This window comes from Candidatus Photobacterium acropomis, from assembly GCF_030685555.1.
GTDB classification, from domain to species: Bacteria; Pseudomonadota; Gammaproteobacteria; order Enterobacterales; family Vibrionaceae; genus Photobacterium; species Photobacterium lucens.
The window spans coordinates 1,268,771-1,497,612 of the sequence record NZ_CP131608.1 but is presented as its reverse complement, the minus strand read 5'-3'; the positions used below and the strand labels follow the sequence as shown (position 1 = coordinate 1,497,612).

Annotated in this window: 167 protein-coding genes, 1 tRNA gene and 1 riboswitch (1 of these 169 cut by a window edge); of the genes, 103 read left to right on the top strand and 65 right to left on the bottom strand. The window is 40.1% G+C overall.

Annotation, left to right across the window (positions count from 1 at the left end):
- From Q7657_RS06560 to Q7657_RS06505, 12 genes are all read left to right on the top strand, one after another.
- Positions 1-2,606: GEVED domain-containing protein (locus Q7657_RS06560; RefSeq protein WP_498827024.1), on the top strand; the 2,606-nt coding region annotated here is incomplete at its 5' end.
- Between the two features lie 165 nt (positions 2,607-2,771).
- On the top strand, positions 2,772-10,451 hold the full coding sequence (locus Q7657_RS06555; RefSeq protein WP_498827021.1) for a GEVED domain-containing protein: 7,680 nt from the start codon (positions 2,772-2,774) through the stop codon (positions 10,449-10,451).
- Between the two features lie 600 nt (positions 10,452-11,051).
- Positions 11,052-18,818 (top strand): GEVED domain-containing protein, encoded by a 7,767-nt coding sequence (locus Q7657_RS06550; RefSeq protein ID WP_107167470.1) that lies wholly within the window; start codon positions 11,052-11,054, stop codon positions 18,816-18,818.
- 192 nt (positions 18,819-19,010) lie between these two features.
- Positions 19,011-23,306 (top strand): GEVED domain-containing protein, encoded by a 4,296-nt coding sequence (locus Q7657_RS06545; protein ID WP_107167469.1) that lies wholly within the window; start codon positions 19,011-19,013, stop codon positions 23,304-23,306.
- Between the two features lie 244 nt (positions 23,307-23,550).
- Positions 23,551-31,440 carry a GEVED domain-containing protein gene (locus Q7657_RS06540; RefSeq protein WP_498827012.1) on the top strand — a complete coding sequence of 2,630 codons (7,890 nt, stop codon included), beginning with the start codon at positions 23,551-23,553 and terminating at the stop codon, positions 31,438-31,440.
- A 158-nt stretch (positions 31,441-31,598) separates the two neighbouring features.
- Positions 31,599-38,417: a GEVED domain-containing protein gene (locus Q7657_RS06535; protein ID WP_498827009.1), complete on the top strand. Its 6,819-nt coding sequence runs from the start codon at positions 31,599-31,601 to the stop codon at positions 38,415-38,417.
- Between the two features lie 198 nt (positions 38,418-38,615).
- Positions 38,616-45,782: a GEVED domain-containing protein gene (locus tag Q7657_RS06530; RefSeq protein ID WP_498827005.1), complete on the top strand. Its 7,167-nt coding sequence runs from the start codon at positions 38,616-38,618 to the stop codon at positions 45,780-45,782.
- Between the two features lie 560 nt (positions 45,783-46,342).
- Positions 46,343-46,828, top strand: a complete 486-nt coding sequence (locus Q7657_RS06525; protein WP_053989414.1) for a hypothetical protein — start codon at positions 46,343-46,345, stop codon at positions 46,826-46,828.
- Positions 46,829-46,919: 91 nt separating this feature from the next.
- The gene (locus Q7657_RS06520) at positions 46,920-50,204 is read left to right on the top strand and encodes a hypothetical protein (protein ID WP_258178269.1); all 3,285 of its coding nucleotides are present in this window, start codon (positions 46,920-46,922) and stop codon (positions 50,202-50,204) included.
- Between the two features lie 231 nt (positions 50,205-50,435).
- Positions 50,436-56,930: a hypothetical protein gene (locus tag Q7657_RS06515; RefSeq protein ID WP_258178268.1), complete on the top strand. Its 6,495-nt coding sequence runs from the start codon at positions 50,436-50,438 to the stop codon at positions 56,928-56,930.
- Between the two features lie 13 nt (positions 56,931-56,943).
- Complete coding sequence (locus Q7657_RS06510; protein WP_107166340.1) at positions 56,944-57,486, top strand: OmpA family protein; 543 nt, start codon at positions 56,944-56,946, stop codon at positions 57,484-57,486.
- 18 nt (positions 57,487-57,504) lie between these two features.
- A complete protein-coding gene (locus Q7657_RS06505; protein ID WP_107166339.1) occupies positions 57,505-60,270 on the top strand; it encodes a hypothetical protein in 2,766 nt (921 codons plus the stop codon).
- A gap of 138 nt (positions 60,271-60,408) precedes the next feature.
- Here the strand turns inward: Q7657_RS06505 and Q7657_RS06500 are convergent, their stop codons facing one another.
- Positions 60,409-61,527: a tetratricopeptide repeat protein gene (locus Q7657_RS06500; protein WP_498826981.1), complete on the bottom strand. Its 1,119-nt coding sequence runs from the start codon at positions 61,525-61,527 to the stop codon at positions 60,409-60,411.
- Between the two features lie 61 nt (positions 61,528-61,588).
- Between Q7657_RS06500 and Q7657_RS06495 the strand changes: the two genes are divergently transcribed.
- The 4 genes from Q7657_RS06495 to Q7657_RS06480 all read left to right on the top strand — a co-directional run bounded on the left by Q7657_RS06495 (position 61,589) and on the right by Q7657_RS06480 (position 65,834).
- Positions 61,589-62,188, top strand: coding sequence for a hypothetical protein (locus tag Q7657_RS06495; RefSeq protein ID WP_053989409.1), 600 nt, complete (start codon positions 61,589-61,591; stop codon positions 62,186-62,188).
- Between the two features lie 327 nt (positions 62,189-62,515).
- Positions 62,516-64,360, top strand: coding sequence for a selenocysteine-specific translation elongation factor (selB, locus tag Q7657_RS06490; RefSeq protein ID WP_107166337.1), 1,845 nt, complete (start codon positions 62,516-62,518; stop codon positions 64,358-64,360).
- Positions 64,361-64,612: 252 nt separating this feature from the next.
- Positions 64,613-65,446: a leucine-rich repeat domain-containing protein gene (locus tag Q7657_RS06485; protein WP_107166336.1), complete on the top strand. Its 834-nt coding sequence runs from the start codon at positions 64,613-64,615 to the stop codon at positions 65,444-65,446.
- Positions 65,447-65,498: 52 nt separating this feature from the next.
- The gene (locus Q7657_RS06480) at positions 65,499-65,834 is read left to right on the top strand and encodes a zinc ribbon domain-containing protein YjdM (RefSeq protein ID WP_008989696.1); all 336 of its coding nucleotides are present in this window, start codon (positions 65,499-65,501) and stop codon (positions 65,832-65,834) included.
- A 537-nt stretch (positions 65,835-66,371) separates the two neighbouring features.
- Here the strand turns inward: Q7657_RS06480 and Q7657_RS06475 are convergent.
- The 3 genes from Q7657_RS06475 to Q7657_RS06465 form a co-directional block, all read right to left on the bottom strand.
- The gene (locus Q7657_RS06475) at positions 66,372-67,502 is read right to left on the bottom strand and encodes a flavin monoamine oxidase family protein (RefSeq protein WP_107166353.1); all 1,131 of its coding nucleotides are present in this window, start codon (positions 67,500-67,502) and stop codon (positions 66,372-66,374) included.
- A 2-nt stretch (positions 67,503-67,504) separates the two neighbouring features.
- Entirely contained in the window at positions 67,505-68,218 is a 714-nt protein-coding gene (locus Q7657_RS06470) for a cupin domain-containing protein (protein WP_258178267.1), read from the bottom strand.
- A 65-nt stretch (positions 68,219-68,283) separates the two neighbouring features.
- The gene (locus Q7657_RS06465; RefSeq protein ID WP_107166334.1) at positions 68,284-69,057 is read right to left on the bottom strand and encodes an SDR family NAD(P)-dependent oxidoreductase; all 774 of its coding nucleotides are present in this window, start codon (positions 69,055-69,057) and stop codon (positions 68,284-68,286) included.
- Positions 69,058-69,264: 207 nt separating this feature from the next.
- On the opposite strand from Q7657_RS06465, the gene gcvA reads away from it, so the two are divergent.
- Positions 69,265-70,179 carry a transcriptional regulator GcvA gene (gcvA, locus tag Q7657_RS06460; RefSeq protein WP_107166333.1) on the top strand — a complete coding sequence of 305 codons (915 nt, stop codon included), beginning with the start codon at positions 69,265-69,267 and terminating at the stop codon, positions 70,177-70,179.
- A gap of 71 nt (positions 70,180-70,250) precedes the next feature.
- Entirely contained in the window at positions 70,251-70,412 is a 162-nt protein-coding gene (locus Q7657_RS06455) for a DUF2256 domain-containing protein (RefSeq protein ID WP_081001725.1), read from the top strand.
- Positions 70,413-70,461: 49 nt separating this feature from the next.
- Here the strand turns inward: Q7657_RS06455 and Q7657_RS06450 are convergent, their stop codons facing one another.
- A complete protein-coding gene (locus tag Q7657_RS06450; protein ID WP_107166332.1) occupies positions 70,462-72,135 on the bottom strand; it encodes an RluA family pseudouridine synthase in 1,674 nt (557 codons plus the stop codon).
- A gap of 260 nt (positions 72,136-72,395) precedes the next feature.
- Between Q7657_RS06450 and Q7657_RS06445 the strand changes: the two genes are divergently transcribed.
- The 7 genes from Q7657_RS06445 to Q7657_RS06415 all read left to right on the top strand — a co-directional run bounded on the left by Q7657_RS06445 (position 72,396) and on the right by Q7657_RS06415 (position 79,574).
- The gene (locus Q7657_RS06445) at positions 72,396-72,659 is read left to right on the top strand and encodes a hypothetical protein (RefSeq protein ID WP_146146409.1); all 264 of its coding nucleotides are present in this window, start codon (positions 72,396-72,398) and stop codon (positions 72,657-72,659) included.
- Between the two features lie 110 nt (positions 72,660-72,769).
- The gene (gene msrA / locus Q7657_RS06440; protein ID WP_107166331.1) at positions 72,770-73,267 is read left to right on the top strand and encodes a peptide-methionine (S)-S-oxide reductase MsrA; all 498 of its coding nucleotides are present in this window, start codon (positions 72,770-72,772) and stop codon (positions 73,265-73,267) included.
- Positions 73,268-73,472: 205 nt separating this feature from the next.
- Positions 73,473-74,063, top strand: coding sequence for a hypothetical protein (locus Q7657_RS06435; RefSeq protein ID WP_107166330.1), 591 nt, complete (start codon positions 73,473-73,475; stop codon positions 74,061-74,063).
- Positions 74,064-74,199: 136 nt separating this feature from the next.
- The gene (locus Q7657_RS06430; protein WP_107166329.1) at positions 74,200-74,940 is read left to right on the top strand and encodes an AAA family ATPase; all 741 of its coding nucleotides are present in this window, start codon (positions 74,200-74,202) and stop codon (positions 74,938-74,940) included.
- Between the two features lie 190 nt (positions 74,941-75,130).
- A complete protein-coding gene (locus tag Q7657_RS06425; RefSeq protein WP_107166328.1) occupies positions 75,131-76,987 on the top strand; it encodes a leukocidin family pore-forming toxin in 1,857 nt (618 codons plus the stop codon).
- Between the two features lie 241 nt (positions 76,988-77,228).
- The gene (locus Q7657_RS06420; RefSeq protein WP_107166327.1) at positions 77,229-78,539 is read left to right on the top strand and encodes an endonuclease/exonuclease/phosphatase family protein; all 1,311 of its coding nucleotides are present in this window, start codon (positions 77,229-77,231) and stop codon (positions 78,537-78,539) included.
- Positions 78,540-78,542: 3 nt separating this feature from the next.
- On the top strand, positions 78,543-79,574 hold the full coding sequence (locus tag Q7657_RS06415) for an endonuclease/exonuclease/phosphatase family protein (RefSeq protein WP_107166326.1): 1,032 nt from the start codon (positions 78,543-78,545) through the stop codon (positions 79,572-79,574).
- A gap of 81 nt (positions 79,575-79,655) precedes the next feature.
- Here Q7657_RS06415 and Q7657_RS06410 read toward each other — a convergent pair whose 3' ends face one another.
- On the bottom strand, positions 79,656-80,429 hold the full coding sequence (locus Q7657_RS06410) for an ADP-ribosyltransferase (protein WP_107166325.1): 774 nt from the start codon (positions 80,427-80,429) through the stop codon (positions 79,656-79,658).
- 15 nt (positions 80,430-80,444) lie between these two features.
- Positions 80,445-83,084, bottom strand: a complete 2,640-nt coding sequence (locus tag Q7657_RS06405; protein ID WP_107166324.1) for a hypothetical protein — start codon at positions 83,082-83,084, stop codon at positions 80,445-80,447.
- 822 nt (positions 83,085-83,906) lie between these two features.
- On the opposite strand from Q7657_RS06405, the gene Q7657_RS06400 reads away from it, so the two are divergent.
- Positions 83,907-85,739, top strand: a complete 1,833-nt coding sequence (locus tag Q7657_RS06400) for a leukocidin family pore-forming toxin (protein ID WP_498826931.1) — start codon at positions 83,907-83,909, stop codon at positions 85,737-85,739.
- Positions 85,740-85,818: 79 nt separating this feature from the next.
- Here Q7657_RS06400 and Q7657_RS06395 read toward each other — a convergent pair whose 3' ends face one another.
- Positions 85,819-86,325, bottom strand: a complete 507-nt coding sequence (locus Q7657_RS06395; protein ID WP_107166322.1) for a GNAT family N-acetyltransferase — start codon at positions 86,323-86,325, stop codon at positions 85,819-85,821.
- Positions 86,326-86,327: 2 nt separating this feature from the next.
- Entirely contained in the window at positions 86,328-87,500 is a 1,173-nt protein-coding gene (locus Q7657_RS06390; protein WP_107166321.1) for a MerR family transcriptional regulator, read from the bottom strand.
- Positions 87,501-87,714: 214 nt separating this feature from the next.
- On the opposite strand from Q7657_RS06390, the gene Q7657_RS06385 reads away from it, so the two are divergent.
- Positions 87,715-88,083, top strand: a complete 369-nt coding sequence (locus tag Q7657_RS06385) for a cell envelope integrity TolA C-terminal domain-containing protein (protein ID WP_107166320.1) — start codon at positions 87,715-87,717, stop codon at positions 88,081-88,083.
- Between the two features lie 59 nt (positions 88,084-88,142).
- On the opposite strand, the gene Q7657_RS06380 is transcribed toward Q7657_RS06385, so the two are convergent.
- Positions 88,143-88,796 carry a YoaK family protein gene (locus Q7657_RS06380; protein ID WP_107166319.1) on the bottom strand — a complete coding sequence of 218 codons (654 nt, stop codon included), beginning with the start codon at positions 88,794-88,796 and terminating at the stop codon, positions 88,143-88,145.
- Positions 88,797-89,077: 281 nt separating this feature from the next.
- On the opposite strand from Q7657_RS06380, the gene Q7657_RS06375 reads away from it, so the two are divergent.
- The 21 genes from Q7657_RS06375 to Q7657_RS06275 all read left to right on the top strand — a co-directional run bounded on the left by Q7657_RS06375 (position 89,078) and on the right by Q7657_RS06275 (position 112,256).
- Complete coding sequence (locus Q7657_RS06375) at positions 89,078-89,692, top strand: 4Fe-4S dicluster domain-containing protein (protein ID WP_042117793.1); 615 nt, start codon at positions 89,078-89,080, stop codon at positions 89,690-89,692.
- Positions 89,689-91,623 (top strand): proton-conducting transporter transmembrane domain-containing protein, encoded by a 1,935-nt coding sequence (locus tag Q7657_RS06370; RefSeq protein ID WP_107166318.1) that lies wholly within the window; start codon positions 89,689-89,691, stop codon positions 91,621-91,623. Before Q7657_RS06375 ends, Q7657_RS06370 begins: the two co-directional genes overlap by 4 nt.
- Complete coding sequence (locus tag Q7657_RS06365; protein ID WP_107166317.1) at positions 91,623-92,576, top strand: respiratory chain complex I subunit 1 family protein; 954 nt, start codon at positions 91,623-91,625, stop codon at positions 92,574-92,576. The genes Q7657_RS06370 and Q7657_RS06365 overlap by 1 nt, the downstream gene beginning before the upstream one ends.
- Before the next feature lie 9 nt (positions 92,577-92,585).
- Positions 92,586-94,340, top strand: a complete 1,755-nt coding sequence (locus Q7657_RS06360; RefSeq protein WP_107166316.1) for a hydrogenase large subunit — start codon at positions 92,586-92,588, stop codon at positions 94,338-94,340.
- An 8-nt stretch (positions 94,341-94,348) separates the two neighbouring features.
- Positions 94,349-94,897 carry a formate hydrogenlyase complex iron-sulfur subunit gene (locus Q7657_RS06355; RefSeq protein WP_045065325.1) on the top strand — a complete coding sequence of 183 codons (549 nt, stop codon included), beginning with the start codon at positions 94,349-94,351 and terminating at the stop codon, positions 94,895-94,897.
- Entirely contained in the window at positions 94,894-95,727 is an 834-nt protein-coding gene (locus Q7657_RS06350; protein ID WP_053989377.1) for an NADH-quinone oxidoreductase subunit B family protein, read from the top strand. The genes Q7657_RS06355 and Q7657_RS06350 overlap by 4 nt, the downstream gene beginning before the upstream one ends.
- On the top strand, positions 95,720-96,184 hold the full coding sequence (locus tag Q7657_RS06345) for a formate hydrogenlyase maturation HycH family protein (protein WP_107166315.1): 465 nt from the start codon (positions 95,720-95,722) through the stop codon (positions 96,182-96,184). The genes Q7657_RS06350 and Q7657_RS06345 overlap by 8 nt, the downstream gene beginning before the upstream one ends.
- Before the next feature lie 32 nt (positions 96,185-96,216).
- The gene (hycI, locus tag Q7657_RS06340; RefSeq protein ID WP_053989467.1) at positions 96,217-96,711 is read left to right on the top strand and encodes a hydrogenase maturation peptidase HycI; all 495 of its coding nucleotides are present in this window, start codon (positions 96,217-96,219) and stop codon (positions 96,709-96,711) included.
- 277 nt (positions 96,712-96,988) lie between these two features.
- A complete protein-coding gene (locus Q7657_RS06335; protein ID WP_008989669.1) occupies positions 96,989-97,537 on the top strand; it encodes a 4Fe-4S binding protein in 549 nt (182 codons plus the stop codon).
- Between the two features lie 54 nt (positions 97,538-97,591).
- A complete protein-coding gene (gene fdhF / locus Q7657_RS06330; protein ID WP_107166314.1) occupies positions 97,592-99,736 on the top strand; it encodes a formate dehydrogenase subunit alpha in 2,145 nt (714 codons plus the stop codon).
- A 260-nt stretch (positions 99,737-99,996) separates the two neighbouring features.
- Positions 99,997-102,195, top strand: a complete 2,199-nt coding sequence (locus Q7657_RS06325) for a sigma 54-interacting transcriptional regulator (RefSeq protein WP_107166313.1) — start codon at positions 99,997-99,999, stop codon at positions 102,193-102,195.
- A 32-nt stretch (positions 102,196-102,227) separates the two neighbouring features.
- Complete coding sequence (gene fdhD / locus Q7657_RS06320; protein ID WP_107166312.1) at positions 102,228-103,058, top strand: formate dehydrogenase accessory sulfurtransferase FdhD; 831 nt, start codon at positions 102,228-102,230, stop codon at positions 103,056-103,058.
- Between the two features lie 94 nt (positions 103,059-103,152).
- On the top strand, positions 103,153-103,740 hold the full coding sequence (locus Q7657_RS06315) for a HupE/UreJ family protein (protein ID WP_045065335.1): 588 nt from the start codon (positions 103,153-103,155) through the stop codon (positions 103,738-103,740).
- Positions 103,741-103,756: 16 nt separating this feature from the next.
- Complete coding sequence (hypF, locus tag Q7657_RS06310) at positions 103,757-106,132, top strand: carbamoyltransferase HypF (RefSeq protein WP_107166311.1); 2,376 nt, start codon at positions 103,757-103,759, stop codon at positions 106,130-106,132.
- Between the two features lie 11 nt (positions 106,133-106,143).
- Positions 106,144-106,485 carry a hydrogenase maturation nickel metallochaperone HypA gene (gene hypA, locus Q7657_RS06305; RefSeq protein WP_008989662.1) on the top strand — a complete coding sequence of 114 codons (342 nt, stop codon included), beginning with the start codon at positions 106,144-106,146 and terminating at the stop codon, positions 106,483-106,485.
- Positions 106,485-107,555 carry a hydrogenase nickel incorporation protein HypB gene (gene hypB / locus Q7657_RS06300; RefSeq protein ID WP_107166310.1) on the top strand — a complete coding sequence of 357 codons (1,071 nt, stop codon included), beginning with the start codon at positions 106,485-106,487 and terminating at the stop codon, positions 107,553-107,555. The genes hypA and hypB overlap by 1 nt, the downstream gene beginning before the upstream one ends.
- 662 nt (positions 107,556-108,217) lie before the next feature.
- Complete coding sequence (locus Q7657_RS06295) at positions 108,218-109,132, top strand: hypothetical protein (protein WP_107166309.1); 915 nt, start codon at positions 108,218-108,220, stop codon at positions 109,130-109,132.
- 456 nt (positions 109,133-109,588) lie between these two features.
- Positions 109,589-110,089: a GNAT family N-acetyltransferase gene (locus Q7657_RS06290; RefSeq protein ID WP_107166308.1), complete on the top strand. Its 501-nt coding sequence runs from the start codon at positions 109,589-109,591 to the stop codon at positions 110,087-110,089.
- Between the two features lie 322 nt (positions 110,090-110,411).
- Positions 110,412-110,993 (top strand): HD domain-containing protein, encoded by a 582-nt coding sequence (locus tag Q7657_RS06285; RefSeq protein WP_107166307.1) that lies wholly within the window; start codon positions 110,412-110,414, stop codon positions 110,991-110,993.
- Between the two features lie 235 nt (positions 110,994-111,228).
- Positions 111,229-111,618, top strand: coding sequence for a VOC family protein (locus Q7657_RS06280; RefSeq protein ID WP_107166352.1), 390 nt, complete (start codon positions 111,229-111,231; stop codon positions 111,616-111,618).
- Positions 111,619-111,950: 332 nt separating this feature from the next.
- The gene (locus tag Q7657_RS06275; RefSeq protein ID WP_107166306.1) at positions 111,951-112,256 is read left to right on the top strand and encodes a hypothetical protein; all 306 of its coding nucleotides are present in this window, start codon (positions 111,951-111,953) and stop codon (positions 112,254-112,256) included.
- A gap of 582 nt (positions 112,257-112,838) precedes the next feature.
- On the opposite strand, the gene Q7657_RS06270 is transcribed toward Q7657_RS06275, so the two are convergent.
- Complete coding sequence (locus Q7657_RS06270) at positions 112,839-113,084, bottom strand: hypothetical protein (protein WP_008989655.1); 246 nt, start codon at positions 113,082-113,084, stop codon at positions 112,839-112,841.
- Between the two features lie 198 nt (positions 113,085-113,282).
- Positions 113,283-114,224 (bottom strand): questin oxidase family protein, encoded by a 942-nt coding sequence (locus Q7657_RS06265; protein WP_107166304.1) that lies wholly within the window; start codon positions 114,222-114,224, stop codon positions 113,283-113,285.
- A 241-nt stretch (positions 114,225-114,465) separates the two neighbouring features.
- Here Q7657_RS06265 and Q7657_RS06260 point away from each other — a divergent pair, with 241 nt between their 5' ends.
- Entirely contained in the window at positions 114,466-115,395 is a 930-nt protein-coding gene (locus tag Q7657_RS06260) for a hypothetical protein (protein WP_107166303.1), read from the top strand.
- Between the two features lie 70 nt (positions 115,396-115,465).
- Here the strand turns inward: Q7657_RS06260 and Q7657_RS06255 are convergent, their stop codons facing one another.
- Positions 115,466-115,588: a hypothetical protein gene (locus tag Q7657_RS06255; RefSeq protein WP_258178266.1), complete on the bottom strand. Its 123-nt coding sequence runs from the start codon at positions 115,586-115,588 to the stop codon at positions 115,466-115,468.
- A gap of 206 nt (positions 115,589-115,794) precedes the next feature.
- Between Q7657_RS06255 and Q7657_RS06250 the strand changes: the two genes are divergently transcribed.
- The gene (locus Q7657_RS06250; RefSeq protein WP_107166302.1) at positions 115,795-119,934 is read left to right on the top strand and encodes a DUF3859 domain-containing protein; all 4,140 of its coding nucleotides are present in this window, start codon (positions 115,795-115,797) and stop codon (positions 119,932-119,934) included.
- Between the two features lie 97 nt (positions 119,935-120,031).
- Here Q7657_RS06250 and Q7657_RS06245 read toward each other — a convergent pair.
- Positions 120,032-120,105 (bottom strand) — tRNA-Gly (locus tag Q7657_RS06245).
- Between the two features lie 734 nt (positions 120,106-120,839).
- On the opposite strand from Q7657_RS06245, the gene Q7657_RS06240 reads away from it, so the two are divergent.
- The 3 genes from Q7657_RS06240 to Q7657_RS06230 all read left to right on the top strand — a co-directional run bounded on the left by Q7657_RS06240 (position 120,840) and on the right by Q7657_RS06230 (position 122,886).
- On the top strand, positions 120,840-120,995 hold the full coding sequence (locus tag Q7657_RS06240; protein ID WP_181317990.1) for a hypothetical protein: 156 nt from the start codon (positions 120,840-120,842) through the stop codon (positions 120,993-120,995).
- Positions 120,996-121,100: 105 nt separating this feature from the next.
- Entirely contained in the window at positions 121,101-122,402 is a 1,302-nt protein-coding gene (locus Q7657_RS06235; protein ID WP_181317991.1) for a lipopolysaccharide biosynthesis protein, read from the top strand.
- A 55-nt stretch (positions 122,403-122,457) separates the two neighbouring features.
- Entirely contained in the window at positions 122,458-122,886 is a 429-nt protein-coding gene (locus tag Q7657_RS06230) for an ACT domain-containing protein (protein ID WP_053989362.1), read from the top strand.
- On the opposite strand, the gene Q7657_RS06225 is transcribed toward Q7657_RS06230, so the two are convergent.
- From Q7657_RS06225 to Q7657_RS06215, 3 genes are all read right to left on the bottom strand, one after another.
- Positions 122,883-123,872 carry a nickel/cobalt transporter gene (locus tag Q7657_RS06225; protein ID WP_107166301.1) on the bottom strand — a complete coding sequence of 330 codons (990 nt, stop codon included), beginning with the start codon at positions 123,870-123,872 and terminating at the stop codon, positions 122,883-122,885. The two genes, Q7657_RS06230 and Q7657_RS06225, sit on opposite strands and share 4 nt — an antisense overlap.
- Before the next feature lie 25 nt (positions 123,873-123,897).
- Positions 123,898-124,533, bottom strand: coding sequence for a DUF1007 family protein (locus tag Q7657_RS06220; RefSeq protein ID WP_107166300.1), 636 nt, complete (start codon positions 124,531-124,533; stop codon positions 123,898-123,900).
- Between the two features lie 157 nt (positions 124,534-124,690).
- On the bottom strand, positions 124,691-124,822 hold the full coding sequence (locus Q7657_RS06215) for a hypothetical protein (protein ID WP_008989643.1): 132 nt from the start codon (positions 124,820-124,822) through the stop codon (positions 124,691-124,693).
- Between the two features lie 406 nt (positions 124,823-125,228).
- Here Q7657_RS06215 and lptA point away from each other — a divergent pair, with 406 nt between their 5' ends.
- Together lptA and Q7657_RS06205 are read left to right on the top strand one after the other, a co-directional pair.
- Positions 125,229-125,720: a lipopolysaccharide transport periplasmic protein LptA gene (lptA, locus tag Q7657_RS06210; protein ID WP_107166299.1), complete on the top strand. Its 492-nt coding sequence runs from the start codon at positions 125,229-125,231 to the stop codon at positions 125,718-125,720.
- A gap of 146 nt (positions 125,721-125,866) precedes the next feature.
- Complete coding sequence (locus tag Q7657_RS06205; RefSeq protein ID WP_053989358.1) at positions 125,867-126,334, top strand: GNAT family N-acetyltransferase; 468 nt, start codon at positions 125,867-125,869, stop codon at positions 126,332-126,334.
- Positions 126,335-126,393: 59 nt separating this feature from the next.
- Here the strand turns inward: Q7657_RS06205 and Q7657_RS06200 are convergent, their stop codons facing one another.
- Entirely contained in the window at positions 126,394-127,545 is a 1,152-nt protein-coding gene (locus Q7657_RS06200; protein WP_107166298.1) for an iron-containing alcohol dehydrogenase, read from the bottom strand.
- A gap of 230 nt (positions 127,546-127,775) precedes the next feature.
- Between Q7657_RS06200 and Q7657_RS06195 the strand changes: the two genes are divergently transcribed.
- The 3 genes from Q7657_RS06195 to Q7657_RS06185 all read left to right on the top strand — a co-directional run bounded on the left by Q7657_RS06195 (position 127,776) and on the right by Q7657_RS06185 (position 131,430).
- Entirely contained in the window at positions 127,776-128,705 is a 930-nt protein-coding gene (locus Q7657_RS06195; RefSeq protein ID WP_107166297.1) for an AraC family transcriptional regulator, read from the top strand.
- A gap of 159 nt (positions 128,706-128,864) precedes the next feature.
- Positions 128,865-129,479 (top strand): NAD(P)H-dependent oxidoreductase, encoded by a 615-nt coding sequence (locus Q7657_RS06190; protein WP_053989355.1) that lies wholly within the window; start codon positions 128,865-128,867, stop codon positions 129,477-129,479.
- Between the two features lie 10 nt (positions 129,480-129,489).
- Positions 129,490-131,430 (top strand): monovalent cation:proton antiporter-2 (CPA2) family protein, encoded by a 1,941-nt coding sequence (locus tag Q7657_RS06185; protein WP_107166296.1) that lies wholly within the window; start codon positions 129,490-129,492, stop codon positions 131,428-131,430.
- A 62-nt stretch (positions 131,431-131,492) separates the two neighbouring features.
- Here Q7657_RS06185 and Q7657_RS06180 read toward each other — a convergent pair whose 3' ends face one another.
- Together Q7657_RS06180 and thiD are read right to left on the bottom strand one after the other, a co-directional pair.
- Positions 131,493-133,910, bottom strand: a complete 2,418-nt coding sequence (locus Q7657_RS06180) for a beta-N-acetylhexosaminidase (RefSeq protein ID WP_107166295.1) — start codon at positions 133,908-133,910, stop codon at positions 131,493-131,495.
- Positions 133,911-134,282: 372 nt separating this feature from the next.
- Positions 134,283-135,134, bottom strand: a complete 852-nt coding sequence (gene thiD, locus Q7657_RS06175) for a bifunctional hydroxymethylpyrimidine kinase/phosphomethylpyrimidine kinase (RefSeq protein ID WP_107166294.1) — start codon at positions 135,132-135,134, stop codon at positions 134,283-134,285.
- An 80-nt stretch (positions 135,135-135,214) separates the two neighbouring features.
- Positions 135,215-135,316, bottom strand: a riboswitch (TPP riboswitch).
- A 409-nt stretch (positions 135,317-135,725) separates the two neighbouring features.
- On the opposite strand from thiD, the gene Q7657_RS06170 reads away from it, so the two are divergent.
- The 4 genes from Q7657_RS06170 (at position 135,726) to Q7657_RS06155 (ending at position 141,674) form a co-directional block, all read left to right on the top strand.
- A complete protein-coding gene (locus Q7657_RS06170; RefSeq protein WP_498826831.1) occupies positions 135,726-137,870 on the top strand; it encodes a TonB-dependent receptor plug domain-containing protein in 2,145 nt (714 codons plus the stop codon).
- Between the two features lie 9 nt (positions 137,871-137,879).
- A complete protein-coding gene (locus tag Q7657_RS06165) occupies positions 137,880-138,497 on the top strand; it encodes a YfiR family protein (RefSeq protein WP_107166293.1) in 618 nt (205 codons plus the stop codon).
- On the top strand, positions 138,494-140,500 hold the full coding sequence (locus Q7657_RS06160; protein ID WP_107166292.1) for a diguanylate cyclase domain-containing protein: 2,007 nt from the start codon (positions 138,494-138,496) through the stop codon (positions 140,498-140,500). The genes Q7657_RS06165 and Q7657_RS06160 overlap by 4 nt, the downstream gene beginning before the upstream one ends.
- Positions 140,501-141,284: 784 nt before the next feature.
- Positions 141,285-141,674, top strand: coding sequence for a hypothetical protein (locus tag Q7657_RS06155; protein ID WP_107166349.1), 390 nt, complete (start codon positions 141,285-141,287; stop codon positions 141,672-141,674).
- A gap of 109 nt (positions 141,675-141,783) precedes the next feature.
- Here Q7657_RS06155 and Q7657_RS06150 read toward each other — a convergent pair whose 3' ends face one another.
- Genes Q7657_RS06150 through Q7657_RS06130 form a run of 5 tightly spaced genes read right to left on the bottom strand, consistent with a single transcriptional unit; the run spans position 141,784 to position 147,423 of the window.
- A complete protein-coding gene (locus Q7657_RS06150; RefSeq protein WP_107166291.1) occupies positions 141,784-142,536 on the bottom strand; it encodes an ABC transporter ATP-binding protein in 753 nt (250 codons plus the stop codon).
- Entirely contained in the window at positions 142,529-143,803 is a 1,275-nt protein-coding gene (locus Q7657_RS06145) for an ABC transporter permease (RefSeq protein WP_107166290.1), read from the bottom strand. Before Q7657_RS06145 ends, Q7657_RS06150 begins: the two co-directional genes overlap by 8 nt.
- 1 nt (position 143,804) lies before the next feature.
- Complete coding sequence (locus Q7657_RS06140) at positions 143,805-145,019, bottom strand: ABC transporter permease (RefSeq protein WP_107166289.1); 1,215 nt, start codon at positions 145,017-145,019, stop codon at positions 143,805-143,807.
- Positions 145,016-146,290: a TolC family protein gene (locus tag Q7657_RS06135; RefSeq protein ID WP_107166288.1), complete on the bottom strand. Its 1,275-nt coding sequence runs from the start codon at positions 146,288-146,290 to the stop codon at positions 145,016-145,018. The genes Q7657_RS06140 and Q7657_RS06135 overlap by 4 nt, the downstream gene beginning before the upstream one ends.
- The gene (locus Q7657_RS06130) at positions 146,290-147,423 is read right to left on the bottom strand and encodes an efflux RND transporter periplasmic adaptor subunit (RefSeq protein ID WP_107166287.1); all 1,134 of its coding nucleotides are present in this window, start codon (positions 147,421-147,423) and stop codon (positions 146,290-146,292) included. The genes Q7657_RS06135 and Q7657_RS06130 overlap by 1 nt, the downstream gene beginning before the upstream one ends.
- 381 nt (positions 147,424-147,804) lie before the next feature.
- On the opposite strand from Q7657_RS06130, the gene Q7657_RS06125 reads away from it, so the two are divergent.
- The 3 genes from Q7657_RS06125 to Q7657_RS06115 are packed head-to-tail and all read left to right on the top strand — an operon-like array spanning position 147,805 to position 149,758.
- Positions 147,805-148,656 carry a DMT family transporter gene (locus Q7657_RS06125; RefSeq protein WP_181319860.1) on the top strand — a complete coding sequence of 284 codons (852 nt, stop codon included), beginning with the start codon at positions 147,805-147,807 and terminating at the stop codon, positions 148,654-148,656.
- Positions 148,656-149,240 (top strand): hypothetical protein, encoded by a 585-nt coding sequence (locus Q7657_RS06120; protein ID WP_107166286.1) that lies wholly within the window; start codon positions 148,656-148,658, stop codon positions 149,238-149,240. The genes Q7657_RS06125 and Q7657_RS06120 overlap by 1 nt, the downstream gene beginning before the upstream one ends.
- 23 nt (positions 149,241-149,263) lie before the next feature.
- Complete coding sequence (locus Q7657_RS06115) at positions 149,264-149,758, top strand: rod shape-determining protein (protein ID WP_107166285.1); 495 nt, start codon at positions 149,264-149,266, stop codon at positions 149,756-149,758.
- A 2-nt stretch (positions 149,759-149,760) separates the two neighbouring features.
- Here Q7657_RS06115 and Q7657_RS06110 read toward each other — a convergent pair whose 3' ends face one another.
- The 3 genes from Q7657_RS06110 to Q7657_RS06100 form a co-directional block, all read right to left on the bottom strand.
- A complete protein-coding gene (locus Q7657_RS06110) occupies positions 149,761-150,423 on the bottom strand; it encodes a DNA alkylation repair protein (protein ID WP_107166284.1) in 663 nt (220 codons plus the stop codon).
- Positions 150,424-150,458: 35 nt separating this feature from the next.
- Positions 150,459-151,037, bottom strand: coding sequence for a DJ-1/PfpI family protein (locus Q7657_RS06105; protein ID WP_053989341.1), 579 nt, complete (start codon positions 151,035-151,037; stop codon positions 150,459-150,461).
- 196 nt (positions 151,038-151,233) lie between these two features.
- Positions 151,234-151,551 (bottom strand): fumarate hydratase, encoded by a 318-nt coding sequence (locus Q7657_RS06100; RefSeq protein ID WP_107166283.1) that lies wholly within the window; start codon positions 151,549-151,551, stop codon positions 151,234-151,236.
- Positions 151,552-151,858: 307 nt separating this feature from the next.
- On the opposite strand from Q7657_RS06100, the gene Q7657_RS06095 reads away from it, so the two are divergent.
- Positions 151,859-152,248: a RidA family protein gene (locus Q7657_RS06095; protein ID WP_107166282.1), complete on the top strand. Its 390-nt coding sequence runs from the start codon at positions 151,859-151,861 to the stop codon at positions 152,246-152,248.
- A gap of 13 nt (positions 152,249-152,261) precedes the next feature.
- On the opposite strand, the gene Q7657_RS06090 is transcribed toward Q7657_RS06095, so the two are convergent.
- Positions 152,262-152,537, bottom strand: coding sequence for a nitrogenase-stabilizing/protective protein NifW (locus tag Q7657_RS06090; RefSeq protein ID WP_107166281.1), 276 nt, complete (start codon positions 152,535-152,537; stop codon positions 152,262-152,264).
- 129 nt (positions 152,538-152,666) lie between these two features.
- Here Q7657_RS06090 and Q7657_RS06085 point away from each other — a divergent pair, with 129 nt between their 5' ends.
- Positions 152,667-153,818 carry an SEC-C metal-binding domain-containing protein gene (locus Q7657_RS06085; RefSeq protein WP_107166280.1) on the top strand — a complete coding sequence of 384 codons (1,152 nt, stop codon included), beginning with the start codon at positions 152,667-152,669 and terminating at the stop codon, positions 153,816-153,818.
- A gap of 152 nt (positions 153,819-153,970) precedes the next feature.
- Here Q7657_RS06085 and sigZ read toward each other — a convergent pair whose 3' ends face one another.
- From sigZ to Q7657_RS06060, 5 genes are all read right to left on the bottom strand, one after another.
- On the bottom strand, positions 153,971-154,528 hold the full coding sequence (gene sigZ / locus Q7657_RS06080; protein WP_107166279.1) for an RNA polymerase sigma factor SigZ: 558 nt from the start codon (positions 154,526-154,528) through the stop codon (positions 153,971-153,973).
- 93 nt (positions 154,529-154,621) lie between these two features.
- Entirely contained in the window at positions 154,622-155,314 is a 693-nt protein-coding gene (locus tag Q7657_RS06075; protein WP_107166278.1) for a glutathione S-transferase family protein, read from the bottom strand.
- Positions 155,315-155,419: 105 nt separating this feature from the next.
- A complete protein-coding gene (locus Q7657_RS06070) occupies positions 155,420-155,896 on the bottom strand; it encodes a DM13 domain-containing protein (protein ID WP_107166277.1) in 477 nt (158 codons plus the stop codon).
- Between the two features lie 84 nt (positions 155,897-155,980).
- Positions 155,981-156,418 (bottom strand): hypothetical protein, encoded by a 438-nt coding sequence (locus Q7657_RS06065; protein WP_107166276.1) that lies wholly within the window; start codon positions 156,416-156,418, stop codon positions 155,981-155,983.
- Between the two features lie 204 nt (positions 156,419-156,622).
- Entirely contained in the window at positions 156,623-160,129 is a 3,507-nt protein-coding gene (locus Q7657_RS06060; protein WP_107166275.1) for a glycosyl hydrolase family 18 protein, read from the bottom strand.
- A 356-nt stretch (positions 160,130-160,485) separates the two neighbouring features.
- Here Q7657_RS06060 and Q7657_RS06055 point away from each other — a divergent pair, with 356 nt between their 5' ends.
- Complete coding sequence (locus tag Q7657_RS06055; RefSeq protein ID WP_107166274.1) at positions 160,486-161,127, top strand: DUF3313 family protein; 642 nt, start codon at positions 160,486-160,488, stop codon at positions 161,125-161,127.
- Between the two features lie 33 nt (positions 161,128-161,160).
- Here Q7657_RS06055 and Q7657_RS06050 read toward each other — a convergent pair whose 3' ends face one another.
- Positions 161,161-161,949 carry a nucleotidyltransferase family protein gene (locus Q7657_RS06050; RefSeq protein WP_107166273.1) on the bottom strand — a complete coding sequence of 263 codons (789 nt, stop codon included), beginning with the start codon at positions 161,947-161,949 and terminating at the stop codon, positions 161,161-161,163.
- A 206-nt stretch (positions 161,950-162,155) separates the two neighbouring features.
- Positions 162,156-162,947 (bottom strand): nucleotidyltransferase family protein, encoded by a 792-nt coding sequence (locus Q7657_RS06045; protein WP_107166272.1) that lies wholly within the window; start codon positions 162,945-162,947, stop codon positions 162,156-162,158.
- 278 nt (positions 162,948-163,225) lie between these two features.
- On the opposite strand from Q7657_RS06045, the gene Q7657_RS06040 reads away from it, so the two are divergent.
- On the top strand, positions 163,226-163,558 hold the full coding sequence (locus Q7657_RS06040) for a hypothetical protein (RefSeq protein WP_060989615.1): 333 nt from the start codon (positions 163,226-163,228) through the stop codon (positions 163,556-163,558).
- A gap of 102 nt (positions 163,559-163,660) precedes the next feature.
- On the opposite strand, the gene Q7657_RS06035 is transcribed toward Q7657_RS06040, so the two are convergent.
- Positions 163,661-164,014 (bottom strand): HopJ type III effector protein, encoded by a 354-nt coding sequence (locus Q7657_RS06035; protein WP_107166271.1) that lies wholly within the window; start codon positions 164,012-164,014, stop codon positions 163,661-163,663.
- A gap of 98 nt (positions 164,015-164,112) precedes the next feature.
- The gene (locus tag Q7657_RS06030) at positions 164,113-164,505 is read right to left on the bottom strand and encodes a DUF2750 domain-containing protein (protein ID WP_023934679.1); all 393 of its coding nucleotides are present in this window, start codon (positions 164,503-164,505) and stop codon (positions 164,113-164,115) included.
- 169 nt (positions 164,506-164,674) lie between these two features.
- On the opposite strand from Q7657_RS06030, the gene Q7657_RS06025 reads away from it, so the two are divergent.
- Positions 164,675-166,216 carry a phospholipase D family protein gene (locus Q7657_RS06025; RefSeq protein ID WP_258178265.1) on the top strand — a complete coding sequence of 514 codons (1,542 nt, stop codon included), beginning with the start codon at positions 164,675-164,677 and terminating at the stop codon, positions 166,214-166,216.
- Between the two features lie 299 nt (positions 166,217-166,515).
- Positions 166,516-167,865, top strand: coding sequence for a sigma-54-dependent transcriptional regulator (locus Q7657_RS06020; RefSeq protein ID WP_053989327.1), 1,350 nt, complete (start codon positions 166,516-166,518; stop codon positions 167,863-167,865).
- A 61-nt stretch (positions 167,866-167,926) separates the two neighbouring features.
- Here Q7657_RS06020 and Q7657_RS06015 read toward each other — a convergent pair whose 3' ends face one another.
- The gene (locus Q7657_RS06015; protein WP_107166270.1) at positions 167,927-168,778 is read right to left on the bottom strand and encodes an endonuclease/exonuclease/phosphatase family protein; all 852 of its coding nucleotides are present in this window, start codon (positions 168,776-168,778) and stop codon (positions 167,927-167,929) included.
- A gap of 302 nt (positions 168,779-169,080) precedes the next feature.
- On the opposite strand from Q7657_RS06015, the gene Q7657_RS06010 reads away from it, so the two are divergent.
- Entirely contained in the window at positions 169,081-169,503 is a 423-nt protein-coding gene (locus tag Q7657_RS06010; protein WP_107166269.1) for a hypothetical protein, read from the top strand.
- Positions 169,504-169,561: 58 nt separating this feature from the next.
- Here Q7657_RS06010 and Q7657_RS06005 read toward each other — a convergent pair whose 3' ends face one another.
- Complete coding sequence (locus Q7657_RS06005) at positions 169,562-170,632, bottom strand: GGDEF domain-containing protein (protein WP_258178264.1); 1,071 nt, start codon at positions 170,630-170,632, stop codon at positions 169,562-169,564.
- Between the two features lie 364 nt (positions 170,633-170,996).
- On the opposite strand from Q7657_RS06005, the gene nrdD reads away from it, so the two are divergent.
- From nrdD to Q7657_RS05985, 4 genes are all read left to right on the top strand, one after another.
- Positions 170,997-173,123 carry an anaerobic ribonucleoside-triphosphate reductase gene (nrdD, locus tag Q7657_RS06000; protein WP_107166267.1) on the top strand — a complete coding sequence of 709 codons (2,127 nt, stop codon included), beginning with the start codon at positions 170,997-170,999 and terminating at the stop codon, positions 173,121-173,123.
- 108 nt (positions 173,124-173,231) lie between these two features.
- Complete coding sequence (nrdG, locus tag Q7657_RS05995) at positions 173,232-173,705, top strand: anaerobic ribonucleoside-triphosphate reductase-activating protein (RefSeq protein WP_107166266.1); 474 nt, start codon at positions 173,232-173,234, stop codon at positions 173,703-173,705.
- A 529-nt stretch (positions 173,706-174,234) separates the two neighbouring features.
- Positions 174,235-176,316, top strand: a complete 2,082-nt coding sequence (locus Q7657_RS05990) for an EAL domain-containing protein (RefSeq protein WP_107166265.1) — start codon at positions 174,235-174,237, stop codon at positions 176,314-176,316.
- A 124-nt stretch (positions 176,317-176,440) separates the two neighbouring features.
- Positions 176,441-176,704: a DUF2960 domain-containing protein gene (locus Q7657_RS05985; RefSeq protein WP_008989596.1), complete on the top strand. Its 264-nt coding sequence runs from the start codon at positions 176,441-176,443 to the stop codon at positions 176,702-176,704.
- Between the two features lie 50 nt (positions 176,705-176,754).
- On the opposite strand, the gene Q7657_RS05980 is transcribed toward Q7657_RS05985, so the two are convergent.
- Complete coding sequence (locus tag Q7657_RS05980; RefSeq protein ID WP_107166264.1) at positions 176,755-177,111, bottom strand: nucleotide pyrophosphohydrolase; 357 nt, start codon at positions 177,109-177,111, stop codon at positions 176,755-176,757.
- A gap of 79 nt (positions 177,112-177,190) precedes the next feature.
- Positions 177,191-178,096 (bottom strand): EamA family transporter RarD, encoded by a 906-nt coding sequence (rarD, locus tag Q7657_RS05975; protein WP_107166263.1) that lies wholly within the window; start codon positions 178,094-178,096, stop codon positions 177,191-177,193.
- A gap of 273 nt (positions 178,097-178,369) precedes the next feature.
- On the opposite strand from rarD, the gene Q7657_RS05970 reads away from it, so the two are divergent.
- A complete protein-coding gene (locus Q7657_RS05970; protein ID WP_053989312.1) occupies positions 178,370-178,723 on the top strand; it encodes a DUF2750 domain-containing protein in 354 nt (117 codons plus the stop codon).
- Positions 178,724-178,796: 73 nt separating this feature from the next.
- On the opposite strand, the gene Q7657_RS05965 is transcribed toward Q7657_RS05970, so the two are convergent.
- Positions 178,797-179,561, bottom strand: coding sequence for a 1-acylglycerol-3-phosphate O-acyltransferase (locus Q7657_RS05965; protein ID WP_107166262.1), 765 nt, complete (start codon positions 179,559-179,561; stop codon positions 178,797-178,799).
- A 356-nt stretch (positions 179,562-179,917) separates the two neighbouring features.
- On the bottom strand, positions 179,918-180,406 hold the full coding sequence (locus tag Q7657_RS05960; protein ID WP_107166261.1) for a GNAT family N-acetyltransferase: 489 nt from the start codon (positions 180,404-180,406) through the stop codon (positions 179,918-179,920).
- Between the two features lie 229 nt (positions 180,407-180,635).
- On the opposite strand from Q7657_RS05960, the gene Q7657_RS05955 reads away from it, so the two are divergent.
- A complete protein-coding gene (locus tag Q7657_RS05955) occupies positions 180,636-181,157 on the top strand; it encodes an NlpC/P60 family protein (RefSeq protein WP_107166260.1) in 522 nt (173 codons plus the stop codon).
- A 55-nt stretch (positions 181,158-181,212) separates the two neighbouring features.
- Here Q7657_RS05955 and Q7657_RS05950 read toward each other — a convergent pair whose 3' ends face one another.
- The 3 genes from Q7657_RS05950 to Q7657_RS05940 all read right to left on the bottom strand — a co-directional run bounded on the left by Q7657_RS05950 (position 181,213) and on the right by Q7657_RS05940 (position 184,623).
- A complete protein-coding gene (locus Q7657_RS05950) occupies positions 181,213-181,737 on the bottom strand; it encodes a protein disulfide oxidoreductase (protein WP_107166259.1) in 525 nt (174 codons plus the stop codon).
- Positions 181,738-181,748: 11 nt separating this feature from the next.
- Positions 181,749-183,854: a protein-disulfide reductase DsbD family protein gene (locus Q7657_RS05945; protein ID WP_107166258.1), complete on the bottom strand. Its 2,106-nt coding sequence runs from the start codon at positions 183,852-183,854 to the stop codon at positions 181,749-181,751.
- A 226-nt stretch (positions 183,855-184,080) separates the two neighbouring features.
- A complete protein-coding gene (locus Q7657_RS05940) occupies positions 184,081-184,623 on the bottom strand; it encodes a hypothetical protein (RefSeq protein ID WP_107166257.1) in 543 nt (180 codons plus the stop codon).
- A 76-nt stretch (positions 184,624-184,699) separates the two neighbouring features.
- Here Q7657_RS05940 and Q7657_RS05935 point away from each other — a divergent pair, with 76 nt between their 5' ends.
- Positions 184,700-185,179, top strand: a complete 480-nt coding sequence (locus Q7657_RS05935; protein WP_107166256.1) for a glutathione peroxidase — start codon at positions 184,700-184,702, stop codon at positions 185,177-185,179.
- On the opposite strand, the gene Q7657_RS05930 is transcribed toward Q7657_RS05935, so the two are convergent.
- Positions 185,180-186,109, bottom strand: coding sequence for a CHAD domain-containing protein (locus Q7657_RS05930; RefSeq protein ID WP_107166255.1), 930 nt, complete (start codon positions 186,107-186,109; stop codon positions 185,180-185,182). It lies immediately after the preceding gene.
- Between the two features lie 225 nt (positions 186,110-186,334).
- Here Q7657_RS05930 and hppD point away from each other — a divergent pair, with 225 nt between their 5' ends.
- The 3 genes from hppD to rimK all read left to right on the top strand — a co-directional run bounded on the left by hppD (position 186,335) and on the right by rimK (position 188,939).
- Positions 186,335-187,405, top strand: a complete 1,071-nt coding sequence (hppD, locus tag Q7657_RS05925) for a 4-hydroxyphenylpyruvate dioxygenase (protein WP_107166254.1) — start codon at positions 186,335-186,337, stop codon at positions 187,403-187,405.
- A gap of 164 nt (positions 187,406-187,569) precedes the next feature.
- Positions 187,570-188,031 (top strand): ATP-dependent zinc protease family protein, encoded by a 462-nt coding sequence (locus Q7657_RS05920; protein WP_053989303.1) that lies wholly within the window; start codon positions 187,570-187,572, stop codon positions 188,029-188,031.
- Between the two features lie 5 nt (positions 188,032-188,036).
- Positions 188,037-188,939 carry a 30S ribosomal protein S6--L-glutamate ligase gene (gene rimK, locus Q7657_RS05915; protein WP_053989302.1) on the top strand — a complete coding sequence of 301 codons (903 nt, stop codon included), beginning with the start codon at positions 188,037-188,039 and terminating at the stop codon, positions 188,937-188,939.
- A gap of 74 nt (positions 188,940-189,013) precedes the next feature.
- Here rimK and Q7657_RS05910 read toward each other — a convergent pair whose 3' ends face one another.
- Complete coding sequence (locus Q7657_RS05910; protein ID WP_053989301.1) at positions 189,014-190,543, bottom strand: phospholipase D family protein; 1,530 nt, start codon at positions 190,541-190,543, stop codon at positions 189,014-189,016.
- A gap of 204 nt (positions 190,544-190,747) precedes the next feature.
- Positions 190,748-191,767, bottom strand: coding sequence for a preprotein translocase subunit SecY (locus tag Q7657_RS05905; protein WP_053989300.1), 1,020 nt, complete (start codon positions 191,765-191,767; stop codon positions 190,748-190,750).
- A 411-nt stretch (positions 191,768-192,178) separates the two neighbouring features.
- On the opposite strand from Q7657_RS05905, the gene Q7657_RS05900 reads away from it, so the two are divergent.
- Both Q7657_RS05900 and Q7657_RS05895 read left to right on the top strand, forming a co-directional pair.
- Positions 192,179-192,664: a hypothetical protein gene (locus tag Q7657_RS05900; protein WP_237459256.1), complete on the top strand. Its 486-nt coding sequence runs from the start codon at positions 192,179-192,181 to the stop codon at positions 192,662-192,664.
- 58 nt (positions 192,665-192,722) lie between these two features.
- A complete protein-coding gene (locus Q7657_RS05895; RefSeq protein ID WP_053989298.1) occupies positions 192,723-192,974 on the top strand; it encodes a hypothetical protein in 252 nt (83 codons plus the stop codon).
- Between the two features lie 91 nt (positions 192,975-193,065).
- On the opposite strand, the gene Q7657_RS05890 is transcribed toward Q7657_RS05895, so the two are convergent.
- Positions 193,066-193,845: a DsbA family protein gene (locus tag Q7657_RS05890; protein WP_053989297.1), complete on the bottom strand. Its 780-nt coding sequence runs from the start codon at positions 193,843-193,845 to the stop codon at positions 193,066-193,068.
- A 270-nt stretch (positions 193,846-194,115) separates the two neighbouring features.
- Between Q7657_RS05890 and aphA the strand changes: the two genes are divergently transcribed.
- Positions 194,116-194,835 carry an acid phosphatase AphA gene (gene aphA, locus Q7657_RS05885; RefSeq protein WP_107166253.1) on the top strand — a complete coding sequence of 240 codons (720 nt, stop codon included), beginning with the start codon at positions 194,116-194,118 and terminating at the stop codon, positions 194,833-194,835.
- 49 nt (positions 194,836-194,884) lie between these two features.
- Here the strand turns inward: aphA and Q7657_RS05880 are convergent, their stop codons facing one another.
- Positions 194,885-195,214 (bottom strand): DUF3392 domain-containing protein, encoded by a 330-nt coding sequence (locus Q7657_RS05880; protein ID WP_107166252.1) that lies wholly within the window; start codon positions 195,212-195,214, stop codon positions 194,885-194,887.
- 167 nt (positions 195,215-195,381) lie between these two features.
- Here Q7657_RS05880 and arfB point away from each other — a divergent pair, with 167 nt between their 5' ends.
- The 3 genes from arfB (at position 195,382) to Q7657_RS05865 (ending at position 197,349) form a co-directional block, all read left to right on the top strand.
- Entirely contained in the window at positions 195,382-195,795 is a 414-nt protein-coding gene (arfB, locus tag Q7657_RS05875) for an alternative ribosome rescue aminoacyl-tRNA hydrolase ArfB (protein WP_107166251.1), read from the top strand.
- A 126-nt stretch (positions 195,796-195,921) separates the two neighbouring features.
- Complete coding sequence (locus tag Q7657_RS05870) at positions 195,922-196,371, top strand: hypothetical protein (RefSeq protein WP_053989458.1); 450 nt, start codon at positions 195,922-195,924, stop codon at positions 196,369-196,371.
- A 90-nt stretch (positions 196,372-196,461) separates the two neighbouring features.
- A complete protein-coding gene (locus Q7657_RS05865) occupies positions 196,462-197,349 on the top strand; it encodes an aspartoacylase (RefSeq protein WP_107166250.1) in 888 nt (295 codons plus the stop codon).
- A 111-nt stretch (positions 197,350-197,460) separates the two neighbouring features.
- Here the strand turns inward: Q7657_RS05865 and Q7657_RS05860 are convergent, their stop codons facing one another.
- The 4 genes from Q7657_RS05860 to Q7657_RS05845 all read right to left on the bottom strand — a co-directional run bounded on the left by Q7657_RS05860 (position 197,461) and on the right by Q7657_RS05845 (position 201,118).
- The gene (locus Q7657_RS05860; protein ID WP_107166249.1) at positions 197,461-198,219 is read right to left on the bottom strand and encodes an ABC transporter ATP-binding protein; all 759 of its coding nucleotides are present in this window, start codon (positions 198,217-198,219) and stop codon (positions 197,461-197,463) included.
- Between the two features lie 2 nt (positions 198,220-198,221).
- Positions 198,222-199,265: a FecCD family ABC transporter permease gene (locus Q7657_RS05855; protein ID WP_107166248.1), complete on the bottom strand. Its 1,044-nt coding sequence runs from the start codon at positions 199,263-199,265 to the stop codon at positions 198,222-198,224.
- The gene (locus Q7657_RS05850; protein WP_107166247.1) at positions 199,262-200,419 is read right to left on the bottom strand and encodes an ABC transporter substrate-binding protein; all 1,158 of its coding nucleotides are present in this window, start codon (positions 200,417-200,419) and stop codon (positions 199,262-199,264) included. The genes Q7657_RS05855 and Q7657_RS05850 overlap by 4 nt, the downstream gene beginning before the upstream one ends.
- A gap of 228 nt (positions 200,420-200,647) precedes the next feature.
- Positions 200,648-201,118 (bottom strand): hypothetical protein, encoded by a 471-nt coding sequence (locus Q7657_RS05845; protein ID WP_107166246.1) that lies wholly within the window; start codon positions 201,116-201,118, stop codon positions 200,648-200,650.
- 375 nt (positions 201,119-201,493) lie between these two features.
- Here Q7657_RS05845 and Q7657_RS05840 point away from each other — a divergent pair, with 375 nt between their 5' ends.
- The 3 genes from Q7657_RS05840 (at position 201,494) to Q7657_RS05830 (ending at position 204,421) form a co-directional block, all read left to right on the top strand.
- Positions 201,494-202,288: an NERD domain-containing protein gene (locus Q7657_RS05840; protein WP_107166245.1), complete on the top strand. Its 795-nt coding sequence runs from the start codon at positions 201,494-201,496 to the stop codon at positions 202,286-202,288.
- 216 nt (positions 202,289-202,504) lie between these two features.
- Positions 202,505-203,101 carry a hypothetical protein gene (locus Q7657_RS05835; protein ID WP_107166244.1) on the top strand — a complete coding sequence of 199 codons (597 nt, stop codon included), beginning with the start codon at positions 202,505-202,507 and terminating at the stop codon, positions 203,099-203,101.
- A 207-nt stretch (positions 203,102-203,308) separates the two neighbouring features.
- On the top strand, positions 203,309-204,421 hold the full coding sequence (locus tag Q7657_RS05830) for an NADH:flavin oxidoreductase (RefSeq protein ID WP_107166243.1): 1,113 nt from the start codon (positions 203,309-203,311) through the stop codon (positions 204,419-204,421).
- Positions 204,422-204,489: 68 nt separating this feature from the next.
- Here Q7657_RS05830 and Q7657_RS05825 read toward each other — a convergent pair whose 3' ends face one another.
- From Q7657_RS05825 to Q7657_RS05815, 3 genes are read right to left on the bottom strand one after another with little or no spacing between them, the layout of a single operon-like run.
- On the bottom strand, positions 204,490-205,686 hold the full coding sequence (locus Q7657_RS05825; RefSeq protein WP_107166242.1) for an EAL domain-containing response regulator: 1,197 nt from the start codon (positions 205,684-205,686) through the stop codon (positions 204,490-204,492).
- 1 nt (position 205,687) lies between these two features.
- Positions 205,688-209,590, bottom strand: coding sequence for an ATP-binding protein (locus Q7657_RS05820; protein WP_107166241.1), 3,903 nt, complete (start codon positions 209,588-209,590; stop codon positions 205,688-205,690).
- Positions 209,591-209,607: 17 nt separating this feature from the next.
- Entirely contained in the window at positions 209,608-211,209 is a 1,602-nt protein-coding gene (locus Q7657_RS05815) for a response regulator (protein WP_107166240.1), read from the bottom strand.
- 676 nt (positions 211,210-211,885) lie between these two features.
- Between Q7657_RS05815 and Q7657_RS05810 the strand changes: the two genes are divergently transcribed.
- Positions 211,886-212,158, top strand: coding sequence for a DUF4282 domain-containing protein (locus tag Q7657_RS05810; protein WP_107166239.1), 273 nt, complete (start codon positions 211,886-211,888; stop codon positions 212,156-212,158).
- Positions 212,159-212,285: 127 nt separating this feature from the next.
- On the opposite strand, the gene Q7657_RS05805 is transcribed toward Q7657_RS05810, so the two are convergent.
- Positions 212,286-213,320 carry an ABC transporter substrate-binding protein gene (locus Q7657_RS05805; protein WP_107166238.1) on the bottom strand — a complete coding sequence of 345 codons (1,035 nt, stop codon included), beginning with the start codon at positions 213,318-213,320 and terminating at the stop codon, positions 212,286-212,288.
- A gap of 261 nt (positions 213,321-213,581) precedes the next feature.
- Here Q7657_RS05805 and Q7657_RS05800 point away from each other — a divergent pair, with 261 nt between their 5' ends.
- From Q7657_RS05800 to Q7657_RS05790, 3 genes are all read left to right on the top strand, one after another.
- Entirely contained in the window at positions 213,582-213,800 is a 219-nt protein-coding gene (locus Q7657_RS05800) for a DUF6500 family protein (RefSeq protein WP_107166237.1), read from the top strand.
- A 105-nt stretch (positions 213,801-213,905) separates the two neighbouring features.
- Positions 213,906-214,331, top strand: coding sequence for a GNAT family N-acetyltransferase (locus Q7657_RS05795; RefSeq protein WP_107166236.1), 426 nt, complete (start codon positions 213,906-213,908; stop codon positions 214,329-214,331).
- Between the two features lie 26 nt (positions 214,332-214,357).
- Complete coding sequence (locus Q7657_RS05790; protein ID WP_107166235.1) at positions 214,358-214,774, top strand: lysozyme inhibitor LprI family protein; 417 nt, start codon at positions 214,358-214,360, stop codon at positions 214,772-214,774.
- 86 nt (positions 214,775-214,860) lie between these two features.
- On the opposite strand, the gene ppsR is transcribed toward Q7657_RS05790, so the two are convergent.
- A complete protein-coding gene (gene ppsR, locus Q7657_RS05785; protein ID WP_053989279.1) occupies positions 214,861-215,694 on the bottom strand; it encodes a posphoenolpyruvate synthetase regulatory kinase/phosphorylase PpsR in 834 nt (277 codons plus the stop codon).
- A 173-nt stretch (positions 215,695-215,867) separates the two neighbouring features.
- Between ppsR and ppsA the strand changes: the two genes are divergently transcribed.
- Positions 215,868-218,243, top strand: a complete 2,376-nt coding sequence (gene ppsA / locus Q7657_RS05780; RefSeq protein ID WP_107166234.1) for a phosphoenolpyruvate synthase — start codon at positions 215,868-215,870, stop codon at positions 218,241-218,243.
- Between the two features lie 79 nt (positions 218,244-218,322).
- Here the strand turns inward: ppsA and Q7657_RS05775 are convergent, their stop codons facing one another.
- Both Q7657_RS05775 and Q7657_RS05770 read right to left on the bottom strand, forming a co-directional pair.
- Positions 218,323-219,252: a VirK/YbjX family protein gene (locus Q7657_RS05775; protein ID WP_107166233.1), complete on the bottom strand. Its 930-nt coding sequence runs from the start codon at positions 219,250-219,252 to the stop codon at positions 218,323-218,325.
- Positions 219,253-219,558: 306 nt separating this feature from the next.
- Positions 219,559-219,939, bottom strand: a complete 381-nt coding sequence (locus Q7657_RS05770) for an RnfABCDGE type electron transport complex subunit D (protein WP_107166232.1) — start codon at positions 219,937-219,939, stop codon at positions 219,559-219,561.
- Between the two features lie 205 nt (positions 219,940-220,144).
- Between Q7657_RS05770 and Q7657_RS05765 the strand changes: the two genes are divergently transcribed.
- Entirely contained in the window at positions 220,145-220,495 is a 351-nt protein-coding gene (locus Q7657_RS05765; protein WP_053989274.1) for a GlpM family protein, read from the top strand.
- A gap of 72 nt (positions 220,496-220,567) precedes the next feature.
- Here Q7657_RS05765 and Q7657_RS05760 read toward each other — a convergent pair whose 3' ends face one another.
- Positions 220,568-221,323 (bottom strand): hypothetical protein, encoded by a 756-nt coding sequence (locus Q7657_RS05760; RefSeq protein ID WP_498827311.1) that lies wholly within the window; start codon positions 221,321-221,323, stop codon positions 220,568-220,570.
- Positions 221,324-221,424: 101 nt separating this feature from the next.
- Between Q7657_RS05760 and Q7657_RS05755 the strand changes: the two genes are divergently transcribed.
- Complete coding sequence (locus Q7657_RS05755; protein ID WP_107166230.1) at positions 221,425-221,997, top strand: MarR family winged helix-turn-helix transcriptional regulator; 573 nt, start codon at positions 221,425-221,427, stop codon at positions 221,995-221,997.
- An 82-nt stretch (positions 221,998-222,079) separates the two neighbouring features.
- On the opposite strand, the gene Q7657_RS05750 is transcribed toward Q7657_RS05755, so the two are convergent.
- On the bottom strand, positions 222,080-224,179 hold the full coding sequence (locus tag Q7657_RS05750; RefSeq protein ID WP_181319858.1) for a S9 family peptidase: 2,100 nt from the start codon (positions 224,177-224,179) through the stop codon (positions 222,080-222,082).
- Between the two features lie 468 nt (positions 224,180-224,647).
- Here Q7657_RS05750 and Q7657_RS05745 point away from each other — a divergent pair, with 468 nt between their 5' ends.
- From Q7657_RS05745 to Q7657_RS05725, 5 genes are all read left to right on the top strand, one after another.
- Entirely contained in the window at positions 224,648-225,178 is a 531-nt protein-coding gene (locus Q7657_RS05745; RefSeq protein ID WP_107166229.1) for a hypothetical protein, read from the top strand.
- Positions 225,179-225,824: 646 nt separating this feature from the next.
- Positions 225,825-226,781, top strand: coding sequence for an MBL fold metallo-hydrolase (locus Q7657_RS05740; RefSeq protein WP_258178263.1), 957 nt, complete (start codon positions 225,825-225,827; stop codon positions 226,779-226,781).
- Positions 226,781-228,100, top strand: a complete 1,320-nt coding sequence (locus Q7657_RS05735) for a S1 family serine peptidase (RefSeq protein ID WP_107166227.1) — start codon at positions 226,781-226,783, stop codon at positions 228,098-228,100. The genes Q7657_RS05740 and Q7657_RS05735 overlap by 1 nt, the downstream gene beginning before the upstream one ends.
- Complete coding sequence (locus Q7657_RS05730; RefSeq protein ID WP_107166226.1) at positions 228,093-228,548, top strand: ABC-three component system middle component 1; 456 nt, start codon at positions 228,093-228,095, stop codon at positions 228,546-228,548. The genes Q7657_RS05735 and Q7657_RS05730 overlap by 8 nt, the downstream gene beginning before the upstream one ends.
- Positions 228,545-228,842, top strand: the start of a protein-coding gene (locus Q7657_RS05725) for an AAA family ATPase (RefSeq protein WP_107166225.1). Its footprint extends 2,618 nt past the window's final position; 298 of the gene's 2,916 nt are visible here — the first part of the coding sequence; the start codon lies at positions 228,545-228,547; its stop codon lies beyond the right edge, outside the window. The genes Q7657_RS05730 and Q7657_RS05725 overlap by 4 nt, the downstream gene beginning before the upstream one ends.

The window sequence follows — 228,842 nt, the reverse complement described above, 5'->3', positions numbered from 1 at the left end:
TTAATTTAGTGAATACCTGTGATCAGCTCTATGTGACAGAATCGACGACTGAAGGCGGGAACTACAGCTATTCTGCTGTAACGCCGGTGCAACCGCTCACTTTTGAGTTTAATAACATTGTGACGGGTGTTAACTACAACTTATTGAACTCATTAGCTTTTGACCGTGATAGCGGATTAATGTACTCCACCTTTAATAACCAAGCGGGTAATACATCGGGTAATATTGAGTTAGTGGTGACAGATACTTCGGGTACTAGCTTTATATCGCTTGGTGAAATCATCTCTGATGGTACTTATACCATCAATGATCTTGCAGGTGGTGGTGTAACGGTAAATGCTGGGGATCCACTGCCGTCCAATATTGGTGGTAAATATCCTGCCAATATGGGGACCATTTCACGAGATAATCAATTCTATTACATCACTAATAATCGTTGGGATAGTTTGATTACGATTAATCTGTTCGAAATGACATACAGTGCGAAACCTATTCCAGCCGCACTAATCAATAACAATGCGTTACGGATTGGCTCTGATTGGGCGGTATCAGAAGTGGATGGTTTAATCTATGGTGTAGATTTAACAGGCAATGGTTTCCAAGCCAGTGGTGCGGAAACGGAGCCAACGACACCAACCTTATATGCTTATGATCCGGTCGCAAATACTGTAACAAGTCAGCCGCTTAACTTTAATGGTGCGAAGGCACCAAATTATTGGACCGGTGCGGTAGCGACCGATGATTTGAACCATTTGTATGCAATTACGCTAACAGGGGATCATGATACTGATGGCGATGGTAGTTACGACTTAAATGATCGTGTTGCAATGTACCGTATTAATACCATTAATGGTGATGCTTCTTACATTATCCCAAGTAGCTATTCAGGTGTTGGTTTCCATGATATGGCGGGTTGTATAGCCAGTATTGATAAGGGAGATGCGCCGCAAAGCTATGGTGAAGCGGGTCACCGTAATGTCGATGTTGATATTTCAGGTACACCAGATCTGATCTTAGGTAGTGTGTGGGATCCTGACTTATATGACTTCTACAGTGCAGATGCCACGGGTGATAATACAACAGGTGAAGATGATGAAGAGGGGGTTGTTATGCCAGCCGATATCATTGTTTCAACCTTAACCACTTTATCTATCACCGTGTTTGAGAAAGACGGTAACAGTTCATATCTCAATATCTTCGTTGACTTAAATGGTGATGGTGACTTTACCGATACCGGTGAAGTCGTACTGTCCGATTACACTGTGAGTAGTGGACATAATAATGTTCCAGTCACATTAGATGCGGCTTACACGTCAGGGTATAACGGTGACACCTTCATCCGATTCCGTGTGTGTGATGCGCCATCGCTATGTGATTCACCATTAGGTACGGTTGATAACGGTGAAGTTGAAGACTACATGTTCAACTTGATCAACCAAATTGTATTGAACGGGACTGTTTTTGAAGATAACGGCATTGGTGGTATGACTGCGCATAATGGAAGATTGGAAGGTGATGAGCAGCGGTTAGCCAATTATGTAGTGAAAGCCATTTATAACGATGCACCAATTCCTGGTTACACCACAGGCCAAGAAATCATGCAGACCGTGACCAATGGTAATGGTCGATTCAGTTTGGTATTGGGAGTGGAATTTGCCAATAAAGATCTTCTGCTTGAGGTTGTTCCCCAATCGGCATGGATAGACATTTCAGAATCGGATGTTACCGATCCTGTGTTGGGACTTGTCGGCAAAGTAACGAATACTTCAATTACTGATAGCCAAATGCTCATCAATGCTAATGCCGGTGATAATTTGGATAATTTGGATTTTGGTAAAGTCACCATGCCAATTTTAGAACCTGATAACTATACCGAAACAGAACCTGGTGTTCCTGTGTTTGTTAGCCACAAATTTAATACCAATACTTCAGGAAATGTGAGCTTTACTATCACTAATCAATCACCATCACCGTCAGGTTATTCTTGGAGTGATGTGCTGTATTTTGATACCGATTGTGATGGAGAGTTAGATGGAGGAACCGATTTAGTTGTTACCAATCCAACAGCAGTGAGTGCTGATGGTACTTCTCAAGTGTGTTTAATTGTCAAAACGTTTGTGCCTGCCAATGTGCCGTTAAATGGGATTTACAATTATCAACTTAATGCGGATATGACGTTTACTAACAGTGCGATCACTCGTCAATTAAGTGATATTGACACGGTTAAAGTCAGCTTTAATGGCTCTGGTGAGTTAGAGGTTGAAAAAACAGTCAGAAATATCACTCAAAATGACACTGAGGGTCGGAGTAACCAAGCGAGACCGGGAGATACACTAGAATATAAAATCTACTTTATGAATAACGGTTCAGGAAATATCGATACCATTAAATTGTTTGATGGTGTGCCAGAATTTACTTCATTAGCTGAAACGGTGAGTTGTAATGCTCCTGCAACATCACTACCAGCGAGTATCGTGTCATGTAATGTGCTTACTGCTGATGGAACGAATGATGCGGGTTATGACGGCGGTATTGAATGGCAACTTGGTGGTATTTTAGCACCGTCAGAACGTGGTTATGTGACGTACCGTGTGACTGTTAAATAAAATAATTGCTAATAAATAAGAATTAAATAGCAATGCAAAATAAAAAAAATGCTAAACACTTTAAAGTAAGTTGAGTAATTGACTTATTTTAAAGTGTTTTTTTTTGGCTTAACACTTGCACAAACGATGTGTCATTTATTTCTACAATGGTGATAAATTGTGGTCATGAAAATAAGAACAGGGATTTGGATATTAATATTACTTTTCATTGGTAGTATTTTATTTACATATCTATTATCGAAATTAAATAAAGGTGAACCACAGAAGTTAACGGTGGTTGATAGCCAAGTAACCAATAAGTCTTATTTTCAAGAATATGGTATTCCCATTGTTGAGTTTAATAATCTTGAACAATTGGTATTCAGTTTAGAAAGCAAAAAAGGGATCCAGATCCTTGATATTTTTTCTCATGGTGAGGTTGGAAAAATCACCATAGGTCAAGATGATATTACGCTAAAAAATATTCAGCAATATAAGCCATTATTAATGGCATTGGGTAAACAGCTCGATAAGAATGGACACATTAATATATTGGGCTGTGATATTGCGAAAACAGATGAAGGCAAAACATTAGTTCGTAAGTTTGCTGAATATACTGGCGTGTCTGTGGCAGCCTCTATTGATCCGACAGGAAGTCATTTCAAAGGTGGTGACTGGGAGTTAGAGTATTTAACACACCCTGCACAGTTTAAACTTTCGTTTCTTTCTAATCGCTATTATGCCTATTCTGAAATACTTTACGATCCTGCTACCTATGATCCCGTAACCACTGATACGGATGATGATGGTGTGATGGATGCTGTCGATATCGATGATGATGGTGATGGGATCATCGATGAAGTTGAGGCCGCATTTTGTGTTCCTGCTGGAACAAATTATATGGGACCAACGTATTTTTCCAGTGTAGGCATTGAAGGTGTCGCTGCGAGCCCAGTTCCAGCCCCTGAAGAATGGATAGATGGTGATGATTCTGGAACAGGAGGAAATGGTTGGGAGCCTTTTACATGGGCTGATATCAATATACCTATTCGTTTGACATTTAACTTACAGGCTCCATTGACTGCTGGTGGTTTTGCATTAGCGAATGACTATGGCGTTCAGGGGGATGGTATTCGTGCAGCAGATGTTATTTTATATGATAGTGATAATAATATTATAGCGACAGAATCGTTTACAGGGTTATCAACTAACAGCACTATTACCGTGCAATATGCATTCAGCCAACAATATGAAGATATTGCTTATTTTGTGATTGAAGCACCTTGGACAGGCCCTGGGGCAGGTGGGGCGGCACCTAATTTCCAAATTCGAGAAGTGGGTTTGTACACATCGAGTGACTATTGTGGCTACTACGAAACTGACAGTGATGTTAATCCTGATCACCTAGATTTAGACAGTGATAACGATGGGATTCCCGATAATATCGAAGCGCAATCGACAACGGGATACATACCTCCAAGCGGTGATGATATTGATGGTGATGGTTTAGACGATGCTTATGATGCCAATATTGGGAGTACCGATCCGACATTAAGTGCGGGGTTAACACCTGAAAATACTGATGGTACTGATAACCCTGATCACCGAGATCTGGATTCTGACGATGAAGGTGGCAATGATACTTATGAAGCGGGTTTAATTTTATCAGGTACAGTGGGTCTCAATGGCTTAGATAGCAATTATGAAGCTGCTGATGACTATACGGATGTTAATGGTACTTTTGATAATACCCAAACTGACAATTTTCCTGATTTAGACAGTGATGTATTTACTGGTGGTGATGTAGATTGGCGAGATGCAAGTAATCCTGATTCCGATTATGGCGATGCACCAGATGCCGGCGTAGGTAGCGGTATTGGCAATTACCGAACCTTATCCAGTGATATTGGTGCTTTTCATTACAACCCCGTTCCAACCTCTATTTTCCTTGGTGAAACTGCCCCAGATGATGAAAGTGATGCAACACAATCAGCAACCGCTGATGGGGACGACACTACTGGTACTGACGATGAAGATGCTTTAGGTGTCACTCAACTTTACGAAACCAGTACTTCCTTTACTTATAATCAGCTAGTTAATAATAACTCAGGCGCAGATGCTTATGTCTATTCGTGGATTGACTGGGATAACAGCGGAACATTTGATCGAGATGAATTTGTTGAAGGTGGCACTGGGACAGGTGATGCGATAGTGGTGGCAACGGGTAGCACCAATGCCAGCCAAGTCATGCAGTGGACAACCTTACCAACGTTAACGTCAGGGGATACTTACTATATTCGTACTCGTATCAGTGATCGCATACTGGCTGATACCGTAACCGGAACAGATGAAGATCCCCGTTCTTATGGCTTTGGTGGTGAAGGGGAAATCGAAGATCAAGTATTAACTGTACAAATTGAATCATCATTACCACAATTTCTTTGTAGTGTTTCAGAAACTGCTTCAACAGGGCAAGAAATTACCCAACTTCCAAATTATAACGATGACCCCGCAGATGGCTTCTCCGGTACCAGTATTGTTGGAGATGAACTTTACTCCAGTGCGGCAAATGCTGCTGGTAACCCCTTAAAACGATTTGAATTAGAGATATTGGCACCGGGGCAAGTTTTTAGTTATCCCGTTGGTATTGAAATTGAGTTTCGCCTTCGCAATAGCAATGGTGGTGATTCTGATCCGATGTTTTGGCTGACTGATCACACCAATATGAATGGTGTGTTAATTGGTGATAATGCACTTTGGGTTGGCTCTCATGCGACTTGGAATGGCTCGAATCAAACCATAAATTATACTAATGTTGCTGTTAATCCAATGTCGGATGCTGCCGGAATGATGACAGCGTCGTACAAGCGTTATCGGATGAAAATGTATGTGCAAAGTGATAATTCTACGTCGATTCAGCTAACAACCATGCAAGATGATGGCACTGTGATTGAAACTTCACCAGTAAGAACGGGTGTTTTGTCTTTAGATCCAAATAACGGCATCTACTTCGCTCATACCACGCATTTTAACGATCCTGCGTCGGAAAATTATGTCTTTGGTGGTACCACTTTTGTGGCTACCAATGGCGGTGTTTGTGATTACGGTGATGCACCAGATACGAGTGTTGGTATCAACCAAGGGGATTATCAAACCTTGGCACTTAACAACGGCCCAGCCCATTCCGCTAATGGCGTTATTTACTTAGGCTCTATTGCACCTGATACTGATGCTGATGCTTTTGGTAATGGTACTGATGCAAACGGTAATGCCAGTGATGATGACAGCGAAGGTGCAGTCCCAGATGATGAAGATGCTTTCAGTACAACCTTATTGTTATATGAAACCTCTTATTCAACCACTATCGCATGTAATGATTTCAGTGCGGGCAGTGGTGATCATGGTGCGACGGTGCATGCGTGGATAGATGCGAATGCGAATGGTGATTTTGAAGTCACCGAATATGCATCTGCAGCTTGTAATGATACATCGTCATTTGCTGATGGTAGTGCTGCTTTGTCATGGACAGGACTTACCTTAGTCACGGCTGATAGTTATATGCGTTTTCGTATATCAGACACCGCACTAACAGATGCTGATGGATTAGGCAGTGATGATCGAGCTTACGGCATTGTCATGAATGGGGAAGTAGAAGATCATCTGATTCAAATCCTTCATCCCGATGATATGGACGGTGGTGATGCGCCTGATAGTTATTTAGTCGAGTTTGCCGAAGGTGGACCTAAGCACATTCAATCTTCCACTTTGTATTTAGGAGCAGATGATGTGGATGGGGAAGCCTCAACGGCCAGCGATTTAGCCAATTTGGATGATACAACAGGTGCAGATGAGTTAGGGATTTCATTGCCTGATTTATTATTGGGAGAAACAAGCTACACGGCAACGGCAAAAGTCTTTAATAACACAGGCGCAGATGCCACCTTGGTTGCTTGGCTTGATCATAATCAAAACGGCACTTTTGAAGCATCTGAAGCACAACTCCAAACTGTACCATCAAATAACACCTTGACGGATTATCCGATCACTTGGTCTGGTCTATCACCTATTGGTTATGGCGTATATAACCTGCGTTTTCGTTTAGCACCTGCAAGTGATGGTTTGACGACGGCAAGCGTTGGAGGAATTGCCACCAATGGTGAAGTGGAAGATCATCAACTGTCAGTGTTGGAGTGCTCACAAGGCACAGGCAACGAATGGGGTATCTATGATCAAGTTGGCGCAGGAGGCACGACCTTCCCTGGAACTTTCCAAGGTGTCGGTTTTACGGTGACATCTGAGATTGCTCCGAACCTAGTAACGGCTAATGGGAATATTTGGAATTACCCAAATTATTTTTTACACCCGACGACAGACGATGCTGCTGAATACACGCCAAGATTTGAGTATGCAGGCACACATACCGTCACCTTCGACCAGCCAATGACTAACCTCATTATGAATCTCTACTCATTCGGTGCTGGGACGACAAGACCAACCATGACATTTGATACGGATGTCCGTGTAATCTATAGCCCAGATACCTTGCAACATTCTCCACGGGTTATTCAAGCCGCTGAGTTTCCTCGTGGTGGTTCGGGTGCCAACGGTACAATCTTAATTGAAGGCACGGTCCAATCCTTCTCATTTGACGTTGATATTCCAGAATATTGGTGGACGATTAACTTCAGTGCGGGTGACTGTAAAATAGCGCAGCCGAAAGACATTGGTGATGCTCCAGACATGACCTCAGGTATTGCAGTACAAGATTATCAGACATTATTAAGTAACCAAGGCGCGGCACATATTCTTGCGGATACCGATGCTGATACACAGGTAGATATCACTTTAGGTACAGCGTGGGATGAAGAAACCCAATATTGGAATACCGCGACTGTGATGCAAAACCTCACCGCGAACGCAGATGATGTGAATAATATCGACGATGAAGATGGGGTTACTTTCCCAGCCAATTGGACGCCGGGAGAATCTGTCAATGTTGATGTTACCCTCACCAAAGATCCCGATACGACCTTAAATGGTCTTCAGGTGTACGCATGGGTTGATTGGAATTTAGATGGTGACTGGGATGATGCGGGCGAGCAGATCATCAATAATGCTACCGCAGCAGAGGGAATAAATACGGCTGCGATAACCGTACCTGCCGGTGCAAGCCTTGGTTATTCTTACGTTCGGGTTCGTGCCTGTTCAACTGACACCAGTTGTAACTCACCAATAGGTGAAGCCAGCGATGGTGAAGTTGAAGATTACCGTATGTTTATTTCGACCCTTATCCCTTCTGCGACTTGTGACACTATTACGCAAACGAAAAGTAATGGGGCGAATTTTGATTATGTTGCATTTGACCCAACCACTGATCCCGTACAATTTTCTCCACTAGCGAGTCCATTGTCTCTTACTGATTATCCAAATATTCTTGGTGTAAATGCGCTTGGCTATAACCGAGTGAATGGGTTGTATTACGGCTTATTTAGAGATGGTAATAGCGTAACGGAAGATTTCATTCTCTTTATTACTGATCGCTTCGGGACAGATTTTATTCCAATAGGGAAAGTCTATGCAGATGGAGCGCAAAGTTTTAATCATGCCGGTAATGGCGCCGTTAATTTTACGGATGGACAAGCATTATCCAGAACGGGTTCTGGGACGAATATTTCTGGAATTAATCGTGGTGATGTATCACCTGATGGTCAGTATCTCTATGCATGGAGTGGGACTATTGATGCGTTGATCCGTATTGATCTCTCTACTCAACAATTTACCGCAATTTCCTTATCTGCTACGCCAAATCTTGATGGTGATATTGTTTTTAATCCAAATAATAATCTGCTGTATAGCATCGATTTAGCGGGAGGTAATTATACCGAAATCAACCCATCGAACGGTAATGTCACTACAAATGCGACGACCTTTAATGGTTTGCTACCTGTTGATAATACGGGTGGTGCTAATGCTGGGGGGATGACATCTGATGATGGTGTGAATCTGTACGCATTTGCTAACGGAGGGGATCACGATACGGATGGTGACGGCACGCATGATTTAATCGACAAAACAGCAGTTTATCAACTCAATGTTGTAACCGGAGAACTGATCTTTGTCTCTGAAGGGTTAGATGTCTCATTGACAGGTAATGATGCGGCAGGGTGTTACTATTCTCGTGATTATGGTGATGCACCAGCCAGTTATGGTGATGCCTACCATAGTTATTCTGACACAGGGGCTGATGGGGATAGTGTGTTAGATGGCGATCAAGATTTAGCCTTAGGAGTGCAATGGGACAGTGAATTTATGAATGCATCATCGAGTGATGCAACAGGCGATGATAACAAAGGGCTTAATGATGAACGCGGGGTAACAATGCCGGCAAGTATTACGGTTGAAACCTCAACCTTGATCCCTGTGTCAGTGCCGCAAGCCTCAGGTTTCCTCAATGTATTTGTTGATCTTAATGGTGATGGTGATTTTGCTGATACAGGCGAATTAGTCTTTGAAGATCAAGTGATCAATGCTGCTACCACAAATCTTGATTTTAATTTAGATGCCAATTTAACGTCAGGCTACGACGGTGATACTTTTGTGCGTTTTCGTCTCTGCAGCACCATAGCCACTTGTAATACTGCAACTGGCGGAGCTGATGATGGTGAGGTTGAAGATTATATTTTTGATTTAATAAACCAAATTGTATTGAACGGGACTGTTTTTGAAGATAACGGCATTGGTGGTATGACTGCGCATAATGGAAGATTGGAAGGTGATGAGCAGCGGTTAGCCAATTATGTAGTGAAAGCCATTTATAACGATGCACCAATTCCGGGTTACACCACAGGCCAAGAAATCATGCAGACTGTGACCAATGGTAATGGTCGATTCAGTTTGGTATTGGGAGTGGAATTTGCCAATAAAGATCTTCTGCTTGAGGTTGTTCCCCAATCGGCATGGATAGACATTTCAGAATCGGATGTTACCGATCCTGTGTTGGGACTTGTCGGTAAAGTAACGAATACTTCAATTACTGATAGCCAAATGCTCATCAATGCTAATGCCGGTGATAATTTGGATAATTTGGATTTTGGTAAAGTCACCATGCCAATTTTAGAACCTGACAACTATACCGAAACAGAACCTGGTGTTCCTGTGTTTGTTAGCCACAAATTTAATACCAATACTTCAGGAAATGTGAGCTTTACTATCACTAATCAATCACCATCACCGTCAGGTTATTCTTGGAGTGATGTGCTGTATTTTGATACCGATTGTGATGGAGAGTTAGATGGAGGAACCGATTTAGTTGTTACCAATCCAACAGCAGTGAGTGCTGATGGTACTTCTCAAGTGTGTTTAATTGTCAAAACGTTTGTGCCTGCCAATGTGCCGTTAAATGGGATTTACAATTATCAACTTAATGCGGATATGACGTTTACTAACAGTGCGATCACTCGTCAATTAAGTGATATTGATACGGTTAAAGTCAGCTTTAATGGCTCTGGTGAGTTAGAGGTTGAAAAAACAGTCAGAAATATCACTCAAAATGACACTGAGGGTCGGAGTAACCAAGCGAGACCGGGAGATACACTAGAATATAAAATCTACTTTATGAATAACGGTTCAGGAAATATCGATACCATTAAATTGTTTGATGGTGTGCCAGAATTTACTTCATTAGCTGAAACGGTGAGTTGTAATGCGCCAGCGACTTCGTTACCAGCATCTATTGCGTCATGTAATATCATTACGGCAGATGGCATTAATATCGTAGGTTATGAAGGGGCAATTGAATGGCAATTAAATGGTATCTTAGCACCTGCTGAACGAGGATATGTGATATACCGAGTTACTGTAAAATAATAATAAATAGTGATATTGAGAATGTGGCCATTATTCTAACAGATAAGAGCAAATTACATAAATTGATATTTAATGTCTTATAAATAATTACTAACGTATATTATTTCATTTTACACATCTTAAAAATTCATACTGTATTAATATGTCTGAATGAAGTGATGTGGTACATAGCTAAATATAAGTTCATTTAAACGAAGTTCTGATAATGTAAATGATCTTATATTTGGCTATTTATTTTATTAAAACATCAGATATGCAATGTGCTGATAATTACTTTTAAGGAATCTCATTATGTTGAGTTCTCTTTTTTTTAAGCTTATTAGATGCTTATCCACGACGAGCTTGTTTTTTAAATTCGGTAGGCTTATTAATAAAAAAACTTTCTCTATAATAATAAGTGAGAAACTTTCTTTATTATGTGATTACTTGTATTGCTTTTTTTATAGGGTAAAAAATAAAACCTCGTTTAAATGTAATTATTTAGTCTATGTTTTTATTTCCTTAGCATTATTCTTCTCCTCTCCTGTTTTTGCTACACAATTCTTACGTGTCAGTCCAAGTAATCTAAGTTTAAATACCAATACATTAACCGAACTAACGGTGGGACAAGAAGTCACCATTCTTAATAATAATATTCGTTATGAATATTGGGATGATCCTTTTACCGGTGATAATCGAATTAATCACTGGATGCGGGCGAAAAGTGGTCCAAGTATCAGTGGTGGTAAAATTACCATACCTTCAAATTCTGATTATTACTTACGTTATATTCTCGACAATAAGATTATTCAAAGTTATTCAGGTACCGATCCCAATATTTTTTCTCGCACTGGCGTAAATACGATTGATGAAACTAGGAATGTTCGCATCGTTTTAGGTCGTCAAAGTGCGAATAATCCGCCTAATTCTTTCCCATTACCTTTCAGTGTTCTTGAGTTTTGTAGCTCTCCTACTAGCGATCCAACGCAGTGCTGGAATGATCCGCAAACAGAAGCCAATGGTTGGCACAGAATCACCATGAGCGGCAATCTTACCATTACTTTAAATGCCCTTAATACTGATGATTTTGGTGATGCACCTGATAGTTATAAAACCACGTCTGCAGATGATGGTCCTAATCATTTAGCTTCTACCAGTTTATTCATGGGAACGACAGCAACAGATGCTGAAGCGGATGGTACAGGAAGTGCTTCAGCAAATACGGATGATCAAACCGTTACGGATGATGAAAATGCATTTACAGTGTCGAGTATTGATCAATATGCACTAACACTAAACCAAACTATTTCTGTAACAAATACAACAGGATCGGACGCATATCTCTACGCATGGTTTGATTCAGATAACAGCGGTACTTTTGATGTTGATGAGTTAATCACAACAGGTGGTGGTACCGATGGGGCGCTGGTTGTTGCCAATGGTGATACCAGTGCTGAGCTCAACTGGAATATTAATGATAATTTATCGACTGGCGATCATTTTATCCGACTCCGTTTGTCGTCCACGTTGTTAAATTTAGGCGCTAGCACAGGATCTGCGGTGGATCCTCGATCTTATGGTGTGGGTGGGGACGGTGAAGTGGAAGATCACCTTATTACCGTTGCTCAATCTACCGCACCTGGCTTGGTTAGTGGTGACTTTGATAAAGATGGTGTGCCTGATAGCCGTGATTTAGATGATGATAATGATGGTATTTTAGATATCGATGAAGGTTGTAGCATTGTCCATAGTGAAAACTTTGAACGTTTTTCTGATGCATTTAATGAGATACCGACATTGCAATTTGCCATCAATGAAACAACGGCAGAAGCAACAGGTTTTGAAACAACAGGGCAATACACGCTTGAACCAACCTTAGTACCGCTTTATTTAATGGGCGGGATGACACCGACTAACTCGCAAGGGCAACCTGTTGGATCGTATTTAGCGGGTTCTGGTTGTTCCGAGACAACCACATTATGGGAAGAAGTCAGTGGTAATATGTTCCTGATTTTTGGGACACATGATTATCAAGGAGGAGCAGTTGATCCTAATGATGTCTGTGAAGCCGATGATCCTAAATTACCGGGTTATGTTTATAAACCTCTTAATGATTTACCAGTCTTACCTAACACTAATTATGTCTTTAGTGTTGATGTCAAAATATCTACAGATAATTTGCAAGGTCACTCTGCAAATACAGTGGGAAATGCAGAGCCTGAGATTCATTTCTATGTAGATGGTGTATCAGTGGCTCAGTATGTTCCTGATCGTTCAGAATCTATTACAACAGCGGAATATAAAACCTTTAGTTTCGTTTGGAATAGCGGCAGTAAAACCTCAATCGAGTGGGGGATTTACAATACAACAACTGAAAGTTCAGGTAATGATTTCTCAATAGACAATATTGTTTTCCGCTCGCAAAATACGGCGACAGCGACGTCGCATTGTCAGGATATTGATGCTGATGATGATGGTATTCCAGATAATATTGAAGCACAAACCACTGCAAATTATATTTTCCCTGCTAACGATGATGCGACGACTTATCACAATAACGTGGGGGTAAACAGTAACTACTTAACGACCAATAATGGTGCTTTAGGGTTAAGTCCAGTTAATACTGATGCGACTTCTTCTATTCCTGTGCGTGTTGATACGACACCTGATTACCTTGATACCGATTCTGATGGCGATGGGGTGTTAGATATTGCTGAAAATGGGCCGGATAGTATTCATCCGGGAGCAGGTGCAAGCACAGATACTGATGGTGATGGCTTGTGGGATATTTTCGATGGTATGGATAGCAGTGGTGCGACTGCATGGCATCCTGCTGATGAGCTCTTGTCTTCATTACTTGCACTCAGAGTTGCTTCTTTTGGTGATGCAGATGGAGATGCTGCGCAATTTGAACCATTAGCCCAAGATCTTGATTTCCGTGATGGTGACGAGCCTAGCCAGCAAATACAGTTTGATCATGGTGATGCGCCAGCCAGTTATGGTAGTGCCTCTCACACGGAAAATACCGAGACTGTGATATTAGGGACGCTCATTGATTATGATTCCGGTGATTGGGGCGATGGTACTGATGATAATGGTAATGCCACTGATGATGACACAGTCAATGATCCAACGGGTGGTGTTGATGATGAAGATGGCATTGCGACATTACCTGATGTCAATGTCGCGACAGATACCTCTTATACATTAGCGGTTGATGTGAATAACAGTCATCCAACCAATGATGCCACGTTACATGTTTGGTTTGATTATGACGGTAATGGCACGTTTGATGTTGATGAGTACCAAACTGCCACCATTACCGCAGCAACGGGGGCGACAACAGAAAATATCACATGGAATGGCTTAGCGGGCATGAGTACAGGTACTCGTTATGTTCGTGCACGTATCACAACGGATACACTTACCACTGCTGCGACGGGTAGCGATCCTGATACGCGGGCAACAGGCGTCGCTGCGGATGGGGAGGTGGAAGATTTCCCAGTGACCTTTATATACACTCACCCAAGTATTGTTAATCCAGCCTCAACGGATACTGATAATGATGGTGTGATGGATGATATTGATGTCGATGACGATAACGATGGTATCTTAGATTGTGATGAATCTTTAAATGCTACTGACCCATTCGATGGTTCTGAATTCTTAGAGTGGGACGCTGTTAATTACGATATATCTAATGGTTTAGCTGATGTTGCAGCATATCGTGTTTTAAATGATACAACTTGGATAACAGGAAGTTATGGCGCAAATAGAGTTGTTGCGACTGCCAAATATGATAAACCCAATGCAGCTCATCCAATGGATATTTTAATCAGTGGTGGGGACAACTTAGCAAGAAATATCATTGAAAATACACAAGGTCTGAGTAACGTTGTTTATGAAAACGGATTTACCGCAGGCAACGGCCCTGATTCAAATGTATTCCGATTTACAACAACAATTCCTGCGAATATGGCAGGGGATTATACTTTCCAATTAGCGAGTTCAGACGAAGATAATGGAATTGCAGTGAATGGTGTCGTATTAGGCTTCGCTGGCTCCAATTACACGGGCTCAAATAATCAAAGTGTTTCAGTCACACTTAGTGCTGGAGATATCTTGGTTATTGCTTACCGTAATATTTTCCCTGTCCATCAAAATGGTAATGTATTTGTTACCTCAACAGTACAACAATGTTTGCCTCTTGATAGTGATGACGATGACATCCCCGATCATTTAGATTTAGACAGCGATAATGATGGCATACCTGATAACGTTGAAGCGCAAACAACAGCTAATTACGTTGTACCTAATAACGATACATTAGGCGATTACACGACTAATAATGGTTTAAATACCGCTTATATCACGGCTAATTATGGTCAAGATGGCATTACGCCAAATAATAATGACGGTACAGATGAGCCAGATGTCCGTGATACCGATTCGGATAACACAGAAACCGATGATACTACCGAGGCTGGCTTAACCTTATCTGGGGTGGATACCAACTTTGATGGTATGGATGATGCTATTTTACCACCGCCAAATCCAGGTGATATTTGGCAATCAGGTATTGTGAATGCATCGACGGGTACGACGTTTACTTCTTCAGCAAATCTACTCGCATACTATCCTAGCTATGATGGTATAGAGATGGACTGGCGTAGTTCTCTTGCTCCAGACTATGGTGACGCACCTGCACCGTATAAATCTGCGAGTCACTTATCTTCAACAGGATTAGCCCAAACCTATTTAGGAACCGTCTTACCAGACTTTGATACTGGTGATTGGGGTAACGGCACTGATACCAATGGAGATGCGACGGATGATGATACCGTTGATGATCCTGCGGGTGGTGTTGATGATGAAGATGGCGTCACCTTACCTATCTTAATTGATAGTGCGACAACCTATAGTGCGAATGTTGTCGTGACGAATACTGTCGCAACAGACAGTTATCTTTATGCTTGGATCGATTGGGATAATAGTAATACTTTCGATAAAGACGAACTTGTTGATGGTGGTGAGATCACTGTACCGACAGGGATAATACAACAATCACAATCACTGACGTGGAGTACATTACCTGCTATTTCACAAGGCACACCATATTATGTGCGTGTACGTATCACCACTGAAAGTCTTGCTGATACCGCAACAGGTAGTGATGAAGATCCTCGTTCATTTGGTGAAGTTGCTGATGGTGAGGTTGAAGATTATCGTATTTTAACCAGTCAAATAGACTTTGGTGATGCACCGGATTCGACCACAGGCACAGCCAATAATGATTATCAAACCACATTAGCCAATGGTGGTGCGAGTCACTTACGTGCAGATACGGATGCGAATAATCAAGTTGATATTACACTTGGTACTGCGTGGGATAGTGATTCTGGCACATTAGAAAATACAACAGCAATGGCCGATGACAACGATGGTATTGACGATGAAGATGGCGTTACTTTACCGACTCAGGCATCACCAGGTGATAGCATAGATATTGTTGTCACTGTGACTAAAGAGGCCACATCAACACTCAATGGATTACAGCTCTATGCATGGATGGACTGGAATGCCGATGGGGTATGGGATCCAGCGACAGAAACTGTGGTTAACCAACCTATTGCCGCACAAGGCACATTAACGTTCCCTACGACAGTGCCAACAACGGCAACGTTAGGAAATATGGCATTACGTGTCAGAGTGTGTTCAGCTGATACGGCGTGTAATTCACCGTTAGGGCAAGCAACCGATGGTGAAGTCGAAGATTATCAATTCATGGTAATGAACTTCCCTGTTAATGATGTGTGTGATCGTTTCTATGTTACTCAGGCGGCAAGCAATCCGAATTACAGCTTTACTGCGGTGACACCTGTACAGCCATTGAGTTTCTCCTTCACGACATTGAATGGCAGCGTCGTCATTAATGGACTTAACTCACTTGCTATTAACCGCGACACTGGTGTGATGTACTCCACGTATATAAATGGTGCGGGTAATTTAGCGATTGTAACAACTGATAGAACGGGTGCTAACTTTGCTCCTATTGGTGAAGTTCGCTCTGATGGGAATTACACCATTAGTAATATTGCTAACAGTGTCTCTAGGACGGTCACACCTGGTGGGGCGCTACGTCTAACAGGAGGTTTCTTAAACTTCCCACCACCATTGAGTTTCCCGAACATGGGTACGGTTTCACGTGATGGGACAAAATACTATGTCACCCATTCATCTTGGAGACATTACCTAATCATTGATTTACCAACCATGACGTTTGAGGCGAAGCCAACACCTGCGGCATTAATTAATAACAGTACGGGAGCATTACGAACCAGTGCCGATTGGGCGATTTCAGAAATTGATGGCAATATCTACTCTGTTGATTTAACAGGAAGAAACTTTGAAGCTGGGTTTACTGCGACGCTGCTTGAGCCAACACAACCTAAGCTCTACATTTTAGATCCGGTAAGTAATACGGTAACGTCCGAAAATATCAATTTCTTAGGTAAGCCGCCAAATGCGTGGAGTGGTGCTGTTGTAACCGATGATTTGAACCATCTGTATGCCATGACGAACTTTGGTCATCACGATACTAACCAAGATGGTGTTTACGATATCACCTCGAATCGTGTGGCAATGTATCGCATTAACTTAATCACTAAAGACGGTAACTTTATTGTGGCTAGTGATCGAACTGTATTGGCATTCCAAGATGCATCGGGTTGTATTGCCAGCCGAGATAAAGGGGATGCACCGGAAAGCTATGGTGAAGTAGGTCATAGAAACCGTGATGTGAGATTACAAGGTACACCTGATTTGATCATGGGTACGGCGTGGGATCCTGATCTCTATCCATTCTATACGGCAGATGCCACAGGGGATGATGTCACAGGTAGTGATGACGAAGATGGTGTCACATTACCAGCTGATATGTATGTGGGTGCTTCTAATGATATTGATGTTGTTGTGACAGGTGGTAGTGGTCATATTAACATCTTTATGGACTTAGATAATGACGGTACCTTCATGAATAATCCTGGTGAACATGTGGTACAAGACTTCCCAGTTACAGCGGGTACTAATACGATCCCTGCCTTCTTACCTTCAGGGATCAGCAATGGTCATGACGGTACTACCTTTATCCGTGTCCGTCTCTGTAGTGCAGCCAATCAATGTATCGCACCTACAGGTACGGTAGATAACGGTGAGGTTGAAGACTATACCGTTAATGTTATTCGACTCATGACCATTAGTGGTGTGGTGTTTGAAGATAATGGCGTTGGTGGGGCTACCTCTGCACATGATGGCATTCAAGATGGTACCGAGCGAGGGCTGGCGGGCTTTAAAGTACAAGTTATTTATGATGGGCCAAATATTGCGGGTTATAACACCGGTGACATTGTCGCAACAACGTTAACGAGTAGTGATGGAGGCTATTTCTTTGAAGTTCCATTGGCGGTAGCGGGACAGCCTCTTATTATTCGGGTTAGCTCAAAAGCTAATTGGATCGACATTAGTGAAGCCGATGTGAGTGGTATTCCACAGGCAACCAGCACCAGTGTGACTGATAGCCAAATAACGGTGACACCACAAGCGGGTGATAATATTTCAGGTATCAACTTTGGTAAAGTTAGTGAACCATATATGGAGCCTGATAACTTTACAGAAGTAGAGCCGGGAGGTTTAGCATTATTCAGCCATAAATTTACTGTCAATACCGAAGGTAGCGTGAGCTTTAATATTGCAAATAATACAACGGGTCCATTAGGAATCGCTGGTTGGTCTGCAATACTCTTTATTGATAATAATTGTAATGGCGAGTTAGATAGTGGCGATAACCAAGTGGTGAATCCAGTTGCAACCACTGCAGGTTCATCTATTTGCTTAATATCTAAGGTACAGTCACCAACTAATGCGCCTGCAAATAGTAATTACAACTATGATATTGAAGCGGATATGACTTTTGTTAATAGTGCTGTGACTCGTGAGTTAACTGACACTGATACAGTGAGAGTGACATTCACTGGTAGCGGTCAGTTAACGATTGAGAAAACCGTACAAAATATTACAGAGGGTACGCCTCCAGGGACGACTAATAATGCTAAACCGGGAGATATATTAGAGTACGTTATTATCTTTAATAATTTCAGTAATGCTGATATTAGTGATGTGAAGTTATTTGATTCAACCCCTGAGTTTACCGAGCTTAATCAAGCGGTGCTATGTTCTGATGCAACCGTACCAACGGGGTTAACATGTTCTGTCTCGACAACTGACGGTACTAACCAAGCTGGATATCAAGGAAATATTCAATGGCAAATGACAGGAACTATGACAGCTGGGAGTACAGGGCAAGTTAAATATCGAGTGAAAGTTAACTAGTTATTCTAATATAAAAAAAAGCGCCATGTTTATTGGCGCTTTTTTTATTGTCTATTTCAATTAATTAAATAGATATTAATGAGTCTTTAGTATCAACTTCTATTTTCTAATAAATGAAACAGTAAAAATAAACGACACTTTATAAGCACGATATTAATTTATAGTTATTGCCTTTTCATAAGGATGAGGTAGATGAATAAACAAATCCTCTTCTTTTATAAATTATTTATAAAAGCACTTTGTATTTACTTTATAAGTTTCAATGTCCACGCCGAGCAGCCTCGTGTTGTTAATAATACTGGTTTCTCTGATGGTGTTTTTCAAAACTGTCCAGCCGTTGGAAAATATTATTGTATGCGTGTTTTTGCAGGTAAAAATGGCGATAACTATTTAAATGCAGGAGGAGGATGTGCAACATATAGTGGTTCTTCCACTTTTTTTATGGGGGATGTAGTTGTTCAAAAAGGGACGATTAGAACCTTAAATGCCGATGATAGGGCAACCTTTTATTTTCCTAATGGCATTACAGAACAAGTTAACGGTGGACACAATAGTGGAGGAAACTGTGAAACGGGATCTAATTGGCAGCGAACACCTAATAGAGATGTGATTCCTCTTGGTACAACATTCACCGTGGCTGCTGATGTTCGTGTTGGTGGTGGGGGGGAAGCATGGGGACAAATGGATGTGTATTTCGAACCCTATTTGCAAGATTACGGTGATGCACCTGATGCTTCAAATGGGGTAGGTGCAGGTAACTATCGTACCCGCCAAGGGGACAACGGTCCGTCACACCGAGCGCTAAAAAGTGAATATACGGTTTATCTTGGTGTGAATATTCCCGATGATGATGATAGTGGTTTCCAGAATGCCGATGCGACAGCCGATGACAATACAGCAAGCAGTACTTTCTATGGTGTTGCTGGGGATGACGAAGATGGTGTGACTTACCCTAGTGTTCGTTTTGTTGATACCACGTATTCTATTACCGCAGATGCAACCAATACATCGGGCTCTGATGCGTATTTATATGCATGGTTTGACTTTGATAACAGCGGTACTTTTGATGTCGATGAATTAATTACCAATGGGACAGGACCGGGCGGTGCATTCATTGTACCAACGGGAACGAATAACGTAACACAGACACTGACGTGGAATTCGCTTGCCGATCTGACCGCTAATGGTTATTACTTTTCCCGTGTTCGTATTAGTTCGACGTTAATTACTACCACAGCAACAGGAAGCGATGAAGATACTCGTTCATTAGGGGCATTAAACAATGCAGGGGAAATTGAAGATTACATGACCTGTGTTGGTTGTGTCGATATTACCGGGCATGTTTATGATGATGTGAACGGTGATAGTGATATGACCGATCAGCTCCCTGTTAGCGGTGTGAGTGTTTATGTTTATACCGATGATGGTGATGGTATTCCTAATGCTGCTGATGGTAGCCCAACCTACACCACAACAACAGATACTAATGGTTATTATTCTTTCTTACAGATTCCTGGTGTCACCTATTTTGTGTCTCCTAATCCGCCAACTACAGGCAGCGCAATCGCTGATCAAACTTATACTACAGCGGTGACTGATAATTTAAATGGCACTTTTGCTACCGGTTATTGTGATGCAAATGGTGACGGTGTCGCTGATGCAACGCCAATCAATACAACAGGTTCATGTTTTGGTGGTTGGGATGGTGATCGTGCCACCAATAATGGGACGGGTAATCTTTCTTTACGTGAACACATTACACGAATTGAATTTTCGGGTATGTCACAGGCGGTGAATAATTTAGATTTTGGATTTTCTTATAACGTTGTTACTAACCTAAATAACACTGCACAAGGGTCGTTAAGTCAATTTATTACTAACGCTAATACCATTGCGGGTGCTAACGAAATGCGTTTTGTACCTGCTGTACCTGCTAATGATAGTGATCCAAGCGGTGATTGGTGGATAATTTCACCGAGTTCGTCACTGACTGCGATCACAGGAGCTAATGGTGCGAATACCACGATAGACGGTACCGCATATAGCTACACCGATGGAATAACGGTGGTGGATTCTAATACTGGTAATTATTCCGCATCACAAACGGTAGGCAGTAGTATTGATTGTACTCCTGAAACCATTCCGCCATTAGCCAAACCCGAATTGCAAATTGATATGGCAACCAATGCTAGTGCTTATAATGCGGAGTTGCTCACTATTAGTGCTGATAATACGACAGTGAAAAATTTATCACTGACGGGGGGCTCGCTCGGTATTAATGTAAACACGGCTAATATTACCGACACCTTAATTGAAAATAACCTTATCGGTATTGATCCTGCGGGGAATGAGGATGTGATTGGTGATCAAGGTTGTGGTACATCGCTAGGGTGTGCAGGTATTGCTGTTTCCAATGCGGGGAATAGCGCTTTAACGGGGGATAGCGGCATTATTCGTAATAACGCCATTAAAACAGCCCATAATAACATTTCATTTAATAACTTAACCTCACAAACCAATGTGATTAATTGGCAAGTGATCCACAATCAATTATTAGGAACGACGTCAACAGCAGCGACACCATACCATAATGTGGTTATTGCCCGAGGCGCACCAAGTTACTTAAATATTCAAGGTAACTTATTACGAGAAGCGACGGGGGACGGTATTAATCAAAGTCTGACGTCTGCGGTTGATTTGAACCAAACCATTACAAGTAATGATATTCAAAATGCTGGTGGGGATGCGATTCATTATCAAAGTGGTCGACACTCCGTGATCTCATGTAATGTACTCCATAATAATGGTGGTTCAGGGGTATCAATTGACGGTAATACTAATGTAAGAGGGTATTTAATTACTAAAAATAGCTTTAGTAATAACGACTCAAATTCGATTGATTTACAAAATGGCGCTACTGGTGACGGTGTCACACTAAATAACGATGTATGTAATAACAGCTCTGGGGCTGGTGCCAATAATAATTTGGCACGCCCTGAAATTGATAGTGCCGTTTATGATGGCACAAACTTAACGGTAACGGGCAGTGTGTGTGGTACTGGTGAATTTGTCTTTGAAGTTTATAAAGTCAATGCAGGCACAGGTGATACAGGGAGTGACACCAAAGCAGCTGGTGAGGGGGAGACTTATCTATATAGCATTACTGGTGTTGTTGGCTCGAACTTAACTGATGTAACGGCTGTCCCTGGACTGGTTAACGGTGACGAAATTACTGTTATTGCTTATCGTGTAACAACCGGTGGATTGGGGGCGTTGCAAGATACCTCAGAATTCAGTGCGAATGTCCCTGTTGATATGGATATTACTCTTAACGGGAAAGTGTTTGAAGATAATGGAAAAGGCGCAACAACAGCACATAATGGTATTCAAGCGGGTAGTGAACGTGGATTACACGGCTTTATTGTTAAAGCTATTTATGATGACACGGCAATACCTGGTTTTAACCCTGGGCAAGAAATTAACCGCACGATTACTTCTGGTGATGGGAGTTTCACGCTGGTGATTCCAGTTGATATATCAGAAAAAGATATCAAACTCATTGTGGTATCACAGGCGGCTTGGATCGATATTTCAGAAAGTGATGTTACTGATCCTGCACTAGGTTTAGTTGGTAAAGTAACAAATACCTCATTACTTGATGGTGAAATGTCAATCAATGCAACGGCAGGCGATATTTTAGATAACTTAGACTTTGGTAAAATACAGGAGCCATTATTAGAGCCTGATAATTCTGTCGATGCACTGGTTGGATTACCTGTTTTCTTACGCCATAAATTTATTATTAATACATCAGGTACGGTGACGTTTAGTTTAGTGAATGCGCAAGCTGCACCGACAGGATTTAGCTGGAGTCATATTCTTTATCAAGATATGAGCTGTAACGGTGTATTAGATATGCCAGCAGACATTGCCGTTGTTGCTCCATTTAATATGGATGCCGATTCTTCACCCGAAATATGTCTCATTGTTAAATCTATGATGCCAGCGAATACACCAATTAATGCGATTAGTACTTATGATTTACAAGCTGACGTTACCTTTAGTACTTCTCCTATTACTCGACAGCTATCAGATACTGATACCATCAAAGTCAGTTATAACGGTGCAGGGGATTTAGAAATTGAAAAATCTGTAGCCAATATTACAGATGCAAGTGCTGAATCAACCAGTAATACGGCAAAACCAAATGATGTTTTAGAATATCGCGTTTATTTTAAAAATAATGGTTTAGGTGATATAACGGATTTGGTTATTTATGATGTTGTTCCTGATCATACTGAGCTATCCAGTGTAATAGTGTGTACAACCCCTGCAGTTTTATTACCTGGGACACTGACTTGTGATTCTATAATTACACCTAGTGGCACGAATACTATTGGTTATGATGGTGGTATAGAGTGGCATTTAGGTAATGTATTGGCTTCTGGTGAAAGCGGTTATATTAGTTATCAAGTTAAAGTTAAATAACATATACCCAAGTGATTTCGCTCTGAATCAGGCATATTGAAGTCACTTGGGTATATATCAAAGTTACTCGGGGTCTCTTTTAAAAGTAAAAAAATCTCCTTTTTATAAGGGGATTTTTTTTGCATTGCAAGATGCTGTTAGTCTTAATAATGATATTACATATTTTTTAGTTATTGAAAATTAATGTGTTTTTTATTGGTGTAATTTATGCATTATCACTTTTATGCGGTCGTGAGGGGGTGATATGTATAAGTTTATTGCTATTTTTATCATTTTTATATGCTCTTTCTTTAGCTATATCAATAAAGAAAATCATTTGGTTGATCGGATGGTGTTTGTTGATCGCCAATTAGCTGAAGAATCGTCATTTAATACACTTAATATTCCTCATGTTCATTTCAATGGGCTAGATGATCTCATTAGTCAGCTTAATAATAAAAAAATAACAACCATTGATATCTTCTCTCATGGTGTATCTGGTGAAATAAAAATAGGTAACGATATTATTACGTTAGATAATATCAGTCGCTATCAATCACAGCTGGAAGACTTAGGTTCACAGCTTGGTCAAACTGGTATTATTAACTTACTGGCTTGTGACTTAGGTGAAACAGATGAAGGGATTGAGTTACTGAATCAATTTTCTCAAATATCCAATGTTACAGTACTGGCATCATCGAATAAAACGGGATCCTCAGATCTCGGTGGTGATTGGGAATTAGAGCTTTCTTTTGGTAAGAAAGATATTACGTTTACACCTTTACCACAATACACATCTTATACAGGTGTATTAGCTGCTGGTGATTGTGATACATCCGGTTTGGCTGGCGCATCAACCTTTACGAATACCCAATATGCAACGATCAGTGGCTCTCCATTAACCATTCACCATATTGCTGCTGGTGGTAATGGGGTTTTTAAAAATAACCAAAGACAATCATATCAGCAAAATTCTTATTCATGTGGTGCTACATTCCCTTATATGCATGTGACAGATGGAGTATCAGGAGAATACTGTAATTATAAAGATTTTCTTATGAGTGCTGTTACAGGTACAGGGACCGAAGCCGATCCTTTTAGTGTATGGTCATCACGATATTGGGATCGCAATAATAACAATGTTTATGATAGCAATGACATTAAAATCATTACCCAAGTGACTTATGTTAATGGTGAAGATTATTTTGACCAAAGTTATTGTTTAGAATCTGCTGATAATTCAAATACGTCGAATATTGCTTTAGCGCAAGGTTTTGATACTTATTTAAATGGTGGTGACCAAGGTGCAGCATTTACTATTCCTTATGTTGACGGAACATACCAACCGGGGAGCCCACCATATACCATTGTTGGTGTAGTAAAAAACTACTCTCCAACCGATCAATTTATGGGGTATTTTGAATTAGATCGTGCATGGGACCGATATTTTTCAGGCCCGTATAGCACAATGATCAATACAAATTTCAGCAGTGCACCATTTCAGTTAGATAACACATTAGACACTAATACAGGAACCGATAATGGGATTGGTGTGCAATGGGACTTGGGCGTTGTTAACAGTGCAACAGAACATTCGGTTCGCTTATTATTTAGTACGTTAGAGGAGGCTATTTTAAGTGCAAGTGTCAATGACTATGGCGATGCGCCAGATACAGCTGCCGGAACGGGAGTAGGAAACTATCAAACGTTATCGAGTGATAATGGTGCAGGTCATAGTTTTTATGACTCAGACTCAGACACAGTGAATGATATTGTCCTTGGCCTTTTGTGGGATGACGATGATGGAAGTTTACAAAATGTTAATGCGAATGCAGATGATCTTAATAATTTAGATGATGAAGATGGCGTAACGTGGACGGATAGTTTTATTCGTGGGGGGAATACTAATATATCCGTGACAATAACGAGAGACCCAGAGACAACAGCAACAGGTCTTCGTCTTTATGCTTGGGCGGATTGGAACCAAGATGGCGATTGGAATGATGTGGGGGAACAAGTTATTGCAGATACTGCAGCTTCTGCCGCCACGCAAAACTATCCTATTGCTGTGCCTGCCACAGCAACGTTAGGTAATACTTATCTTCGAGTTCGTGTCTGTTCAGACATTGACTGTAATTCCACAACAGGTGTAGTGAATGATGGTGAGGTAGAAGATTACCTATTGACAGTAATTGCTCCTCAAATTTCAGGTTTTGTTTTTAATGATAATGGCACAGGTGGTGGTACGGCCACTAATGGTGTTAAAGATGGCGGAGAGACGGGCGTTGGTGTAACGGTGCCTGTTGTGGCATATAACACAACAACTGGTTTGTGTTATGCCGCCAATGCTGATGCGACCACAGGGGCTTACACGATCACCGTAGGTGCTGCAGGCACTTATAAAGTTTATGAAGCGATAAATGAAACCAATATAGCCTCACCAACATGTCCTCCGACTCAACCTATTGTTGATCCTGTTACTGGCACCAGCGGCGGTGGTACCATTGGTGATCCTGCTGCATATATATCATCAACACCCAATATAGTCACAGTGACAGCGGGTGTTATTACTAATGTGAATTTTGGTGATATTTCAGTAAGTAACCAATTCCCAACTTGTGATACCAATGCATATTTAACTAAAAACTCACCTCGAGAGTTGTATCAGGTGAATTTAGTAACAGCTTCTGAAACGCAATTAGGTTCAACACACTCTCCGACATACAATGGTATTGGTTATAGTGTTGCACAAAATTTATTGTGGGGGGTTTACGCGAATAGTGGGTCAACTAATTCAGATATCGTAGCTTTTGATAGTCAGCATCAGCCAGTTTTAATTTTAAATGTGCCTGAGATTAATGGGATCAGTTTTCCTGCTGGCGATGTAACGGATGACGATATCCTTGTTTTGGTTTCTGGTGGTAGTGATGGAAGACGTTTTTATTTTATTGATGTGAATCCTAATTCTGAAACTTATGGGCAATATTTAGGGCGCTCAGCTCAAACTAATATATCTCTTGGAGATATTGCGATTCACCCACTTGATACCTCAACCGCGTGGGGGGTAACAGGTAATAAACTTCTATATCGTTTTGATTTAACTATTAATACTTCTACCAACACTTATGGTGCAGCTGTTACTAATGTAGGTCAAACCAATATGTTGACGACAAGTGCAGTAGGGGCTGTGTATTTTGACAATATGGGCTTTATGTATGCATCTAATAACAATGATGGTGCATTATGGCGATTTGATTTATCGAATTTATCAGCACCAGCTGCAACGTTAGTGAATGCAACCTTTCTTACTAATGGTCAACCAGCAAGCGGTAACGATGGTGCACGGTGCCGTTATGCTCCTGTGCCGATAGACTTTGGTGATGCACCGAATACATACAGTACAAATCTGACAAATAATGGTCCTCGCCACCAAACAGACATTGGTGTGCCATATTTAGGCGTTAACAACCCAGATAATGAAAATGATGGTCAACCAACCGCAACATCAAATGGAGATGATATTAATGGCTTAACCCCTGATGACGAAGATGGTTTTAATCAGCCATCTATTACCACCGTCTTAACTGGGGGCGATAATGTTGCTCTTAACGTCCCAGTGGTGACATCGGGTAACGATAACCTCTATGGTTGGATTGATTTCGACCTTGATGGGGTGTTCAGTAACGATGAAACTGCCACGGTTGCCGTGACCGCCTCTGGTAACAGTACCTTGAATTTCACCGTCCCTGCGGATGTGCAAATCTTTGATAGTTTTGCCCGTTTACGGATTTGTTCTAGCAGTGAAACCTGTAATCTTGCCACGGGTAGTTCAGGTGACGGGGAAGTGGAAGATCACCCTATCTCACTAATGCCGCCGGGCGACTTGTCGTTAACATTAGCGCTTGATCCTGGCGTCAATGTCACATTAGGTATTCCGTTTAATGTGGTGCTCAGTGTTGAAAACATGGGCACGACGCTCGCTTTAAATACCCAAGTCTATTTACCGATCCCAGCTGGTTACAGTTTCGTTAAAGCTTATGCCGGGGATGGGGTGACTGAGATTACAACGTATGATCCGGTCACTGGCATATTAGATGTTGGTTCGGTGGGGTTTGGTTTTAATGATTATGCGGTGATCCGCTTAGCACCGCAGTCATTAACAGCCCCTGCGATTAATGCTGAAATCAGTCAAGCGAGTATCAATGATATTGATTCCACCCCGAACAATGGGTTTGGCAATGGCGAAGATGACACTGACGTGGTGACCCCGGTTATTTCCAACACGCTACAGCCGAATGTGTGTGATGCACCTGTGGTGTATGAAGGGGGGGATGCTTACCTTGCCGCTAATGGTGAATATATTGTTACTGAAGCACAACAAGCGCAAGCTGGGTATTTATGGAGTCTAGGTTATATTGATTTGAACCAAACCATGTATGCAGAGTTAGCTGTTTACCTTGGTGATCGTAATTGTAATACAGGATGTCCCGCAGGGCTTGAAGAAGGTGCTGACGGCATGACTTTTGTGTTATCTGCTGATCCGCGAGATTTAAATGCCTTCGGTGATGTTGGTGGTGCGTTAGGGGTGGATAATATTTTTGGTACACAGGCTGTCACCCCTTCGATTGTGGTTGAATTTGATACCTTTGATAACAGTATTTATGGTGAAACCAGTGATTTTGTTAACGGGGCTAACTTCATTGATCATACGGCTGTCTACCTTAACGGTGATGTTTATAATCCAAGTGCAGCAAATACACTCGTTGATGAAACAGCAGTCTCAGGCAATGAGTTAGAAGATGGTCGTTACCACATAGCCCAATTTGAATGGGAGCCGACCACTAACCAATTCACCTATTATTTAGATGGGGTCATGGTGGGGCAATTTACCCGTAATATCCGTAATGACATTGGTAACAACATGGTACGTTTCGGGTTTACTGGCAGTACTGGGCAATCTTATAACCTACAAAAAGGGTGTTTCACCAATGCTCCCGATGTTTTAGGGTCTGACTTTGGTGATGCGGTAGATACCACCGCAGGCACCGCCATTAACGATTACACCACCATTTACGATAATGATGGGGCTCACCACGTACAAGTTGATTCGGATGATAATGGCTTTATTGATTTGCGTTTGGGTAACTTGTGGGATGCAGATTTAGGGGATCTGCAAGATATCCTCTCTCGTGCTGATGACAATAATAACCTTGATGATGAAGATGGGGTGACCGCACTCACTGTTGCAACGATTGGTGAGAATTTTGATATTGCCATTAACGTGGTAGAAGATGCCGCTCGAGCCAGTACAGGGCAACGCCTCTATGCGTGGATGGATTTCAACTTAGATGGTGATTGGGACGATGCGGATGAGCAAATCATTAATCAGCCAAGTGCGGCAATTGGAATCAATAACTTCAGTGTGCTGATCCCCGCAGGGGCCATCGTTGGGCATACCTATTTACGTGTTCGTCTCTGTAGTGATGTGGACTGTAATAGTCCAGTTGGGCGAGCCAATGACGGTGAAGTGGAAGATTACCGTATCTTGATTTCAGATCTGGTGGGCAATAACCAGTGTGACTTGATCATGCAAACCATCAGACCGATTGCCTCAACGGATTACACTTACACCTCACTCGATGTGCCAAGTAATCCGATTACCTTCTCAGATATCACGAATCCAATCGCGATCACCAACCAGAATAATATCGCCAATATCAATGCGATTGGTTTTAACCGCGTCAATGGCTTGATTTACGGTACCTTTACCGACATGTCCCATGCGGACAGTACCCACCACCTGTTTGTCACCGATAAAACTGGGACCAGCTTCATTGATTTAGGGGAGATTCGAGCAGCCGCGCCGAGTACCATTCGTCGTTTGCAAGACGGGGATACCTTTACCTTTGCGGTAGGCGATTCATTGCGTAATACCGGTTACGCCTCAACGGCAGGGCCAACCGTCACATTAAGTGCCCCAATTGCAGGGGATGTGACCTCGGATGGGAGCGAGCTGATCATTTGGCGCACCACTTGGGATTCGATCGTGAAAGTGGATGTGGAAACCCAAACCTTCACCACCGTCTTAATTGATATAGCCGCTCTCGGTGGCTCATATGGCGGTGGCCCAATTAATGTCGGTGCGGATTTAGCCATCAACAGCATGACAGGTGTCGGGTATCTCCTCGATTTAGAAGGGGACACCTTATACACCATCAACCTTTCCACCGGGGCCGTAACCAGTGACACCTTAAGTTACTTTGGTGCAGAGCCAACAGTAGATACTAGCGGTAAACTGCAAGCGGGGGCGTTAGTGATGGATAACGGCATTAGCCTGTATGCCATTACCAATGGTGGTAACCATGACTCAGATACCAACAACGCCATTGATTTAAATGATCGTGCCGTGGTGTATCGCGTGAACGTGGTGACAGGGGAAGTGGAATACGTTACCGCCTCCGATCAAGGCAGTTTACAAGGTAATGATGGTGCAGGGTGTTATGACTCGACGGATTACGGTGATGCCGCCGCCACCTATGGTGAAGCGGGGCATCAATACTGGGATGCCGCGACAGATGGAACAGCAGATCTGTTGTTAGGTAGCCGTTGGGATCCTGAATTTGGGCAGTGGCTCAGTGCAGATGCATCAGGGGATGATACCAATGGTCAAGATGATGAAGATTTATCAATACCGGGACAAATCATTGTAGAAACCTTTACTAATCTCCCAATACAAGTCGTGGGGACGGGCTACGTGAACATTTGGGTGGATCTGAACAATGACGGTGACTTTAGTGATCCGAATGAGTTCTTAATTGACGATGAGTTGGTCACCCCTGGGCTCAATAATATTCCGGTCATTCTCGATGCGAACAGTGCGGAAGGGTTTAACGGTTATACCGTGATGCGGGTGCGTTTATGCTCGACCCAAAATACCTGTGACAGTGTATCGGGGCTCGTTGCTGATGGTGAAGTGGAAGATCATTGGTTTGAACTGCTCAATCGTATCGTGTTAAACGGCTTAGTGTTTGAAGATAACGGTGTGGGTGGGGCAACAGCCGCTCATGATGGCATTCAAGATGGCAGTGAAGTGGGTTTAGGTAACTTTACCGTCACCGTGACCTTTAATGATACAGGGGTAGCCGGCTATGCCACCGGAGATATCATTGCGACCGAGGTCACCTCAGGCGGTGGTACTTATCAATTTATCATCGGGGTGGATTTCTCCGGTAAAAACCTGTTACTGGATGTGGTGAAACAAGCAGATTGGATCGATATCAGTGAAGCGGATGTTACCTTGATCCCCCAAGTGAGCAGTAACAGTATGATAGACAGTCAAATGGCAGTGAATGCCAGTGCCGGGGATGAAATCTTTGGCTTAGATTTTGGTAAAGTGCGCGAGCCACGGATGGAGCCCGATAACTTCAGTGAAGCGACCCCGGGTAGTGTGGTGTTCTTCCCGCATAAATTTACCGCCGCCACCGCAGGTAACGTGAACTTTAATGTGATTAATCCAAGCACGTCACCGACAAACACCGCATGGAGTACCGTGTTGTATCACGATGTGGATTGTGATGGCACATTAAATGGGGTAGAAGCGCAAGTGGTGAACCCGGTAGCGGTGAGTGGCAACAGTACGATTTGTTTACTGAGCAAAGTGACGGTACCGGCCAATGCGACCTTAAATGCGCATTATCACTATGACATAGAAGCGAACATGGTCTTTGCTGATACCACGGGCACAGGGCATGGCATTACCCGTCTTGTGTTGGATAAAGATACTGTCAGGGCGATATTCAGTGGTTCAGGGGAATTACGCTTAGAGAAAACGGTACGCAATGTGACCCAAAACGGTCCTGTGAGCACCAGTAACCAAGGCCGCCCGGGGGATGTTTTAGAATATGTTGTTACCTATTCTAATGTTGGTTCAGGTGCTATATCAGACGTGAAAATCTTCGATGCTACTCCTGATTTTACTGAATTAGCACAGCCTGTGTTATGTAGCGATGGTACAACTCCAGCATCACTAACCTGTAATGCTGTACTTAATGGTGCCAATTTAACGGGTTATCAAGGCAATATTCACTGGGAAATGACAGGGAACTTGGCGGCAGGAGAGTCGGGCACGGTAGTATATCTTGTCGTTATTCAATAATTGCGATGCAATAATAAAATCATTATTAAAATAGGATTCGTTTGTTAAATATCTCATTGAATATATACATGAGTTTTTTGGAATAAAAATTGCTGAGTTAAAAATAGTTCTAGGCCACCAATATATTATATAGGTTAGGGAAAGAAGGGTGACTAACAATGCCTAATAAAAATATTTGGACAAAGGTAATAAGGTTATTTTTACTCTGCATAACGCTCTTATCAAGCTCAAAAATATTTGCGGCTGAAGGGGTCGGATTAGTTTATCAAAGTGATTTATTATCGATTGGTGGCATGGGGGGGGGACCTTTCCCAGTGATAAACTGTCCATCTGGTCAATTAATGACAGGGTTCGACTTTTATAATTCTAATTCTGGCGGTTCGCTTGATGGTACTGCATTAAGAGGGCGTTGCTCTTCCGTTAATGTTTCTGGTGGTGTGGCGACATTAACTTTTAGTGGCGTGACTGCATGGGGAGGACCGGCATCAGGTACTCTTTACACAGGTAATTGTCCTGCAAATCAAGCTGTAGTGGGGGTGGATGCTCAAACAACAAGTTGGCCCGTAATGGGGTGGTTTCGTCTTTATTGTGCATCTGTGTCTTTTAATGGTGGAACAAATCGGTTAGAAATCGCAGCGGCACCAGCATCACCGTCCACAGGGCTCATCGGGCCTAATCATCCATATGCGGGTGGTACCTATTACAATCGTGTTGTTGCACCTGCAGGTCAGGCACTAGCGGGTTTTGATGGCCGTTCTGGAGCAGCATTAGATTTAGTCTCATTCAAAGCTTATTCATTTGTTCAAGGTAGCTTAACGTTAAATGCCATTGTAAACCCTGGAGGTAGTGCAGTTCCTGGTGATTTTACGTTAATAGCAACAGATAGTGGAAGTGTGGCGGTAAATTTTAGCTCTGGCGATACGAGAGCTATGACGCCAAGTTCTTATACATTAAGTTGGAATGGTCCAGCAGGTTATACACTCAGTAACCTGAGTTGTGCGACGACATTTACATTAAACAACGGAGATGATGTTACCTGTACATATACATTTGATCCTCCACCTTCAATCAGTGGTTTCGTGTTTAATGATAATGGTGCTGGCGGTGGTACAGTAAGTAACGGTATCAAAGATGGAAGTGAAGCGGGTGTAGGTGTTGCGGTTCCCGTTGTTGCTTATAATGCAGCAACTGGACAGTGTTATGCAACTACAGCAAACCCTACAACAGGGGCATATACAATATCCCCTCCAGTGACAGGTACTTACCAAGTTTATGAAGCCATTAATGAAACCAATATCGCATCACCGACCTGTCCTCCAACGCAACCAACCTTAAATACCTCAACTGGCTCTTACACTGGTGGCACTATTGGTGATCCTACTAATTTTAACTCTAGTTCTGCCAATGTTGTGTCTGTAACAGCTGGCGTTGCTACAAATGTGAACTTTGGTGATTTTGCCATAAATTCATTTCCGACATGTTCAAGTTTTGCTTATTTAAGTCAGAATAATGGGGGATTAAGGGAACTTAATACTGTTAGTTTAGCAACAGGAGCAATAAATAATTTAGCTCCATCAATTACTATTGGTGGTGGTGTCGGTTATTCAATGATAACCCAGACATTAATGGCAATATCTGGTACGAATTCAATTTCAATATTAGATGGCGCATATAATACTTATATATTACCAGTATCAAATGCAACCTGGCCAAGTGAACCAAATAATGGTGATATTGATGATGATGGAATTTTATATGCACATCGACTAGGAAACTTTTACCTGGTTGATTTAAATCCAAATAGTCCAAATTATTTAACTCAGGTTGGAGTATTACCTACTATTAATACTAATTATAACGATATTGCTATAAATCCAGTTGATGGCTTTATTTATACAGTAGCAAGTGATAGCTCCCGTACGTTATATCGTTTTGATCCAAATACAGGTACTCGCACAGATTTAGGAGTATTAACGACTATTCCAGATAGTGCTTATGGTGCAATGTATTTTGATAGTGACGGGTATTTATATATTGCAGAAAACGAATCTCCAGGGCGCATTTATCGTATTGATATTTTAGACGGTACAAAATCAGCGGGGAATTACACAGCGACATTATTTACGCAAACAAATGCAGAAGCTTTTGGTAATGATGGTGCTCGATGTCCTTATGCTTCAATTCCTCTAGATTGGGCAGATGCACCTACAGTTGATGGTTATGCGACTGAATTGGTGGATGATGGTCCTCGACATTTTATTGAGGCAGCTATTCCCTATTTAGGTGCTAATTCTGCTGATGATGAAAGTGATGGTCAACCAACAGCTACTGCTAACGGGGATGATACTAATGGCTTAACCCCTGATGATGAAGATGGCTTTACTCAACCGTCGATTACCACCGTCTTAACTGGGGGCGATAATGTTGCTCTTAACGTTCCTGTAGTGACATCGGGTAACGATAACCTCTATGGTTGGATTGATTTCGACCTTGATGGGGTGTTCAGTAACGATGAAACTGCCACGGTTGCCGTGACCGCCTCTGGTAACAGTACTCTGAATTTCACCGTCCCTGCGGATGTGCAAATCTTTGATAGTTTTGCCCGTTTACGGATTTGTTCCAGTGGTGAAACCTGTAATCTTGCCACGGGTGCAGCCGGAGATGGTGAGGTGGAAGATCACCCTATCTCACTGATGCCACCGGGTGATTTATCCTTAATGCTTGATATGCAGCCGAGTGTTAATGCGACCTTGGGGATCCCATTTAATGTGGTGGTCAGTGTTGAAAATATGGGCACCACCCTCGCTTTAAATACCCAAGTTTATTTACCTATTCCTGCTGGCTACAGTTTCGTCAAAGCCTATGCCGGGGATGGGATGACTGAAATTACAACTTATGATCCGGTCACTGGTATTTTAGATGTGGGTACGGTGGGATTTGGTTTTAATGATTATGCGGTGATCCGCTTAGCACCGCAGTCATTAACGGCTCCTGCGATTAATGCTGAAATCAGCCAAGCGAGTATTAATGATATTGATTCCACCCCGAACAATGGGTTTGGTAATGGTGAAGATGATACCGATGTAGTGACCCCGGTTATTACTAACACGCTACAGCCTAATGTGTGTGATGCACCTGTGGTGTATGAAGGGGGGGATGCTTACCTTGCCGCCAATGGTGAATATATCGTGACAACGAGTACACCGAATCAGGCAGGGTATTTATGGAGCCTGGGCTATATCGATTTAAACCGCACCATGTACGCAGAGTTGGCGGTATATCTCGGTGATCGCAGTGCCAACACAGGGGGGCCTGCGGGTGAAGCTGGCGCTGATGGGATGACCTTTGTTCTCTCCGCTGATCCGCGTGATTTAAATGCGGTGGGGGATTTCGGAGGGGGACTCGGTGTTGACAATATCTTTGGTGGTCAGCGTGTTCAGCCATCCATTGTGTTTGAATTTGATACCTTTGATAACACTTTCATTGGCGCTACTGATGATGCGCTTGGTGGTCAATACATTGATCATACTGCGGTGTATTTAAACGGGGATATTTATGCGCCAAGCCCAGCGAATACGTTAATACCCGCTACGTCTGTGGCTGGGGGCGAATTAGAAGATGGGCGTTATCATATTGCTCAATTTGAATGGGAGCCTACTACCAACCAATTTACCTATTATTTAGATGGGGTCATGGTGGGGCAATTTACCCGTGATATTCGTAACGATATTGGCAACAACATGGTGCGATTCGGTTTTACGGGTAGTACCGGTGATAGCTTCAACTTACAAAAAGGGTGTTTCACTAATGCCCCTGATGTTTTAGGGTCTGACTTTGGTGATGCGGTAGATACCACCGCAGGCACCGCCATTAACGATTACACCACCATTTACGATAATGATGGGGCTCACCACGTACAAGTTGATTCGGATGATAATGGCTTTATTGATTTGCGTTTGGGTAACTTGTGGGATGCAGATTTAGGGGATCTGCAAGATATCCTCTCTCGTGCTGATGACAATAATAACTTTGATGATGAAGATGGCGTCACTGCACTGACTGTCGCCACCAAAGGGGAGAATTTTGATATTGCCATTAACGTGGTAGAAGATGCCGCTCGAGCCAGTACTGGGCAACGCCTCTATGCGTGGATGGATTTCAACTTAGATGGTGATTGGGACGATGCGGGTGAGCAAATCATTAATCAGCCAAGTGCGGCAATTGGAATCAATAACTTCAGTGTACCGATCCCCGCCGGGGCCATCGTTGGGCATACCTATTTACGCGTTCGTCTCTGTAGTGATGTGGACTGTAATAGTCCGGTTGGGCGAGCCAATGACGGTGAAGTCGAAGATTACCGTATCTTGATTTCAGATCTGGTGGGCAATAACCAGTGTGACTTGATCATGCAAACCATCAGACCGATCGCCTCAACGGATTACACTTACACCTCACTCGATGTGCCAAGTAATCCGATTACCTTCTCAGATATCACGAATCCAATCGCGATCACCAACCAGAGTAATATCGCCAATATCAATGCGATTGGTTTTAACCGCGTCAATGGCTTGATTTACGGTACCTTTACCGACATGTCCCATGCGGACAGTACCCACCACCTGTTTGTCACCGATAAAACTGGGACCAGCTTCATTGATTTAGGGGAGATTCGAGCAGCCGCGCCGAGTACCATTCGTCGTTTGCAAGACGGGGATACCTTTACCTTTGCGGTAGGCGATTCATTGCGTAATACCGGTTACGCCTCAACGGCAGGGCCAACCGTCACATTAAGTGCCCCAATTGCAGGGGATGTGACCTCGGATGGGAGCGAGCTGATCATTTGGCGCACCACTTGGGATTCGATCGTGAAAGTGGATGTGGAAACCCAAACCTTCACCACCGTCTTAATTGATATAGCCGCCCTCGGTGGCTCATATGGCGGTGGGCCAATTAATGTCGGTGCGGATTTAGCCATCAACAGCATGACAGGTGTCGGGTATCTCCTCGATTTAGAAGGGGACACCTTATACACCATCAACCTTTCCACCGGGGCCGTAACCAGTGACACCTTAAGTTACTTTGGTGCAGAGCCAACAGTAGATACTAGCGGTAAACTGCAAGCGGGGGCGTTAGTGATGGATAACGGCATTAGCCTGTATGCCATTACCAATGGTGGTAACCATGACTCAGATACCAACAACGCCATTGATTTAAATGATCGTGCCGTGGTGTATCGCGTGAACGTGGTGACAGGGGAAGTGGAATACGTTACCGCCTCCGATCAAGGCAGTTTACAAGGTAATGATGGTGCAGGGTGTTATGACTCGACGGATTACGGTGATGCCGCCGCCACCTATGGTGAAGCGGGGCATCAATACTGGGATGCCGCGACAGATGGAACAGCTGATCTGTTGTTAGGTAGCCGTTGGGATCCTGAATTTGGGCAGTGGCTCAGTGCAGATGCATCAGGGGATGATACCAATGGTCAAGATGATGAAGATTTATCAATACCGGGACAAATCATAGTAGAAACCTTTACTAATCTCCCAATACAAGTGGTGGGGACGGGCTACGTGAACATTTGGGTGGATTTGAACAATGACGGTGACTTTAGTGATCCGAATGAGTTCTTAATTGACGATGAGTTGGTCACCCCTGGGCTCAATAATATCCCGGTCATTCTCGATGCGAACAGTGCGGAAGGGTTTAACGGTTATACCGTGATGCGGGTGCGTTTATGCTCGACCCAAAACACCTGTGACAGTGTATCGGGGCTCGTAGCTGATGGTGAAGTGGAAGATCACTGGTTTGAACTGCTCAATCGTATCGTGTTAAACGGCTTAGTGTTTGAAGATAACGGTGTGGGTGGGGCAACAGCCGCTCATGATGGCATTCAAGATGGCAGTGAAGTGGGTTTAGGTAACTTTACCGTCACCGTGACCTTTAATGATACAGGGGTAGCCGGCTATGCCACCGGAGATATCATTGCGACCGAGGTCACCTCAGGCGGTGGTACTTATCAATTTATCATCGGGGTGGATTTCTCCGGTAAAAACCTGTTACTGGATGTGGTGAAACAAGCAGATTGGATCGATATCAGTGAAGCGGATGTTACCTTGATCCCCCAAGTGAGCAGTAACAGTGTGATAGACAGTCAAATGGCAGTGAATGCCAGTGCCGGGGATGAAATCTTTGGCTTAGATTTTGGTAAAGTGCGCGAGCCACGGATGGAGCCCGATAACTTCAGTGAAGCGACCCCGGGTAGTGTGGTGTTCTTCCCGCATAAATTTACCGCCGCCACCGCAGGTAACGTGAATTTCAATGTGATTAATCCAAGCACGTCACCGACAAGCACCGCCTGGAGTACCGTGTTGTATCACGATGTGGATTGTGATGGCACATTAAATGGGGTAGAAGCGCAAGTGGTGAACCCGGTAGCGGTGAGTGGCAACAGTACGATTTGTTTACTGAGCAAAGTGACGGTACCGGCCAATGCAACCTTAAATGCGCATTATCACTATGACATAGAAGCGAACATGGTCTTTGCTGATACCACGGGCACAGGGCATGGCATTACCCGTCTTGTGTTGGATAAAGATACTGTCAGGGCGATATTCAGTGGTTCAGGGGAATTACGCTTAGAGAAAACGGTACGCAATGTGACCCAAAACGGTCCTGTGAGCACCAGTAACCAAGGTCGCCCTGGGGATGTTGTGGAGTACGTAGTGACCTTTACCAACATGGGCGTTGGTGATCTCACCGATGTGAAGATATTTGACTCAACCCCGGATTTTACCGAGCTATCACAGACGGTGCAGTGCAGTGATGGGACAGTACCAGCTTCACTAACTTGTAATGCTGTTACCAGTGATGGCACTAATAGTCCTGGTTACCAAGGCAATATCTCGTGGGAAATGACAGGGAGCTTGGCGGCAGGAGAGTCGGGCACAGTAGTATATCGTGTCGTTATTCAATAATTGGAATAAAAACAATTAACCAAAGGACACTGGTTAATTGTTTTTAGACGGTGGTTTTATTTAAAAGAAATGGAACTTGCTATTGATTAATATAGGATTGTTTTTAATAAAAATATTCTTATGTGTTTTTTATAATAATCTTATTTTTGATGTTGATATTCTTTTAAAAGTATATTTGATTGATAATGAAGGAATGCTATGAATATTATTTTTCGATATTTAAGAAATATATATATTATATTTATCGCTATATTTTCTCATTATTTATCTGCTGTTCCAATTTATTGGACAGATTGGCAATCTGGTAATGCTGGAGCAGGTACTGCATCAGGGCAAATTATTACAGCAAGCTCGACAGTAACTGTTTCTTACTCACAACCTAATGGTTATAGCTTTATTCAAACGGGAACAGGTACCGATTTCTGGGTTAACCAAGGTGGTGCAAGAGATCCTGCGACATCACCTTATACCAGTGCTTTTGTTGATAATATTCCTACTCCCATAGACATTATTGCGTTGGCGTTTCAGGGTACGAACACACTGACATTTTCAGAACCTATTGCAAACCCTGTTTTTTGTTTTGTGAGTTTAAACGGTAACGGGTATTCATTTGATCGAGACTTTGAAATATTAAGTCAAACTGGTAGTGGAAATGCCTGTGGTTTTTTTGGGTGTGGTAACGTTATTAAGCAAGTCGTTGGTCCACTATATCAATTAAATGCGACAAGTGGGGAGCCACATGGTTGTATTCGCTTTACAGAAGAAGCTGCATTTTCAACTGTATCTTGGACAAGTCAAAGTAATGAAACATGGAATGGTTTTACTTTAGGGATACAGGGAACAGAAGCTGAGGTGTTCGCTGAAAAGGATTATGGTGATGCACCTGATACATCTGCGGCAACGGGTAACGGTGATTATCAAACATTAGATGCTAATAATGGGGCAAGCCACGCTATTGTTGATACAGATTCAGATACTCAGGTTGATATTACACTAGGTATATTATGGGATGGCAATGATGCTGGTAATGATGGAACATTACAAAATGTAGCAGCTACTGCCGATGATCTTGATAATATTGATGATGAAGATGGTGTGTCATGGACGGGAAGTTTTATTCGAGGAGGTAGTAATAATCTTTCTGTGACTATAACTAAAGATCCAGAATCAACGTTAACTGGATTAAGGCTTTATGCGTGGGTGGATTGGAACCAAGATGGCGATTGGAATGATGCTAGTGAACAAGTCATTTCTGATGTTGCAGCAACCTCTTCAACGCAGAGTTATCCTATTCCGATTCCCTCGACAGCGACTTTAGGTAATACCTATCTTCGAGCTCGTGTTTGTTCTGATGCTGATTGTAATACTCCCAATGGTGCAGCAGATGATGGTGAAGTCGAGGATTATTTACTTACTGTCGTCGCTCCCCAAATATCTGGCTTTGTATTTAATGATAATGGTAGTGGTGGTGGTACTGCTACAAATGGTACGAAGGATGGTGGTGAATCTGGATTAGGGTTTGCTGTTCCTGTTGTCGCCTATAATACAGCGACTGGGCAGTGTTATGCTACAAATGCGGACGCAACGACGGGAGCATACACTATTTCTGGAGGTGTAGCAGGTACTTACCAAGTTTATGAAGCCATTAATGAAACTAATATTGCCTCACCGACCTGTCCACCCACACAATCAACATTAAATACAGCTACAGGTGCTTATTCTGGTGGCACTATTGGCGATCCTAATAACTTTCACTCTAGCTCTGCAAATGTGGTTTCTGTTACAGCAGGTGTAGTCTCAAATGTGAACTTTGGCGATTTTGCGATCACACCTTATCCTACGTGTAGTTCTGATGCCTATCTATTAAGAAACAATCCAACAGACATTACTGGTGTAAACCTCGCAACAGGGGTAGTGACACCATTATTTAATGATGTATTACCAAGTGGAACTGGGGTATTTGGTGGTACTGGCTATAACGTTATTACTAATACATTATTTGGTGATAATACGAATAATGACAATACCGTGTTGATGGTTGATGGGGCTGGTAATGCTTTTGTACTCCCTATTACTGGCAGTACGATGACGGTTGGTAATTATAACAGTGGCGATATCGATGATGATGGAGTGCTGTTAGTAATGACAAGTAGCGGTACATCATTATTCAAAATTGATGTTAATCCTAATAGTACGACCTATTTACAGCAAATAGCAGAAATAGCGGTTTCTGCTCCAGTAATGGCGGATATGGCAATCAACCCTGTTGATAATATGCTGTATACATTAACACCATCAGGCAGTTTAGTACGTTTCGATCCAACGACGGGGGCGAGAACGAATTTAGGCTCAGTTGGCACTGAGGGTGTTACAAGTGTTGGTTGGGGGGCTGTGTATTTTGATGATCAAGGCTTCTTATATGCCTCTCAAAACCCTAGCCCTGGTCGTATTGTTCGGATTGATATATCTAACCCTACACTACCAGCAAATAGCTATGTTGCTGTTGATTTTACTCAGATGAATGCTTCAACCTCGCAAAATGACGGTGCTCGCTGTCGTTTCGCTGATTTACCATTGGATTGGGCTGATGCACCCATAGTTGATGGTTATGCGACTGAATTGGTGGATGATGGTCCTCGTCACCTAACTGACATTGGTGTGCCATATTTAGGCGCTAACAACCCCGATAATGAAAATGATGGTCAACCAACAGCTACCGCTAACGGGGATGATACCAATGGCTTAACCCCTGATGATGAAGATGGCTTTACTCAACCGTCGATTACCACGGTATTAACTGGCGGTGATAATGTTGCCCTTACTGTACCTGTGGTGACATCGGGTAATGATAACCTTTATGGTTGGATTGATTTCGACCTTGATGGGGTGTTCAGTAACGATGAAACTGCCGCGGTTGCCGTGACCGCCTCTGGTAACAGTACTCTGAATTTCACCGTCCCTGCGGATGTGCAAATCTTTGATAGTTTTGCCCGTTTACGGATTTGTTCCAGTGGTGAAACCTGTAATCTTGCCACGGGTGCAGCCGGAGATGGTGAGGTGGAAGATCACCCTATCTCACTGATGCCACCGGGTGATTTATCCTTAATGCTTGATATGCAGCCGAGTGTTAATGCGACCTTGGGGATCCCATTTAATGTGGTGGTCAGTGTTGAAAATATGGGCACCACCCTCGCTTTAAATACCCAAGTTTATTTACCGATCCCTGCTGGTTATAGCTTTGTTAAAGCCTATGCTGGGGATGGGATGACGGAGATTGCGACTTATGATCCGGTCACTGGTATTTTAGATGTGGGTACGGTGGGATTTGGTTTTAATGATTATGCGGTGATCCGCTTAGCACCGCAGTCATTAACGGCTCCTGCGATTAATGCTGAAATCAGCCAAGCGAGTATTAATGATATTGATTCCACCCCGAGCAATGGGTTTGGTAATGGTGAAGATGATACCGATGTAGTGACCCCGGTTATTACTAACACGCTACAGCCTAATGTGTGTGATGCACCTGTGGTGTATGAAGGGGGGGATGCTTACCTTGCCGCCAATGGTGAATATATCGTGACAACGAGTACACCGAATCAGGCAGGGTATTTATGGAGCCTGGGCTATATCGATTTAAACCGCACCATGTACGCAGAGTTGGCGGTATATCTCGGTGATCGCAGTGCCAACACAGGGGGGCCAGCGGGTGAAGCTGGCGCTGATGGGATGACCTTTGTTCTCTCCGCTGATCCGCGTGATTTAAATGCGGTGGGGGATTTCGGAGGGGGACTCGGTGTTGACAATATCTTTGGTGGTCAGCGTGTTCAGCCATCCATTGTGTTTGAATTTGATACCTTTGATAACACTTTCATTGGCGCTACTGATGATGCGCTTGGTGGTCAATACATTGATCATACTGCGGTGTATTTAAACGGGGATATTTATGCGCCAAGCCCAGCGAATACGTTAATACCCGCTACGTCTGTGGCAGGGGGCGAATTAGAAGATGGGCGTTATCATATTGCTCAATTTGAATGGGAGCCTACTACCAACCAATTTACCTATTATTTAGATGGGGTCATGGTGGGGCAATTTACCCGTGATATTCGTAACGATATTGGCAACAACATGGTGCGATTCGGGTTTACGGGTAGTACCGGTGATAGCTTCAACTTACAAAAAGGTTGTTTCACCAATGCACCCGATGTTTTAGGGTCTGACTTTGGTGATGCGGTAGATACCACCGCAGGCACCGCCATTAACGATTACACCACCATTTACGATAATGATGGGGCTCACCACGTACAAGTTGATTCGGATGATAATGGCTTTATTGATTTGCGTTTGGGTAACTTGTGGGATGCAGATTTAGGGGATCTGCAAGATATCCTCTCTCGTGCTGATGACAATAATAACTTTGATGATGAAGATGGGGTGACCGCACTCACTGTTGCAACGATTGGTGAGAATTTTGATATTGCCATTAACGTGGTAGAAGATGCCGCTCGAGCCAGTACAGGGCAACGCCTCTATGCGTGGATGGATTTCAACTTAGATGGTGATTGGGACGATGCGGGTGAGCAAATCATTAATCAGCCAAGTGCGGCAATTGGAATTAATAACTTCAGTGTACCGATCCCCGCCGGGGCCATCGTTGGGCATACCTATTTACGCGTTCGTCTTTGTAGTGATGTGGACTGTAATAGTCCGGTTGGGCGAGCCAATGACGGTGAAGTCGAAGATTACCGTATCTTGATTTCAGATCTGGTGGGCAATAACCAGTGTGACTTGATCATGCAAACCATCAGACCGATCGCCTCAACGGATTACACTTACACCTCACTCGATGTGCCAAGTAATCCGATTACCTTCTCAGATATCACGAATCCAATCGCGATCACCAACCAGAGTAATATCGCCAATATCAATGCGATTGGTTTTAACCGCGTCAATGGCTTGATTTACGGTACCTTTACCGACATGTCCCATGCGGACAGTACCCACCACCTGTTTGTCACCGATAAAACTGGGACCAGCTTCATTGATTTAGGGGAAATGCGAGCAGCCGCGCCGAGTACCATTCGTCGCCTGCAAGATGGGGATACCTTTACCTTTGCGGTAGGCGATTCATTGCGTAATACCGGTTACGCCTCAACGGCAGGGCCAACAGTCACATTAAGTGCCCCAATTGCAGGGGATGTGACCTCGGATGGGAGCGAGCTGATCATTTGGCGCACCACTTGGGATTCGATCGTGAAAGTGGATGTGGAAACCCAAACCTTCACCACCGTCTTAATTGATATAGCCGCCCTCGGTGGCTCATATGGCGGTGGCCCAATTAATGTCGGTGCGGATTTAGCCATCAACAGCATGACAGGTGTTGGGTATCTCCTCGATTTAGAAGGGGACACCTTATACACCATCAACCTTTCCACCGGGGCCGTAACCAGTGACACCTTAAGTTACTTTGGTGCAGAGCCAACAGTAGATACTAGCGGTAAACTGCAAGCGGGGGCGTTAGTGATGGATAACGGCATTAGCCTGTATGCCATTACCAATGGTGGTAACCATGACTCAGATACCAACAACGCCATTGATTTAAATGATCGTGCCGTGGTGTATCGCGTGAACGTGGTGACAGGGGAAGTGGAATACGTTACCGCCTCCGATCAAGGCAGTTTACAAGGTAATGATGGTGCAGGGTGTTATGACTCGACGGATTACGGTGATGCCGCCGCCACCTATGGTGAAGCGGGGCATCAATACTGGGATGCCGCGACAGATGGAACAGCAGATCTGTTGTTAGGTAGCCGTTGGGATCCTGAATTTGGGCAGTGGCTCAGTGCAGATGCATCAGGGGATGATACCAATGGTCAAGATGATGAAGATTTATCAATACCGGGACAAATCATTGTAGAAACCTTTACTAATCTCCCAATACAAGTCGTGGGGACGGGCTACGTGAACATTTGGGTGGATCTGAACAATGACGGTGACTTTAGTGATCCGAATGAGTTCTTAATTGACGATGAGTTGGTCACCCCTGGGCTCAATAATATTCCGGTCATTCTCGATGCGAACAGTGCGGAAGGGTTTAACGGTTATACCGTGATGCGGGTGCGTTTATGCTCGACCCAAAATACCTGTGACAGTGTATCGGGGCTCGTTGCTGATGGTGAAGTGGAAGATCATTGGTTTGAACTGCTCAATCGTATCGTGTTAAACGGCTTAGTGTTTGAAGATAACGGTGTGGGTGGGGCAACAGCCGCTCATGATGGCATTCAAGATGGCAGTGAAGTGGGTTTAGGTAACTTTACCGTCACCGTGACCTTTAATGATACAGGGGTAGCCGGCTATGCCACCGGAGATATCATTGCGACCGAGGTCACCTCAGGCGGTGGTACTTATCAATTTATCATCGGGGTGGATTTCTCCGGTAAAAACCTGTTACTGGATGTGGTGAAACAAGCAGATTGGATCGATATCAGTGAAGCGGATGTTACCTTGATCCCCCAAGTGAGCAGTAACAGTGTGATAGACAGTCAAATGGCAGTGAATGCCAGTGCCGGGGATGAAATCTTTGGCTTAGATTTTGGTAAAGTGCGCGAGCCACGGATGGAGCCCGATAACTTCAGTGAAGCGACCCCGGGTAGTGTGGTGTTCTTCCCGCATAAATTTACGGCCGCCACCGCAGGTAACGTGAACTTCAATGTGATTAATCCAAGCACGTCACCGACAAACACCGCATGGAGTACTGTGTTGTATCACGATGTGGATTGTGATGGCACATTAAATGGGGTAGAAGCGCAAGTGGTGAACCCGGTAGCGGTGAGTGGCAACAGTACGATTTGTTTACTGAGCAAAGTGACGGTACCGGCCAATGCGACCTTAAATGCGCATTATCACTATGACATAGAAGCGAACATGATTTTTGCTGATACCACGGGCACAGGGCATGGCATTACCCGCCTTGTGTTGGATAAAGATACTGTCAGGGCGATATTCAGTGGTTCAGGGGAATTACGCTTAGAGAAAACGGTACGCAATGTGACGCAAAACGGTCCTGTGAGCACCAGTAACCAAGGTCGCCCTGGGGATATTGTGGAGTACGTAGTGACCTTTACCAACATGGGCGTTGGTGATCTCACCGATGTGAAGATATTTGACTCAACGCCAGATTTTACCGAGCTATCACAGACGGTGCAGTGCAGTGATGGGACAGTACCTGCTTCACTAACTTGTAATGCTGTTACCAGTGATGGCACTAATAGTCCTGGTTATCAAGGCAATATCTCGTGGGAAATGACAGGGAACTTGGCGGCAGGAGAGTCGGGCACAGTAGTGTACCGTGTGTCTATTCAATAATAAGCGAGTAATGCAATAGGTACAGTATGTTGAATTCGCTTCGAACGCTATTGTAATACTCAGTACACATATTATTTTTTCTATGACTGGTTTTATTTAGGGAATTCCTGATTTTAATCCACCTTAATATCAAAATTTATGTTTCCAACAGTATGGAATTAATTAGCATATAAATATTTTTTATATGCTAATTGTATTGATTATTATAAGTGATAATCAATTTAAATAATAAGAAATAATATTATTTTTAAAAATTCTATCGTGTTTTTTCTTGTTTTAAATAAATGAGTTTTAACTTTGATATTCTGTTTTTAATTTTATTTATAGGCTTTTTTGAATATTGGTTTTTCTTGTAAATAAGATAAATAAATTAGATTTGTTGTTTAAAATTATTCTTGTTGTGATTTGTTTTACTTGATTGAATTTTGCAAATAATAAATTTTCAAATTGCATTCAAATCACTTATATAAAAATAAAATCGTTTAATAATAAAAGACTTTTTGTTGGCACGTAAATAGCATTAATCCTATTGCAATGTAAATTAATTAATGAGGTGTATTGTGAAAAAGCTATTGTTAATTGTTTTTGCTGCAGTGGTGATGTCTTTTTCTGTATTTGCTGAAAAGGAAGTTGAACCACTGTCAAGCCAAATGGACGCATATGTTGTTACTTTTAATAAAGATGGAGATGAAGAGTTAAAACCAGCTGTTGAAGTTTATCCTAAAGATAAGATTGAATATAAATTAACTTATACTAATAACACAGAACAAGAGTTAAAAGGTTTAGTTATTACTGGACCAATTCCTCAAAATACCTTTTTTGTTTCCGGCACAAATAACACAAAAATTAATTCTGATTTTGTTGTAAGTATTGATGGAGGCAAAACATTCGAACCGGAACCAGTAAAAAGAATAGTAATGAAAGACGGTAAAGAAGTTGAAGTTATTATTCCGCCAGAAAAATACACGGCAATTCGCTGGATGCCAAATGTTCCTATTAACGCAAAGGAAAAACAAATTTTCACTTATCGTATCGAAGTTAAATAACCGATAAGTGATTGCACTACCCCATGCTTATAGCAAGGGTTTAGCTACATTATCGTAAATTAAATTAACGACCTTAAAAGGTAACCACTTTATGAATACGCATTTAAAACCTATATCTCGATGGGTTGCAGCGGGTCTCATAATGATAGGTGCAGGTACACTTACTAGCCAAGCCCTTGCATCTACAACTCAAGCTGGTGTTGAAATTAAAAACGAAGCGAAAGTTGATTATGAAGATGCGTTGGGTAATACCTATCAGGCATTTTCTAATGAAGCAGTAGTAAAAGTAGCACAAATTTATTCAGCTACGTTAAAAGATGACTTTGACGATACAGCAGCCGCTGGTCAGATTAAGTATATCGTTCATGAGATAACGAATACTGGTAATGGTCCTGAAGACTTTACACTTTCGTATGCTCAAAACTTACCTGGTACTGATCCACGTGGCCCAGATGATATTGATGCCGCAAGTATTACTATGTACTGGGATGAAAACGGTACGGGTAGACCTGATAATGGCGAAGCTGCGTTAGCGAGTGACTCTGTTGTTACCATTCCTGCTGGCGAAACTTATTACTATATCTTAGCGGTTGAAGTACCAAGCTCTGCGGCTGTCGGTGATAAAATTGGTGTCACATTTACAGCTCAAGCTCATGAAGGTACAGGTGCTCCAGTTCCTAATGCTGTGACAGATATTGGTGCGAATAATGATGGTGCCGATGATACAAATGGCGACTTAATCACTATCACTAACGATGCTGTTATTAATGTGAATAAGACAGCAAATGAAATCAAAGGTGGTACAGAGTCAAGTACAGGTATCGATGTCGATGGTGATCCTGGTACGGATTTAGCCGTAAACATCATTAACTACAGCATTGTAGCGTCGAATACAGGTAATACTGCTGCAACTGATGTACACATGTTTGATGGTATTCCTGATGGTACTACCTTGATTCCAACGTCACTTTCTAGCCCAGGCTTAATTGCTGCTGATGGTGATACTGTGGTGACAAGTGTTGCTAACTTAACGGATGAGACCGCATTAGGGGTTGATCTTGACCAAGACGGTGGTACGTTAGAAAACGGCGGTGAAGCTGCAATTGCTGGTGGGCTAGATCTTAATCATAATGGTGATGCAACTGATGCTGTCGTACCTGGTGTATATGCTATCGATAACTCATTACCTTCAGGTGCAACGGTTTCAATGAACTTCTCGGTTTGGTATTCACCAAATCTTGTTGAAGGTGGATCATCAATTGATAACCAAGCTTATATCTGTGCTAACTTAAATGGTGGTGCGGGTGATACTGATTACGTTGATGATAACGAGTGTGGTAGCACAACTAAGCCTGGTCCAATCACGACGAATCCAACTCCGATTACAACTGAAAATACCTATGGCGGTACGATTACCGATACTGGTACGAACGGTCCATCCACCAGTGGAAATGGTGGTGATGATGATGGTACTGATGATGGCGTACAAACTGTAGATAATGCTTCTGCAGGTAGTGATGTATTCTTCTATAACTTGATTACTAATACAGGTAATAGCACAGATACATTTAACCTAACGATAGCGAATGGTCCTACTAACCCATACCCTGCAGGCACGACCTTTAAGTTCTTGGACGCAACAGGTGCAGGTCCATTAGTTGATACCAATAGTGATAGTATTGCTGATACTGGTGCTATATCACCTTCAACTTGTGTGGCAGCAGGCGATCCAGCAACGACTATTGATGGTATTACAGTTGCTTGTAACCAAACATTAGTGCGTGTAGTGGTAAGTTTACCTGCAAGTGCGAGTGGTGGTCCGTTTGAAGCGACGACAACAGCAACTTCAGTGAATGATAATACACAAACAGACTCTAAGATTGAGCGTTTGACAAGTGTTACTCCTCCAACAGTTGATATCTCAAATACACCATTTACTCCTGCAACCATGGCTGCAGCAACCAATGTCGACCCTGTTGATGTTTCTGATGGTGTGTTAGATGCAGATGGTACACCTGCTGATGATATCGCGACTGTATTTAATGATCCTGCGTTAGGTACAACGGTGACTGCGCCGTTATACATTGCTAACAAAGGTGGCGGTCAAGACTCATTCACGCTAGCAGCAGAAGGTAGCTATGATGCAGGTACCAATTCTTGGTTAACAGCATTACCTGATGGATGGGTTGTGAAATTCATCGATATGGGTATTGATACCACTGGTGACGGTAACGCTGATATTCCAGGTACTGGTCAGCAAATCTTCTCAACTGCACAAATTCCACCGAATTCTGTACAGTTCATTAATGCTGAAATTACCATTCCTTCAGATCCGCTAAAAGCACTTGCAGATAGTCAACAACCATCAGTTATTGATGCTAATACTGATGGTGATCTAGATTATATTATCTCTATCAAAGTAACATCTGCAAATTCAGGTGCAACTGACCGTAAGGTGGAAGCAATTGATGTTCAATCAGCGAAAGCGATCGCTATTACTCCACCAACAGGTCAAAACCAAGTTGAGCCAGGTGGTTCTGTTATCTACGACCATGTGTTAACTAATACAGGTAACACAACGGAAACAGATATCAAGCTAACCTCAGTTGATGACAACGGCTTCACTCATATCATTAAGATCGATACTAATGGTGATGGTGATCCTGATACAGCACTAACGGCATTGTGTCCTGCACCTCGTAATCTTTCAGTTGAAGGTAGTGATGGTACAGTTCAAACCATTGAGCTAACTTGTCTACCTGACAATACACCAATGTTCCAACTAGAGCCTGGTGAAAGTATCCCAATGGAAGTGACGGTATTTGGCCCTTCTGATGCTGCACCAGGTAGTGTGAACTTAACAACAATTACAGCTGAGTCTGATTCAGATAGTACGCTAACTACGTCTGCTGAAGATACAACTGAAATTGTTCGTGGTCAGGTTCGTCTATACAAATATGCAGCACCAGATGCGACTTGTGATGGCACCGCTGATACTAAGTTCACGCAGTACTTTGAAGGTATCGAACCTCAACAATGTGTGATTTGGATGCTGGTAGCTTGGAACCAAGGTCAAACTCCAGCGCTAAATACAGTGATTTCTGATGCTGTACCAGAGAATACAACGTATGAGACGACTCAGCCGCTACAAGACTGTCGTCTAACTACAGATGTAGCTGTTTCAGTAACGCCTACAGATGCAGGATATCCAATTGACACTACACAAGAAGCTGATTTAGGTAACCTATGTTACCCAACTGCAGCAACGGGTGCGGATGTTACTGGTGCTGAAACTGGCGGCAACGTTACATACGATGCAGCTACGTTAGCTCCTGGTGATAAAGCAGTAGGTATCTTTACTGTTAAAGTTGATTAATAACCAACTCATTATAAGCCTCCCTTAATTGGGAGGCTTATTAAACCTATTTATTTAAATACGTTTAATAAGCCTATCTTTCTTTGAATTATTAGCCAGTGGAGAGCGCTTATGGCACTCTTAAATTTTATGTCTAAAATGAAAAGCTTTTTTATATTCATTTTATTATGTATGAGTTCATATGCATTTTCTATTACAAGTGCTGGTACTAAAATATTGAATCAAGCTGAGATGACATATTTTAATACTGAATTGGGAGAGGATGTAAAGGTCTTATCTAATTATTCATACGTCACTGTTGCAAGTGTATATAGTTATACTATATCGCCAACAGATAATGGTAATTCAGATCCTGAAGTTACTCGCTATGTACCTATTGGTGGTACTGCAAGTATTCCCGTTACTATAGAAAATACAGGGAATGAGGAAGACTCCTATGTATTAAACGTTAATAATTTAACGGGTGATAGTGGGGATATATATACGGAAGGAACTGAGATAAAAATATATATTGATGAGAATGGCGATGGATTGCATAATTTTGGCGAAAAGGAATTAGAAAAAAATGAAGATGGTTCATATATTACTCCAACACTTGCCCCTGGAGAGTTTCTTCAATTAACGTATGTTGTCACAACGCCAAATTCATCATCAGAAAATGATAACTTCTTATTATCACTTAATGCGCAATCAAGTGGTGATCCTGAATTAATTAAAAAATCAGAAGCCGAAGTTATTGTGGTCGATGGACCTGCTTTAAATCTAACTGTTGGTTCTGATCCTGTTTGTCAATCTCCAGTTAAGACAGGTGAAGATATTGAATATAAGGTTGTATATAACAGTGTGGGGACAGAACGTCCGCAAGCAGCAACTGAACCTTATGTATTCTCAACACAAGATAGTAGCGGTGCTTTAGTTGAAGTTAGCCATCCTGGCGTACTTATTACGGTGAATAAAGCAGCGAATGTCACTATTCAGCCTGATCGTATTGTTAATGGCCAACCTAAGCGCGATTATACGCCAATTATTTTAAGCTCTCCGTTGTCTGAATTTAATGGCGGTATTGTACTGGTAGGTTTGCATACTGGTGAAATTACTAATGGTGATGACCGTTTATTAAACTGGGTAGATTATTCAACTTGGGATGGTACTGGTATTGTTGAAAAAATGGGTTTCTTGGTAACACCTGAAAATATGGAACCAGGTACCACAGGCCATTTCACATATTATTCTAAAGTAAATAATGTGAATAATTCGCCTGAATTTAAGGTTTATAGCCAAGCAAGTGTGAATTTATTAGCGGGCGACCCACTGATTGTTGAAAGTAATATTCAGTGTAATACGTTATCAGGGGTTGGTTTACAGTCTCAAGGTAAGCTGATTGATTTTGAAACAGTGAATACATCAACGGTTGATCTGGCTGGGGATGGGATTAACTATTCTAATAATAATCACTTCCTCCCGACTGATTTCTATTTCCGTGAGGGAACTCCTAACTATGATACAAAATTGGATGCTATTCATGCCCGTATCAATTTACCTATCGCAAATTTAAGTGCTTCAGAAATTGATATTATTGGTCCTAAAGATTCTCGATTCCCTGTAAAACTTCGTTCATCATTTGGTGATGAGTTCTATTGGGTATTTGCTGAAACAGGCCCTGATACAGGTATATTCCGAAGTGTGATGCCAATTAGTGCTGTTGAACCAGCAGATCCTAATGGGCCAAGAACAAGGGATGCTAATTATTGTCATGAAGCGTACCCTGGGGTTTGGAGAACAGGTGAGTTAAGCCAACCTGAATTACAAGCTCAAATTAACGATATTATTAATTTTAGAGCCAATGGTTTAAATGGTAGAACCTTTAATAATTGTGGCATTGAATCAAATCCAAATGACAAACTCACTGTAGAAGTAAGAGATACCCAAAATAACACGGTATTCCTTCAAGATGTCGCAACAGTTAGTCCACAATTCACTGTCTTTGATTCGACCCATTTTAAATATGATAAGAATGGCGATTTAATTCCTGGTATTGAAGGTGCCGTAGTTAAATTCTATCAAACTGTGGATGGAAAAGTACCTGAAGTATTAGTTGACCCAATTGTTACTGCGGTCTCTGATGAAAATGGGCGTATATTCTATCCAAAACTACCAATATCAGATGAAGGCTACTTTATTATTGTTGAGCCGCCAGAAGGATATACTTGGCCAACGCAATATAAAGATCCTCAAGTATTTATTTCTTATAATGTTTCAGCGCCATCATACGGTGCAAATGGATTTACCGGAGAAGAGAATTCAGGTCTATTTTATATCAACTCGTTTAATGGTCTGAATATATTTGATATCCCACTAGACCCAGCTAATTTAGATCGTCGTTTAACGTTAGCGAAAACAGCAGATAAAGATACCGCTGAAATTGGTGAGTTTGTTAAATACACCTTAACGCTGAAAAATAACTTACCTGAAGCCACTATTTACAATACTCGTATTGTTGATGAACTACCTTACGGCTTTAAATACATGAAAGGTAGTGCGCGCCTTAATGATGAGCCATTGGAAGATCCTGTTCAAACGGGCACATACAGCATCGAGTTCAAGCTTGGTGATGTTGATGGTGCAAATGTTGCGCCGCACAATGGTACTTATGTTGTTACCTACTTACTTCAATTAACTGCAGGTGCTGTTGATTCCGATGGTATTAACTCAGCACAAGCCGTCGGTAATACCTTAGCTTCAAGTATTATTAGTACCCTTGATGGTGGTCAGCCATTAGCCTCTAATATTGCAAGGTACCAGTTGGGTATTACACAAACAGGTGTGATGTCTGAGCGCGGTATTATCTTCGGTAAAGTGTATGTTGATGCTCATTGTAATGATGAGATTAAGAGCAGCCCTTGGCCAATTGGTGGGGTGAAAATTTACCTAGAAACCGGTGACTATGTGATTACTGATGAAAATGGTCAGTACTCAATGTTTGGTGTTGAGCCTGGTAATCATGTACTTAAGGTAGATAAACAAACCTTACCTGAAGGGATCGAATTACAACCTATTGATACTCGTAATGCCGGAATGGGAGATTCACGCTTCGTTGACCTACGTCGTGGTGAATTCCATAAAGCAGACTTTGTTGCACCATGTCCGAAAAATAATCCTGAAGCTGTGTTTAATGAGCTAAAAGGCCGTAATAGCGACATTAATGGTGATTGGTTATTCAATACTGCAGAGCAATTTAAGGGATTAAGAACCAGCGGTGTCGAAGCGAAAGGTAGCGCGCTAACTTCCGGGATTATTAGTGGCCCACAATCGGCAAATACATCTGGTAATAATACGGCTAACCTGTCACCGATAATGCAAACGTTCAATGGTTATGCGTTGGAGTTCCGTTCTGGCACTGAACGTTCGATGAAAGAGCTGTATACGTTATTACCATCGGGTATTCAAGATGAAGCGTATGTTTATAGTGCGGGTGGGGATGATGCATCACTTCGATTTGGTTTTGCAGATAAACCAGAGTTATTAACGCCGCTTAAACAGAAACTACAAGACAGTAGTTATGTCACCAAAGTGGTTGATACCACGTATAACAAGATCCCTTATGCGGCACGTATCAATATTGATAACAAGTTAGAGGACAACATCCCATTACCAGAAAAAGACGCAGCGAAGATCACACGTGAAGAAGCGAAAAAAGGAACGTGGTATTGGCCGAAAGGAGATTATAGCTATCACGGACGCTTTATCGTTGTTGTGCCAGCAAGCGTTACCCCATCACTATATGTGAATGGTAGCCGAGTGAGTGACACTCAACTTGGTGAGCAAATCCGTAACGAGAGTGAGAAAGCCCAAATTCTTGGCTGGTACGGTGTGAACTTAGAGTCGGGTGATAACCTTGTTGAAGTGAAAGCGAAAGATGATTTTGGTAACGAGCGTACACTGTTAAGTAAAGTGTTCTCTCATCCTGATTCGGCTGATCGCATTAGCTTAAGTACCAATGATCAAGTTTTACGTGCTGACGGTGGTCGCTCTGTTATTCCTATTGAAATTAAACTGTTCGATAAAAATAACAAGGTAGCACGTGGTACTTACTTTGTTACCTTGAATGCTGATCGCGATAACAATTGGTTAGAGCCTGACATTCACCCAGATGAGACAGGTCATCAAGTACGTGTCGTGAATGGTGAGAAAACAGTCTACTTACGTAGCTCTAATACAACGGGTCCTATTGATGTCACTGTTTCTTTAGATGATGTTGCTGATACCGTTCGTGTTTATCAAGTAGCTGCAGAGCGTCCACTCTTTGTTTCTGGTTTACTTGAATATACCGGCCGTTATGGACGCATCAGTGGTGAAGAGCCATCTCGTCAAGCGGAAGGCTATGAAGATGATAGCTACAGCGATGATGAGCGTGCTGCTATCTTCATGAAAGGTAACGTTAAAGGCGGTATGCATTTAACCTTGAGCTACGATAGTGACAAATCTGATGAAGAGTTCTTACGTGAAATGGCTCCTGATAGTTACTATCCACTACCTGGTGATGCAAGTATCCGAGGCTATGATGCACGTAGTACCAGTAAATGGTTTGCTAAGTTAGAAAAAGATCGTCACTTTGTGATGTGGGGTGATTACACCACATCGGATGGTGCAGATGTGGCTGACTTAGGGGTTACGAGCCAAGTACTCAATGGTTTCAATAGTATGTATAACAATGGTCGCTTTATTGCTCAAGCTTACGCAGCAAGGCCAGAAGACTTACATAAAGTGGTTGAAATCAATGGTAATGGTACTGCCATGTTCTACAACATTGGTGATGAACGCATTATCCGTCATAGCGATACCATTACTTTAGTAACCTATAGCCGTGATAATCCAGGCTTGGTGCTAGGTGAGCTTAATCTGATCCGCTATGTTGATTACACCATCGATTACTTTAACGGCGATATTACCTTTAACCGTGTTATCCCAAGTATTGATGAGAACCTTGATCCAATTAAAGTACGTATTTCTTACGACTTAGAAGGAGATGGTAAAGAGTACACCATCGCGGGTGGTCGAATTTCTTACCTATTTACTCCATCACTTGCATTAGGTCTATCGTATGAGCAAAACACACATGCATTAGAAGGGTACAAGTTAGGAAGTATTTGGGCTAACTACAACATTGATAGCCAAACACAATTAACGGCTTCTGTTGCGACCATGACCCATGAAGGTAATGAAAGTGCCAATACGATTATTTCTAATACCCCTGTTGCCGGTGAGAAACTAGAACGCGGTTCAGCAGTGAAATTACGTTTGAAGCGTGATTGGAGTGACTCAAGCCAAACTGAGTTGGAATATGCTTATGCAGAAGAAGGTTTCACCAATATCACAGGTGGTATTACCCCTGCACGTCAAGAAGTGCGCTTACGCCACCGTCAGAAGTTGGTTGGTTTAACTAACTTAAATGTTGAAGCATCACATTCTGAATCATTAACCACTAACGATCAGCAGCAATCAGCAGGCGCAACCATTGATACCAAGCTGTTTGGTACTGCATGGACGACGCGTTTAGGTTCTCGCTACATCAAAAATGAAACCGATGCTGGCGATAAAGAGCAATTCACTACTGCGATTGTTGGCTTAGGTCGTAGCTTTAACTTCTTCAATCGTGCGGGTCGATTTGATACGGAATATGAACGTAGCTTCAATAGCAATGCTCAGCAACGCTTCAATATCAAAGCGGATTGGAATATTCATAAGCAAGCCAACCTATATACCAATTATGAGTATATCGATTCACTAGGTGGGATCAGCAACTTAGGTAGTGGTACCACGAGCTTATTAACTGCTGGTATCGATGTAGATTGGCAACATGGTGGCAGTACCTTTAGTGAGTTCCGTCAACGTGGCGCATCAGATGGCCGCATTCTGGAAGTTGCTAATGGCTACCGTGGTAAATTTGAAGTTATCCCTGGGTTAAGTATTGATCCTGCTGCGGAATATATTGAAGTGATTAAAGGAGAAGGAACATCAGGTATCGCCGTGTCATTAGGTGTCGCTGATATTCGTAATCCTAATTATAAAACGACCGGACGAATCGAATATCGCCATGGCGATGACGAAAACTACTACGGCCTACTTGGCGCATGGGTAACACGTTTAAGCCAAGATTGGAGTGGTCTGATTCGTGAAGAGTTCCGTTATGTTGATAGCGATAACTCTGCTAACTCATGGAATCAACACTTCAGTGCAGGTATTGCTTACCGTCCACGACTAACAAACGTCTATAACATGCTAGGTGTCTATGAGTGGAAGATTGACCATAACGACGTCACTCGAACTGCTCATATTCTATCCACACACCATAACTATCAGCCATCAGCAGACTGGTTACTATCAGGCCGCTTAGGACTTAAGTGGGAAGACTATAACGAATACGATTATAGCTACGATTCAGTATCCACCATTATTGATGGACGCGTGATCTACTACATTAATCGCCGCTGGGATCTTGATTTACATGCCGGCATCTTAGGTACTGATGGATTAAGTAGTCGCCGTTACTCTTATGGCTTAGGAATCAACTACCTAGTAATGAAAAATTTACGTGCGGGTATTGGCTACAACGGAATCGGGTTTGAAGACAGCGATCTCGACCCTCAAGGTTATAACCTGCAAGGTTTTTATTTCAACATGATGTTCAAACTTGATGAAGGCTTGTTTGGCTGGTTGAGTGAATAGAGGTAACTAACTAATGAAAGTAAGATTATTTTTATTGCTTGTTTGTACCTATATGAGTGGGTGTGTAAGTGATAGAGCAATATATGCAGACTACGGTCCTTTAGCTTGCCAAAAAGCGTGTCCACAGATTGTGATAGATGCTTGGCCAAGTGTTGTAAATTTTGGTTTTGATAAATCAGAGTTAACACCAGCTGAAATAAGCCGTTTAGCGAATGCAGTGAATGTTTTACAACAGAATCCATCTTTTAATGTTGCTGTTGTTGGCTCCACAGATCCTGAGGGTTCAGAAGAATATAATGACGCACTTTCTATGCGTCGCGCTCAGGTTGTTGGGGATTACTTACAGAGTCAGGGGATATCATCATCACGAATGACCCTGATTGGTACAGGCGAAAGAGAGCTATTTATTCATAGTGATAGCCGAAGTGATAACCGAGCAAATCGCCGTACCCAACTTATTTTACTCGATGCGAATCATGAGCCAGTGACAATGTTCTTTGATAAATCGAAGCTGCCACTGGAGCCAAACATTATGAATCCAGTAAATAGCTTATAATCGGCGGAGGAGCGTCATATGAATGTCTTCTACAGGTTTATCATCAAGATTTTGATGCCTGTTTCGTTATTGATTAGTTTTTATGCATCAGCATTAACTGAATCAGGAACAGTGATAAAGAACCAAGCAGGTGCAACGTATCGAGACAGTGCTGGGATCGAACGTAGTACAACGTCAAATTTAGTTGAAACTGTTGTACAACCTGTAGCGGCCATGACGTTGACGTTTGATCAGTCTAAATTGGCTGCCGCTGGTGGTCAGGTAACCTTTACTCATGTGTTAACTAACACAGGTAATGTGACCGATACGTATGACTTTGATATTGTTTTACCTGGCGGTGCAGTGATTGCAGGGGCGTCTATTTACCCTGATAACTCGCCAAACGATGGTGTTGAGGATGCAGGTGTAGCGGCCATTGATCCAAATACAGACATCATAGGGCCATTAGCACCAGGTGAAAGTTATTCCTTTGTTATTGTGACAGATATTTCCGCAGCGGCTGCGTTGAATTCATCGGATTCATTAACCATTACAGCCACCAGTCAACAGGTAGATGTGAATGGTGTACCTGTTGCGACGGGGATGGTGGGTACTGAAACCAATACCGATGATGTTACTGTCACCGATTTACCAATTATTGATATCACTAAGTCGATCAGTGCTGATAATGGCGCGGCGCCAAGTGGTCCTTATACAGTAACCTTCACCTATACCAATATTGGTATTACTGATATGGATCCAGCCAATACCAATGGTGTTATCTTGAAAGATGAGTTACCTGAGGGGATGCGCTTTAACGGTGGTGTGAACTGGAGTGTTTCTGGTACTCAGTTAACAGCCTCGGGCGTCACTGCAGGTGGTAGTGGTACTGATGGTACATCTGATTTAAGTTTCACGACTTGTGTCAATGATGCCATTAACTGTCCGACTCGTGACATTGTTGAATTTACAATGGATGGTCTTGCATCAAATGAATCAGCCACAGTTTCATTTGAAGTGATGATTGATAATGGTGCTGAAGCTGGCATCGTTTATAACACGGGTGTTTATGGATTTGATGCTGATAATAGTGGACAGGTAGATCCTGGCGAAGTCGAATCTACCAATACCAACACAGTACCGTTTAGGATCAATGCAGAATACAGCGTGATTGCTAACAACGGTGGTTGTGATACTGGTACGGATAATAACTGTGATGGTAATGATGATACCAATCACGAAATTGTCAATGTGCCAACTGCGAAGCAAGGTGAGCGTGTTTACTTTACTAACTACATTTGGAATACAAGTAATGCTGAAGACACATTCAATATTACTTATGAGAACTCTACTTTCCCTGCAGGCACCAGTTTCTACATTTATAAAAGTGACGGTGTTACACCGTTAGTTGATACTGACAACGATAGTAATCCTGATACAGGTGTGATCCCAGCATCAGGGCAAACATGTCGTAGCTATCAAGTAACGGATGTTAATGGCAACTGTGGTTATAAAGTTGTGCTTGTTGCGACACTGCCACCAAACGCAACAGGTGGTCCTTATGAAGTGGTGAAACGTGCAACCTCATCCAATGACATCTCTAAGACCAATACAGTTACGGATCAATTAAGTGCCATTGAATTAAGCACTGTTGATTTAACTAATAACTTCCGTGCAGAAACGCCAACTACAGTTGAAGATAGTTGTGATGCAGCTGATGATAATTGTGGTTTTGGTGCTGGCGCTGAAACCGCAGCAGTGACAACCAATACGGTAGAGCCAGGTAAAACCACTCGCTTTACTTTATATGTCACTAATACTTCAGCGGTAGCTGATGGTTATAAACTTGAATACAGCGATAGCGATTTCAGTGCTGGTGATTTACCGGCTGGATGGACTGTTGTATTTAAAGATTCAACTGATAATGTGATCACAGGGATCCCTGTATTAGCACCTGATGCAGCATTTCTTGTTTATGCTGATGTGACGGTGCCTGACACAGCGGCAACGGTCACCCAATCGATTTACTTTAAAGTCACTTCTGAAACAACCGGTGCAACAGATACCAAGCATGATGCTGTCACCGTTGATAATAGCGGCCTATGTGTAGGCTCATCTAATAACTTATCGGGTGTGACACATGTGGGTGGCTCGAAGGTTTACACTCATACATTAACGAATAACAGCAATGATCCTGTAGGACCTGTGACGATTGCGGTAGCGAACAGTATTACTGGCTTCAATGCTGTAATTTACGAAGACACTGATGGTTCTGGTGATTTTAATGGTGCGGATGCGTCGATAACATCAATTGCAAGCATTCCAGCAAATTCAAATGTTTTGTTCTTCGTTAAAGTATTAGTGCCTGCGAATGCACAAGAGGGTGTTATTAACCTTACGACGATAACATTAACTAGTCCTTGTGGAGTATTAGAAATTATTGATTCAACAAGAGTCTCTAATACCAATATGGAGGTTGTGAAAGAGCAAGCGCATGATACCGACTGTAATGGTACTGCCGATTCACCGTTTGTTACTTCACAGTTATCTGTTGAGCCTGGTAAGTGTGTCCTTTATCAGTTAATAGCAACTAACGTCGGTATTAAAGATGCACTCAATGTTAGCATTGAAGATGTATCACCAACGTTTACCTCATTTATTGTGACAGGTGGTGTGCCATCAATTACGTCAGGGTCAGTTAATAATATTTTGAATGGTAGTACAGGTGCAATTATTGGTAGCGCTGGCACTGTTATTCCTGGTGATTCAGTGACATTGACTTTTGGTATAAAAATAGATGAATAAGAATTACTGATTCTCGTTATTTATTAACGGAAACACTTGCTTGGCAATTATTCGCCAAGCAAGTTTTTTTTCTTTTTAAAAGGGAGGTAGATGAAAAATGGAGGAGAAAATAAAAAGAGAAATAAAAGGAAAGGATAATTATTCTTGCGCTAAAAGTTCTATCGCACGTTTATTGCCATGATTTGCAGACTCTTCTAACCAAAATTCCGCTTGTTCATAAGATTCTTCAACTCCATCACCGTTAGCATACATACTAGCTAAGTTATACATGGCTTTATTATTGCCAGATTCAGCAGACTTTTTATACCAATAGAGTGCCTGTTTATAATCTTGCTGAATTTGATAGCCTTGATCGTAGAGTTTTGCTAATTGAAATGTCGCTGGTTCATAGTTTTCTTCTGCTGCGAGAGTGAGTTGCTTCAATGGGATATCATAATTGCTATTGATTAAAAAAGGGTATTTAAAACTGAGTGTCGCCACTTCATATAGCACTTTAGGATCGTTGTCTTTTGCTGCTTCAGTATAGTGGAAGTAACTTTTTTCCAAGTCTCGTTTGGTATTATGGATACCATGACGATAAATTTTCCCTAATGTTTGATGTGAATATTTATGATCTTTACTGGCTGCATCATGAAGAAGTGTCATGGCTTTATCGAGATTTTTATTTAGTTGTAAGTAGGAGATAGCGAGTAAATATGCATTACTCTCATGCATTTCAATTTTGTTGCTTTCCATGATCTTGACGGTATTTTTAAAATCATCATGAATAAAATAAAGATAAGCTAAAGAATAAGAGGAAGGACCATGTGATTTTTCATGATTAATAAAAAGGAGTCGCTCAGCCTCACTGTGGTTGGCTTTTCCCCCTCTACCATCAATAAGCATCAGTGCGAGATAATAACGAGCCAGAGTATGACCATTATCGGCCGCCTTTTTATATAACGCACGGGCTTCTTCTGGGGATAAAGGGAGTAATTCACCTTCTTCATATAAGGCTGCGATATAAAACATTGCATTGGGATCATCAATAGCTAGTTTTTTGATAGCGGAAATATGATGTGTTTTTTCATATTGATAGGTGTCAGGGCTTTCGACTTTTTCTATTCTTTCTTCTAATGTTATTGCTGCAGGAGTCGCTTGTTTAACTTTTTTTTCATCAGCATGCTTTTTTATTACTGTCGATGTTTTCTCTTTTTCAGAATTATCAATAGAACATCCTGAAAATAATATTAAAGCAGGTAACAATAACCTTTTCATAATTGATTTCTCCTATCCCTGTACTATTGTTAATTTTAGAACATAAGTTAAGGGATGTATTATGCGTAACCTATTTATTTTTCTATTAAGTGGTCTATTAACAGCGTGTTCCTCAAGTAATTTAACTTCCTCTTGGGTTGACACAACTTATACTCAATTTCCTATAAAAAGTACGATCGTCGTTGCGATGTCTGACAACTTGCGCGTAAGAAGAATATTTGAAGATGATATGTCTAATCAGCTCCGTGCGAATGGTGTAAACGCAATACCAAGTTCGCAAATTTTTCCTAATGAGCTTCCATCAAAAAGTGATATTGAAGCTTATGTAAAGAAAAATAATACACAAACCGTATTTGTGGCTAAGCTGATTAACATTGAGGATAAAGAGGTTAGATACCCTGGGAATACGGGCTTTGGCTATGGTCGAAGTGTGAGTTTCTATAACTATTACAACACGTCATACAGCTATATTTATGACGATAGCTACTCCGTGTCTTATGAATTCGTAAACGTTGAATTTACCTTGTTTGATACAAAGAGCCATGTGCCAGTATGGTCAACCTCATCAGAGTCGGTTGATCCTACCGATATGAATAATATTATTGATGAGTTAACAGGGATATTAATCTCTAATATGAAAGATAATAACGTGATTAAGTAGTTGTCACATTATTAAGAAAAGCCTCGCAATAGCGAGGCTTTTTTGTTGATTAAATAAGCAAGTTAATGATTAGTGATAAAATATAGCCATTAAATAAACTGCAATATCCTTTATTATTTCTCACATCCATTATTATTTATAATACAAATTGATAAGAATCAATTATCACACATAATAACTCTATTACTATGTCGAAAAATATATTGTGAATGATATAAATCTATCTTCAGTGTTTAATATTTAAACGTATTTAGTCAAAAGTTTAAATATTAAGTACTTATATCATTGCTACTAAAAATGATTATTTACTTCAATAAAGGCAGTTCAATGGCGTTACAGCCTCAACATTTAGAAAAATATCAAGCGGTTATTGGTTTAGCAGGACATGTTGATCACGGTAAAACCGCACTGATTGAAGCATTAACGGGCATAATCACGGCTCGTCCTCATGAACAAGCATTAGGCATGACGCAAGATCTTGGTTTTGCCCATTTTAAAGATGATGCCGGTAATACCATTGGCGTGGTTGATGTGCCGGGCCATGAACGTTACCTAAGAAACATGGTTGCTGGGGTATGGCATCTAAATGTGTTGTTGTTGGTTATTGCCGCTGATGAAGGTTGGATGCCCATGACTACCTCCCACTTGCAAGTTGCTCATGCAATGGGAATTGAAGACATTGTGGTTTGTATTAACAAACGCGATAAAGCCACGCCAGAGCAGTTAGCGGAGATTGAAGAGCAAGCGTTAGATAACGTGCTGGAAATGACAGGGCTATTACCTGAAATCGTAAGCGTGTCAGCGCTTAAGAACGACAATATCCCTGCGCTACGTTCACTACTTATTGAAACCGTGAAAGCCAATATTTGTCGTAAACAAACATTAGTGAGCAATCAGGGTAATACTGAAGTAAAACCCGCTGAGCCATTAATGTATATCGACCGTGCATTTGTTGTGAATGGTATTGGTACCGTATTAACGGGCACCTTGGCGCAAGGGACATTAAACATCGGGGATAAGGTGCGTTGTTATCCTGCTAATATTTTGGGTACCGTTCGCTCACTTCAGGCTTATCATCAGCAGCATCAAAGTGTTTCTGCAACATGTCGTGTGGCAGTGAATGTAAAAGGGATCAGCCGAAAAGATGTGGGTCGTGGGCATGTGCTAACTTCTACACACATGACAGCGTCGATGCGAGAAATGTGTATTGTTCGCTTAAATAAAACTGCTGAGAACTTAAAGCAACGTAAACAACGCCATGTAGAAGTTGCGATGGGGACTTGGCATGGTGCAGCACGTCTGAGTTACATTCCTAATACCAAATTAGCTCGATTAGTGTTTGATAGACCATTACCACTGATTTTTGGTCAACGTTTAGTGATGATCCAAAAAGGAGGTTGCGGTTTGCAACATGGGGCTGAGATCGTTTGGTTTGAGCCTGTGATGGGTTATCAAAAGCGTCGTTTATACCAAGCGCTAGATAATTTACCTGAATATTTAATACCAGAATCTCAGCGTGAGATGTTACTTGCGCTGCAAGGTTATTTTGAAACGACAGATGTTGATTTTACATCTGAGGTCGAGCAAACCTACATCGCACCGTATTGTTTTGATAATCAATGGTTAATTGAGACTTATCAGCAGATTGATGCGTTGTTAGCGGCTGGTATTTCAATGGCGTCAGCAGAGCTTGCTACCCGTTTACGTGTTAATGACGTGGTGATTGACACACTAATGCAACAGCTTAAACAGCAAGAAAAAGTGCATATTAGCTATGGCAAATGGTGTCTAGGTGAGGGGGATAATGAAGATGATCTCCCTGCTGTGGCACAAGAGATTTTGCAGCAGATCCGCAGTTTTGGTAAAGCAGGGCTTGAGCTGAATAAAGTTACCGTGGCTGGTGGTAAAAAGTGGTTGCGTCAGTTAAGCCATCAAAAATACATTACCGCATTAGATGACACGATTTACTTTGATATGGGATTGTATCTTGATTTAGTCAAAGCTGTGATTGCCGATCATCAACCGCAAGATCGTATCTCTATGGGTGATATTAAAGATCGCACCGAGTTGAGTCGTAAATACTCTATTCCATTAGCAAACAGGATGGAAAAAGATGGCTGGGTACGTCGTGATGGCGATGAGCGCATTATTTTAAAAGCGTGGACGGCATAAACCGAATATCGTAACGCTAATCCTATATCATGTCTGAAGCCTATTGTTTTCAAATTAACCGAAACAATAGGCTTTTTGTTTTTCAATATAAGTCAACGGATGCTATTAACGGTATTTATTTGATCCGGTGCAAATTTTTGTAATTAAGATTTCTCTCATTTTAAATTCGATACTAGGATTCTTAGTACGTTATTCCTCCTTGGAATAACGTATTAAGAATGAGTATCCAAGAAATAGGGAGTAAATTCAGCAATGGATCCACTAAAGACATTCACACTTACTGCATTGGCGTTAATGGTATCTGGTCAGGTAGCTGCGACCGATTTTAACAAGGTAAGTGAGATCCCCTTTAAAGATGAAAACTTTAAACAATGTGTGCTTGCACAACAAATCGAAGATCCTGCTGTAATAACAAAGCTATCTTGTAGCCAGTTCGCTATTAATAATATTGATGAATTAGCATACTTCCCTGCGTTAAAAGAGTTACAGATCTCTGGTCCTGAGCTAAAACAGGTAGATTTAAGCCATAATCCAGAACTAGAAAGCGTCTTTATTACTAAATCGAAGATCGAGAAGATTGATGTAAGTAAAAATCCTCAATTAAAAGAATTAGGGGTTAGCTTTAATCAATTAACTGACATTGATTTAAGCCATAATCCTAAGCTTACAGATTTAGCGGTTGTAGCAAATAAACTCACTACGTTAGATTTATCCAAAAATCCGCAATTAAAATATCTATTGGCGGAGCGCAACCAATTTACAACGCTTGATTTTAGTCAGAACCCTAACTTAGTGCAGGCAGGATTAAGTGAAAACCAACTTACGACTGTTAATGTGAGTAAAAACAGCAAACTCAAAAGCTTATCACTAATGTATAACCAAATGGTTGAGTTAGATGTTACTCATAATACAGCGTTAGAAAAATTAAGGTTAACTGATAATAAACTCACGTCTATTGATGTGAGTAAAAACCCGAAATTACGCGCATTGTGGGCAACAGATAATACACTGACAAAATTAGATATCAGTGCTAACCCATATCTTGATGATTATGAAGCAGATGACGGTGTTGAAGTGATTAAATAGAGCTATTAACATAGCGCACAACATTATTACATTTATCAAAGAAGCGTTATTTATGTCTTTACCACCATGCCCAAATTGTCAGTCTGAATATGTTTACCAAGATCAAGCGAACCTTGTGTGTCCTGAATGTGCTCATGAATGGAATCCAGCTGAAGTTGCAGCAGAAGAAACCATTGTAATGAAGGATGTGAATGGCACCTTATTGCAAGAAGGCGATAAAGTAACCTTTATAAAAGATCTTAAAGTGAAAGGCAGTTCATTAGTACTAAAAATTGGTACCAAAGCTGTTATTAAACGTATTGTTGAAGGTAAAGATCACCAATTAGATTGTAAAGTGGATGGTGCGGGTGACATGATGATCACTGCGCAATTTGTAAAGAAAGCTTAATATCTAATAATATTTTTATTACTCATAGTTATTGTAAAACGTTATTTTTAGAACTCATTTCACTAATAAAAAGCAGAGACTTATATCTCTGCTTTTTTGTTTTTAAATCGTAATATAATTTGAAATATTATTATTTTCTGTATTAAATAGTCTAAGTCGTTGCCATTTATAAGGATTTCAAATGAGTCAATTAAAGCTAGGAAGGCAGGTTATTTCTGATTTAAATTCCGTTGAATATAAATGGATTTAAACCCTTAATTACGATGGTCTAACAAAAACTGAAATAAATCAGTTGATTAAGCGTTGCTTGGGCGGTGATGATGAAAGCGCAGATATACTACGTCGAATAGCAATGAAAGAGTGTTCACCACTGTACTTATTAGATTATCTTGATAAATTATCAGTGAGTGTAGTGGATTGATAATTATTTTTACTCGCTATTTATATCTAATAGCGAGCGGAATAGATCATGAAATGCTTTTAGCTACGATAGAATGATAAAGTACTAGCAGAATATAAAATCATTAGTCGCTGATATTATGCCTTAGCATTTTCTTTATGTAGGGCTATATAACGTGTAACACCAATGTTTGCCGCTTCAATTGCACCAGCAAGAAAACCGGGAAATTCCGGTGCCCATTCGCTAGCAATGCCTGTTATATTCCGAGCCCACGCCCCCTGAAAAGGAGCATTAGCAGGAGGCAAACTATGGGTCATCTCTTGCGCATCAAATGAGGTGGCGGTGAATGTTTCTTGCGCCCAATCTTGAATGATATGTGCTATTGGGGTAGCAGCTTGTTCACCAAATAATCGAATGAGTTGTTGCTGGCAATAAGCTTTTAATTGGGCTTCTCCAATCATTTTTCGCTGTGCGACAGGAATGCCAATAAAGCCAAACAGTGCCGCATTGTTATCCTGATTGGCTGAATGATTAGCCTCTGATGCATCATGAATTTCAACCATAGGACCAACCATACTACGTGCACTGCCTGATAGCCCTTGCTCTCGCCAAAATGGACGCTCATAAACCGCAATGTATTTAGCATGAGGTGCCATCCATGTCGCGGTGTTTTGCCACTGCGTGATCAATTCTTTAGGTAGTGATGGTGAGAACACGATATTGTGGCTGACTAAACGTGGTGGAATAGCCAACAATACGTGATCAACATTAACACTATGCTCTGTATCGGCATGGCTTTCTTGGCAGTGAACCGTGATTAAATCACGCTTGTGCTCTATTTGTGTTACTCGTGTTGATAGGTAAATATCAGGGTTCCTTAGTTTAGCTGCCAGCGCCTTAATAATACTATCCATACCGCCAGTTAATCGCATAGAGGTAGGGGAGGTCACAAAACCTGCTAATTCACGAGGGGCTTGCTCCAACGATTGTTCGACTAACATATTGCCATCATCGTTTTGAGCAAAAACGGTTAAGCCTAAATCAGCAATCACTTGTGCAAATTGTGGCTGAATATCGGGCCAAAACCATGTCGGGCCAAGATCGAACGAGTATGGCTCATCATTGGGCTGAAATCCCATGATCCTACCGCCTAGAATGTCGCGAGCTTCGAGTAAGATATAATCTTGGATCCCTTGTTGCTCTAGTAAATAGGCAGCATAAAGACCACTTAGCCCACCACCTAAAATGGCTACTTTTTTATGTGTCATGATCATGCCTCACTTTCAATATTCACAAATTCACCTTGTTTAATGTACACCGTGGCACCTTGCTCACCGGCATACACTTGAGGTGTTGAATGTTGTGGTAATCGTAACCAGCTACCTTGGTGATATGTGATCCCATCACGTTTAACACTACCTTCTACAACCAATATTTCCGTTGCTGCCACTGTTAAATCACACACTTGGTTATAGGTGGGGACTTTTTCTAAACTGGCTGTTTCATAACGATCATGAAACAAGACACAAACGGCTCTGCCATTGATACATTGCCAGTTCTTAAGATCCTTGGTGTTGATACGTTGTGTCTTGGTATCTTCTTCACGCATTTGCCATAGCTTGACAAAAATCGTCGTGCCTTGAGTGCTAAATGGCGTGTGCGTTGAAGATGGCGGATTGCGTAAATACCAGCCTTCAGAATAATCACCAGTGCTATCGGAAAATGTCCCTGATAGCACTAAGATCTCTTCGCCACCAGGGTGAATATGATGAGGAAATGATGATTGTGGTGCATAACGAACCACGGTTGTCGCACGGGCTTTCTCACCACCAATGCGATCTAACATCATGCGTTCTACGCCCGGTTGGGTCGATGCCACCCAATGGTAACGATCGGCACTAATGGTGACAGGGCGAGTAAAATCAGCGTTAACATGCATGGTAGTCTCCTCGTAAACGTAGTAGTGAAGGGTAATGGTCGTCATACCATCACCCTTAGTGATACAAAACACGTTATTAATAACGTTTTGATTTAACGTAATTTATTGGTTTAGTTACGGCCTGCCATTACACCACCATCGACATCCCAAACAGCACCTGTGACCCAATCCGCTTTATCAGACAGTAAGAACGTCACGGCATTGGCAACATCAGCAGGCGTACCAACACGACCAATAGGGTGGAAGTCGTTAAATCCTTGCAGGGCAGTGTGTACCTCATCTTTAGGAATAAAACCTTCATAAATTGGGGTTTGTACTACTGCCGGTGATACTGCATTGACACGAATATTGTTTGCAGCAAGCTCCATCGCTAAGTGTTGCGTCAGTGCATGAAGTCCTGCTTTTGCCATTGAATAGGCTGATGATGGTGTGGCAGCAATGGCTTGTTTGCCCCACATAGAGCCAATGTTCACAATGGCGCCTTTACGATGATTGGCTATCATATTGGCTGCGACTTTTTGAGTGATGAAGAAAAACGCACGATTAAGCTGCATGTATTTATCGTAGTCATCACCCGTGTGTTCAATAAATGGTTTAGGGAAAAATACACCGGCAGCATTCACTAATAGATCGATATCTTGGTGCTTCTCATCAATAGTGGCTAACAGTGAGTTAACCCCAGCCTCACTTGTCAGATCTGCGGTTAAGGCTTCAACAGAACCAAATTGCGCAAGATCGTGTTGTGCTTGCTCGGCTTTTTCTACTCGATGACCAACGACAACGGCACGACCGCCTTGTTCTAATACCTGACGGGCAGTTTCAAAACCCATACCGCTCGTACCACCGATCACTAGTAGTTTTTTACCTGCAAATAGTTCACTCATGGCTTTACTCTCTCTTTTTCTCGTTGTCTTTATTATTCACTCTCAACAAAAGAAAAACTTTCATGTTAGTCTTAAGTTATCCGAGTCATTTTTATGATTGAGTAGCATTGTTTAGCTGCTCATTGGCTTTGATGACATTTTTGTTGTTTTTGATGATTCCGACAAATGAGATAATCTGTCACTACGCTAAAGAAAAACTTTATCGCTATGAAATTACCTATACATTTAAATGCGTTGAAAGCCTTTGAAGCCAGCGCACGCCATCAAAGTTTTTCTGCGGCAGCGGAAGAGCTAAACGTCACCCCTGCTGCGGTAGGGCAATTAGTGAGAACCTTGGAAGAGTGGTTAGATACGCCATTATTTCACCGAGCAAATAGCGGAAAAATTAGGTTAGTGCCAACGGAAACGGCAGAGCGTGCATTACCGGATATTCGAGCAGGGTTTGATAAATTAGCATTGGGGTTAGATCTGCTTCAGCAAAGCCCGACATGCGGCATATTAACGGTCACCGTCAGTCCTGCGTTTGCTGCTAAATGGTTATTGCCACGGCTTGATCGCTTTCAAGCACTGTGTCCTGAAACGGATGTGCGGCTAGATACTAATTTAAAACCGATCGATTTCGTTATTCAGCGTGTCGATATTGGTGTGCGTTATGGTACGGGGAATTGGCAGGGGCTGGTGGCAGAAAAGCTCATGGAAGAAGAAGTATTTCCTGTCTGTTCACCACGATTATTAGAGCAAGCTGAAAGACTAACAAAGCCTGAGCAATTGCTACAAGAAACCTTAATTCATGATTTATCAATGGATGAACATACCGGATTTCCAACATGGTCGGCATGGTTAGAAAAAGCTGGCGTAGAGAAACATCAATCAGTCCATAATATTCAGATCAATAACTCAGCAGCAGTATTACAAACAGCGATTGATGGTAGTGGTGTGGCATTAGCACGAAGTGTCATGGTGAAAGATGATTTAGCAGCAGGGCGGTTAGTACGGCTATTTCCTGAGATCCAATTTGATTCTCCACTGGCTTATTATGTGGTGTATAAGTCGGAAGCTGTGGCGCTTGCCAAAACTCAAGTGTTTCGTGATTGGTTATTTGCTGAAGCGAAAGTTGAATAAATGTGCTGGTTTTGAATCGAAAATACGATTGAACACGTAAGGAAAAATAGTGAGTTCAACGAGAATTCAATGTGCACAAGAAATGCAATCTACCATCGAAAGTCTGTGTGGTTTGCCAACGTCCGTTTACTTGGCGTAAAAAATGGCAACAGTGTTGGGATGATGTGAAGTATTGCTCTGAGCGTTGTCGACGTTCAAAGCAACACATCTTAAAAAGCAGCAAGGCTGATTGAAAACTCGATAGTTATGATCAGCCTTGCTGTTTAAGCGTTTGTATTAACGTTAAAAATCTTCTGCGACTTCAAATACCACACGTTCGTTGGTGGTTGGGTGATTAAACGCTAGGTATTGGGCATGCAAACATAAACGCTCACCTTTTTGACCGTATAAGTCATCACCGACAATGGGCATATTCATCCCTTTAGCATGGGCTGAATGAACGCGAAGTTGGTGAGTTCGACCTGTTTTCGGGAAGTAATATACTTTTGTTTTGCCATCTTTACGTTCAAGCACTTGCCATGTGGTTTGTGCGGGCTTGCCGTATTGGTAACACACGATTTGACGAGGGCGATCGTCTAAATCCACTCGCATAGGAAAATCAATCACGCCTTCATTCGCTTCACTTGTCCCTTCCAATAGGGCAACGTAGCGTTTTTCTACCGTACGTTCGATAAACTGTTTTTGCAGTGCTTTGTGGGCATCTTTGGTTAATGCAATCACGATCAAGCCTGATGTCGACATATCTAAACGATGAACAATCAACGGACTATCGCTATCAGGGAACATGGCTTGCATTCGGCTATAGACTGAATCGATGATGGTTTTACCTGGTACCGATAGGAACTCTGCCGGTTTATTGATGATCACCATGTCATCGTCTTGATAGACAATGCTTAACTCTTTACCTTCTGCTGGGTTTTGCTCTAATGGGTTATCGTCGATGGCAATGCCTGACAACATGTGCGCTAAAATCGGCTCACATTTGTTTTTTGATGCTTCATAAAAGTATTTATGTTTCAGCATTTGTGGCGCAGGTGATTGTCCCCACCAGAAATGCGCCATGGCTAATGGAGTTAAGCCATTAGCAAATGCATATTGAAGCAGTTTGATGATAGCGCAATCGCCCGCACCTTGGGGCAATTCATCAAATAGCTGATTAAGATCTTTGTATTCCCCAAACTGGTTCACAAAGCGGTATTGGCTATGAATACTTTGTTCTAACTGTGCTGCTAATTTAGCTTGCTTGGCTTTCAGTTCAGCAAGCACAGTGGTATCTGTTTCAAGCTGCTCGCTCAGTGATAGCAGCGTTTGTTGCCACTGTTGGCGCAATGCTTTTTGCTGATGTTTGTCGTAAGCGCTTTCACGGGCTAAGCGATGAAACTCCTCGGTTTTAAAGCTTTCATCATCACTTTGCTCGGCTGCTTTACGTTGTAATTTTCGCTGTTTGCGCTGTTCAATCATCTGTAAACGAAAGGCTTCAGATTCTTGCTCTGCTTGTGTTTTGGCTTGGCTATATTGTTGCTGTAATTTAGCAAAACGAGGTGAAGATTCTACACTCGTTATTTCAGACGCTATTGCTGCAAGCTCAGTTTGTCTTGCATGGATCTCTGGATCGGTTTGCTGCGTATTAAATACAGGCGGTACAAAATGGGGCAGTTGAGTTTGCCCTGCAATAGCACCTGAAAATGCTGATAGATAACCGATTTCGCCTTGTGCGTTTTGTACCACTAATACACCGAACATAGTGCCAATAGCATCAGTGTGATTGCCTTGTGTTAAACCATCTATCCCAAAATCGTGTTGCCATTCGGTTTGTGTTTCTAGATGTTGTTGCAACTCTTGTGCAGCTAATACACTGAGTGGATGTGGTTTATAACAAAAAGGATAAGTAAAACGTTCAGGTAAGGCGATAGCCTCAATCGATGAGCGAAATGGAGTAAAGATTGAATCGTGCATGGTGTTATCTATCGCAAAATGGGATGCGGATTTTATCACTCTATGCTGGAGAGTACGAGTGATAGGGTTTAGCTAAAGGCGTTAACTGGCATGTTCAAGCAGTAACAATACGTACGATATTTTTATCTGCGCTATCGCTATCACATAGGTGATATTCAATTTCAAAAAGAAAAAGAAGAAAAACAAACAAAAAAGAAATAGGATTGTTCAACTTGCCTGATTTTTCAGCGTACAAATAATAAAAATTAAGGGCTTTAGCAATGAAACGAAATAATGTGACTGTTTCTTATATAAATGAAAGTGGTCAAGAGATAAGAGTTAGCATAGCTGAATTGAATATACACCTTGAAAACGAACAAACGTTGACTATTTCAAGCTCTCTTAGACAAAGTGAAAAAGGAAGCACAATATCAGATCATAGTGTGAACGATGAAGATCGTAGAGAATATTCTGTTCTTCAAGTAACGCCTTGCGCATGTAACGTGATAGAGGTAAGTACTTCAAAAGAAAGTTGTAAATCTTAAATCAACGTTGATCTGTACCCGTAAAGTTAGATAGTTAAGAACAAAACACATCTAAGAAATTTGGTAGGGTATATATCGAATTGAGATGTAAGAAAACGAAGGAGTTAACGATGGCACAACAAAAAGCGATTTTAGCGGGCGGTTGTTTTTGGGGCATGCAGGATCTCATTCGTCGTCAAATAGGGGTTCTGACTACGCGTGTTGGCTATACTGGAGGTGATGTAGTAAATGCTACGTACCCTAATCATGGTACTCACGCAGAAGCCATTGAAATCATATTTGATGATAGCCAAACCAGTTTTGATAATATTTTGGCCTACTTTTTTCAAATTCACGATCCAACAACGACTAATCGTCAAGGCAATGATATTGGTACCTCTTACCGTTCGGCAATTTTCTATACTTCTAATGCGCAAAAAATAGCTGCAGAAAAGATGATTGAGCGTATTAATGCGTCTGGTATTTGGCCGGGAGTTGTTGTAACTGAAGTAGAGTCTGCCAGTGATTTTTGGCAAGCAGAGCCTGAACATCAAGATTATTTACTTCACCGACCTAATGGTTATACCTGTCATTTCCCTCGTCCTGACTGGGTATTACCTAAAGAATAAGCCCCTCATATAAAGTAAAAGCATAGATAAAGACTCGTTATTGAGTCTTTTATTTAATTATTCCTCTCAAAATAGCGAAAGATCTTATACTGAATGGGCAATGATCTTTTATTCCTGCTTTATTTGTGTATTCAGTTTCCAGTCACTGTGTAACGCATAAGATAGGATTTTCAAGAATAGAGAATGGCTATTAGGAGTCATAGTTATGAAACCATTACTGTTAGTTGCTTTAACTGTTTTAGCTTTTCAAGCGCAGGCACAAGATAAATACGTATGTAAGCGTGGCGACTCTGAACGCGTAATTGAAGTGGTATACACGAACCCTGGTAGCCAAGTTCCTTGTGAAGTTCATTACATCAAATCAACAGGCACAGAAGTGTTATGGGATGCGAAAAATGAAAAAGGCTATTGTGAAGCGAAAGCTAAAGCATTTGCTGAAAAGCTAACAAAACTGGGTATGACCTGTTCAGGCTTAGAGGCAGCATCAACCCAACCTACGGCTGCACAAGTACAGCAAGATGCGGCAGCGCCTTTGGTTGAGACACAAACGTATTCAAATTCAGCACCTGAGACTCAAGTGACACCAGAATCTCATTCACAGGAATCTTCAACGGCAGAGTCTATTCCGCATTCAGATCCTGCGCCAGCACCAAATGTAGAGACAACTTCGGCAACAGAAACCTCTGCAGCAACAACAACTGCTGTTGAAGCTTCTGCATCAATGCCAACCGCGGAAGAGAGCGCAACGCAGCCCGTTACCAATGCTGCTGAAAAAAAGCAAGGTCAGCCTGAATAATTCAGCCTGAATCGTTCTGATGTTTTAATGAGCGAGTATGAATATCTCGCTCTTTTTATTTCAAATTGATGGCTGATCAATGTTACCTTCACACAGTTAACTAACATAAGTGATAAGCAATACCGTTTGAGATGTTATGAACTTTGAAGAAAAGCCTTATTTACGAGAAATTGAATTAAAGCGCGACAAAATTGATAGCTACGATCAATTTCCTTTTTCCATTCCTGCCATTAAAGAGCTGGATTTTATTGAGTTTCACCCTGATGTAACATTTTTTGTTGGGGAAAACGGGGCTGGGAAATCAACTTTAATTGAAGCTATCGCTGTTGCAATGGGGTTGAATGCAGAAGGCGGTAATAAAAATACAGGCTTTGCTACCGAGCAAACACACTCCGAGTTAGATCGCTATATCAAAACAGTAAAAAGCTTTAAACGCCCTAAAGATTATTATTTTTTACGGGCAGAGAGCTTTTATAATGTAGCCACGTATTTAGATCAGCTAATTCCGCCGCCACTACAAGGCTACGGTGGTCAGTCGTTACATCATCAATCTCATGGTGAATCTTTTATGGCGATGATTTCCAATAAACTGCGTGGTAATGGTTTATACATTATGGATGAACCAGAAGCTGCGCTGTCGCCTGCAAGGCAAATGGTGGCACTGTCTGAAATTCACCGTTTGGTTGAAGACGGTTCACAGTTCATTATTGCTACTCACTCACCGATTCTACTTGCCTACCCAAGAGCGAAGATCTATCAGTTCAGTGATAGTGGTATTTACGAAACCGCTTATGAAGATACTGAGCATTATGAAATCACTCGTAACTTCCTTAATCGTCATCAGCAAATGATGAAAATACTAATGGAAGAAGAGTAAGTACTGAAATATTTATTCGCACCGAAATATATCGGTGCTTTTTATTTTTATTAATTATCCACTTTATTGTTTTTATAAATATTCATTCTCTATTTATTTGTATTGGTAAATATTAGGGCTATAAATAATATAGTACTTATACTTTGTCTTACTTAACTGAATAATAATTATAAAGTTACTTGGAGGCTGTATGCTAATAGGCAGGAGATACTTTACTGTTGTCATAGCAATGTTTTATAGCTTATTTAGTTCTATATCTAAAGCTAATGATGATTTACCACAAGGGCTAGCTGTTAATATACTTAGTCAACTTCAAAATAGTGAACAAGTTAATTATGTTAATGCAGGAAATTGGCTAATTGATACAAACCAGAATATAAATAAAAATTTTACATCTAGTTTGATACAGATAAAAACAAAAGTATTGAAATACAATAACTCTACCTTGGTTGATTTTAGTCGCATTACTGACGAATCAGAAAAAGAATTAGCAAAAGAGTTATTTAGAAAACAAATTGGTATTTCTTTCCCAGATGATTTGTTAATTATTACTAAACATAATGGTGAATTGATGTTCTCTCCAATAGTGGGAGATGAGGATCCTTCTATTGCGTTATTAGAATCTAATATTAATAACGTAAACGATATTGATTTAACTGAACGAATAGGAGAGGTACTAAGTACAGAAGAGCATAAGTCCTTACCTCATTTATCATTTTATTTGAAAATAAATAGGAAAATTACTCCTCAAGAATGTACTTTTAGTTCCTCAACAATGTGGCATGAGCATGGCAAAAGACGGTTTTGTAAAGATGCCAATATCTCACTAATTTACAGAGTGAATTTGCAACGTTCGTTTGCGTATGGAACTGATGGGACAGAAACGCCAGACGCAAAAATTGTTCGTATAAGTTTAGATGATCATAGCTCTGGTGCGGGTATTCATCTAAATGATTCATTGGAAGCTAAAGTTTATTTTGCGCCATACCGTCTGTTAATAGGGTATTTTCGCGAGTGGGCGACCAGTGCGATTGCACAGGATTATTCTTTTTTATTTAATTCATCAAATAATAAAGCGGTAATATTAAGGACGGTGCCACGCAGTAATCTAAATGCTAATTATGAGAATAAAGAAATATCTGGGTTTACAGTGGGGGTAACAGTGGGTACTGAGGCGAGTGCTGCGGGACCTAAAGCTACGTCAAGTGTAACTGCCAGCTATACACAATCAAGATGGTTAACTTTTCAAACAAAAGATTACCGTGTTGAGAGAAGTACTACAGGTAGTCAAAATGTGAGTTTCAAATGGAATCGTCATCATTACGCTACTGCAGAGTCATTACTAAACCGCTCTACCGATGCGTTATGGGGGATGACCTACCCAGCGGATAAAAATCGTATTAATCCTATTGGTTATAAAAGCTTCATTCCTAAAATGGATGTTATTTTTACCGCTGAACCTGATGTTGTAGGTACTACCGACTTTACTATTGATTCCTCAGTTAATATACGCCCTATCTATCATGGTGCTTATAAATATTACTATGTGGTTGGAGGACATCAGACTTATTATGGTTTAGAAAATACACCTCGTAGGAGAGTTAACAAAAAGTTTAATTTCACTGTTGATTGGACACATCCTGTATTTCTTGGCGGTCGATTAGTGGATTTACAGTTAGGAGGATTTAATGATCGCTGTATTGAATCATCTTCAACGGGACGTATATCAACTAGCGAGAAATGTATTGAAGATAAGGTTTCACAGTCCTTTATTTATGATAAACATAGCCGTTATGTAAGTGCGTTGAATACTAATCTATGCTTAGATGGTCAATCATTGAGTCAACTCAAAGCCTGTGATTTGAGTTTAAGTCAGCGTTGGAAGTGGGTGAAAGGTACTGATAAGTTAAGTAATCTTTATGATGGTCGTTTTCTTGGTCACAATAAATCGACAGGTCAATTAGGCTTATATACAGGAGCTAATAATCAGGTCAGTCTACGTACAATGACCGATTATACTAACTTTCTTAAGAGATCTTCCCAGTAACTATTTTGCTTTTATTAATACGTTATAGTTTTAAAAAAAGAGAAAGCTGGCATCTTTTAAGTGTCAGCTTTCTCTTTATTTTTATTTAAGAAAGTTAGAGATGTCATACCCACATGCCGTGAAGGTAAATTAGATTAATCTGAACCAATGTTCAAATTTACCTAACAAAATGTACCATTTAAATATATTTGTCATTTTTTAGGATTAAAAGCTCTCTTGTTTTAACTTAAGAGAGTATAAAATGAAAAGTAAATTATTGCTTATTGGTATGAGTTGCGTTATTACAAATAGTGCTAATGCTTTTGATATCTCATTATTGAATGATACGACTCGTGCTGATCTCACTCCATATATTGCTGGCGGGCCTGATTCTTCAGATGGTTTTTTAAATTTGAATGAAACACGCCATTTTACAAATGAAACCCCATTTATTCGAGATCGGGTTAAAGAAGGTGACAAGGTTTCTTTAAGTGTGTGGGACCCTGAAAATCAGCAGCAAATAATGTGTGGAAAAGTGCGTTTTAAAGGCCGCAAACAGTTTAGAGTTATTGATAATGATGGTGCTCTTGTTTGTCAGCAAGCAAAAAAGACGGAATTTAAAACATTATCTTGGAATGTATGGACTGGTCCTGCTGAAGAAACTCCTGAATTACAAGATCATATCAAACGTGTTGTTGAAGATATTGCCGCCATTAATCCTGACGTATTTTTATCAATAGAGACCTATGGCAAAGGTGCGGCAATTCAAGAAGCAATGGCAAAAGCCAATCATGTCCCAGTTGAAGATATTCACTATTATACAATCACCTGTGATAACCCTGAAGATCAATCCTCTTGTCAAAGAGGTAAGGGGATAGACAATCTAGCAGTATTTTCCAAATATGAAATTATCGATAGTTTTATTTATAACGGTGAAACGGTTGGCAATTTTAATTTTGGCGGCGTAAAAATTAATGTAGAAGATAAAAAGACAGGCCTAAAACAACCTGTTTGGGTTCTTGATACTTGGTTATATTACAAAGACGATATTGAAAAACCGCTAGACGATTATTATCTTGCTAAACGTGATGGTAAACCTTTACCTGAATCTCCTGTAAAAGCGGATAAAAATTACCGTTTACCTCAGGCTAAAGAAATTATTGATGCTATTGAGCCACTATTAAGTAACGCTGATGATACACCTATTATTTTAGCTGGTGATCATAATACTGTCTCTCATCTAGATTTTGATAAAAAATGGAAAAAAGCACATTACGGCGTAGCCCTTCCATTTAAAGTATCAAAAGTATTTACGGATGCTGGATTTAAAGATTCATACCGTGAGATCCACCCTAATCCAGTACTTTATCCGGGCTCATCTTGGTCTCCAATGTGGCGTACTTCTGATGCCCCACAACGAATTGATTATATTTATTACAAAGGTGAAAAATTACAGGCAATTGATTCTGTCATGATAGATAGCCCACGAGCAGGTTTTAGTCATTTAACATCAGATCACGGCGCGATGTTGACTTCTTTCTCATTAAGTTCATTCCCGAAAAAGGATATCTAAGTCATGACAAAGCAAAATATTAAACGTGTAGTAACCGCTGCTTTGTTGGCAGCCAGTTCTTTTTCAATACAAGCGCAAGAGTTATCTGTATTGTCTTGGAATAGTTGGGTTGGCCCAACTCAAGATGGTTTCTCTAAAAATCATGCAAAACGCGTAGCGCACGATGTAGCAGCAGTTAAACCTGATGTATTTGTTTCTATTGAAACTTACGGTAAAGGTAATTTATTACGTAAAGCTTTTGCTAAAGCGCATGATGTAAGCATCGATGATATCTATTATTACACAATAAGTTGTCGCGATAATGAAGGAAAACCCACCCTTCAAGGTATGTGTGAAGAAGGTATACATGGTGATAATTTAGCGGTCATGTCTATTTATCCCATCGCTGACGTTAAAGTTGTAAAAGATGTCATAGATTACCCGCATGTTAACGATTGGAACTTTGGTGCAGTTAAGTTAGATGTGAATGGGCAATTTGTATGGATTGTGGATACTTGGCTTGATTCTGCTGATTCAAGTGAATCGATACTAGATGATTTATATGAAGGAGCTCGTCATGATAGTCATATTGATCATGGAAAAATCGCTAAAATTTTTCAACGCGATAAAGTACGTTTAAATCAAGCTCGTGAGATTGTTGAGAAATGGATCCCTGAGCTTATTGGAAATGCGGACTTAGAGCCTGTTATTTTAGCTGGTGATCATAATACGAGCTCAAGGCTGGATTGGAGCCCTCAAAATAAAGATGTGCACTTTGGCATTACAATACCGTATCAAGTTTCGAAGGTCTTTACTAAAGTAGGTTTCAAAGATGCGTACCGAGAAATGCATCCGAATGTGTTGACTCACAGTGGTAAATCTTGGTCACCACAAGGGGGGAATATCGCGCCACATCGCATTGATTACATTTATTATAAAGGGGCTAAATTGCAACTAATAGAGTCAGTCACTATTGATTCTATTGCTGCTGGAACCACAAATGATACAACCTCTGATCATAGTGCGGTATTTGCTCGTTTTAAAATAGATAATTAGATTGGTTTAATTGAACACTAAAATAAAGCCCCTTATGCCTATTTCTATATTGAGTTGAAATGACATAAGGGGCTTTGGTAATTATAAACAAGATAATATAGAGCGACTTCTAGGTAATATTTCTTCTCCGCTGAAACTGTCGTAAATATGTATATCAGCCTCTGCATTTAGATATTTCGACGGATTTTTGATCTCCCTTAATTTTATGTAGTTCTTGTTTGGCGACACTTTCTCTATCGCTTCAACGCGGTAATAGGTATTGGGCTTAGCCAAAATTTCTGCCTCATAGGGTTTAAAGGTGTAGGCATTAATGGCACGACCTGCTGTTTTTAATTCGATTTTTAACTGTGCAGCTGACATCCCTGCATTTACCCCTGCTGATGAAAAGTTCCTTGCGACACTCGGTATGGTTGAGGTCGATAGAAAGGCTTTTTCATGCAAGATGTCACCAATATTGAGTTTTTCGAGTAGATTATTATTGATAGATGATCCTCGATACACAGTTCCTTTGAAATTGGGTAATTTGTTCATTGCATTTCGCAGATGATAGACACGATCTTTGAACATCTCACCGTAACCTGGAAGAAGAAACTCTTTTGGCTCTCCAGCACGCATATACTCGTTAATAACATCATGCTCTACACGACCATAATTTTTCATGGCTGAGTATTCATCTGAGATCAGCTTTTGTTCTGCTTTAGCATGATTGGCCACTGACCAATCCATAAGATCATCGGCCATTTGTTCTTGTTGAGCAGGTGATAAATCACGTCCTTTAAACTCGGAAAAATCTTCTGCAAATACTGAGCTATGAAAGATAAGTGATATAGCGAATATTAAGATTATGCGATACATCGTTGGCTCCTCGTTTTAATATATTGGATTGTTAGGGCTTAAATCACAGGGAATGTTGCGCTCATTTTGTTTGATCACTGCAAACCTAATGGTGCTAAATAGCGCCAGTTGTTGTTTTGTGACACTGTCAAACCAGTCAGAGAATGGTGTTAACCAATACAATGAGTCGTCACCTGATATCGCAAGCAATGCTTCTTTGAGCTGTGGGTAATGGATCATGCATTGGCGACCAGCTAAACGAGAGAAGCTTTCGTTAACTTGAACCAGTTTTTTTATTTTTTCATTTAGCTCAGAGCCAGTATTAAAGACATTATCAATGGAAGCATGTAGACGCACGTCGTAGCTTATTTCACGATCATGGCCCGCCGGGTAGTAATAAGCCGAGTCAATGTCGTCAATATTTTGATAAACATTTAACGTTAGGTAGCGCAGCAAATGGGCAGGGAGTGGTTCAGAAAACAACGCTGTCACGTTAGTATCTCCAGATGCGTAATGCCCAGTAGAGATATTTTGAGCATGGATAATCGCCACATATCGTTGAAAGTCACCGATCTGTGATGCTAACCATTCATCACCATTGCTATCAGTTACATTCATGGCTTCTGCAATACGTTTTTTCACGATACTTTTTGCTTGCGGTAAAGAGGCAGCAAGATTGTGAATATCTAAGTTAGATGCCTTTAACGCTGAAGCAATTAATGGGGCATATTTATCCAAATCAAAACTGCCCGGGTATAGGTAACTGTAAAAACCGTTGACATGGTTAGCTTGCCATTCGCTATTTAAGGCTTGTGGGATCAGGCTTCCAAGCTTCGCTAATCGTTTGGAATGAACGTTATAGCCAGAGTTTTTATTCTTCTCAAACCAACTTGCAATAAGGTGTAAGGAAGCATTTCGTGAAAGGTTTTCTTTTGCTAAATACTCTGACGACCAAGCAGCACAGGCACTTCCTGTCCCACACTCTGCTGCAAGCGCGGCACTGGAGCCAAATAACCAATGCATCACACGTGCTTTATCAGAAGCAGCAGTACTAGTGATACGTTGTTTGTTGGAAAAGTTAATGATCTGTTGTTCTAGCCACGCTTCTTCATGCTGCGCGTTCCAACCTTCTTTGATCAATGTTTCTAAAGATTGCAGGAAGACTTGCTTAATTTGTTTTTTATTTGGCATTGTCATTTGAGCGATCACCTCATCTTTAGAGGCATCATAATGCTCAATTTCAGCAGGGATCCAAGTATATTCAGTACATCCCATGAAGTGGGGATCACCGCCAAGCATGCCGATACGAGTACATTTTTCGTAGCCTTTTTGTACAACAAAATATTTGCGTCGACGTTCGTCATTAGTGGCTGGCCTGCCAAAAATACTGCGAGACATTTCATCTATTGCTAAATATTCTGCTTGATCTTTAAAGTAACGATGAGCATTGGTAACAGCTCCAGATTCAAATAAACGATCGATAGCGCTTAATCCAGCACTGCGCATTTCGTTTTTCAATTGAGCTCTTAGCTGGTCAATTTGTACGTTTGCAGTGTCTACAATTTTGATTTTTGCGTTGAGTACTTGCCGATATAGCTGATGCAGTGTTTGTCTATTTAGACCGTTAATTTCTCCATTTTTCAGCTCATCTAGCTTGGTAATGGCTAAGTCTAAGTGTGTTTGTTGGCATTGTTGTAGCTGGGCTAATGCACGATTGGCTGCTTTTTTGCTTGGTACAAAGATTGGTCGTACATTGCTTGGTTCCTGCTCGGGGTATAGTGCCAGCAGAGTATTGATCTCATCGCGACAAATTGAACTCAGATCAGAAGCAAAAAGCTTGGCATTCTCGCCTTCTAACGCGAGCTTATTAAAGATGGTCTTCTGAACTTCGCTATCAACAGCGGCAATCAAAGTTTCAGCCAGCTGGCTTTGGGCTTGTACTGCTTCTTGATAATGTTGCTGGTATTTCAACGCAATGTCTGAGGCATAATTTTGTGCTGTCGCTTCAAGCATGCGTTGTTGGCCAGAAGCAAGATCTGCCCAGTGTTGTTTATCTTTTTTATCTTGCTGGGTAACTATATCGTTATGGACTGTAAAGCTATAGTGATCACTTGCAGCAACGCGGTTCCAACGTGCAGTTAAGATTTGACGATCAATTTCACGTGCTGGTAGTTTGAGCACGCCAAACCAGTCAATTAAGCTCATTACACTGGTAAAGCGATCATATGAAGTTTTCGTTTCATCTTCGAAGGACTGTGCTACTTCATGAGCCCATAATCCGACCGCGACTGTATCACCAATGGGGCCCAATGCTTCGAGTACGCCTTTAGTTAAACCTGCGGTTGAACGGCCTAATGTTGTTAATAAACTTGCTGCTTCTTCTGTTTCAAGTAGGGCGGCATTTGTAGGTCCTACTTCAAGTAATGAGGCTGTCGTTGGGAATACACTGTCAGCTTCGGTAAGGGAAGGACGAATATCAACAGTATGATCAGGAGCAGACAAGAATAAGTCATCAGACGTTAGGTTTTCACTAAAGTTTCTATAGTTGGATTTGCGTATTTCGTGAAAATTTTCACGTGTTACGACGTTATATTCATCGCCAATATTACAGACTTCAAGTGCGTCCACACTGGGGGAAATCATGGCACATGCCAGCGCCCATTTTTTCAACTTCATATTATTTACCTTAATTAAAGTGGTACTATTAACTATTTTTTAAAAGCAATAACCCTCAGCAGCATAGTTGCAACTGAAAATTAAATATCATGAGGTGAATTACCTTTTAAGATAAAGGTAATAAGTGTAATCACCATGCAAAAATAACGTATTGAAATGATGTATGAATCAATATTTCGTTACTTAGTGGGCTTATGTATTTAGAGAAGGTGTTATTTAATGTGATTTATTACTGTTTTTAGTTATCAGTATTTAGGTTCCTTTTATTATTTTATTAATTAATTTTTCATCATATAGATGTCTGGAAAATAAGACAATAACATATGCGTTATTTTACTTGTAAAATAAAGTCGAATAGGTAGGAAAATATTTATAGATTAAATTTCTATAATATTATTGTTTTGTCTTTTATTTTATATATTGCATTTAGGGTTTATTGTTTTTATGAAATCCATGGTTGGTGTTGCTATTTTCGATATTCCCTTATCTAATTAACGTTTTACCGATGTCTTCTCTTGTTGTTTGCTGGTGGCTATATAAAGATTGTTTTATTACTAAAAACCATAGTTTTTTGACTTAGGGGAGATGTTAACTTCACCAAGCCACTGAACACTGCTGGGCTAAGAATAATAATTTTTATTCAATCACCCTATAAATAAAAACTAATTATGCTTAATTAAATACTTCAACTGTAGCTACAGGTTTTTGTTTTTATTTTATTTGTATTAAAAAATATCAATGCTACAAATATGGTGAATGTTTACGTTGTTTAAATATAAACTTTAAATATGGTTGGGCTTTTATATGATGATATTCAGGAGTGTGAAAGTTGTTATAAGTTTAATAATTATTGGCTTATGCTGTAGCTCAGCATTGGCATATAATGAACAACCGCAAGGCTTAGCTGCTAATATGTTAAGTCAACTACAAGATAGTAGTCAGGTTGATTATATTAATGTAGGAAATTGGCTAATAGATAATGGAGAGGAGAATAATGAAAAATCTTCATTGTATTTAGAAAAAATAGCAACAAATGTATTGAAAAACAATAAACGAGTCTTCGTTGATTTTACGACTATCGAAGATGAGTCGAAAAAGGATAAAGCTAAACAGTTTTTTGCACAGCAAATCGGTGTTTCTTTTCCTGAAAACTATTTAGTTATCACAAAACATAAAAATGAATTAATGTTTGCTCCCATAGAGGGGATAGATGATCCTTCTCTTAAATTATTAGACGCTCATGAACAAGAAAAAAAGCGTTTCAAAAGGGATGTGAACAAGGACTCAAGTAAATCTGAACATGCTTCTTTGCCACACATCTCGTTTTACTTAATGGTAAAACGTAGAATCAGTGCAGAGGAATGTACTTTTAGATCGTCAATACTTTGGAGCGAATTTGGTAATAGACGTTATTGCTATAATGCTCATATCTCTTTGATCTATAGAGTTAACTTACAACGTTCACTTGCGTTTGGTAGTGTGGCTGGTGAAACGCCTGATGCAAAAATAGTTCGCATTACTTTAGACGATAGTGCGTCAGGAGCGGGCATTCATCTTAATGATTCTTTGATATATAAATATCATCAGGTTCCGTACTTTCTTATGGATGGGTATCTAGGTGAGTGGAGTTCAAGTGCTATTGCACAGGACTATAATTTTTCGTTTAGTGCATCAAATGATAAAGCGGCAGTATTAAAAACGGTTCCACATAATAATCTTAATGCTGATTATGAAAAAAAAGAGGTATCAGGATTTACTTTGGGTGTAACTGTTGGAACTGAAGTGAGTGCAACAGGTCCTAAAGTTAAGTCAGATGTAAGTGCTAGTTATATTCAGTCAAGATTTTTAACATTTAAAACGCAAGATTATCGTGTTGAAAGAAACACTAATGGTCATCAGAATGTAAGTTTTAAATGGAATCGTCATAATTATGCAACAGCTGAGTCATTATTAAATCGCTCTACAGATGCAATATGGGTTAGAACTTTTCCTGCAGACTTCAATCGAATAAATCCTATTGGTTATAAAAGTTTTGTTCCTACTATGGACGTTATATTTAAAGCTGCTCCTGAAACGACAGGTTCTACTATTTTCTCTATTGATTCTTCAGTTAACATACGTCCTATTCATCATTTAACGTATAAGCACTTTTATTTAATTGGCCAGCATCTGAAATACAATGGCACTGAAAGATCACCTCGTAGAAGAATTAGCAAAAATGTTAGTTTCATGGTTGATTGGAAGCATCCTGTGTTTACCGGTGGTCGATTAGTTTATTTACAGTTAAAGGGCTTTAATGATCGTTGTATTGAGTCTTCATCGACTGGCGTGCTAATGGCAAGGGTATGTAATCAAAAGAATGTTTCTCAATCATTTATCTATGATAAACACGGGCGCTACGTCAGTGCGAAAGATACCAGTCTATGCCTAGATGGTGAGAACTTAAGTTATCTTAAACAATGTGATATGAGATTAACTCAACGTTGGCAATGGGTTAAAGGTAGTGACAAATTAATGAACGTCTATAGTAATAGTTATCTCGGATATAATAAGTCGAATGGTCGATTAGATTTATATTCTCAAGAGACTCAACATATAAGTTTGCGAATATTGACAGATCATACCGACTATTTTGAGAAAATATCTCAGGGCTAGAAGTGTTATTAATATCTTTATTAATTGAAACGCAATACAGTAGAAAGCTGACATTATCATGTCAGCTTTCTTTTCATGTTTATTCAAAAAACGCTGGGTGGTAGGTCACTTCACCTACGGGAATTGAATTTGTTATCGGCAGGGCTAAGAAATACTCTGCTGGTACTCCTGTTAGAGTTAATTCTGGCAGGGCTTTAAAACCAAAGCGATTATAATATTCAGGTTCACCTAATAGTACGAATCCTTCAGCACCACGCTCTTTTAACTGGGCTAATCCTTGGTTAATTAACGACTTACCAATCCCATTGTTTTGTTGCTCTGGCAATACTGATACAGGTGCTAAACCGTACCAGTTGGTCGTTTCACCATTGATAAGTACAGGAGAGAAAGCGATATGACCAACAACTTGATTGTTTGCCTCTGCTACTAACGATAGTGTTAAAGCGTTAGCGTCACGTAGGCGATTGACGATCAAGTGCTCGGTTGGCTCTGCGCCCGGTTCATGATGAGGATGATCTTTAAATGCGCTGTAAGTCAGCGTTTCAATTGCAGTAATATCTGAATCTTTTTCAGCTCGAATGATCATATTTAACCTTTGTTCTTTAATACAAATAATTGATAGCCGTATTGGCCTAAATAGCGCTCATGGATCTGGATTTCGTTCTTAATATCTGCGATAGCATTTGACGTGAAATGCTGTCTATCCAATTGAGCGATCTTGTTTTGTAATGGTGCTAGGTAGTTTGTCCACGATTGATCACTTTGGGTAAAGTGGTTAATCACGTCAAAACCTGCTTGCTGCATTTGTTTGACTCGCTGTTCGCTGTTGGTCATAGCTGGGTAGTTTTGTTGCCAGAAATTCACTGCTTCTTGGCTAGGGTTATCGCTTAACCACACCAAGTCGCTGATCACCAAATAACCATTAGCCTTAATTAATGGTTGCCATTGTTTAAGTGCTTGCTCAACACCCATGATGTAAGCGCTGCCTTCAGCCCACAGCAGATCAAAACGTTGTTCTTCAAAAGGCATGGCGGTCATGCTGGCGCAAACAGTAGTGATACGATGCTCCAGCCCGCTTTCAATTGCTATTTTGTTTACACAGCTTAAGTTGTATTCATCGTTATCTAACGCAGTAATATGAAAATCGCCATGTTTAGCCAATAGGGTAGTGACAACACCTTTACCACAGCCGATATCTAACACTTCACCGGATGTAATGGGTAATGTTTTAAGTGCTTTTAGTGAGTCATCATCACAACTAGGGCCAAGTCGCTCTAAATCATCAAAGATCGCTTCAAAATCTGCCATGTATTGCTCATGTTCGTTCATATCTTTCGACAGCCATTTTAATCGCAAAGCTTGTTTTTCACTGAAACCTTGCTTCATTAGCCACTCTAAATGCGCTGAAGGTGCGGCTGATTCCATTGATTGGTGCCACTCTTTCATCGAATTCATACCCAGCATGGATGAGAGCAAATCACGGGCTTTCTGCTTTTGTGCGATCTCTTCATCGAGGATATTCAGCCTTTGTAGCAATAGTTCTCGGTCGATTTGGGCATCTAAACAGGCTTGGCACTCTTTAAGTGAAAGTCCACCTGCTTGTAGTTGCTGTAACAGTTTTATCCGTTGCACATCTTTGTCGGTATAGCCACGATAGCCATTGCTTAAGCGTGTGCCAGCAATAAGTTTAAGCTTTTCGTAATAGAGTAAAGTGGAACGGCTTAAGCCCACTTTTTGCGCTAATTCAGAAATACGGTACATGGCAGCTTCTCTTTAAATGATATGCGCACTATAAACTATGAAGCTTTAGACAGGTCAAGGATTTTGAGAGTGATATTGCGAATTGAGATGTAACACATATTGAATAAGTGCTTTGTGTTTAAAGCGAGAGTCGAGATATGAAATCTGACTATAAAATTGCTTATTGTTGATAAGGGTTTTTTAATTTTTGAAACAAGGATAGGTTATAGAACGCATGAAACCGTTTCTTATTGTTAGCGTTATCTTTGCTGCTGTGACATGTAGTGTGAGTGGCGAAGAAATTAGTGATTTAGAGGGGTTATTTGTTAATGAGCCAACCGTTATCACCCAATATTCTGATGTATATATGCGATTGTTACGTGAAGAAATGGGTGATTTAAGTGCTTATCGAGGTTCAGAATGTGCTTTAAATATGCATCTAAACGATAAAGGTTTGGTTGAGCGTGTCGAAATGCAATCACAGAGTAAGTTATGTCGAGTGGCATTTAATGCTATTTGGGAAATTACGTTTTTTCCATTGCCTGCTGACAAACAAGATGCAGATAAGCTCAGAGATATGAAGTTATTGGTGTCACCACGATAGAATTGAGCTAAAAAGCCGACATCATGTCGGCTTTTATCGTTTTACTCTTCGCAACCTAATCAATCATCTTCGACTTCATGCGTCCAGAATAAGATCCCTGATGCGATAAGAGTTAATACAATAGGAACAATTAAGGCGTAGCGGAAAGAGTAATCCATCACGTGTGTACCAACAAGTGCGCCTATAAAGATAGCTAACCATGAATTGAAATGACGGAAAAAGGTGCTGCTAGTGCCTTTACCCATTAAGAGCATGGCAATGGATCGCCCTGTGTTAACTAAAAATCCAGTCACGTAAGTAAGAGCTGTGGCTTTTTCAATGGTAAAACGTAACGCAATGTTTTGTACGCCCATGGCAAAACTAAGCAGGAAGCTAGTCACGATAGGGGAGTAAATAGGCTCGGCACAAAGGGTGATGATCAGCACCGCTGACACTAATGCCATTATCGTACTGCGATAAAAAGGTCTGTTAGCGAGTGCTATTGCTTCACCGACAGCAGCACCGAATACAAACAGTAAGATCACTCCGATGTAGTGCCATGCTTGTGGCATATTGCCTGAAGTTAGCAAGATACCTACGTGGGTGGTGTTACCACTCATAAAAGAGACAAATAAACCATTTTTTAAATGGAGAAAGCCAATGGCATCAACGATACCTGCAATAAATAACAGGTAGAACGGCATGGTTGAATGAAGACGTATTTTTTTAATCATTAGTATGTTGTTTCAAGCGTAGGTGGTTATTGTTATCCATTGGGTAAAACAATCCCTTATGTTCGTCGTTTTGTGTCGACATTGATGTCGAAATAAAGTGTCGATACCCGTGTCGAGGGGCGCAGATCCTACGCCTATTTTTATTCTTTGGTAATACTAACCTTAGACCAGGAAATGAAATCTTAGATAAGTAAATGATCTTTAGAAAATAAAATCAATAAATACCTTATTGGTATGATAATTGCTTTTGGTGATGCTTTTTGCAATTAACTGGAAAGATCATGAAAAGCTTTGTTGTTGCAGATCCCGACAAGTGCATAGGCTGTGGCACCTGCATGGCAGCGTGTTCAGAGGCACATAAGAAAGTCGGACTGCAAAGTCATCCTCGTCTTACCGTGGTTAAGCATGACAATGCTACGGCACCTGTGATGTGTCGCCACTGTGAAGATGCGCCTTGTGCGGCAGTGTGTCCGGTACAAGCTATTTCTAAACAAGCAGATCGTGTCGTTCTTAACGAGTCGCTTTGTGTTGGCTGTACTTTATGTGCAGTTGCATGTCCGTTTGGTGCGATTGCCTTTGATGGTAGCCGACCAATCGCGATGGCGAACAGCTACGATACTTATATCCCATCAACACCTCGCTCAAGTAATCCTTCTACCTCCATTCCTAGCACCTTTGGCCAAGATATTTTGGCATGGGAACCCGGCGTGAAAAGCATCGCTGTGAAATGTGATTTATGTGGTTTCCGTGAAGAAGGCCCGGCTTGTGCGCAAGTATGTCCGACACAAGCTATTGTGCTAATCGATGAAAATAAAGTGATGAAAGCTCGCCACAGTAAACGTGAAAACGCTGCTGACAGTGCGGTTTCTGTGAAATGTGGAGCTGTGAACAAATGAATCCGTTAGTTTTAGTTTTGTTTGCTGTGATCAGCTATGGCGTTGCGGCATTAATTTCTGGCCTAGGTCGTCATGATGAGCGTGATAGCTTACGTTTAGCAGGCGTGATCAGTGCCTTTGGTGGGGTGTTTGGCGTACTTGCTGGTGTTTCAACTATTGTTGGTCACTACGACTCGGCAGATGTGGCAGCGGCAGCCAACTGTGTGGTGAATATGGATATGCTTTCAGCCTTAATGGTGGTGGTAATATCCATAGTGACCATGGCAGCATCGATTTACTCTATTAACTACTTAAAAGAGTATTTGGGTAAATCTGGCTGGAAGATCAACATTCTTTTCAACATCTTTGCTGCGGCAATGACGGTGTTAGTTATCTCGTCTAACGTGATCACTTTTATGGTGTTCATGGAAGTGGTCTCTATTGCTTCATGGTTAATAGTGATCAGCGATGGCAGCCTTAACAGCCGTAAAGCGGGTCTGAATTATTTCATTGTTGATCATATTGCGAGCCTGTTGATCATGGCGGCATTTTTGATCTTATCTGTGAATGCACAGAGCTATGATTTCAGTGCTTTCACGGCTGTACCATTAAGCGCAGGTCTTGCTTCATTAACTTTCCTACTGGCATTAGTTGGCTTTGGTATTAAAGCGGCTGGCATTGGTTTACATGGTTGGTTAATTAAAGCTTACCCAATTTCTCCATCTTATTGCTCGACACTTATTTCCTGTGTAATGGTGAAAATTGGTATCTACGGCATCCTAAAATTCAGCATTCTATTTCTTGGTGCGACCCAACTATGGTGGGGCTTCTTGGTGCTGATCTTCGGTGCGGTATCGTCGGTGCTAGGTGTAATGTACGCATTAGCAGAGCATGATATTAAGCGTCTATTGGCTTACCACACCATTGAAAACATTGGCATCATCTTAATTGGTGTTGGTGTGAGCATGATTGGTATTGCTAGTCATCATCCAGTGCTTGCGCTATTGGGTTTACTTGGCGGTTTATACCACTTATTAAACCATGCGATTTTCAAAGGCTTATTGTGTTTAGGTTCTGGCTCAATTGTTTATCGTATGCATACCAAAGACATGGACAAAATGGGCGGTCTTGGTAAAACCATGCCAAAAACCGCACTGGCGTTTTTAATTGGTACTTTAGCAATTTGTGCATTGCCACCATTTAACGGCTTTGTGTCTGAGTGGTTTATTTACCAATCACTATTTAGCATGGGTAAAGTAGGTACAGCGAGCAATATGCTGTTTGGCCCATTAGGTATGGTGATGCTGGCACTAACAGGTGCATTAGCTTGTATGTGTTTTGTGAAGGTTTACGGTATTGGCTTTACTGGCGCACCTAAAACAGAACATGCTGCTAATACTCGTGAAGTGGGCGCAGCCATGACGACAGCAACCACGATGCTAGCGATTTTATGTATCGTATTAGGTGTTGGCTCACCTTGGATTGCACCTTATTTCTCAGCAATTGCATCTTCCATGCTTCACCTAGCTCCAGCTCCTGTTGCAACAGGCAGTGCGATTTATCCTGTTGTTGCTAACCAAGCGATCCTATCAACACCTGTGATTGCCATCATGTTGATGGTCTTTGCCCTTGTTCCAGCTGCATTACTGTATGTGTTCCGCCAACGTCGTTTAGAGCGTCGTCAACAAGGCGATCCTTGGGCATGTGGTTACCAATATGAGCAACGCATGACAGTGTCAGCTGAAGGTATTACTCGCCCGATGCGTCATATGTTTAGCTTTATTTACGATAACCGTCCAAAGCAGTCTTTGGTTGATCGTCATGTCTTACCACACCTATTTGCGGTAGCTGATGGTAGCCAGCTTGATGGTCGAAAAGTGTGCATTCTGTGCTGTGTGGCTGCGCTGTTTGTGGTGTTGTTCTTTCCTCTAATTTCAGGAGTGGCTTGCTAATGTCTCCACTTGAAATGCCGTCAGCTGGTTGGATCACACTGGCTGTTATTCAGGCTTTATTAATGCTATTGCTTGCCCCTTTAGCTACCGGTTTTACCCGTGTTATTCGTGCGAAAATTCACTCTCGCCAAGGACCGGGTATTTTCCAAGATTACCGTGATATTTATAAGTTGCTGCAACGTCAGTCTGTAGCGCCATCGAATGCGGGATTCATTTTTTGGATCACGCCTTGGGTATTAGTGATCACCATGTTGTTGATCGCTATGGCATTGCCAACGGTGACACAAGTATCACCGTTCCCGATTTCTGGCGACATCATCACTGATATTTACTTATTAGCGATTTTCCGCTTCTTCTTTGCGTTATCAGGCATTGATTCAAACAGCATGTTTGGTGGTTTAGGCAGTAGCCGTGAATTAACCCTTGGCATCTTAGTGGAGCCAATGTTGATCCTGTCGATTGTGGTTGTTGCATTAGCAATGGGTACAACCGATCTTGGTTATATCAGTCACGCAATGGCAAACGATAGCTGGCATTCACCGTTAGCAATTATCTTGGCAGGTCTTGTCTGTGCATTTGCGCTGTTCATTGAAATGGGTAAGTTGCCGTTTGATAGCGCAGAAGCCGAGCAAGAGCTACAAGAAGGTCCTGTTACTGAATATTCAGGTGCAGGTTTAGCGATGGTGAAATTAGGTCTAGGTCTAAAGCAGCTCGTTGTTGCTCAGTTCTTCTTAGCGATCTTCATTCCTTGGGGTAAAGCCCAATCATTAGGTTTCGGTAGCTTATTAGGTGCCACCGTTATTCTATTCATCAAGCTATTGGTGGTTTTCTTCATTGCAGGTATTGCAGAAAACACCATGGCACGCTTTCGCTTTATGAGCATTCACCGTGCGTTATTCCCGGTATTTCTCGTTGCCGTATTGGCACTTATCTTTTTAATTTTTGGTTGGTAAGAAACAGTAATGACAAACAATACATTTGAACAATATGCCACTAAGCCGCAGTCAAATCGGATTGGCAAACAGTATGTCGATGGTGTGAATCATTTCTTTCCATCAGCCATTATTGATGAAGAGTGGCAGACTGATAACCAAGTGACGATCACGGTAAAAATGACCTCACTAGTCGAAGTGATGAAATGGCTTTACTACGATCAAGGCGGCTGGCTAACCGTTACGTTCGGTAATGATGAGCGTAGCCTAAATGGTCACTTTGCGGTATATCACGCCCTTTCTATGGAAGGAGAAGTGAAAAGCTGGGTAACGGTAAAAGTATTAGTTGATGCTAATAGCCAAGAATTTATTTCTATTACCCCAACCATTCCTGCGGCAGTGTGGGGCGAGCGTGAAGTACGTGATATGTACGGCTTACGTCCAGTTGGTCTACCTGATGAGCGCCGTTTAGTACTACCAGATGACTGGCCAGAAGATCTTCACCCATTGCGTAAAGATGCGATGGATTACCGTCAGCGTCCACAGCCAACCACAGAAACTGAAACCTATCAGTTCGATAACCAATTAGGTGACGACAGCAACCGCATCGTGCCTGTAGGTCCACTGCATATTACCTCTGATGAACCGGGACACTTCCGTTTATTCGTTGATGGTGAAGACATTGTTGATGCGGATTACCGTATGTTCTACGTTCACCGTGGTATGGAAAAACTGGCAGAAACACGCATGGGTTACCATGAAGTGGCACAGTTGACTGACCGTGTGTGCGGTATTTGTGGTTTTACTCATAGCGTGGGTTACAGCAATACCATCGAAAATGCATTATCAGTCGATGTGCCATTTCGTGCCAAGATGATCCGAACTGTTCTGCTTGAAGTTGAACGTCTACACAGTCACTTATTAAACATTGGTTTATCAAGCCACTTTGTTGGTTTCGACTCAGGTTTCATGCAGTTCTTCCGTGTCCGTGAAAAGACCATGGAATTGGCGGAGCTACTAACAGGTGCGCGTAAAACTTATGGTATGAACTTGATTGGTGGTGTACGTCGTGACTTTTTGAAAGAGCAACGCCTTAAAGGTATTGCGATGGTGAAAGAAGTACGTAAAACCTTCTCTGAGCTGGTGGAAGTGCTGCTGGCTACACCTAATATCGAAAGCCGTATTGCAGGTGTCGGTATTTTATCAAAAGACATCGCTCGTGATTACAGCCCTGTAGGTCCACTGATCCGTGCTAGCGGTTTCAAGCGTGATGTACGTATTGTTCATGGTCAATCATTAGAGTCCTACGGCAGTGTGCCGATTGAACTGCAAAGCATGGAAAACGGTGATGTGCAGTCTCGTGTGATGGTGCGTATCCGTGAAGTGTTTGATTCATTAAACATTGTTGAATACGGTCTTGATCACCTTCCACCGGGCGCAATTTTAACGGAAGGCTTTAACTACGTACCAAACAAATTCGCATTAGGCTTTACCGAAGCGCCGCGTGGTGAAAACGTACACTGGAGTATGACAGGGGATAACCAAAAACTGTTCCGCTGGCGTTGTCGTGCTGCAACGTATGCAAACTGGCCAACCCTTCGTTATATGTTACGTGGTAACACCGTGGCTGATGCACCGTTAATTATCGGTAGTTTGGACCCATGTTACTCATGTACTGACCGTGTCACCATTGTTGATACCAAGAAGAAGCGCAGTAAAACCATTCCATATAAAGCGATTGAGCAATACAGCATCGACCGTAAAAACTCACCGTTCAAACTGTAGGAGGCGTTGTGTTTAAGTTATTAAAGACCGTCTTAAAAACCGGTGAAGTGACAACCAAATACCCATTCGCACCATTGGAAGTCAGTGAAGACTTCCGTGGTAAGCCTGAGCTAGATGCAGATCAGTGTCTGTCTTGTGGTGCGTGTATGCGTGCTTGTCCTGCCAATGCCTTGGTGATGGAAACCGATGAAAAAGCAGGGACTCGCCGTTGGGAATTGTCGATGGCTCGTTGTATCTACTGTGGTCGTTGTGAAGAAGTGTGTCCAACCAAAGCGATTAAGCTGTCGCAGAATTTTGAATTAGCGGTAACACGTAAAGAAGATCTGTATGAACATGCGGTATTCCAACTGGCGAATTGTCGTCAGTGTGAGCGTCCGTTTGTAGCGAAAAAACTATTGGAATATGTGCTCGATACCTTAGCGCAAAGCGGTGTATCACAAGATCAACTGCATTTACGTCGTCAACAACTCGAAACCTGTCCTGAATGTCGTCGTTGTAACAACATGCTTGATAGCGAAAACGTCAGTCATCTACGTTACCTTGAGGAGGAAATGTGAAAGGTATTAAACAGCTAAATGGTACAGCCCATACCCAAACTGTTCCTGTTCCATTACCGCCTAATAGCCAGAAATTAAAAGATGCGCTGATTAAGCAAATTCGTCGTTCGGCTTATGTCTACCGTGTTGACTGTGGTGGTTGTAACGCCTGTGAAATCGAAATTTTTGCAGCGACAACGCCTGTTTTTGATGCTGAGCGTTTTGGTATCAAGGTTGTCGCATCACCTCGCCATGCTGATATTTTGCTATTTACCGGCGCTGTGACCCGTGCCATGCGTGCTCCTGCACTTCGTGCTTATGAAGCAGCCCCTGATCCTAAGATTGTGATTTCTTACGGTGCTTGTGGTTGTGATGGCGGTATCTTCCACGACCTATATTGTGTGTGGGGCGGTACTGACAAAATCGTACCTGTAGATGTCTACATTCCGGGCTGTCCACCAACCCCTGCGGCAACAATTTACGGTTTTGCAGTCGCATTAGGTCTGCTTGATCAGAAACTTAAAGCGAAAACGCATAACCCTGATGAGCAAAAAGCGAGCCTTAAGCACACCGAAATTCCACTAGATATTAAGGTGATGATTGAGCGTCAAGCTCGCTTATTAGCAGGTTACGTTCAAGGTCAACGTATTGCCGATGAAGTGATGGATGTGTTAGCAACCTGTAGTGCCGATAACGTTGATAGCAAAATTGCGGATTACCTAGCAGAAAAAGACGATCCTCGTTTAACCGAAATCGTCAATATTCTGCTGAGTAAAACCATGGCTGCATTGACGGGTCAAGCAGCGTGTCATTCTGAAAACAAACCTTGCTGTGGAGGCGATCATGCCTAATAGCAAGGCGTTAGATCTACCTGAAGCATTAACGCAATCTCGTCACCTTGAGCAGAATGTGTATTTCTACAGCTTAGGTCGCAAGTTTGTTGATGAAAGCTACGATGTGCCAGAAGAAGCCAAGCAAATCATGTACTACAGCTTGGCGATTGGTCACCATCTTGGTGTGGTTGATTGTTTAGATGCCGTATTGAAATGTTCAGGTCATGAGTACCTTGAGTGGATCAGTGGATTAGACCAAAACGGTGAAGCATTTCGTAAAATGAAAGGCTTTTTAGTGTTTGGTGAAATCACGATTTACCCAGAGCATTTAAACATGCTGGCACTGGCGTTTGATCGTATCGACAGTCGTACTCAAAACGAAAAGTCACAGCAACTGACCAGTGGTTTTATTGATGCGCTGGGGGCGATCCATCGTGAGCCAACCATGTACATGATGATCCGTGGAGGACGCTAAGCATGATAGAAGAAATTAGCCTTTCTTCTGTGATGGGCGAGAGTGTGTCGAATGACGGTGTCGATCTGTCGGTCAGCAATATTGTGCTGACTGTCGGCAACAGCATGATGGCAGATGACGGTGCAGGTCCTTTGCTAGCTAAAATGATGAAGGATAATCCTATTGCCGATTGGAGCGTGTTGGAAGGTGGCTCAATGCCTGAAGATTGCTTACATTTGATCCGCAAAGCAATGCCGAAACGGGTGATTGTGGTGGATGCGGCTGATATTGGCGAAGAAGCAGGAGAAGTGCGTGTCATTGATCCTGAAACCATCGTTGATATGTATGTGGTATCGACGCACAGCTTGCCGCTTAACTTCTTAATCGACGAGCTAAAGACCTTTGTGCCAGAAGTGATCTTTGTTGGTATTCAGCCTGCGATTGTTGCTTTTTCATTCCCACTGACGGAGATGGTCCAACAAGGTGTCGAACAAATTTATCGACAATTGCCAACATGGCAAGGCTCTGGCGGTTTTGAACATTGTTAGCGTTAAATTGCATGGGTGACGATGCCCAATCGTTTACCTGTCGATAAAGTGTCGATGAGATGTGACGAAGCGTGTCGATAAGGGTTATCGATACGTATCAAGCATGTTCATCCCTGTAAATAAAGCCTGATCACGATCAGGCTTTATTTTTTTGTCTTAAATATTAATGAGTTGAGTTTTTGTTGTTCTGGGTGTAAAAACTGGCATAGCTCATGCTTATAAGGTATCGCAATGCAAAAGTGTATTGCGATGTATCGACATCAACAAGGGATACACCATGAACCGATTTGTATTTGCAGATCCCAACTTGTGTATTGGATGCCGAACTTGTGAAATCGCTTGTGCGTTATCGCATCAAGCTGAAAATACGGCTGCTGGAATGGAACCATCGGATTTTTCACCACGTTTAACTGTCGTGAAAAATGCCCATGTAACTACGCCTGTAATGTGTCGTCAATGTGATGATGCGCCGTGTGCTCAGGTTTGTCCCAATAACGCCATCGTTTTAGAAGATGGTTTTGTCAAAGTGATTCAGTCACGTTGTATTGGTTGTAAAACCTGCGTTATTGCATGTCCTTACGGTGCAATGAATGTAGTAACAACGATGGTTGAAGAGACAAAAGGCGCTGCGTTATTTGCACGTAAAGTGCCGCAAACCCAAGCATTAAAATGTGATTTATGTCATCACCAAGAGTCTGGTCCTTCTTGTGTTCAAGTTTGTCCAACGGGTGCGATTCGAATCATTGAGCCTGAGACGTTGACTGAAACCAGCCAACAGAAACGTGAAGCAGCGGCAATGAGCGCTGTGGTAGCAACAGGTTGCTAGGTGATTGTTTAATCACAACGATATTGACGTTTATTATTACAACCCAAGGTTAGTATGAAGAAATCAATTGTTGTTTGTCCCTACTGTGGTACTGGGTGCAAACTAAAATTGGTTGTCGAAAATAACAAGGTAATAGCAGCAGAGCCTGCAGATGGCCGTACCAACGAAGGTCAACTGTGTTTAAAAGGTTACTATGGCTGGGATTTCCTTAACGACACCAACTTATTAACACCACGCTTGAAGCAGCCGATGATCCGCCGCTCACGTGATGCAGCATTAGAAGCTGTGTCATGGGATGAAGCGCTAGATTTTGCTAGTGAAAAGCTAATGGCTATCAAGCAGAAGTATGGTCCTGATGCGATCATGACAACAGGCTCTGCCCGTGGTCCAGGTAACGAAGCTAACTATGTGATGCAGAAGCTCGCACGTGCGGTGATAGGGACGAATAACGTCGATCACTGCGCCAGGGTGTGACACGCTCCATCAGTCTCCGGTCTGGAGACAACAGTAGGTAATGGCGCAATGAGTAACGCTATTCCCGAAATTCAAAAAACAAAATGTTTACTCATATTCGGTTACAACGCAGCGGATTCTCACCCAGTTGTAGCAAGGCACATTCTTAAGGCTCGCGCTAATGGTGCGAAGATCATTGTTTGCGACCCACGTAAGATCGAATCTGCACGTGTCGCTGATCAATGGTTAGCGTTGAAGAACGGTTCAAACATGGCGCTTGTTAACGCATTAGCAAATGTCATTATTGAAGAAAACTTATACGACAAAGACTATGTAACCAATAACACTGAAGGGTTTGAGGCATTCCGCGAGCTTGTTTCTCGCTACACACCTGAAAGCGTTGAACAAACCACTGGCCTTAAAGCAGAAGACATTCGCTTAGCTGCACGTACCTACGCCGCAGCACCAGAAGCAATGATCCTTTGGGGTATGGGTGTTACACAGTACGGTCAAGCGGTAGATGTAGTACGTGGTTTAGCAGCACTTGCATTGCTAACCGGTAACTTTGGTCGTGAAGGTGTAGGTTGTGGCCCTGTTCGTGGTCAAAACAATGTGCAAGGTACCTGTGATATGGGTATGTTGCCACACCAATACCCAGGTTATCAGTCAGTAGAAGATGCTGATGTACGTGCGAAATTTGAAGCGGCTTGGGGTGTTCCATTATCAGCGAAGCCGGGTTACCGCTTAACTGAAATTGGTCACAAAGTAGAGGAAGGGATCTGTAAAGCATTCTATGTTTTCGGTGAAGATCCAGCCCAAACTGAAGCCGATCTTGCTGCAATGCGTGAAACCATGCGCAAGATGGAATTGGTGATTGTTCAAGATATCTTCATGACACAAACAGCAGAATTTGCTGATGTGATCTTCCCGGCAACAAGCTGGGGTGAGCATGAAGGTGTGTACAGTAGTGCCGACCGTGGTTTCCAACGTTTCTACAAGGCAATTACGCCACCAGAAAACGTGAAACCTGACTGGGAAATCTTCAGTCTGTTAGCAACCCGTATGGGTTACCCAATGTCTTATCAAAATACCCAAGAAATTTGGGATGAGATGCGTCAGCTTGCACCGTTATACACAGGTGTAACTTACGAAAAGATGGAAGGGTTGAAATCTGTGCAGTGGCCTTGTCCAACAGAAGATCACCCGGGTACACCGTTCTTGTTTGAAGGCAATACATTCAGTACACCATCAGGCAAAGGTCAGTTTATCGGAGCAGAATGGCGTGCGCCATTAGAGCAACCAGATGCTGAATACCCATTGGTACTATCTACCGTGCGTGAAGTAGGCCATTACTCTTGTCGTTCAATGACAGGTAACTGCTCTGCATTACAAACACTGGCAGATGAACCAGGTTATGTGCAAATGCACCCTGATGATGCGCGTCAATTAGGTATTGATGATCAACAGTTGGTTTGGGTGTCATCACGCCGCGGTAAAATTATTTCACGTGCGAACTACAATGAACGTGTAAATAAAGGCGTTGTGTACATGACTTACCAATGGTGGATTGGTGCATGTAATGAATTAACTATTGAACATGTGGATCCAATTTCAAGTACACCTGAATTTAAATATTGTGCCGTTAAGGTAGAAAATATTGACGATCAGGCATGGGCTGAAAATCATGTACAAACAGAGTACACGAAATTAAAAGCACGCTTGAAGAACCATGTTGTTAATGCTTAATGACAAAAAATAGGTTTATTTGTTTATTTTAATAAGAGAATAAACCATTAATGAAAATAAGGTTTCCAAGATGAAATATTGCATATTTAAAATCTGGAAACCTTATTATTTATTAAATAACACTATATTGCTGTCACTTGATTAAATTGCTCAAATAATTAGCGTTCGTGCTTTTTGCATTATTAGTTCGCACTTATATTTATTATTTATTGATTAATATCAATACTTGGTTATTAAAATGGTTGAGAATTGTATTACAAATGCTTGAATTATTACTCTCCATTCGAGCGACATTATCAGCAAGAGTTAATGCCAACATGGAACGCTTTGAAAGTGATTTGATGACTTTTTCTAAAGCCTTACTATCAATCAATGATATTTCAGGCGTGATGGATTTTCTTAATAACGAAGATCTATTATTTATCAATGTTGAACGTGTGAATCTAATTTTAAAGCAAGATTTGGATAGCCAACCAAGCCTTTACTATTTAGATCAAGACAAGCAATGTCAGCAATTTGATTACACAGAATCAAGCCTTGCCTTACATGGTGCAGCTATGTGTGATTACTGCCATCATTTAGATGGTGAAACGCTATATCAAACATTTCCCCAATTAGCGAATCATCCTGCCTATGAGGGTGTGGCTAATTATTGCAAAATTCCGCTTTCTATTTGTAATCAGCCATTAGGTGCGATCGAATATATTAATTTATCGATGCCGAGTGATAGTGAAAGCGAAAAACAGTTCAAATTATTCAATAATATGATTTCAGCGATGATTGAACATATTATTGAGCATCAAACAGCTTCAACAGTAACCGAAAAACTAACCACTGAGAAAAATAACTTTCAGGTGTTAGTGGATGTTACTAATACTGTGATCAGTCAAAGTACCAAGAAAGAACTTATCGGCTCATTATTACGATTTTTATATCAACATTTTGGTATGAGCGATTTATCGATAATTCAATTAAGTGATGGCCATTATAACCAACACTCAGCCAGCTTTATTGATGGTGAAATGGATTATCAGTGTCATTTCTTTACCAATGATCGCATGATTAAAAATGCAATTAAAAATAATAAACATGTATTTTTAACGGCTAACGATATTGCCAAGATGCAAGCGGATAATAATAGTCCGTATTTTCCTGAGCGTGTAAAAAGCGCATGTGTGATGCCACTGATATTCCGTGGTGTCACCGTTGGTTATATCAGTTTTATGACCTTGCTTGAAAAGAACTATCAAGCGGCTGACGTTGAGCTATTTCAACAGATCGCAGCCCGTGTAGCTTTGGCAATGCATAGTATTAAAACCCATCAAGCGAGTATTCCTAGCCGCCCAACGACTAAGTTCGTCAATATTGCTGATGATATGGGCGATCACGTTATTTTTGACGACATCATTAGCCAAAGTGAAGTGATGAATAAGGTATTAGAGCAAGTGGCGTTAGTGGCTAGTTGCGATAGTACCGTATTGATCTTAGGTGAATCAGGCACAGGTAAAGAGTTGATCGCTCGCGCTATTCATAAGCTAAGTATGCGCAGTAAAACTCGCATGGTGAAAATGAACTGTGCTGCGATCCCTGCTGGTTTATTTGAAAGTGAATTGTTCGGTCATGAGCGTGGCGCATTTACTGGCGCAATTAGCCAGCGTGTTGGTCGTTTCGAACAAGCCCATAAAGGCACACTGTTTTTAGATGAAATTGGCGATATGCCATTAGAGCTACAGCCTAAGTTATTACGTGCACTGCAAGAAAATGAAATCGAGCGTGTGGGTAAAAATGAGCTGATCAGCGTTGATGTTCGCATTGTGGTGGCAACTAACGTCAACTTGCTCGAAATGGTAGAGAAAAAGAAATTTCGTAACGATCTTTACTACCGTTTGAATGTATTCCCAATCGAGATCCCGCCATTACGTGAACGCGCGGAAGATATTCCGTTATTAGTGAAGCATTTCACTCGTGAACTCGCTAAAAAAATGGGTAAAACCATTACTGCGGTAGCTGCAGAAGATCTCGATATTATGCGCGCTTTCCCGTGGCCGGGTAATGTCCGTGAATTACGTAATTTTGTTGAACGTTCGGTGATTTTAACCCGAGGAAACGTGCTTAACGTACCTGTTCAGGAGCTAAAAACAAGCCACACGCTTTGCGCTGATTCTATGGTGGTTAGCGATGAAACCTTAGCTGTAACAAAGACTGTACCTGTTGTGAGTGCAGCACCGTTATCTGATGACAAAATGGCTTCGCAATCAGCGTCACCAGCGGTAAGTAAATCGATAAAGCCAACCATAGATAAAGCTGCAGTGATCGCGGCATTAAAAGCTTGTCATGGTGTAGTTGCAGGGCCTAATGGTGCAGCGAATCAATTAGGTTTAAAGCGTACTACCTTGTTATCTCGTATGCAGAAAATGGGCATTAATTGCCAAGATTTTCGTGAAAGTCCAAGCGTTTAATTTCAGATTTTATTGATTATAGGATCACTATTTTGACCACCTTTGATGTGACATCAACCGATGACATTAGTGATGCTTGTCAGCGTCAAATTGTTCGCTATCGCAAAGGAGAAAGCGATTTTAGCGAGATGGATTTCATTATTGAAGAAACGCCTGTCGCACTGGCATTTAATGGTGTGGCTTACACCGTGATGATGTGTACACCTCATGATTTAGAACAGTTTGCGATTGGTTTTTCACTATCGGAAGGGATCATTGATCATCACCGTGATATTCACGATATGGCCATTACTCACCACGATAACGGGATTAATTTAGACATTGAGATCGCTAATCGTTGTGCTGAAAGACTTAAACAAAAGCGTCGCTCATTAGCAGGATTAACAGGCTGTGGGATCTGCGGTGAAGAAAAATTAGAAACCGTGTGTCGGATGCTAATGCCACTGCCAACTAGCACTGAATTTGATTTAAGCCATTTAGAGCAAGCTTTACGCCAGTTACTGGATCATCAAGCACTTAACCAGTTAACAGGGGCGGCACATGCAGCAGCTTATCTAGATAAAGATGGGCAACTATTAGCGGTGTTTGAAGATGTGGGTCGTCATATTGCGTTAGATAAGCTGGTTGGTTATATCCACCAAAAACGCTTATCGGGCGGGGCAGTATTAGTGACCAGCCGAGCCAGTTTTGAAATGGTGCAAAAGGCAGCATCAGCAGGGGTTGAAGTGTTATTAGCCGTATCGTCAGCAACCAAGATGGCAGTGGATCTTGCGGATCGCTTGAATATCACCTTGCTTGGGCATTGTCGCCGTGGTCGAGCCGATGCGTATGCTCACCCAGAACGTGTTTTTGGCATGATTTAATGTCGTGCTTTGATCGTACTTAACGCTGAGTCATGGCGTGAAGTGTTTAACAACATTACCGGATATGCCGGTTAATTATTAAGAAGATACTGATATGAAAATGAAACATCTAATGGTGGGTTTGCTAGCTACCTCTTTTTCTCCTCTTGCTTTAGCACACCCAGGTCACATTGGTCCTCACGCATCTGCGTTCATGAGTGGTTTTGTTCACCCATTCACAGGTATGGATCACCTAAGCGTAATGCTAGGTGTGGGTCTATTAGCGGCAATCATGGGTGGTAAAGCCATTTCTCGTCTACCTCTTGCATTCATCTCTATCATGATTGTTGGTGCTGCGCTGGGTGTTTCTGGTGTTGTGATCCCGGGTGTTGAACTAGGTATCGCTGTTTCAGTTATTGCTATGGGCGCAATGCTACTTGCTGGTGGTCGTCTTTCTGCAAAAGTAGCAACAGGTGCTGTAATGGCATTTGCACTATTCCACGGTATGGCTCACGGTATGGAAATGCCACTTGGTGCTCGTACAGCTGAATACTTCATTGGTTTCGTACTAGCAACAGCGACACTACACGCTTGTGGTGTGGTACTAGGTAAGTTCATTGCAAACTCTGCAGCAAACCGTCGTGTAACAGGCGTACTAGGTGTCGTAATGGCGGCATTTGGTGGCATGTTAATGCTGTCTTAATTGCAGGTTAGTAATAGTGACAGACAACATTGCACGACAATATATTCATATTACCGGCATTGTACAGGGGGTCGGTTTCCGCCCCTTTGTCTACCAACTAGCGACACAACATGCGCTAGTTGGTTCGGTGATCAATGATTCGGAAGGGGTAAAGATTGACGTTCAAGGCTCGCTTTCAACGTTAGCGTCTTTCTCTGCTCAATTAGTTGAACAAGCACCGACATTAAGTCGCATTGATGATGTGACGATCACCGAACGACCATTATGGTCTGAATTGGAAAAGCCGATTACTTTTGGTATTGAACAAAGCCAGCTACGTGATAGCACAACAGTATGTATATCACCGGATCAAGGGCTTTGTGATGCTTGTAAGCGGGATATTTCCAATGCAGATTCTCGCTATTTCCAATATCCCTTTACCAACTGCACCCACTGCGGTCCTCGTTATAGCATTATTAAAGCACTGCCTTATGATCGCGCAGCCACCAGTATGCAAGACTTTGCGCTGTGTCCTGATTGCGCCAAGGCGTATAAAAACCCGTTAGATCGTCGTTATCATGCCCAACCGATCAGCTGTGATTGCTGTGGCCCTTGGGTCACGCTTTATGATGCCAAGCTACGAGTAAAATCTTGTGCGAAATTACCACTGATTGCCACTAAACACACGGCGATTGAGCAACTTGCACAACAGATTAAAAACGGTGACATCGTTGCCATTAAAGGTATCGGTGGTTTTCATCTAGCTTGTGATGCGACGAATCCTCAAGCCGTTGCTAATTTACGGTTATTGAAATATCGCCCATCAAAGCCGTTAGCGATCATGGTATCTGACGCTGGTATTGCTAAAGAAGTGGTTGAAGGTTGTGATGCTGAATGGCAAGCATTAGAAGCACAAGCAAGACCGATTGTACTCATGCGTAAGCGAGATGCCCAATGTCGTCAAGATGTGAAACTTGCTGACGATCTTGCTCCTAACGTGCCATATCTAGGCGTCATGCTTCCTTATACGCCATTGCATTATTTGTTGTTTGCAGAGCTTGAGAAACTAGGGGCAAGCCGCGCATTGGTAATGACCAGTGCTAACTTATCAGGCATGCCAATTGCGACAGAATTAGCGCAAGTGAGTGCTCAGTTCTCTGGCAGCATTAGTGCGATTTTGGATCATAATCGCCCGATTGTGAGCGCATGTGATGATAGCCTTGTTCACTATGCTGGCGGAAAAATCCGTGTGCTACGTATGGCAAGAGGCTATGCGCCAGTAAGCCATTTCGGTATTGGTAGCGAACAAAGCACAGGCAATATCACCGTAGCTCTAGGTGCAGAGCAAAAATCAACGATTGGGTTAGCACTGCCGAAACAATGGCTATTATCACCTTATATCGGGGATTTGGATGATCTTGATACCGAGCAGCGTTACCAAGATACCTTTCATCATTTAGCCGCACTGTATCATGTTAAACCGCAGCAATTGGTATGCGATAAACATCCCGGTTATCACTCATCACAATTTGCGCAAACTTACCACGCTAAAGCGAATTTAACTACGCCACTGTTGAAGGTACAGCACCATCACGCCCATGTATTAGCTGTCATGGCAGAGCATCATTTAACCGAGCAAGTATTAGGTTTTACTTTTGATGGTACAGGTTGGGGCGACGATCAAACCGTGTGGGGTGGTGAAGTCTTACTTTCTACACCACAAAGTTACCAACGTGTCGGACATTTACGCCAATTTCGCTTAATTGGTGGCGAAAAAGCAATAAAAGAGCCTGCTCGATTACTGCTTGCCATATTATTGGAATGCTACTCATTGGCTGAAATTAAAGTGATGCAACTGCCAGCATTCAGTGCTTGGAGTGAGTTTTACTTTAATAATCTCTATCAGTTATGGCAGTCAGGTAGTCAATCGCCATATACCTCATCGGTGGGGCGTTTAATTGATGCATGGGCAAGTTTATTAGGCTTGGTGGATAAGGTCGGTTATGAAGGCGAATGCGGCTTACAGCTTGAACACGCTGTCATGTATGCATGTTCAGAGTCAGCGTTATCGTTTGATATCAGTAAAAACAATCTTATCGACTGGCAGCCGTTATTTTCAGCGCAATTACTGAAACAGATCGCCACTGATAAGAGTGATGCGTTACGTCACGAATTAGCCCTAGGTTTTATTAACGCAATTGCCAACGTGATCATAGATATTGCCCAAGATTACAGCCAGTTACCGATAGCGTTAGGCGGCGGTGTTTTTCAAAACCGTGTATTAGTCGACAAGGTATTTGCGCTGGCGAAACAACAGGATTTATCCCTTTTTTGTGGCGAAACGCTTCCTGCTAATGATGCATCTATTGCGGCAGGGCAACTGTGGTATGCCATTTTCCAACATAATAATTAGAGAGACATGCTATGCATGAGTTATCACTGAGTATGAATACGGTGGACACCGTGGTTGAACAAGCGAAAAAGCAAGGCTTTCATCGTGTAACTCGGGTGACACTAGCTATTGGCACATTATCGTGCATTGAGCCCCATGCATTGGCAACAGGATTTGAATTTGCAACACGAGGGACGATTGCAGAAGGCGCTAAGTTAGCCATTGAGCCAGTACAAGCTCAGGTATGGTGTATGGATTGTCAACGCTATATCGATATGGACGAGCGCGGTGTCTGTTGTCCTCATTGCCATGGTTATCAGCTCAAAGTTGAAACCGGTGACGAATTAATGATTAAGAATATTGAGGTTGAGTAATGTGTAATGTATGTGGCTGCTCAGATAGCCGAGTAGAAGGTGTCGCACATCACGGGGATCATCATCACGATCACCATAGCCATGATCATCATAGTCATCATGGTCATGAACACCATGATCACCACGAGCATCATGATCACAGCCATGCTCATCACCACCTTCAACAAGCGAGTAATGAACAGCCTGTTGTGATCCACCATCATTATTACCACCAAGGTGACGTACATCACCACGTTCATTACACCTTACCTGCAACATCGCACCAAGATCACGGCCATTCTCATCATGATCACCATGAGCACTCTCATCACGATCATCATAGCCATGATCATCACCAACCAGAAACCATGGCAAAAGGCGATTTACACTATGGTAAAGGTGAAGCAGAAGTGCATGTGGCTGGGGTTTCTCAGCGTCAACTACTGACGTTAGAGATGGATATTTTAGGTAATAACAACAAACTGGCAGAACACAACCGTGAGCACTTTGAAGCCAATAAACAGTTAGTGCTTAATCTTGTTTCAAGCCCTGGCTCTGGCAAAACGACCTTGCTTACTGAAACCTTAATGCAGTTAAAGCAGCAGTTTCCTTGTGCGGTAATTGAAGGGGATCAGCAAACCTCAAATGATGCGGATCGTATTCGTGCAACCGAAGTGCCTGCAATTCAAGTTAATACTGGTAAAGGTTGTCATTTAGATGCACAGATGGTGCATGATGCTTATCACCAACTCGCCATGAATGAACCGGGCTTCTTGTTTATTGAAAACGTGGGTAACTTGGTATGCCCTGCGAGTTTTGATTTAGGTGAAGCATGTAAAGTCGCGATCCTCTCTGTCACTGAAGGGGAAGATAAGCCACTAAAATACCCGAATATGTTTGCAGCCGCCGACTTAATGTTGATCAACAAAGTCGATTTATTGCCTTATGTTGATATCAATATTGAAGACTGCATTGCGAGTGCTCGCAAAGTTAATCCAAATATTCAAGTGATCAAACTGTCAGCCAAAACCGATGAGGGGATGGATGCATGGTTAAACTGGCTGACTGAGCAATTACAGCAACGTCAGTAATCTCGACAGTTATTTATCAAATTTTAAAACCACAGGTTAACGTCATGTGCCTGTGGTTTTTTATTTCTCTTGGTTTATCGAAAGTTTTAACTAGAAAGAGCCTTGGGAACTGTGTTTTCTTTGCTGATTAGGATCGGATAGAGGGGATATTGGCAAGCTCATTTATGCCCCATTATCATTTAGAGCTGAAACTCATTAATAGGCTGCTAATGCGAGTTTGTGATACATTTTCTAATCGCTTTACGAAGTATCAGACATCAAAAAAAACTGCCAGTGAAAGATCTTCAGCTATGGGGCATTGAGTGAATACTATGCTCAATTTTATGAACTCTATTGAAGTACTAAACGTAAGCTTTTGTCCCATTAGACTTCGTACCCCATGACTCACCGCCATACTCAAAAATAAAGTACAATTTTTTGAAGAAAGCTTGCTGTGTTTTAAAAGATTTGTTATTCATAAAATATGAAACGAATTTATGTGAACGCAATTAACACGACCACTACCACCATGATAGATTTCGGGGGGTAGCTTTTTGCGTCTTTAAAAAACCCTCTGAGTGAAATTGCCAGAGGGTTTTTTTATACCTAAAACTCTAATTTAATTAGTGAAAATCAAAATTTTCTGAGTTGAACAGGATAGACAAGCTTTACTTGGAGCAGATATGAAATTAGCAAAAAATGAAAAGATAGATAACTCGGCTCCGCAGGTGCGTGGTGAAGCAAAGGCTCCCACTGGGGCAGCTGAAACAACGCCAGTCATCATTTACGGCAAGCGTCGTATCAAGGATGGCATGTTAGAAGAGTTTAAGATCCAGTATCAAGCGTTTTCCAAGTCTGTCTACGAGAGCAATCCAGACGTTAAGGCTATCTTTGCATTTCCTGACAAAGAAGAACCATTGGTTTACTGGCATGTTATCTGGGTTAAGAGTGCAAATGCTTTCGCTAACGATTGGGGCCGACCAACTGAGAGTGAACCGTTATGGGCTACTTATAAAAGCACAGCAGAAGATCCTGATACACTGATTGTGTATGGTGGTTGGGATAAGGATACACTTGCTGAGACTCAGAATATTCCATGTGTGCGTTACGATTTTAAGAAAAGCATGGCTGGTTTTATTAAAGCTGATGGCGGAGGAGAAGAGGGCCCTGCATTATTTGGATTTACAATGCGCTATGTTAAACCAGGCCAGATGAAAGAGTTGGGGACTTCTTTTCAGACTGTATGTAATTTATGGTATGAAAAAATTCCAGGGATCTTGATGGCCGCTGCATTTCCTGATGAAAAGACCCCGAATTTAGTCCATGACTTAAGACTCTTTGCAAACCATAGCGCATTTTTGGCGCATGTAGATAAATCAGATAAAGAGTTGACGGAAGCGATGGGAAGGTGGTTTGAAAACTATGACACAAGCATCCCATTCACAGGTCAGCTTTACGCCGCCAACACGAAAGATGATGCTCTACATACAAGCTCGATCAAGTCCAGCTCAACGCCGCGAGCGCAGCTTGAGACGTTCCATTTTGGGGAGTCTGGTATGTTGGGCCAGATGCCAAATATGACGAGAAACGACTCGTGAACAATCGACTCTAATAATTCGAAAAACCAGGCCAATGTTACGGCGCTTCATGCCTCTACATTGGCAGGTGCGCAATGCATAAACCATGGTATTACCTAATCTAAAATTGTCGCTATAGAGTGATTAATCTAAATTGTTTTTGTCCAACATCGAGCTAGCTTCCATTGTTAGCTCAAATTTGCCCCATTGTTTGTTAGAACTTTTACTCATTCATATTGTATTAACGTGATTTTTGATTAGTTTTTATTGTTAATTATTTATCACATATAACGAATCATGCAGATTTTATCTATTGAATTTCGTTTTTAATAAAACTGAATAAAGTCATTTCTTAATTTCAAAAAGCGTTATGAGTCGAAAATAACATAGAGCTTATATTTAAAAGGAATTAATTGTTGCTGATAGTTATGAGCTCATGTAAAAAATAATTCAAATTATAATATGGAGTTGAGTTGTATGGGATTAGTTGTACGTCAGGTGACTTTGAATGATGCAGAAGGGATCACAAATGTTCTCAACCCAATCATTGTTGAAGGTTTATACACTGTATTGGATACGACCTTTACACCTGAAGAAGAGAAAGATTTTATTACTCACTTCCCAGAGAATGGTGTGTTTACAGTTGCTTTATCCGAGAGTGACTCAAAGGTTATTGGATTTCAAAATATCGAGCCGTTCGCACAATATACAAAAGCTTTTGATCACGTAGGAATTATTGGTACTTTTGTTTGTGAAAGTGCTCGTGGCAAAGGTATCTCTAAACAGCTTTTTAACTCGACGTTCGAAGTTGCAAAACAAAAGGGTTATGAAAAGCTATTCGCGTACGTTCGTAGCGATAATCAGCGAGCTTTAACTGCATACCTTAAACAAGGGTTTGAAGTTGTTGGTACTGCGAAAAAACATGCGAAAGTTCGTGGAGAGTATGTAGATGAAATCCTTATTGAAAAGTTTCTTTAGGCTTTGAGTAGTAAAGAAAGAGAGGTATGTGTCGCTCAGCGGCACATATTCGAGATGCAATATAAGCCTAAATAGAGCAAATCACCTAAGCAGTTTCTGTCCACTTTCGAGCTAGCTGATGTGGCTAGTTCATTTTGCCCCATTATCACATCCTCTCATTGAGCGTCAGTCAGGCGTGAAATTTGTTATCAAATTCATGATATATAAAGATTATATCTAGTATGATAAAGTTTTTTATGCGTGTATTTTTTCTCGAAAGTAAAAATGCTTATTAATATTCTGTTATACGCCAATCAAATATTAAGCATCAAAAGGACTGGGTGTGGAAGAAATTAAGGGAATAATCGACTTTATGATAGAAGTCGAGAAACTGAAATCGATAGAAAGACAAACCAAACCTGTAGGGTTAGATAGATATGAAAACTCAGCAGAACATAGTTGGCATGTTTGTCTGAGTGCTCTTTTACTCAAAGATTTTGCTAATGAATCAGTTGATATTGTTCGTGTCATGAAAATGCTACTCATCCATGACTTAGGTGAAATTGAGGCTGGTGATACGGTTATTTACTCTGCTGAAACAGAAGAAAACAAACAATTAGAAAGGTTATGCATACAGAAGTTATTTCAACTTTTGCCTGAAGCAAGCCGAGAGGAGTTTTCTAATCTCTGGGAAGAGTTTGAAGAAGGTGTAAGTCCCGAAGCAAGCTTTGCTAAGGCAATCGACCGAGTTCCACCTTTACTTCACAACATACACGGTGAAGGTCATGGCTGGAAAAAACACAACATACCCAAAGAAAAAGTTTTTGGCTTTAATGGCGAACGCATTTCCAAAGGTAGTAATTTGTTGTGGCGAGAAGTCGAGTCTAGGCTCAATGACGCAGTTCAATCAGGTGTGCTGAAATAGGCGTATAACAAATAAGGATATGTGTCGCGAAGCCGACACCTATCCATACTTTTTCTAATACCTACCAGCCCAAATAGAGCTGGCTATCAAACAAAGTTTTGTCCAGGAACGTGTTAGATCAAATACTCATTCATATGTGGATGGTCAATGACATGTCCACCTATGCATAATAATGTTTGGGTAACTCTCTTTTCTCTCATTTATTAACATCACCTTTAGGGATAGATCTAATATGTTGAATATAAATAGAATTGATCATTTAGTGCTGACTGTTAAAGATATTGATGAAACGGTGCGGTTTTATACCTCAGTGATGGGGATGAAGAAAATCGAGTTTGGGCAAGGGCGTATCGCTTTAACATTTGGACAGCAAAAGATAAATCTTCACCAGTTAGGCAATGAGTTTGAGCCTAAAGCGCAACATGTAGGGGCTGGCTCTGCTGATTTATGTTTCATTATAGATATGCCTATCCAACAAGCGATGGATGATTTAACGGCAAAGGGGATCAACATACTTGAGGGGCCAGTTTATAGAACGGGCGCTTTAGGTAACATCCTATCTGCCTATTTTAGAGATCCTGATGGTAATCTGATTGAGGTTTCTAATTACGTCAATGAAGAATGACTATGGAGATAAACAAAGTAGACAAGGCTACGTGTCATCGTGTGCAGTAGAATTTGCGCTGACTTTATCTCATGGCATTGACTATCCAAGCGATACCTAAGTTATTGATAGCTCATAAGGAATATGTGAGATTATTATTTATTCCTTATGATTATTTTCTCATAGAGTGAGAGAAGTGATCTTCCTCAAAAGATTGACTCTAGATTTGAATAAAAACTGTCAATTTGTATTTATATCTATAAAATGCCGCGCAACTTCGCTAATGGCACATCTTGGACGTTCATATGCCGCCGAAAATTAGTGATAAAATTTGATGCGATGAATAGTCTACGATGAAAACCAAGATCTTACTGCTTACACTACTTCTAACTGGTTGTGATATGGCTGAAACACCATTCACTCCACCTTCCTCTAATGATGTTGAGCAATGCCAAATTCTGGTGTCGAGCAAAACACAATATACAACCGAAACGCTGGTTGTGAATAATACTGAAAACCAAGATGAAGCAAATCGTGGTTGGGTATTTGTTGATTATGTTAAGCCTGCTCAACGTGGTGATATTAATTTCCGCTGTAATCTAGAGAAAAACAAAGTGGAAGTATGGGCACCAGGTGCTGCAATGTGGAATGAGTTGTAAGATTCATTTTCATCAAAATTGAGAAGTATTTCTTAAAGCTCACTCTAAAAGTGGGCTTTTTTATTGTCTTATTCTTCTATGTTATTTTATCTAACTTATTAAAAATAATAACAAAAGTATTATTAGTAATATAATTAGGTACTTTAAGTGACAGAAGTAAAAACTTGCTTTAATGTGTGTGCATTATTCGTTCTTATGAGTATGGATGCATGTATTACGTCACCGCTAAAAATACGTTTTTAAGTGGCTGGGGCAGCGCTGGCAAGTTTGATTATTACTTGTGTGTGTTGTGTAAAACACGGCATGAAGCGAGTGTCGTGGCAACAAATGCACGGTTACGATCAGATCTGCGACGAGTGAAAATACATGATCAAATACCGTTATCGTTAAAGGAAGAAACGCTACGGGTTGGAAGGCATATTCTTGAGAATTATATCGTCAAAGTCAGCGATAAAGTTTCTGAACCTAAACTCTTTATGCCGAATTATTTTCAATACAGACAAAAGCCGAAAGTGCTGAAAAGTTAATCTCTAGTGCAAAATTAGGATCTAACCGAGATTAATGCTAGATCCTTTATACTTATCAGTGACGTTTTACACCGTTACGTACAATATCTTTACCGTTATCGTAAACTTCTTGGCTTAACCAACGTCCGTAAAGTAGTTGTTGATTACGATCGAATACCGCAATAAATGGACGACCATCAGCGTTGTTCTTTGCAAGACCAATACCTTCTACGTCTTTAAGCCCTAAGCCGCCATTTTCAATAGAAATAATAAAGTTTTCTAACTCTTCTAGCGTCTCAATAACGTTTTGTTCAATTTTCATTTTTCTTACCATAGCGAAATAAACGTAAGCTATATCAACAATAGCTTGGTAGATAGTAATACTCTACCTGTGATGGGGATATTTGGGAATGCTAGAAAGATTGTGGAGGGAAATAAGGGATATTAAATGAAAGCATTGTGAACGTACTGATGGGAATTTAGCCATGCTACAGATGTCGCATGGCTGTTGTTGTGTGACTCATAGTCCTTCGTGAGCAATACGCTGATGAGCAATTTGTTTTAATTCAGCAAAAGGGTAGCGTTTATAGATCTCGCTACAGCTATAAATGAGTTTAATTGTATGATCGTTATGGCTTAATGAGCCTCGTGACAATGTTTCTAACCAGCTTAAATGCGGTGCAGATGCTTGTGATGATTTGTTGTTAAGCGCATGACTAGCGGTTGCAAAAGCGGCGGTATAACTTTGCCAAAACCATTGGAGTGCAGCGGTTTGATCTAAAAAATACGGTGATAGCACCATCAAGGCGTGGTAAGCGGTTATACCATGGAGCAAGGTGAAATCATGGGTTGTTTTATACTGCTTAATCACCATTTTTAAGGTGCTTTCCAAGGTAATATCACAGGGCACAGCTGCCAGTTTTAGGTAGTTAGGGTGTTTAGCCACTTGATTGATACGTTCACCGATATTATCAGCGTGAAATGAGGTAGTAGAAAAGACGTGGGTTAATTGTTTAAGCTGCTCTGCTGCGGTGTAGCTATCTGTTGTCGAAAGAGGTGTGAGAGGGCGATAGTGTTGCTCCCAGTAGGCTAGTGAATATGCGATCTCCCGAGGTTGCTGGCTTTTAACAGCATAGGCTAAGCGAATCAAACAATGAAAAGCTTGTGAGGATAAACTGGCAATTAATTTAGATAGAGACTGTTGTAGCGTTGCTTCAATACCATCTTGTGTAATGCGTTGTTCTATCTGCTCGGCTTGAGATAAAAAGGCATCATTACGAGCTACATTTTCAAGTTGGGTAATATATTGATGATAAAAACCCAATAGCCGTTCATTTTCTGCACCCATCTGATCAAGCGCAACTAATGTCATCGGTAGATGGTTAGTCAGCCCTTTTTGATAAGTAGGTTGGAATTTAAGACCTGTCGAGATCAGTTCATTAGTTAATAGCGATAATTTCATATACAGCTTCCATGCTACTTTTTTATAACAATATCAATACTAGTCTTTAATAGATGATGTGACCATATAACTTGTTATTTTTAAATGAAAAGCGTGCACTTTGTCAGAACGCCGTGTTTTATATGCTGAGAATATCCGTACATTGATAGTTAAATTTTTTAAAATCTTATTGCTGAGGCATGCGCCTGAAAAAATATGGCTAAAGTCTGTTATTAAGTATTGATATAGATAGGCTGAAGCAATGGCATGGCGAATATTTTTAGCTCTCATTGCGTGTGGCAGCATCGCTGCATGTAATAGTGATAATAGCAATTCTGTAAAAGTAAATACTCCTACCGACCCCGCGCAGTCAGAAGCTGTTGTTACGCAAGTTGATAATAGCGATGCTGTTGAACCTGAACCTGAACCTGAACCTGAACCTGAACCTGAACCTGAACCTGAACCTGAACCTGAATTAGAAGAAGTGACACGTTCAGAGCCTGAATGTGATATTGAAACCGTTAATCTATTAGATTTTGTCCCATGGCAACGCGAAGAAGGCTGGTGGGTAGGTGAATATACGTTCTTAGGTGCTGACGGTGATCCCAATGTCTCAGCAAGCTGGCCCTATCGGTATGATCATTATCGAGGGTTTATTCATCTAGAAGTGATTGGTAATAGTATTAAGCAGCGTAATGTCTTCTTATATCCGGCAAAAGTGGCAGCAGAGTGCGAATCGGTTGAAGATGTTGTTGGCGCGGGTGTGTGTGGCGATAACGGTAATGAAAAGGTCTTTAGTGCAGATCAAACAGCGTCTGATTGTGACGGAAATTTAGCCGGTCCCTTTGAAGCGTTTGGTATGACGCTAAGCACAATGACGACGTTGATTGGCGATGATACGGTGTTGTATCAGGTTCGATTACCTGATGGCAGTTTTACTCAAAATCAGCTGACAACGTTACCACCGAATGATACTCGAGTACGTACTGCTCAAGGTTTCTTTATGGGTGCATCAACTTACGCTAGTTATTATCGAGAGCGTAAGGTGAGTAAAGAAGAATTTGTTCAGTTATTAGAAGACACTCGCCAAGAATATAATATTTTAGAAACCGATTATTGCGGCTATGACTCTGGTGGTAGTCCTAGTGGCGTAACTTGTGATGAGCACTTTGGGGTTACGCTTGGGGAGTGATATACAGCGTGTAGCGAAACTTGGGAGATAAAATAAAGACCAATAACGATGACGTTGTTGGTCTTTATTTTTATTGGATGCTGCGGCTCATTTCAACATTGCCATGAGCTTGAATCGATGTGCCTTCAGACATGGAATGAGCACAGCCGATAATGAATATGCTAAGAAAGGCTAGCACAATCCAATTATTCATTGTTTATCTCGAAATTAGTGTTAAGGAAGATAAACCTTACGCAGTTCACTAAATAGATTCAAGAGGGCAAAAATGAGCTGTTATGCATGAGTTTTAGTTGGTATTAAATTGTGATTAAAGGCGGGAATTAGTAAGTAACGCGTATGTTTGCTTTTAAATGTATATTAAAATCAGATGCTTTAATCTATTAAATTCAAAATAGCCGCATGACGATACAAGCACAAACTGCTGCGTTTACGATTACATACGATCCTAAAAATATTCACTCATTAAGCAATGGCCTGAAAGATTACCGTCAGTTCATTCAACAAGAACAAGCCTTTAGTGACTTTCACTGTCATGTTCGTTTTAAATTAGCAGACAATACCGACGACAGCTTGGCTGAATTACTGCATGATCCCATTTTAAAAACTCTTTTATCATTTAATGATGTCAGCCTTACCGAATTAGCTCAAAATCATAAATTAGCAGACTGTTATATTGAGCCTGAAACCGCTTTTTTCTTACGAGCATTAACGCATCCTGAATTAGAAGATGAGCTTAAACAAACAGCGGTAGTGCTAAGTCAGGTGTCTCGTCGAATAAATGATTCTGCAGAAATGTGGATATCTGATACGGAAGTACTAGGGCTATCAGCATTGCTCGCTTTAGCACTTAAATATCCAAAATATACCTATCTATTAGCCGCTTATATCGTTCCATATTGGGATACAGAACATGCGCCTTTTGGTGAAGAGGTATTAGCGCTGGTTGCAAGCCACCATGGCTACAGTCACGATATGCTAAAAGCATTTTGCTATTGCGATAACGACAGTGCCCGCGCCAAAATGTTTGCTTTGCAACATACGACTTATGATGAGCATCAAGCAGCAGTCGGTGATGCTAAGCCTCAATCATTGCTAGATATCTTCCGCCAGCAACCACAAGAGTTTGAAGTTTTTAAAAAACTACTTAAGCAACGTTTTTCTGAGCAAGATTATCTTCAGTATGTTGATGATGAACGTTATTACAATGAAGATCCTATTCGTAGCTTTGTCATGTCTTTAGTCGCCACCGATGACGGTTCGGGTTGGTACGATACTGATGAACAATCTCTTACGATGAGTGAGGCATGGTTTATTGATTCATCTGCCGATGATGCGGCTGCTGATCTTAAATTAGACGTAGAAACTTATTTAGGTCGTTCAATTGTGGCACCTAAAACGATCGAAGAAGATGACGATCTGATTGAGCATTATTATCGTGGAACTGGAATTTCCCAGTGGAAAGCTTTTATTACTGGCGCATTAAATCACGGTACAGAAATCTGGGATTTTATTGTTAGCGGTGACAATGAGCAGATACTGGAACAGGTTGAACCTTGTGATATTGAAGGGCTGATCCGGGCAGGTAACTATCAACTTATTGGTAAAGTAAATTATTTTGTCGGCAGCTTTGATTCATTTGATAGTGAATTAGAGAAGATTATTTATGACGTACTTGCTGATTGGACGTTTGATGATGATGGTGAAGCGAATGAGTCTGAGGGGCGTTTTAAGTTATTTCGTCTATTAGATGTGCTTTATCGATGCAATGGTAATAAAGGGTTTGATCCTAATTTTATCGAGCATATGGTCACTGAATATGAGTTCTTTAGTCACAGTGAGTTTATGGCTCGTTATCCTGGTGATTGGCGAATGATGTTCAGTCACGCGCTGGATTCATTTTCAGGTTATCGCAGTAACATTGAACGTAATGAAGCGGAAAGCTTGTATGCATTGACGCAACAACATCGATCAGAAGTTGCTGAGTTTATAGACAAGATGGCAAGCGATGAAGACTGTGAACAGATAACTTTACTGGGTCTTTGTGCCATTATTGCTTATTTTGATCAGCAATATGTCGTGAGTGATGAGCTCACTCAAAAAGTATTACAGATCTTAAATGATCAGCTTGTTGCTGCTATTTATCAGCAAACGGCAGAAACAAGTCTGTTCCAATGCGCAAAAAAACGTCGTTATCGTAATGATTGCAGTAAGCTAGATGAAGCTCAAATCAGCCAAATAAATCAGGATTGGCAAGTCGTAGAGCAGTACTTAACAGGGGATACGCAAGATTTTGAGCTTGCTTTAACTGCGTTTGAAAAGCATCAAGTACGTTGCGACGAAGAAGATGCACTTTTCCGTGCGTTACCGCATTACGAATTTTTGCGTGATTTTGATGATAAAGCCCAAAAATTATTAGTTTGCGCCCAAATTATTGCTCAGTATTCTCAATCATCGATTCAGCTTTTCGCTCAACGTTATGTGGCGTTGTGGTTGCACATTGCACCAACGAAAACTTTGAAGATGTTGGCTTATTTTCATGTTAAACCTCGTTACGGTCATGAGTCCTACAACGACTTTGATAAACGTCATCACCAAAAAATTGCATTTATTGAACAACTAGAAGGTGTAACGGCTGTTGGTGAAAGCGCTTATTTGTTAGAAAACTTGATTGGTGAAATGCCAAGCGATACTGATATGCAAGTAGTGTTTGAACTTTGGTTTAAGCAATTTCAAGAAGAATTATCGTTACCAGAAGAGCAACGTAGTTTACATCATGCTCTCACCATTATTTTGCCGCGCTATCAGCAAATATTCATGACAGAGCTGAAGCAATTTAATTCGGCTCTTATCCCTAACTATTTTGAACAAACGTTGCTGGATTTAGTGATAAATCGTGTCACGCAACGTATTCAAAATACGATTCATGACAAACGTGAATTCAATCAGCAAGAACGACATGATATTGAAGTTGTGCGTCAATATCTGTTGTTAGATACACCTGCTTCGTCAGCTCAAATTGATGCTGTTGTGTCAATGATGGAAAAACGCTATATCAATGACTTTAATAGTCCTTATGGTGGTGTTGAGCTTGATAAGCTGTTTTGGCATTTGTCTTCAGTACAGCAAGACAACCTCATGCAGATCTATATTCATCATCGTGATATGTCCTTTGATGTTTTGTGCCAGTGGCGTAATGAAGAGCAACAATATTGGCTTTGTGAACGGGCACTGGGATTAGGAATGAACACGCTGCAATTGCTGCGGTTGATCCTTAAAGAGCAGTGGTATAACTGCTTAGTTTTATTACCTAATCAAGACGTACTTGCTGAGCAAGCACAAATGCTGGATATCGAAACGTTATATCAGCTATTAATCAATGTCGCTAAATTAGGCAATTTTGAACACTTTATTACCTCGTTTAAAGATCATGCTTCACGTCGGATCCGTGATTTAGTCGCTGACATTCAGAATGGCAAATATGCACCATTGCATTCTTCTCTGCTTGAAGTAATCAATTACGGTATTTATACAGAAGTAGGGACAGCTGAAGATGAAGAGTTAGCTGAACTAGACGACGATACTGATGATGAGTTTGTGACTGTTACCCAACTCGAACACCAAAAGGAAACATTGCTAGTAGAAGCGGAAGTTGGTGTGATGATTGGTATGAGGGTCGGCTATTTCAGCGATGATGAAGAACAAGCATTGCCTGAAGTATTAGCGTTTAAAGTGCGTGTTCATCATCCTTATATTCGAAGTCATGACGGGTATGTTTCGCAGTGGGATTCGGAAGTGACGCTAGATTATAGCTGTTATGTGGGATGGACTTTTTCGCATAAGAGCTTGTGTGTTGCTGGTATATACAAGATCGAATTACTTGATTTAAACGATAATGTGATTGAATCAAAAACGTTTCATGTTGTATCTAAACGCCCGTTGCTCGTTGATGCCTTGGTAGAGCAATATCAAAACAGTGACTTATTACAGCAGCAAGTGGGGTGTTTAAATTTAAGTGATAAAGCGTTAGCAATTGTTGATGCTAAAAAACACTGTGATACGTTGAATATTGCTCATCAACTTGAGAACAGTTTAATCAACGTTTATAGCTATTTTGATGATAAACAATTGGCATTTAGTGAACTTCGTTTAAATGATTCCTCGGTACAACATTGGTACATTGCTTCTAATCAATTACGCATGTTTATTGAAAAACGTGTGAAAGGTAAAAGGCTGCTATTGGGCACGGCAGCGGCAACAAAATTTGCGTTAGACAACAAACAGCAGTGGCACAAAGTAGTGAATCGTAAATCACCAGTGTCTTTATTTCAGCCTCAAGAGTCCAAAGCAGATAATGTACTTGCTTTACATTTGGACAAAGGGGGTTTTAGAACATTGGTTGGTTACAGTGCTGATGGAAAGCCATGTTGTATCGTACTGGCTCATATGAAAATAGGGTTATTTAGACGCTTATTATTACGTATGGTAGCAAAAGTTGCGCAGAATGCGATTAGTGATAAAGGATTGCCATCGACACTCTAAATCTAATCTTGATGTTATTTGTATATACCTAAAGAATGAAAAGAAAAGCCGTAGTGTTTCACTGCGGTTTTTTGTTTGATGGGGGAGAAGTCAGAAATGGAGCGGATAACGGGAATCGAACCCGTGTCATGAGCTTGGGAAGCTCAGGTAATGCCATTATACGATACCCGCTCTGTTATTTTTAAATTAGAACTCTGAGATAAGTCCGTCAAACAGTATTGGTTAGAAAAGAGTATTTATTAATAAAATGTGCCAAATAAAGAATAAGCTATTGCTATTTTTAAATACAAATAAAGAATTGTTAATCACCGCTTGTTTGCATTGTTGTTTTATTATTCATGAAATTATAAATAGTAAACCATCGAGTATTTGTTCATTTTGTATATGTATGTTTTCGAATTCGTAGATGTATTTTGTGCAACTTAATTCGTTATAGTTTGTCTACACCAAACAATAAACATTATCGAAGATGAAATTTACTAATAATAATCACATCGTATTGAAGATTCGGCTATCTTCTGCTCGTTTTGTTATTAAGAACTTGGAACGAGCGATTCGTTATTGCCTTTCGCATAAATATAATGAGATCGCAAATATGCTATTACGCCGATTAGATATGGCATTTATTCATTTTGAACGCCTTTATAATCAGCAGAGTAGTCGCTGAGTTGTTAATCAATTGTTTTGATTTGTTGTTGTATTCACATTTGAACTATCAATAATTATTAATCAATTTGTTTTATATAAATCATGTGACAAACATCACATTTATGTGTATCGTCACGATCTTGCTATGAGTTATGTCATTGCCTTAACAAAGCAAGCTTAGTTTCACTGACAATAGCTGACGTCAGTGCTCAACATGATTTGATGTAAAGCAAGTTATAAAGTAGTAGAGAATTGAAATGACACAGATTGCTAACAGTCGAAAAAAAATTCAGTTAATTCGAGAACATATAAAAACATCGGTTCAACAAGGTGATGTGAAAAATGTTTCTATTTTGTTGGAAGAATTAGAATCTGAATTAACTGTATTTGAATCGCTATATTCTGCTCCGTAAAAATATTAAAAAGAGGAGCTTAAGGATAGTGAGTGTTATATTTTCGAAAGATATTTAGTGATAAATAACGTACTATAAACTATTCGCTGTTTATTATTTGTATCTATGGAAAAGCAAAATATTGCCTCGGCAATGAATGAGGATGCACTTTCACGATTAAAAAGTGCATTTAAATCTGGAATACTTGCAACATTAGCGAGTATTTCGGTTGGTTTTTTATTTAAAATATGGCTTGCACAATGGGTTAATAAAGATGATTTAGCCCTGTTTAATAGTGTGATAGATATCGTTTCACTGTCATTAATTCTAATGACAGGTTTTCGTTCGTCCATGGTTGTGACCTACAGCCAGACCAATAATGATCGTGACATTATAAATATATTTCGCTTTTGCTTGATCACCATGGTGTTACTCACGTGGGGTATTGTTTTACCCTATATTAAGCATGAGTTGCATATTAACGTCGGCTATTTTGAAATGGTTGGCGTGATTTTTAGTATGGGGATGAAGGTTTATTTTACTAACTTGATTGCCATGTATCGTCTTTATGATGTGTCGAATAAAGTGACATGGATAGAGCCGATAACCAATGTTGTTAGTTTTGTTATCTGTTACTACCTACTGCATTTTTCACCATTAGCTTCCTTGTTCTATAGCATGACGTTGTCATCGCTGGTGGCTGCACATTTTATGTATTGGAAGCGTCGCAAACAGATCGCAACCAAGCCGATAAAGCCTGTCCAACTTGATCCTAATATGCGTAACTATGTGCGTAAGAGCTTCACTGCCTCACTAGAGGCGGGGGCGAGCATCTTAATGATCTATATTACGGTATTGCTGACTATTACCCATTTTAGTTTGGATGAATTGGGCGATTTTCAGGTTGTTGTCCGTCCAATCTTTACTTACATGACAATGCTGTTTGTATTTCCTATTTATCGATTCGTGTTACCCGAATTAACCTTGTGTATTCGCCAAGGCGATCATGAGCAAGTAAAAGCCATTAGACGCTGGATTTTTCGGTTAGCGGGCATAGTCAGTGTGTGTTTTTTCCTTATCATGCTGTTGGCTGGGCCTGAAATCATTGGTTTTGTCTTCCCACCTCAATATCACGGTGCGGTGATAGTGCTATTTCACTTCTCCATTTTCTTTATTTTTATGATGCTTAATGCCTACCAATTGGCATATATAAAAGCGCATGGGAAGTTTACGTTGAGTTTGATTATTCGCTTAAGCGGTATAGTTACACTGGTTGCAAGTTATTATTTATTATCGATTTTTACCGCAAATGTGGTGGCTATCATTGTTGCCTTATGTTTAGGCTATGTCATGATGTTTATCTTATCGACAATAGAAGAGCGGAAAATTTTAAAGGGATACCAATTAGCAACGTCACAAGCGTCATAAAGGGTGTCCATGTGGTGCGCACAATCGTGTAATGAATGAAATAATAGGGAAGAGAATGTCTGGGATCACTGATTTATCTGAGCTTTTAGCAAACTTACAGCCAGTTTTAAGTCCAACTAGTTATATTTTTTGTTTCACAGAAAATACGAATTTAGATGCGATTGCATCTATGTCTCCACTGGCGACATTTCATGAAGAAGAAGGGATGACGTTCATTCTTAACCATGAAAGTGCAGTTCAGCATAATATTGAGATCAACAACGTGTATCGTTGTATTACCTTAAAAGTGCATTCAAGTTTAGAAGCGGTAGGGTTAACGGCAGCAGTTTCTAGTGTGTTAGCAAAACGTGGGATCAGTGCGAATGTGATGGCTGCGTTTTATCATGATCATATTTTTGTTCATGAAGAGCATGCAGAGCAAGCCATGCTGGCGTTAACAGAATTATCAGAGTCTGCACAACGCCAACAAGGTGAGTGTGTTTAAAGCACTGGGGACATGCCATAGCTTTGGCTGTTAAGCAAAATTGTTCCTAAAACAATCAGTAAAATACCACCGAGTAGTTTAAAAACTAATGGGGTAAAAGAGGGTTGGTGATCATCACTTGCAGATAAGTATTTGGTCACCAGCTTTTTGCCTGATAGCGTCATAATCGCAATGGTTGACGTTGTTATCGCTGTACCTATTGCCATGAGAATGGCACTCACCACACCTATCCAATACATATCTACCATATTGGCAAACAGTAATACCAACACTGCGCCTGTACATGGGCGAATACCAATACTGGCAATGATGGCAAGATATTCTCGCATACTTGTTGCTTGGTTTATTTCATCTGCATTAGCAAAGTGCTTATGTCCGCAACCACAATCGTGGCTATGGCTATGGCTATGGCTATGGCTATGGCTATGAGCATGATGGTGCTTTTGTTGTTTGATTAATTGCCATGCTTGTTTTAGGGCGCGGTAAGCAACAATCACACCGAGCAATAACATGGCGACAAAACTAAGTGTAATAAACCTATCCGCAGCACTGTTTATTTCACGCATTGAAGAGTTAAAAAAGGCAAGCAGTATGGATACTAAAGCAATCGCGACAAAGGCTTGAAGAAATGCTGAAACGATCGTCATGATCAAGCTAGCTTTGACTTTCGCAGGATTCGTCGCAAGGTAAGTGGTAACGATCATTTTGCCATGGCCTGGGCCTAATGAGTGAAATACACCATATAAAAAGCTAAGCCCTGCCAGTGAATAAATAGCACCATTATGATCTTTGGCATCATAGATTAGATCACTTAATTGCCCATTAATTTCACGTTGCCATTTTATTGTGTTGATCATTAGGGTTGGCCAGTATTGCCATAAAAAGTAACCACCGATAGCTAAAAAGGCAAAAACTAAGCTAGCACCAAGCCAATAGTTCTTAGGTGTCTTATTGTGGTGGTGATGTTCAGTGTGTTGATGATCCATTTTTTCTATTCCTTAATACCACAGATCACTTACAGCTCAGTTTGACTGTCTGGGTAAATAGTTGACCTAATGCATTATCGGGATCAGCATCAGCAGGCAACGACTGCGCATATAGCATTTGTTCTGGCGTTGGATTTGGCTCTACTAATTTAAATGTGCAGCTTTTTGCTAGCTCTGGTGATAATTCAATGTCACTTTTATCTTTCCATGACATATCAACATAGTAGCTTGGCTCGAAAATCAGTAGACGTAGTGAATCTTTAGTCAGTGGTTGCGGCTTTGACAGCGGTAGTTCAAACGTTAATGTCGCTTTAGCGCGATCTTTAGTTAAAACACCATCTTTTGCAATTTTGTATTTGATAGGCTCTTCGCCATTATAAAAATAGGTGAAGTAGTGCTCGTTCATCATATTGTGCATTACGGACTGCCCAACACGCGCCAATGTTTCTTGTTTGTGTTCAGCAGACATATCTTCGCCATCAAGCATGTATGCAGTTGTCATGGCATCAAAAGTCCATACCATTTTAAATCCTGTGATCTGCTGACTATCACCTTGAATGTATGTCTTCATGTCAATCCATGAGTGCGGATGTGCTTGGCTAGATGTGGAAAAGAAAGTGAAAGATGAAAGCAGAATTGCAGGGAAAGATATCCAGCGCATAAAAGATGTTATCTCCGTATTTACAGGCGTGGCACGGTGCTTTGAGGTATTCAAAGAATAATAGATGTTATGTTATAACATTTAGGATAGACGACTAAAAGTGAAATTCATGTAAATGGTAGTGTACTTCACTTACTAACGGAAATGAGTCTTAGTTTTAAGCGAGCAGAAATGCAGATGTGGCGACAATAATGCCACCAAAAATAGCTAAAGGAAGATTACTGTCAACGCCTGCAATTAATGTAAGCAGTAATCCAAAAGAGATGTACAGTTTGTGTTTGCTAACCATGGTTCTCTCCCGTATTCATGATATTTATACTCAGGTCACTGGGTATATATTTATTTAATAACATGTAGCGGGGGCGTTATGTTAACAAGGTGTCAAAAATGAATGGTTAAACCTTATACGTTTTAAAGATCTGATTAATAAATATTTTCTATATTTTTGTAGTTATAGTTGTATAATTTCGCATTGTTAATAGCAGTAGTTTAATCATCTAAAAAGTGGCATTTAACCATCAGATAACATTAATTTTGACTATTGTGATATAAGAAAGACTAAACTTTGTGTTAGCCCGTGTTTTTACTGTAATAAAAAACACTATTTAAAATTATTCTCACCATTGTCCGCTATTAATTGATTTTCAAGGTATAATGGTTAGAGATGAAAGCAATAATGAAGTAGAAGACTAAGTATGAAATTAAAGCTATTTACAGCTGGATTAATGTTGCTACTGAGCTCATCGGTATGGGCTGAACAAACGCAAAATCAATTACCTATTCATTTATCAGCAATCACACAAGATGTTGATGTAATTAATAATGTAACGACATTGACAGGTAAAGTAGACATCACCCAAGGTGGTGTTCAGATCAAAGCAGATAAAGCTGTTATTAAACTTGATAGTAAAACTAAAGATCTGAAAAGTGTGGAAGTTTATGGCAAACCAGCTTACTTCCACCGTGTAATGGAAGGTGGCAAAGTCGTTGATGGTGAATCTTTGTATGGTATCTACACACCATCAAATAATATGATGGTGCTAAAAGATAAAGCAAAAATCACCCAAGATGGTAGCACCATTAAAGCGGCACAGATCAGCTACAATTTAGAGACACAAGTGATGAAGGCAAAAGGTTCGAAGAAGAGCCAAGTGAATACCGTGTTGCTGCCTGAAAAGTTAAAGTAATCGTCAGCCAACAAAAAATAAGGAGTGCATTGGCACTCCTTTTTTATTGTTTTTTAAGATTTAACACTTTTTTTGCACGATGTTCATTGAGTTGAGCCATTATTACGAACATAGATAAAACGAATATATAAAAGAAGGTATCTGCAGTGGAATTAGTACAAGTTAATGCCTCAAACCTATCAATTTACTTAAATCTTACTCAGGCTTATGAGGCCGAGTTCTCTCCGCTTACTAAAAAAGTGCCTGATAATGATGGAATGTTTGCATTAGATACGCCAGTTGAAGGCAATGTGATGGGCTTTCTTTTATATTTTGATGGTGTACCTGCAGGACTTGCTGCAATTGCCGATCATGGCAATTCTCACTATGAAGTATGTGATTTCTACGTTGTACCTGTATTTCGTAAGAATAAAGCAGGACAACGTTTTGCTCACAGCCTATTTTCAATGATGCCGGGTGAGTGGGAAAGTAAGCAAATTGAAGGTGCTGAGCATGCTATTGCTTTTTGGCGTCGTGCAATTGGTGCTTACACGAATGATCAATATGTTGAAGATATTTATCACGATGCGTATTGGGGCGATGTGACTCGTCAACGTTTCACTATTACAGTGTAATGATGGCTGAAAAATAAAAGGGAGCAATGTGCTCCCTTTTTTATTGTTGTACTAATGAATTATAACGCTGTCATTAAGATTTCACGACTAATCGGAAGGGTAACTTCTTGACGCTCACCTAATGCCACCATGCCATGTTTCTCAAGACTTGCTAAGATCACATCAATATCTTTCTCATTGAGTTCAACATCAGCAAGGCGAGTTGGTACACCCATTTGTTTAAAGAATGCAATGGTATGTTCAATCGCAGCATCAATGCGCTCATCAGTTGTACCTGATGTTAAACCGAAAATACGCTCACCAAATTGCAGTAACTTGGCTTCTTTCTCTTTACGGCGTACTTTCATTACTGCTGGTAATACAATGCTTAATGTACGCGCATGATCAATACCGTAGTTACCTGTTAGTTCATGACCAATCATATGAGTTGTCCAATCTTGTGGAACACCTACACCGATCAAGCCGTTCAGTGCTTGGGTTGCTGACCACATGATGTTAGCACGTACTGCTAAGTCGTCTGGTGTTGCAAGCGCTTTAGGACCTTCTTCAACCAGTGTATGCAATAGACCTTCAGCAAAGCGATCCTGTACTTTTGCATTAACAGGGTAGGTTAGGTATTGCTCCATGGTGTGAACAAATGCATCAACTACACCATTTGCCACTTGGCGTGGTGATAAGCTTAATGTGGTTTGTGGATCAAGCACAGCAAAAGCCGGTTTAACCAGCGGTGAGCCAAAGAACAGCTTGTCTTTACCACGAGAAACAACTGAACCACCGTTACTTTCAGAGCCTGTTGCAGGTAATGTAAGCACACAGCCAAGTGGCACTGCTTGTGTTACAGGCTCTTGTTTCAACAGAATATGCCAAGGATCTTCACCTTGATAGCAAGCGGCTGCAGCAACAAATTTAGTACCATCAACCACTGAACCACCACCGACAGCAAGTAAGTAATCATAACCTTCAGCTTTTACTCGCTCGACCGCTTTCATTAGTGTGTCGTACTGGGGATTCGGCTCAACGCCTGCAAACTCGCCCCAATTGAAACCTTCTAATGCGTTAGCGACTTGCTCGTAAACACCGTTTTGTTTAATTGAGCCGCCACCATAAATAACTAACACTTTTTTATCTTTTGGAATAGCAGTACTGATTGCGGCAATTTGACCTTGACCAAAGTGAATACTAGTAGGGTTTTGGTAAGTAAATTTGTCCATTATTGGCTCCGATATCTATAACTGACAGATAGAAATGTTGTTGTTCTTTTCGGTTGTCAGTTTAGGGGAATCACTGTGTAATTACATACATAATCCTCTTTAATTCTTGCCTATTTCTATTTTATTTAGCTAGGGAGAGTGATTTGTATGCTATGGTGAAATTTTGTCAAAGACAGCCGTTATGAGTATCGACTTATTATGCTTATTGAATTAATACCGAGTATCGATTGATGAACGAGAAGTTAAAACAGCAACTTGCGCATACTGCTGAAGCCTTGTGTGAATACTATGGTATAGCCGATCAAACCAATCGCGTTCATACATTACTACCCGGGGTGCGAATATTTCGGATTGATCGTTACCATAGACTGGCTCCTCAAATGTACGAGCAAGGTATTGTTATTATATTTCAAGGAAATAAGATCGGTCATTTGAATCAACATCAGTTTGGCTATGATGTAGAACGTTGCTTGATTGTGACTACACCTTATCCTATTAGTTGTGAGACTTTTGCGTCACCAGAGATACCATTAATGGGGATTAATATTGATTTAGATATTAATGTTATCAGTGAGTTAGTCTCAATCATGCAATCTGAGCATCCGTATTGGAAAACTGAAGATACGCGCTGTGGTGTGGCGACATCGCAAATGACAGAAGCAATGTACCTTTGTATGTTGGAATTATTATCAATTTTGCATAATCCTCTTGATACTAAAGTACTCGGTACGGCTTTGCTTCGACGTTTCTTTTATTATTTATTGCAAAGTGAACAGGGCTATTTATTAGCGCATTATTGTGAGCAAGATAGCTCATTGGCAAAAATTGCATCAGTGCTTAGCTTTATACAGGGCAACTATGCTCAAAAGCTGAATGTGAATGATCTGGCTGAGATGGCAGGTATGAGTGTTTCTGTTTTTCATAAAGTGTTTAAGCAAGTGGTGACTGATCCTCCGTTGCAGTACATCAAAAAGATCCGTTTAAATCATGCAAAAACCCATATGTTGCAGGAAGGATTAGCGGCTAATTTAGCAGCGCAGCGGGTTGGCTATGAAAGTGCAGCACAGTTTAGCCGTGAATTTAAACGCTATTTTGGAGTGCCGCCAAGCCGAATTGATGAAAGTGCTGGATACATATCAGGGCATGAAAGTAATCGTTAATCATTATTTTCTTGGAGCCGTAAAAAGCTTTGATATTGTGTATAGTAGTATCCCTTAAAAGAATGTAACTTGTTGTTTGTTAGCCTTATGTGGAACTTTAGTTGCTATTAAGTGTCACATTGCCGTCGTAGCATGAATAATGATTAAAACAGGAAAATTATGCCTGAGTCTCAACCGAAAATACTGATTTTATTTGCTCATCCGTCGCAAAACCGCTCAGAAATCAACGTGCCATTATTTAACGCATCAAAAACTATTTCTAATGTGACTTGCGTTGATTTATATGCGGAATATCCCACTTATCGCATTGATATTGATAGAGAACAACAACGACTACGTGAACACGATGTGATTGTGTTTATGTTCCCTTTGTATTGGTATTCCACACCATCGTTGTTAAAAGAGTGGCAAGATCTTGTGCTTGAATATGGCTTTGCTTACGGCAGTGAAGGGAATGCGCTGGTTGGCAAAAAATTCTTTTGTGCTTTAACCGCTGGTGGTCCTGAATCCAGTTACCGTAAAGAAGGTTTTAACCATTTTACTATTCGTGAGTTATTGCAGCCGTTGGAGCAGATGGCAGAATTAACAGGCATGGATTTTCTCGCACCTTTTGCTTTGTTTGGTGCAGGCACTGCTAATGAAGAAAAACGTATTGAACAACATATTCATAACTGGAAACGAGTGTTAATTGCGATTCAAGATCATAAGTTCAACTATGATGTGGCGAGCAAGTTATCAAAGATGAACCACAGCTTAGAGCTGATCATTAAATAGAGCACGCATTATGACAGGATATTTTTTACAGGCTTTCATCTATTTGGTGGCAGCAGTGATTGCCGTACCGTTAGCTAAGCGGCTAGGTTTAGGCTCGGTATTGGGTTATTTAATTGCAGGGGTCGTGATTGGTCCTGTGATTGGTTTAGTTGGTAGTGAAACCACAACGATTCAACACTTTGCTGAATTTGGCGTAGTAATGATGTTGTTTGTGGTGGGCTTAGAGCTTGAACCAAAAATGCTATGGGGCATGCGACATCGCCTGTTAGGCTTAGGCGGTTTGCAGGTGATTGTGACTGCTCTTGCGGTTATGGGGATTGCGCATCTATTTAATATTGCATGGTCTTATGCCCTTGCGATTGGCCTTATCTTTTCGCTCTCTTCTACAGCGATTGTGCTGCAAACTTTCAGCGAGAAAGGGCTTAGCAAAACAGAAGGTGGTAAGAGTGCGTTTTCTGTTTTGTTATTCCAAGATATTGCTGTGATCCCAATGCTGGCGTTGATCCCATTATTAGCTGTGCCTGAGTTAGTAGCGAAATCGCAAGCCGTAGTGGCAAAAGCGGCAGAGCATCATGAAGAGCTCAGTTTAGTAGCGGGGCTTCCTGGCTGGGCTTATGCGATTGTGGTGATTTTAGCGATTGCTGGTGTTGTGGTTGGTGGACATTACTTAAGTCGTCCATTGTTCCGTTTTGTGGCGTCATCTGGGCTACGTGAAATCTTTACTGCGACGGCACTGATGCTGGTTATTGGTATTGCAGCATTAATGAGCCTTATTGGTTTATCACCAGCATTAGGTACTTTCCTTGCGGGTGTTGTGCTGGCAAACAGTGAGTTTAGACATGAATTAGAGTCAAATATCGAGCCATTTAAAGGCTTGTTATTAGGCCTATTTTTTATCACTGTCGGTGCGGGTATCGACTTTAGCGTGCTGTTTGATCAATTCGGTACTGTTATTGGCATTACTGTTGGTGTGATGCTAGTGAAGTTTTTGGTGCTGTTGTTGCTATCGTTTATCTTCAAAGTGAAGGGAAGTGATCGCTGGTTATTTGCACTAAGTTTGGCGCAGGCCGGTGAATTTGGCTTTGTATTATTAAGCTATACCGTACAAAACAATGTACTTCCTGAGTCAATAAGCCAGACGTTATCGCTAGTTGTGGCGTTATCGATGTTCCTAACTCCGGGCTTATTTATCTTGTTTGATCGCGTTATTTTGCCACGCTTTAGCGAAGCGAAGAATGAACGAGAAGCTGACGAAATTGATGAACAAGGTAAAGTGATCATTGCTGGTATTGGTCGTTTTGGTCAGATTGTTAACCGCTTATTGGCATCGAATGGTGTAAAGACTGTGGTACTCGACCATTCGGTAACGCAAATCGATAACATGCGTCAAATTAACATTAAGAGTTTTTTTGGTGATGCGACGCGCCATGATTTGCTCCATACCGCAGGTATTGAAGAAGCAAAACTGTTCATTGTTGCCATTGATGATAAAGATCGTGCGACAGAGCTGGTGCATTATGTGAAGCAAACATATCCTCATGTTCGTGTGCTAGCACGTGCTTACGATCGTGGGCATCATTATTCACTACGCTGTGCTGGGGCTGATTATGTGATCAGTGAAACCTATCGTTCTGCATTGGCATTAGGTACAGAAGCGTTGAAAAATCTTGGCGTACATCCATTTAGGGCTGAGCAGCAAAAAGCCACCTTTGTGGAAACAGAAGCGAAGAGTAAAGAAAAACTGTATCAAACATGGGCAGAAAGTACCGATGAAGATCGCTTTAATACCTCTTATGTTGAGCTATTCATGCAGCTAGAGACAACTTTAGGTGAAGCGATGAAACAAGAGCGTACAGACAAACATACTAAGTCTGAACGTGGTTGGACACCGCCGCCAAAGCGATTTAATGAAGAAGTAGAGCAAGATTTAGTGGATAAACACGATAGCTAATTGCTTGATAAAGATAGATAAAAGGAGCCAATTGGCTCCTTTTTTATTAATGGTTATTGCTGTTAGTAAGCATGATTGAGTAGCGTTTCTACTGGGTAGACAATTGCCACGATTAGCTCATCTTGGATCGGTTTTGCTTTAGCAATCATTTGTTTGATTGTCGCTATCTGCTTTTGATCGAGCTTTTTACCTGATTGAATCATATCGACTAATTCAATGCCTGTGCGTGATAACAAATCAACTTGCTGAACAACAGGTTCCACTTGTGTCAGTAGGTGGTTGCTAGCAATAATTGGCATCACCGCTTGGGTATTATCAGCCCAGCGTTGGAACATTGCTTTAATATCAGCGCTAAGTGCTGCGTTATTTGGATCTTTTACAAAGGCGTTTACCTTTTGCGTTAACGCTCTGACTTTTAAACTTTCAGGTGGCAAGGTATCTGCTAAGCGATTGAGAGGATCAAATTGATCGTAGTTTTCGTTCACCCATTTCTCATGGTGGCGATGATAGTACTGTGCTTGTTCAATGGCTTCTGATAGCACTTGTAGTGGTGCAATATCATGCCCATTTGCAAGGCGTTTTAGCCCTACCATGCTGTTCCACTGATGTTGTAATCCTACCGATAGTGTTGACCAATCATCCATGGTTTCCATACGTTGATACATGCTGTCTTCATCTGTGATGGACGCATCTGACCATAGGCGCTCCGCAATCACGTACGAGCGAGGCCACATGCGTAATTCGAGCGTATCGTATTTAACGTTTTCAGCCCATAGAGTGATTTCACCACCAAGAATACGATCTTGTTGTTTTTGAGCTAATTCAACCGGTTTAGGTGCCGTTGGGTATTGACTGCCTTCGATGTTTGAACCTGCAATTAACTTACCTGTCATTGGATAGTTGGCATTACCAACCTGCATATCACCAGTGAGAACGCCATCTTTTAACACTACTTTTGGCATGGTTTGACCCATCCAAGAGTCCATCCAGAATTGGGTGACACCTTTAATTGTTTGGATATCAAAAATGGCGCGGCGAGATTTACCTTTGTAATCGATAAAGCCACGTTGAGTGCCATCTTTCGCGGTAATTAAAGTAAATGTTCCTGTAACAGCACTGCCTTTTTTACGAGGGGCTGTAAATTCCCAAGTTTGCCATTGCTCACCTTCGGCAACGACATCATCAACTTGAAGTGGCTTTGGCATCGGATCATTACGATAGTGCATGGCTGCAGGTTGTGCCTGATCAATGTAATAACCCGTTGAAAGAATTCCTTGATAACCATCGTTAGCAGATTCACCTAACGAGTCGTGACCACGCCAAGATTGGATCACAATACTCTTAGGGAGATCTGGGTGATAGGTTTCATCCCAGCCGATCATTTTTCGTTTATGGCGTTTTAAAATCTGCTCGACGCGTTGGTTAAAATAAGCGTGAAGGGCGAGTGCATCTTTCAAATTATTTTCTTTCATGAAACGCTGAACATGGGCACTGTTATTCCATTGCTCAGGATCAACTTCATCACCACCAATATGAATATATTCGTCAGGAAATAGTTCGGTAACTTCCGTAATTAAGGTGTTAATGAATTCATAGACTTCAGGTTTCGTCGGATCCAGTAATGGTTTATGAACACCCCATTTACGCTCTATTTGATAATCTTTTACTTCGGTCATTAATTTTGGATAAGCCGCGGCAATTGCGCTGGCATGACCAGGTAGATCCACTTCAGGAATGACTCGAATACCAAGACTATTGGCATACGCCACCACATCTTTAATTTGTTCTCGGGTATAAAAATGTCCGTCTGAGCCTTTCTCTTGCAGGTTAGGGTAGGCAACAGATTCTAAACGCCAGCCTTGATCATCGGTTAAGTGCCAGTGGAAAGTATTGAGTTTGGCTGATGCAAGTCCATCAAGTTGACGTTTAATGACATCAACAGGAATAAAGTGACGAGCCGTATCAATTAATGCGCCACGCCAAGGAAAGCGAGGTGAATCTTCAATGGTGACGGTTGGAATATTGAATCCATTGGTATCTGCTTGAATCAACTGCAAGAAGGTTTCAATACCACGCATTGCCCCATAAGGCGTATTAGCGGTTAATTTTGCTTGTTTACTGGTGACTTCTAACTGATAGCTTTCATCTTCTTTGGCGCGCTGTACTTTTGTTGGTGCAGGCGCTTTAACATCAATCGTGAGGGTTGGTGTTTGGTTTTTAGCTTGAATCGGTGTGGTGAGAAAAAGCCCTGTTTGTCTTTCAATGCGGTGATTTAAGCGTTCAACCAATGAGGTTAATCGTGGTGAAGTGAAGCCCGTTAATTGGGCATTGAAATGACGATCAATCACTAAAGGGGCGCTATTGGTTAATGACACTTGCTGAGGGTAAGGCATTAACTGAAGATCTGTATTAGGTTTTGCTGCCATAGTAGGAACCGAACATAGTAAGGCAATGCTGAATGCTAAAGGTTTTAAATTCATATTTTTCTCTAAGCGATGGTGAGCATGGATAACTTTTTGAGTTAATTTAGTCGCTTGGAGGTAAATATCCTGAAAATTAGGTTAAAAATAAGAGCTTTATCTTAGCCATAAGTCTTAATCATTCTGTGCTAGATCATGGAATATCATGTTTTTGTTGTATTTATGTTATAGATAAAGAAACAAAAATGACAAAGTTGAAAGCGTAAAATTGCTAACTTACAAGATAAGTGTGATCAGTGCTGAAGAATGAAAAATATTTGACGAAAAATGACAAAGAGTAACTGAGTTACATTGTTGTTGTGATGTTCGTTCATGTGGCTATCCCTCATTTATCGTATTGATATATGAGGGATATTTGATTGCTATAACAGTTTAAGAGCCGTGATTATTTGCTGTATCAGCATGTAGCGCAAAGAAATGATCAACAGGACCATGCCCATGTCCGATATTGAGTTTATCTGCATGTTGAATCGCAGCGGTAATATAGTGCTTTGCCAGTTGTACCGCAGACATAAGAGAATAACCTTGAGCAAGATAAGAGGCGATAGCTGATGATAAGGTACAACCTGTGCCGTGGGTATTACTGCTTTGAATTCGTGGTGCAGAGAAGATTTCTATCTCTTGCGGCAGGATAAGTACATCATTACTTTCATTTGTGTGTTCAAGGTGTCCACCTTTAAGCAAAGTCGCTTTTGCACCAAGTAAACGTAGTGTATTTATCATTGCTAACATGCCCTCTTGGGTATTGGGCGTATCTAATTGTGTTAATGCGGCAGCTTCTGGCAGGTTTGGAGTAATGATATCAGCAAGCGGCAGTAGCACTGTTTTAAGGGTTTTTATGGCTGTTTGTTTTAATAAAGGATCGCCGCTGGTGGCAATCATCACAGGATCGACTACTAAAAACTTTGGCTGATATTGGCGAATTTTCGCCGCGACAAGCTCAATGATATCGCTATCAGCAAGCATACCAATTTTCACTGCAACAATGTTTAAATCACTAAATACAGCATCTAACTGTTTTTCAATAATCGACAAGGGGATAGGGTGCACAGCAGAAACCCCAAGGGTATTTTGTGCTGTGATAGCGGTAATCACAGAACACGCATACCCACCGGTAGCAGATATAGCTTTGATATCCGCTTGGATACCTGCTCCACCACCGCTATCTGATCCGGCAATGGTTAAAACGATGGGCGTTGTAGCTTTATTGAAAGTGACTGACATAGCATATCTCTATAATAAAGCGTAAGAAGTGCTTACCTAAAAAGCAGGTATGATTACTTACCTTTTAAGCATCAACTGAACAGCAATTGATTTTAGTTCCTTACGCCAGTACTAACTGGTTCAAGTAAATACGGGTTCCACAATAGGTGTGATCTCAGCACAAGGCTCCCCGACTAAGGGCTATATAGTACCAAAAATGTGACTAGCTGACTTCTGTTAGCACTAATTTGTGATACTGAGTCAGTTAATAAATTTGATTTATTTGTAGTTGACGTAACGAAAAAGCTATTTAGTTGTTAACCTTGTCTAATAATTTACATTTAGTTAAGAAAAATATTATCTTTATTTGGAATTAAATGTGTAACCAAATATTAATAATTATGGTTGTAGATGAGTATAAATATTTCTTAATGGAATATAATTATTATTTAATCTTATTCGATATTAAAATTGTTAATTTAATAAACAAATCACGTTGTGAGTTATTCTTTATTGGAATTTATTTTTAGTGTGAAGATAAATTACCTTATTATTAATAACCATAATTACTTTGATAGAATTTAATGGAGACTTTTACCTTATATAATAATTATGAATAAAAACTTACATTCGCTATCGTATTTTTTACCAGCATTCTTATTTTCATTTTATAGCGTTTCTTCAGCTTCATCAGAAATCGATAGTTTGATGTCGATGGATTTAGATGAGTTAACAACTCAGAACGTGACAGTCACAACGGCAGCTAAAAAAGAGCAGTCGCTTAATGAAGTACCCGCTGCGTTATATGTGATCACCAATGAACAAATTCGCCGTAGTGGCGTACGCTCTATTGCCGAAGCTCTCGCATTAGCACCCGGAGTACAAGTAACCAAGATCAGTGAATTTAATTGGCAGGTTTCTCTGCGCGGTTTAAATGAAACGCTGTTTAATAAATTGCTAGTGATGGTGGATGGACGCAGCGTCTTTAGCCCTCTCATGTCAGGTACTTTTTGGCATACCATTGATACGATTTTAGATGATATTGATCGTATTGAGATCTTACGCGGTTCTGCTGGCACGATGTGGGGGGGGAATGCGACTAATGGTGTTATCAATGTCATTACTAAAAATAGTAATGAAACCTTAGGTCAGTTTTTAGAAATAGCGCATGGTCAATATAACTATAAAGAAGCAGACTACCGTTATGGTTTTCAATTAAATGATTTCACAACAGCAAGATTATCAGTAAAAGGTGTTCAATCTGATTATTACTCATTTAATGATGATGAGTGGAATAATTATAATGTTGCGTTTCGTACCGATTATATTGAAGAAGATCAGTTCTTAACTTTCCAATTAGGTGGTTACCATACTAAGTCAGAGCATTTTAGTTGGTATACCTATGATATTTTGGATAAGCCTGTTCATCCTTTGTATCCTAATACAGCGATAGTAGCGAATCCTTCACTATTAACAGATTATTCTCGTGGCGTTTATTCGAGTCTTAATTTTGGTAAGAGGGTGGGTGATACTCAATATAAGGGGTCATTATGGGCAGATACTAATTCACGTACAGAGCCAACAGCGAATGGTAAATACAGTACGGTGAATGGTGATGTATTAATGATCACTAAATTGAACGAACAAAATGAATTAACTCTAGGTATTGGTGCGCGTTTTACTCGCTTAAAAATTCCAACGGCTAAGCACGATTATTATACTGATATGCAGCCTTATCAGCGCATAACATCAGATCATGTGCAGAGAGAGCAGATCTACAATGTGTTCTCGCAGTTAGAAACGCAACTGACAGATAAAGTCACATCAAGCCTTGGGGTTAAAGTTGAGCATTTCACTCGTAATCATACAACTGAAGTAGAACCTCAATTAAGACTGCATTATAAAGCAACGGATGATCATCAATTATGGACGGGAATAGGTCGTGCCGTAGTGACGCCATCTGCAGTTGACTCAACAACAGATATGTTTGTTTTAGGTAATGCGATAGCTGCTATTCCCAATTGTGATTTATCTCAGCACCCATCGTGTGTGGGTATTTATCCTGCGATGAATTATACCGCTGGCAATGAAGATCTAGACAATGAGTCAGTCGTGACTTGGGATGTGGGTTACCGTGGTAAATTGACTGATACATTCTCTCTTGACGCCACTATTTTTTACAGTGAATACGATAACTTACGTATGATTGATGATGGTCGTTGGATATGTACTTATGGTTATTGTGAAGATGGTACTACGTTACCTGGAGGTACAGCTATTTTCCGAAATAGTTACAGCGATAACTTAAAAGCGCAAAGCTATGGTGCTGAGTTAGCTTTGTTCTGGCAACCAACAGAAGCGATCAATTTTAATACCTCATACAGTTTTATTGATACCCAATCAGAGTGTGATTCACGTTACAGAACTTGTGATACGTACCTCAATGGTGGCTATAAAGCATTATATGATCATCAGCCAAATCATTATGGCTCTATCCAGATGATGTGGACGCTTAATCCACAATGGCAAATTGATTGGTGGTTAAAGCATAAAGGATCAGTGTCATCATCAATGGAATATTATGAAGCGCCAGCTATCACCACATTAGATTTACGCGTTGCATGGCAGCAAAAACACTCGTGGCCGTTAGTAGAGTTTGTTGTTGATGGCTTGGGTAGCTCGACTTATGAAGATATGCCTAATAAAGCACCGTTAGAAGAAACGGTATTTATGCGCTTGTCGTGGACAAAACTATAGTGGGGCGGAATGCAAAGTAACGATTGCACACCGAGCAATATGATGAAACAGATAATGGTGGGGCTTTTTGTTAAGCCTTACCGTTTTTGCCGTCTGTACACTTTGTATTTTATGGTGGCTTTGGCATTTTTTATCAATGTCTTAGTCCATAAAGCATATGCTAATAATGCTGCCGATTATGAAATTTCAGCCGTGTATATTTATCGTTTTTCGCAATTTATTACGTGGCCGAAAAAGAGCGAAAAATTGACTTACTGCACACTCGGTACTGACAAGGTAGCATTAACCTTAAGTCGATTACTTAAAGCGAATCATAGTGGAAACAACATCGTTACGTTAACGAATATCAATCAAATTAACCAATGTCATATTGCGTATATTTCACCTCAGCGAGAACTCGATCTTAATCATATCCCTATAAAGCAAGGGGTCTTAACTATTGGTTCGGGTGAAGCATTTTTAAATAAAGGTGGCATGATTGAACTGCGTTCAATGGATAATAAAGTGCGCCCAGCTATTGCATTAACACATGCTAAAAAAGCCGAACTTTTGATTAGCTCCAAGCTATTAAAAATCGCGATTCTTCCGACGCTAGAGAAAGACGATCACAAAGGAGTGCAACCATGAGTAAATCTTGGATGAACGCACTTTCTTTTAATCAGCGTTTATATTTACCGCTCGTGTTTTTTGTTGTTTCACTATTTTTGGTATTCCAAACATTAGGCTCGTATAAATACATTGAAAGTGAAAAGCAGAATCTTGTTAATCGTACAAATATTCTGGCTACAGGTATTGGTACAAACTTAACGGCAGCGATTCAGTTTGATGATCCATTAACAGCGAATGAGATTTTATCCGCATTTTGTGCTGATCCTATGATTGTGTCTGTTTCGGTGATGAAAGATCTGAAAACAGTATTTGCTAAATTTCAGAATGAAGAATTGCCCGTGGTTATACCAACCGAAGCTGAAAAGGTGATTGCTCATCGTGAAGGGCATGTATTTAGCCATAATCATTTGTTTATGGTGGTGCCGATTTATATTGAGGGCGAACAATTAGCAACATTGAATATTGTAGTTTCTCTCTCGGTACTTGAAGATATTAAGGCCTCACAAATTGAAGTCAGCATGTACTTATTGGTGACACTCGTCTTAGTCAGCATCTTTGTTGTTCATCGTCTACGACATTGGATGATTAGCCCAATTCGTCAGCTTAACGATGCAATGATCAATGTTATTCACTTTGATCAAACGGACACCATTGAGCAGTCCTCAGCGTCAAAAGATGAAATTAGTGCGTTAATTGATTGTTTTAATACGATGATTATTAAACTTAATCAACGTGAATCAAAGATTAAGCATACGATCTCTCAATTGGAGAATGAAAAAGCGTTTGCTGATGATGTGATCAGTACGGTTCAACATGCTTTATTAGTTGTGGATCGTACGGGGCGTATTTTGTTAGCAAATGAGAGTTGTAATTCACTTTTTCCCTATTCGCCTCAGGCACTGCAAGCTCGTCATATAAGTAAGGTGATCAATCCTATTGAGTCCGATACGTTCCAGAAGCAGCTACAGGCAGTGCTGAAAGGTAACGCACAATTTAATCATGATCTAATTAAAGCCAAAAATGGTAAAGGAGTCGCCATTTATCAAGTTGTGAGTCAGCCTTTGCCGCATAAACAACAGATTTTATTTGCCCTTGAAGATGTTACTGAGAAGTGTCATGCGGAGCGCCAGCAACAGTTAGCGGCGAAAATATTTGAAAATAGTAGTGAAGCGATTCTGTTACTGGATAGCCGTGGTCATATAGAAATGGTGAACCGTGCTTTTAGCCGTTTAATTGGTTTAAAGCGTTCAAAGTTGGTTGGTAAATATTATCGTTCAGTAATAACAGCATCAGATAATTTGCCAATGAAGAAAGAGATCATGATGGCGCTGTCATTGCATCAACAATGGCAGGGGGAGTGTGCGATTTATAATCGCCAGCGTAAAGTATCGATCCCATTACAATTAAAAGTTAATCAGATCATTGATAGTGATACACAGGCAAGCCAGATTGTCATCATGGCATCTGATATGAGTTCAGTGAAAGAAGCCCAGCGATTAGCCCATATTGCACAACATGATACGTTAACTCACCTACCGAACCGTGAATTTTTACATCGTTATCTGATTGAGCAACTGTCAGCGACTCGTGTGGAAACCATGGCTGTGCTGTTTATTGATTTAGATGGCTTTAAGTTCGTGAACGATACTTATGGGCATGAGATCGGTGATCAGGTACTGCAAATTGTGGCGAAGAAATTGATGATGAGCATTCGTCAAAATGACATTGTCACTCGATTAGCAGGGGATGAGTTTGTAGCGGTGTTAAATCCAGTGAAAACTCGAGAGCCTATTTTGAAAATTGGTAGCCGTATAATTAATAACCTTTCACAGCCGATAAATATTAAGGGACATATTATACATGTAGGGGCGAGCATTGGTTGTTACTACATTGAACCTGATGATGTGACGGGTATTGATAGCGTGTTGCACTGTGCTGATATGGCAATGTATCAATCGAAGATGCAGGGTAAAGGACGAATTACCGAATTTAATCGTATTAGCAGCGTTGAATCAGCATAACCGGATTCAAAAGAAAGAGTATCTTGCGTCCTAACTTCTGCAAGTAAGGTGTAAGAAAAACAAATAAGATGTAAGAAAAAAGAGAGGGCGCAACTTTCGTTGCGCCCTTTGGTCTTACTTGCAGCTATCCCGCTACTATGGTGCTCCTTGCCTCATTCCTTTGACTGCTGTAATCCGTCAGCATTATCCTTTTTACTTCTTCCTGAAGTTGTTCCTGTGGCTTCCATAACCCGTTACAACGTCCTGTTATAACTCTCTTCTCTTTCCTTAGAGGTGTCCTTTACTTCTTCTTGAAGTGTTCCTTGTGTCATCCTGACCAGTAAATATCCTATTTACTTTTTACTGCTTCCAGCAGTTTCCTTCACAGTCCTTGTCTGATAAACCATCCTAGTTCATCACATCTCATCCTGAGATCACCAACATCCTTGGTTCCAATCCTGTTCCGTTATGTCATTTCCCTTTGACACTATAAATATTAGGTAAAGCCAAGTGTAAAACCTAGATACTTAGTCATAAATACTTTTTATGCTGTCAGTTTTTGATTTTTATGCTTTACATTTACTTTATTAAAAACAAGTGATTATAAAATTTAATAAGAAGTTTTAGATCATATTATGCGTGATTATCCTAATTGTTTGTAAGAGATCTCTTACAAGGTGCGAGGATAAAAGAGAAGTTTTAAACGCGGTTTAAATTAACAAAAGAAGTATACTGAATTTACATTGCTATAAAATACGATTTTTCCCCTATGTTAAAGTTAACCAAGAAAATAGAGGGGAATTTTATGAAACACATTTTGTTGCTAATGGGGTTATGTGTCACTTTCAGTGCTTCTGCTATGGATCAGAATCTATATAACACATTAGGGCAGATTGTGTATGTTGAACATGAGATGGGGCGGGATTGGGTTATAGCAGATGATATTCATTGCTATAGTGAAAAGAATGAAATGCAATGTCGCTACAAAGAAGGCACGAAACAACGTTCGGTTGAAGGTGAACTTGCCCAGCAACTTGTTACTGCACTTCAGCCTTTTCTTTCTCTGGATGCGGCAGAAAAAGATAATGTTCAGCAGGCTACGGTGAAAATGGCGAAGTGTTTAAAACAACAGACAAAAAATAATTTTGGTGAACCTGTTGGGGATTATCAATATCAATGCTTTATTGAAAAGTAGATATACCCAGCCATTTAAGTTACTTGGGCATAATATTCATCTAATAAAGAGTAAAAAGCGAGCATCGAGCTCGCTTTTTTAGTATTGGATGTATCGTCATGAAAAGTATTTATTCGACAGGTTCCAATAAAGGCTGATAGTTCGTCATCTTGTCGGAAACAATGCAGCCATCTTTGATGGTAATTATGCGGGGTGTTCTTTGCGCTAGACTCACATCGTGGGTAACGACTATCAATGTTCTCCCTTGTTGGTGTAAGTCATTAAATAGTGCCTCAATCTCAGCGCCTGATTTAGAATCCAGAGCACCTGTTGGTTCATCGGCTAGAATGATTTGTGGATCATTTACTAAGGCTCGTGCAATAGCGACACGCTGTTTTTGACCACCCGACAATTGGTTTGGTTTGTGATGTATGCGATCTGCAAGCCCGACTTGGGCTAATAAATCTGCCGCTTTTTCTCGACGTTCTTTAGCTTTCACACCACGGTACACTAGTGGTAGCGCTACGTTGTCCAGTGCGGTTGCATATTCTAATAAGTTGAAGCTCTGAAAAACAAAGCCAATGTTATGGTTTCTGATCTTCGCAAGTTGGTGGCTCGTCATGGCTGACACATCACTACTGTCGAGTAAGTATTCACCTGACGTCGGTTTATCTAAGCAGCCTAAGACATTCATTAACGTGGACTTCCCTGATCCTGATGGGCCAAGGATCGATAAAAATTCGCCAGCGTGAATGGTGAGTGACACCTCATCCAATGCCTTAACTAAGTTATTGCCTTCACCATAGAATTTACAAATATGGTTAAGTTCAACTAATGCTGAATCCGTTGGAACCTTGCCCAAGGTTTGTTTTATTTTATTCACTTTGTAGTGCCTCTAATGGCGTAATGCTGGCTGCTTTATTGGCTGGGAACCAGGCGGCAAGGATACCAACGAGGATCAGTGCCGAAATAACAATTAACATAACAGGGAATGATAATTCCGGTTTGGGATTGCCTAAGCGGCTGTAAAAACCTGAATCTGAAATAGGGATTGCATCGATCACATCGACCAGTCCGAGTGTCAACAGTAATCCAATAACACCACCAATTCCCATTGTCATCATGGCTTGTATGATGTAGTGCAAGCGAATATGAGTAGGTGTGGCACCCACAGCCATACGCACACCAATATCACGGGTAGCACGTTTAACACTGGCATACATGACGTTAGCGATACCAATGCCTGCCACACCTAACGTAATAAAGCCAATAATGCCTAAAAAGCTTTGTAACCCAAGTAAAAATGAACGCATGGTTTCTTGGCGGAGTAACATATCATCGGTTTGGATCAGTTGTTCGTCATGAATATCGGCATTGTATTTACGTGCTAATACTTGGCGGATAGTGTGAGCCAGTTTTTCTCTATTTGCCGTCGGTTTGGGCTCTACATTGATGGCTAAGATAGGGGCATTAGCATGGAAACGTTGCCATGTTGATAAAGGTACTAAAACACTATATTCAGAGGCGTCACCTGCTTCAATGGTTCGGCTATCTTTTAATACGCCGATCACGGTGAAATCTTCATCACCAATCTTAAATTGTTTACCAACAGGATCGGTCTCTAGCTGTACATCTTTATCCCAACTAAATTGTGCTTTATTAAATAAAATTGCTGCCGTTGTTTTACCCAACACCGCCACTTTACGTTGCTCTTGGCTATCAAGAGGATTAAACCAGCGCCCACCAGGCATTAAGGTGAGATCGTTCATTTGCTTATAGCTGTCTTCCACTGCCAGTGGTGACATAAAAGCCCGACGATCTTGATAGTGAGCTGTGTCATCCCATGTTGCCGTTGCCGATACCATTTGTACGTTAGGGAGTGCTTGGATCAACTGTTGATCGGCTTTGATTAAATCAAGCGATTTTCCTTTGTAAAAATCGCCATGATTGATCGAGGCAACACCAGTGGACACATAAATAAGATCACCGTTACCACTGGTAGAACTACGAATTAATCCTTGGCGTAAACCTTCACCGGCTGCCAGCATGGTAGTGATGCAGACGGTTGACCAGACAATTGCAAGGATGGTGAGGCTAAGGCGAAGTTTCTCTGCTGCCATTTCATGGAAAATTTGCTTAAAGGGAAACATGTTATGCCCTCGCACTTAATGCAACGACTGGCGTTAAATGTGCCGCTCGACGTGCTGGGAAGAATGCTGCAAGTAAAGCTAGCACAACTGTGATGATTAAGGTTGCAGCTATCGATGTCGCTGTCATTACGGGTTGACCTAACCATTCAGGCAATGAGAACAGGTGTAACACTTGAATGATGATTGCTGAGATTGCTAATCCAATAATAGTACCGACACTAACCAGTACCACACCTTCAACCAGAAACTGGGTCAGGATGTTGGTAGGGGTGGCACCAATTGCCAATCTTACGCCAATTTCACGGGTTCTTTCTGCAACAGATAAAAACATAATATTGGCAACGCCTAATGCCCCTACCGCTAAGGTCATCGCACCGCTAGCGCCTAAGAATATCTGAATACCACGTAATAACGAGGTATAAAAATCGGCAAACCGACTGTAATCAGGCATACGTATTGCCTGCTTATCGGCAGGATCAAACTGATATTGTTTGGCGAGAAAGTTTTGCATCGCTGTACGTAAGGCACTACTTGAAACTCCTGTTGCAGGCTGCACAAGGAGACCTGATGGATTACTTTGCCATAAGTCATTAAATGTAGTGCTTGGAATAAGGGCTGAACGTTGGATACGGTTAATTCCCCCACCTTCTGATTGTTTGGATATGCCAATTATACGAAAGGGAACACCGTTGATATTAATACTGTCATTTATACGAAGATTCCCTCGTTTTGCTAATCGCCAGCCTAGTACAGCTACACGGGTGTGATTGGCGAGATCACTTGGCGAGATGTTGCGTGATCCTAAAGTTAAATGGCTGTTGTTTAATGTTAAAAAGTGATAATCGATACCTAATACATGCCCTTTTAATGCTCGACCTTTACTGTCCGTGACCTGTGCTTTGCCATTGGAATATGAGATCGATACGGTTTTTACTTGGGGAATATCGGCAAGTAACTTTAGTTGAGGTTCAGTTGCTGTGATCACTCGTCGAGCAGGGTAGCCTTGCCAAGGTTTACTGGTTTCAGCAAACACGACTTTTTGTGTATCACTGATCAACATAGAAAAGGATTTTAAATTTTCACGATAAAATCCCTCACCCAGTGCTACAAGGACAAGAACAGACACAATTCCCCAAACAATAGCAATGATGGCAAGAGCACTTCTTAACCTATGGGTTAGGAGTGTTTGAACCGTTTGAGTCAATAAGGTGATCATGGCACAAGAGCCTGAGAAATGTGACTAATGGTGTCGTCGTTAAGCTGTCCGGTTAGCTTTAGTAATTCAATCCTATTTAACCAGTATTGATAAAGCAGGTGTTGTAGGTTTTCTTTACTTTGGTACACAGTATCTTGAACACTAATGACATCTAATGCCGTTGTGCCGTTAGCGCCAGAGTTAAATAAAATCTCTTTGGTTTTAAGGGCTTTTTGATCTGACTTAACTTTCTCTACGCCCATTTCAACCCGTTGCCAATCCAATGCTAATTGGTTAAAGCGGGTTTTTACGTTATTTTCCAAAATCAGCTCAACTTTTCGTAATTGTTGTTTTGCAATTTGTTCGTCGAGTTTTGATTGCGATACTTTTGTTTTGATTGCACCGTTAAGATCAATGGGAACAGATAGGTTAAGACCTGCATTAATACCTTCGCCATTATTCTCGAAATTGTTGTTATAACTAATTGAGCCACCCACCGTTGGGTAGTAACCCGCTTGTGCCTGTTCTACAGCAAGTTGTTGGCGTTTGACATTTTGCTGCGCTATTAATAGTTCAGGGCTGTTGTCTTTGGCTTTGAGCAGCCAAGATTGTTCATCATGTTTTGCCAGCGTTGGCTGACGTAAATGTTGACTGTTGATTTCATTTACCCGATCAGGGGCTTGATTGATGATATTAGCAAGTTGTGCCTGACGCTCTACAAGTTCAGATTGACGCTGAAGTACCGTTGTTTCAGTGCCAATGACATGCGCTTTAGCATCATCAATGCCTGTTGACATGATTAATCCCGCTTTATAACGCTGTTCTGTCAGTGCCAATAGCTTTTTACTGTCTTCCAGTTGTTGCTTGGCAATAGTTAATGAACGTTGTGCTTGAGCTAAATTGAAATAGGCTTGAATTAAGGTTTCAGCTAATTCATTGCGGGCTTGTGTCAGTGCTAATTGCGCAATAACAACATCAACTTGAGATTGATCTAACGCCGCCCAGTTTTGACTGTTCCAAATCGATTGATTTAACGAAATGTTATAGCCATTGCTATTGCCACCGTTGTTATGCCAATTGGTGCTGGCACTGGCTTGTAGACTCGGTAACAATGCACTTTTGCTCAGTGTAACATTGTTGTTACTTTTACTTTGTTCTAGTTGCTTAATACGGTAATCAGGGCTGCTTTGTTTGGCCGCCGTCCATGCTTGATCGATAGTCAGAGCATAACTTTGAGTGCTAATGAAACCCAGTGATAAGCTAACGAATGTTAAACGCCATGTCTTACGCATTATAAACCCTCGACCATGCTTGCATCGATGATGTCTTGCGTGGATGTAATACCTGATAATACTTCTACATTGATACCGTCAGATAAGCCTAATTTAACCGGTACTTGTTTATAGCCAGTCGTTGAATTATCAGCAATCAGCACAAAAGGCTCGTTGCCTTTAAAGTACAGCGCACGCTCAGGGACGGTCATCACATCTTTGGCTTGTTTGAGTGTGATATGAGCGGTAGCAGTAAAGCCTGAACGTAAGGTGATGTCTTTTGGAAAAGCAATATGGCTCACTTCAACGGCAAAACCATTATCAAAACTTTGAGCTTGCTGGCTATTGCTGTTTTTATCATTGTTAAGCTTTTCAGATTGCACAGCCACTTTGGTTAGCGTGCCAGCGATTTTTAGCTCCGGATAAGGAGCAAGCGTTAACTCAACAGGCATGCCTTCTGTTAACTGTGCGGCGTCATGTTCACTGACTGAACCTTTAAAAATAATATTATTCATATCAGCCATGGTCATGATTTCTGTTGCCGCTTGGTTAGATACCGTAGAGGTGATCGGCTCACCGACATCCACTTTAACATCCAGTACCGTACCATTAATAGGGGCATAAATAATGGAGGTCAGCTTGGTTGAGCCTGCGTCTGATTCTCCTTTACTCATCAGATCTAACTCTTGTTGTTTTTGCTTGAGTTCAGCGGTACGTGATTTCACATCGGCTTGCGCTTGAATGTATGAATCGTAATTAGTAGGAATAATTTTTTGAGCAGCCAAACGTTGTAAGTTAGCTAATTTCATTTTCGCTGATTCTAAATCGGCTTTGCTTTTTAATAAGTCTGCGGTGACTTTGGTTAATTCTTGTGGCGTTGGGTTGGGGCGCAGTTTGATCACCGGCGAGCCAGCAGTGACTTTATCACCGACATGAACGTAAATTTCACTGACAATGCCTTCTATTTGAGATTTAATTTTGACGGCTTGTGCAGGCATGATCTCGCCTACAGCGATTGCTTGCTGCTCAATCGTTGCTGTTTTGGGAGTAAGCATTGTGAAATGGTGTGCATCCGTCGTAGGAGCTTTAAAAGTGTAGATGCCTACAGCCGTAATGGCACTTAATACTGCTGCCACAATCCAGCGTTTTTTCATAGTGATACTCGTTAATGGGGGTCATTGGTTAAAAGAAGAATGTAAGTCAGACAACTATGAAGAGCAGAATTCATAATTTCAATGATTAAATTTTACAGATTGTAAGAAATAAAGTGCTATAGCTCTGTTAAATGTTTTTGGTTGGGGGTATTTCTCTTTTTTATACAATGAGGTTTGGTAGAACGTAACGTTGGCGAGGCTGTTTTTTGTTACATAAAGGTGTGTTACACATCGCTTTTATTTGGCTTAAAAATGAAAACAGGACGAATAACCGATAGGGTTTAAAATTATCAGTGGAAATTGATGGTGGCGGCTGTGCTGGCGATGAATACCGTAATGAGCCTAGGCATATCATTGCGGAAGTAACAGGGAGTAATGTGAGTGCAAGCAATATTATGGATGATAGGTGCACTGTGCTCGTTTTGTTTAATAGCGATTGGTGCAAGGGAGCTAGCCAATGATATTACTACAGCGCAGTTAATGGCGTTACGTAGTGTGATTGGGTTAGGGGTCATCAGTGCCATTATCTTTTATTACCGCAATACTTGCTTGTTTAAGACTCAACGTTTACGCCTGCAGGTTTTCCGTAATGTGTTTCACTTTGCCGGGCAGTATGGTTGGTTATTTGGTATCACCGTATTACCACTGGCAGAAGTGTTTGCGATTGAATTTACCGTCCCGATTTGGACAGCCATCATTGCGACTTTATTCTTACAGGAACGTTTTACCTCAAAGCGCTTGCTCTCTTTGGTGCTGGGTTTTGTTGGGGTGCTGATCATTGTTCAGCCCGGTATTAAAATCATCAATAGTGCTTCATTGATCGTCCTTGTAGCGGCGATGTGTTATGCGGTCTCCCATGCTTCAACCAAATCACTCTCCGTAACAGATAAGCCGTTAACCATCTTGTTTTATATGTGTTTAGTGCAATTACCGTTAGGCGTCTTACTGGCTTATCATGATTGGCAAGCACCAAGTTTATTCGCTTGGGGGTGGATTATATTAGTGTCTGTAGCGGCACTTTCAGCCCATTTCTGTATGACCAAAGCAATGCAAACCGCCGATGTAACATTGGTAGTGATGATGGATTTTTTACGTTTACCACTAATCGCATTAGTGGGCGTGTATTTTTATGCAGAAGGACTAAATTGGACATTATTGTTAGGAGCAGGATGCATGTTGTTAGGCAATTTAATTAACGTTTATTCACCACGAACAAAAATGGTGAAAACCTAATGTTCTCATTATTTACCTCACTTAGTTATTATCTCTTTCTTCTTATCAGTGGGTTATTACTTCTGATTTTGACACCGTCTACATTAGTTTATGCAGATGCATATAAGATGTTAGTGATGATGACACTATGCTCTTGTGTAATTATCTGGCTATTGTTTATTTATTTTCTTGTAACGAAAAAGACCTTTCGAAAAAGCGTTTTTACTCGAGTTACCAAGCAAGGCAATAAAGTATTCAGTATTGCGCCTGTATTTAGCTTTTTTATTATTTCCCCTCTTTTTTTATATGTGTTTTATATCAAAATACTTCCTTGTTTCATCAATGCTTTTCCTCTCAAGATGACTTACCAACCAGTGACAATTAAAAATATTGTATTAAAAGGAAATCATTGGTGTATTGAGCCTGAAGAGTTTACGCAATTTATGAATGATCGTATCTGTGATATTCCTACAAATATTGCAGATAAAATATCATTCAATGATCAAGTGATCTTAGTGGGTAAAAAAACGGATCTTAGCTTCAGTTATTATTCGATGGTGATTAATCAACCTGAGCTAGATTTTCCTATTATGTATCACTTTTAACGGTGTGGATTTAAGGATAAGACATGGCACTTTCATTATTACAAAAATTACATCGTGATCTGTTAGTCGAACTTAGTGTTAAGCAGTTGTCGGTGCAGATCTTTGGGACAGGTGAAAGGGTTGAGTTATCGCCTTATATCGCCATTGAAACGAAAGGTGACAAAAATATCGTGCTGGCGGTGGGTGATAAGGCTAAGTCTTTAGCTGGGCCAAACATTACTGTGCTCAATCCGTTTGATCATAAACGCTCATTTGTTGGTAATTTTGCTTATGCAGAAAAGCTGTTGCAACACGCCGTGCGTGAAGTATTAAGTAACCATCGTTTTGCAATAAGCCCACGGATAGTGATGCACCAACTAGAAAAAGTAGAGGGTGGGCTAACAGATATTGAAGAGCGTGTATTAAAAGAACTGGCGATGGTGGCTGGGGCGAGGGAAGTCTTAGTTTGTAATCAGAATACTCGTATTAATACTCAGCACACCACCTATAGCGAGCTTAAAAAGCAATTAAGCGCGTAATATTATAGAGCCATCAATTGTTGTTGTGTGCTCTTGTCGAGTTTTTCTAATGCGTAGCGAAAAGCAGTACGTGTCATGGTGCTGTGATGCTGAGTTAAGTAGTTAATAACGGTTTCTGGGTCGTGTTTAGATAATACTTTAAGCATCCAGCCATAGCCTTTTTGTACTAGGTCATGCTCATCATTTTGTAATAGATCTGCTACGGCTAAAGGATCTAGCTGACTGTAATTATTTTTATTGATTGGGTAAATCAAGATCACCGCAGTAGCACGACGCACAGCAAAGTTAGAATGTTCAGCCCATTTCAAGACGTGATCAAATAGATGTTGATATTGTCGTAATAACTCGCCAAAGGCGTGAGTGCAGAAGTCATCGCAATCATTCCAATCGATCACATAAGTAAATAGCCAGCGTTCAAAGGTCGTAAAAGTATCTGGGGTATAGTGTTTTCTAACTCTAAATGCCCAATCGTAAGCAATGATGCAATAAGCCCAATCACCTTGTTCGAGTAAAGCGTCACATTGCGCTAAAACAGTATCAATATCTTTACTGGTTAGTTTTTTAAAAACATCAGCAGAAATAGCCCGCACCTGAGCTGTTTTGACTTTCTGCGCAGGGTAACCAATATCGGTCAGAGCTTGGTGAATTGTAGTGATGATCGTCATGGCGTTTTACTTATTTGATAAATGGATAGCGTTGATTAAGGGCATTGTTTCCAACGGTATTCCATTTGATGTGCCACTTGTTCGGCAAGAACCGTACTGTGTAATTTGGCAACAAGGTGCAAACTCATATCAATACCCGCTGAAATCCCGCCAGAAGTGGTGTACTTACCATCAGTCACCCAACGTTTGTTATCAATGACATTGAGTGTTGGAAAACAATAAACCAAATCAGGAATATCTTCCCAATGAGTTGTCACAAATAGGCTATTTAACAAGTTAGCTTGTGCAAGTAAAAATACCCCAGTACATACTGAAACCACCTGCATTGCGGTTTTATCAACGGTTCTTATCCAGTTGAGAACATGAGGTTTGTGCATTTCTTCTGTGTGATCACCGCCGACAACAATCAATACATCTATTGGCGGGTGATCAGTAAAGCAATAATCAGGTAATACGTTGAATCCGCCACGAGCAGCAACGGGTTCTATGGTTTCTGCGATTAAAAAAATATGCCAATTTTTTGCAACTAAACGTTTTGCCGTACTGAAAACTTCAAAAGGACCTGCAAAATCGAGCACTTCTGCATTCTCGTAAATATATATCCCTATATTCATGATGACTCCGCAAATGTTCAGATAAGAGCTTCAAATTAGCAGCAGGTGCTAATATTGAATAGCAGGAATAAACGTAATGTGGTGCATTTCTGAGTCACAGAAGAGAAATTGATGGGAATTGATAGCGTGCGAGGAAAGGAGATGAAGTGTTAGCAAAGAGAGAGAAAGCGAACACTTCATGACTCACATGTTTAGATTAGTGTGTGACTTGGCTAATAAACAAAAATACGCTGATAATTGCCGGCATATAGGCGTATTTAAGCACTTGTTTTGGCGTGAATTGCGTTAAACGTGGTGCGAAAAAGCTAAACAAGACACTAAAGTTACATAACAAGAAAACAGCATAAGTTTTAATAGTGGCATCGTGATCTTTTAAAAGTTTGATTTGCGCAAGGATGATCACCACATTAAAAATCACACTGATGATACGGGTCATCTTAAATTGTGTAGATTGAAAATCGTTGCTTGGATCTGGCTTTTCAGTCTTTTCGTTAACGTTAGCGGCTTGGCTCATTAATAACTGTTCCTAATTAATGCTGTGAGAGTGGCAAGACATGTGTCATTAAGAAGCATGTTTTCGACCATATTATTTCGATATTTTAACTATCAACAATTTTTGTGATACCCCAAACCACTGCCAAATTTTGCAATATCAAATTGTGAAATTACTATTCGTGATAGTTAATAGCAGTGGAATTAATCGCTATATGCATATAACTAAACAGATTGAGAGAGGTATCAATATTTTTGTACCACGCCCTGAATTTATGTTGCTACTTACGTAGTATGAAGTAAATAAGGGCTTAATGGAGTAGGGAAGCATGAAAAAAGTGATAGTACCTGAAGCGTTTCAACATTATGTTGATGATTGGCACTTCACCCCCGCGGTTGAATCTGATGGTACTGTGTATCTATCGGGGATCACTGCAGCTCGTGCTGACAAACCCATTAGCCGTGATCCTGAAGAGCAGTTTCACGATGCTTTTTTCAAGCTTGGTATTTACCTTGAAGCGGCAGGGTTAACTTTTGATGATATCCTGGAAATGACCACCTATCACATTAATCTCAAGCTCAATATTGATACGTTTTCAAAAGTGAAAGACGAATATATCAAACCGCCTTATCCTGCGTGGTCTGCTATTGGCGTAGCCGAGTTTATTCCTGAAAATGCGCTGGTGGAAATGCGTATAGTTGCCAAGCGTCCACAATGACCGGAGCTGACGGTTATCGACGTTGGCAGCTAGTGCAGCCTCGACATGCTTGCCGTGTAGATTTGTCTAATAAAGAGCGTTGAACACGGCAGTAAGCGTTTTTTAGTGCACGACGGCCTGAAAACCAATCATCCGGCTTTTCCATGATCAGATACCCTCCAAAGCGCTTAACTAACTCCTCACGATTGGCATGAATAAATTGGCTGTCATAGCCAATTTCAAAATAATCAAGTGCCTGCTCAATAGAAGTAAAACTCTTAATTGTGGTGAGAATATCTGGTTTAGTCATGGTGTTGTCTCAATATGGGCGAAAGCGAAAGGTAGCACAGAGGGAAATAAGGTGTTTTTTGTTAAGAATATCATTATATTGAAAATTTAAATTTAGTAAAATATTCAAAAATCTATTAGCTGTAATAATATGTATAACAAGAAGTTAAACCGAAATGATCTATGTTGGTGTGGATCTAATATTAAATATAAGAAGTGTCACCTTGGTCGTGATAAGCAAAAGCCTAAAGAGTCTTGGGAGGTTAGTAGGGAATTTAATCGTGGCTTTTCTCGTTGTATATGTTCAAGTCCAGAAAAGTTGCATCATGAATGTGATAAAAAAATAATTAAAGCTCACACAGTTCCTAAATCATCAAGTTTGAAGGCTATCGCTGAAAATGGTCATGTGTTGGGATTAAAAATGACATTAGAAAGTATTTTTAAGTTTAAAGGTACACCACAATTAGAAAAAATCGGTATAAATAACGCTTCAGTTTTTAATGGATTTTGTAAAAAGCATGATGATAGTTTTTTTGCTTCAATTGAGAAGAGTAACTTTAAAAATACATTAGAGCAGTGTTTCTTTCTTGCTTATAGATCATTTTCACGTGAGTATTATACTAAAACTAGTGCGTTAGAAACATCTTATTTGCGTCACCAAGCTGATAAAGGAAAAAGTATCTATTCACAAATAGATATTCAACATAATAACTTTTTTACTGATTTAGGTACAAAATTTGCCTTAAATGATCTTTTTTATCATAAAAAGTTTTTTGATGAATCAATTTTAACTAAAGATTACTCAAATATTCGTGCGGTAGTGTTTACTTTAGAAACAGCTCCTCCTGTCATGGTTAGTGGAGGTGTTAACCCTGATTATAATTTTCGAGGTGAATTAATTCAAGATCTTATGAATTTTGAAAAGTACTCAGAGTTGTTATCTGTAACTTCTTTTTTTGATGGTTCTTATGGGAAGATCGTTTTTTCTTGGTTGAAGAATAGTGAGTTAGTTTGTGAAAATTTAATTAGAACTTTATTTGAAAAAAATAATAACGATATTCCAGCATTTCTCGTTCAGTTTATTATTAAGAATATTGAAAACTTTTATATATCTCCTAAGTGGTGGGACTCTATGAATGAAGAAAATAAAGAAATACTGCTTAGTTTAATTGAAGATACTGTTAGTTTGACAAGTGAACCATCGGCATTCGGTCTTAATACTAAATTATTAGATATAGAGTTTCCTTCAATATTAAGTATTGATTTTATTAACTGGGATTTAAAAGGGCATGTCAGAGATTAACCGTATCATTTTCACTGTCGTTCTAGGTGATGTAAAGACATACGTTATCAAGCTCTAATTAATATTGTGGTTGCTTGAGATAAACGAAAGCGATCTGAGGATCGCTTTTTTGTTCATATTAAAAATTAATGCTCAGCAAGTGTCTGCTGAAATTATGAACATTTGCAGGATGAGCGATGTGCTTTGGGGTGATAGTCCATCAGATTACCTTGGCTATCGACAGAAAAAGTACAACATTCATTAAATAGCTGATGCAATGACTTACGGCTTTTTTGCACCTGCGATTTTAAAGTGGAGTACTTTATTCCAGTTTGTTCGGCATAGTCTTTTTGCGACATACCGTTAATTTCAATAGCGGTTAGCAGTTGTGCTTCTGCTTCAGGTAATGCATTAATAAATGGACTCATGCATTCAGATAATTGTTGAAGAACGCTGTCTTCTTGAACTTCATACCAGAGTGAATTTTCTTGGCTATCTTGATGCTCTTTTTCTACTTGTTGATGACGATAAAAATCAATAATGGTGTTTCGTGCGATTTGAAATAACCATGATTTGATTTTGCTTTCATCGTTAAGTGTTGGCAGCTTGTGATGTGTTTTGATCAGAATGTCCTGCAATAAATCATCCACATCATCAGGGTTAGCAATATTGTTATGTAAATAACCTTTTAGTTTGCTTTGGTATGCTGACCAGATCTGCTCAATATTCACTAAGGTTTCACTCTGTTACTGAAAATTTTTCTACAATTTTTTCTAAGATGTAAAAGAAGTGCGACTAGCACACTTCTCTTATCATTATTTTATTTAAGCACAGCAATCACTAGATTGGCACTCACATTGTTGATCATTACAGCCGGCTAAATAGGTATTGGTTAGATAAAAATCAGTAAATTTGTCAATGAAATCAGGTGCAACAGATTTTTCAGCTAATCCTGTTTTCAGCAGGGCACTTTGCCATATTTGTAACTTTGGCAAACAACAGAGAAGATCGTATCCAGTATGATCTTTGATGATTGCTGCACGATGAAGTAAAGGTAACCATGCAATATCGACTTTACTGATAGTGTCTGATTTAAAAAATAGTGTGTTACCAGACAGCTGATTTTCGGCTTTAGTGAATGCTTTTCGCAAGTTATCTTCACGCTGCATAAAGGTGTCTTTATCTTTACTGCCCATTGTGCTGCATTGTGGTAGATAACTTTTGGCAGCTAAGTAACTCCAAGCACGATCTAATGCCCGTTGCTCGTTAGTTAAGTCTTGCTCTAATGGGCCATATTCATCTTCAATAAACTCAATAATGGCATCAGACTCAAATAGCGCTGTATTGTTCTCAGTGATTAATATAGGTACTTGTCCATTGGGTGAAATGTCTAAAAACCATTGTGGTTTGTTCTTAAGGCTAATGTATTCAATCTCATAAGGAATGTCTTTCGTCTCAAGTGTAGCAGTAACACGTTGAACGAAAGGGCAGATTGTAAAGCTTACGATTTTTAACATTAGATAGTCTCACTACGTTTGTTATGTTGATACCGAGTAAGACGAGCCAGATTCTAAAAAGACGAAATTATTTTTCACAAAGTAAAGAAAACGCGGTTTTAAAGGTTACTGATACTTAGCGGCAGTAATAAATTGACCAAAAGACTCGCACCAGACGATCACTGTATTGTATTTGGCGATATCAATATTTTGAGGCACATTTACAACAAAGTTATTAAAGGTTTTCACGTTACCCACTAGCACCATATTGGCTTTTTCTTGATTAAATGCAGCTTCGGTTTCAACAAACTTAGGTGATAGATACAACTTATAATCAGGCCCTGGAGCGAGTTTTCCCATTAAGGTGATTGCTGTTGGCGATAGCGATACTTTCCCTTCGCCCCAATGAAGAAAATCACTGCCAGCTAAATCACGCTTAAATTCTCCAGAATACTGTGCCTGTGTTGAAAGGTTAGTGACTTCAGAGGGTGTTGGCGCAGTTGGTGCCGTCAAAATAGGCAGTAAATAGATCCCAAGCGCAACACCGAATGCACCTGCCAGTAAGTGAGTGATAATAAGTGTGATTGTCTTTTTGAACGCCATAAGTCTGCCTTTTCATTTCTCTTTTAATGAGCTTATGCAATAACATCTATTGGAGGCTTCTAATTATTAAGCTTTATATTTAATTTATGTAGATTTGTAATGTTTGAAATCATTCTCTTTTAGATGCGTTTTATAAACGACTTTTCTTGATAAGAGATCTTTACGAATAGCAGCAACAAAGTTTCCAACGGCTTTTTCTTTTTCGTTATCAGTTTTGGGATGCTGATTATCTTTTACTGTATCTAAAAAAATATATGCTTTATGGATAACGTCATCTGGGCAATACAGCCAGCATTTATTGACTTCCATTAGAAATTGAGATTTAAGTTCTTTTGCTAATTTTGGGTCAGTTCCTTCATAGAAGCCTTGTAAGCATCTTAGGAGTTCTTTATAAGATTCTTCTTTTCTGTGATATTGTTTCCAAATCCTTTTCCGCCATTCATTTACAAACCACGCTATGACAGCTCCAAATAAAGGTGCTGCAAATTTCCAAAACTCAATTGATAGCGCAATTTCTTTCATTTCGTCCTCTTAGTTACATCAATTATTCTTATTTATATGAAAAATAATACTTGCTTAGTAGCTAAACTATATAGAATAAAACTGTTACTTTTCGTGATCCTTATAAAAGCATTATATATTTAATGTCAGTGTATTAATAAATAGACAAAAAGCCCGTAACGATCACTCATTACGGACTTTGACTTATTGTTGTTTAGTTAACGATTAGAGTTTACAGACAAATTTCCATGCGCTGTCGCTTGCAGATGGTGCTGAGTTGATCCACCAGTTTGCTTGCCATAAACCACTATTGTGGATCACTTGATCGCCTGTCGCAGCGTGATCGCCTTTGGGTAGTTCTGGGTAAGTAGTGGCTTTTGAAGTATCAACACCGGCTTCTTCACATGTTTTGCCTGTTCCACCGTTGCCTCCTTCATCGCTTGAGCCTTCAAATGCTGGCAGGGTTGGGAAGTCTTTCTTCAAGCCGATTGTTTCTCCGTCGACTTTAAAACGAATACCGTTAGCTACACCAGAAACAGGGGTGTAGTACACCATAGACACAACATATTCACCGCCAGCAGGGATAGATTCCGTTGAACGTAGTGTTACTGCCACTTTATGGAAGATCTTACGTTCGCCATCTACATTGAAGTTACTACCCGTATGACCGCTTTCAACCACGTTTAGCCCAGCGCCAGACCAGTCTTTAACAAGATCGCCTGTTGAGGTTGGCATTAGGAATTCAATCGTTGTGCCACCAGGGATAGTTACGTCTGAATTATTTGTAAATACCAGTTTCGGATTAATCGGGTAGTTACTGTCGCCAGCCGGCCATTCAGTTGTTTTGACTGATACATCAATCACTGAATCTGGTGGTGGCAGAGAGTTGTGATTAATGTCCATCGGTGCTGCGGTTGAGAACACTTCATGGGCGTAATCTGTCATGTCTGAGCCCATTTTGTATTCATTTTTCACAGCATCATAGCTGTAGTCCCCAGCCATTTCCCATACCATCATGCCACCTAAGCCAGTGTCGATGATATAGTCCAGTTTTGGTTTGAGTGAGTCTTTATCTTCAATACTTAGGAAGACTTTCTTCGATTCATTCCATAGCCATGCGGTTTGTAATTCGTGACTCCAAACACGCTCGTATTCGCCTTCGATCAGATCTTTCGGGTTATTAGGATCTAATCCCCACGCTGGGCCGTAACTTGGCATACCATCGATACCGAGTTTCTGTGCATGCATAAGGTTCATGGCGTGCCACATTGGAGCGACACCTGCTTTGATTTCATTGCCTTGTTTATCAGAATCGTGCCAGATGTTATCAGTCCCTTCTGCGCCCCAACCACACACGGTTGTACCTTCAGGGCAACTTGCTTGGTTTGGCTCTACTGCTTTACCCCATAAGCCTTTCTCGCCACCAGTAACACCTTGCCAACCTCGGGTGTAATAAGGGATCCCCATGTTGATTTGGCTTGGTTTAAACGCACCACGGAAGTAATGGTGTGCCCATGCTTGGTTAAGGTAGCCAATGCCTTGGTATTGATCGGCAGTGTAAACGCCCCATTTAGCCAATTCTGCATCTTTGCCATCATCAAACAGTGGTGCTTGTGGGCCAACAAATTCGTTCCATGTACCGTGTAAGTCGTAAGACATGATGTTGACGTAATCAAGTACGTCTTGCATTGCGAAGTCTTCCATACCACGTAGTAGGTACGCCGATGATGGTGAGGCAATGGTTAACATGTAGCGACGACCGTCTTCTTTACCTGCTTTATCAAGCTGGGCACGAAGCTCTTTCATCATCACCATGTAGTTTGTCCATAGTGATTCTCGACACTTGTTCGACATTTCAAAGTCGATTGGGTTACCTGAGTCTTTCATTGACGACGGGTATTCGTAATCGATATCAACACCGTCAAAGCCATACTGACGGATAAACGCTACGGCTGATTTACTAAACTTATCAATGCCTTCTAAGTTCACTTCACAGGTAGCAAGGTTTGTGGTCATTGGGTAGAAGTTGGTGGTTTCCGCCCAGCCACCGACAGAGATAAGGGTTTTTACATCTGGGTATTGCTTCTTAAATTTGCTCAGTAAGTTGAAGTGACCTTGGTATGGCAAACTTGGATCCATTTCAGCACCTTCAACACCTTCCCATGTCATCTTGGTCGCAGAGTCATCAACAGTTAGCTGGAACTCATCTTTACTGACACCAGCAAAAGCGTAGTTGATGTGTGTGAGCTTATCCCAAGGTAGATCATCTGCTAGGTAAGCTGGTAAACCATTTTTACCAGTGCGCCATGAGGTGTAATAGCCGATGATACGACGAGGGTGATCGTCACCCATACATTCGGTGCCATCTTCTCGGTAGATCTGTTGAATGTCACAGCTTAAGTTGCCATTACCCATTTCAATGGCATTGACTGTGATCACACCTGTTGATGTGCTGTGGTTTGCAGCATCTGTTGCAATAGCTTCAATTTGGTATTCACCTTTGGTTTCTGGTGTCCAAACCGCTGTAAATGGCGCATGGTTAACTATTGCAATGGATTGACCGTTAACACGGATCTCAACTGAAACCAGATCGTCATTCACATCACTCGCTTGTGCCGCAATAGTTAATGGCTTGCCAATAAACACTTGTTGACCCGGACGTGGGCTGTTTAAAGTAATCACTGGGGGTTGTGGTTCAACTGCTTTTTCTACCACTTCGATAGTGACGTTATCTGATGCGCTTAACCCTGTTTTATCAAAAGCTTTTACGCTAATAACATGCGAGCCAATAACGTCTGCTGTCCAGTTAAAGCTGTAAGGAGCTGTGTTACTGGTGGCGATATTATTGCCATTAATGTGCAATTCAACATGGCTTAAATCGTTGTCGAGATCAGCGGCTTTTGAAGTAATAACAATGCTATCACCTTCGGTAAATACGCTACCTGAATGCGGTGAAGTCAGACGAATGGTTGGGGCATTAGGCTCAACAGGGGGAATAACACTGTCTTTAATGACAGAAATGCTCACTTGTTGTTCTGCAGTAATGCCGGTGATATCGGTAACAACAGCTTTTACCGTGTTTTCACCTTCGTGAGTTGCAATCCAACTGACGTGATAAGGTGCTTTTGATACTTTGCCAACTTCTTGGTTATTGACAAGGAACGTCACGTGCTTGATTTGCGTATTCGTTGCTTTGGCATTCGCTGCCAGTAGTACGCTTTCGCCCAGCTTAAATTGTGCGCCTGCGGTTGGTGATGTCAGGGTCACATCGACGAGTGGCTCATTACCTTCACCGCCAATGGTTTCTACATTCAAGCTGCTTTCTAGTGAAGCAAGATCCAATACACCATTCACACCAAGTGTTAACTTAATAGCTCCTCCGACAGGCAGTTGCGTTTTAACCCAGCTGCCTTCATCAAAGCCCAAAGTAAGGGTGTTAGCAAACTGTTCACCTTGACCATTGCTGGTAAAAGTCATGGTTGGGTAGCTGATGTCTGTCGCTGACCAAGCTGGTGATGATATTGAAAGGTTTGAATTGAAAGTGATTTTTGCATCACGCAGTTCAACGACTTGGCTGCCATTATTGGTTAAGGTGACTTGGTAGGTATTCCACCATTGGCTTTCTGTGCCAACAACGACTGATTCAGTATTAATTGTGGCATGTGCAGGCAGCGCCATACTAATTGATGCAGCTAATAAAGTAGGAATTAGCGCAAGTGTTTTTTTATTCATGATACTCGACACGGTTATGGGGAAAGTGTGAGCAGTATATGAGCGGCATGATCAAAGATATTTCTATGCGTGTAACAAAATGTAACAGAGCAAATAAAAGCAGCGTCAAAAATATAACATTATGATAATTAGATATTTTACATGATTCTGACATTGAGTTTGAAAGTAAAAAATTATCGGAAGCGTGATCTAAATCTGGCTAAGCAGCCTTTTTACGATGAGCTAAAAATTGGCACTGGAATAAAACAAAATGATGGAGTAGTGCATAGCTGCCAAAAAACTGGCTGATACAAATATTTACACTCATCTATAAATACAGTATGGTGTTCTGTATGATTTAAAGTGGAGGTCGTGAAATGATGTTGGTCAGGTGGTGTGTAATATTTCTTATTGTTGGTCTACAAACAGGGTGTGCGTTTTTCCCGCGCGATGTTGCAATAAATGTTGAAGGGAAAAGCACTTTGCATTTAACTCCGCAAGATTACGATAAATTGTATATTTCCCCTGTCCAGGTCACACAAGCCAGTGATCGCCAAGTTTCTAAACGTATTGTGAACCGATTAGAACGGTCGATTCACGATGATCTACACACTAAATTCGCTGATAGTGTGAAGGTGGTTGAATCCATTGATGAGCGAACCTTACAACTTGATGTTGCGTTAGCGAAAGTCCATACATCACTAGAAGATATGAGTATTGGTGAGCTATTTCCGTACCGTGCCGCATTAGAAGGGATGATTTTAGTGTTAGGTGAGCGTGATAGAGATGTACATGTTGCCGCCACTTACCGTTTGAAAGACGCCACTACACAGAAGTTACTCGCGGAAAGGGAAACCTTGTTTACTTTAGAAGCGGTACTTGAAAATGATGAAGCACATTTGCAGTATCATGAGCTACAGTCGCTTAAACCTAAGATCCAGCAAGATATTGTGTTATTTGCCACTCAAGTTGCGGCAAGTCATATTCATACTCAAAATATAAATAGCAAAACGCCCTAACTAGTAGGGCGTTTGGTTTAATGGGGAAGAGGATTAAACAGCAACACTGGTCGGGTGTAGGTATTGCTGCCAAGCTTCTTGGTATAAGTGCAATGATTCTTGACGTAGGTTTTTAATTTTCTTCTCTTCAAACTCTGTCAGGGGGCGTTTCTCATGCAGAGCTAAACGTTCCATCTTCTGAATTTGCTCATAAATATCGTGTTCTTTACCATTTTTAACATCAGAGATGTCTTTCAGGTGCAGTTGCACTTCAGCAATGATTTTGCTGTGTGGTAGTTCAACCAATACATTTAAGTCACGGTAGCCTGAGGCGGTTGGTTTTTTAAAACGGTTTTTAACACCCACAACGGTTGCTTCTTTATTCAGTAATTCGAATGATTGCACCAGCGATGAAATGTCTTCAGCAACTAATGAAGCACGTGCAATATCAGTAATTTTGTTGGCTTGGCCATTTAGCTCTGTGGCAATTTTTTGTTGTGCACGTTGTGCTGACTTTACTGGTGGAATCAGTGCTTCAGCAGAAGAAACAAGACAGATACTACGCATTAATTGCTCAAGTTCTACTTGTGCTTGTGTTGATGCTTGGTATAGCGCATCAAAATCATTGTAAGGTTGCGTGATGTTGTCACTTTTCCAAGATTGAATGCTGTATAAGCCACTAATATCGCGCTGAAAGGCTTTGCGGCTTGCTTGTGATAGGCGCGTAGGTGATGGTTGATCAGTAATTGTATATGCAGGTGCTACAGCAGGTGCTGCAACAACCGAACGACTTAACATACAGAATAGAATGAAGCTTGTACGTAAAGCAGATTTTATATCCATTAAACAACTCCCAACGATATTGCTTTCTTGCAATATCAACACACAAAAAGGGGTAACAAAGGTGGTGTGTTTTGTCGTGCTTTATTGTCTAAATTGATACTAACAATATAACCTGAATGAATAGTAAACTCTGTGTCAATATCCATGAAATGATAAAAAAACCGCATATAAATGCGGTTTGGATCACATAATTGAAGGTTGTTTTATTAGCTGACTAGGCTTAAAGGCGTGGTGTAACTTTCCCAAGCTTGAACATAAAGCGCTTTTGATTGTTGTTGTAGACGCTTTATTTTCATCTGTTCAATGTCATTTAATTCTCGATTTTGCGCCATGGCTAGTCGTTCGATACTTTGGATCATCTCGTAGATGTCATGCTCTTCACCATTTTTGATCTCTGCAATGGCTTCAAGATGTAATTGAATCTCGGCAACAAGGCCGCTGTTGTTAAGGCGTACCAGCATCTTAATGTCGCGATAGCCAGAGGCTGCAGGCGCACTAAAACGGTTCTTAACTTCCAGCAGTGACGCATGCTGTGCAATAAAATCATAGGTTTTGATCAAATCTGAAATATTGTCACACACTAGGCTGCCACGCACGATGTCTGTTAATTTATTAGTATGACCATTTAGTTCTGTGGCAATTTTTGTTTTAGCACGTTGTTGAGACTTAATGCCGGGTAGTAGAGCTTTCGACTGACTGTAAAGCGCGCTGGTTTCTAATAGCATATTAAGCTCTTGCTGAGCTGGAAATGCATGTGTGTATAGCACACTTAATTGATTGTAAGGTTGTGTAATATTGTGCGCACGCCAACTAGGAATCTGCTGTAGCTCGTTGATAGAATGCGTTAAGTTATGTAGCGTTGATTCGGTATGAATTGCTGTTAGTTTGTTTACTTGCTTGTGAGCTGAAGGCTGAGGCAAGGTTTGAGCAATAGGGTTACGACCAAAAGTTAGTAGCAATAAACAACATGTAGCACGAGCTACTGAATGAACAACCATTTTTACTCCTTTAGCACAGTCCTCTAGCAAATGGCGGCTGAGGCTGTGGTTTATCTTTGAACGTCCTGTTCTGGCAGTAAAGATAATACGGAATGTTGTTTTTTGGTAATAAAATTCGTTATTTTTTTTAACCACAAAACAACATTGTGAGTAGGGTCATAAAATAAAGGGCTTTAAAAGGATAATTATGCTTTTATTGGAAGTCTTAATTAGCTTTTATTGTTTAAATAATATGCAATTCAATTTTTTATAGTGTTTAATCGTAGGGAATATAAGTAATGCAGGAAAATCTATTAATTGGCTTTATCGTTATTTGGGTTGCGTTAGTGTTGGGGAGTGTGATGCTTTTTCAACGCGGTAAAGATGTGGCACGTAAACGCAAGCTTTGGCCAATTTACACCGTGTTCAGTAATGTGGTGATTGGCGCTTTTATTGTTTATATGCAGCCGCCGACAATGTGGATGATAGCGATTTTAGTGCTGCTGGTACCATTAACCTTACTTACTATTCGTTCAACTAAATTTTGTGACAGTTGCGGACAGGCGAGTCGCTCACCTTTCTTTATGAAGCCACCACAAGTATGTAGCCACTGTAATAAGCCGCTTAGCTGATCAACGCTATAGAATCAGTCACTAAAAAAGCCATCATGACTCTTCTACTCAAAAGAAAGACAATGATGGCTTTTTGTTTATGGAGGATGCTTTAGACGAGGTTTAAGCTTTCGCTGTCAGTGGAAAGGTTTCAAATTGAATACCTGACCAGCCAAACTTCATGAAGTGGCGAATGTTCTGATGATCGTTATTTTCAGGATGTGCTAATACATCGTTACGATAGTACTGACCAAAACAAGCCAATGTTTGCGACTCTGAAAGCTGGTTTAACTTCGCAAAAGCAAAAATTTTGCACGAACCTTCATTAGTGCCAGCATCATTTTTTAGTGTATCGTTATCCAGACCATTGTAAAAAGTGGTGGCTTGATAATCGTAATGCTCTGTGATCACAGCCATAACTTGTGGAAATTCTACACTTTCAGGTGTGTCTTTAAGTGCTTGTAGTAATGCGTCCATTTGAGTTTTTCTCCTTATAAAAAAGGTCAGATTTGATCTGACCTTTATGTTACAAAATTGATTATATTGCAAAATCAATAGCGATTAAGCTGACTTGATTAACGCTGCTTTTTCGCTTGGTTCTTAAGCTCGTAATCTAACTCGTCTGGGTAGATCACTAAACCTTCTTGATCTTGAATTGGGAACACCACGATAGCCAGTTCGTCATCTTCAAGGCCATGAGTCCAACGGCTATGCCATTTATTTAAAGAAATAGACTCAGCTTTACAGTTATCCCATTCACCGGTTGCCCATGCCTCGGCAAACTCTTTGTTTGGCCATACAGGTACGCAATCTTCGTCGTCTGTATTTAGCATTACGCAGCCGTGTTCATCGATTAGGATCCAAATTTCGCGGTTAGCGACAACTTCTTTTACTAAATGCTTATAACGCTTTTCTGCATCAAAACCTTGGATTGTTTCAATTGCTGTCGCATCTAATGGCGTAGACATGATGTGATACCTTGATGATTATGTTGATTGGTTGTAAGAATAAATCAAAATAGAACAGAGATCTTGTTTTATCCTGTTGATATCACAATTTAATGGGGTTTCGCTATCTTCTGGTGCAAGATCCTTTTTAGGTTTTAATACTTTACTTAGTTAACTACACAAGGAGTACGTGTTGTTACGTTTGTTGATGTCTGCTGCTACGGCTATGTCATTATCATTCATGATGGCGGGATGTAATTGGGTCTATTGGGATGAAGATTTTGACAGCTATAAAGATCTTTCTTTGACCAATCCTTATCCGTTTCACAAAGTAGATCACTTTGATCCCCAAACTGGGGCAGAGCAAAATGAGGTGATGGTATTAAACAATGGGCTGGTGGCACTCCAAGCGCGTATTGATATGATCCGTAGGGCGAAACAAACGATCGAAGTGGAATACTTTATTTTCTCTCCCGATATGAGTGGGAAAATCTTGGTACAAGAGTTGGTAGATGCCGCTAAAAGAGGTGTAAATGTTCGGATCTTGATTGATAAATCCGCCACTGTATTTGAGTTTGATGAGTTTTATGCCGAAGGATTGAAACCTTATGGGATAGAAGTGCGTTATTACAACGCCGCGCCTATCTATTATATATCGACCATTAACTTTCGTAATCACCGTAAGCTATTAGTAGTAGATGATCATGAAGCGATCACTGGTGGCCGTAATGTTGAAAATGATTATTACGATTTATCAGAGCATTATAATTTTCTCGATCGTGATTTATATGTTAAAGGCTCAATAGTGAAAGCCATGCGTGCTTCCTTTGATGCTTTTTTTGATCATGACATCAGTGAGCGTTATCAAGCCCCTGATATCCCGATTAGCCGTATTGATTTACAAAAATATGAACGAAAAGTGTCTGAAGTAAAAGCTTTCCTCGCACACAACTCAGATGAAGCTGATACTCGAGCAAAGATTGAAGCGATTGCTCGCCCAGTATTAGCGTCAAAATTCTTATATACTTGTCCAGAAATGACATTTACTTCTGATGCACCGGGAGGCTCGTTTTGGACACGCTTTAAAGATCCATATAGCGATAACTATCGTTTTTTGCGTAAGACCATTTTCGATAAGGTGATGACGGTAGATAAGGGGCTGATCCTTGCGTCACCGTATTTATTGAATAACCGTAAGTCTGAGCATTTAATGCAAGTGTTACTTGATAAGAATATCGATATGACCTTGTACACCAATTCATTATCGTCAACCGATGCCACCTATGTAGCAGCCCAGCTTTATACTCATGTTTACGATTGGCAAGCCAAAGGGATGAAAGTGTACCTTCATGCTGGTGAGTGGTTAGATGAAATGGCAACAGTTAATCCTTCAATCCAATCGGCTCGATGGGGCATGCATGCTAAAACTCAAGTCTATAAACGCCGTGGTGATGGACAAAATGAAATCATGGTGGGGACTTATAATATTGATAATCGCTCTAATCACTACAATGCTGAAATGGCGTTATTTTGCCGAGGTAACGATCAGTTGGTCGCCGAAATTGAACAAAATATTCTTTCTAGGGCGAATAATGGCTATCAAATTGTCGGTGAGAATAAAGCCATTGATGGTCAAGGATATGCGGTAAATGTGTATGGCGCAGGGGATCCTGATACCACGAAAATGAAATTTATGTGGTTACCTTCATGGCTGTTTAATTTCTTACTATAATTAAAATGTAAATATAGCCATACAATAAAATACAAGTAATTAGATATTAAAAAGATATTTATATCTTGTATTTTATTGTCAAAATAAAAATAGTATCAAAATATTACGTAAAAAAAAGATCTATAGTGAATGAATAAGGTTATGAAATAGAAAATATATTATTTTTTTTGCATTTTAAAACGCAAAATAACTAGTATATTTTTTGTTTATGTCTCGCTATTAATACGAGGCATGATATTGATTTATTGCCTATATTATAAAAAAGAGGGAAATAAACGATATTAGAAAAGGTGACCTCAATGGTAGCACAGTGTGATAAAAAAACATTTAAAGCTCGACTCGTTGCTATTGGCTGTACTTACGAACCTTGGATTGCGTTATTGGAACAAACTGGATGGAAAACACATTGTTGTTATGATCTTCGTACTGCTGATGCCATCTTGGAAGAATACAGTCCTTGTATTTGTATTGTAGACCTAAGCAATAATGATTTTAGTTTGAACAGTATTTCTTTAAGGGCAAATAAAACAAAGCAAGTGAAATGGATAGCTGTTATTAAAAAAGAGCAGCTAGGTATGGATGCAATATGCCAATTTATAAATAATTACTGTATTGATTATTTTTCAATTCCTATTCCATCAACGCATTTACTAGAAACTGTCGGCCACCAACTAGGGATGTTAGAAATTGAAGCTAACTCTTGGACAGAAATAGATGCTCAACAAGATGTTGGTTTATTTGGAGAATCTAAATCGATTAAACATTTAAGAGACATGGTACGTCGTGTTGCAATGACAGATGTAAATGTCTTTATTAGTGGTGAGCAAGGTACCGGAAAAGACTTAATCGCAAATTCAATTCATAATTTGAGTAAGCGTAGAAACGAAGGTTTCGCCATGATTAACTGTGCATCACTGACCGAAGATGATGAAAAAATCGCTTTTCTTGATCCAGAAAGTAAACATGTCACAGAGCATACAATCAAAGCGGGAACCGTGTTATTAAACGGTGTTGAAGAGTTATCTAAATCGCTACAACAAAAGCTGCTAGCTTATTTACAGCAACCTACTAATGATACATTAGATGATACAAGAGAGTGTGACGTACGTGTGATAGCCTGTTCAAGTGCAAATTTAGAGCAGGCGATTGCGAACGAAACATTCAGTAAGGAACTGTATTATCGCCTTAATGTTTTCCATATTTCAGTTCCTACGTTACGCGAAAGAGGGGCTGATATCATTGCTCTAGCAGAGTACTTTTTGCAAAAATATTCGAGAGAATACAATACAATCGCAACGCAATATAATGAAGAAGCCAAGCAACTATTGCTGAGATACAATTGGCCAGGAAATGTGCGCGAACTGATTAATCAAATTAAGCGGGTTTCATTATTAACCGATGGTAATGAAGTTGGAGTAGAACACTTTGACTTACCGAAGAAGATTAATATGAAACAAAGCTTGAGAAATATTAAAGATGAAGCGGAAAAAGACGTACTGGTTGCAGTATTAGAAACGCATCGAGGTCAAGTTGCATCAGCGGCAAAAGACTTAGGTGTATCTCGTGCCACTATGTATCGACTGCTGAATAAACATAATATTGTTCCTGATGTTCGTTACTATAATGGTTCGAATTACGCGCAAGATTAATGTCTTACCAATACAATGAAGCCCACTTATCAATGAGTAAGTGGGCTTTTTTGTATCTTTATTATGTATCAGCAAGAGTGAGATTAAATAACAGCGGGCAGTGATCTGTTAGTTGGTATTGTTCAACTTGATGTTTAGCAAACTGAATTTGTTGAGCGCTATTTAATATGAAATGAACACTACTAAAACCATGATCGATAAGTTGTTTGTATTGTCGGTAATACACGCGATTATTTTTGGTCACTTTAGCAAGACAATTACCATTGATATTCTGACTGAGCCATTTGAGTGGTTTATTAGCGGAACTTGAGATAAAGCCATTATTGATTGATGGTGACTGATTAATACGGTGGTTAAAGTCACCCACGACAATAAACGGTACTTGCTTCGTTTGTTGATTATTTACCCATTGTTGAACTATTTGGCGTTGTAAATTTAATGTACGGCAGGCTTTCTTTTTATTATTGCTTAGTTGTTTTGGATAAAAGCAGCCAGATTTGAGATGAAGGTTGGCTATTGTTATCGCATTATTGTTCAGCTTTATACTGATTACAGCGCCATAACGTAATTTTTGCGAGTAATGTGAGGTTAGACCAAGTGCTTTAGTAGGCGAGCTGAGCTCGGTTATATCGGGTAGTTGTTTTGTTATTAAGTGCTTTTTAACCGCAAAGCCTGTGAATTGATTGACGCCATTGAATTTGTCTTCCTTACTCATCGTTCTTGATGACATAAATACTTGATATTGATCTTTGGGGATCACTCTATAGAGGCTTTTCGCTGAATTCACTTCTTGAAAGGCGAGTATATCGGGTTGATGAGTGAAAAAAATTTGCCTTAATACTTGGTAGTCTTTTGTTGTTCGTTGTATGTCGTTTTGGGGATGATCCGCTAACCACTGCAAATTCCACGTCATTAGCGTTAATGAATTAGCCTGACAAACACTAGCGAATATGAATTGAATCGCAAAAAAGAATAAATACGGGATCGGGTACTCCTTATTTTTACGTTAAATTTGAAAGCCTTATTATAATATTTATTGTGAAAATTTAGTTTCACTGTTACTGGTAAACGTAATTTTCTGGAGTGAGTTATCACATCACTTGAAAGCCACTCTCAATAAAGTATGCAGTGTGTTATCTCAAACAAAATGTATGGGTTATTGTTTGTACTTGGGTATAGCCACACTGTTAGCTCCCTCTTAAAAAGGAATCAAAGATGGAGATATTACTGCTTGACCCCGAAGTTGCGTGGGGAAAATTTAAGATCCTTGCGTGGTTTGCTGCTTTATCTATTGTGTTGGTCTATATCGTGCTCCGCGTAGAAGCCTATATGAAATGTAAGTCATTAACGGTTAAAAGCGTTGTGCTTAAGTGTTCTTTTCTACCGATATTATTTTTAACCGCAGGCTACTTAGAGCATTTAGATCGATTTTATAGTTTTGCAATTCAACCTAATGGCAATGTGATTTTGAATTATGTCTTTCCAGAAGGAAAAAAGGTAGCGCTACAGCCAGAAAAGGCATGGATAGATCATGATCGTGCTGGGTGTGCTGTGTATATTAAAGCGCAAGGTGAACGCTATAAAAGTGTAATGTCGGTACGAGCATCTAAATGTCGACAAGCCGTTGAAGCCATATAACAAAACAGCCACTGAACGTTATCAGTGGCTGTTTATTATACCTTGTTCAAGGTGTTGACTAAGCAGCAATATAGCAATTACGCCCAGCTTCTTTGGCACGATATAAATTGTTATCCGCCGTTTCGATAAATTGTGTTGGACGTTGATTGGGATCGTATGCCGTTATGCCTTGGCTAATAGTGACGATATTACTAATATTTGAACTCGGGTGGATAATGGCGACTTTAGATAAGTTTTCTTGAATACGTTGTGAAACAAGAATAGCACCATCTAAATCGGTATTTGGCAGTAATACAACAAACTCCTCTCCGCCATAGCGAGAGACACTATCTATTCCTCGTAGTAGGCTAGCATCAATGATTTTGGCTACTAGTTTCAGGCATTCATCTCCTGCAATATGTCCTTGGGTGTCATTAAATTTCTTGAAGTAATCAATATCAATCAAAATCATCGAGAGCGGAATGTTGAGTCGTTTCGCGGTATTGATTTGTTTATCCAATTCCAATTGAAAAAAACGTCGATTTTTAATTTGTGTTAATTGATCACGAGAAGCGAGATGATTAAGCTCTTTTAAGAGTTTCTTATTCTCATGTTCTTGCTGCACACGATTACTAAACCAACGATAAAGTACACGTCGACCTGATTCGACGATAATGGCGGTAACAGCGAGCTTCTCAAATGAAAAGAGATAGGTGAGCCTATCATCTTGCAGAGTCACCCAAGTGCTAAATATTAAAATTGGCGCTACTGCTAAATATAATGCATCGCGATAGGTATAAAAACCGAGCAAAGCAACCATAATGGTGAGGTTGGCAATAACCTCTGCTGTCAGTGTTGAACGGGAAAAACTGCCAAGAATAAAGACGGTTGCTCCCCAACTTAAGCCATAGACAAAGGTATAACATGCAGCAACATAGCGGTAGTTGGATGGTTCTGACGTTCTATTGAAATAGGCTAACCCAAACAGAGAAAGTACTATTTGCCAACAAAACTGAGCGGTGAGTACATATGTAGCTTTATGATTTTGGCCAATGTGGTCAATCCATAATGTGGTGAGCATTACCGTTAAGATCATAAGAGATACTTTTGAAGCCCATAAAAAACCGATACGTAGGTTTTTATAGGTCACTCTATTGATCCGCTGTGTAAATGTTAAGCCATCCATTTATTTTATAAATCTACCTTTCTAAGTGGTCAAACAAGTTTACTTCATTAGCCGTAAAAGCAAGAATTTTTTCTCAATTTTTTTTCTAAAATGACCAATAAACTTATTGACAATTGTATATAAAAAAACGCTTTCAAAAAGAATTTTGTGACGTATCAAATGCATCGCTCGCAACGTAATCTCTCTTTAGCAGATATTGATTTGGATCAATGTTTGTTTTTGGAAAATCTCGCCTAATACCCACATCTTGTTGTCACGCATATACCGAATGCCTATATTTTGTGTTTGTGTGACACTGTCATGAATATCGAGTATTTAGGAGCCTGGTGTGAAACTTGTTGTGATTAAGCGTGATGGCTGCCGTGTACCTTTCGAGATGCAACGCATTAAAGAAGCGGTTATGGGGGCAGCTAAGTCAATCAATGACATGGAAATGAGCGAAGCGTATGCAATGTCTGTAGCTGAGGCTGCACTGGCTCAATTCCAGCATGCTGAAGAAGTAGAAATTCACGCCATCCAAGATGCTGTAGAAAACCAATTGATGGTTGGTCCTCATAAAGCCGTTGCTCGTGCTTATATTGAATACCGCCATGATCGTGATATCGCACGTGAAAAGAAAAGCCGTTTAAACAACGAAATTCGCGGCTTGATTGAGCAAAGCAATGCTTCTTTGTTGAATGAAAATGCAAACAAAGATAGCAAAGTGATCCCAACTCAGCGTGATTTATTGGCTGGTATTGTTGCTAAGCATTACGCGACTCAACATCTATTACCACGCGATATCGTAAAAGCGCATGAGTGTGGCGATATTCACTTCCACGATCTGGATTACTCACCGTTCTTCCCAATGTTCAACTGTATGCTGATTGATTTAAACGGCATGTTGACGCACGGCTTTAAAATGGGTAACGCAGAGATTGATACCCCGAAATCTATCTCTACAGCGACGGCAGTGACAGCTCAGATCATCGCGCAAGTTGCTAGCCACATTTATGGCGGCACGACGATCAACCGCATTGATGAAGTATTAGCACCTTACGTTGCCGTTAGTCATGAGAAACACTTAGAAGTGGCTAAAGAGTGGGGCATTGCTGATCCTGAGGCTTTTGCTAAAGCTCGTACGGAAAAAGAATGTTACGATGCATTCCAATCACTAGAATACGAAGTAAATACACTACACACGGCTAATGGCCAAACACCTTTTGTTACTTTCGGCTTCGGTTTAGGTACGTCTTGGGAATCGCGTCTAATTCAAAAATCTATTTTGAAAAACCGTATTGCGGGTCTTGGTAAGAATCATAAAACAGCAGTATTCCCTAAACTAGTTTTCGCTATTAAAGATGGTTTAAACCATAAACAAGGCGACGCTAATTACGATATTAAGAAGCTGGCGCTTGAGTGTGCTTCTAAGCGTATGTATCCAGATATTCTTAACTATGACAAGTTAGTCGAAGTAACGGGATCATTCAAAACTCCAATGGGTTGTCGTAGTTTCCTTGGTACTTACGAAGAAAATGGTGAATTGATCCATGAAGGTCGTAATAACCTTGGTGTGGTAAGTATCAACCTACCTCGTATTGCACTGGAAGCGAAAGGTGATGAAGCACGTTTCTTCGAGTTATTAGATGAGCGTTTAGCCCTATCTCGCCGTGCGCTTGATGCCCGTATCTCTCGCCTTGATGGTGTGAAAGCACGTGTTGCACCAATCCTTTATATGGAAGGTGCTTGTGGTGTTCGTCTTAAAGAAGATGATGATGTTTCTGAAATCTTCAAAAATGGTCGTGCTTCTATTTCACTGGGTTACATTGGTATCCATGAAACAGTGAACGCATTGTACGGTAATGAAACACACGTTTACGACAGTGAAGCACTACGTCAAAAAGCAGTCGCTATTGTTAAACGACTTCGCGATGCAACTGATGCATGGAAGAAAGAAACTGGTTACGGTTTCAGTTTATACAGCACGCCAAGTGAGAACTTATGTAGCCGTTTCTGTGCTATTGATACGAAAGAGTTCGGTGTTGTACCAGGCGTTACAGATAAAGGTTACTACACTAACAGCTTCCACTTAGATGTTGAGAAGAAAGTTAACCCTTACGATAAGATCGATTTTGAAATGCCATACCCTGAATTGGCGAACGGCGGCTTTATTTGTTATGGCGAATACCCGAATATTCAACATAACGTTGAAGCGTTAGAAGATGTGTGGGATTACAGCTACAGCCGTGTGCCTTACTACGGTACTAATACACCTATTGATGAGTGTTACGAGTGTGGCTTTACTGGTGAGTTTGAATGTACAAGTAAAGGTTTTACTTGTCCTAAATGTGGCAACCATGAACCATCAAAAGTATCAGTAACACGTCGTGTATGTGGCTACTTAGGCAGTCCTGACGCGCGTCCATTTAACTTCGGTAAACAAGAAGAAGTGAAGCGTCGCGTTAAACATATGTAATTTCATCTGCATATGTGAAGAGCAAATAAATGAAGAAGTGCCTTAAACGGCACTTTTTCTTTTTAAGATTATTATTGAACAAAACATTAATGAGTGTAGGTGGCCTAAATGAATTATCACAATTATTACCCTGTCGATATTGTTAATGGACCGGGCACTCGTGCAACGCTATTTGTTTCTGGTTGTATTCATCAATGCCGAGGTTGCTATAACCAAAGTACATGGCGATTAGATGCAGGGCATTGTTTTGATCAAGCCATGGAAGATCAGATCATTAATGATTTGAACGATACACGTATTAAGCGTCGTGGTTTATCGCTATCTGGTGGTGATCCACTACACCCAAATAATGTGCCTGACATTTTGAAACTGGTAAAACGGGTTCGTAATGAGTGCCCAGGTAAAGATATTTGGCTGTGGACGGGTTATACCTTAGCGGAGTTATCGGAACAACAGCGTGAAGTGATCGCATTGATTGATGTGATTGTGGACGGTAAATACGAAGAAGATAAGCGAGATCCATCTTTGGTTTGGCGAGGCAGTGAAAACCAAGTTATCCACTACCTTAAATTACAAGGCTAAATCTTATTGTATCTTCAACCATTATCATTTAATGATGTGGTTATTAATAATATTTTTGTGTGTAAAATTCATACAAAAGGTGTGATTTTTCACAGTGTTAGTAAAGTTATCCACTGTTTCTGTGTATAAGTATGGGAAAAGACAGTGTATGACTTTACTTTTTATGTAACGTGATTAATACGTTTAAAACATGCCAACTTTTCATTTCTGAACACTTTTTTAATAGTTTTATTAGTAAAGCATCCTATCCAGTTAAATACATTTCATTGTTAGATCATGCTTCAAAAAATAGAAAGTTGACAATTTCTTGCAACGATTGTGTGAAGTGATAGGTAGCACAGTTTTTTATAAATTTTCATTTATTATATGATGTGGTTATTGATAGTATAATTAACTGAAAAATAATAAGAAATTAAGATAATTCTCAAAGATACTGAACAATTTATTAACGTAGAAAAGAATCGTTATAAATAAATGCTATCAGTACATAAATTATCAGTATCGAACATATTAAAGATAAGAAATAGTTATGACTGCATACCGAGTAATGTCACAGCTTTCATCAAATAAGTACCTAGTTGCAGTGTCTAATGTCTTCATTATGGCACTGCCGTTAGCGTTGATTTCTACATTCTGTGAACTGATTGCTCTGCTTACAGATCATTATGAGTATGAATCACTGAGTGGCACTATTCGATATGTGGGCGAAGCCACCGGGTTAATGTTTCCAATTTTATTGAATTTCTATCTTGTTACCTATTTATCTTCAGTCAAACGGATACCTAAAGGGCTCTCAATCGCCAGTGCACTGACAGTGTATTTTGTTGTGTCATATCAGTGGGGCTTTATTTCCGCCATTATGCCGTTGCCTAACAGTTTCCCTTTATCATTACTAACGGCCTATATTACTTGTGATCTCATTTATCGCTTAAAACAGTTTCGTATTTTTAGGGGCAGTGAACGAGATTCTGTTATTGATAGCTCTGTAAATATGTTAGCAGGAGCGGTGGTTTCTATTGGCTCGGTGATCTTAGCAAGTCACGCTTTGTATCTGGTTTACAATACAATATCGCTACCTTTCAATATCATCCCATCGTTAGATCCAACCTCATTTGTTGATGGTTTTATTTATGAAGTATTACGTGGACTATTTTGGTCGGTAGGGATCAATGGTCATAATGTTTTACATATGTATAAAGCCGAATTGTACGATATCACAATGATGAACATTTCGGCTTGGCATAACTTTGGTGTTGATCTCAATATCATCAGTACTAACTTTTATGACTTTTTCACCGGTATTGGCGGCAGTGGTAATTTGCTCAGTCTGGTGATTTGTATGCTGTTATTTGCCAAAAGTGATGGTTATAAAGTGTTGGCGAAAGCATCATTGATCTTGTGCATTTTTAACGTTAATGAGCCTGTATTGTATGGTGTGCCAGTTATTTTTAACCCCATTATGATCATTCCTTTCCTTGTGGCACCTGCAATTGGCTTTGTTGTTGCTTATGGCGCCATGTATTTCGGCATTGTGCCGCCATTAAGCGAAATTCAAAGTTGGTTAATGCCACCGATATTGAGTGGTTATATGGCAACCGGTGGGGCAATATCAGGAGCTGTTTTACAAATCGTGATCATTGCGATCGGCGTGGCTGTTTACTATCCATTCTTTAAAGTGATGGATAAGCGCAATTTAGGTATTGGTGTATCGGATGTGTTTTCAAACCGTTTATTCACCAGTGATGAAATTGAAGTGAAAACCCGATTAACGAGCTTTATTCCGTCATTGCATCAAAATCTAAAAGCGCAAAAAGAAATAGAGCGGTTACAGGCAGAAGGGGAATTTTTGCTCTATTTCCAGCCTCAGGTTGATGTAAAAACCAATAAAGTGATCAGCTTTGAAACACTCATCCGTTATCAGGATAACGAAGGTAAAATTTTACCGCCGACCTTTCTTGCTGCATTTAATCAGTTAGGACTTATGCCTGATCTGGATTTTTGGGTGTTTGATAAAGCATTGCGAGCTGGAGAGCGTTTTGCACAGGTGAATGAGAACGTAAAACTATCCATTAATATTTCACCTGATACCGTGTTGTCGAAAAATTTCGTATCAAAGATCAAAGCACATATTGAAGAAAGTACACTGACATTTTCTCAAATCGAGATAGAGATAACAGAAGAGTTGCTGGTACAAAATGAAACAGATGTCGCTCGTGTGATTGATGAGCTTCATGACTTGGGAATAGCAGTTGCATTGGATGATTTTGGTACAGGTTACTCGTCGCTAGCGTACTTATCGCGCTTTGATTTCGATAAGGTGAAAATTGACCGTACACTCGTCTTAAACTTAGATACACAACGTGGCCGTGACTTATTTAGCCTTGCTGTACAGCTTGGTAAGATCAGTAATGCTGAGATTGTGGTCGAAGGGGTAGAAGAGTTTAAAGAAGTGGAATTTGTCGCTTCAGTCGGCGTGCGTTATATCCAAGGTTATTATTATTATCGTCCAATGTCGCAACAAGATATTTTCGCTCAGAATCTATTGAAAGACTTTGGCTCAGAGCAAGATGAAAGTAAGGGCACTCAGGCCGCTGTTATGGATAGTGCTTAAGGTTTGTTTGAAGGTTAACTTGCTTAACGGAACATTAATCAGGCTAGATAAAGTGTTAATACTTCCATATTGATGGGATATACGGTAAATTTCGTGTCCATTTTCATGCTCTACTGGGGACGTTATGTCACGCACAATTATCTATACCTACAAGAAAGAAGAGAAAGAGATTATTTTCTCTTTTGATCAATTCCGTAATATCCATGAAGCGGTTGCAGCGGCAGAAGGTATCGACTTAACGTCATTTTTAAAAATGGAACAGCAAGTAGAGGCGGTTTCTAACTCAAGTAAAGCTGCACGTGATTTCCGTGATAGCCACTTCCGTAAACTGGGTTTTGGTAAAATTGCGTTAGCGAAGAAAGAAAACCGTGGCGTTGGTCAAAAGTAATTGAACCAAACCTGATAGAAAAGCTGGCTTTTAACGCCAGCTTTTTGATCTTATAACTCGTTATATTTTTTTGCTGAGCCATAGCATTTATCAATGGGGTATTTTTCGTTATTTTTGGCTAGTTTTCGCTGGCAGGCATCTGAAATATCGATATCGCATTTATCAGCTAACCTAACGAGATACATCATTACATCAGCAATTTCTTCTTCAAGTTGCTGTTTCTTTTCTACCGAAAGCTGCTCGCTTTGCTCTGGTGTCAGCCATTGGAATATTTCAGTGATCTCTGCAACTTCGCCACTCAGTGCCATTGAAAGATTTTTTGGAGTATGGAATTGATCCCAATTTCGCTGCTCTGCAAAGGTGCGTAGCTGTTGTTTTAAATGTAGAAGATCAGAACTGTTAGACATAATGCGTTACTGGTTGAGAGTTTGAATGCAGGATAAACAAAAACACCGCGCTAAGCACGGTGTTTAATGGTGTATATGATTAGTGAGGAAGTGCGATTTTCTTCTTTCTGTGAAACAAGCTAGGCAATGCTTCAAGGGTACATAGGATCAAGCCAAACCAAATTAAACCAAAGCTTACTGCTTTTGTTTGATCAAATACTTCGCCAAACAAGAACACCGCCAGTAAGAACTGTAAGCTTGGCTCTATGTACTGCATTAAACCAACCATGGTTAAACTTGTGCGGTTTAACGCTAGTGCAAAAAAGATCAATGGTGCAACGGTAACGGGTGCTGAACCGACATAAAGTAAGAATGTAGTTGCGCCTGACGTTAACGATACACTGTCACCTGATAGATATAACCAGATCATGTAGATAACTGCAAAAGGTGTTAATACTGCCGCTTCAATCGTCACAGAGGTTAACGCATCATACTTGATGTATTTCTTTGTTAAGCCGTAAATGGCAAAGAAACTACCCATGATCAGTGATAACCAAGGTAATTCACCGTATTGCCATACCTGATAGCCAATACCTAAAATGGCAAGAACAACGGCAGCAATTTGCGCTTTACTGAGTTTCTCGCTTAAAAAGAACAGACCTAATGCAATAGCAAATAGTGGGTTAATGAAATAACCCAGACTTGCCGCTAATACTTCACCATGGGTGATAGCCCAGGTAAACGCATACCAAGAAACACTCATAATGCAGCCAGCAATAAAGCACATAAACAGTGATTTCTTATCTGCCAGTAGTGTGCTGATTGTAGGTAATGGGCGTTTTAGTAATAACATGACCAATAACATAACGGGCACTGAGAAAATAATTCTAAGTGCTAATAGTTCATTGGTATTTGCTTGTGGCAGGAACTGATAGTACAGAGGGAGGATACCCCAAAGCACAAAAGAAAACGCCGCCAGCATATTTCCAGCACGACGAGATTGCATTTATCTACCTAAAGTGAAATGTAAATATTTGAAATAGAATTTGTTGGCAAGAGTTTGCCATGTCGGCTAAGTTAGAGAAAACTAGTCGATAATCGCGCTATTTTGGCACTGAATGGTGATAAGTCAATAGTAACTTATCTCCATATAGCATAAAATTATAAACAATATTTAATCACTGTTTATTCGGTTTTTTGTTAAACTTCCTAAGTTAGGTTGTGGTGGTGCAAATGGCCGCTATGGCTCACTTTTAGGGCTTATAATTGAGAGAAAATGATGACTAAATTAACGTCAGATATCCAAGCTAACAAGCTAATGTTTGTTGAAGAAACACAAAATACACGTATTGTTTGGAGCCTTCGCAACGAAGAGGGTGATTGGCTATCTGTTGCTTCATCTGAATTTGAAGATTCAGAAGTAATGCCTTTCTGGTCAAATGAAGCAGATGCGAAAGCTCAATGTGCTGATGAGTGGGCTGAGTTCCAACCAAGCGAACTGCCTTTAGATATCTTCTTAGAAGACTGGATGATCACTTTAGCTGAAGATGGTGTTCTTGTTGGTCTTAACTGGAACCAAGATCTTGAAGGTGTTGAGCTAGAGCCTAGCGACGTTGCTAAGCTTTACATCTAAGCCAGTAAAGTTCTAAAAATCGCCCCTCATTATTTTTTGCATATACAGCAAACGATGTGAGGGGCGATGTTTTTTAAGCTTCGTTGTGATGGCTGTTATCCATATCAACCGTATTTTTACGTTCAGTTAGTTCGTTATCTAATTGCGCGATTTTATCTGCCATTAATTGATGGCATTGTTCAGCCAATTCTCTTGCTTGTACAGCTTTCATACCAGTTGTTTGAATCGGTGCTAACATTTCCGCAATCACCGTTCCGTTATCCCATCTGTTTAAATCAATTTTATTGTGCGTTGTGCTGATAACAACGGGAATAATGGGTACGCCAGCTTCAATTGCCATTCTAAAAGCCCCTGTCTTAAATGGCAGTAATCCACGCCCTTTACTGCGTGTACCTTCAGGATAAACCCAAACAGATAAGTCACGGCTATGAATGGCATCCGCGACTTGTTGAATGGTATTACGGGCTTTAGATTTGTTTTCTCTATCAATTAAAATATTACCAGTGATCCAATAGAGCTGACCAAAGAAAGGGATCCAAACCAGACTCTTTTTACCTAAAGAAACGGTTCTTGGACGTAGCATACCGGGAGTGGTAACGAAATCGAAAACACTCTGGTGGTTGGAGATATAAACCGCGTTAGGAATGCCTTGGCATTGTTCTAAACCGCGTTGCTCCACTTTAACACCTGCAATTTTTTGCAGTTGGTTAAACCAGCGACAAAAAGTATATACATGTTTTGGAGCACGAGGTCGATTTATGAGGCAATAGATAAGTGCGCAAAGGGTAGTAATGATAATAAATAGTGTGGCAATTAAAATCCGTATAAAAGACAGCACATAAACTCCTTATGCTATTTACTTGAACTAACAACAGGTTAGCGCAATCTTAGCTCAAATGCTAATTGTAACAGTATTGTAATTGTATTAAGCGATTAAATATTTCTATAAGTAATTAATATCTATAAAAAATACATAAAATATGATGCTCAGTGCATATTGTTAATAGATCTAACAATTACATTTTCAGCTTTGATCGTGAAGAAAATCGCAGATGTATTTATAGATAAGTAAATTACTGGATCTTGAAAAGAAATCACGTAAGAATCACTCGCAGATAACGTTATGTTGATTTAGTAACGGTATCTCTTCTGTTGTATGGAATTTCGGGCTTACGTTGATTGTAAGCCTTTTTTTTATCTTATTTCATGAAGCAATTTGACCATATTGTAGCGTTCAAATTCAATATTGTTACGCAATGCAATTTCTGTATCGATAAGCTCAAATCCGAGTTGTTCAAATAATGGCTTAGACAACTTACTTGCAGTGACACTAATCGTACTTTGATGACTATTTATTGCGATTTCTTCTAGTTGTTCATAAATAGCTGTGCCAATGCCTTGGCGAGAATGTTGCGGTGAAATATAAAGTAAAGAAAGGTAATTATTTGGATGAAGTTGACCAAAGCCAACTGCTTTATTATTGCTATCTATGGCGATAAGCACATTACCTTGTAGCAATAACTCTGAAAATGTAGCGGAATTTTGCATTGGATAATTTGCCCACATATCAATCTGAGCTGAGTTATAAAAAGGGGGCGCGAGTTCAGTTACTGCATTGTAATAGAGTTGTGCTAATTGGTCTTGATATGCATTTTTATAATAAATAAATGTAATTGTACTCATATATTTGTCGTTATATTTTTCAGGTTTGGTGTTTAATTTTAAAATAGTGTGAACTGTATTGTCTCTTAGACGTCAAATTTATTCTGATAATGTGCACTTCGTCCCTATTATTGGTATTATTTTAGGACATAATTAATTCAATTATATAAAAGTTAGTATTGCAGGGTAAATTTTGAAGAACGGATTTAAATACAATAAATATGCATTAGTCGCATTGGCATTGATGTCAATGGTGGGGTGTTCTTCGACTAACTCTGTAAATGATGAAACGGCATCTAACGCTAAATCTGCAGAAACAAAGACTGTAGGTAAGGAAATCGCGTTCAGCAATAGCATGTTGAAAGATGATATTCCTGAGAAATTAAAAAAGAATTCATCCATTGATACAGGTATGTTTGATGGTGTTTACCACACGTGGAAGGGCACACCGTATCGCTTAGGGGGTACAACAAAGAAAGGGATTGATTGTTCGGCGTTTGTACAAGTAGGTTATTCGAAGGTATATCAAATGATGTTACCACGAACAACGTTGGAGCTTGTTAAAGAGGGGCGAAAAGTTTCTCGTAATAATGCTAAAGAAGGAGACTTGGTCTTTTTCCGTACCGGGCGCAATACGCGTCACGTAGGTATTTATTTAGGTAATTCAGAATTCTTGCACGCCTCTCAGTCAAAAGGGGTGATGATTTCACGATTAGATAATCCTTATTGGAAACGACACTTTTGGCAAATTCGACGTATGCCTAAATCGTGATATTAGTAATATAAGAAAGCCCAGCTATTTAACTGGGCTTTTTATTTGCGCAGATTTAAAGGTGATGAGCTGCGGTTATTCTTGCTAATAACCCCATTGGCGTTGTTACACCAGTAGTGGCATTAAATAGCTTGCCATTTTTTACAATTAAAATAGTGGGTGTAACGCTGATCCCTAATGCTTGGCTCAGTTGTCCGTTGGCGTCATTAATAACAGGGAAGCGGTACTCTTTGCTTCCCATATAAGCACGTAGCTTTCGGTCATCACCAGAGCGAATAGCAATACTGGCGACTTTTACATTTAAATCGTTTTGATACTGCTGTAGCAAATTAATTGAAGGAGTAACGAAACGACAACTAGGACACCATGTCGCCCATAAATACAGTACAACAGGTTGTTGATAGCTACTGGTTAACCAATCAATATTGTGCTGATTAATGGTTTTTTCTACCGACTGATGTTGTACCGACACTTTTAGATCTTTATTACGCCAAAGATCGACAGCAATGCTGATCACGGTAATGACGAGAATGATAATGATGCTGTTTTTTAGCCATCCTTGGCCTAACTTCCATGTCATTTGCAAATCCTTTACTTTTTACTTGCTTGTTGAATAGCGTTTAGCACGTCATCATTGGTTAAGATCACCGGCAGTGGAATACCTTCAGGGGCATTAGGACCATAGACGATATTGAATGGCACACCAAAACGACCATGAGATTGTAAAAAGCCTGTCACATAATCTGATGGTTTAGTCCAATCACCACGCATTAGCTCAATGTTGTTAGCGGATAGAGCAGAGTACACAGGCTCTTGCAGTAATACGCCAACCTTGTTTGCTTTACAGGTAATACACCAGTCTGCTGTTACATCAACAAAGACAGTTTTACCTTGTGCGACTTGCTCAGCGATCTTATCTGTATTCAGCACCGCCCAGTGATGATCGTCAGCTAACGGCTTAGCCCAGTGGCTGGTGGTTAGGCTGCCAACAATTAAGCTACCAGCTACACCAAGCAGTAATACGGCGGTTGTAATAATGACACTTTTACGGCCTTTCTTACGACCAAGTTGCCATAAGATAAATAGCATAATGGCAATACCAATTGCCCAAACGACAGTGGTATTAAAGAAACTCGTCATTAAGCTTAATAGCCACACACTGGTTGCTAGCATCATTAAACCAAAGAGGGTTTTAACACGATCCATCCATAATCCCGGCTTGGGTAATATATTCGCCAGTTGAGGGAAAATGGCAATGAGCAACCAAGGTGCAGCCATACCGATAGCTAATGCTGTGAAGATAGCAAATAGGGTGATGTAATTAGCCCCTAATGCAAATGCAACCGCAGTACCTAAAAATGGCGCACTACAAGGTGTTGCTAGCAGTGTTGCAAACATTCCTTGAATAAAGTGACCTAAGTGTGAGTTATCACCTTTTGATGCCATCCATGTATTCGCATTGCTTGAAAGTCGAATTTCAAATAACCCCAACATATTGGCACCAAATAGCGCGGTGATAGCGATCATAATGCCAATAAACCAAGGGCTTTGGAATTGAATACCCCAGCCAAGTGCTTGTCCTGAGAACTTCATCAGTGCTAAGAAGCCCGCAAGTAGCCAGAATGAAGTCAGAATACCTGCCGCAGAGGCAATGAATTGGGTGCGAATTTGACGCTTTTCCAATCCTTTAGCAGAAATAACGCTGCTTAGTTTCATACCCAGTACAGGTAGTACACAAGGCATGATATTAAGAATTAAGCCACCTAATAATGCAAAACCAATAATTTCCCACAGATTGTTATCTGTGTTTGGAACGATCACTGGCTCATCTGTTGCGGTTGCTTTCATCTCAACGGCTAAATCATTATCACCGATAGTTACTTGTAGTGGCTCGCCAACAAGTTTAGGGGTGCCAAACCAGCTGGTAACAGGTAATGCCGCGTACAGGGTTTGATCTTTAATGGTTACTTTAGGTGCAAGGAAAGAGCTGTCTTTTACCGCTTTTGAATGTCCATCAATCAGTACATCTGGTTTTGTCCAACCCGCTTTGTTAGTGGCAACAACAGTGACGATCTTTTTGTTTTTATCGTATGAGACTTTATCCAGTGTGACGGCTGGTGATGACTTAGGCACATGGCTATAGCCCTTGTTATATAAGAACATCGCATCAGTAGATGTGGTCAGCTTGGTCGGATTAAAGTCTAATGCTAATTCATAGTCGGTCAGTACGCAGATGCTAGTACAAGAAGACATGGTTAGCTTACCTGCAAGAAACACAGGCTTGTTCATGTCTTTAACATGAATAGAGAGCGGGAAGATGACATCATGCTTATAGCCTAAGGTTTCTACACCTAGGAATTCATAACGCTTTGGCATCGGCCATTGCCAATCAACACTTTCAACGTTACTCGACATATCCCAGTTAACTGACGGGGCAACGCCACCTTCACCAGGTGAGCGCCAATAGGTTTTCCAGTCTTTATCAAGTTTGACTTCTAATAAGCCTTGAACTGTATTATTTGCAGGATCTTTTTCACCCGTGAGCATCAAACGTACTTCTACTGGTGGATGCTGAGGGTTAGTTACCCATCCTGTAGTTATGGTTGAGGATGCATAGGACAATGGGGTGAAAAAGATACTTAGCAGCGCACCGAACATGGCACAGATGAAATAAGTATTCAGATATAGTTTTTTCAATCTAGAACTCCGTGTTAACAATGCGAAGAAACATTGCAATGTTATCAAACTTGGGGTGTAACGATGTTAGTGTTGTGACTAAATAGACCTGATTGCAAGAAGATCTATTTCATTGAATTACAAACTTTTATCACGGTAGTAACCGACGTTACTGACTGTTTGTAGTTTGTTTGTCTAACACAATAAAGTAATGTTAATCATTATCGTAAAGCCATACTAATGGTTATTAGTGTTTGAACCAATTCTTTAATTGGCTAAATAGGCTTTGCTTAGTGGATTTTTTCCCTTGATAGTAAGCTTGCATTAAGCGTTGACGTAGTTGCTCTACTTGAGAATCTGCGGTTTTCATTGTTGCCGTCGTTGTAAATAATTGCTGACAAATCGTTTCGGCTTGCTCGTTAGCGTAGCTATAGTCAATCTGACTTGCACCTTGAACAAGTAACCATAACAGAGAAACAATGGTGTATTGTTCGCTATCTTGATGTTGGAATTTTGAAGCATGGTCTGAGCCAACAGTACTCTCAAAAACAGACTGCATCTGCTGATAAGCTTGCTGTTGTGTTTGCCATTGTTGTGACAACTGTTGGTGTTGTTGTGTCATTAAGCCTAACAGTAAATCGAGAGGTGCACGATCAGAGCGTTGTTGGCAAATATCGAGAAAACGAGGCGTAAAACTAGAGATAAACTGGTTGATAAGCGATTGATCTTCTGATGATAAATCAAGCTTCTCTATGCCGAGTGAAAAAAATAGCGATTTGAGATCTGTCATGGCATTAATATCGTACTGAAAGAGTCGCACAGAATAGCATGGACACTTAGCGAGTAATAATAAATAGGAAATGAGAATGACTAAAATTTACGATTTTGAAGTGAAAAACATCACAGGAGAGATGCTTTCGCTTGAAAAGTATCAAGGTAAAGTGCTGCTAATTGTGAACACTGCCAGTGAATGTGGATTTACCCCGCAATATGAATCATTACAGATGTTGTTTGATAAGTATCAAGAGCAGGGGCTAGTGATCCTTGGCTTCCCATGTAACCAATTTGGTGGGCAAGAGCCGGGTACTGAAGCGGAAATAGCACAAAGTTGTTTAGTTAATTACGGTGTTACTTTCCCGATGTTCAGTAAAGTGGATGTGAAAGGTGAACAGGCAGATCCGCTATTTGCTTATTTAGTCAAAGCGTTACCTGGTGTGTTAGGAGCCAATATTAAATGGAATTTTACTAAATTTTTAATTGCACCGGATGGTACGCCTGTCAAACGTTATGCGCCGACGACTAAACCGCTGAGTATTGAAGCGGATATTGTCAAATTACTAGCATGATCATGTATTCGTAGCGGTTTTAGAAAATTGGATAATTTCTCTAATTAACTGCTGCTTATTATTCGCGTGTTGCTCCCTCATTTTATGAAGGAGCAAATTGATCGCTTTTGCCCGTCGTCCCGCTTTTTTATATTGCTCTAAATAGTGATTGAGAAAATCAATTTGCACTGCACTATCATTAAAGTCCCCCAATTTGGATTGCATCGACTTCATCGTTTTGGCAGTGATACCCAAGGTTATCTGATCCGAAATAGATGCATAAAGCTCTAAACCATAACGAAGCTTCTTACATTTAATTCTTAAGGCATGAAGTTGGCTATCTTCTGTTTCAGTATTAATCGCTGTTGTGAGTTTTAAAACCTTCTTGCTAAGCTGCGTTAACAGCCTATTAATGCTTATTATGTTTGCTGGTGATGTTGGATTATCTATAGCTAATAAATGTTTTAGCTGTAGGGCAATCTCGTTATAAGTAGCTCTATACTCATCACTTTTAAGCCAATGTTTATTCTTCTTATAAGTTTTCTGGCGTTGGTGTTGTAAATCATCGAAAAAGCGTGCCAATCCTAAATGATGCTTATGTTCAATTAAGCTGAAGTAATGCTCCATTTGCATTAAATAGACATCGAGATCTCGCTGTAGGTTAGTGAGTTGCATGAGGTTTTTGATAGCAAGTTTAAGTTGTTCAACTTGTGTTGGATCAAACAGTGAATGGTGCAGGGTTAAAATGGCTCGGATACGGCGTAATGTCACGCGGTATTGGTGAAGAAATTCAGGATCATCGTCTTTAATAATGCCTTTTTCATATTGAGCACAAAAGGCGAATTCTTTTTTAAGGTAGCGACGGATTTCTAGGGCTAGCGGTAATTTTGAATGAATAGGATAAACATAGGACGTTTTTCGAGGAAGCTCAAAAGTGTCTCGTTTATGCATAATTCAACCCAAATAATAAAACGCACGATAAGCATTAAATATAGTTCATAGCGACGCTTTCTGCTTGAATCATAAAGATAAATACAGGCTGTAAAATCGATGGAAATAAGGCGTTACAGCAATAAATTAATTAATATTCAATCTGCTAATGTGAAACTTACCACTGTAAACCACTCACTGCTAAACGTTAAAAGAGCTATCGATATCTTTAACAGGAGGCTTGCTATGACTGAGCTATGGAATCCTTTAGGTACAGACGGTTTTGAGTTTGTGGAATATACAGCACCATCAGCGGAGGGGATTGAGCAGTTAAAGCACTTATTTTCAATAATGGGCTTTGCTGAAATCGCTAAGCATAAGCACAAAGCGGTGTGGTTATATCGTCAAGGTGATATTAACTTTATTGTTAATGGTGAGCATTCATCGCAAGCCAATCAATTCGCTAAAGCACATGGTTCAAGCGTCAATGCGATGGCTTTTCGTGTTAAAGATGTGGATAAAGCATTGGCTTATGCGGTCAAACAAGGTGCGATTGTTTATTCTACACAGGTTGGGCCGGTGGAGTTAAATATCCCTGCCATAGAAGGGATCGGTGGAGCCTTGTTATATTTAGTGGATCGTTATGGTGAACATGATATTTATGAGGTGGATTTTGACTACTATCACGATTATCAACAACGATTGGTTAACGCCGATAAAGGATTGAAAAATATCGATCATCTTACCCATAATGTAGAAACGGGTAATATGGATAAATGGGCAGATTTCTACACTCGAATAGCCAATTTTCACCAAGTGAAATATTTTAATATCCAAGGCCAGCTAACTGGTTTAAAATCTCGCGCAATGACATCCCCATGCGGCAAGATTCGTATTCCTATCAATGAATCTAGTGATGAACACTCACAAATTGCCGAATACCTAAAACAATATAAAGGCGAAGGCATTCAGCATATTGCTTTAAGCTCCGGTGATATTGCTACCACGGTAGCGAAATTACGCGAGTCGAAAGTGATATTCATGGATACACCTGATACTTATTATGAGTTAATAAGTAAAAGGATTGACTGTCACGATGAAAATATTGCGTTGTTACAGCACCACAAAATACTGCTAGATGGTGATGAACATGGTATTTTGTTGCAAATTTTCACCGAGACTGTGATCGGTCCTGTGTTTTTTGAGATTATTCAGCGTAAGGGAAACGAGGGATTTGGTGAAGGTAATTTTCAAGCCTTGTTTGAATCAATTGAACTGGATCAAATTCGTCGTGGTGTTTTAAACGCTAAAGCTTAATTAGGGACGACTTAAGCAACGTGTTTCTCTGTGCATAAATATAAATTTGGCATTTTGTCAATGTTAAATTTATGTCAGAGAGATGGTTAATGCTCACTATACTGTAGTATTATCTTTATAAGGTATTGGATTTATTACTACTACAGCAATAGCGAGTTTGTAATATGGTTAATAAAGATACAATAGTGAACAAAAATAATAAATTTCTTGTTGGGTGGCGCGAAATCGCAGCTTTACCTGACCTTGGCATCAGTGATATTCACGTAAAAGTTGATACTGGTGCACGTAGTTCATGTTTACATACGTTTAAAATTGAAGAATTTACTCGCGATGGCGAGGCATGGGTTAAATTTTGGATTCACCCAATCCACAATAACACTGAAGTAGAACAAGTTTGCGAAGCGAAAGTCGCTGACAAACGTATTGTACGTAACTCTGGCGGTGATGAACAATTACGTTATTTTATTGTTTCTACAATTGATTTTAATGGTCAGCAATGGCCAATCGAAATTTCGTTAACAAGTCGTGATAATATGGCTTTCCGTATGCTACTTGGTCGTACGGCAATGCATGAGCGTATTATTGTTGACCCGGAAGCTTCTTATCTCATTAAAACTCAAGGCTAGTTGTCATGAAAATTGGTATTTTATCTCGTAACCGTTCACTTTACTCGACAGCTCGTCTTATTGAAGCCGCAGAGCAACGTGGTCATGAAGTGAAAGTGATTGATGCACTACGTTGTTACATGAATATCAACTCAGAGAAGCCACAGATCCACTTTAAAGGTGAAGATCTAGTGAATTTTGATGCGATTATTCCACGTATCGGTGCTTCTGTGACGTTTTACGGTACTGCTGTTTTACGTCAGTTTGAGATGATGGGCGTTTACACAGTAAATGAATCTGTAGCGATCAGCCGTTCTCGTGACAAACTACGTTCAATGCAGTTGCTATCTCGTAAGTGCATTGGTATGCCTGTTACTGGTTTTGCAAGCAAGCCCGATGATGTTAAAGACTTACTAGACATGGTAGGTGGTGCACCTGTAGTGATTAAACTACTGGAAGGTACACAAGGTATCGGTGTAGTACTTGCTGAAACACGTAAAGCTGCAGAAAGTGTTATCGAAGCGTTCATGGGTTTGAAAGCAAACATCATGGTGCAGGAATACATTAAAGAAGCAGGCGGTGCTGATATCCGTTGTTTCGTGATCGGCGATAAAGTGATTGCAGCGATGAAGCGTCAAGGTGCAGAAGGTGAATTCCGTTCAAACCTACACCGTGGCGGTAGCGCAGCACTGGTTAAGATCACGCCAGAAGAGCGTAAGACAGCCGTTGCTGCAGCGAAGATCATGGGCTTAGGTGTTGCAGGTGTTGACTTACTTCGCTCTGATCGTGGTCCACTAGTGATGGAAGTAAACTCATCACCAGGTCTTGAAGGTATCGAGAAAGCAACAGGTAAAGATATCGCAGGCATGATCATCGAGTACATCGAGAAAAATGCAGTGAAAAAATCTTCACTTCGTAACAAAGGCTAATTTAATCTAACTTATTCTTTGTATTAAAAAAGGCGTCCATTGGACGCCTTTTTTGTTGCTATTAGAATGTTATCTTACAGCTGCTTTTCAATAGGTAGTGCACCTGCAACCCAAGCACCCATTTTTAGCCAAATGCTGCTATCAGGCTCAGAGGTGTATTGTTGACCTGTTGTGTCATCATTCCACACGATGTCACCATTCTCATCTAAAGATAAGCGGTAAGCATCTTTTAATAGGGAGTTGCTGATCTGGTTATACACTTGACCAGAAAACTCTGCGGAATCCACAATCACCCCTAGTTCTGTATTTAAGTAAGCAGAACGTGGATCGAAGTTAAATGAACCAACAAAAATCTTTGATTTATCAAGAATAAAGGTCTTTGCATGTAGGCTAGTACGAGAACGGCTTAGCCACTTGTGCTTCGTTTTATGACCCGGCTCTACTTTTACTTCATATAGCTTAACGCCGCCTTCTAGCATGATCTTACGGTATTTTGCATACCAACCATGCACAGCAAACACGTCATTTGACGCTAATGAGTTAGTGACGATGGTAATATTTTTACCACTTTTCGCAGCTTTTGCTAGCTCTTTAGCGCCTTCTTCAGTAGGAACAAAGTAAGGTGATACTAAGAAGAAGTCGTGATCAGCTTTCGCAATCATTTCTGAAAGCTTATGTAGTAGTAGATCATCTTGGCTGTTAGCGACTTTATACGGTGTATCGTAAAGCAGCTCTGCATCTGTCCAGAATAGCGGCAGTGTTTCATTCATTAATTGTTTCACCATTGGGTGATGCTTCAACGAACGTGCGTAATCAGTCGACATGTATTTAAGCTGAGCTTTTTTCCATTGTGCTAGCTGCTCTGGCGTTGGCTCGTGTGCTTCACTCACTAATGCTTCAATCGGTGTGGCTGGTTTACTGTTCCAGTACTCATCAAATTGGCGAGAGAATTGTGGGATCACTTTGCCTAACATGATCAGGTCGAAATCACCAAATTCTACGTCACTGTTTGCTGAGAAGTATTCATCACCGATATTACGACCACCCGTGATGGCAAAAACACCGTCAGCGATGATGGCTTTGTTATGCATACGACGGTTTAGACGATCGAAATCAGTCAAAAAGCTAAGAGGCTTAATCGTACGGTTTGAAAATGGGTTAAATAAACGCACTTCAACGTTAGGGTGAGCCGATAAACTCGCGAGTGCTTGATCGTCACGATTTTGCATGTCGTCAAGTAATAGACGTACACGCACACCACGTTCTGCTGCTTGGTATAAGTACCAAGTTAATAGGCCGCTTGTCGCATCGTCACGGTAGATGTAGTACTGCACATCTAAGGTTTTTTCTGCGCCTTCAATAATTGCTAAACGAGCCAGTAGGGCAGCTTGACCATCACCAAGTGGGTAGAACCCCGTTTTATCTGGGTGCTTGCTCGTATAAGGCAGCGAGCTTTGGTATAGGTTGGTTTTAAAATTATCAACGTTAGAGTAGCTAGTTTGCTTTTCTGTTGATAATGGTTGCGCACAACCAACAAGGGTAAGTACACCCGTTGCGATAATGGAATGGGTGAAAAGTTTTTTATAGTGTTTTAGACGGTTCATGAGTACTACTACAAAATGATGGTGGGCGGATTCTACAGAGGAATAACCTCTCGCGCTGTAAGGAAAGTTAGTTTATGTGATCGCTGCAGTATTTGATAAAACAAATCTAGAAATAAGTGTAACAAAGTGAAAAATAGATAAAATCAGCCAATAAAAAAGCCCGAAATCATCACTGATATCGGGCTTTTGGTGTCCATTTATGGATTAGCTCGCAGTCGCTTCAACGCCATGCCATTGGTAGTGATTATTGGGCTTCTTACTGACAATGCCTTCATCAAGTAATTGCTTGAAAATCGAATCTACTTCATCAGTAGAGATGTTTAAGAATTTACTAACAGCGCGCTTACTACAGTTCACTTTATTATGACTAAGGGCATCAATAGCAAGCTCATAAGGTGTTTTTGGCACTTCAGGTTCAATGATGATTTCATCCGCGTCGTTAACTTCAACATCCGTGATTTCTGATGTACCCACACTTGATGGATCAAAGTGCTCAAGTAGTTTAGGTTGTTCCATTTCGTTGTAACCCGCCATTTCCAACATCTGGTTATGACGGAATTTATGACGGAAACGGTTCTCTTCACCAATCAAACCAACGAAGAAAGCGGCAAAAAAATCCAGTAGTACAGAGAGGAATACCACTAAGCCAAGCTGGGCTGATTGTGGTGACACATGTAATGTTTCTGCCAAGCTATCGATTAAGCCTAATACTGAGCCTTGACTCACAACTGGAATGCTATCGCGTTCCATTGCCAGTTGTTGTTGTTGCTTACGTAACTCTTCGTTTTGTTTTTGAATACGTGATACACCTGAAGCGATGCGCTCCATTTGAATGTATTTTTCAGCTGCAACATTATTAAGATCGATCTGTTTTTCGATCGCTTCAATTTGCATGTTGTAAGCATTGATCTTACTTTTCTGCACATTCACTTCACTGTGTGCTTTATTGGTTGCACTGTTAATACCACCAATGGAGCCACCGATAGAAATTGCAGCTAATACAGCATAGAAAGTAAAGGCCGAAAGGGTGCCAGTATAGTTACGTCGTGCTTTGCGTTCGCCCACTTCGTACCAAGCAAAGAATTTACCTAATTCAAAAATGACAGCTAAGCCACCGAATAGGAACTTCATCAATGGGTCGTCATCGATGGAAAGGAATAATAGCAGCGAGAAGACAATAGAGGCGAGAATGGCTGCGCCGGTAAAACTGTAAACTGACCACATTGCGAATAATCCTTTTGGATAACGAATGTGGCTTTTTTGATCGTAAAGCATAAATAAGTCTGGCTAATAAGCTCGTGTTCGCTTGCCGTCAGTAACACCAAGCAAAAATTAAGGGCTTATAGGATACCTTAAAAATGCACTGAACCCTTATAAAACGTGGCTTCCAGCGTTTTTTCGATGGAATTTTACACACCGCTTTCATTGCTGTTTAAAACGTCATCAATTCCTGTTTAGAAACTACACATAATGCGATGTTAAATACGATTCATGGATATAAATAATCCATTTTGTATAAGGTGTAGCAGAATATTCATGTGTTTGGATAATGGCAGTTTTTCTTAATGTGAGGGTAATAGTGAAAGAGGACTTATTATTATTTGTCATTATGCTGACATTTGTTAATGGTGGAATTTGAATAATATTAGCAATACAGTTTTTACGGGTAGTTTTGTGAATTATCAGCCACAATCGAATGCGATGGGAAGCATCGATCAACGGATTAAGGACAACACCACACCGATTTATTACACTGAAAGAGAACGCGTTATGTACGAACGCTTAGGTCAGTCCTATGCGTGGTACAAAATAATGGAAGATGAATGGTTAGACATTGAGCAAAAGTGTCTTGATGCTTTTTATGCTGCTTGGCCACAATTGAAAAAGTTTGATTTTCACTCTTATAAAGAAATTGGCAGCAATAAACCTCATGTTTTGTTCGAAATACAGCGTGTAAAGATCAAGTATCCAGTCTCTTCTTCAGTGCAAGCATATTTAGATAACTTATTAATTCAGAGAGATTTAATTTATCCTGAATGGCTTCGTGCTCAAAAAGCACTGGAGTATATTGAGTCTGAAAAAGCATACTTACGTGCCTTAAAAGACGTAGCACATAATTAATCCTGCTTAAAGCTGACCTATACTTATAATTAATTTTAACTGATAAGAAGGGTCAGCTATGTTCTTTACCAGTGAACATAAAATGACAAATGAAGAGCAATTCTTTATTAAATCTCAGTATATCGGCAGCAATTTACCCTCAGATTTACAACTTCACCTCGCCTTGATTTATGTCGATGATCATACTTTTCAGTGTGTTTGGGAGGCAGAATCTATTGAATCTGTTGAGTTGTATGTGGAATCACAATTAGCAGATTGTTGTCATAGCCATTATTTTGAAGTTGATCCATTTACAGCTGTTGGCGCTTAATATTGGTTTATCTGACAGAGGTAGGGAGATTGATATGTGTCGTCTGTGGGAATAACAAAGCCAGTCAATGACTGGCTTTGCTGAAAGGGCATTATTTAACGCTATTTTTCACTTCAGTGATCGCTTTTTGTAAGCCCTGTGGATCGTAGCCATTGATAATATGAACATTCTTAGCTGTCACATTATTCGTTGGCATAACAATTAATGCAGGTGTACCTTGGAAACCAAGCTCACTGAATAGTTGGTAGTTTTCTTCAAATGTATTGTTTGCATCAAACTTGCTGATATCAATGCCCAGTTTTGTCACAATACTATTGATGTCATCTTTAGTTAGTTTGCCTTCATCTTTACCTGTAGCAAATACGGCATTATGGTACTTAGCGTAAGCTTCGCTACCATCATGAGCAAAAATCCAGTTACCCATATCAGCAGCATATTTAGATGCATCCCAACGTGAAGCAAAGATTGGTGTTTCTTTAAAGATGAATTTTACATCAGGGTTTGCTTGTTCTAGTGATTTCACTACTGGAGCGATTTTTGAACAGAACATACATTGGTAATCAAAGAACTCAATCACATTGACTTTCGCATCTTTCGGGCCAACGTAAGGTGTTTTGTCATTTTTCACTAGCTTATCAGCGTATTTGATAACCGCTTCTTTAGCCGATTGTTGCTGAGCTTGCATTTGTTGTTTTTGCAATGTTTCAGAAGCTTTTACTAATACTTCAGGGTGTTCAATAATATATTGACTAGCAATCTTTTCGATTTGTGCTTTTTGCTCAGGGCTAAAGTCTTTATTGTTTACAGCTGTTGTTTCATTACAGCCAGCTAATAGTGCTGTTACCATAAGAGGTAAAATTAATTTTTTCATTATAACTTCAATTGAATGCTTATTTTAGAATTAATACAATTAGATAATAATGAATATGAATAGAAGCTGAATGTTATTTAGGTTTTCCATTTAGTAAGGGTGCAAAAAATTACTTAGTCATCATTTATTAGATTTATAATCATTTTATTTAGATAACTCAAAATATAAATCTTATATTTCGTATAGTGATAATTCCTCTGTGATCTAATCCGCATTTTTATTCTTATTTGCATCGTAGATTATGCACACTTATCTACAGGGATCTAAATTATGAATAAGAATATTACATTACTCGCCGTTGGTTCTTTATTTGCGTTATCTACTTTTTCTTCTACGGCATTTGCAGATCCTAAAGTGACACCGACTCATCCTGGATATAGCACTATTCAAATATTGGAAATGGGGCAGCCAAAAGATATTAATTGGGTATCAGTTGATGACATCGCGCAAAAATTAAAAGGCAAGCCACCAATGGCTGTCGGTTTTGATATTGATGATACTGTACTATTCAGTACTCCTGGCTTCTATCGTGGTCAGCAAGAATTCTCACCTAATTCTTTTAGTTACTTACATGATCAAAAATTCTGGGACAAGATGAACTGTGATTGGGAAAAGTTCAGCTTACCGAAAGAAACGGCGAAAAAGTTGATTGAAATGCACCAGAAACGTGGCGATCAGATTTACTTTATTACCGGTCGTACAGCTTCTAACTGTGAAATCTCTACTCAATACCTAAAAGATGTCTTTGGTATTAAGAATATGCATAAAGTTATTTTTGCAGGATCAAGTAAAACTGAATTTACTAAAACACCTTATATTAAAGCGAACAATATCAAAATTTATTACGGTGATTCCGATGGTGATATCGTCGCTGCACGTCAAGCTGGTGCGGAAGGTATTCGTATTATGCGTGCCGCTAATTCAAGTAATCGCCCAATTGCAAAAAATGGTATTTTAGGCGAAGAGGTTGTCATCAATTCACAGTACTAATCGACGCTAAATATTAAGTTCATAGAGCGACCATGATGGTCGCTCTTTTTTATGCTTGTTTATTACGTTGAGCCCAACAACCAATAAAAATGAAAGTAGCAGTAATAATGCTAATAGAGAGATAATTTGGAATATTGAGTAGCTCTCGATGAAGTAATGGCGATAAATAGACAATTAACAAACCATAACCAAAAGCGTTAACTAAAATAAAGGCGAGAGTACGAATAATAAAATTGTATTTTGATAATCGTCGTCGTAAAAATCGGTTGATATCACCGCCGAAAACCACCAGTAAACAAGCAACAATAGCAGTTGAAATATCATCTAACCAAGGGCGAATACTATGCCCTAACTCCGATAAGAAAATTATAATATCCATTTATATGTACGATTAATGTTGATGAATGAAGTAGCAGGGTAATCGCTTTAGGAGTAAAAACCCAGATGTCTGGCATGAAGATGCAAACAAGATCACTTCGCTGCTTAATAGGTGCTATAGAACCACTATGTTACTATCTTAATGTTATTTAATTAGAGAGTTACTCCATGCTAGTCATTTCAAATTCTGTTCAACTTGCCGATTGGGAAATTGAGTTAACGGCAATCCGTGCACAGGGAGCTGGAGGGCAAAACGTTAATAAAGTATCGAGTGCAATCCATTTACGTTTTGATATTAATCGTTCAACCTTGCCTTCATTTTATAAAGAGCGATTGCTCAAGCTATCTGATAGCCGTATCACCAAAGATGGCGTTATCGTGATCAAGGCACAGCAACATCGCACTCAAGAGATGAACCGTGAAGAAGCGTTAGAGCGTTTAAAGTCACTGATTCAAAGTGCCGTTGTGACACAAAAGGCCCGTAGAGCCACTAAACCAACGAAAAACTCCCAAATCCGCCGTATGGATAAGAAAACTCAAAGAGGTAAAACTAAGTCGTTAAGAGGCAAGGTCAATTTCTAATAATTTAAATGTGATGCTGACTACATAACCTATTGTTAATGCGTGACATTATGCTGCTTCAACTAATATCTTAGCTATCAATGATTTTTCCATATGTTTTGTGGCTTTTTAGTTTGGGTGGCAGGGATGTTCGAGAAAAAAACGCTTCAACTTTTACAATTATTCTATCGTGAAACCGAACGTGTTCGTTTATTCGGTTTAGCGGATCTCCCACCCTTAGCACTAGAACAGCAACAGCAAATGAATTTGTGGTTAGAAACCAAGCGTAATTTCACTGCTGATGAAATTTCTGAACAATATTGGATCAAAACCTGTAGTGCGGGTTACATCACTGAATTACGTTTACATGCAGATGGTACGTTAGATGAATACACACTATTTAACCGTCTTCATACCACAGGGTATTGGGAGCTGGTGGATGGCGTGATTGAAATTGAAATACATAAAGAAGAAAACACTTACCGCTGTGCCGTGTTTGCTAACCGTTATTCTAATATTCACTCAGCCATTGAGTATAAAAATGGTGAGCTACATTCTTATTTGAAATTGGCACAAACCCGACCAATTAAATTCTAATCTATGCCATTTTTGTCGAACAAATAGACTGGTATCAATATAAATTTTCAGTATATTGAATGAAGCATTTGGATATTAGGAAGGTCAAGGATGAGTAAGATAAATAAGGTAGCAGTAGTAGGCGGTACCCATGGTAATGAATTCAGCGGTATTTACTTACTCAAAAAATGGCAGAATACACCACAATTATTAGCGCGTGAGAGCTTTTCTGTCGAAACGGTATTTGCAAACCCTAAAGCATATGGTGAAAACAAACGTTATGTTGATCATGATTTAAACCGCCAGTTTGGATTACATGATTTAGCTAACTTTGAGTTAGCCAGCTATGAGCAATCTCGCGCAAAAGCCCTAAATGAACAAATTGGTCCGAAAGGGAATGCGAAAAGTGATTTCATCATCGACTTGCATAACACCACCAGTAATATGGGACCTTCGCTGATCTTATTGCAATCAGATAAGTTTAATCGTCAATTAGGTGCTTACGTTAAAGATAAGATGCCTGAATCTGTTGTTGTATTTGAAGATCATACTTCGGTTGATGATCATTTATTTGTGTGCTCAATTGCTAAGCAAGGTGTGATCATTGAAGTTGGGCCTCAGCCACAATCAGTGATCCGTCAAGATGTATTAGATTGGATGGAAGACATGACTGGGCATATTCTTGATTTTGTCCATTTATATAATACTGATGAAGTACCAGCATTGGCTGATAACTATGATGCTTATTGTTATGAAGAAACGCTAAAACTGCCAGAGAATGAGCAAGGTGAACGTATTGGCATGGTGCACAAGTCAGTACAGGATAATGACTTTGAACCACTCAATCCGGGTGATCCTATTTTCACCTTGTTTGATGGTACAGAGATCTTCTGGGAAGGCGATTATGTGGCTTACCCGCACTTTATTAATGAAGCTGCGTATTACGATAATAACCTTGCTATGTCGCTTGGTAAGAAGATTGTGGTATCAACAAAATAATCTGTTTTTACAGCGTTGGTAATCAATAGGTAAAGAAAAACCGGCTTACTCTCATGCACTTCTAACTAGGAAGAACGAGGGTAAACCGGTTTTTTTATTGGTAATAATAAATTAGTGTACGCTTTGAGTTTTCATTACCACTATCGGGGTGTTTTCGACCTTAACAATATGAGCATCAACATTAAATACATCCCAGATCAACTCGGGCGTAACGATGTGGTTGGGAGCACCGTAGTCAAAGAGCTCACCTTGATGCAGTACTGCAATGTTGTCGGCATATTGCAAAGCAAGATTAAGATCATGGATCACCATAATCACACATGCCCCGGTACGCTCTACATATGCTCTAACAAAGTTGAGTAATCGAAGCTGATTTTGCATATCAAGTGCAGAGGTTGGCTCATCGAGTAACAACACTTTGGGATTATTTATTAACGCTTGTGCCAGCCCGACCATTTGACTTTCACCACCAGAGAGATCCATACACTGCTTATTGGCTAAATGCAGCACGCCCATCTCTTGTAACAGCAATAAGCCACGCTCTGCACATTCTTGTTTCGCTATTAATGACGTTGAATGAATATTCATTGTCGTAATTAATAACTCTAAAACGGTCACATTGGCATGTATGCGGTGCTCTTGCGGCAAATAACCGATGTCGTTCAACTGTAGCGGTGTATGAGCATATTGTATCTGTTCAGGATATTGCTTTAGCAACATGGTCATTTGGCGTAATAAGGTTGACTTCCCAGCCCCATTTCGACCAATTAACGCTACCATTTCACCATTGTGAATTGTTGGTAGGGTTAAATCTTGCAGTACAGTCTGATCGCCAAAGGTTACAGAGATATTTTTAATATCAAGGCTCATAATTAGCGCCCACCTCTTTTGATGACTAAAAAGATAAAGAAGGGGATACCAACGATCGACATTACAACTGTCAGCGGTAAGATGATCCCCGGCATGATCGCTTTACTGGCAATAGAGGCAAGCTCTAATAACACGGCGCCGACAAGAAACGAAGCTGGTAAGAAGAAGCGTTGATCTTCACCTAAAATCATTCTCGCAATATGCGGTGCGACTAAACCGACAAAGCCAACCGCGCCCACGAATGATACTGATAGCGAAGTGATGATTGAAACTAACACCAGGGTTTTCATCCGCAGTCGTTTAACGTTGACGCCCATTGCTTCTGCACGTTCTTGTCCCATCTTTAACGAAGATAAACGCCATGCATCTTTCATCATGATCAACAGCACGATCGGCAGTAAAATCGCTAATATAATGATTTTTTCCCAACTACCACGATCAAGTGAGCCCATTTGCCAGAATACCAAGGTTTGTAACTGGGTTTCGCTGGCAATGTACTGCATCATGATCAGTAAGCTGTCATAAGCAAACATCACCGCGACACCAAATAACATTACGCCTTCAATGGAAATCCGTTTAATGGATGAAATCCCAGCAATGAGTAACGTGGTGAGCAAACACATAATGAAAGCCATCACTGCGATTTGGTATTGCGCAGGAACAAAAGGGATCGCGATAACATTGGTGATCACCAGAGAAGCACCAAAGCCAGCAGCAGCAGAAACACCAAAGGTATACGGATCGGCTAACGGGTTATGCAGTGTGGTTTGCATTTGTGCGCCAGCCAAAGCTAATGCGCCACCAATAAACGGTGCCATTAAGGACATCGGCATACGAATGTCCCACACAATCACTTTGCTTGCTATTGCGCTATGAGAGGGTGAGAAAATCGCAGTAATAACTTGGCTAAAACTTAAGCCTTGCGAGCCAATTAATACATCTGCGATAACGCAGATCACACTTAATATAACTAAGACGATTAGCGCTATTTTCTTATTACGAGCACGGGTGTAATGGGCTTTTAATTCAATGGAAAGACTAGTCACTGTCCCATTGCCTTAAAGTTATTTTGACCGAATAAACCGTTTAGATGACGATCGCCAAATTTGAGGTTCATTTCTTCAAATGTTTTCTCTGGTTGCAGTGTGCTAAACAGTGTTGGGTGGATCCATTTTGAGAAATATTCAATTGCCACTAAGTTATACGGCGAGTTGTAAAACGGCATGTAAATAGAGTAAACGTTTTTCTTTTGGTAAGCATTGACCGCTTTTAGCCAAGGGCGATCCATTAAGCTTTTGGTTGCTTGAGCAATCACTGCTTTATTAGGTGAATAACCGAGAGGAATACCATTGGTTGGTTTGCCATCATCCGTGATCCAACCTGTAGTTTGCATAATATAGACGTCAGGCTTTGCAGTGATCACGGTCTCTGGCGACATCTCACCAGTGTTAGCGCCTTTTAATGGTGCCGTAGCGACATTTGTTGCTTTAAGCATTGGAATGTAAGCGCCCATATTGCCAGTAGCAAACGTGCGGCAACATGAATCACTATAACCAGCGGCACGCTCAATAAAGACACGTTTCATCGCAATATCAGGGTGATTCGCTAAGGTGTTTTTAATTACATCTAGGTGTTGTTGATAATAGTGGGTGAAATCAGTCCCTTGCTTTGAACGGTTAACAGCATCAGCGGCAACTTGTACCGATTTGATGGTGTTCTTAATCGGGTTTTCACGAAAATCGACCGCAAGTACCTTGATCCCTGCATCATCAAGTTTTTTCAATAAGCCTTTATCTTGCGCTAGCTTAATATTTGATAGATCAACGATAAACAAATCCGGTTTTGGTTTTAGGTTAATGAAACGCTCTGCGTCAAATTCACCGGACTTGATCTGTCCAATCACAGGGACGTGTTGTAGAGCAGGGTACTGTTTAATATAACTGGCATACATACTTGGCGCGGAAACACGCATGTCATCACGTGCAGCAACCAAGTGCTTAGCTGCATCACCTTGGTAAATGATTTCGAGCAAAGGGAAAATACGGCTGGTGGATAGGGCAATATTTGTCGGTTGATGGTCAAAGGTGACCTGACGACCAGCGACATCTGTGATTGTTAAAGGGTAGCTATTTGCAAGCGCGGTTCCTGAATAACTAAGTAGTGTGCTGAAGGCTAAAATGCTGGCTGTGACTGTTTTCAAAATGGTTATCCTTAAAATTTTTCGCAAATCTTAATGATAATAATTCCCATTATAAATCTATTTTTGTGAGAGATAAGAATCCGATAATAAAATTAAATGATATTGATTCTCACTTGTGTTTGTGGTTGATGAGTTAAAGCTCTTCACTGTAATCAGGACAAAGATTTCGAGGAGGGCATAAATCCAGATACGTTTAGAAAGTATCTGGATTTATCTTTGCATTAAACACTAGACGGCATTTAGTGCAGAATCAAATCCATCAGCCGAAAGGTTAAAACCTGCAATATCGACATAACTTTTGGTTTCAAATAAATGCATAACTTGCGTCATTTGTGCACCGTTATTACTTAAATAAGCATGGGCAGTACAGGTGTGATTAGTTGGATCGTAATCAGTACTAACGTGTAGTAAAACTTGGGCTGCAACGTTCCAATTACTTAATGCCGATACATATTTCCAACTATTACAGGTACTTTGGCTGGCTGGCATATGATCAATAAAATCTATACGTGTTAATTGATGAGCGCCACTAAAGTGAAAAATATAATTTTGGTTACCAAAATCTGTGTGAGTTAATAATTCATCTTTTGATGGTACGGCTTGATAGGTGTTGTGTTGGGTAGTATCAGCAAAAGCATTGGATGTTGTCAGACAAGAAAAAAGCATGGTGGCGATGAGAAAGGGTGAACGCTTCAGCACTGATATTTACTCCCAAAAGCGTGGCTAATAATTAGGAGAAATAACATGCCTTTTGCTAAAAGTGATAGCAAACGTTTTTAAATCATATATTTGTATAATTACATTCCATTTGTCGAAGATTAACGATTCACATTGTGATGCATTCACTTATTTTCTTATGAATTGTCACATATTCAGTAAAAATTATTACATTTGTATCGATAACATTACGTTTATTTACAATGCTCTAGTGCAGGAATTAAAACGTTACACTTTATTGCTTTAAAAAAATGAGCGCTGCTGTCATATTTTTGACAAGAAAATTTGAATGCATATAGCGTAAATTAAATACGCTGATATAGACGCTCAACCTTTTATTTAATGGATTGTTTTTACATGGATATAGCATCAACGGTATTTAATGCATTGCAGCCTTTGCTTTGGGTGATCCCGGCTCTTATTCTTATTTATGTGATAAAAACGCCATGGTTCAAAGGCTGTGCTGGCGAGTGTATTGTGCATTTTTGTTTGAATAGACTACCTAAAAGTGATTATAAGGTGTTGAAAGACATCACATTACCTTGTGATTCTGGTACGACACAGATCGATCATATTGTGGTTTCAAAATACGGTATTTTCGTGGTTGAAACCAAAAATATGAAAGGTTGGATCTTTGGTGGTACGTATCAGCCAATGTGGAAGCAAACGCTGTTTAAACGTTCCTCGGTATTTAAAAACCCACTTCATCAAAACTATAAGCATATTAAAACCTTACAATCTTTACTTGGGATTGAAGATACGGCATTTCATTCTGTGATTGTTTTTGTGGGAGAAGGCGTTTTTAAATCGGAAATGCCTGAGAATGTCACTAAGTCTGTACGTGCAATGCTACGTTATATTCGCTCATTTGATACGGAGATATTTGATGATAAACAACGAGAAAGCTTCACCGTTAGGATTGAGCAAGCACGATGTAAGCCGGGATTAGCGACTGATTTGGCACATATACGCTCTTTAAAAGTTGCTGAGAAACAAGTAAAAGCAACGAGTTTTCCAGAAGAGCACCACTGTCCGAAATGCGGTTCAAAAATGGTAAAACGTGTTGCGAGAAAAGGTGTTAATGCAGGTAATGCATTTTTAGGTTGTTCGAGTTATCCAAAATGTCGAGCAATTAAAAATATCGTGAGTTAATAGCCACCATGTGTTCTTTTTTGATAAAGCTATTGCGCTGTGATGTCGATAGCTTTTTTTGTTTCTGCACTTTTTCGATCTTATTCACACCCTCCATATATTGCTTTCAATCTATTTAATTAAGACAGCCTAATATAGTTATTATTCTACGCTATTAGTAATGCTAAATTTTATCGGCGATAGTGATAACAATATAAATAAAAGGTTATTAAAGACGTGAAAGCCATAGCCAGCCAAACAGTGCCAAAGCCTATTCATTGCAAAGAAAAAACAATAGCCAATGTATTCTTTATCTTTAGCTTTGTATTATTTTTGGCGCTGCTATTAATCACTATAGCGTTTATGCGTGATGAGAGTGCTGGCATTATATGGCTATTTGCAATGCTGCCATTTGTTGCTTTTCTTTTGTTGATGTTTTTTATTGGGCGTTATTACCGTAAAAAATATAACTTGTTAGGAGATACGCCGTTATACCTACCGGAAACACAATATACATTAGGCCGCTTATTGCCAGCGATGATTGAAATAGATCATCCACAATTTACTCGGGTAGCGAATGTGACCTTATGCTGTTTACAATCGACGTCTGGTCGTTCATCGGCAATAAATACAGTATGGCAATCAGATATTATGATTGAACCTGAATACAGTAATAACCAAACCCATTTGTTATTTAATTTATTCATTCCAACTTCAGAAAAGGCAACGGATACGAGTGGTTTTTCTAAGACTAAATATGTTTGGGAAGTGTCATTTGAATACATCGATAAAATGACCAAAGTGAAGCGAAGTTGGGTGATCCCTGTAGTGTAAGGGTAATGTCATTTTATGCCGATGACGTGCTACAAACCTCAATGAACTTAATCTAGATTAAAGTTTTTCCTCATATTATCAGTACAATCCTCCCCTAAATGACAAATTGGTCAGTATTTGAAAAAGAATAGGCATATTCTAATGTGTCTGTTCTTTTTTGTTCTCTGTTTGATGATATATCAAGAATAAGATGAAAGAGGCTTCACGTTGAGTAAATTGTTTTCTGCGACTCGCATTGGTTCGATGACCTTAAAAAACCGCTTTGTCCGTAGCGCGACATGGGAAAATATGGCCACAGAAGATGGTCATATGACAGATAAGCTTTATGCGATTTATGAAGAATTAGCGCAAGGTGAAGTAGGGTTAATTGTCACAGGTTATGCCAATATCGTTGCAGAAGAAAAGCCCAATGAAGGCATGATGGGTATGTACAATGATTCGTTCATTGATGAGTACCAAAAGCTGACTGATCTCGTTCATCAATATGACTCAAAAATCGTTATGCAGCTGGCTTATGGTGGTACTAAAACTACTTATAATGTTGGCGAGCGCGTAATTTTTGCGCCAAGTGCTGTGTGTGAAAAAAGCACCCAAACACTGGGTAAAGCCATGACGAAAGAAGAAATTGACTACATTGTTGATGCGTTTGCAAAAGCCAGTGTTCGTGCTCAGCAAGCAGGTTTTGATGGTGTAGAAATTCATGCTGCGCACACTTACTTGATCAATCAGTTCTTAAGTCCTTACTACAATCAACGTGAAGATGAATACGGCGGTAGTTTGGAAAACCGTATGCGTTTCTTGGTTGAAATTTTTAATGAGATCAGAAAACGTGTTGGTGATGATTTTCCAATTCTTGTAAAACTCACAGCAACTGAGTTTTTTGAAGGCGGCTTAACCTTTGATGAAACCCGTATTGTTTGCAAAAAACTAGAAGCGCTAGGTGTGGATGCACTGATCATCTCAGGCAATATTCATGGTAAAGCAGATACCATGATCGGTGAAATGCACGATGGTTACGCAATTCAAGAAGAAGGTTATTTCAGCGAATATGGTCGTGTGATCAGCGATGAAGTAAATGTGCCAATCATGACTGTGGGTGGTTTAAGCGATTACTGTGCAATTGAAGCATTGGCTGACAATACTAATATTGCACTGTTTGCGTTCTCTCGTCCGTTACTCACCGAGCCACAACTGATCAAACGCTGGAAAGACGGCAACTTAACAGAAGTAGAGTGTGAGCGATGCTCAAAATGTCGTACTAAGCGTGGTAATTTCTGCGTAACCTCCAAGCAACGTAAAGCGCAAATTGCAGCGTTATAATTTCTTTATTCAAATAAAAAGAAAGAGTTAGCATCAAGGTGCTAACTCTTTTATGGGCTAAAGCAAGATTATTCCGATAAGCTTAAATTGCCACTTTTTTGCTGCCATTGCTGAAACCATGCATCAATACTACTGTACGGCAGTGGTGGTGAAATAAAGTAACCTTGTGCTAATTGGCATTTCATTGCTTGTAACTGTTGCCACAATGATAAGTTTTCAACGCCTTCAGCGACGGTTTCCAGGTTTAAACGCTTAGTCAGCAGTAAACAAGATTCAACAATCGCTTCAGCCGTTACACTGGTTGGGATCGCTTGGATAAAACTCAAATCCAGTTTTAATGAGTTAAATGTCAAAGTTTCTAATTGTTTAAGTGACGAATAACCTGTTCCAAAGTCATCAATGGATAAAACAAAATCATGCATGCTCAAGCGTGATGCTGATTCAATGGCTTGACCGACCGATTCGAAGATCTCTGACTCAGTTAGTTCAAAATAAACCCATTGATTTAAATCCTGATATTGCTCTTTAAGTTGTAATACACAGTTAATGAAATGGGGATCAACCAGCGTTTTAGACGAAATGTTAATAGCGATTTTTCGGTTATGAAAATACGAGCGATAACAAATCACATAGTTAAGAATAAATAGCGCTAACTTTTTCTCTCTATTGTGCTGCATGATTTGATCAATAAATTGATACGCAGGCACAGTGCCATATTCAGGGTGAACTAACCGGATCAAAGCTTCACAAGCGACCCATTCTCCCGTTGTTAGCGATACAATCGGCTGAAAATACGGAACAAACCAACCTTGTTCAAAGGCATTATCAATAAAAGCTTCATCTAAGATAATTTCAGATGTCGCACCTTGATTGGTTACCGTGCTGCATTCTTTCGCTTGCTTTAACAGTATGCTTAATTGTTTTAAACACGTTGGCTTCGATAACGAACCTAACAGGTTTAAATCATAATTGAGGCACATTTTTTCAACACTCGTTAAAATGTCTTGCTTAAGTGCACTGGTGATAATGATTGAACCTTTATAGTTTTGTTTGGCAATGTGGCCGAGAAAGCTAATCCCGTCCATCTCAGGCATGTTTAAATCACATAATAATAAATGAGGCTGATATTGCTGCATGATCTTTAATGCGTCAGCACCATTGATAGCACATTGGATCTCATCGTTATCTGAGTCAATAATACGTGCCAATTGTGTGGTTAACACTTGGCGCTGAAAATGATGATCTTCAATTAAAAGTATACGCATACTATAGGTTCTTAATCGTAATGACTTGCTGCTTTAGCAAACGAACAAGTGTTTTCATATCGTTATAATATTGTTCAAATTCAATGGCTTGATTTTGAGTAATTGCACTTTCAATGGTTTGACATAATTGATCTAGCTGGTGGAATGCCATCACCTTTGCTGCACCTTTTGCACGGTGTATAACAAGGTTAATTAGTTCAAGATTGCTCTCTTCAATGGCTTGTTTTAACTCACTTAAATCGCTGTCACAAGAGGCTAAGTATTGCGTCAGAATGTCTAAGCTTGTTTCGCGATCACCAAAGATAGTATCGAGTTCATTGATATCAATTAACGCAGTTTCCGATATTTTACTAACATTGCCATTCTCATCATCAAGGTTTGCATTGTCATTTTTACTCTTGAGTGCAGGTAGCCACTGATAAAGCACAGTTTCCAGTTCTTTTAATGTAATAGGTTTAATTAAATAGTCATTAAATCCAATTTCTTGGAAATGTGTTTTATTTGATAGTGCATCAGCAGTAAGTGCCAAAATAGGTAAGGGTGCTAATGTTGATAATTGCTCTTGCTGACGAATCGCTTTTACCAATTCAAAGCCATCTAATTCTGGCATATGGCAATCGGAGATCAGCAGATTATATTTTTTGTTAGCCATAGCGTCGAGCGCTTTTTTACCATTATCTACAATATCGACAGCACAATTTAATAGCTCTAATTGCTGCTTTAGAATTTGTTGATTAATCGGGTGATCTTCGGCAACTAAAATATAACGACCTTGCTTAATGGCAAGTTCACGATCAAGCTTATTGGCTACCTGAGGCTGCGTAGTTTGCTCTATATCCTGACTTTCTTTTTCATTGGCAAGAGCACGATATAGCTCATTAGGCAGTAATGGGCTGAGTGATAAATGTGAACCATTTGCTTGGTTTTGAGTTAAATAGTGATCCGGTGACGTGATGATGACAACGTTCATTGACGGTAAGTTTGCTTTTAACCATGCAGCATCAACTTTGTTCGCCTTACACCACATATCATGGATTAAAATGGTATCGATTTTTTTAGTCGATATAACAAAAGGTAATTTTGCTTTATTCGTGATCGTCAAATGTGAATATTCACACTGCCAAGCGGTGAGGTATTCATTTAAATGTGGGTCGTTAATATCACCAATAAGACCGCAATGTTTATGTAGAGGTTGGACATCACGTTTTTCTATAATCGGGAAAGGGACGATGACGGTGAAAGCTGTGCCTTTACCCACTTCGCTACTGGCATGAATATCACCATCCATAAGTTGAACGAGTTGATAACAAATAGAAAGCCCAAGACCTGTACCACTAAATCGACGGTTGCTGCTTTGCTCAACTTGTACAAAAGGTTGGAACAATTGTTCTAAATCGTCGGATTTAATACCGATCCCCGTATCATGGATAGTGAAAGCCAGAGTTTGTACGTTATTCGTTTCTTTTATGACATCAACAGCCAGATGAATATTACCTTTGGTTGTAAATTTAATTGCGTTATTTAGTAGGTTATTAAGCACTTGCGTTAGACGAATATCATCAAAAGATAAGTAATGGGCAACGGATGGGTCGAGCCAGAGAGTAAATGAAATCTCTTTTTGTTGTGCATGAATAGAGTGCGGCTGTACTAAAGCATGAATGAGATCAGATAGCACATGACGACTTGGATTAATGTTTAATTTACCAGCTTCAATCTTAGAGAAATCTAAAACATCATTGACAATATTGAGCAAATTAAGCCCTGATTGCGACAAGTTATGGTGAATTTGACGCAACTCTGGCTTTTGTGCATGGGGTTCCATTAACTCTAATAAGCTGAGAATACCACTAATCGGGGTGCGTATTTCGTGGCTCATCATTGCAAGAAATCGGGATTTCGATTCGGTTGCCGCTAATGATTTTTCATTGGCTTCCATTAACGCCACTTGTTGCTCTTTGGTTTGGGTAATATCTAAAATAATGGTGTTCCATTGCCAGCCATTTTCTACTTCTGTGATTTGGCAGCGTAATTCGATCCACCTTGGGTGATAAGTTTGCGTTTGGATTTGCAGGTTTGTACTCCAGTAACCGACAGTGACAGCATGTTTCATTGCGGCGTAAAGTACTTCGATGTCATCTCGTTTATTTAGTTGTTCAAATAGTACTTCGGAATTAGCATACAGATCTGCAGCATTAATATTAATGAAGTTATTGATTTTCTCGCTAATGAACAGAAACTCTACATCAAAAGGATCTTCGCTTTTTTGAATGTGTTGAATCAGTGCACCATCAAAGTTATTGGTTAGGTACGTAAGCTTTTGTTCAACATTTTTACGTTGAGTTATTTCACGACTTAAACGACGATTCCAATAAATTATAAAAATAACTATTAATGTAGAAATCGATATTACTGTTATTAATTTACTGTAATTAACGGAAGATTTAATTGTAACTGAGTTTAACCTTCTTTTAATGTCAGAAAATGTTTGCTCAGAGAATGAGTTTAATATTTTATTTATAATATTTCGTAAAACAAAATTATCACGACTAACGGCAAAGCTAATACTGCGAGGGTGATTATCCAATTTACTTGGAACAATTTTTAATTGTCCTAAAAATTCATTTTGCAATAATATCTGTACTTGAGAAAGAGAGATAACGGCATAATCAATATCATTATTGATTAATCCCATAAGTAAACTTTTTTGTGAGTCAAAAGTGACCATGTTATTATTTGGATACAAGTTCTTCGTTAAACTTTTTACAAATCCTGTATCAATAACACCAATTGACTCATTTCTGCTGATACCGTAAATATTATTATTTGAAAATTTATTAACAATAACCCAAGATTCACTACCAAATGGCATGGTGAAGTGTACTTGTTTTTTACGTAGAGGAGAGATCGCGACAGCGCTTAAAATATCAATCTCACCACGATTGAGCATTTCTTTGGCCATATCGTAGTCATCAACATGCACAAACTTAAACTGCACACCAAGTATATCGCTGAACTTATTAATAATATCAGCTACTTGAAGGTAGATAGTGTCGTTTTCTTTGTAACATGTTTTATCAAAATTGTAGCCAATACGTAGGGTGGAAACTGAATTAAGATAATCTTTTTCAATCTTAGATAGTTTTATATCATTAGGATGCTCTAATAGTTCAATTTGACTTTTTGTTAGCCATTTATTATATATATTTTCTAATTCTTCATCTTGTAATGAAGATATTTCATCATTGATGATATTAAGTAGATAAGAATTAACTTTAGATGTTGCAATATGCATTTTATCTAATGGTAATTGCTCTACAGTAGAGAACTTTAAAGTTGTTTTAATATTTGCTTTACGATAAAGATTATGAAGTGTAATAGCGTTACCAATATAGGCATCACTAATCCCAGTTTCTACTGAATTTAAAGCAATTAATATATCAGGCATGATCAGCGCTGATATATTATCACTTTTCTGTTGTAGTAATTCATTCGACAGAAAACCATCTTCAATAGCAATGATTTTTTGTTCTTTATTTGAATATGATTTATTACTTATCATGCCATAAGGAACAGCAAGAATAGGCAGGCTGAATGCCATTTTTTTCTTTCTTTCAAAAGAACGGCTAATACCGACAATCAGGTCAATCTCATTTTTTTCTAATGCAGAAATAATATCGTTAGGATCATTAAAGGCAATGGCTTCTACAGCAAAATTACCTTTTGTTGCAAGATGATCCATTAAGTCGGGTAAAAGCCCCGAAAGTTCATTTTTACTGGTTGTGAACAGTAAAGGTGACCAACCTAATGCAAGATAGCCCGCTTTTAATTTAGTGCGTTCGTGATCGGTATTTGCCCAGCACAGTGACGTGAACAATACGCTTAATATGATAAGTAAGTAGCGCATCAGTGTTTCTCGGAAAATTAGTAAAGAGGTTTGTTGAGTACTGCGTGCTTACTTTTCAGCTTTAAGTACCATTCAGGTTTGTTCTCTTGTGATTCAAACACCCAACGTGCTTCGATGATCAAGTTTTTATCGCTGAGGTATAAATCCAAATAACCTCGAGCGTACATTTCAACAATGCAACGACCTAAAGTGATATCAAAGCGATACAAAGGCCAAAGGGTGACGATTAACTGACCCGCGATATGAAATTGTTTTTGTTTAACCAGCTGAAGGGCGTATTTATATTCAGCTGATTTGTTTTCATTGATCTTAGCGGTTTGTGCCTTTAACCAAATTTGTTTAATGATGTTATGCGGTTCATTAGGGTTATCATTAAATTTTTTCTCTAATTGTTGTGAATATTTCACAATATGGCTGTGCATTGAAAGACGTATTGCCACACTAAGGGCAATGATCAAAAACTCACTTGATAAATCATGTTGCTCTAGTTCTTCAATACTTGAAATAGCCGTCATAAAATCACGATAAGCGACAAGAGTAGAGTGAGTTTCGGTGGCTTGATAGGCACGTAGTAGGTACAGATAAGCGCGATCATGTTTGGTGTATTTTTGCAGTTGGCTGATCTGCCCCCAAAGTTTCTCAACGGGCACATTTTTTTTGCTGTGTTGATGTAATTGCACCCAGACTAAAAAAGCGTAGTTTTGTGGCCTATCCCAAATAGAATAACGCAGTGAGGCGCAGGCTTCTCTGATATGACGATCAATCTCCGTATCATGTTGAAGGCAGAATTCAATCCAGATCAGTCCAAATAAACGGTACAGATTATTACGGCTTAACTTGTGTGCTGATAACCAAAACTCATACCCCATACTGATACGGTTTTGTTTGATCGCAGCCCTTGCTTTTAGATCTAATAAACTTAAATGTTGTTGTGGGCTCGAAGAATTAATAGAGGTTAAAAAAGGGAGTAATTGTTCGAGCTTATTTTGTGATAACCACAGCTGTGCTAATAATAATTTAGCCGGGACATAGTCATTTTGTTGCAAAATATCATTGAGCATAAGTTCAATGTCAGCATGATTTTCGCTTTTATTATTAATAAGTAATCGTTTAGCGAGCGTTGTTACTGCAGACCAATATTTGTCACAGTAAGAGTGATTCTCTAAAAAGCGTTGTGCACCAAACCAACCATTTGATTGATAATTTTCGAATACAGCATTATCGAAATTATGTTTATTAAAATGAAAATTAATTCGAGATGTAAGGGTTTCTAGTCGAAAGGGTTTAATTAAATAATCGGTCGGTTGATATTCAGAAAAACCCATAAGAATAGATTCTGAGTCATCAGCTGTAACAATAAAAATAAGCGGATTATGTGCGATTAATTGATTGTGATGGAGCCTTTCAAGTAGCTGAAGACCAGTGCTTCCTAGCCCTAAGTTGAAATCAATAAAAATAATATCAAACATTTGTCGCTGACATAGTTTCACTGCATCTTGAGCATTTGATGCTGTAAAGATCCGCTGAGCTTCAAACTTACCTTTGAGTAAAATTAATTTTGTAGTTTGTTGAATAATAGCACTATCGTCGACAATAAGAATGGATTGACTATTTGTCATATACGCTCATCAAAAGAAAGAAATTTGTATCTAATGGATATGATTTTGAGGGATGCGTATATTATTTCTTTTATAAAATCATAACAAACCATCATATGTAAGAGAATGTAATATTCCGGAGTGGTATGATCTCGGCGATTTGATAAGGAAATAAAAATGAGCGTATATATAAATAACAATGGTTGATTTCTTGTATTTAGCGTAGGTGCTAATACATGATTGAATATGAAACTTATGCTCGTTAGGTTACGCTTTAAGTCATTTGTAATAGTCTTTTAAAAGCTAAATAAGTAAGGCGAGTGGATTTGGATTCAAGGAGGAGATGTCATCGAAGTCATGGTGGTATCGCAAATTCTTACCTTGGTAGCATATGGTGAGATCACCACACTTTTCCTTACTTGGTACTTTTTACGAGATAAGCGTCATAACTTGTTCTTTTTCTAAAATTTTTTTCGACTGAATTCAAAATTTTATAAAATACACTTGGCGGTTTAATATTGATAACCTTATTTTATGCCTCGTTGTTTTTTTACTTTATTTTCAATGTATTAAATATGCTTTAACAACAATGTATGTTGTAAAAGCAAGTGCTTAGTTAATTAAATTACAATTGTGGCAAGTAGGGTATTGCTTGCTGCGCAATTTACTTGGTTTTTATAAATAAGGATATTTTGTTATGAAATCAGTGTTATCGTTCAATTCAATGCTAACTCCTAAATTAGTGACTGGTCTTTACTGGTTATTGTTAATCGTGGCGTTAGTAGCAGGTCTTGGTACGATGTTTGGTGGTTATGGCGGCTTTTCGATCCAGAAGTTTTTTATGGGGCTTTTAACCATGGCTGGTGGTGCAATTGCGGCACGTATTTGGTGTGAATTGATGATTGTTATTTTCAAAATTAATGAAAATCTTCAGTTCTTGAAAGAAACTAAGAAAGAAACACAAGCGTAATTGATGGGTGGTTTAACGCTTTAATACCCATTTTACTCATCGTTTTTTATGTTGAGTACTAATGACCATTAATAAAAAGGAGGCTAAGCCTCCTTTTTCTCTTTATCGTTTATGTTTACTGTTTTTGTTACTGAGTTCTTAATCGTTGCCAGTATTTTTCATAGATAGCTAAGGCTTGTGGCCCAACATCATTAATAAACTCACCATTCTGAATGTCTTTTTCAGAAGGATAAATCGTTAGATTATTTTTAAAATGTTCTGGTAATAAACTTCGTCCACCGTTAGTGGCAGAAGCATAGCCAAGGCTGGTGACGATTTCAGCTTGTTGTTCTGGTTGATACATAAAGTTAATAAATTTATGTGCTAATGCTTTTTGTGTACTGCCTGAAGGGATCGTAAAGTTGTCCATCCACATAACAGCACCCTCTTCAGGGAGAACGAAAGTTAGCTCCGGCATCACTTCTTGGCCTTGAAATGCATTACCATTCCATTGCATACCGACCATGGTTTCTCCTGAAACATAAGGTACTTGTGGTGCATCTGAATTATATAGCAATACATTGTGTTGCAAACTGACTAACGACTCGTAAGCTTGTTTAATTTCAGCTTCATTTTGGCTATTAACACTAAAACCATTCATTTTGAGCGCCATACCGAAAACATCACGAATATCATCAATGAGCATCACTTGTTGCTCATATTTTTTATCCCAAAGATCTGCCCAACGAGTGAGTGGAGTGTCGACTAAACTGGCGTTGTAACTGATCCCTGTGATACCCCAAATATATGGTAATGAATAATCATTTTTTGGGTCATGGGCTTGTGCCAGTAATCCGGGCATAGTGTCTTTCATATTTGGGATCTGGTTATGATCAAGTTGGGTTAATAATCCTTCTCGTCCCATTTTCTCGATAAAGTAAGCTGAAGCAAAAACCACATCATAACCACTACCATTGAGCAGTTTTAGTTTGGTATACATTGATTCATTATTCTCAAAAGTCGAATAATTAATCGAGATGTTTTCTTGTTTTTCAAATGCCTTTAGTGATGTCTCTGGTAAGTATCCGCCCCAAGCAAAAATGTTTAAAACCTTATTATCAGCATGGGATAACGAGGTGAAAAGGAGGGTGCTTAGTAGGAGTCCTTTTAATATTTGTTTCATGCTTTCTATCCATAGATTGCCAGCACCATGCTGGTTTCGATGAATAATTAGTCACGTGTGGTTAAATGTGAAGAAAAATAAATTCATCGTTATGATTGTTAAATTTTATCGTTTTGGATTGCTTTACAAATATGAGTGATTTCTAGGTTAGCGGCACACCTAATGAGGGAGTAAAACCAAAGATGCCTAAAGGTTTGCTATACGGAATGCAGACATATTGCTATTTTACTTTGATGTCAAAACACTAAATAAAAGAGAATGATGAGAGCATCTTTAAGAAAGACGATCGTTACTGTATGTAATAAGAAAATAGCCAGCAAAGGTGAAAATGTTGGCGTGTCTTTTTATGCGTTTTTTAAAAACAAAAATGATGATCCAGAACTATTAATGGAAGCTGCTGAGTGGTGGATCAAAACTCATCAACTCGATCATTTTGAAAAAGCTGCCAAGATCAGAGCAATGGTCGTCGCTGGTGAATAAAAATCCCGCTTTGATATCGCAGAATAGCGGATAAATAAAGGCGTGAAGATAACTTTCATGTTAGTTTCCACGCACTATTTTTGTATATCGTCATTGGAGTAAACATTGAAAATTGAAGTATCTGTTCAGCCGTCTGAGCATCAATTACAAGTGATAAGTGATGGTATTAGTGCGTTTAATGCACCGTATTTACCTAATGATGGTGAGTTTGAATCTGGCTTACGTTTTGCGATTATGGCGCAGAATGATAAGGGTGAATATGTTGGCGGATTGCAAGCGAGTGTAGTGTGGAGCTACTGTGTTTTAGAGTTACTTTGGCTGTCAGAAGAAACTCGAGGACAAGGGATTGGTACTAAGCTTATAGAGCAGTTAGTGACGTTGGCTAAGGAAAAACAGTTAACGCAAATCCGTACTGAAACCTTGGATTTTCAAGCCAAACCATTTTATGAAAAACTGGGCTTTACTGTTTATGGTGAATTAGCAGATTCACCCAAAGGACATACAACATACTTCTTGGTGAAAATGCTGTGACTTTTATCGTTATTTAGAGGCTAAATATGAACAAGTATCTGTTTCTTGCTTTAGTTTGTTTGTCGTTCCCCACATTGGCTGCAAAGAAAGTATTGGATTGCGATAACCCTCGTAACACCCTTGAAATTAACGAATGTGCAGCAGGTAAGTTAGATGTCGCACAGGCAGAATTAGAGAAATATTTTGCTGCCAGTATTGAGCATAATAAAGAAGATCCAAAGCTAGTTAAGGCGATTGAGCAAGCGCAAAAAGATTGGGAAGTGTATATGAAAGCCCAGTGTAGTGCGGTTTATACGCAGTGGCGTGACGGTACGATCCGTAATGTTATGGCGTTAGATTGTAAAACCCAGCTTACCAAAGAAAGAACTCATGATATTTGGATGCATTTCTTAACTTATATGGACAGTACGCCTCCGGTACTACCAGAACCACCAAAGAACTAATATAAGCTGAATGATAAAAGCTCTGTACAAACCGATTGTGCAGAGCTTTTTTAGTTTAAGTCATAAGTAGTCATTACAAACGGGCACTAGAATAAACGGCGTTTTAATCCTGTTCTTTCTAATATACGGGTTGAGATCTCTTCTACCGACATGCTTGATGTATTGATGTAAGGAATGGCTTCTCGTCGAAATAAGCTTTCTACACTGTGAAGTTCTGATTCACATTGCTTTTCACTGGCATAGTCACTGTTAGCCAGTCGACTACTGCGGATCTCTGTTAAACGCTCTGGATCTATGGTTAAGCCAAACAGTTTATGGCGATGAATTTCAAATTCAGGTAATAAACGCATTTTTGCTAAATCTTCGGCGATAAACGGGTAGTTCACCACTCTTAAACCAAACTGCATTGCCATATAAAGGCTGGTGGGTGTTTTGCCACTACGCGATACACCGAGCAAGATTAAATCCGCTTCCTCTAAACCACGCAGTGAAATGCCATCATCGTGGGAGAGGGTGTATTCGATGGCTGCTATTCGATCAAAATAACCATCTTGATCTTTACCAACACTGTGTGAGCGTTGCAGTTGTGGCTTGGGCTCTAGCTGTAGATCTTCAGCAACGAAATTGACCATGGTTTGTAATACATCGTAGAACAGAGCATTGGCAGAGAGAAGTTGTTGCTTGATGTCAGGTACGACCATAGAAAAAAACACCAAAGGCTTTTCTCCCGTCGCTAAAAAAGATCGTTCTATCTCTTTTATCACTTCAGTGACTTTGTGCCCATTCTCAATAAAGGGAAAGGTCTGTTCATTGACTTTAAGAGGGAACTGAGCAAGCACAGCATGACCAACTGTCTGACAAGTAATAGCGGTTCCATCAGAAATGTAGAATACGTCACGAGTTCTAATTTTGGGATGCATAATAAGTTTAAATCATGAAATAAATTTAGATAAGATGCGCTTAAGGTATAGAAAAGTGATCAAACATTTTGCTACTAAGTCCACAACCTGACTTAAAAGTAAAAATTTTTTGCCGGTTAAAGCAAACGTTTGCCTTTTCTCTACATGGTAGTTGATTATTGTCGGAGAAACACATGCAAAAGCACACCCTTTGGTTCAATACGTTATCAATGAATGATGTGAACCAAGTTGGCGGTAAGAATGCCTCGCTTGGTGAAATGGTTTCAAACCTTTCAAATGCGGGAGTGTCTGTTCCTAACGGATTCGCGACTACCTCTCACGCATTCCATGAGTTTTTAGAGTATGAAGGGCTGAATAATCGTATTTACGATTTGCTAGGTACTCTTGATGTTAATGACGTAGATGCACTACGTGAAACAGGTTCAACCATCCGTAATTGGATTTTAGATGCGCCGTTTCCACGTGAATTAGAACAGAGCATCCGTCGTGATTACCTTGAATTGATTGATGGTAATCAAGCACTTTCTGTAGCGGTTCGTTCATCTGCAACCGCAGAAGACTTACCTGATGCTTCCTTTGCGGGGCAACAAGAAACATTTCTTAATGTAAAAGGCGTTGAGGCTGTTTTAGAAGCAACGAAGCATGTGTATGCGTCATTGTTTAATGATCGCGCCATTTCTTACCGTGTTCACCAAGGTTTTGATCATAAGGGAATTGCGCTTTCTGCGGGTATTCAGCGCATGGTGCGCTCTGATAAAGCCGCCTCTGGTGTCATGTTTACCCTAGACACTGAATCTGGTTTTGACCAAGTGGTGTTCATTACCTCGTCTTGGGGTTTAGGTGAAATGGTGGTGCAGGGCGCTGTAAACCCTGATGAGTTTTACGTCCACAAACCAATGCTTGAAGCTGGGCATGCGCCGATCGTAAGAAAGAACTTTGGCTCAAAACTCATCAAGATGATCTATTCAGATAACCAAGAGATTGGTAAGCAAGTCGACATTGTTGATACTTCAGCTGAAGAACAGCACCAGTTCTCAATTAATGATGAAGAAATTAAAGAGCTTGCTAAACAAGCAATGATCATTGAAAAACACTATCAACGTCCGATGGATATTGAGTGGGCCAAAGATGGTATTGATGGCAAGCTTTACATTGTTCAAGCGCGTCCTGAAACGGTATGTTCGCAAGAATCTCAAAACGTAATTGAACGCTATGAGCTGAATAATAAAGCAGATGTGTTATTAGAAGGTCGTGCTATTGGTCAACGTATCGGCAGCGGTAAAGTACGCTTGGTTGATTCACTGGACCAAATGTCACTGGTTCAAGAAGGGGATGTCCTTGTTACTGATATGACAGATCCAGATTGGGAACCTGTGATGAAGCGTGCTTCAGCGATCATTACTAATCGTGGAGGTCGTACATGTCACGCTGCCATTATTGCCCGTGAGTTAGGTATTCCTGCCATTGTGGGGTGTGGTAACGCTACAGAAGTATTAACAGATGGTGCTGTTATTACTGCTTCATGTGCAGAAGGTGAAACAGGTTATGTTTATCAAGGTGAGTTGAACTATGAAGTTCGACGCTCATCGGTAGATGAACTACCTATGCTACCAACTAAAGTGATGATGAATGTGGGTAACCCTGAGCGCGCATTCGATTTTGCGCAGCTACCGAATGAAGGCGTTGGTTTAGCGCGTTTGGAATTTATCATTAATAAAATGATTGGTATTCACCCGAAAGCGTTACTTAACTTTGATGCACAGAGTGACGAGTTAAAAGCGCAAATCAGCGAGAAAATCAAAGGCTATAACGATCCTATTGATTTCTATGTAAGTAAACTGACCGAAGGTATCTCAACCATTGCTGCTGCATTCTGGCCAAAACGTGTGATTGTACGTATGTCTGATTTCAAATCGAATGAGTACAGTAACTTAATTGGTGGTCAAAGTTTCGAGCCCCATGAAGAGAACCCAATGTTAGGTTTCCGTGGTGCCTCTCGTTATATCTCTCCTGTGTTTGAAGATTGCTTTGAACTTGAAACACAAGCGATCAAACGTGTTCGTAATGATATGGGTTTAAAGAATGTCGAGATTATGATCCCGTTTGTACGTACGCCTAGTGAAGCTGCATCGGTTATTGAGTTACTGGCGAAAAACGATTTACGTCGAGGTGATCAAGGTCTGAAAGTGATCATGATGTGTGAACTGCCATCAAACGCAGTGCTTGCGGATGATTTCTTAAAGTACTTTGATGGTTTCTCCATTGGTTCTAATGACATGACTCAATTAACGCTTGGTTTAGATCGTGATTCTGGTGATGTTGCGCATCTCTTTGATGAGCGTAACCCTGCAGTTAAAGCCATGCTGAAAATGGCGATTGATGCGGCAACAAAAGCAGGCAAGTACGTGGGAATTTGTGGTCAAGGACCATCTGATCATGATGATTTAGCCAAGTGGTTAATGGATCAAGGTATTAGCTCGGTATCATTAAACCCAGATACCGTGATTGATACTTGGTTAAAACTTGGGAATGTTAATAACAACCATTAACAGACAGCTTAGGTTTAGAACAAAGATTAAAAAAAGGCTCTAACTTCAGAGCCTTTATTTTTTGTTGAGGTTTTTCTTTTTACTTTGATGATTGAAGGGCTAATTGCAGTGATGGTTTTAGCTCATCAAGCCACTGATAACGATGTTTGTACAGCTTGCGCTTATTTCGATTGAGTGTGGTTAGGTCTTTTCGTTTCGGTGATAACGGCAACTGATATAATTCTTTGTTTTGCTTAATACCATTATATTCTTGCCATAACTCATCATAGTCACAACTAACAGCTGTGCGTTTTGAACCAATATAGCGAAGTGCTTGGTAAATATGACCTTTATTGCTAACGGCGGTAATATTTTTTAATTGGTAACAATCAGCAAAAATAATAACTAACTCCACCATTAATGCTTTAGGACGTAAGCCATATAATCCTTTGGTTAACTGTTTAATAAGTGCTTGACGGTTTTCAATATCACTGTCTGGACCTTGTAATGCACCAATATGTAAAAGGCTTTGCTCTTGGTTAACGGTGAAACTAATACAATACAACTGTGTATCATTATTATCCGTTAATGTAATGCCGATAGAACCCTCGCGTGAGTAACCTGCATCAAGATATATATTGTAAGTATTGCCGTTCTTATCTGCTATTTGCCAAAGTTTATAGCCTTTATGCTGGTATATATTTAAAAGGTTAGAAGAAAAGTTGTTCAGCATAAATTGCAGATGTTTTTTAAGCATCTGTGTTCTTTGGTTTTTATCCCATGACAAGCAACCATATGGTTTTAGTGGTTTTTCAATAAAAGACGGGTGTACCGTAATTAATTTTTTAAGTAATGGATCATCGAAGCAGCTTATTAATTCATCAGTTACTTTAGGTGATAAAACACACCAGCAATAGAGGCGAAACTTTTTCCTGATTCTATCAATCCCTGCTGTGTCTGGATAACGCATGTTTGATAAAAATGATCCATGCTTAAACACCGTACCTGATGTTATGCTCTGAATAGACATTTTGATAAACCTTATAAAGATGTATATTTATTGTATATGGATATTTTACTTGGAATAACCATGAAATATTAAAAGCTAAATTAAACGGTGTTTTAATTAATGAAAGCTGAACAGGGTATTGATATTTACAGCCTAATATTTTTGTTTTTAATTATTATTTAATATTGGTGAAATCCTGTTCATTAATGGCAACGACAGCTTCAGTTTATATGCTTTTATGAACAGGATGTTTCTATATAACGAGTTAAAGCGTTAGAAAATTAGCTTAATATTTTTGCTCCTAAAAGTTCATCATCAAAAACTCAACTATTTAAATTCTGAATATGCAATAAAGAGAGAGCTGTACATTAATCCTGTTTGTAATATATGCGTTAAGACCGCACGAAAATGCGGCGCACTCAATGCATCATTAAAAGGTGCACCAATCCAATACGGTAAAAAGAAAGCGGCAAAAATCACACATAAGATTTTCCATGATGTTGGTGTTCTCCATGCTGCTGAGCCAAAGTAAATCAGGTAGACCATTGCTAATAAAATCAAGTTACTGCTTGCTTCTCGAAAGAAGTGATACCAGCTGTGTGTTTGGTAATGGGGATCACCGATATGGCTTAACGTTAGACCCATACTGCCAAGAAAAAAGATTGAGCCAATGATCAGTAATAGCCTTGATAAAGTTAGTTTTGACATAGTTATCCTTTGATAAAAACAATTTACTGTAGTGTGAGAGCAGGATAAAAGAGCCAAAGTGAAAATAGTGTAAAAGCATAGCGTGAAGTGACCTTAATGAGTTAATAACATGTAACACTTTACTATTAACTCTTGTTTAGAATTTTAAGGTAAATTGCTGCCATCTAAGAAGTGATCACTGCGATCTGATAAAGGAAGATCATCGATGGTAGCGTTATTTTTCAAATGCTTGTTAGGGGCTTTTGCTGTTTTACTCATTGCGTTACTTTCTAAAAGTAAGAGCTTTTATATCTCAGGCTTAGTGCCGTTATTTCCCACTTTTGCGCTAATTGCGCACTATATTGTTGGTACAGAACGTACTATGGCAGATTTGCGTGTGACGGCATTATTTGGGCTTTATTCGTTAATTCCGTATGCTGCATACCTCATCGCTGTTTATTACTTTAGTTATAAATATGAGCTAGTTTGGACGCTATCATTAGCAGCATTAGTGTGGGCGTTCTTTGCTTGTTTACTGCTGGTGGGATGGACGAAGTTCAGTCCAGTGTTGAGTTAATTGATACAGTAAGCATGGCGTGTTCAGTGCTTATTCACTCTTGAACACGCCATAATCGTAATGCGAGTTAACTTATTTATTTACGATCCCCGGTAGGCTTAAATCACCAGATGCAACATCAAACACATCTTTCACACACAGTAGTGGGGCATGGGCACTTTCGTTAACACGTAAGCCAGAAGTCACACCATCAAATTTAGCCAGTTTCAACGCAGTAACATTGTCGAGTTTTATCGTGACGTTCACGCTATCACCACTAAATGTAGGCGTAAAGTCAGGGCTGTCGATCAGCAGTGGTAAGCCAGGCCATGTTTTTGGCAGTTTAGGTTTTTCACCTTTAGGAATATCAACAACGCCTAATGAGCCTTTACCACATTTATCATTTGGCTTTAATACAACCCAGTGGCTATGCCAAACACTCCCATCATTGGTTTTATCGCCATCACCGTTTTCGTCATAAAGCGGTGTGTCATCAAAATCAGGATGGGCAGTAACCGCCAGCGCCAAAATACCAGCATCTTTTTCAAAGCCGACTTCAGCAGGGTTTAATGTGGTAGGCCAAACATAAGAGAACACATCGCTACCTGCAAGTTTCCCTGTCGCTGTGGGTTTTACCGTTCCAGCTTTACCTGACACCGCAATATGAAAAGTGGCAAGATCGCCTTGTGTGGTGATCTTAGCGTGAACGATGTCAAACGCTGCGTCTTTAGCATTGCCTGCTTGCGCTTTAATGCCGTTTGAGTGTGCCATTACGCTTGATGCGCTAAAAAACAATACAGCTGAAAGGGTGTGGGCTAAAAGCGTAGGCATCGTATTTTTGATAGTCATCATGCTAAATCCTCTATTTTTGTATCGACTCGATACTATAATAGGTTTAGCAGAGCATTATTCAGCTTGTCAACATTGTTTTGAGTCGATACTATTAAGTTATGAATATAACAGTTATCCATCAGTTACTTGAACGGATCGGAAATTTGATCCGTAACGAGACAAGAGCCTGTTTGGTTGAACATGGGCTACAACCCGTTCAGCTAGAGGCTTTGTATTATTTGTCGATGTGCAATCGTTTCTCCGATACACCAAAGGCAGTGACGGAGTATTTAGGTTTAACAAAAGGGACAGTGTCACAAAGTTTGAAAGTGCTTGAGAGCAAGGGCTATGTGAGTAAAACCCTAGATCCTAGTGATAAGCGGATCACCCACATTGCACTGACAGCGCAAGGCGAAGCATTAATAGCGAAAACTCAGCCGTCGCAATTGCTAAAAAATGTCTGGGCAAAGGCAACGTTAAGCCAGAATGGATTGGATGGGGACGTATTACAGCAACAATTGGAAAGCCTGTTATTTACTTTGCAGCAGCAGAACCAATGTAAATCTTTTGGCGTGTGCAAAACCTGTAAGCACAATCAAACGTTAACAGATGGTACGCACTTGTGTGGTTTAACCCAACTTGCACTGAGTGAGACAGATATTCAAAAGATCTGTATTGAGCACAGTAAGTAGCAAAAATTAGATAAAACAAAGCCAGCATATATTCGCTGGCTTTGTTATTTCTTGTGGCTTGATTTTAACTAAATAATGCTAATTATTGAGCCGCTTTGTCATTTAATAAATCGATAAAGAAAGCATATTCTAATGCATCTTCATGGAGTGCTTTAAATCGACCGGATGCGCCACCGTGACCCGCTTCCATATCGGTTTTAAATAGCAAACGGTTATTGTCTGTTTTCATTTCACGTAGCTTAGCCACCCATTTCATTGGCTCAAAGTATTGTACTTGTGAGTCATGCAAACCTGTTGTGACTAACATATGCGGATAGTCGTGCTCGCCAACGTTATCGTACGGAGAGTAACTCAGCATGTACTCATAGTACTCTTTTTGATTTGGGTTACCCCATTCATCGTACTCGTTCGTCGTTAGTGGGATAGACTCATCAAGCATCGTCGTTACCACATCGACAAACGGCACTTGTGCTGCGATACCGCAATATAATTCAGGTGCTTGGTTAGCAATCGCCCCCATTAACAAACCACCCGCAGAGCCACCAACTGCGAAGATCTTATCTTTAGCGCCGTAGCCTTGTTCAACAAGGGCTTTGGTCACATCAATAAAATCATTAAAGGTGTTTTGCTTAGTGAGTTTTTTACCGTCTTCATACCAAGGACGACCTAGCATTTCAGAACCACGGATATGAGCAATAGCATAGACAAAGCCACGATCAAGCAAGCTTAAACGTGATGATGAAAAGCTTGGATCAATGGTTGAACCATAGGAGCCATAACCGTATTGATATAACGGGTTGGTGCCATCTTTTTTGAATAGCTCTTTACGATAAACCAAAGAAACAGGCACTAATTTACCGTCACGTGCCGGGATCATTAAACGTTCAGATTGGTAATTATCAGCGTTAAAATCACCTAACACTTCAGCTTGCTTTAATAACGTAAACTCACTGTTATCAAGGTTGATATCGTAGTGAGAGGCTGGCGTTGTCATACTTGAATAGTAAAGACGTAGCTTATTGGTATTTAACTCTTTATTACCATAGAAGAAAGCGGTGAAAGCCTCATCATTAAAGCGTAATTCACGCTCTTCATTGGTATCTAACTGGCGAACCGTAATATGGGTTAAGCCATTAGAACGTTGTTGGTAAACAAGATAGTTATCAAATAGCTCGTAGTCTTCCAGCATTACACCTTCTTGCGGTGCAATCACATCTTGCCACTCTGTTTTATCGCCTAGCTTATCAGCATCGACTTTCATTAAACGGAAGTTAACCGCTTCATAGTTCGTCAATACGTAAAACTGCTGACCCAATTTAGAAATGCTGTATTCCAAGCCTTCTTCACGCTCTAAAAATGGCGTTGCAGTGGCATTTGGATCGTTAGCGTCAATGATCGATACCGCACTGGTTTCAGTACTTGAGTGCCAGATATACACCAACTCGTTATCTTTACTCTTACCAATTGAGGTGTAGAAAGACGGATCGGTTTCTTCAAAAATAAGCGTATCGTCAGCTTGGTTAGTACCTAGCTGGTGGCGATAAACCTGATAACCTAATAGGGTTTGTGGATCTTTTTTGATGTAGTAGAACGCTTGGTTATCGTTCTGCCATGCAATAGAACCACTGGTGCCTGTGATTTCATCAGCAAGGTATTCACCCGTTGCTAGGTTCTTCACTTTAATGGTGTAAATACGACGACTGACCGTATCTTCGCCATAAGCTAATAGATTCTCGTCTTGGCTAACGCTCATACTAGAAACGTTGTAATACTCATGACCTTTAGCGAGTTCATTGACATCGAGTAAGACTGTTTTATTCGTGCCGTTAAAGTCATCAGCACGAACAGATACGGCATATTCGTTATCACCTGTTACTTCACTGGAATAGAAATAGTTCCCTTGTTTTACAGGTACTGAGTTGTCGTCTTTAACGATACGACCTTTAATTTCTTCAAATAGCTGTTGTTGTAGTGCCTCTGTGTGCGCCATTACCGCATCAGTGTAGGCATTTTCAGCGTTAAGATGCGCAATGATTTCAGGATCGGCACGATTGTCATCTCGCATCCAATAATAGTTGTCGATACGAGTATCATCATGGATGGTCATTGTGTGGGGGATTTTCTTGGCAATCGGCGCTTGAAGATCTTGAGCCACGTTTGTTGTTTTTGTATTCACAGTCATGTCCTTCCACGAATTTTCTTTGTTATTGGGTATAGCAAAGAAAACGAAAAAATAGGAACCAACGCACGTCGTAACACGTTGTTTATACAGAGTATAAGCGTTTTATGGTTAGCGATGTTTGATCGCCATTTGCTTTTCTATTTACCCCGTTTATTGCTTATTATTTGGGGGCATATTCAGAAGATATCAATGCCTACCAGTAATAGCATGGTGATTTATTCTGCTCAATTTTGGTGTGGATTTCTTTTCCCTTTTATAAACAGTGAGATATGTAATTGTATTTTTCAATTATAGAGTAATTACTTTAACTGTTTGGTTTTATAGGGATTTATAAAATACAGTGTTTGTTTATTTGTAAACGTCAGCTATTGCTACTGCGATAAAACAAAATAGTGTGATGTTAATCACAAAAAGGTTTTGGTTCGAGCATAATATTAAAAACATAACTCGTTGATAGTAGATATGTTTATGAAGAACGCATTGATTATAGCCTTAGGAATTATTACAGGCGCTATCGTTATTGGTGGGCAGTCTTTTTACCATTTGCTCACATCACAAAATATTGTCAATGTCGCCAGTGGGGAAGTTCGGCTGGGGGAAGTGTATGACGAGCAACTCACCACCACAGTTACGATCACCGGTGACGATAATGAAACACCCATTTTGATGATCACCGATGCCACAGATCAAATAGCGAAAGATGTGAAACAAGAATTAGCGCAAATGGTGCTTGATGCCAATAAAACCTTACCAGCGCATGAAAAAATGCGTTTAGAAACCGCCTATTTTGATACGAATGTGAACATTGAGCTTTCTACAGAGGTGGAGTATCACTCTCAGTATCAGAAAGATATGCAGTTAACGATTGATGAAACTGAGCTACTACACCATGCTAGCGAGCAATATCACTTTACTGAAGCCGTTGATATGTTAAACACCTACGCAAGCAAAATGGATACGATTTACCATCAGAACGATTCCTTTATTCACAAAATCTAGGGATCGTAAGACGATTAAGGGTAGAGCGTGAAGGTAGGGGGCTTTGCAGGTAGAGAATCGAACAAGGTAATGTTAGTAAACTCGTTTCTGCCCCAAACCTTCATAGGCTAATTTTTTATCTGTGACATTTACTCGCTCAAAAATGTCCCAAACGTTTTATAGAGTATATCTGCTGGTTTAAGGCTAGTTAATGTTCTTAATGCATCTAGCGAAAAACGGGTACTGATGTGCATTATGAAATTAATCCTAGAACGTAGCAAATTACTAGTTACTCTTTTTAACATTAAATTATAAAGGCTTGGACTGTAAAGTTAGTTTTAAATGCAGACTATTATGGGGTTCATTCAATGTGTCGCACTAAAGCTAATTTGATCTATGTAAGAACAAAAATTTTAGGGTATTCGAAATTAGATAATATGATTCGTTAGCTTGATGTTGAATTTGAAAAATATTTGAGGTTTATAGAGTAAACTAATTGTAAAGGAGTGAAACAGTTTTTCTCTTTATTTGAAAAGCTTGTGCTCCTTTTTATTTAAGGTTGTTACTTATACCGTCCTTTATTATTCATATTTGGAAAAATTTTTTACTTAAAACATATGCAATCATGATAAGCTATTGATAAATATTCTAAAAAAATACAATAGTTATGACTGGAAACATAGAACTTACAACACTCACAGATTCAAATGCAGATTCTTTCCTTCTGAAGGTTTTGGGAACGTCGGGACATAGACATATTTTAATTGATGGTGGTTTGAAAGGAGATGGTAGAAGAGCATTAAGGCTAATTGAGAAGATATTTAAACAAGGTAGTAAAATTGACTTAATCGTTTTAACACACGTCGATCAGGATCATGTGAATGGTCTTTTATCGCTTTTTGAAAGTGATAGCGTTAATAGTGAGAGTATAGGCAAAGTTATCTTCAATGTGCCTCACAGTGAAGCTGAAAAAAAGGTAATTAAAGAAAAGAGTACCCAGTGCGGCTATCAGCAAGGTAATACCCTACTTGGATTGATCATTAGTAAAGGTATAGAGCTTGTTCAAGTACATCAAGGGTTCAATCTTAAAGTCGATGAGAATGTTTATATAGATATTCTGGCTCCAACCAAAGAGGCGTTAGAAATCAATCACGAGAATTGGAGAGAAACAAACATTGGTCATGATGAAGAGGAAGAGTACGATAAATCTCTATTACTTAATAAGAAGTATAAGGAAGATGATAAGCCACAAAACTTATCCAGTATTGTTTGTTTGATTACTTGCGATGAACAGAAAATGTTATTTTGTGGAGACAGTGTTCCCAGCCAGATACTAAGTTCTGAGCTTGAAGTTACTCCAGTCGCGCTATTTAAGGTTCCACACCATGGAAGCAAGTACAATATTTCAAAAGAACTATTAGAGAAATTTCCTTCAAGTAAATACCTAATACCAGGAAATAGAAGTTCATATCCAAATTATTATACTGTTGCGCTAATAGAAGAATATGCAAAGAACTCAGAAGTGTTAGTACCAAAAGGTTCATGGGTTCATAGCAAACGAAGAAACAGTGAGATCGAATTGGATTTTGTGGAATATAAATTTGGGACGAAGGTTATAGTATAATGGTTGATGTTGGATGTTTACATTCTGCGTTAGTTAAAGTGAAGTCTAAGCTTATAGGGAGTGGTGTATGGATCAGCTTAGGAGTAACTGAACATTCTTATGTACTTACAGCAGAACATAATATTGATGGTCATGATTTTGAAATTTTCGATAGCAGAGGAAGAAGACTTGAGGCTAGTTATGTTTGTAAACTGGCTGAGTTAGATATATCGATTCTAAAAATTAACGAAAAATGTTCAAATCGAATTGAGCTCTGTCTTGATGATTGTAATGAAATAGACAGAGACTCAAGGAGTTGGATATTGGGATATCCTAAGTCATTAGTTAAAACTTCTGATTTTGAAGCTATTGAACATGAAGGGACTATCTTAGTTGATAATGAGAATATCTCTTTTAGAATTGATGAAAACCTACCTGATTATGCTGATAGAGATAATATTGAAGGTTTTTCTGGTGGGCCAATATTTCAAGTTTCAAAAAATATAATATATTTAAAGGCTATTATAACTGATAGCTTTGATGAAGGATTTTTGTATAAAAGAATATATGGAGTTAAGTCAAAAAATATATATGAATTACTTCCTGATGATATAGTTAACGAATTATATAATAAATGCGGTATAGAAAATATAGTAGATAAATCTTGCCAAATACTAGATGAAAAAATAATACAATATATTATTGATGGAAATCATTTATCTAAATTAAATTTCATCGATTTTAATTTGTTAGAAAAATGTGAATATTTTTACCTTCCTGATGATAAAGATAAAAGAACACAACATGTATCTTTGTTAAGAAATGAAGAGTCAATTAAAGCATATATACATTCAAGGATTATATCAATGATCATTGATGATTCGTTATATAATGTTAGCTTAAATCCAACTAACTTTGATAGTGAAAAATTATTCACGATACATGTAACTGATTTTACAAAGACGCATCAGCTAATAGCTAAATTAATTAAGCAGGAGAGAAGTCTTGATTATTCAAATGCAATTATAATGATAATATATTCATCAGATGACAATGATTTAAGATATGTTAAGAAAAAGAGAGTATCTAAAGTTATAGCAGATTTTGCATGTGGAAATGAACCTGAATTGTATAATGACTCCATTCCAATCAACGAAAAGTTAAAACTAAAAAGTTTCCTTGAAACTCGAAAAAATGCAGGAATGAAATTTTCGATCATAAATATAAAATTTCTTGTAGAAATGATTGTGGATAGAATAAAGAATGAGTTATACGGTGAGTGTTATGAACAGGAAAAACTTCGACAAGAAGTTATAGAGGTAGTCAAATATTATGAATAGTATCAATTGTAATGAATTACAGTTTGATGATCTTTCTTCCGCTGTAAGGTTTGTTTTAGAAAATAATATCACAATTTTCTTAGATGAAGGTGATTTGATTCTTTGTTATATGGACTCGTCAGAAGGTATTAAGAGTAATTGGAATGATATATCAACTAGAATGGCACTTGACTTTCAATCTAATCTTGTTGATGAAGTAATATCAAGAAATCTACTACTTGTTTTTTGTTCTACAGAAGAAATCGATATTGATACAAGAAAGAAAATACAATTAGATACATACTGTTGTAGAAAGATAGCTAGAAGTAAGGTAGAAAATTTAGAAAATAGTATAAAAGACTTGATCTTTTATGGAGTAGAAAAAAAAGAAGATGTACAGAAAGTTTCCTTAAAAGAAGTAATTGAAAGTAAACACCATGAAGTATTCCAATTGATGGCTTTAAAATGATGAATAAGAATAAAATTAAAAAAATAACATTGGATAGTTTTAGAGCTTTTTCAGATAAAAAAGAACTAGATTTTGAGATTGATAATAAAGTTGCTGATATAGTTGTTGTATATGCACCTAATGGTACAGGAAAGACGAGCACTATAGAAGGTATAGAGTGGGCTACAACAGGCAAAGTATCTAGGTTGGATACAATTATTTCTAATAATAAAGCAAAGAATAGGAACCCTAAAGAAGGTAATATTTTAAAAAACAGATATAGTGGAAAAAAGATAGGTTCTGTTACATTAGAGC

What these genes read in the sequence shown, in the direction of transcription:
- Q7657_RS06035 (WP_107166271.1), bottom strand. Translation starts at nt 164,014, where the DNA reads ATGGACGCATTACTACAAGCACTTAAAGACACACCTGAAAGTGTAGAA.
- Q7657_RS05870 (WP_053989458.1), top strand. Translation starts at nt 195,922, where the DNA reads ATGTTCGAGAAAAAAACGCTTCAACTTTTACAATTATTCTATCGTGAA.
- Q7657_RS05860 (WP_107166249.1), bottom strand. Translation starts at nt 198,219, where the DNA reads ATGAGCCTTGATATTAAAAATATCTCTGTAACCTTTGGCGATCAGACT.
- Q7657_RS06345 (WP_107166315.1), top strand. Translation starts at nt 95,720, where the DNA reads ATGCCTAATAGCAAGGCGTTAGATCTACCTGAAGCATTAACGCAATCT.
- Q7657_RS06230 (WP_053989362.1), top strand. Translation starts at nt 122,458, where the DNA reads ATGTCTGGGATCACTGATTTATCTGAGCTTTTAGCAAACTTACAGCCA.
- hycI (WP_053989467.1), top strand. Translation starts at nt 96,217, where the DNA reads ATGGGCGAGAGTGTGTCGAATGACGGTGTCGATCTGTCGGTCAGCAAT.
- Q7657_RS05980 (WP_107166264.1), bottom strand. Translation starts at nt 177,111, where the DNA reads ATGTCTAACAGTTCTGATCTTCTACATTTAAAACAACAGCTACGCACC.
- selB (WP_107166337.1), top strand. Translation starts at nt 62,516, where the DNA reads ATGGCGTTACAGCCTCAACATTTAGAAAAATATCAAGCGGTTATTGGT.
- Q7657_RS06215 (WP_008989643.1), bottom strand. Translation starts at nt 124,822, where the DNA reads ATGGTTAGCAAACACAAACTGTACATCTCTTTTGGATTACTGCTTACA.
- Q7657_RS05930 (WP_107166255.1), bottom strand. Translation starts at nt 186,109, where the DNA reads ATGCATAAACGAGACACTTTTGAGCTTCCTCGAAAAACGTCCTATGTT.
- Q7657_RS06225 (WP_107166301.1), bottom strand. Translation starts at nt 123,872, where the DNA reads ATGGATCATCAACACACTGAACATCACCACCACAATAAGACACCTAAG.
- Q7657_RS06415 (WP_107166326.1), top strand. Translation starts at nt 78,543, where the DNA reads ATGACAAAGCAAAATATTAAACGTGTAGTAACCGCTGCTTTGTTGGCA.
- Q7657_RS06030 (WP_023934679.1), bottom strand. Translation starts at nt 164,505, where the DNA reads ATGTCTACGCCATTAGATGCGACAGCAATTGAAACAATCCAAGGTTTT.
- Q7657_RS05940 (WP_107166257.1), bottom strand. Translation starts at nt 184,623, where the DNA reads ATGACAGATCTCAAATCGCTATTTTTTTCACTCGGCATAGAGAAGCTT.
- Q7657_RS06070 (WP_107166277.1), bottom strand. Translation starts at nt 155,896, where the DNA reads ATGGCGTTCAAAAAGACAATCACACTTATTATCACTCACTTACTGGCA.
- Q7657_RS06555 (WP_498827021.1), top strand. Translation starts at nt 2,772, where the DNA reads ATGAAAATAAGAACAGGGATTTGGATATTAATATTACTTTTCATTGGT.
- Q7657_RS06105 (WP_053989341.1), bottom strand. Translation starts at nt 151,037, where the DNA reads ATGAATATAGGGATATATATTTACGAGAATGCAGAAGTGCTCGATTTT.
- Q7657_RS06095 (WP_107166282.1), top strand. Translation starts at nt 151,859, where the DNA reads ATGAAAAAAGTGATAGTACCTGAAGCGTTTCAACATTATGTTGATGAT.
- Q7657_RS06470 (WP_258178267.1), bottom strand. Translation starts at nt 68,218, where the DNA reads ATGACGACCATTACCCTTCACTACTACGTTTACGAGGAGACTACCATG.
- Q7657_RS06065 (WP_107166276.1), bottom strand. Translation starts at nt 156,418, where the DNA reads ATGAAAGAAATTGCGCTATCAATTGAGTTTTGGAAATTTGCAGCACCT.
- nrdG (WP_107166266.1), top strand. Translation starts at nt 173,232, where the DNA reads ATGAATTATCACAATTATTACCCTGTCGATATTGTTAATGGACCGGGC.
- arfB (WP_107166251.1), top strand. Translation starts at nt 195,382, where the DNA reads ATGCTAGTCATTTCAAATTCTGTTCAACTTGCCGATTGGGAAATTGAG.
- Q7657_RS05895 (WP_053989298.1), top strand. Translation starts at nt 192,723, where the DNA reads ATGTTCTTTACCAGTGAACATAAAATGACAAATGAAGAGCAATTCTTT.
- Q7657_RS05815 (WP_107166240.1), bottom strand. Translation starts at nt 211,209, where the DNA reads ATGACAAATAGTCAATCCATTCTTATTGTCGACGATAGTGCTATTATT.
- Q7657_RS06485 (WP_107166336.1), top strand. Translation starts at nt 64,613, where the DNA reads ATGGATCCACTAAAGACATTCACACTTACTGCATTGGCGTTAATGGTA.
- Q7657_RS06275 (WP_107166306.1), top strand. Translation starts at nt 111,951, where the DNA reads ATGAAAACCAAGATCTTACTGCTTACACTACTTCTAACTGGTTGTGAT.
- Q7657_RS05805 (WP_107166238.1), bottom strand. Translation starts at nt 213,320, where the DNA reads ATGAAACAAATATTAAAAGGACTCCTACTAAGCACCCTCCTTTTCACC.
- Q7657_RS06435 (WP_107166330.1), top strand. Translation starts at nt 73,473, where the DNA reads ATGAAACCATTACTGTTAGTTGCTTTAACTGTTTTAGCTTTTCAAGCG.
- hypA (WP_008989662.1), top strand. Translation starts at nt 106,144, where the DNA reads ATGCATGAGTTATCACTGAGTATGAATACGGTGGACACCGTGGTTGAA.
- hppD (WP_107166254.1), top strand. Translation starts at nt 186,335, where the DNA reads ATGACTGAGCTATGGAATCCTTTAGGTACAGACGGTTTTGAGTTTGTG.
- Q7657_RS05905 (WP_053989300.1), bottom strand. Translation starts at nt 191,767, where the DNA reads ATGTGGTCAGTTTACAGTTTTACCGGCGCAGCCATTCTCGCCTCTATT.
- msrA (WP_107166331.1), top strand. Translation starts at nt 72,770, where the DNA reads ATGGCACAACAAAAAGCGATTTTAGCGGGCGGTTGTTTTTGGGGCATG.
- Q7657_RS06075 (WP_107166278.1), bottom strand. Translation starts at nt 155,314, where the DNA reads ATGTTAAAAATCGTAAGCTTTACAATCTGCCCTTTCGTTCAACGTGTT.
- Q7657_RS06115 (WP_107166285.1), top strand. Translation starts at nt 149,264, where the DNA reads ATGGCACTTTCATTATTACAAAAATTACATCGTGATCTGTTAGTCGAA.
- Q7657_RS06295 (WP_107166309.1), top strand. Translation starts at nt 108,218, where the DNA reads ATGAAATTAGCAAAAAATGAAAAGATAGATAACTCGGCTCCGCAGGTG.
- Q7657_RS05770 (WP_107166232.1), bottom strand. Translation starts at nt 219,939, where the DNA reads ATGTCAAAACTAACTTTATCAAGGCTATTACTGATCATTGGCTCAATC.
- Q7657_RS06195 (WP_107166297.1), top strand. Translation starts at nt 127,776, where the DNA reads ATGAACGAGAAGTTAAAACAGCAACTTGCGCATACTGCTGAAGCCTTG.
- Q7657_RS06325 (WP_107166313.1), top strand. Translation starts at nt 99,997, where the DNA reads ATGCTTGAATTATTACTCTCCATTCGAGCGACATTATCAGCAAGAGTT.
- Q7657_RS05890 (WP_053989297.1), bottom strand. Translation starts at nt 193,845, where the DNA reads ATGAAAAAATTAATTTTACCTCTTATGGTAACAGCACTATTAGCTGGC.
- thiD (WP_107166294.1), bottom strand. Translation starts at nt 135,134, where the DNA reads ATGTCAGTCACTTTCAATAAAGCTACAACGCCCATCGTTTTAACCATT.
- Q7657_RS06240 (WP_181317990.1), top strand. Translation starts at nt 120,840, where the DNA reads ATGACACAGATTGCTAACAGTCGAAAAAAAATTCAGTTAATTCGAGAA.
- Q7657_RS06200 (WP_107166298.1), bottom strand. Translation starts at nt 127,545, where the DNA reads ATGGACAAATTTACTTACCAAAACCCTACTAGTATTCACTTTGGTCAA.
- rarD (WP_107166263.1), bottom strand. Translation starts at nt 178,096, where the DNA reads ATGCAATCTCGTCGTGCTGGAAATATGCTGGCGGCGTTTTCTTTTGTG.
- Q7657_RS06090 (WP_107166281.1), bottom strand. Translation starts at nt 152,537, where the DNA reads ATGACTAAACCAGATATTCTCACCACAATTAAGAGTTTTACTTCTATT.
- Q7657_RS06495 (WP_053989409.1), top strand. Translation starts at nt 61,589, where the DNA reads ATGCGTAACCTATTTATTTTTCTATTAAGTGGTCTATTAACAGCGTGT.
- rimK (WP_053989302.1), top strand. Translation starts at nt 188,037, where the DNA reads ATGAAAATTGGTATTTTATCTCGTAACCGTTCACTTTACTCGACAGCT.
- Q7657_RS06515 (WP_258178268.1), top strand. Translation starts at nt 50,436, where the DNA reads ATGACATATTTTAATACTGAATTGGGAGAGGATGTAAAGGTCTTATCT.
- Q7657_RS05745 (WP_107166229.1), top strand. Translation starts at nt 224,648, where the DNA reads ATGAAGAACGCATTGATTATAGCCTTAGGAATTATTACAGGCGCTATC.
- Q7657_RS05865 (WP_107166250.1), top strand. Translation starts at nt 196,462, where the DNA reads ATGAGTAAGATAAATAAGGTAGCAGTAGTAGGCGGTACCCATGGTAAT.
- Q7657_RS06380 (WP_107166319.1), bottom strand. Translation starts at nt 88,796, where the DNA reads ATGATTAAAAAAATACGTCTTCATTCAACCATGCCGTTCTACCTGTTA.
- Q7657_RS06445 (WP_146146409.1), top strand. Translation starts at nt 72,396, where the DNA reads ATGAAACGAAATAATGTGACTGTTTCTTATATAAATGAAAGTGGTCAA.
- Q7657_RS06050 (WP_107166273.1), bottom strand. Translation starts at nt 161,949, where the DNA reads ATGGATATAAAATCTGCTTTACGTACAAGCTTCATTCTATTCTGTATG.
- Q7657_RS05880 (WP_107166252.1), bottom strand. Translation starts at nt 195,214, where the DNA reads ATGGATATTATAATTTTCTTATCGGAGTTAGGGCATAGTATTCGCCCT.
- Q7657_RS06385 (WP_107166320.1), top strand. Translation starts at nt 87,715, where the DNA reads ATGAAACCGTTTCTTATTGTTAGCGTTATCTTTGCTGCTGTGACATGT.
- Q7657_RS05920 (WP_053989303.1), top strand. Translation starts at nt 187,570, where the DNA reads ATGGTTAATAAAGATACAATAGTGAACAAAAATAATAAATTTCTTGTT.
- Q7657_RS06085 (WP_107166280.1), top strand. Translation starts at nt 152,667, where the DNA reads ATGTATAACAAGAAGTTAAACCGAAATGATCTATGTTGGTGTGGATCT.
- Q7657_RS05985 (WP_008989596.1), top strand. Translation starts at nt 176,441, where the DNA reads ATGTCACGCACAATTATCTATACCTACAAGAAAGAAGAGAAAGAGATT.
- Q7657_RS06265 (WP_107166304.1), bottom strand. Translation starts at nt 114,224, where the DNA reads ATGAAATTATCGCTATTAACTAATGAACTGATCTCGACAGGTCTTAAA.
- Q7657_RS06540 (WP_498827012.1), top strand. Translation starts at nt 23,551, where the DNA reads ATGTATAAGTTTATTGCTATTTTTATCATTTTTATATGCTCTTTCTTT.
- Q7657_RS06420 (WP_107166327.1), top strand. Translation starts at nt 77,229, where the DNA reads ATGAAAAGTAAATTATTGCTTATTGGTATGAGTTGCGTTATTACAAAT.
- Q7657_RS05970 (WP_053989312.1), top strand. Translation starts at nt 178,370, where the DNA reads ATGACTAAATTAACGTCAGATATCCAAGCTAACAAGCTAATGTTTGTT.
- Q7657_RS06055 (WP_107166274.1), top strand. Translation starts at nt 160,486, where the DNA reads ATGATGTTGGTCAGGTGGTGTGTAATATTTCTTATTGTTGGTCTACAA.
- Q7657_RS06120 (WP_107166286.1), top strand. Translation starts at nt 148,656, where the DNA reads ATGTTCTCATTATTTACCTCACTTAGTTATTATCTCTTTCTTCTTATC.
- Q7657_RS06045 (WP_107166272.1), bottom strand. Translation starts at nt 162,947, where the DNA reads ATGGTTGTTCATTCAGTAGCTCGTGCTACATGTTGTTTATTGCTACTA.
- Q7657_RS05800 (WP_107166237.1), top strand. Translation starts at nt 213,582, where the DNA reads ATGAGAGCATCTTTAAGAAAGACGATCGTTACTGTATGTAATAAGAAA.
- Q7657_RS06500 (WP_498826981.1), bottom strand. Translation starts at nt 61,527, where the DNA reads ATGAAAAGGTTATTGTTACCTGCTTTAATATTATTTTCAGGATGTTCT.
- Q7657_RS06040 (WP_060989615.1), top strand. Translation starts at nt 163,226, where the DNA reads ATGCAGGAAAATCTATTAATTGGCTTTATCGTTATTTGGGTTGCGTTA.
- gcvA (WP_107166333.1), top strand. Translation starts at nt 69,265, where the DNA reads ATGAAATTACCTATACATTTAAATGCGTTGAAAGCCTTTGAAGCCAGC.
- Q7657_RS06535 (WP_498827009.1), top strand. Translation starts at nt 31,599, where the DNA reads ATGCCTAATAAAAATATTTGGACAAAGGTAATAAGGTTATTTTTACTC.
- Q7657_RS06290 (WP_107166308.1), top strand. Translation starts at nt 109,589, where the DNA reads ATGGGATTAGTTGTACGTCAGGTGACTTTGAATGATGCAGAAGGGATC.
- Q7657_RS06530 (WP_498827005.1), top strand. Translation starts at nt 38,616, where the DNA reads ATGAATATTATTTTTCGATATTTAAGAAATATATATATTATATTTATC.
- Q7657_RS06220 (WP_107166300.1), bottom strand. Translation starts at nt 124,533, where the DNA reads ATGCGCTGGATATCTTTCCCTGCAATTCTGCTTTCATCTTTCACTTTC.
- Q7657_RS05755 (WP_107166230.1), top strand. Translation starts at nt 221,425, where the DNA reads ATGAATATAACAGTTATCCATCAGTTACTTGAACGGATCGGAAATTTG.
- Q7657_RS06060 (WP_107166275.1), bottom strand. Translation starts at nt 160,129, where the DNA reads ATGAATAAAAAAACACTTGCGCTAATTCCTACTTTATTAGCTGCATCA.
- Q7657_RS06250 (WP_107166302.1), top strand. Translation starts at nt 115,795, where the DNA reads ATGACGATACAAGCACAAACTGCTGCGTTTACGATTACATACGATCCT.
- Q7657_RS06015 (WP_107166270.1), bottom strand. Translation starts at nt 168,778, where the DNA reads ATGACGTGGAATTTGCAGTGGTTAGCGGATCATCCCCAAAACGACATA.
- Q7657_RS06135 (WP_107166288.1), bottom strand. Translation starts at nt 146,290, where the DNA reads ATGCGTAAGACATGGCGTTTAACATTCGTTAGCTTATCACTGGGTTTC.
- Q7657_RS06480 (WP_008989696.1), top strand. Translation starts at nt 65,499, where the DNA reads ATGTCTTTACCACCATGCCCAAATTGTCAGTCTGAATATGTTTACCAA.
- Q7657_RS06155 (WP_107166349.1), top strand. Translation starts at nt 141,285, where the DNA reads ATGAAACACATTTTGTTGCTAATGGGGTTATGTGTCACTTTCAGTGCT.
- Q7657_RS06160 (WP_107166292.1), top strand. Translation starts at nt 138,494, where the DNA reads ATGAGTAAATCTTGGATGAACGCACTTTCTTTTAATCAGCGTTTATAT.
- Q7657_RS05935 (WP_107166256.1), top strand. Translation starts at nt 184,700, where the DNA reads ATGACTAAAATTTACGATTTTGAAGTGAAAAACATCACAGGAGAGATG.
- aphA (WP_107166253.1), top strand. Translation starts at nt 194,116, where the DNA reads ATGAATAAGAATATTACATTACTCGCCGTTGGTTCTTTATTTGCGTTA.
- Q7657_RS05820 (WP_107166241.1), bottom strand. Translation starts at nt 209,590, where the DNA reads ATGCGCTACTTACTTATCATATTAAGCGTATTGTTCACGTCACTGTGC.
- Q7657_RS06185 (WP_107166296.1), top strand. Translation starts at nt 129,490, where the DNA reads ATGACAGGATATTTTTTACAGGCTTTCATCTATTTGGTGGCAGCAGTG.
- Q7657_RS05760 (WP_498827311.1), bottom strand. Translation starts at nt 221,323, where the DNA reads ATGACTATCAAAAATACGATGCCTACGCTTTTAGCCCACACCCTTTCA.
- Q7657_RS06255 (WP_258178266.1), bottom strand. Translation starts at nt 115,588, where the DNA reads ATGAATAATTGGATTGTGCTAGCCTTTCTTAGCATATTCATTATCGGC.
- Q7657_RS06335 (WP_008989669.1), top strand. Translation starts at nt 96,989, where the DNA reads ATGAACCGATTTGTATTTGCAGATCCCAACTTGTGTATTGGATGCCGA.
- Q7657_RS06405 (WP_107166324.1), bottom strand. Translation starts at nt 83,084, where the DNA reads ATGAAGTTGAAAAAATGGGCGCTGGCATGTGCCATGATTTCCCCCAGT.
- ppsR (WP_053989279.1), bottom strand. Translation starts at nt 215,694, where the DNA reads ATGCATCCCAAAATTAGAACTCGTGACGTATTCTACATTTCTGATGGA.
- Q7657_RS06520 (WP_258178269.1), top strand. Translation starts at nt 46,920, where the DNA reads ATGAATACGCATTTAAAACCTATATCTCGATGGGTTGCAGCGGGTCTC.
- hypB (WP_107166310.1), top strand. Translation starts at nt 106,485, where the DNA reads ATGTGTAATGTATGTGGCTGCTCAGATAGCCGAGTAGAAGGTGTCGCA.
- Q7657_RS05730 (WP_107166226.1), top strand. Translation starts at nt 228,093, where the DNA reads ATGAATAGTATCAATTGTAATGAATTACAGTTTGATGATCTTTCTTCC.
- Q7657_RS05790 (WP_107166235.1), top strand. Translation starts at nt 214,358, where the DNA reads ATGAACAAGTATCTGTTTCTTGCTTTAGTTTGTTTGTCGTTCCCCACA.
- Q7657_RS06140 (WP_107166289.1), bottom strand. Translation starts at nt 145,019, where the DNA reads ATGATCACCTTATTGACTCAAACGGTTCAAACACTCCTAACCCATAGG.
- Q7657_RS06110 (WP_107166284.1), bottom strand. Translation starts at nt 150,423, where the DNA reads ATGACGATCATCACTACAATTCACCAAGCTCTGACCGATATTGGTTAC.
- Q7657_RS06425 (WP_107166328.1), top strand. Translation starts at nt 75,131, where the DNA reads ATGCTAATAGGCAGGAGATACTTTACTGTTGTCATAGCAATGTTTTAT.
- lptA (WP_107166299.1), top strand. Translation starts at nt 125,229, where the DNA reads ATGAAATTAAAGCTATTTACAGCTGGATTAATGTTGCTACTGAGCTCA.
- Q7657_RS05910 (WP_053989301.1), bottom strand. Translation starts at nt 190,543, where the DNA reads ATGAACCGTCTAAAACACTATAAAAAACTTTTCACCCATTCCATTATC.
- Q7657_RS06100 (WP_107166283.1), bottom strand. Translation starts at nt 151,551, where the DNA reads ATGAGCCAAGCCGCTAACGTTAACGAAAAGACTGAAAAGCCAGATCCA.
- Q7657_RS06360 (WP_107166316.1), top strand. Translation starts at nt 92,586, where the DNA reads ATGACAAACAATACATTTGAACAATATGCCACTAAGCCGCAGTCAAAT.
- Q7657_RS05825 (WP_107166242.1), bottom strand. Translation starts at nt 205,686, where the DNA reads ATGCGTATACTTTTAATTGAAGATCATCATTTTCAGCGCCAAGTGTTA.
- Q7657_RS05960 (WP_107166261.1), bottom strand. Translation starts at nt 180,406, where the DNA reads ATGAGTACAATTACATTTATTTATTATAAAAATGCATATCAAGACCAA.
- Q7657_RS06390 (WP_107166321.1), bottom strand. Translation starts at nt 87,500, where the DNA reads ATGTACCGTATTTCTGAATTAGCGCAAAAAGTGGGCTTAAGCCGTTCC.
- Q7657_RS06260 (WP_107166303.1), top strand. Translation starts at nt 114,466, where the DNA reads ATGGCATGGCGAATATTTTTAGCTCTCATTGCGTGTGGCAGCATCGCT.
- Q7657_RS06170 (WP_498826831.1), top strand. Translation starts at nt 135,726, where the DNA reads ATGAATAAAAACTTACATTCGCTATCGTATTTTTTACCAGCATTCTTA.
- Q7657_RS06235 (WP_181317991.1), top strand. Translation starts at nt 121,101, where the DNA reads ATGGAAAAGCAAAATATTGCCTCGGCAATGAATGAGGATGCACTTTCA.
- Q7657_RS05765 (WP_053989274.1), top strand. Translation starts at nt 220,145, where the DNA reads ATGGTAGCGTTATTTTTCAAATGCTTGTTAGGGGCTTTTGCTGTTTTA.
- Q7657_RS06130 (WP_107166287.1), bottom strand. Translation starts at nt 147,423, where the DNA reads ATGAAAAAACGCTGGATTGTGGCAGCAGTATTAAGTGCCATTACGGCT.
- Q7657_RS05990 (WP_107166265.1), top strand. Translation starts at nt 174,235, where the DNA reads ATGACTGCATACCGAGTAATGTCACAGCTTTCATCAAATAAGTACCTA.
- Q7657_RS05740 (WP_258178263.1), top strand. Translation starts at nt 225,825, where the DNA reads ATGACTGGAAACATAGAACTTACAACACTCACAGATTCAAATGCAGAT.
- ppsA (WP_107166234.1), top strand. Translation starts at nt 215,868, where the DNA reads ATGCAAAAGCACACCCTTTGGTTCAATACGTTATCAATGAATGATGTG.
- Q7657_RS06465 (WP_107166334.1), bottom strand. Translation starts at nt 69,057, where the DNA reads ATGAGTGAACTATTTGCAGGTAAAAAACTACTAGTGATCGGTGGTACG.
- Q7657_RS06545 (WP_107167469.1), top strand. Translation starts at nt 19,011, where the DNA reads ATGAATAAACAAATCCTCTTCTTTTATAAATTATTTATAAAAGCACTT.
- Q7657_RS06450 (WP_107166332.1), bottom strand. Translation starts at nt 72,135, where the DNA reads ATGCACGATTCAATCTTTACTCCATTTCGCTCATCGATTGAGGCTATC.
- Q7657_RS05810 (WP_107166239.1), top strand. Translation starts at nt 211,886, where the DNA reads ATGAAATCAGTGTTATCGTTCAATTCAATGCTAACTCCTAAATTAGTG.
- Q7657_RS06375 (WP_042117793.1), top strand. Translation starts at nt 89,078, where the DNA reads ATGAAAAGCTTTGTTGTTGCAGATCCCGACAAGTGCATAGGCTGTGGC.
- Q7657_RS06505 (WP_107166339.1), top strand. Translation starts at nt 57,505, where the DNA reads ATGAATGTCTTCTACAGGTTTATCATCAAGATTTTGATGCCTGTTTCG.
- Q7657_RS06165 (WP_107166293.1), top strand. Translation starts at nt 137,880, where the DNA reads ATGCAAAGTAACGATTGCACACCGAGCAATATGATGAAACAGATAATG.
- Q7657_RS06430 (WP_107166329.1), top strand. Translation starts at nt 74,200, where the DNA reads ATGAACTTTGAAGAAAAGCCTTATTTACGAGAAATTGAATTAAAGCGC.
- Q7657_RS06010 (WP_107166269.1), top strand. Translation starts at nt 169,081, where the DNA reads ATGGAGATATTACTGCTTGACCCCGAAGTTGCGTGGGGAAAATTTAAG.
- Q7657_RS05750 (WP_181319858.1), bottom strand. Translation starts at nt 224,179, where the DNA reads ATGACTGTGAATACAAAAACAACAAACGTGGCTCAAGATCTTCAAGCG.
- Q7657_RS06190 (WP_053989355.1), top strand. Translation starts at nt 128,865, where the DNA reads ATGCCTGAGTCTCAACCGAAAATACTGATTTTATTTGCTCATCCGTCG.
- Q7657_RS06270 (WP_008989655.1), bottom strand. Translation starts at nt 113,084, where the DNA reads ATGAAAATTGAACAAAACGTTATTGAGACGCTAGAAGAGTTAGAAAAC.
- Q7657_RS06180 (WP_107166295.1), bottom strand. Translation starts at nt 133,910, where the DNA reads ATGAATTTAAAACCTTTAGCATTCAGCATTGCCTTACTATGTTCGGTT.
- Q7657_RS05950 (WP_107166259.1), bottom strand. Translation starts at nt 181,737, where the DNA reads ATGACATGGAAGTTAGGCCAAGGATGGCTAAAAAACAGCATCATTATC.
- Q7657_RS06510 (WP_107166340.1), top strand. Translation starts at nt 56,944, where the DNA reads ATGAAAGTAAGATTATTTTTATTGCTTGTTTGTACCTATATGAGTGGG.
- Q7657_RS06145 (WP_107166290.1), bottom strand. Translation starts at nt 143,803, where the DNA reads ATGTTTCCCTTTAAGCAAATTTTCCATGAAATGGCAGCAGAGAAACTT.
- Q7657_RS06370 (WP_107166318.1), top strand. Translation starts at nt 89,689, where the DNA reads ATGAATCCGTTAGTTTTAGTTTTGTTTGCTGTGATCAGCTATGGCGTT.
- Q7657_RS06410 (WP_107166325.1), bottom strand. Translation starts at nt 80,429, where the DNA reads ATGTATCGCATAATCTTAATATTCGCTATATCACTTATCTTTCATAGC.
- Q7657_RS06315 (WP_045065335.1), top strand. Translation starts at nt 103,153, where the DNA reads ATGAAAATGAAACATCTAATGGTGGGTTTGCTAGCTACCTCTTTTTCT.
- Q7657_RS05840 (WP_107166245.1), top strand. Translation starts at nt 201,494, where the DNA reads ATGGATATAGCATCAACGGTATTTAATGCATTGCAGCCTTTGCTTTGG.
- Q7657_RS06365 (WP_107166317.1), top strand. Translation starts at nt 91,623, where the DNA reads ATGTCTCCACTTGAAATGCCGTCAGCTGGTTGGATCACACTGGCTGTT.
- Q7657_RS05735 (WP_107166227.1), top strand. Translation starts at nt 226,781, where the DNA reads ATGGTTGATGTTGGATGTTTACATTCTGCGTTAGTTAAAGTGAAGTCT.
- Q7657_RS06020 (WP_053989327.1), top strand. Translation starts at nt 166,516, where the DNA reads ATGGTAGCACAGTGTGATAAAAAAACATTTAAAGCTCGACTCGTTGCT.
- Q7657_RS06475 (WP_107166353.1), bottom strand. Translation starts at nt 67,502, where the DNA reads ATGACACATAAAAAAGTAGCCATTTTAGGTGGTGGGCTAAGTGGTCTT.
- Q7657_RS06395 (WP_107166322.1), bottom strand. Translation starts at nt 86,325, where the DNA reads ATGATCATTCGAGCTGAAAAAGATTCAGATATTACTGCAATTGAAACG.
- Q7657_RS05775 (WP_107166233.1), bottom strand. Translation starts at nt 219,252, where the DNA reads ATGTCTATTCAGAGCATAACATCAGGTACGGTGTTTAAGCATGGATCA.
- Q7657_RS05955 (WP_107166260.1), top strand. Translation starts at nt 180,636, where the DNA reads ATGGTGGGGTGTTCTTCGACTAACTCTGTAAATGATGAAACGGCATCT.